General features: G+C 56.4%; 201 protein-coding genes, 2 other RNA genes and 2 riboswitches (2 of these 205 cut by a window edge). Of the genes, 118 read left to right on the top strand and 85 right to left on the bottom strand.

Features of this window, described 5'->3' with window-relative positions:
* Both CFB02_RS17610 and ssrA read left to right on the top strand, forming a co-directional pair.
* On the top strand, window positions 1–700 hold the 3' end of the coding sequence (locus CFB02_RS17610) for a wax ester/triacylglycerol synthase family O-acyltransferase (protein WP_088559049.1). Its footprint begins 719 nt before the window's first position; the window shows 700 of its 1419 coding nt (coding positions 720–1419); its start codon lies beyond the left edge, outside the window; its stop codon occupies window positions 698–700.
* 90 nt (window positions 701–790) lie between these two features.
* Window positions 791–1155, top strand: a transfer-messenger RNA (tmRNA) gene (gene ssrA / locus CFB02_RS17605).
* A gap of 227 nt (window positions 1156–1382) precedes the next feature.
* Here ssrA and CFB02_RS17600 read toward each other — a convergent pair.
* The 5 genes from CFB02_RS17600 to CFB02_RS17580 form a co-directional block, all read right to left on the bottom strand.
* Window positions 1383–3425 (bottom strand): AIPR family protein, encoded by a 2043-nt coding sequence (locus CFB02_RS17600; protein ID WP_088559048.1) that lies wholly within the window; start codon window positions 3423–3425, stop codon window positions 1383–1385.
* Window positions 3426–3436: 11 nt separating this feature from the next.
* Window positions 3437–4387, bottom strand: coding sequence for a PD-(D/E)XK motif protein (locus CFB02_RS17595; RefSeq protein WP_088559047.1), 951 nt, complete (start codon window positions 4385–4387; stop codon window positions 3437–3439).
* The gene (locus tag CFB02_RS17590; RefSeq protein ID WP_088559046.1) at window positions 4384–7098 is read right to left on the bottom strand and encodes a Z1 domain-containing protein; all 2715 of its coding nucleotides are present in this window, start codon (window positions 7096–7098) and stop codon (window positions 4384–4386) included. The genes CFB02_RS17595 and CFB02_RS17590 overlap by 4 nt, the downstream gene beginning before the upstream one ends.
* On the bottom strand, window positions 7091–8569 hold the full coding sequence (locus CFB02_RS17585) for an ATP-binding protein (protein WP_088559045.1): 1479 nt from the start codon (window positions 8567–8569) through the stop codon (window positions 7091–7093). Before CFB02_RS17585 ends, CFB02_RS17590 begins: the two co-directional genes overlap by 8 nt.
* 85 nt (window positions 8570–8654) lie before the next feature.
* Window positions 8655–10220 carry a DNA cytosine methyltransferase gene (locus CFB02_RS17580; protein WP_088559044.1) on the bottom strand — a complete coding sequence of 522 codons (1566 nt, stop codon included), beginning with the start codon at window positions 10218–10220 and terminating at the stop codon, window positions 8655–8657.
* 68 nt (window positions 10221–10288) lie between these two features.
* Here CFB02_RS17580 and CFB02_RS17575 point away from each other — a divergent pair, with 68 nt between their 5' ends.
* Window positions 10289–10738: a very short patch repair endonuclease gene (locus tag CFB02_RS17575; protein WP_088559043.1), complete on the top strand. Its 450-nt coding sequence runs from the start codon at window positions 10289–10291 to the stop codon at window positions 10736–10738.
* 988 nt (window positions 10739–11726) lie between these two features.
* Window positions 11727–11870, top strand: coding sequence for an AbrB/MazE/SpoVT family DNA-binding domain-containing protein (locus CFB02_RS18120; protein ID WP_157677822.1), 144 nt, complete (start codon window positions 11727–11729; stop codon window positions 11868–11870).
* A 173-nt stretch (window positions 11871–12043) separates the two neighbouring features.
* Here CFB02_RS18120 and CFB02_RS17565 read toward each other — a convergent pair whose 3' ends face one another.
* The 4 genes from CFB02_RS17565 to CFB02_RS17550 form a co-directional block, all read right to left on the bottom strand.
* On the bottom strand, window positions 12044–13537 hold the full coding sequence (locus tag CFB02_RS17565; RefSeq protein ID WP_088559041.1) for a relaxase/mobilization nuclease domain-containing protein: 1494 nt from the start codon (window positions 13535–13537) through the stop codon (window positions 12044–12046).
* Window positions 13534–13959 (bottom strand): plasmid mobilization protein, encoded by a 426-nt coding sequence (locus CFB02_RS17560; RefSeq protein WP_088559040.1) that lies wholly within the window; start codon window positions 13957–13959, stop codon window positions 13534–13536. The genes CFB02_RS17565 and CFB02_RS17560 overlap by 4 nt, the downstream gene beginning before the upstream one ends.
* A gap of 219 nt (window positions 13960–14178) precedes the next feature.
* Window positions 14179–16620 carry a hypothetical protein gene (locus CFB02_RS17555; RefSeq protein WP_088559039.1) on the bottom strand — a complete coding sequence of 814 codons (2442 nt, stop codon included), beginning with the start codon at window positions 16618–16620 and terminating at the stop codon, window positions 14179–14181.
* A gap of 154 nt (window positions 16621–16774) precedes the next feature.
* Complete coding sequence (locus CFB02_RS17550) at window positions 16775–17521, bottom strand: NIF family HAD-type phosphatase (protein ID WP_088559038.1); 747 nt, start codon at window positions 17519–17521, stop codon at window positions 16775–16777.
* 265 nt (window positions 17522–17786) lie between these two features.
* Between CFB02_RS17550 and CFB02_RS17545 the strand changes: the two genes are divergently transcribed.
* From CFB02_RS17545 to CFB02_RS17520, 6 genes are all read left to right on the top strand, one after another.
* Window positions 17787–19280, top strand: coding sequence for a tyrosine-type recombinase/integrase (locus CFB02_RS17545; RefSeq protein WP_088559037.1), 1494 nt, complete (start codon window positions 17787–17789; stop codon window positions 19278–19280).
* Window positions 19273–19494, top strand: coding sequence for a hypothetical protein (locus CFB02_RS17540; protein ID WP_088559036.1), 222 nt, complete (start codon window positions 19273–19275; stop codon window positions 19492–19494). The genes CFB02_RS17545 and CFB02_RS17540 overlap by 8 nt, the downstream gene beginning before the upstream one ends.
* A 183-nt stretch (window positions 19495–19677) precedes the next feature.
* On the top strand, window positions 19678–21030 hold the full coding sequence (locus CFB02_RS17535) for a hypothetical protein (protein ID WP_088559035.1): 1353 nt from the start codon (window positions 19678–19680) through the stop codon (window positions 21028–21030).
* A 10-nt stretch (window positions 21031–21040) separates the two neighbouring features.
* Window positions 21041–21679: a metallophosphatase domain-containing protein gene (locus CFB02_RS17530; RefSeq protein ID WP_088559034.1), complete on the top strand. Its 639-nt coding sequence runs from the start codon at window positions 21041–21043 to the stop codon at window positions 21677–21679.
* A gap of 724 nt (window positions 21680–22403) precedes the next feature.
* A complete protein-coding gene (locus tag CFB02_RS17525) occupies window positions 22404–23426 on the top strand; it encodes a hypothetical protein (protein WP_197694028.1) in 1023 nt (340 codons plus the stop codon).
* Window positions 23426–24355 (top strand): hypothetical protein, encoded by a 930-nt coding sequence (locus CFB02_RS17520; protein WP_088559033.1) that lies wholly within the window; start codon window positions 23426–23428, stop codon window positions 24353–24355. Before CFB02_RS17525 ends, CFB02_RS17520 begins: the two co-directional genes overlap by 1 nt.
* Window positions 24356–25062: 707 nt before the next feature.
* On the opposite strand, the gene CFB02_RS17510 is transcribed toward CFB02_RS17520, so the two are convergent.
* Window positions 25063–25869 carry a substrate-binding periplasmic protein gene (locus CFB02_RS17510; protein ID WP_157677821.1) on the bottom strand — a complete coding sequence of 269 codons (807 nt, stop codon included), beginning with the start codon at window positions 25867–25869 and terminating at the stop codon, window positions 25063–25065.
* Between the two features lie 261 nt (window positions 25870–26130).
* On the opposite strand from CFB02_RS17510, the gene CFB02_RS17505 reads away from it, so the two are divergent.
* The 3 genes from CFB02_RS17505 to CFB02_RS17495 all read left to right on the top strand — a co-directional run bounded on the left by CFB02_RS17505 (window position 26131) and on the right by CFB02_RS17495 (window position 28557).
* Window positions 26131–26727 (top strand): exopolysaccharide biosynthesis protein, encoded by a 597-nt coding sequence (locus CFB02_RS17505; protein ID WP_088559030.1) that lies wholly within the window; start codon window positions 26131–26133, stop codon window positions 26725–26727.
* Window positions 26728–26796: 69 nt separating this feature from the next.
* Window positions 26797–27453 (top strand): SDR family NAD(P)-dependent oxidoreductase, encoded by a 657-nt coding sequence (locus CFB02_RS17500; protein WP_088559029.1) that lies wholly within the window; start codon window positions 26797–26799, stop codon window positions 27451–27453.
* A 216-nt stretch (window positions 27454–27669) separates the two neighbouring features.
* Window positions 27670–28557 carry a chemotaxis protein gene (locus CFB02_RS17495; RefSeq protein ID WP_014578332.1) on the top strand — a complete coding sequence of 296 codons (888 nt, stop codon included), beginning with the start codon at window positions 27670–27672 and terminating at the stop codon, window positions 28555–28557.
* Here CFB02_RS17495 and CFB02_RS17490 read toward each other — a convergent pair.
* The 5 genes from CFB02_RS17490 to mqo all read right to left on the bottom strand — a co-directional run bounded on the left by CFB02_RS17490 (window position 28554) and on the right by mqo (window position 36136).
* Entirely contained in the window at window positions 28554–29417 is an 864-nt protein-coding gene (locus tag CFB02_RS17490; protein ID WP_088559028.1) for a hypothetical protein, read from the bottom strand. The genes CFB02_RS17495 and CFB02_RS17490 overlap by 4 nt on opposite strands.
* Before the next feature lie 47 nt (window positions 29418–29464).
* Window positions 29465–31135 carry an acetolactate synthase large subunit gene (locus CFB02_RS17485; protein WP_008171088.1) on the bottom strand — a complete coding sequence of 557 codons (1671 nt, stop codon included), beginning with the start codon at window positions 31133–31135 and terminating at the stop codon, window positions 29465–29467.
* Between the two features lie 48 nt (window positions 31136–31183).
* Window positions 31184–33208, bottom strand: coding sequence for a hypothetical protein (locus CFB02_RS17480; RefSeq protein WP_088559027.1), 2025 nt, complete (start codon window positions 33206–33208; stop codon window positions 31184–31186).
* A gap of 55 nt (window positions 33209–33263) precedes the next feature.
* Entirely contained in the window at window positions 33264–34496 is a 1233-nt protein-coding gene (locus CFB02_RS17475) for an ATP-grasp domain-containing protein (protein WP_088559026.1), read from the bottom strand.
* A 158-nt stretch (window positions 34497–34654) separates the two neighbouring features.
* Window positions 34655–36136: a malate dehydrogenase (quinone) gene (gene mqo, locus CFB02_RS17470; RefSeq protein ID WP_088559025.1), complete on the bottom strand. Its 1482-nt coding sequence runs from the start codon at window positions 36134–36136 to the stop codon at window positions 34655–34657.
* A 323-nt stretch (window positions 36137–36459) separates the two neighbouring features.
* On the opposite strand from mqo, the gene nhaD reads away from it, so the two are divergent.
* Both nhaD and CFB02_RS17460 read left to right on the top strand, forming a co-directional pair.
* Window positions 36460–37710: a sodium:proton antiporter NhaD gene (gene nhaD, locus CFB02_RS17465; RefSeq protein ID WP_014578337.1), complete on the top strand. Its 1251-nt coding sequence runs from the start codon at window positions 36460–36462 to the stop codon at window positions 37708–37710.
* Between the two features lie 9 nt (window positions 37711–37719).
* Window positions 37720–38703 carry a calcium/sodium antiporter gene (locus CFB02_RS17460; RefSeq protein ID WP_172835843.1) on the top strand — a complete coding sequence of 328 codons (984 nt, stop codon included), beginning with the start codon at window positions 37720–37722 and terminating at the stop codon, window positions 38701–38703.
* 25 nt (window positions 38704–38728) lie between these two features.
* Here the strand turns inward: CFB02_RS17460 and CFB02_RS17455 are convergent, their stop codons facing one another.
* Window positions 38729–39493 (bottom strand): lysophospholipid acyltransferase family protein, encoded by a 765-nt coding sequence (locus CFB02_RS17455; protein ID WP_088559024.1) that lies wholly within the window; start codon window positions 39491–39493, stop codon window positions 38729–38731.
* Between the two features lie 186 nt (window positions 39494–39679).
* Here CFB02_RS17455 and CFB02_RS17450 point away from each other — a divergent pair, with 186 nt between their 5' ends.
* Both CFB02_RS17450 and CFB02_RS17445 read left to right on the top strand, forming a co-directional pair.
* Window positions 39680–40906, top strand: a complete 1227-nt coding sequence (locus tag CFB02_RS17450) for a sulfite oxidase (RefSeq protein ID WP_088559023.1) — start codon at window positions 39680–39682, stop codon at window positions 40904–40906.
* Window positions 40907–40965: 59 nt separating this feature from the next.
* Window positions 40966–41283 (top strand): c-type cytochrome, encoded by a 318-nt coding sequence (locus CFB02_RS17445; RefSeq protein WP_088559022.1) that lies wholly within the window; start codon window positions 40966–40968, stop codon window positions 41281–41283.
* A gap of 50 nt (window positions 41284–41333) precedes the next feature.
* Here CFB02_RS17445 and msrB read toward each other — a convergent pair whose 3' ends face one another.
* From msrB to chrA, 3 genes are all read right to left on the bottom strand, one after another.
* The gene (msrB, locus tag CFB02_RS17440) at window positions 41334–41759 is read right to left on the bottom strand and encodes a peptide-methionine (R)-S-oxide reductase MsrB (RefSeq protein WP_008171070.1); all 426 of its coding nucleotides are present in this window, start codon (window positions 41757–41759) and stop codon (window positions 41334–41336) included.
* Between the two features lie 11 nt (window positions 41760–41770).
* A complete protein-coding gene (gene msrA / locus CFB02_RS17435; RefSeq protein ID WP_008171069.1) occupies window positions 41771–42424 on the bottom strand; it encodes a peptide-methionine (S)-S-oxide reductase MsrA in 654 nt (217 codons plus the stop codon).
* Window positions 42425–42536: 112 nt separating this feature from the next.
* Window positions 42537–43718 carry a chromate efflux transporter gene (chrA, locus tag CFB02_RS17430; protein ID WP_088559021.1) on the bottom strand — a complete coding sequence of 394 codons (1182 nt, stop codon included), beginning with the start codon at window positions 43716–43718 and terminating at the stop codon, window positions 42537–42539.
* A 165-nt stretch (window positions 43719–43883) separates the two neighbouring features.
* On the opposite strand from chrA, the gene CFB02_RS17425 reads away from it, so the two are divergent.
* Window positions 43884–44858 (top strand): metallophosphoesterase, encoded by a 975-nt coding sequence (locus CFB02_RS17425; RefSeq protein ID WP_041645624.1) that lies wholly within the window; start codon window positions 43884–43886, stop codon window positions 44856–44858.
* Here CFB02_RS17425 and CFB02_RS17420 read toward each other — a convergent pair.
* From CFB02_RS17420 to CFB02_RS17410, 3 genes are all read right to left on the bottom strand, one after another.
* Window positions 44855–45337, bottom strand: coding sequence for a CDP-archaeol synthase (locus CFB02_RS17420; protein ID WP_088559020.1), 483 nt, complete (start codon window positions 45335–45337; stop codon window positions 44855–44857). The two genes, CFB02_RS17425 and CFB02_RS17420, sit on opposite strands and share 4 nt — an antisense overlap.
* A 27-nt stretch (window positions 45338–45364) precedes the next feature.
* Window positions 45365–46741 carry a class II fumarate hydratase gene (locus CFB02_RS17415; protein WP_014578343.1) on the bottom strand — a complete coding sequence of 459 codons (1377 nt, stop codon included), beginning with the start codon at window positions 46739–46741 and terminating at the stop codon, window positions 45365–45367.
* A 67-nt stretch (window positions 46742–46808) separates the two neighbouring features.
* Complete coding sequence (locus CFB02_RS17410; RefSeq protein ID WP_008171059.1) at window positions 46809–47093, bottom strand: hypothetical protein; 285 nt, start codon at window positions 47091–47093, stop codon at window positions 46809–46811.
* 192 nt (window positions 47094–47285) lie between these two features.
* On the opposite strand from CFB02_RS17410, the gene CFB02_RS17405 reads away from it, so the two are divergent.
* Genes CFB02_RS17405 through CFB02_RS17395 form a run of 3 tightly spaced genes read left to right on the top strand, consistent with a single transcriptional unit; the run spans window position 47286 to window position 50772 of the window.
* Window positions 47286–48764: a response regulator gene (locus CFB02_RS17405; RefSeq protein ID WP_088559019.1), complete on the top strand. Its 1479-nt coding sequence runs from the start codon at window positions 47286–47288 to the stop codon at window positions 48762–48764.
* Complete coding sequence (locus CFB02_RS17400; RefSeq protein WP_227519271.1) at window positions 48764–49405, top strand: helix-turn-helix transcriptional regulator; 642 nt, start codon at window positions 48764–48766, stop codon at window positions 49403–49405. Before CFB02_RS17405 ends, CFB02_RS17400 begins: the two co-directional genes overlap by 1 nt.
* Window positions 49402–50772, top strand: a complete 1371-nt coding sequence (locus CFB02_RS17395) for a sensor histidine kinase (RefSeq protein WP_088559017.1) — start codon at window positions 49402–49404, stop codon at window positions 50770–50772. The genes CFB02_RS17400 and CFB02_RS17395 overlap by 4 nt, the downstream gene beginning before the upstream one ends.
* Here CFB02_RS17395 and CFB02_RS17390 read toward each other — a convergent pair.
* The 4 genes from CFB02_RS17390 to CFB02_RS17375 are packed head-to-tail and all read right to left on the bottom strand — an operon-like array spanning window position 50744 to window position 54971.
* Window positions 50744–51868: an OprO/OprP family phosphate-selective porin gene (locus CFB02_RS17390; protein WP_088559016.1), complete on the bottom strand. Its 1125-nt coding sequence runs from the start codon at window positions 51866–51868 to the stop codon at window positions 50744–50746. The genes CFB02_RS17395 and CFB02_RS17390 overlap by 29 nt on opposite strands.
* The gene (locus CFB02_RS17385; protein ID WP_088559015.1) at window positions 51858–52442 is read right to left on the bottom strand and encodes a DUF4956 domain-containing protein; all 585 of its coding nucleotides are present in this window, start codon (window positions 52440–52442) and stop codon (window positions 51858–51860) included. Before CFB02_RS17385 ends, CFB02_RS17390 begins: the two co-directional genes overlap by 11 nt.
* The gene (locus CFB02_RS17380) at window positions 52426–53184 is read right to left on the bottom strand and encodes a polyphosphate polymerase domain-containing protein (RefSeq protein WP_088559014.1); all 759 of its coding nucleotides are present in this window, start codon (window positions 53182–53184) and stop codon (window positions 52426–52428) included. The genes CFB02_RS17385 and CFB02_RS17380 overlap by 17 nt, the downstream gene beginning before the upstream one ends.
* Entirely contained in the window at window positions 53181–54971 is a 1791-nt protein-coding gene (locus CFB02_RS17375; protein WP_088559013.1) for a CotH kinase family protein, read from the bottom strand. Before CFB02_RS17375 ends, CFB02_RS17380 begins: the two co-directional genes overlap by 4 nt.
* A gap of 323 nt (window positions 54972–55294) precedes the next feature.
* Between CFB02_RS17375 and CFB02_RS17370 the strand changes: the two genes are divergently transcribed.
* The 3 genes from CFB02_RS17370 to CFB02_RS17360 are packed head-to-tail and all read left to right on the top strand — an operon-like array spanning window position 55295 to window position 57589.
* A complete protein-coding gene (locus CFB02_RS17370; protein ID WP_088559012.1) occupies window positions 55295–55936 on the top strand; it encodes a TetR/AcrR family transcriptional regulator in 642 nt (213 codons plus the stop codon).
* Between the two features lie 46 nt (window positions 55937–55982).
* A complete protein-coding gene (locus tag CFB02_RS17365; protein WP_088559011.1) occupies window positions 55983–56966 on the top strand; it encodes an MDR family oxidoreductase in 984 nt (327 codons plus the stop codon).
* Between the two features lie 44 nt (window positions 56967–57010).
* A complete protein-coding gene (locus CFB02_RS17360; protein ID WP_088559010.1) occupies window positions 57011–57589 on the top strand; it encodes a peroxidase-related enzyme in 579 nt (192 codons plus the stop codon).
* Window positions 57590–57774: 185 nt separating this feature from the next.
* Here the strand turns inward: CFB02_RS17360 and CFB02_RS17355 are convergent, their stop codons facing one another.
* Complete coding sequence (locus CFB02_RS17355) at window positions 57775–59295, bottom strand: aldehyde dehydrogenase family protein (RefSeq protein ID WP_088559009.1); 1521 nt, start codon at window positions 59293–59295, stop codon at window positions 57775–57777.
* Between the two features lie 375 nt (window positions 59296–59670).
* A riboswitch (guanidine-I (ykkC/yxkD leader) is annotated at window positions 59671–59777 on the top strand.
* Between the two features lie 58 nt (window positions 59778–59835).
* Between CFB02_RS17355 and CFB02_RS17350 the strand changes: the two genes are divergently transcribed.
* From CFB02_RS17350 to CFB02_RS17330, 5 genes are all read left to right on the top strand, one after another.
* Window positions 59836–60561, top strand: a complete 726-nt coding sequence (locus CFB02_RS17350; protein ID WP_088559008.1) for an urea amidolyase associated protein UAAP1 — start codon at window positions 59836–59838, stop codon at window positions 60559–60561.
* Between the two features lie 12 nt (window positions 60562–60573).
* Window positions 60574–61212 (top strand): urea amidolyase associated protein UAAP2, encoded by a 639-nt coding sequence (locus CFB02_RS17345; protein WP_088559007.1) that lies wholly within the window; start codon window positions 60574–60576, stop codon window positions 61210–61212.
* Complete coding sequence (gene uca, locus CFB02_RS17340) at window positions 61203–64829, top strand: urea carboxylase (protein ID WP_088559006.1); 3627 nt, start codon at window positions 61203–61205, stop codon at window positions 64827–64829. The genes CFB02_RS17345 and uca overlap by 10 nt, the downstream gene beginning before the upstream one ends.
* Before the next feature lie 70 nt (window positions 64830–64899).
* Window positions 64900–65967, top strand: a complete 1068-nt coding sequence (locus CFB02_RS17335; RefSeq protein WP_088559005.1) for a putative urea ABC transporter substrate-binding protein — start codon at window positions 64900–64902, stop codon at window positions 65965–65967.
* A gap of 220 nt (window positions 65968–66187) precedes the next feature.
* Window positions 66188–66799, top strand: coding sequence for a TetR family transcriptional regulator (locus CFB02_RS17330; protein ID WP_088559004.1), 612 nt, complete (start codon window positions 66188–66190; stop codon window positions 66797–66799).
* On the opposite strand, the gene CFB02_RS17325 is transcribed toward CFB02_RS17330, so the two are convergent.
* Both CFB02_RS17325 and CFB02_RS17320 read right to left on the bottom strand, forming a co-directional pair.
* Window positions 66782–67672 carry a bifunctional transcriptional activator/DNA repair enzyme AdaA gene (locus CFB02_RS17325; protein ID WP_088559003.1) on the bottom strand — a complete coding sequence of 297 codons (891 nt, stop codon included), beginning with the start codon at window positions 67670–67672 and terminating at the stop codon, window positions 66782–66784. The genes CFB02_RS17330 and CFB02_RS17325 overlap by 18 nt on opposite strands.
* A 94-nt stretch (window positions 67673–67766) precedes the next feature.
* Window positions 67767–68465 (bottom strand): Crp/Fnr family transcriptional regulator, encoded by a 699-nt coding sequence (locus CFB02_RS17320; RefSeq protein ID WP_088559002.1) that lies wholly within the window; start codon window positions 68463–68465, stop codon window positions 67767–67769.
* A 131-nt stretch (window positions 68466–68596) separates the two neighbouring features.
* Between CFB02_RS17320 and CFB02_RS17315 the strand changes: the two genes are divergently transcribed.
* Both CFB02_RS17315 and CFB02_RS17310 read left to right on the top strand, forming a co-directional pair.
* On the top strand, window positions 68597–69367 hold the full coding sequence (locus CFB02_RS17315; protein WP_088559001.1) for a class II aldolase/adducin family protein: 771 nt from the start codon (window positions 68597–68599) through the stop codon (window positions 69365–69367).
* A gap of 18 nt (window positions 69368–69385) precedes the next feature.
* On the top strand, window positions 69386–69982 hold the full coding sequence (locus CFB02_RS17310) for an HD domain-containing protein (RefSeq protein ID WP_088559000.1): 597 nt from the start codon (window positions 69386–69388) through the stop codon (window positions 69980–69982).
* 15 nt (window positions 69983–69997) lie between these two features.
* Here CFB02_RS17310 and glnT read toward each other — a convergent pair whose 3' ends face one another.
* Entirely contained in the window at window positions 69998–71356 is a 1359-nt protein-coding gene (glnT, locus tag CFB02_RS17305) for a type III glutamate--ammonia ligase (protein WP_088558999.1), read from the bottom strand.
* Between the two features lie 154 nt (window positions 71357–71510).
* Between glnT and CFB02_RS17300 the strand changes: the two genes are divergently transcribed.
* From CFB02_RS17300 to CFB02_RS17285, 3 genes are all read left to right on the top strand, one after another.
* The gene (locus CFB02_RS17300; RefSeq protein WP_088558998.1) at window positions 71511–72542 is read left to right on the top strand and encodes an alpha/beta fold hydrolase; all 1032 of its coding nucleotides are present in this window, start codon (window positions 71511–71513) and stop codon (window positions 72540–72542) included.
* A gap of 184 nt (window positions 72543–72726) precedes the next feature.
* Window positions 72727–72835, top strand: a riboswitch (guanidine-I (ykkC/yxkD leader).
* Between the two features lie 66 nt (window positions 72836–72901).
* Complete coding sequence (locus tag CFB02_RS17290; protein WP_008171002.1) at window positions 72902–73717, top strand: ABC transporter permease; 816 nt, start codon at window positions 72902–72904, stop codon at window positions 73715–73717.
* Complete coding sequence (locus tag CFB02_RS17285) at window positions 73717–74502, top strand: ABC transporter ATP-binding protein (protein ID WP_088558997.1); 786 nt, start codon at window positions 73717–73719, stop codon at window positions 74500–74502. Before CFB02_RS17290 ends, CFB02_RS17285 begins: the two co-directional genes overlap by 1 nt.
* 38 nt (window positions 74503–74540) lie before the next feature.
* On the opposite strand, the gene CFB02_RS17280 is transcribed toward CFB02_RS17285, so the two are convergent.
* On the bottom strand, window positions 74541–75947 hold the full coding sequence (locus tag CFB02_RS17280) for a WS/DGAT domain-containing protein (RefSeq protein ID WP_088558996.1): 1407 nt from the start codon (window positions 75945–75947) through the stop codon (window positions 74541–74543).
* 361 nt (window positions 75948–76308) lie between these two features.
* On the opposite strand from CFB02_RS17280, the gene CFB02_RS17275 reads away from it, so the two are divergent.
* Window positions 76309–77232, top strand: a complete 924-nt coding sequence (locus CFB02_RS17275; RefSeq protein WP_014578398.1) for an alpha/beta hydrolase — start codon at window positions 76309–76311, stop codon at window positions 77230–77232.
* Window positions 77233–77315: 83 nt separating this feature from the next.
* The gene (locus CFB02_RS17270) at window positions 77316–78065 is read left to right on the top strand and encodes an FFLEELY motif protein (protein ID WP_088558995.1); all 750 of its coding nucleotides are present in this window, start codon (window positions 77316–77318) and stop codon (window positions 78063–78065) included.
* A 20-nt stretch (window positions 78066–78085) separates the two neighbouring features.
* Here CFB02_RS17270 and CFB02_RS17265 read toward each other — a convergent pair whose 3' ends face one another.
* Window positions 78086–78364, bottom strand: coding sequence for a polyhydroxyalkanoic acid system family protein (locus CFB02_RS17265; RefSeq protein ID WP_014578400.1), 279 nt, complete (start codon window positions 78362–78364; stop codon window positions 78086–78088).
* A gap of 125 nt (window positions 78365–78489) precedes the next feature.
* Here CFB02_RS17265 and ubiE point away from each other — a divergent pair, with 125 nt between their 5' ends.
* From ubiE to CFB02_RS17220, 9 genes are all read left to right on the top strand, one after another.
* Window positions 78490–79281 (top strand): bifunctional demethylmenaquinone methyltransferase/2-methoxy-6-polyprenyl-1,4-benzoquinol methylase UbiE, encoded by a 792-nt coding sequence (gene ubiE / locus CFB02_RS17260; RefSeq protein WP_088558994.1) that lies wholly within the window; start codon window positions 78490–78492, stop codon window positions 79279–79281.
* The gene (locus CFB02_RS17255) at window positions 79281–79922 is read left to right on the top strand and encodes an SCP2 domain-containing protein (protein WP_088558993.1); all 642 of its coding nucleotides are present in this window, start codon (window positions 79281–79283) and stop codon (window positions 79920–79922) included. Before ubiE ends, CFB02_RS17255 begins: the two co-directional genes overlap by 1 nt.
* On the top strand, window positions 79919–81562 hold the full coding sequence (gene ubiB, locus CFB02_RS17250; protein WP_088558992.1) for a ubiquinone biosynthesis regulatory protein kinase UbiB: 1644 nt from the start codon (window positions 79919–79921) through the stop codon (window positions 81560–81562). Before CFB02_RS17255 ends, ubiB begins: the two co-directional genes overlap by 4 nt.
* A gap of 27 nt (window positions 81563–81589) precedes the next feature.
* On the top strand, window positions 81590–82006 hold the full coding sequence (hisI, locus tag CFB02_RS17245; protein WP_008170988.1) for a phosphoribosyl-AMP cyclohydrolase: 417 nt from the start codon (window positions 81590–81592) through the stop codon (window positions 82004–82006).
* A 12-nt stretch (window positions 82007–82018) separates the two neighbouring features.
* Window positions 82019–82348 carry a phosphoribosyl-ATP diphosphatase gene (locus CFB02_RS17240; protein ID WP_088558991.1) on the top strand — a complete coding sequence of 110 codons (330 nt, stop codon included), beginning with the start codon at window positions 82019–82021 and terminating at the stop codon, window positions 82346–82348.
* Between the two features lie 89 nt (window positions 82349–82437).
* Window positions 82438–82677, top strand: coding sequence for a Sec-independent protein translocase subunit TatA (gene tatA, locus CFB02_RS17235; RefSeq protein WP_088558990.1), 240 nt, complete (start codon window positions 82438–82440; stop codon window positions 82675–82677).
* A gap of 11 nt (window positions 82678–82688) precedes the next feature.
* The gene (tatB, locus tag CFB02_RS17230; RefSeq protein WP_088558989.1) at window positions 82689–83162 is read left to right on the top strand and encodes a Sec-independent protein translocase protein TatB; all 474 of its coding nucleotides are present in this window, start codon (window positions 82689–82691) and stop codon (window positions 83160–83162) included.
* Window positions 83159–83944 carry a twin-arginine translocase subunit TatC gene (gene tatC / locus CFB02_RS17225; RefSeq protein WP_088558988.1) on the top strand — a complete coding sequence of 262 codons (786 nt, stop codon included), beginning with the start codon at window positions 83159–83161 and terminating at the stop codon, window positions 83942–83944. Before tatB ends, tatC begins: the two co-directional genes overlap by 4 nt.
* The gene (locus CFB02_RS17220; protein ID WP_088558987.1) at window positions 83941–84660 is read left to right on the top strand and encodes a 16S rRNA (uracil(1498)-N(3))-methyltransferase; all 720 of its coding nucleotides are present in this window, start codon (window positions 83941–83943) and stop codon (window positions 84658–84660) included. Before tatC ends, CFB02_RS17220 begins: the two co-directional genes overlap by 4 nt.
* 13 nt (window positions 84661–84673) lie before the next feature.
* Here the strand turns inward: CFB02_RS17220 and CFB02_RS17215 are convergent, their stop codons facing one another.
* The 5 genes from CFB02_RS17215 to CFB02_RS17195 are packed head-to-tail and all read right to left on the bottom strand — an operon-like array spanning window position 84674 to window position 90060.
* Window positions 84674–85588, bottom strand: coding sequence for a DUF808 domain-containing protein (locus CFB02_RS17215; protein WP_088558986.1), 915 nt, complete (start codon window positions 85586–85588; stop codon window positions 84674–84676).
* A 20-nt stretch (window positions 85589–85608) separates the two neighbouring features.
* Window positions 85609–86832, bottom strand: coding sequence for an FAD-dependent monooxygenase (locus tag CFB02_RS17210; RefSeq protein ID WP_088558985.1), 1224 nt, complete (start codon window positions 86830–86832; stop codon window positions 85609–85611).
* Complete coding sequence (gene ubiH / locus CFB02_RS17205) at window positions 86825–88108, bottom strand: 2-octaprenyl-6-methoxyphenyl hydroxylase (protein ID WP_088558984.1); 1284 nt, start codon at window positions 88106–88108, stop codon at window positions 86825–86827. Before ubiH ends, CFB02_RS17210 begins: the two co-directional genes overlap by 8 nt.
* A 6-nt stretch (window positions 88109–88114) precedes the next feature.
* Window positions 88115–89434: a Xaa-Pro aminopeptidase gene (gene pepP / locus CFB02_RS17200; RefSeq protein WP_088558983.1), complete on the bottom strand. Its 1320-nt coding sequence runs from the start codon at window positions 89432–89434 to the stop codon at window positions 88115–88117.
* A gap of 26 nt (window positions 89435–89460) precedes the next feature.
* A complete protein-coding gene (locus tag CFB02_RS17195; protein WP_088558982.1) occupies window positions 89461–90060 on the bottom strand; it encodes a UPF0149 family protein in 600 nt (199 codons plus the stop codon).
* A gap of 136 nt (window positions 90061–90196) precedes the next feature.
* On the opposite strand from CFB02_RS17195, the gene CFB02_RS17190 reads away from it, so the two are divergent.
* Window positions 90197–90841: a ZrgA family zinc uptake protein gene (locus CFB02_RS17190; protein WP_088558981.1), complete on the top strand. Its 645-nt coding sequence runs from the start codon at window positions 90197–90199 to the stop codon at window positions 90839–90841.
* Window positions 90842–90866: 25 nt separating this feature from the next.
* Here the strand turns inward: CFB02_RS17190 and CFB02_RS17185 are convergent, their stop codons facing one another.
* Window positions 90867–91385, bottom strand: a complete 519-nt coding sequence (locus CFB02_RS17185) for a DUF3299 domain-containing protein (RefSeq protein ID WP_088559294.1) — start codon at window positions 91383–91385, stop codon at window positions 90867–90869.
* A 70-nt stretch (window positions 91386–91455) separates the two neighbouring features.
* On the opposite strand from CFB02_RS17185, the gene CFB02_RS17180 reads away from it, so the two are divergent.
* The 6 genes from CFB02_RS17180 (at window position 91456) to CFB02_RS18115 (ending at window position 96039) form a co-directional block, all read left to right on the top strand.
* A complete protein-coding gene (locus CFB02_RS17180; RefSeq protein WP_088558980.1) occupies window positions 91456–92172 on the top strand; it encodes an ABC transporter ATP-binding protein in 717 nt (238 codons plus the stop codon).
* Window positions 92169–93443, top strand: a complete 1275-nt coding sequence (locus CFB02_RS17175; RefSeq protein WP_088558979.1) for an ABC transporter permease — start codon at window positions 92169–92171, stop codon at window positions 93441–93443. Before CFB02_RS17180 ends, CFB02_RS17175 begins: the two co-directional genes overlap by 4 nt.
* A gap of 103 nt (window positions 93444–93546) precedes the next feature.
* Window positions 93547–93753 carry a TIGR02449 family protein gene (locus tag CFB02_RS17170; RefSeq protein ID WP_008170964.1) on the top strand — a complete coding sequence of 69 codons (207 nt, stop codon included), beginning with the start codon at window positions 93547–93549 and terminating at the stop codon, window positions 93751–93753.
* Window positions 93753–94049 carry a cell division protein ZapA gene (locus CFB02_RS17165; protein ID WP_014578418.1) on the top strand — a complete coding sequence of 99 codons (297 nt, stop codon included), beginning with the start codon at window positions 93753–93755 and terminating at the stop codon, window positions 94047–94049. Before CFB02_RS17170 ends, CFB02_RS17165 begins: the two co-directional genes overlap by 1 nt.
* 62 nt (window positions 94050–94111) lie before the next feature.
* Window positions 94112–94293, top strand: a non-coding RNA gene (gene ssrS, locus CFB02_RS17160) — 6S RNA.
* Between the two features lie 81 nt (window positions 94294–94374).
* The gene (locus CFB02_RS18115; protein ID WP_157677820.1) at window positions 94375–96039 is read left to right on the top strand and encodes a DUF6538 domain-containing protein; all 1665 of its coding nucleotides are present in this window, start codon (window positions 94375–94377) and stop codon (window positions 96037–96039) included.
* Between the two features lie 13 nt (window positions 96040–96052).
* On the opposite strand, the gene CFB02_RS17150 is transcribed toward CFB02_RS18115, so the two are convergent.
* On the bottom strand, window positions 96053–97267 hold the full coding sequence (locus tag CFB02_RS17150) for a hypothetical protein (protein ID WP_088558978.1): 1215 nt from the start codon (window positions 97265–97267) through the stop codon (window positions 96053–96055).
* A 189-nt stretch (window positions 97268–97456) separates the two neighbouring features.
* Here CFB02_RS17150 and CFB02_RS17145 point away from each other — a divergent pair, with 189 nt between their 5' ends.
* The 7 genes from CFB02_RS17145 (at window position 97457) to CFB02_RS17115 (ending at window position 107262) form a co-directional block, all read left to right on the top strand.
* Complete coding sequence (locus CFB02_RS17145; protein WP_088558977.1) at window positions 97457–98167, top strand: hypothetical protein; 711 nt, start codon at window positions 97457–97459, stop codon at window positions 98165–98167.
* Window positions 98168–98335: 168 nt separating this feature from the next.
* Complete coding sequence (locus tag CFB02_RS17140; protein ID WP_088558976.1) at window positions 98336–100060, top strand: type I restriction-modification system subunit M; 1725 nt, start codon at window positions 98336–98338, stop codon at window positions 100058–100060.
* A complete protein-coding gene (locus tag CFB02_RS17135) occupies window positions 100053–101282 on the top strand; it encodes a restriction endonuclease subunit S (RefSeq protein ID WP_088558975.1) in 1230 nt (409 codons plus the stop codon). The genes CFB02_RS17140 and CFB02_RS17135 overlap by 8 nt, the downstream gene beginning before the upstream one ends.
* 18 nt (window positions 101283–101300) lie before the next feature.
* The gene (locus CFB02_RS17130; RefSeq protein ID WP_088558974.1) at window positions 101301–104435 is read left to right on the top strand and encodes a type I restriction endonuclease subunit R; all 3135 of its coding nucleotides are present in this window, start codon (window positions 101301–101303) and stop codon (window positions 104433–104435) included.
* A complete protein-coding gene (locus tag CFB02_RS17125) occupies window positions 104432–105148 on the top strand; it encodes a M48 family metallopeptidase (protein WP_227519269.1) in 717 nt (238 codons plus the stop codon). Before CFB02_RS17130 ends, CFB02_RS17125 begins: the two co-directional genes overlap by 4 nt.
* Window positions 105149–105283: 135 nt before the next feature.
* Window positions 105284–106309 carry a DUF4268 domain-containing protein gene (locus CFB02_RS17120; protein ID WP_227519268.1) on the top strand — a complete coding sequence of 342 codons (1026 nt, stop codon included), beginning with the start codon at window positions 105284–105286 and terminating at the stop codon, window positions 106307–106309.
* On the top strand, window positions 106306–107262 hold the full coding sequence (locus CFB02_RS17115) for an ADP-ribosylglycohydrolase family protein (RefSeq protein ID WP_319823077.1): 957 nt from the start codon (window positions 106306–106308) through the stop codon (window positions 107260–107262). The genes CFB02_RS17120 and CFB02_RS17115 overlap by 4 nt, the downstream gene beginning before the upstream one ends.
* Window positions 107263–107504: 242 nt before the next feature.
* Here CFB02_RS17115 and CFB02_RS17110 read toward each other — a convergent pair whose 3' ends face one another.
* Both CFB02_RS17110 and CFB02_RS17105 read right to left on the bottom strand, forming a co-directional pair.
* Entirely contained in the window at window positions 107505–109892 is a 2388-nt protein-coding gene (locus CFB02_RS17110) for a hypothetical protein (RefSeq protein ID WP_088558971.1), read from the bottom strand.
* 165 nt (window positions 109893–110057) lie between these two features.
* The gene (locus CFB02_RS17105) at window positions 110058–110681 is read right to left on the bottom strand and encodes a recombinase family protein (RefSeq protein ID WP_088558970.1); all 624 of its coding nucleotides are present in this window, start codon (window positions 110679–110681) and stop codon (window positions 110058–110060) included.
* Between the two features lie 306 nt (window positions 110682–110987).
* On the opposite strand from CFB02_RS17105, the gene CFB02_RS17100 reads away from it, so the two are divergent.
* Both CFB02_RS17100 and CFB02_RS17095 read left to right on the top strand, forming a co-directional pair.
* A complete protein-coding gene (locus CFB02_RS17100) occupies window positions 110988–112346 on the top strand; it encodes a hypothetical protein (RefSeq protein WP_088558969.1) in 1359 nt (452 codons plus the stop codon).
* 135 nt (window positions 112347–112481) lie between these two features.
* A complete protein-coding gene (locus CFB02_RS17095; protein ID WP_088558968.1) occupies window positions 112482–113327 on the top strand; it encodes a hypothetical protein in 846 nt (281 codons plus the stop codon).
* Window positions 113328–113525: 198 nt separating this feature from the next.
* On the opposite strand, the gene CFB02_RS17090 is transcribed toward CFB02_RS17095, so the two are convergent.
* Together CFB02_RS17090 and CFB02_RS17085 are read right to left on the bottom strand one after the other, a co-directional pair.
* Window positions 113526–114575 carry a serine/threonine-protein kinase gene (locus tag CFB02_RS17090; RefSeq protein ID WP_088558967.1) on the bottom strand — a complete coding sequence of 350 codons (1050 nt, stop codon included), beginning with the start codon at window positions 114573–114575 and terminating at the stop codon, window positions 113526–113528.
* A complete protein-coding gene (locus CFB02_RS17085) occupies window positions 114568–115026 on the bottom strand; it encodes a hypothetical protein (RefSeq protein WP_088558966.1) in 459 nt (152 codons plus the stop codon). The genes CFB02_RS17090 and CFB02_RS17085 overlap by 8 nt, the downstream gene beginning before the upstream one ends.
* Window positions 115027–115340: 314 nt before the next feature.
* On the opposite strand from CFB02_RS17085, the gene CFB02_RS17080 reads away from it, so the two are divergent.
* Entirely contained in the window at window positions 115341–115976 is a 636-nt protein-coding gene (locus CFB02_RS17080; RefSeq protein WP_088559291.1) for a 5-formyltetrahydrofolate cyclo-ligase, read from the top strand.
* Here the strand turns inward: CFB02_RS17080 and CFB02_RS18205 are convergent.
* Both CFB02_RS18205 and ilvA read right to left on the bottom strand, forming a co-directional pair.
* Window positions 115958–116119, bottom strand: coding sequence for a hypothetical protein (locus CFB02_RS18205; protein WP_172835842.1), 162 nt, complete (start codon window positions 116117–116119; stop codon window positions 115958–115960). The two genes, CFB02_RS17080 and CFB02_RS18205, sit on opposite strands and share 19 nt — an antisense overlap.
* A gap of 352 nt (window positions 116120–116471) precedes the next feature.
* Window positions 116472–118064, bottom strand: a complete 1593-nt coding sequence (gene ilvA / locus CFB02_RS17075; protein WP_264753969.1) for a threonine ammonia-lyase, biosynthetic — start codon at window positions 118062–118064, stop codon at window positions 116472–116474.
* Between the two features lie 94 nt (window positions 118065–118158).
* Here ilvA and rpiA point away from each other — a divergent pair, with 94 nt between their 5' ends.
* The 3 genes from rpiA to ppa all read left to right on the top strand — a co-directional run bounded on the left by rpiA (window position 118159) and on the right by ppa (window position 120937).
* Entirely contained in the window at window positions 118159–118839 is a 681-nt protein-coding gene (gene rpiA / locus CFB02_RS17070; protein ID WP_088558964.1) for a ribose-5-phosphate isomerase RpiA, read from the top strand.
* 145 nt (window positions 118840–118984) lie between these two features.
* Window positions 118985–120124, top strand: coding sequence for an acyl-CoA dehydrogenase family protein (locus CFB02_RS17065; RefSeq protein WP_088558963.1), 1140 nt, complete (start codon window positions 118985–118987; stop codon window positions 120122–120124).
* 285 nt (window positions 120125–120409) lie between these two features.
* Window positions 120410–120937 carry an inorganic diphosphatase gene (ppa, locus tag CFB02_RS17060; protein ID WP_014578423.1) on the top strand — a complete coding sequence of 176 codons (528 nt, stop codon included), beginning with the start codon at window positions 120410–120412 and terminating at the stop codon, window positions 120935–120937.
* An 82-nt stretch (window positions 120938–121019) separates the two neighbouring features.
* On the opposite strand, the gene CFB02_RS17055 is transcribed toward ppa, so the two are convergent.
* Both CFB02_RS17055 and CFB02_RS17050 read right to left on the bottom strand, forming a co-directional pair.
* Window positions 121020–122072 (bottom strand): DUF2333 family protein, encoded by a 1053-nt coding sequence (locus CFB02_RS17055; RefSeq protein WP_014578424.1) that lies wholly within the window; start codon window positions 122070–122072, stop codon window positions 121020–121022.
* A gap of 7 nt (window positions 122073–122079) precedes the next feature.
* A complete protein-coding gene (locus tag CFB02_RS17050; RefSeq protein ID WP_088558962.1) occupies window positions 122080–124080 on the bottom strand; it encodes an EAL domain-containing protein in 2001 nt (666 codons plus the stop codon).
* 198 nt (window positions 124081–124278) lie between these two features.
* Here CFB02_RS17050 and CFB02_RS17045 point away from each other — a divergent pair, with 198 nt between their 5' ends.
* The 12 genes from CFB02_RS17045 (at window position 124279) to CFB02_RS16990 (ending at window position 137955) form a co-directional block, all read left to right on the top strand.
* Window positions 124279–125892, top strand: a complete 1614-nt coding sequence (locus CFB02_RS17045) for a diguanylate cyclase (RefSeq protein WP_088558961.1) — start codon at window positions 124279–124281, stop codon at window positions 125890–125892.
* 307 nt (window positions 125893–126199) lie between these two features.
* On the top strand, window positions 126200–126640 hold the full coding sequence (gene aroQ / locus CFB02_RS17040; RefSeq protein WP_088558960.1) for a type II 3-dehydroquinate dehydratase: 441 nt from the start codon (window positions 126200–126202) through the stop codon (window positions 126638–126640).
* Window positions 126641–126667: 27 nt separating this feature from the next.
* Window positions 126668–127135: an acetyl-CoA carboxylase biotin carboxyl carrier protein gene (accB, locus tag CFB02_RS17035; RefSeq protein ID WP_088558959.1), complete on the top strand. Its 468-nt coding sequence runs from the start codon at window positions 126668–126670 to the stop codon at window positions 127133–127135.
* A gap of 18 nt (window positions 127136–127153) precedes the next feature.
* Entirely contained in the window at window positions 127154–128500 is a 1347-nt protein-coding gene (accC, locus tag CFB02_RS17030; protein ID WP_088558958.1) for an acetyl-CoA carboxylase biotin carboxylase subunit, read from the top strand.
* Between the two features lie 2 nt (window positions 128501–128502).
* Window positions 128503–129399, top strand: coding sequence for a 50S ribosomal protein L11 methyltransferase (gene prmA / locus CFB02_RS17025; protein WP_088558957.1), 897 nt, complete (start codon window positions 128503–128505; stop codon window positions 129397–129399).
* A gap of 61 nt (window positions 129400–129460) precedes the next feature.
* Window positions 129461–130717, top strand: a complete 1257-nt coding sequence (locus tag CFB02_RS17020; RefSeq protein ID WP_088558956.1) for a DUF3426 domain-containing protein — start codon at window positions 129461–129463, stop codon at window positions 130715–130717.
* 224 nt (window positions 130718–130941) lie between these two features.
* Entirely contained in the window at window positions 130942–131940 is a 999-nt protein-coding gene (dusB, locus tag CFB02_RS17015; RefSeq protein ID WP_088558955.1) for a tRNA dihydrouridine synthase DusB, read from the top strand.
* Window positions 131937–132254 carry a DNA-binding transcriptional regulator Fis gene (gene fis / locus CFB02_RS17010; protein WP_008170934.1) on the top strand — a complete coding sequence of 106 codons (318 nt, stop codon included), beginning with the start codon at window positions 131937–131939 and terminating at the stop codon, window positions 132252–132254. The genes dusB and fis overlap by 4 nt, the downstream gene beginning before the upstream one ends.
* A gap of 84 nt (window positions 132255–132338) precedes the next feature.
* Window positions 132339–133919: a bifunctional phosphoribosylaminoimidazolecarboxamide formyltransferase/IMP cyclohydrolase gene (gene purH / locus CFB02_RS17005; RefSeq protein WP_088558954.1), complete on the top strand. Its 1581-nt coding sequence runs from the start codon at window positions 132339–132341 to the stop codon at window positions 133917–133919.
* 12 nt (window positions 133920–133931) lie between these two features.
* Window positions 133932–135218: a phosphoribosylamine--glycine ligase gene (gene purD, locus CFB02_RS17000; RefSeq protein ID WP_088558953.1), complete on the top strand. Its 1287-nt coding sequence runs from the start codon at window positions 133932–133934 to the stop codon at window positions 135216–135218.
* A 115-nt stretch (window positions 135219–135333) separates the two neighbouring features.
* The gene (locus CFB02_RS16995; protein ID WP_088558952.1) at window positions 135334–136272 is read left to right on the top strand and encodes an alpha/beta fold hydrolase; all 939 of its coding nucleotides are present in this window, start codon (window positions 135334–135336) and stop codon (window positions 136270–136272) included.
* A 108-nt stretch (window positions 136273–136380) separates the two neighbouring features.
* Complete coding sequence (locus tag CFB02_RS16990; protein ID WP_088558951.1) at window positions 136381–137955, top strand: cation:proton antiporter family protein; 1575 nt, start codon at window positions 136381–136383, stop codon at window positions 137953–137955.
* A gap of 25 nt (window positions 137956–137980) precedes the next feature.
* Here the strand turns inward: CFB02_RS16990 and senA are convergent, their stop codons facing one another.
* Together senA and CFB02_RS16980 are read right to left on the bottom strand one after the other, a co-directional pair.
* Window positions 137981–139348, bottom strand: coding sequence for a selenoneine synthase SenA (gene senA, locus CFB02_RS16985; RefSeq protein WP_172835841.1), 1368 nt, complete (start codon window positions 139346–139348; stop codon window positions 137981–137983).
* A gap of 69 nt (window positions 139349–139417) precedes the next feature.
* Window positions 139418–141232 (bottom strand): SLC13 family permease, encoded by a 1815-nt coding sequence (locus CFB02_RS16980; RefSeq protein WP_088558950.1) that lies wholly within the window; start codon window positions 141230–141232, stop codon window positions 139418–139420.
* Window positions 141233–141520: 288 nt separating this feature from the next.
* On the opposite strand from CFB02_RS16980, the gene CFB02_RS16975 reads away from it, so the two are divergent.
* Together CFB02_RS16975 and CFB02_RS16970 are read left to right on the top strand one after the other, a co-directional pair.
* Complete coding sequence (locus tag CFB02_RS16975; RefSeq protein ID WP_088558949.1) at window positions 141521–142897, top strand: sigma-54 dependent transcriptional regulator; 1377 nt, start codon at window positions 141521–141523, stop codon at window positions 142895–142897.
* A 12-nt stretch (window positions 142898–142909) separates the two neighbouring features.
* The gene (locus tag CFB02_RS16970) at window positions 142910–143983 is read left to right on the top strand and encodes a transporter (RefSeq protein WP_088558948.1); all 1074 of its coding nucleotides are present in this window, start codon (window positions 142910–142912) and stop codon (window positions 143981–143983) included.
* Window positions 143984–144001: 18 nt separating this feature from the next.
* Here the strand turns inward: CFB02_RS16970 and CFB02_RS16965 are convergent, their stop codons facing one another.
* From CFB02_RS16965 to CFB02_RS16945, 5 genes are all read right to left on the bottom strand, one after another.
* Window positions 144002–144481, bottom strand: a complete 480-nt coding sequence (locus CFB02_RS16965) for a hypothetical protein (protein ID WP_088559289.1) — start codon at window positions 144479–144481, stop codon at window positions 144002–144004.
* 17 nt (window positions 144482–144498) lie between these two features.
* Window positions 144499–145191, bottom strand: a complete 693-nt coding sequence (locus tag CFB02_RS16960; protein ID WP_088558947.1) for a C39 family peptidase — start codon at window positions 145189–145191, stop codon at window positions 144499–144501.
* 12 nt (window positions 145192–145203) lie between these two features.
* Window positions 145204–145554 carry a hypothetical protein gene (locus CFB02_RS16955; protein ID WP_227519267.1) on the bottom strand — a complete coding sequence of 117 codons (351 nt, stop codon included), beginning with the start codon at window positions 145552–145554 and terminating at the stop codon, window positions 145204–145206.
* Window positions 145555–145608: 54 nt separating this feature from the next.
* Window positions 145609–146472: a dentin sialophosphoprotein gene (locus CFB02_RS16950; RefSeq protein WP_088558946.1), complete on the bottom strand. Its 864-nt coding sequence runs from the start codon at window positions 146470–146472 to the stop codon at window positions 145609–145611.
* 374 nt (window positions 146473–146846) lie between these two features.
* Complete coding sequence (locus CFB02_RS16945) at window positions 146847–148439, bottom strand: isocitrate lyase (RefSeq protein ID WP_088558945.1); 1593 nt, start codon at window positions 148437–148439, stop codon at window positions 146847–146849.
* Between the two features lie 278 nt (window positions 148440–148717).
* On the opposite strand from CFB02_RS16945, the gene CFB02_RS16940 reads away from it, so the two are divergent.
* The 5 genes from CFB02_RS16940 (at window position 148718) to CFB02_RS16920 (ending at window position 153761) form a co-directional block, all read left to right on the top strand.
* The gene (locus tag CFB02_RS16940; protein WP_088558944.1) at window positions 148718–150211 is read left to right on the top strand and encodes a DUF1538 domain-containing protein; all 1494 of its coding nucleotides are present in this window, start codon (window positions 148718–148720) and stop codon (window positions 150209–150211) included.
* Window positions 150208–150558, top strand: coding sequence for a hypothetical protein (locus tag CFB02_RS16935; RefSeq protein WP_014578443.1), 351 nt, complete (start codon window positions 150208–150210; stop codon window positions 150556–150558). The genes CFB02_RS16940 and CFB02_RS16935 overlap by 4 nt, the downstream gene beginning before the upstream one ends.
* Window positions 150559–150571: 13 nt before the next feature.
* On the top strand, window positions 150572–150961 hold the full coding sequence (locus tag CFB02_RS16930) for a CBS domain-containing protein (RefSeq protein ID WP_088558943.1): 390 nt from the start codon (window positions 150572–150574) through the stop codon (window positions 150959–150961).
* A gap of 228 nt (window positions 150962–151189) precedes the next feature.
* A complete protein-coding gene (locus CFB02_RS16925) occupies window positions 151190–151873 on the top strand; it encodes a transglutaminase-like cysteine peptidase (RefSeq protein WP_088559288.1) in 684 nt (227 codons plus the stop codon).
* Window positions 151860–153761 (top strand): EAL domain-containing protein, encoded by a 1902-nt coding sequence (locus CFB02_RS16920; protein ID WP_088558942.1) that lies wholly within the window; start codon window positions 151860–151862, stop codon window positions 153759–153761. Before CFB02_RS16925 ends, CFB02_RS16920 begins: the two co-directional genes overlap by 14 nt.
* Here CFB02_RS16920 and CFB02_RS16915 read toward each other — a convergent pair.
* From CFB02_RS16915 to CFB02_RS16895, 5 genes are read right to left on the bottom strand one after another with little or no spacing between them, the layout of a single operon-like run.
* On the bottom strand, window positions 153758–154096 hold the full coding sequence (locus CFB02_RS16915) for a hypothetical protein (protein WP_088558941.1): 339 nt from the start codon (window positions 154094–154096) through the stop codon (window positions 153758–153760). The two genes, CFB02_RS16920 and CFB02_RS16915, sit on opposite strands and share 4 nt — an antisense overlap.
* Window positions 154080–154727 carry a helix-turn-helix transcriptional regulator gene (locus tag CFB02_RS16910; RefSeq protein WP_088558940.1) on the bottom strand — a complete coding sequence of 216 codons (648 nt, stop codon included), beginning with the start codon at window positions 154725–154727 and terminating at the stop codon, window positions 154080–154082. Before CFB02_RS16910 ends, CFB02_RS16915 begins: the two co-directional genes overlap by 17 nt.
* Complete coding sequence (locus tag CFB02_RS16905; protein ID WP_088558939.1) at window positions 154724–156151, bottom strand: HlyD family type I secretion periplasmic adaptor subunit; 1428 nt, start codon at window positions 156149–156151, stop codon at window positions 154724–154726. The genes CFB02_RS16910 and CFB02_RS16905 overlap by 4 nt, the downstream gene beginning before the upstream one ends.
* Window positions 156148–158283: a type I secretion system permease/ATPase gene (locus CFB02_RS16900; protein WP_088558938.1), complete on the bottom strand. Its 2136-nt coding sequence runs from the start codon at window positions 158281–158283 to the stop codon at window positions 156148–156150. The genes CFB02_RS16905 and CFB02_RS16900 overlap by 4 nt, the downstream gene beginning before the upstream one ends.
* Before the next feature lie 25 nt (window positions 158284–158308).
* A complete protein-coding gene (locus tag CFB02_RS16895; RefSeq protein ID WP_227519266.1) occupies window positions 158309–160180 on the bottom strand; it encodes a TolC family outer membrane protein in 1872 nt (623 codons plus the stop codon).
* A gap of 304 nt (window positions 160181–160484) precedes the next feature.
* Here CFB02_RS16895 and CFB02_RS16890 point away from each other — a divergent pair, with 304 nt between their 5' ends.
* Window positions 160485–168464, top strand: a complete 7980-nt coding sequence (locus CFB02_RS16890; RefSeq protein ID WP_088558937.1) for an Ig-like domain-containing protein — start codon at window positions 160485–160487, stop codon at window positions 168462–168464.
* A gap of 47 nt (window positions 168465–168511) precedes the next feature.
* On the opposite strand, the gene CFB02_RS16885 is transcribed toward CFB02_RS16890, so the two are convergent.
* A complete protein-coding gene (locus tag CFB02_RS16885; protein WP_088558936.1) occupies window positions 168512–170461 on the bottom strand; it encodes a CASTOR/POLLUX-related putative ion channel in 1950 nt (649 codons plus the stop codon).
* 75 nt (window positions 170462–170536) lie between these two features.
* Window positions 170537–172285, bottom strand: coding sequence for a C4-dicarboxylic acid transporter DauA (gene dauA, locus CFB02_RS16880; RefSeq protein ID WP_088558935.1), 1749 nt, complete (start codon window positions 172283–172285; stop codon window positions 170537–170539).
* Window positions 172286–172397: 112 nt separating this feature from the next.
* Between dauA and CFB02_RS16875 the strand changes: the two genes are divergently transcribed.
* Both CFB02_RS16875 and CFB02_RS16870 read left to right on the top strand, forming a co-directional pair.
* On the top strand, window positions 172398–172577 hold the full coding sequence (locus CFB02_RS16875; RefSeq protein ID WP_088558934.1) for a CopG family transcriptional regulator: 180 nt from the start codon (window positions 172398–172400) through the stop codon (window positions 172575–172577).
* An 88-nt stretch (window positions 172578–172665) separates the two neighbouring features.
* A complete protein-coding gene (locus CFB02_RS16870) occupies window positions 172666–173610 on the top strand; it encodes a ChaN family lipoprotein (RefSeq protein WP_088559286.1) in 945 nt (314 codons plus the stop codon).
* A 9-nt stretch (window positions 173611–173619) separates the two neighbouring features.
* On the opposite strand, the gene CFB02_RS16865 is transcribed toward CFB02_RS16870, so the two are convergent.
* Window positions 173620–174153: a macro domain-containing protein gene (locus tag CFB02_RS16865; protein ID WP_088558933.1), complete on the bottom strand. Its 534-nt coding sequence runs from the start codon at window positions 174151–174153 to the stop codon at window positions 173620–173622.
* Window positions 174154–174269: 116 nt separating this feature from the next.
* On the opposite strand from CFB02_RS16865, the gene CFB02_RS16860 reads away from it, so the two are divergent.
* The gene (locus CFB02_RS16860) at window positions 174270–174980 is read left to right on the top strand and encodes an SIMPL domain-containing protein (protein ID WP_088558932.1); all 711 of its coding nucleotides are present in this window, start codon (window positions 174270–174272) and stop codon (window positions 174978–174980) included.
* A 9-nt stretch (window positions 174981–174989) separates the two neighbouring features.
* On the opposite strand, the gene CFB02_RS16855 is transcribed toward CFB02_RS16860, so the two are convergent.
* On the bottom strand, window positions 174990–176057 hold the full coding sequence (locus CFB02_RS16855) for a beta-N-acetylglucosaminidase domain-containing protein (protein ID WP_088558931.1): 1068 nt from the start codon (window positions 176055–176057) through the stop codon (window positions 174990–174992).
* Between the two features lie 118 nt (window positions 176058–176175).
* On the opposite strand from CFB02_RS16855, the gene CFB02_RS16850 reads away from it, so the two are divergent.
* The 6 genes from CFB02_RS16850 (at window position 176176) to CFB02_RS16825 (ending at window position 182459) form a co-directional block, all read left to right on the top strand.
* Complete coding sequence (locus tag CFB02_RS16850) at window positions 176176–176634, top strand: ATPase (protein WP_088558930.1); 459 nt, start codon at window positions 176176–176178, stop codon at window positions 176632–176634.
* 147 nt (window positions 176635–176781) lie between these two features.
* The gene (locus CFB02_RS16845; RefSeq protein ID WP_088558929.1) at window positions 176782–177858 is read left to right on the top strand and encodes a TRAP transporter substrate-binding protein; all 1077 of its coding nucleotides are present in this window, start codon (window positions 176782–176784) and stop codon (window positions 177856–177858) included.
* 102 nt (window positions 177859–177960) lie between these two features.
* Window positions 177961–178506, top strand: coding sequence for a TRAP transporter small permease subunit (locus CFB02_RS16840; RefSeq protein ID WP_088558928.1), 546 nt, complete (start codon window positions 177961–177963; stop codon window positions 178504–178506).
* Entirely contained in the window at window positions 178503–179798 is a 1296-nt protein-coding gene (locus CFB02_RS16835) for a TRAP transporter large permease (RefSeq protein ID WP_088558927.1), read from the top strand. The genes CFB02_RS16840 and CFB02_RS16835 overlap by 4 nt, the downstream gene beginning before the upstream one ends.
* A gap of 223 nt (window positions 179799–180021) precedes the next feature.
* The gene (locus CFB02_RS16830) at window positions 180022–181335 is read left to right on the top strand and encodes an SAM-dependent methyltransferase (protein WP_088558926.1); all 1314 of its coding nucleotides are present in this window, start codon (window positions 180022–180024) and stop codon (window positions 181333–181335) included.
* Window positions 181335–182459, top strand: coding sequence for an NAD(P)/FAD-dependent oxidoreductase (locus CFB02_RS16825; protein WP_088558925.1), 1125 nt, complete (start codon window positions 181335–181337; stop codon window positions 182457–182459). The genes CFB02_RS16830 and CFB02_RS16825 overlap by 1 nt, the downstream gene beginning before the upstream one ends.
* A gap of 63 nt (window positions 182460–182522) precedes the next feature.
* Here the strand turns inward: CFB02_RS16825 and CFB02_RS16820 are convergent, their stop codons facing one another.
* Window positions 182523–184247: a choice-of-anchor I family protein gene (locus tag CFB02_RS16820; protein WP_088558924.1), complete on the bottom strand. Its 1725-nt coding sequence runs from the start codon at window positions 184245–184247 to the stop codon at window positions 182523–182525.
* Between the two features lie 157 nt (window positions 184248–184404).
* Entirely contained in the window at window positions 184405–184878 is a 474-nt protein-coding gene (locus tag CFB02_RS16815; RefSeq protein ID WP_014578457.1) for a Dps family protein, read from the bottom strand.
* 229 nt (window positions 184879–185107) lie between these two features.
* Here CFB02_RS16815 and CFB02_RS16810 point away from each other — a divergent pair, with 229 nt between their 5' ends.
* Window positions 185108–185383: a DUF2061 domain-containing protein gene (locus tag CFB02_RS16810; RefSeq protein ID WP_172835840.1), complete on the top strand. Its 276-nt coding sequence runs from the start codon at window positions 185108–185110 to the stop codon at window positions 185381–185383.
* Between the two features lie 18 nt (window positions 185384–185401).
* On the opposite strand, the gene CFB02_RS16805 is transcribed toward CFB02_RS16810, so the two are convergent.
* Window positions 185402–186844, bottom strand: a complete 1443-nt coding sequence (locus tag CFB02_RS16805) for a dihydrolipoyl dehydrogenase (protein ID WP_088558923.1) — start codon at window positions 186842–186844, stop codon at window positions 185402–185404.
* Window positions 186845–187018: 174 nt separating this feature from the next.
* Between CFB02_RS16805 and CFB02_RS16800 the strand changes: the two genes are divergently transcribed.
* On the top strand, window positions 187019–187690 hold the full coding sequence (locus CFB02_RS16800) for a LysE family translocator (RefSeq protein ID WP_088558922.1): 672 nt from the start codon (window positions 187019–187021) through the stop codon (window positions 187688–187690).
* On the opposite strand, the gene CFB02_RS16795 is transcribed toward CFB02_RS16800, so the two are convergent.
* Window positions 187635–188687 carry a 3-deoxy-7-phosphoheptulonate synthase gene (locus CFB02_RS16795; protein WP_088558921.1) on the bottom strand — a complete coding sequence of 351 codons (1053 nt, stop codon included), beginning with the start codon at window positions 188685–188687 and terminating at the stop codon, window positions 187635–187637. The genes CFB02_RS16800 and CFB02_RS16795 overlap by 56 nt on opposite strands.
* A gap of 361 nt (window positions 188688–189048) precedes the next feature.
* Between CFB02_RS16795 and CFB02_RS16790 the strand changes: the two genes are divergently transcribed.
* Window positions 189049–189837: a secretin N-terminal domain-containing protein gene (locus CFB02_RS16790; protein ID WP_088558920.1), complete on the top strand. Its 789-nt coding sequence runs from the start codon at window positions 189049–189051 to the stop codon at window positions 189835–189837.
* 2 nt (window positions 189838–189839) lie between these two features.
* Here CFB02_RS16790 and CFB02_RS16785 read toward each other — a convergent pair whose 3' ends face one another.
* Window positions 189840–190346, bottom strand: coding sequence for a hypothetical protein (locus tag CFB02_RS16785; protein WP_008173338.1), 507 nt, complete (start codon window positions 190344–190346; stop codon window positions 189840–189842).
* Between the two features lie 226 nt (window positions 190347–190572).
* On the opposite strand from CFB02_RS16785, the gene CFB02_RS16780 reads away from it, so the two are divergent.
* Together CFB02_RS16780 and CFB02_RS16775 are read left to right on the top strand one after the other, a co-directional pair.
* Window positions 190573–191673 carry an efflux RND transporter periplasmic adaptor subunit gene (locus CFB02_RS16780; protein WP_088558919.1) on the top strand — a complete coding sequence of 367 codons (1101 nt, stop codon included), beginning with the start codon at window positions 190573–190575 and terminating at the stop codon, window positions 191671–191673.
* Window positions 191673–194762 (top strand): efflux RND transporter permease subunit, encoded by a 3090-nt coding sequence (locus tag CFB02_RS16775; protein WP_088558918.1) that lies wholly within the window; start codon window positions 191673–191675, stop codon window positions 194760–194762. The genes CFB02_RS16780 and CFB02_RS16775 overlap by 1 nt, the downstream gene beginning before the upstream one ends.
* 64 nt (window positions 194763–194826) lie before the next feature.
* Here the strand turns inward: CFB02_RS16775 and CFB02_RS16770 are convergent, their stop codons facing one another.
* Both CFB02_RS16770 and CFB02_RS16765 read right to left on the bottom strand, forming a co-directional pair.
* The gene (locus tag CFB02_RS16770) at window positions 194827–195792 is read right to left on the bottom strand and encodes an AraC family transcriptional regulator (protein ID WP_088558917.1); all 966 of its coding nucleotides are present in this window, start codon (window positions 195790–195792) and stop codon (window positions 194827–194829) included.
* 89 nt (window positions 195793–195881) lie between these two features.
* A complete protein-coding gene (locus tag CFB02_RS16765) occupies window positions 195882–197570 on the bottom strand; it encodes a putative bifunctional diguanylate cyclase/phosphodiesterase (RefSeq protein ID WP_088558916.1) in 1689 nt (562 codons plus the stop codon).
* A gap of 237 nt (window positions 197571–197807) precedes the next feature.
* On the opposite strand from CFB02_RS16765, the gene CFB02_RS16760 reads away from it, so the two are divergent.
* From CFB02_RS16760 to CFB02_RS16740, 5 genes are all read left to right on the top strand, one after another.
* Window positions 197808–199439, top strand: coding sequence for a PAS domain-containing methyl-accepting chemotaxis protein (locus CFB02_RS16760; RefSeq protein WP_088558915.1), 1632 nt, complete (start codon window positions 197808–197810; stop codon window positions 199437–199439).
* A 50-nt stretch (window positions 199440–199489) separates the two neighbouring features.
* The gene (locus CFB02_RS16755) at window positions 199490–199804 is read left to right on the top strand and encodes a DUF3301 domain-containing protein (protein WP_008173344.1); all 315 of its coding nucleotides are present in this window, start codon (window positions 199490–199492) and stop codon (window positions 199802–199804) included.
* A gap of 129 nt (window positions 199805–199933) precedes the next feature.
* Complete coding sequence (locus tag CFB02_RS16750; protein ID WP_088558914.1) at window positions 199934–200860, top strand: esterase/lipase family protein; 927 nt, start codon at window positions 199934–199936, stop codon at window positions 200858–200860.
* Window positions 200861–200867: 7 nt separating this feature from the next.
* The gene (locus CFB02_RS16745) at window positions 200868–201971 is read left to right on the top strand and encodes a lipase secretion chaperone (RefSeq protein WP_088559284.1); all 1104 of its coding nucleotides are present in this window, start codon (window positions 200868–200870) and stop codon (window positions 201969–201971) included.
* Between the two features lie 79 nt (window positions 201972–202050).
* The gene (locus CFB02_RS16740) at window positions 202051–203445 is read left to right on the top strand and encodes a sensor histidine kinase (protein ID WP_088558913.1); all 1395 of its coding nucleotides are present in this window, start codon (window positions 202051–202053) and stop codon (window positions 203443–203445) included.
* On the opposite strand, the gene CFB02_RS16735 is transcribed toward CFB02_RS16740, so the two are convergent.
* Window positions 203378–204037 (bottom strand): response regulator, encoded by a 660-nt coding sequence (locus tag CFB02_RS16735; RefSeq protein WP_088558912.1) that lies wholly within the window; start codon window positions 204035–204037, stop codon window positions 203378–203380. The genes CFB02_RS16740 and CFB02_RS16735 overlap by 68 nt on opposite strands.
* A 229-nt stretch (window positions 204038–204266) precedes the next feature.
* Here CFB02_RS16735 and CFB02_RS16730 point away from each other — a divergent pair, with 229 nt between their 5' ends.
* The 3 genes from CFB02_RS16730 to CFB02_RS16720 all read left to right on the top strand — a co-directional run bounded on the left by CFB02_RS16730 (window position 204267) and on the right by CFB02_RS16720 (window position 207855).
* A complete protein-coding gene (locus CFB02_RS16730) occupies window positions 204267–205565 on the top strand; it encodes a substrate-binding domain-containing protein (protein WP_227519265.1) in 1299 nt (432 codons plus the stop codon).
* Between the two features lie 113 nt (window positions 205566–205678).
* Window positions 205679–206974: a pyridoxal phosphate-dependent aminotransferase gene (locus CFB02_RS16725; RefSeq protein ID WP_088558910.1), complete on the top strand. Its 1296-nt coding sequence runs from the start codon at window positions 205679–205681 to the stop codon at window positions 206972–206974.
* Between the two features lie 56 nt (window positions 206975–207030).
* Window positions 207031–207855 (top strand): inositol monophosphatase family protein, encoded by an 825-nt coding sequence (locus CFB02_RS16720; protein WP_088558909.1) that lies wholly within the window; start codon window positions 207031–207033, stop codon window positions 207853–207855.
* A gap of 192 nt (window positions 207856–208047) precedes the next feature.
* Here the strand turns inward: CFB02_RS16720 and slmA are convergent, their stop codons facing one another.
* The 9 genes from slmA to CFB02_RS16675 form a co-directional block, all read right to left on the bottom strand.
* Window positions 208048–208635 carry a nucleoid occlusion factor SlmA gene (gene slmA, locus CFB02_RS16715; protein ID WP_008173360.1) on the bottom strand — a complete coding sequence of 196 codons (588 nt, stop codon included), beginning with the start codon at window positions 208633–208635 and terminating at the stop codon, window positions 208048–208050.
* Window positions 208636–208754: 119 nt separating this feature from the next.
* The gene (locus CFB02_RS16710; protein ID WP_088558908.1) at window positions 208755–209564 is read right to left on the bottom strand and encodes a thiazole synthase; all 810 of its coding nucleotides are present in this window, start codon (window positions 209562–209564) and stop codon (window positions 208755–208757) included.
* A 66-nt stretch (window positions 209565–209630) separates the two neighbouring features.
* Window positions 209631–209831: a sulfur carrier protein ThiS gene (gene thiS, locus CFB02_RS16705; RefSeq protein ID WP_008173362.1), complete on the bottom strand. Its 201-nt coding sequence runs from the start codon at window positions 209829–209831 to the stop codon at window positions 209631–209633.
* 25 nt (window positions 209832–209856) lie between these two features.
* Entirely contained in the window at window positions 209857–210216 is a 360-nt protein-coding gene (locus tag CFB02_RS16700) for a DUF423 domain-containing protein (RefSeq protein WP_088559283.1), read from the bottom strand.
* A gap of 43 nt (window positions 210217–210259) precedes the next feature.
* Window positions 210260–211060 (bottom strand): symmetrical bis(5'-nucleosyl)-tetraphosphatase, encoded by an 801-nt coding sequence (locus tag CFB02_RS16695; protein ID WP_088558907.1) that lies wholly within the window; start codon window positions 211058–211060, stop codon window positions 210260–210262.
* Window positions 211053–211883, bottom strand: a complete 831-nt coding sequence (gene rsmA, locus CFB02_RS16690; RefSeq protein ID WP_088558906.1) for a 16S rRNA (adenine(1518)-N(6)/adenine(1519)-N(6))-dimethyltransferase RsmA — start codon at window positions 211881–211883, stop codon at window positions 211053–211055. Before rsmA ends, CFB02_RS16695 begins: the two co-directional genes overlap by 8 nt.
* Window positions 211880–212890 carry a 4-hydroxythreonine-4-phosphate dehydrogenase PdxA gene (pdxA, locus tag CFB02_RS16685; protein ID WP_088558905.1) on the bottom strand — a complete coding sequence of 337 codons (1011 nt, stop codon included), beginning with the start codon at window positions 212888–212890 and terminating at the stop codon, window positions 211880–211882. Before pdxA ends, rsmA begins: the two co-directional genes overlap by 4 nt.
* Complete coding sequence (locus CFB02_RS16680; RefSeq protein ID WP_088558904.1) at window positions 212890–214230, bottom strand: peptidylprolyl isomerase; 1341 nt, start codon at window positions 214228–214230, stop codon at window positions 212890–212892. Before CFB02_RS16680 ends, pdxA begins: the two co-directional genes overlap by 1 nt.
* 64 nt (window positions 214231–214294) lie before the next feature.
* A complete protein-coding gene (locus tag CFB02_RS16675) occupies window positions 214295–216616 on the bottom strand; it encodes an LPS-assembly protein LptD (protein WP_088558903.1) in 2322 nt (773 codons plus the stop codon).
* Between the two features lie 243 nt (window positions 216617–216859).
* Between CFB02_RS16675 and CFB02_RS16670 the strand changes: the two genes are divergently transcribed.
* From CFB02_RS16670 to CFB02_RS16660, 3 genes are read left to right on the top strand one after another with little or no spacing between them, the layout of a single operon-like run.
* The gene (locus CFB02_RS16670; protein ID WP_088558902.1) at window positions 216860–217918 is read left to right on the top strand and encodes an aminoglycoside phosphotransferase family protein; all 1059 of its coding nucleotides are present in this window, start codon (window positions 216860–216862) and stop codon (window positions 217916–217918) included.
* Window positions 217915–218613 carry an N-acetylmuramate alpha-1-phosphate uridylyltransferase MurU gene (murU, locus tag CFB02_RS16665; protein ID WP_088558901.1) on the top strand — a complete coding sequence of 233 codons (699 nt, stop codon included), beginning with the start codon at window positions 217915–217917 and terminating at the stop codon, window positions 218611–218613. Before CFB02_RS16670 ends, murU begins: the two co-directional genes overlap by 4 nt.
* A complete protein-coding gene (locus tag CFB02_RS16660; RefSeq protein ID WP_413772099.1) occupies window positions 218600–219361 on the top strand; it encodes a molecular chaperone DjlA in 762 nt (253 codons plus the stop codon). Before murU ends, CFB02_RS16660 begins: the two co-directional genes overlap by 14 nt.
* Here the strand turns inward: CFB02_RS16660 and CFB02_RS16655 are convergent.
* On the bottom strand, window positions 219358–220314 hold the full coding sequence (locus CFB02_RS16655; RefSeq protein WP_088558900.1) for a DUF3530 family protein: 957 nt from the start codon (window positions 220312–220314) through the stop codon (window positions 219358–219360). The genes CFB02_RS16660 and CFB02_RS16655 overlap by 4 nt on opposite strands.
* 117 nt (window positions 220315–220431) lie before the next feature.
* Here CFB02_RS16655 and rpe point away from each other — a divergent pair, with 117 nt between their 5' ends.
* From rpe to trpC, 6 genes are all read left to right on the top strand, one after another.
* The gene (gene rpe / locus CFB02_RS16650; RefSeq protein WP_008173385.1) at window positions 220432–221118 is read left to right on the top strand and encodes a ribulose-phosphate 3-epimerase; all 687 of its coding nucleotides are present in this window, start codon (window positions 220432–220434) and stop codon (window positions 221116–221118) included.
* Entirely contained in the window at window positions 221115–221804 is a 690-nt protein-coding gene (locus CFB02_RS16645) for a phosphoglycolate phosphatase (RefSeq protein ID WP_014578485.1), read from the top strand. The genes rpe and CFB02_RS16645 overlap by 4 nt, the downstream gene beginning before the upstream one ends.
* A gap of 31 nt (window positions 221805–221835) precedes the next feature.
* A complete protein-coding gene (trpE, locus tag CFB02_RS16640; RefSeq protein WP_088558899.1) occupies window positions 221836–223323 on the top strand; it encodes an anthranilate synthase component I in 1488 nt (495 codons plus the stop codon).
* Window positions 223324–223339: 16 nt separating this feature from the next.
* Entirely contained in the window at window positions 223340–223921 is a 582-nt protein-coding gene (locus tag CFB02_RS16635) for an aminodeoxychorismate/anthranilate synthase component II (protein ID WP_088558898.1), read from the top strand.
* Window positions 223922–223932: 11 nt separating this feature from the next.
* Window positions 223933–224961: an anthranilate phosphoribosyltransferase gene (gene trpD / locus CFB02_RS16630; protein ID WP_088558897.1), complete on the top strand. Its 1029-nt coding sequence runs from the start codon at window positions 223933–223935 to the stop codon at window positions 224959–224961.
* A 164-nt stretch (window positions 224962–225125) separates the two neighbouring features.
* On the top strand, window positions 225126–225947 hold the full coding sequence (gene trpC / locus CFB02_RS16625) for an indole-3-glycerol phosphate synthase TrpC (RefSeq protein ID WP_088558896.1): 822 nt from the start codon (window positions 225126–225128) through the stop codon (window positions 225945–225947).
* 153 nt (window positions 225948–226100) lie between these two features.
* Here trpC and CFB02_RS16620 read toward each other — a convergent pair whose 3' ends face one another.
* The 4 genes from CFB02_RS16620 to CFB02_RS16605 all read right to left on the bottom strand — a co-directional run bounded on the left by CFB02_RS16620 (window position 226101) and on the right by CFB02_RS16605 (window position 229334).
* Window positions 226101–226712 carry a DUF4202 domain-containing protein gene (locus CFB02_RS16620; RefSeq protein ID WP_088558895.1) on the bottom strand — a complete coding sequence of 204 codons (612 nt, stop codon included), beginning with the start codon at window positions 226710–226712 and terminating at the stop codon, window positions 226101–226103.
* A gap of 36 nt (window positions 226713–226748) precedes the next feature.
* Window positions 226749–227366: a glutathione S-transferase family protein gene (locus CFB02_RS16615; protein WP_088558894.1), complete on the bottom strand. Its 618-nt coding sequence runs from the start codon at window positions 227364–227366 to the stop codon at window positions 226749–226751.
* Window positions 227367–227457: 91 nt separating this feature from the next.
* Entirely contained in the window at window positions 227458–228192 is a 735-nt protein-coding gene (locus CFB02_RS16610) for an alpha/beta fold hydrolase (RefSeq protein WP_088558893.1), read from the bottom strand.
* Window positions 228193–228233: 41 nt separating this feature from the next.
* On the bottom strand, window positions 228234–229334 hold the full coding sequence (locus CFB02_RS16605) for a M14 family zinc carboxypeptidase (RefSeq protein ID WP_088558892.1): 1101 nt from the start codon (window positions 229332–229334) through the stop codon (window positions 228234–228236).
* A 287-nt stretch (window positions 229335–229621) separates the two neighbouring features.
* Between CFB02_RS16605 and CFB02_RS16600 the strand changes: the two genes are divergently transcribed.
* Together CFB02_RS16600 and CFB02_RS16595 are read left to right on the top strand one after the other, a co-directional pair.
* Window positions 229622–230587: an ABC transporter substrate-binding protein gene (locus CFB02_RS16600; RefSeq protein WP_088558891.1), complete on the top strand. Its 966-nt coding sequence runs from the start codon at window positions 229622–229624 to the stop codon at window positions 230585–230587.
* Window positions 230588–230683: 96 nt separating this feature from the next.
* Window positions 230684–230686: the start of an ABC transporter permease gene (locus CFB02_RS16595; RefSeq protein ID WP_088558890.1), read on the top strand. 1032 nt of this gene lie beyond the right edge of the window; only the first 3 of its 1035 coding nucleotides appear in the window; the start codon lies at window positions 230684–230686; its stop codon lies beyond the right edge, outside the window.

Below are 230686 nucleotides of genomic sequence, written 5' to 3'. Positions count from 1 at the left end.
CGGGCGCAAACAAGTGGCCTGGGCCGACCCCCTCGACCTTGCCGAGGTAAAGGCCTGCGCCAAGGCTCTGGGAGGCACCATCAACGATGCCCTCCTTTGCACCGTCACCGGCGCTTTGCAGAGACATTTTGCCGCCCACAAGGAAACCATCCCCGAGTGTGGCATTCGGGTTGCCGTGCCGTTCAACCTGCGCCCTCTTGATCAGCCCATCGAAACCCTGGGCAACAAGTTCGGGCTCGTACTGGTTACCCTGCCGGTGGAGGTGAGAGACCCGCTCATGTGCTTCCGCCAGGTGCAGGAGAACATGAACCGGCTCAAGCGGTCCTATCAGGCTCAGGTTACCTACAGCCTGCTTGATATCTTCGGGCGCGGCCCCGATGTTATTGAACGAAGGGCCCTGGATCTGCTCAGCAACAAGGCCTCGGCGGTACTGACCAACGTACCCGGCCCGAAAGAGCCTCTGTATCTGGCGGGCAGCAAGCTGACCCAGCCCATGTTCTGGGTTCCCCAGAGCGGCAGCATTGGTATTGGCATGAGTATTCTCAGTTATGCCGGCACCGTGCAATTCGGCATCACCGTGGACAAGGCGATTCACGCTGACCCGGACGCCGTGATGGGCTACTTCCGGGAAAGCTTCGAGGCCCTGAGCCACGCGGCCCTGGCAGGCCGCCATGACGCCATTGAGCGCAAGGCCAGCTAGGGTTCTAGGTACATCTACAGCCCCGAAAGCACAAAACTGCAACAAAGAAACCTTGAAGTCCGGCAAACCGGACACATATACTGAAGGTAAGGGGACGACATGGCTTCGACGCCGGTGGCGAACCCTTGAGTGCATGTCGAGATGGCAGCCAATCTCGTTAATCCAAAGCTGCAACGCAATAGTCGCAAACGACGAAAACTACGCACTAGCAGCGTAAGCTGCTAGTCGTCCTGACCGGGTCGCCCGTAGCCCGGAAGCAACATCTCAGGACGTCATCGCTTACGGGATGCTCCGTTACCCAGAGTTCACTGGTTAACGGCTAAGATTTAAAGAACTCGGTTCTTGCACCCTGGCTCTCGGGTCGCTTGAACTTAAATCAATAGAGAGACGCTAAACATGTAGACCTCAAGGCTGAGTACTGGCGGACGCGGGTTCAATTCCCGCCGTCTCCACCAAACAACCAATCTAAAAAGCCCGATAAAACAGTGTTTTATCGGGCTTTTTGGGTTTTAGGGAATATCTGTTTTTTAGATAGCACTGAAATTCTTGATTATTTTTTTATTAATAAAATCAAGTATTTAAGTTTTTGGATACCCCAATTCTGCCCCATTGAAATGCCCCAATGCGTGCCCCCAACTACCCAAACCCTACCCTATAACGTTCTCAGTCGAGGTACCGCTGCTCAGGATTGAAGGAAGTCCTTGTACTTTTCTTTAAGTTTGAACAGAACATTTGCCTGTTTTTCCGAGGGAAATTGCGCCGGGTTCTTCGCGACCCTGAGAATGCCCATTAACGATGGAGTCGCCTCTCCCTCCTCCATCAACAACTCCTCCAGCCGCGTCCAAACATGTGCAGGAGTATTCAACACATCACTCTGAGCCTGAATGCCCTTATCCAGCGTCTGGGTTTTCCTCGCCTCTTTTTCACTGTCCTTGGCCGCCTCCCGAGAAATCAGCACAGCCCCGAGATCATCCGTTCTGCACTCGATCTGCTTGACCGATTCCCAGAAAGCCTTTCGTTTCGCCAACTCACTGGGGTTACCAACTGGCCGGTTCTCATCAAGCAGTAATCCATTTACTGAACGGGCCAGCTCCAAGAGTCTATTGATGAGAATTTCAGGGATTACCTGCCCCCTCCAGATTGCGTCTACATCCAGCTCTTGTTTATTTTTCGCTATTTCGTGTGACAGGCGAGCAATTGCGTATGTCACAAGATTCGCACGGTATCCGGCGTACCATGCTTCCTTGAGAATCGCTCTTTCAAGCGCCCGGAATATACTGGCCCTACTAACCAGTTTCCTGAAAAAGAACTCGTTGAACTTCGTATCATCCGACTCCCATTGCTCATCTATAAGGTCGGCAAACACAGCGAAGTTCTTTTGAGCCCCTTTACTCACCTCATGGGGAAGCTCTTCCCACGAATTCATGATCTTGGCGACGTCCGTTTTTGTTAGGAGCTGGGAGCGAGGATTGATCTTCTGGAACTGTTTTTTCTTGGCTGGCGTAAGGTAAGCCTGAGCATCGAGGTATTGCCCCCGTGCGCGCTCATAGAACCAGTGTGTTTGTGCCGACTGCCCAGCTTTTACAGGCACCCAGACCCGCCTAGAAATCTCTTCCAATCGGATATGAAATGGATGATTGGAAAAGAGGTCTGCTTCCGAGACTTTATTCTGTGAATTCGCGAACCTTGCGATTTTTGCGACCAGGGAGGATGGATCCTCCTCGGGCAGCACAGTCAACTTAACCTGTATAGAAATGCCGGACATGTCGGCTTTATCACGAATGGCCGCACTGTATATCGAGGCCGTAGTTTGCCCACCGTTTACAATCTGAAGATCTTCAACTTTTTCTATGAACTGACCACTATCCCCATCTTTGACAACTGCGGCCTTGGCAGTTGCGGTAAGCCCATTATTAAATGCGAAGAAGTTACCGGGATCATGAATAATGGTGTTCCTGATCCCTTTGTTTACCTTCCCTCGATGCTGGAGAAAGCTCCTTACGTTCTGTTCGAGAAGCCGACTACCCCACTTACCATATAGATCAACCAGTAGCTGGGCAGGAAAGACTGTGAGAACCGATAACCCCCCATCTCCACCTTTTGGACGATTAGATACGATGCAGGGCAGAGGCGCATCAGAGAAGTCCACAATCATCTCCTCACGCTCTCTCCGGGAAGACTCCAGCTTGTAGATTCTTCGCAGATCCCAGAGATCGACAGTACATGGGCGGCCATCGAGATCATCAAAGCTCGGGACCGAGGCACGTTCCGCAAGGGGCCGGTTTGAAAGCACTACGAGTTTCACTCTTGCAATCTCTGGCCAACTATCCCTGATGAATTTTGCTGCAAGGTAGCAGCTGCTGGTTGGCTCAAAATAATCCATCAGGTTTCCGCTTATAGCGCGGACCGCGAACCTCGAAAGCTTCTTCACAGCAGACTCAATATCAGCTTTCAAAAGACGCCTTGGCTCTTCCGCTGTATCCAGAATCGAAATAAACAGGGAGAGACAGAAATTGTTCTCATCATAGGAGTAGCCATCAAATGCCCAACGACCAGCACCATCGATGCCATCTTCTATAATCGAAAAGTCTTCAAATTCCCCAGCGTCCGAGAGAAGCTCAAGAATGTAGGACAAATATTCATAGGTAATTACGCTCCCCTCAACGTCTGCTGATGCGTGCAAATGCTCGACAAGTGAAACGTAGTACTCAGTCAATTCGTCCATGGACAACTACCTCAGAAGGAACCAGGCTCGCACCGGAAAACAGATATCTGCTCAAGATCAATTACGTATTGCGCTTTTGTTATAGCTGCGGACACAGTCGAGGGGGTGATTCTCGGGAACTTGGAATGGACACGGTAAAAAGTCGGCTCCCCCACAACAAAACTCATCGATTGATAGTACGGCTCTTCCACATACCCATAAGCCAAGAGCAGCTCATCGAGGAACGGCTCCTGTTTTTCAGCCAGCTTGTCACGCACGGTATCAATAATTTCGGGGAGGCTAGTCCCTTTCATTTCAGTGCTCAAAGTGCATGGATAACAAGCCAGGTAAAGATCCTGTGTGCACTCCAATTGCTGAATAGAGGAAATCTTTATCGTTCTGTCATCAGGGCTGTAGGCCTTGACCTCAACGGCCAAGGACTCATTTTCGCTAAGGAAGTCCTGTGATCTGCCTAACGGCCCCAACCAGCCATGAATTCCATTCCCATTCTGCCTCAACAACCAGTGGTCTCGGAGGAAGGACAGCTCCGACACCAGGCCAAGACACTGCTGCAAAGAAAGCCGATTTACTCCGGACTCAAAAAGCCTTTGCCAGGATCTTACTCTCCGTCGGAGGATTGCATGGGTTTCATTGGGATCTCGTAGCTTTGAACAACTATCAATCAGGTCGAGACAAAGCCGGTAAAACACGGTTGCCAGCTCAGATTCTCCAATTACTACACCGATGTAGACCGACCCTTTATCCCCAATCTTTAGCCCCTTGAGTCTTTTAGTCGAACTAAGGTCTGCACCTTCAATGCTATTCTCATCTTTTTTAGAGACTCGCATGGCAAGACCATATTCACCGTTCCTGGTTTTTATCCAAAACCAACGGTTTACGCTCTCCCCGCCAACGGAGAGCGTATTGAGCATTCCTGATTGAGGTTTTTCAAGTCGACTCCAGGGCACTTCAGCAACACTCATACCTCTGCTTCCACGGTAATCTCAGCTCCATATTTCTGGAACCAATCAATGTTTACACTCCAGAGTACGTCCGGCTGTGGTGCCGCGAGCGGAGGAATGGATATTGCCCAGCCAAGTACCGTAGTTTCTCTGACTCTGTTCTCCCCACTCTCGTCAAATTCACAGGCGTTGATGACATGAAAGATCAACACCGGTTTCTTGTTGGGAGTATGCCTCGCAGCAGCATCGGGGAGTTTTCCATTTTCATTGAGAGCCGATTCGTACTCGGTTTTTTTGAGACCGAATGCTTCTACGCCAGGATCCACAATATTCTTATTTCGTTTCCGGCTCAGCCTCAGCTCATCTTGATTCTTGGGGTTCTTCGGATCATCCTTGACAACAGACCGCATGATTTTCTTGAACGTCCAGCTTCCAAACTCATCCCAATATCCCTCACGCTCCTGTTTGGGCTGGTATACAAATACGTCCCAGAAAGGAAATTCCTCACTCGCGCCCTCTTTTAAAAACTTAATAAAAAGATCGTTTTCTGACCAGAAGCCACAACTCGGATGATTCGCCAGCTTATTCAAACAGTCTATTACGGCAGACGCAGGCACGTTGCCGAACCCTACATGTTGCCGATGCACTTCCGGCAAGTCTGATTCCGGAATCCTTCGGTCTTTGATCGAATCCAAGAACTTGACGAATTCCTTTAAATTATCCTCAATTCTCCCTGAATCAGAGTAGACGCAATCTGTCTGAAGTAATCGATCGTCGAACCGCATCCTTGTTGTCATCGTCGTCGCCGTTCGCATCTTGTTCGGTGCGGTAACCATAAGTGCATCGGGAGAAGCCTGAACGCGAAGGCCGAACTCCCGGGGCGTCATTCGCTTCTTCTGCATCTCAGCTGCCTGCTCTCTGAGATTGTCTGAGGCCTCCGAAATATGGGCATACCAATCCAACGACTCGCTGGTAATCCAGAGCTTCAAAAGATCCTGGTAATGATCCCGGTAGCCATACCAGCGGCCCATTTGCATAAGACTGTCGTACATCACCGAGCGACGGTAGAAGTAACTCACGACAAGGCCCTCCAAGGTAAGACCTCGGCTGAGCTTCAGACCGCCCACAGCTATCTGTTTTTCCGGCCCACCGTCCTCATAGATGAGAGAGTCACCAGACTTACTATGCACTGTGACAACAACCGGCTTTTTCATGTCGCCAAGAGCGTCACAGACCTCACGCCAAGACTCTTGCCCATCGAGATCCGAATAATGCCGGTTCCAATCATCGAATAGAGCAGCCAGATTCGACGACCTCTCCTGAGGCATCGGCTTGCGTATGTAGAGTTGGATTGCCCCCCATATCTCATCAAGGTATGCATCAACATGCGGTGAAATGTCCGACTGCACAGATGTCAGCCTAGACATATTAATTAGCATCGAGTCATGGATCTTTTTAATAACACCTTTCTTCCGCCGAATGTCTTTCACTGCGCTCGCGAGAAGAAAAACCCTGATGGCCTCCTTGAGTGACTCTGGAATCGATTCAACAGCGGTTCCCGGTCTGTGTACCAGAGGCAAATGCTCATCCGCATCATTGATAACTTCACAAATTTTTTCTGATCGATCGTCGTTCCTGAAGAAAAACCTCGCCCCGCAGTAATTATTTGGCGGCTCGAGAGCCACAAGAAAATCTTTTGGGAACAGATCATCAGTATCAGAGGTGTCACCCTCTGAATCGGGATGTATAAAAATATTGGCAAACGGAGTGGCCGTGTAAGCGACGTAACTTATTTTTTTACACGAATGGATCACTTCCCTGATAAGCCGATTTATTGTTTTCGGATCCTCATCGGCCTCACCAGTATTTACCGAGGCATTATCGGCCTCATCATCAATCAGAAGTACTGGCTCTGAGATCATTTTTTCATTGCTATTCACGTCTGATCTTAACCAGTGAACTAGGCGTTCAAGCATGAATTTGTTCTTCTTCGTCACTGCCAGAATGGGGCCATTGATTCCTAATATTCTGTAGCGGGGATTCTTTTTGATATCGTCGTTCTGATCGGTAATACAGAATGGCAACTCAGCTCCGACCTTGCGCCCCACGCCAATGGTTCTTGTTTGAGCGTCCTTACCACCACTTCCCGCGTGTGAGATGCTTCCGACAAAGTCCTCGTCGAGCCGTTCCTGCGTTTGCTGCCTGAGATCTTCAATGGTGCCGGTAAGGACTATGATCAGCTTGTACCCTACGTCTGCCGCTTTATTTATAAGGGCAGTGTAGTTGTTGGTTTTTCCGGCTTGAACGTCGCCAATTACCATACCTCGACGACGAAAGGGCCTCTCTGAGAGGGGGTCGCCTATGAGCCCCAGGATACGGTTGGTGTCTGAATGGGTTCGCCTGAGAACATTGCCGGGTATCCCCTTCGTATTGAAATAGTCGGCATATCGGTTCCAGAACTTCCATTCTGTATCTGCAATTCTGTCCTCGGTAAGCCACTCTTTCTGGTCTTCCGGGTCAATGAGAATTGAGGCTTCGCCAACGGTGATTGCAATCCTCCTTCGCACCTCGGCTTCGATCTCTTCTACAGTCTGTTCATCAAGGTTAAGGTCTTCAGCAAATTCGGACAGCTGCTCGTCCAGCCAATCCTTGGTGACATCGCCGGGGAGGTCATGGGAGTCCTTTTCTATCTGAGTGGCAACCATCTCTATTTTTTTTGCATTCTTACTCATGTTCCCCGCTCTCGACTCGTCCAATTAATTTTTTGATCGCCTCATAAGAGAAGCCAAAATTACTATCGCTCGCGATCGAGTTTGCAATGATCTCATCATCAATACCGGCATTCAGTAGACTCGCGACCATCTCCTGCAACTCGGCCTCATCATCAGAATGGCCAACTTTAATATCGTCAGAGGAGAGGTCGTTTTTTATCAGTTCGACTGGCAAGGATTCCTCTATCAGAGACAGCAAAGCTGCTTCAGCCGGCGTCCTTGCTGACTTTCCCAGCAAACCCTTTACTAATGAATGATGCCGGTCAATTCGATAGCGAATCTGGTTTCTATCCCGGTCGTAGACCCGCTCCCATATCGGGTGAAGATCCAGCGAGGGCATCCTGGCCCTCTTGGTGAACGTCGAGTTCGATTTCTGGCACACGTTTCGAACGACACGTTTTAGCTGGTCCCGAAGCGTCGCGGGCAGCTCCACTCGGGATTTCTTAACGTCGAGACTCCAAAGTTCGTCAGAGTCATTGTCAAAATCAACTTGTACCCGAGCCAGCTTGTTTGCTTCTGATGTCTTGATCAGCCTTTGCCATCCACCGTGGAGGATCAGCCGTCCCGCACGATAGACGTACAGGCCTTGACCCGAGTGGTAATCGCCATTCTTCGATATCGAGTTCAAGTGGCTATGACTTAGCTTTGAGGGGTGAGGTAGGAGGTAGCTTCTCACCCTGATTCGGTGGTTACTTACTCGAAGTTGTTCGTCGGAAAGAAGCGTGGAAGCAGGGGCCTCTTGGGGTGGGCGGACACCGAAGGGATCCATTGGAGAAACGGCATTATCATTTACGGACATCTTTACACGCTTCACTTCGTCGCCAGATACAAAACGATGAAACGTCAAACCAAGATGCTCTTTAACCTCTACTATGCGCTTCTCAAAAAACGTCTGAGCATTGACGGATGTCGAATCCATGACCCGATCCAAATCATCCCAAACTACAGCAGTACCAGCCTCAAACAGGTAGTCGATTTCTTCCAGAATCTGTTTGCAATGGTCCTCTGGTAAAACCTCCACCGCCCAGATGTTTTCCTTCTCGACCAGCGACAGATTCCATCTTAGGCCATACCACTCAGTCCCAGGATGATTACGCGATATGACTGACAGGTTTTTGCATTGAGAAAAAGACGCCGTTTTAAGACCGAGCCCAAATCGACCCAAGTCTGTCTTGGATCGAGTGGCCTTCGAACTCAGGCCACCTAACCGCATAGCATCTGCCAGCTCCCCAGGCGACATCCCTTTCCCATCATCCTTAATCGCAAGCCTCGGAGAACCGTTGCCCCAATCAGCGAAGATGTCTATTTGTGAGGCTCCAGCGGAAATCGAGTTGTCGATTACATCTGCTACTGCTGAATCCAGCGAATATCCAATGCTTCGCAAACTATCCAGAAAAGGCCCAGCCTCCGGGGCTAAGGGTATACGATCCATATATCCGCCTTCCAAGTTGGGCGCTTAAAAACACTTTTGTTCGCACTGAAGAAACGCCCGATTTGCTTATCACCCTACCTAACTGTCAGGACCTCAGCAAATCATAGACAACACCCGCAATTTTTCTCGCCAGCAAGGGCGGCACAGCGTTACCGACTTGAACATATTGCTCAGTCCGGTTCCCCTCAAAGTAATAATTGTCTGGAAATGTCTGGATTCTTGCAGCTTCTCGTACTGTGAGGCTTCGACACTGCGAAGGGTCATAATGGATGAAGTAGTGACCATCCTTTGCTATGTGACTGGTTACGGTGCTGGGGGTGCGCGTTCGAGCCTGGACCTTGAACCGGTCTACAAAATGCCCCGACTTCCAGTTCCTGTGGGCCGGAACGAGCGATTCCGGAAAATCCTTTGCTGTTGGTGAAGCACCTGAATTCAGCATCGCGAATGAGCTGGCAAACAGATAACGAAAAATATCTGCCGGCATATGACTACGTGCATTGTGGTTAAGACATCCGTGCAGGCGTGGATCTGAAAACCAATTTGCTAACGGATTGCTTTCGATAAGCCCTGTATCCTTACTTGTAGAGCTTACGAAATTTCCGCCTTGAGAAAGCTCCGAGGACGCAGCTCCATTCAATGGAAACCCTTCGGGTAAGTCATACCCTTTTGCCAGCAACTCACGGCGGACTGCTTCAGCTGCCTGTCGCAGGTTCTCACGCCAGGCGTCGAACGTATTGGCCACTTTCGTAAGGCCGCTCCGCAGCTGCGGAAGGTCTCCAATGGCATCTTGAGTTGTGAGACCTGGCCCAACCTCCGGCAGCACTACAGACGGCGACTGCCTCTTCAGAACATCTCTGCGAACACCCAGAAGAATTACTCGATGCCGGGTTTGAGGCACCCCATATTCCTCGGCCCTTATGAGATAGTCAGCGCTTGAGGAGTACGAACGGTCACCAAGAGCGTCTGCCTCAGGAAGGGGCGCGACAAGAGAAAAGATCTCATACTCAGAACCTTGTAAGTCGCCAACGACTTTCCCGGGATTTTTCAAATCCTTGAGTATGGCATCGAAGATCAGCTTTCCGTGGATTTTTGCACTGAGGATGCCGCGAACGTTTTCCATAACAAAAACTTCCGGCTGCACCTCATCCAGGATCTCAAGATACTCCTTGTACAGAAAATGTCTTCCGTCAGTCTCAGGGGTATAGCCATCTATACCCTTGTTGCGGGCTCTCCCTACAACACTGTATGCCTGACAGGGAGGGCCGCCAATAACGACCTTCGCCCCATCATGGTCACGAGTGGCCCTTTTTACTCTGCGTACGATTTCTTTGTGATGTTTTTCGTCACCCAGCGTCCTGGGACCACCCAAAGTCTCAGCTTCTGCCGCCTCGCTTTCAGCCTTGAATTGGCTGAACAGTTCCTGTCTAAGCTCCGGATTCCCAGACCTCACGTAGTCATAGTATTCCTCGGGAGCCCGATCGAACTGGCGAAAAAAAGCTCGAAGCGTTAGCGTTTTATGCGCACTGGCGTCTCGCTCAACCGAGGCTGCGAGCTTGAAGGGTCGATGCCCGGAATCAGCAAACGATGAGAATCCTTCTCCAAGCCCGCCCGGCCCAGCAAAAAGGTCAACTATCAATATGTTAGAACTCATTTCGACCCAATTTTCCGAAGTAAAGCGGTTAGGATACCACCACCGCCCAACAAAACCAGGGGTGCTTCATGACTGACATCGTCGACTCAGCTACCCGCTCCAGAATGATGTCGAAAATCAAAGGGAAAAATACGAAACCTGAGATTATGGTGCGGTCCGCTCTACACCAAGAAGGATATCGATTCAGGCTGCATAGAAAGAACCTTCCTGGAAAACCGGATATTGTTCTACCAAAGTATCGAGCAGCCATATTTGTCAACGGCTGCTTTTGGCATGGCCACGGCTGCTCCCTCTTCAAATGGCCAAAGACCCGTGAGGAGTTTTGGAAGGAAAAAATCAATGCGAATATAAACAGAGACCAACGAAACCAAGCGCAACTGGCCGACTTGGGATGGAGGGTATGCATTGTCTGGGAGTGCTCGATCAGAGGAAAATCGAGTCAGACACAGTCTGAGAAGCTGGTGGAACTATTCGAATGGCTGAAAAGCGAAGCTCTTTTCGCAGAAATTTACGAATGAGATCCGGAATCTCGTGCACTCCCACCACAATAAGGCTGTTTCTGACCATGCCCCCTGCTACTGCCCTGAAATCCATTCAACTTCAATGTACTAGGACTCACCGTCCTTTGTAACAATCTTATCCAACCAAGCGTCAGAAAGACCGAGTTTTTCCTTAAGCTTTACAGGATCCTCGCACTCGGCAATAGCCGCAAGCATCACTTCAAAATGGTCCACGCTGAGGAGGTAGCCTCTCGGTCGACCACGTGATAGCACAGCCACAGGGGAGTTTTCAAAATGTCTGGTGGGACTTCGCCGGAACTCGCTGATGCTTATTTCTTGGTCGACTAACGGTTTCACCATCGATTGCTCGTTCGCTGCGGCGGGAATTACGCGGGCACTCACCTCTTTTTGCAAAAAGTGCTTGCAGGGGAGCGCTCATCCTTGAGCGAAGCCGCCCACTGGGCGGTTAACAACATCAACTGACATTGAAATGATGTAGCATTCAAAATCAGAGATGGTTTTTCAAAGCCGCCCACTAGGCGGTCAAAAATAAAAATCGAAACAGAAGTATGTAACCTTCAACGCCCGATTTGATCTTTCCAAACCGCCCACAGGGCGGTAAATGAAGACTGGGTAAATCATATCCCTCAGCCTTGAATTCAAGTATATCGCTACACCGATAAAAGTCCATAACTTTCTGTTTTAATTATTTTTTTCAATCTTTTTAGGTTGCAGATTATGACAAGTAGCCTATCCACCCCCCTCTTTAATCGGGGCGTCAGACTTCTCTTCATGTACAACGACACCTCAGAAGCACGTGATACGGAGCACGGTAACTCTTCAGCTGAGGGATAAAAGCACGGTAAGCGGCTGGTAATCCCATCTTAAGCCAGGCGCTTGCCGACGCAGAAGAACAACGCCATCGACGAGTTGTTGCCCCTTAACTGGAAGCAGACTATACCTGACAAGAAGAGCCAGGCCGAAAAAGCGGATTCGAGGAGGAGGCATGCAGACAACAGTTGAAGCCGATGGTGATGAATTATTAATTGTGATCCCGCCTGAAATTCTGAATCGGGCAGAGCTAGAAATCGGAGCCGAGGTCGAGTTGTCGATCGAAAACGGCGTCATCGTTATCAAACGCTGCGGATAAGAAGTGCCATTTAAAGCCACTCTGCGGGCTGGTTTTTCTTGGGTAACTTGCGACTGTACGAAAATTCGTAACACTTTGCGTACCGATATTGGAACCGCCTGTACCTGACAAGGTGTGATGGGCGGACGCTTACAAAACACGCCATCACACGGCACAAAGATAGTTGGAAAAGGTTACTGAGGAAGGTACGTGGACTCGTATTCCTGGTCGTTATCCTTCGACCTGGTTCGCTCCGTTCTTGGGCTGACCCACTCTTCGTGAATCTTCAAAATCTCCTCAGACAAATTTTCGCCAAGCTCATTCCTCACCTTCGGTGAAGACCTCTTATCATCGGCTAGCTGAATCAGCCAAGCCTCATCCCCAACATCATCTTTTACGACCTCCAGGCCACTGGGAATATCCATATCGTTTGTCAGTAAAGGCTCACCAGCCCTCCCCTGCCTACACCCAAACAGCAGCTCCAGTATATAGAGGACGAGCTGAATTAGCTGGTCACGGATCATCTCTTCGTATCTTTCCTTTCCTGTTTTCAGTAATTGCTCGAAGCCAAACCCGGCATAATACCTATCTCCGTGGCGGTAGAGACGAACCGGCAGTTTCGTGCGCTCGATAACATAGGCCTGCCGTTTATTCAAAACCTGAAAAGCATCCACACGAACCAACGTTTCAGGCCTCGGAGCAAGGCCAAGGGAAAGATTGTGCTTGTGAGGATCGTAGCTGATACCTTCTCTTTTAATGAGGTTCTGCCAAGTCAGTCTTGCAGCCTTAACTTTTGAGCCCGCAATCCAGACTCCTGAGCCTTCAACGCTATAGCTTATGCCCTCGGGCTCATCATTTCTGTTGGTTCGGATTTTAATACTGATACCAGACGCTTTCGTCGCCTGGGCAAACTCCGTCATATTGCGTGGCTTATTCTTTTCCAAGATTTTTGCCATGCGCCCCCTGATTACAGACGCCCAATCGCTTCTCCGCCCCGAATTCTCAGCCTCGTTTACTTTTTCGCGAGATCCTCCCCAGTGTTTGAAGTCGCTTTTATTCCAGTCGACTCCCCAAGTTTCATGAGGATTTGGAACGACCTTTAGCCCAAGCTTACGTTCAAGCACTCTCATCGCTTGCATGCCCTTCTCATAATCATTCGAGTCGTCAACCAGCGGCCCTCCCGGTTTGAGTTGGACCCGGCAAGTCAGGATATGCAGATGCTCACATTTAGAATCAGCGTGTTTGAAGCCGCAAAACTTTGTTGTCTCGTCATATCCCATGACAGACAGATATTCCCGCATGGCTCGACCCCATTCATCAGATGTCAGACTCTCCCCTTCCGCAAGGCTGATGACGTAGTGGCCAAAAAGCTTTTCTCCTTTCCCGCAATGCATGCCCGCAACAGCCTCAAATTCGTTTTGAAGGTCCGAGAAATCCACGCCTACAATCCCTTCCGACGAACCACATTTCTCCACATTGCCGCTCACACCTGAAGGAACGGTAGAGGTATCACCCCGCACAGGCTCATGTTGTTCTGGCAGGTCCGATTCAATAAACTTCAGCTCGGATGTCATGGTTCCTTGGACAAAAACCAGACCGTTTATTTTATGTTCGTGCCCTTTGCCACCAGCAGCATAATTGAGTCTATTGAATGCATCGTGAGAGAACTCTTTCTTCTTATGTATCATCGATTCAGTCTTCGAACTTCTCGGTCTGCGAGAAGAGAGTTTAAATCAAGATAAAAGTTCTGAATTATCATCTTCGCATGTGATATTTCATCAACCCAGGACCGCTCAATACAACAGCCTGAATTTATTTTTTTCGCTATTTGATTAACATTATTTCCAAGCTGGCCTAGCATGAAGAGATCGCATGGATTCAGGTAAATTGTCACGCCCGCACCTTTGCTCATGAAAGTCCGCACAATGAACGGTGCAACTTGCTTATAGCCTGAAAGACTTGCCTGATCTCTTATCTCTGCCGCTTCAGAGGGGGTAAGACGGAGTTTTATTGTTACTGACTTGAGGTTGACGGGATCTTTTGGCGGACGGCCAACGGTTGTATTTGAAGTGTCATCAGTCTCATTATTTTTCTTTTTACCACTTTCCATATTTCACCTTTATTTATTATTTTTATTATTGAAAAGCGCAGAACCCTATAGGGTTTGAGCACCCAGAGTTTTGAGGGGTCGGAAAACCTAATCAAGGTTTTCCGGGCCCACAAAACATAGCTGGCCCGCAATATTTGCCCTCTATTTATATAATATATCAGCACAAAAATGATATCTATTTATTGACCAACCTTACGGTTGAAATAACCAAATACAAAATCATTTAAATCTAAAATACTGTGAATACTTTTTTTGGATATCAGTTTTGGACACCCTGTAAGCCCAATAGTCTTTACCTTCAATGCGTGCTCGGCTCGCACTTTTCTCCACGCAAAACCCGAGTTCCTCTTGAAGAAGCTTTTTGGCAAGCGTCACTGATGACTTCGGCGGCTCATCGAATTGAGGAAAAGCGACTTTGAAGGCTTCCATACAATTAAATTTACAGTCGGGAAACTCCAGAGAGTCACCGTCAAGCCAAGACCTGAAGTCATCAGCATCTGTTGGCAGGAATCCAATTTTTGTAGCAGACTGACCGCTTGGGAGCGGTGTGAAGGTCACATGCAGAGGGTCAAATCTCAAGAACTGGCAAAGCTTTTCAAGAATCCGAACCTTCAGCCTGAACCCGAGGGGTTCAGAATCAAGATCTTCGGTAAATAAGCTGCCGAATACTTTTATCCGACGACGCAACTTTCCATTGCAGTCGTCAAGCACCAATTGAACGGAAAGTGCCTCGCCGAACACCTGCCGAAGTTCGAATGACCGCACCTCAAACCGAGATTCATCAGAGAGCACCATACGCCCTTGAGTAAGCTTGTCGGCTTCATACGAACGAATTCTTCGTGCAGTAACCACCTTTTCAGCATTACGCTCATCTACAATGAGCTGCGATTCCGCATCTTCCTCATTCAAAGCAGCTTTCCTGCCGCCGACGTGAACAACTCGGTAACCAAGAGACTCGGCCATGATCAAGATATTATTCCGGTAATTCAGCCTCAAAGACTGCTCCTGGAACTTTCGCTGCAAAAGGCCCTGAACCCCGGGCAACTCCCGAATCTCATCTATTGACTTGAATCTGAATGCTTCACACGCAGGCATCCAGGCACACTCTTCGTACAAAAGCTGTTCCTCACTTCGAAATACGGTCTTCAATTTGGCAGGCATTGATAGGTGGACATCTGGCACAGCCCTGAAACGCCTGAAACATTGAAGCAGCTCATTAGGAGGCATGGCCCCCGAAGCTATTACAAAGACGGCCTCAAAATGCTTTGTAGTCAGGCTGGCAGCAGTGCTCAAAACCGGTGAGATCGTAACCAGCTGGTGTTTTTCGAGAATGGAGTCAAGTTTGCCCAGTTCGCCAGAATCATTGAATTCAGAAAATTTTCTCGCATCCAGCAGCAAACCCTCGTCCCTACAACACTTTGAAAGGCTCTCATGAAGTGCCTGGAGCTTGTCATTCGTAGGTTCTTTATGAGCGATATCCGAGATTACAGCGATATTTTTGTTGTCCTTCAGCATCCGCTTTATTCGGCCTACGATAATTTCCCGGGAGTCGTAAACGAACAGATTGCCGACATGCAGAGAAGTCTTGGGTTGAAACAGAGAGACCTTCCTTCCGGTAATCCTCGATATGTGCGATACAGTTGCGTCTGAGAGCAGGGCGTCAACGAAAAGGACTGTCCCCTGCCTCTCATCAAGGATTGTTCGGACCAGTCGCTCCTCTGCCGCGTGTACATTGGCACGATCAATAAACGAACCTCTGCCAATAGCCGCCCCAGCATGATGTGATCGAATAAGCTCGTATTCGTCAAAGACGATCGCTTGTGTGCTGTCTCTCACCGCATGGAACCTGCGACTCAGGAAAAGAGAGTTGGTCACAGTCATTAGCCCGCCATCCGTTTTTTCACGGGCATTCCACCAGTTTTGATAGTGCTCAGCTTTGCACAGGTAAGGGTAGAGATGAGACTGCCTCGGAACGGCCAGAACCGGCAAAGCGTTGCGCCCTTTCAACTCCTCGAAAAGAGGCAGCACGATCCTGCTAGTTTTCCCCCACCCCATAGGTGCAGCTATAACGTAAACCCCTGGGACTCGGCTCAACATTTCCTGAAAAATTACTGGGTCGGTAATCACGCTCTCAATAGCGGGGTTAAGCCGATCCACACTAATCAGAAGCGTTACATTGCGTTTCTTTTGGCTCCATGCGTTTTCAAATCGAGATAAAAAAACGTCTTTAACCTCAACACTCAGCGCCGGTGACACCCGACTCAACGCATGACAGAGCTTTGATCTGGCTTTTTCATACCCAATCGTTGAAGGCATCCGATCAAGCAGGTGATCAGAATAGTCGCCAAAAGCCTGTTTAAGGGCTTCTCGGGAGTCAGCATACCTAAGCCTAAGAGAGTAATAAGCCCCACTTGCCCTTCTTGGACTTCTTATTTTTCCATCAACCAGAAGGCTGGCACGAAGGTCTGCGGCAAGCCGGATATCAGCGAATACATGAGCTGGGTCAGTAATCAGCAACAGTCTCGACTTTGGGCAATCCAACCTGAATGCCCTTGCCTCACCCTCAAATTCGGCTTCAGAAACAATAGAAAGTTGATTTTGGTAGGCCCCCTCTTCCGGATGAAATCTTGAGAGGACAAGTTTGAATTTTGATTTTTTCAATGTTTTGGCAAATTTTGCACGATCTTAAATTCGTAGCCAAAACCAATCAATACTAAAAAACTTATAGTCTTACGCTTTTCTGGGATGGCATTTTCCGCGCAGCGGGCAAAGAGTGTAAAAATCTGTGTGTTTCTATATGAAAGCGAAACCGTTTTTACACCCCTCGAAGTCCCGAAAGCACCGCCTCGATTCTTTGGAGGACATTCTGGAGCACTTTGCCACTTTCCCGGTATGGCGGCGAAAACGTAGGCACCTCAATCCAGTAGTCCTCCTCTCCTGGACACACATAGCCCTCGTAGTCGTCCACAAGCATCGTAATACGGTTTTCGTCTGACTCTTCGACATCACGAATTGACTTACACCCTCCTTGCCAGGGCACTCTCCGACAATTCAGAAACCAAAGTGGGATTTCGCCATCATTGCTGAGATTTGAGAGAAATTCGTCGATAACGTTAATGGGGAGCGTGCTGTAAACCACGATCTCGACATCCAATGAGCTTAGTTTTTCCAGAAAACCACGCAACCCAGGCCGAGGGAGTTGACTCATTCCGTTGGAAATCAGAGTACCTTCAATGTCTAGGGCGATAACAAACTGTTTAGAACCAACCTCTGACTTGATAACCGCCACTCTTTCCAAGTTCACAGATTTCTCAAAGACAGCCTCGTAATCCGAGTCTTCATGGATTTCCCGGCCTTGATTCGTGACGCGGAATGACACCGCTGGACCGGACCTTTTGTCCTTGAGATCAGTGACCTCAACATATTCACCCCTTGCTTTAGCGAGGGAATCCATAGCGCGCAGGCCCGCCAGGTACGCCCCCCATTCCGCAAAGTTGATATCCACTAACCGAAGGGAGCCGAATTCCGGCAATTGAAGACCATTCTTTCCAACTCTTTCCATGAGACTGCCTACAGATTACATTTTGTTACAAAAATTGCTGTTTTTCCGAAGAAATATAGAAAAATCAATATTCGGAAATTTTTCGCTTTTATTTCAGATGCATAGGAAAACACCTGTATTTAAATTTTCTGATATCCGTAAACCAAAAAGGATTGACAAACGATAAATTTACCAAGATAATGAGGTTTTGAAGACTATATCCCGTTGACGGACGCGGGATCAAGCTTATACTTCTCGTCAATTCACCTGATGACGAGGAGCACCCATGTCCAAAAACCCCCCATCCCTTTTTGCAGGTTACGACCTGTCCAATATCGACTATTCCCGAAAGTATTTCAGAATTGAGTTTACACATCCGAACCCGCCACCCGGTGAGTCGAAAAGACAAAAGGCCGCGACCAACATCCCAAACGACGGCTCCGTCGCAAACCTTGAGCAGGTGATCTCAATCCGGAACGTGGTGTTCAGGAGTCTATCCAATGGCACGTTTACCCATGAACTCTATTGTTCGCTTTTGCCTGATTCCGCGTATGCGAAAAAGTCAGTGCAGCAAGCTCAATCAAAAAACATCCCCTATTTCCAGCTGGTAAACGGCTATAAGAAGACCAAGCTTCCGCGAACCGACCAGGGACGAATGAGTCCGAAAACACTGCACGAGTATATTGCAACGCTCAGAGGTCGCCGCTGCTCATCACTCCACGATCTTTCATCTCAGGACATAACAGAGAAAGCGATACGTGACTTACAGCGGTCTTGGGAATCAAGAAGAGCGGATGGAAGCATGCGGTCAACGAAAACCATCAGAAATCTTATTTCAGTAGTAACACAGCTTCTTCAGTGGGCTTCCCGGGAAGGGTATATCGAAGGACAGCCATGGCTGGCGTTCGAGCGGCAAGTTGTCGAGGCGGAGCGTCAGGAAGTTTTCAGCCATGAAGCAATGATCGAGCTTTACAAAGACATGTACCTGAACGAATGCCCTGATGGGGCCAATCTGTTCGCGATTCTGTGTTTGACTGGGTGTCGTGTGTCGGAGGCTATCGCAATTTGTACGAGCGACGACCTGTACAGGCAGTACCGGTGCATGAGCGACGTTCGGACCAGGCAAAGCGACGTGAACTTTTCAGACCGTGAAGATCCCCGGCTAAAAATAAGGCGGGGATTGGTGACCGAAAAAGTCGATCTGACTCTGGAAGAGAAGGAGGTGTTACGCAAGAAAGGTCGAACGAAAATTCCTAAAACCAGGTCCAAAATCTACTGGAAACGCACAAAAACGATGGATACAAGGGACCTGGAATTATCCCCTATTGCCGTAGAAATTCTGCGAGAACAGATCCGGCGAACCGACGGAGACCCCTTACAAACATTGATGGTTAAAAGTAGAGCCGGCGATCGTTTAGATTACGTCAGGCCACTCTTTCTGAACCGTATCCGAGGCAAGAGGGAAATCTGGCTGGGTTCTGACTCTGTTCGGAAAATGTATCACCGATCCAAGCAAAGGCTCGGCTTCGGGACTATCCGACCCGACCTTCCCCCCCTTAAAAACACCAGAAACACAAAAGCAAGCTCCATGGCCTGCCAGGGAGATAGTGCCATCAAAATTCGGGAACAACTTGGCCACGGTCGCGATACCGAGACTATTGAGCGCCATTACATAAACTATTACCCGGAGCTTAAAGACCTGAATGTTGAAAAGACATTCGAGCAAGCAAGAGCCGAACTTAAGCTACTCCTGAACGAAGGGAGTGAAATCGATGAATGAGCATTACGAAAAAGTAGTTTGCCAGTTCGAAATTGACCAAGAGGCAGCCGCGGCATTGGCGCTTTTCCTTAAGCGACTAGCCTTTGAAGACTGGCATGAAAAGACCGACCCATCACAAAGCTTGGAGGACCGGATCGACCAAGCCTATTGGATGCGGAAGGGTTGCGAGGCTGTCGAGCGCGGCCTCTGGAAAGAGGGCTTTCAGCCCAGATAGAGTTCAGCGGGTGTAGCACACTGATGTGCTTTGGGGGCTTTCTCAGTTACGTCTGCATCTGCCTTTGTAAAGCGCAACCCGTCGTGAGATGGGAGCGATCAGGAGGGTTTCACTTCTTTAAATTACGTCTCAGGTATTTCTGTAATCGAAAGCATTCATAGCAGCCGCTGAGGAGTCGGTCTCATGAAATCGCAAGTATCCGAACGATTAATGAGCAACGTGTACAAAGAATACCAAGCTTCTTATTTTTACACGGGCAAAACCCCTTCAAATCGTGAAATTGAGGATCTTTGCAAGAAATATGGGCTAGTCACGCCCAGCGGAACTCCATATACATTCAAAAACTTCTCAAAGAGGTTGCATGCACTGAACCTGAAATCGGTGCGACTGTTTCGCAGCAACTATGTCGTTGAAAACTTCGAGTTGTACGTGAGTTCGGGTCAAACAAGAGCTGCCGCAGTGTCTCAAATTGCGGAGGAACTCAAGATTACTAGAGAAAGCGTCAATGCTCGCCTGAGAACCGTAGGCAAACAAACGCGCTGCCACAACAAGACGAAGGCAATTTGGGAGCCACTCCTTGACGACTACAAGCAGGGCTTTTCCGCCCAGGAATTAGCGAAAAAACACTCTATACCAGTAACGAAGCTCAAAGGACTTTTTACTTTCCACCACATTGAAGCTCCTCCTGAATTTGGCCAAAAGCTGCACCTCTACTACCGGGATCTTACCGAATGGAACATGATCAACGCTCATTTATATGGGTTAATATGGGCGGACGGCTCTGCATCGAGCGTGGGCCAAATTACAGTCGCCCTCTCGGATAAAGATCGCAATTACCTGCGAGCTGTCTCAGATAGTCTGACCATGGACTCCAAGGGTCCTAGCCTAGTAAGAGTTGGCCATTCCACAGGCCGTCATGGCGGCCCGGTGTCGAGCATCAGCATTGCGCGTAAATCCTTTTATAGCCATCTCGTACGCCTTGGGCTACCAAAAAATAAACATAGAATTGGCCATGGCTTTCCCGAAAGAGTGAGGCCCGACGATCCGTTGTTCTGGCACTTTCTGCGAGGCTTTTTTGAGGGAGACGGAGGGTTTACGCACAACCTGATTCAGGCTTCCGCCACGTTTTCAGTCAATGCGGAATGTCGCGATCAATTGCTCGCGTCCCTTGATTTTTACGACTTTAAACCCTCTTGGGTGAAGGATAAATCAATTTTTTCTGTAAGGATTTCCGGGAATGCGCCTACATTTCTTTTTGCAAGTTATCTCTATCAAGATGCTTGCGCCAGTCCCGTGATGTATCGAAAGCTCTCGACTATAAAGCGATTTTGGGCCCAAAGCCGGTATTCGGCTGCCTACCCAGACCTTTTTAGTGATTTAATCGAATCACGATATTCTACATCGGCTCTCGAAAGGGTTCGTCACACACTTCGAGCAGACTTCAGAAGTCCACGGAAAGCTGGCAACGGCCGAACAAATTGGCTACTCAACCTTTATAAAAGGGCTTGTCGTTCACTGTCGCCATCGAAACAATGAGTCGCGTCATATGAGACTGATATGCATCTCTGATACGCACAGCTTGCACGAGCAAATGCCGGAGATTCCCGACGGTGATGTGTTGATTCATGCTGGAGACTGCACAGGCACTGGCTCTTTAGCTGCCCTAAGCCATTTCACTGAGTGGTTCGGGACCCTGCCGCATCAACATAAGATTCTGATCGCCGGCAATCACGATTACTGCTTTGAAATATACCCAAAGCCATCGCGCGAAATGTGCACGGAGCATGGCGTAACCTACCTTCGCGGAGAAGCAACGCGCATCGGCAACCTAAATTTCTATGGGTTTCCATGGCAGCCCATCTACCGGTGGATGGCTTTCAACGCCCGAGAGGGCGAATTGAGAGGTCGCCTACAACGTGTGCCTGACGACACAAACGTGCTCATCAGTCATGGGCCTGCATTTAACGTCTTTGATTATGTTCCTTCGGAGCGGGCCCATGTAGGTTGCCATGCCCTCGCCAACCGCATTCAGGAATTGAACGAACTCAAAGCACACATTTGCGGCCATATTCACGAGTCGTATGGCTTTGCCGTAAGAGAGTCTGACGGAGTTAAGTTCGCTAATGCGAGTACCTGCACCGAACGGTATAGCCCCTCCAACCTGCCAATCGTCATCGACTTGTGAATCATGCTGATGTGCTCGCTGCAAGCCAAGTTCGCATTGCGGACCGCAAACCCGGAGTTGGGGGATTCTTCCCAGTTCCTACGACTACTCATAGCCTGTGATTGGAGCATGAATTTGTTATACTTTGAGCAGTAATTCACACGATAGGGGGTTACATTGGTAGGTCCAAAGGTTTACTAACACAGTGGAGAATCGCTACATGGTTGGTCCAAGGGTCATATAATTGCCGCCAGAACGCCATGGCGTAACCAGAATCGAGCGGCCACCCTGGCGGCGTCGACACTATTAATCGGTTGTCATCCTCAAATCCCACATCATCTCGGGCAGCTCTCGTTATAGGGGCGGTTTAATCCCTCTGAGCAAGTTACTTTAAGTGATTGAGCCTCCAAGCCCATAGCAGGTCTAAAGTGGGAAAATCAGCGAAGCCCCACTTCCCCAGCTCTCTTCAGCGCAATCACATTGCGACATTTGCCGACCTATCGTGTCATAAGGAGAGACAGTGTCTCCGGTCATTTCCGAATCTGACATCAAGTACCAAAACTCCGACTCAGCGGGTCATGCATCCAAGCAGTCTATCTCGCTAGTTCAAGGACCGAGTAGCAGCGAACACTAAAGGTGGCACCAGTGGGGAGGTAGGCTAAGTTTCTGCTAAGCTGCCAATGTGATACACGAAAAACTAAGGCTCTCAAAAGCATATGAAGCCGAATCAGTCTGAGGAGAAACTTTGAACGTTACAATTTTCGATAAGGCTCATGACAGTGTAATCGATAGCGTCGTCGCAACGGGGAAAATAACATACCAATATGCCATCGATAACCTATTTCCGTTAATTGATCGCTTTTCTGGGCAACGAAAAATCCAGGACAAGAAATTTTATGCGCGTTTAGAGCGCGATATCTTGGATCATTGCCTGATGCCTCCAATAACTATTGCTTTTGTTGAGCCAGAATTTTCAGAAGACAGCATAAAAAAGATTTCCGATTACATATCAGACAACATTGAATCTGGCTACATTCTGGATGGAATCCAACGTCTTAATACCTTAAAAAGGGCGAGTGCAGACGAGCGGTTCGATGGCAATCACCCACTCTATATAAACGTAATCATCGCCCCATCAGAGGATAGACTCCTTTACCGAATGATCACTTTGAACAATGGCCAGAGGCCGATGACACCTAGGCATCAAATCGAAATATTGACCCAAGAGTTATTTGATTTTTCCGATTTGTCAATAAAGGTTCAGACGGAAAAAGAGCGAGCTAAAAATGTGATCAAAGGGTCCTTTGATCTCGGCGACCTATCCAAAGCCTACCTTGCTTTCCTAACCGGATCAGTGAACAACGACAATAATAAGATAATCGGTGAAAAAATGGACCAGATCATAGTCGGCAGGATCATGGATCGTCAGCCCAAAAATGAGGGAATAGATTTCAAAAACGTGATAAAGGAAGTAGACCGGTTTAGCTCAGCCCCCAACGCCCATAAGTGGTTTAAAGTTGGAAACAACCTAATAGGCTTTTCCGTAGGGATAAAAAAGTCCTACCCTACAATAAAAGAAATAACGGAGGCTGAATTCTCCGATTCAATAGATTTATTCGAGTCCGCATTTAAATACATAAACCCTTCGAAAGTAAATCTGGGAAAATATAGGAGAGAGCTATCTCAGGTATTTATTGAAAAATACCAAAAATTTTCAAAACTTGATGAGATGGAGCTGGCAGAACAATTTATGGAGATTACTTCCTGATGGCAAGTTATCTGACATTCAGCTACTCAGATAACTTGCCCCAAAGCATCAAAAAAAATTTGCCGCAAGCACTGACGGTTTCAGGAGAAAATGATCCCGAACTGTTGCTTATAATTCGCATATTATCTGGAAATTTAGAGCTGACGCATAACTATTCCAACAAATCCGTAAAACACAGAAAGAATTACTTCTATAACGACCTAACGAGCTTCCGAAACTGGAAAACTGACTTTCCTAAATTTTTTTCTGAAGAAACAAATTCAGATGATCTTGCTGATTTCATCTTTAACACAAAGTTTACCAATCGTTCTTTTTACAAGATCATTCTTGCAGAGATATCCCATTTCATAATACACGAAAGAAAATCAGCTCATACTTCAGCATTCATTTTTATATATCGAATTTTAGAAAAAATATCATATGCGTTTCCAATGATATATGCCTCTAAAAGCAGTGATTTTTTAAAATCATTCAAAGAGTTAAAAGAGTTGATGACCGGAAGCGATGAAAAGAAAGAGCTTGGTTTCTTCAAAAAATTTGTAGAAACAATTCATCACGGCGACCCTATTGCCGATACATCAATAGATATAAGTATTGAGGCCGATAATTCTAACGTTCAAAAACAGATGTTCAAAGCCATGAAAGACGTTACAAACGCCTCAGCGATTCACGAGGACACTACAGAACACGGGTTACTGTGCATTAAATACTGCGAAATGGGAAGCTTTATAATAAATATTCGGAATCGGTTCTTTCACAATCTGAACGGTGGCTCGAAAAATATTGAGAGCAACAGGATTGTTGACTCAGACGAATTCTTCAGATTTATAAATCCCATGGCAATGCATTGGTTATCGATGATTATTTTCAAAGTGACCCATTACAGTCTATCTAATTTTCAAGATCAAAGACGAAATTCAAGGGCGTAAACTTTAAAAGCTTTTATTAAACGAGGATTTCTCCTGACATCGTTAACAAATAGTAGCTTCAAAGCATAACCTCGCGGGTCTCAGAACTCAGAAGGGACACGATGTCTATTTCTGACTGAGAGTCAGATAATCGTGCGGATTTTGCCGCCTCCTGTGACTGTAGGAGGATTCTCTTGTTTCGGCCTCTGTGACGCCATCAGGATTCCAGGATGAGCACGTTTTTCAATGAGCCGTGGCGCAATCAGACCGAATATCCGGATTCAGGGCTTTGCCAGTATCAGTTATTTCGGTACTTTGTCGTACTATCAAGCGCTGGATTGGAAAGCCTCGCCGAATTTGTCAAAGATTGCCATAACGCAGCGCCAAGTCGACGAAATCATCATCAAGTGTTTCTGTAAACAGGAAAATCGGCCCCATTCATAACTTTATGGTGCACCAATGCATGCCTCTGAAAGACCCGCATTGAGATCTAGATGCGCGGCTCCCCATTTCGAGTACACGCCTTCGGGGACGCAGGAATCTGCCCCTCTGATGTAAAGCGTTTGCCCCACGCAGAGGTCCTAGCCATTTTTTTGCTTTAAAATCAATATGCTGACCAAGCATGGACGCGGGTTCAATTCCCGCCGTCTCCACCAACCAACCTAAAAGGCCTCGTCACACGACGAGGCCTTTTTTATATGGCGTCTCGTACAAAACCAGTTCGAAGATCAAAACCCCGCCAAAGGACAAACCCCGGGATCATTCCCAGTCTCTGACTGCGGCGAGCCAGCGGGCATGCAGACGTACCGATTTACGATAGCCGTGAAGGTGCCATCATCCAGCATCGTCTGCAGTGCGCGATCAAAATCTTCCACAAACCCGGGGCCAATGGTTGCTTTGGAAAACACAAAGTACGCGGGCTTGTTGGATACGACCAAGGAGCTGGGGATAACCGTTCCGGTCAGCCCCAGTTCCTGAATCTCGTAGAGCCCGGTTAACTGACTCGCCACCACACCATCGACCCGATCCCGGGCCAGCATGAGCCATAACGGCTTCCTGCGGGAGAGGTACTCGATGTTTTTGTCGTAGTCCGGATTCCGGATGAGGGCGCTGTATTCATCGCTGTAGGACACATGAATCTGGGCACCAAGCCTGAAACCCGATTCCAGCAGCTGCCGCAAACCATTCAGCTCGAACCTGGACTCGTCAGATCGCCGAATAAACAGGATATTGGGTGATACCAGACCGACCACTTCCGAGTAATGGGCATACTCCTCTCGCTCCGGAGTCCGGTAGGCGCCGGAGAGCATATCCACGTGCCCGTCACGCAACTCCCTAAGCGCCCTGGCCCATGGCATCTTCTGAAAGGAGAGCCCGCAATCCAGGCGCCCCATGGCCTCACGGACCAGGTCGGCATCAATGCCGACCACCTCACTCTCCTGAACCATGAAATAGGGCGGATCATCGTCCCAGCGCAGGGTGATGTCGCAGTCCCCATAGCTTGGGGCCGAAAAACAGAGAATGAACGCGAGCACCAAAGCAGATCTGCACAGGGCGGGCGTCACAAAACGCGAGTGCAACAACTTTGAGAACGGGAACCCGTTGCTCTTGCCTGGATACATCTTTGATGCCACCAAGGAAGGGAGGTCTAATTAATATAGACTAATTAGTCAGGCACTCAATGCTCTGAGTAGCAACGCCCGGGCTAACTCCCTGTCATCTTGTGTTCATGCACTCGTTGCGCAGTCAAGGTAGTGTCTGAAAAATCTGTTCAATAGGAGACCACGAGCACCACCATGAACCAGCCAGACGATCCGGCCAGCCTGACAGAACTTCTGGAACGCCTTCGCGCAAACACCGAGGGACAGGTTCAGGTGTCTGTGGGCGATGTACTGGCAGCTGTCGGTGAACGTTCCTTCGGGCCGATGGTTCTGATCGCCGGCGTAATCACCGTGGCCCCGCTGATAGGGGATATTCCGGGAGTACCAACGCTGCTTGGCCTGATGGTGCTACTCACCCTGGGGCAACTGATTTTCCAGCGCCACTCGATCTGGATTCCCTCAAAGCTGGCGCGCCGGAACATCGAAAGAGAAAAGCTTGCCAGGGGGCTGGACTGGATGAACAAGCCCGCCCGATTTGTGGATCGATGGACAAAACAAAGGCTGCTCTGGCTGGTTCGCGGGCCGGGGCAATACGTTATCGCCATCATTTGCATGGTTGTAGCGGCTGCCATGCCACTGATGGAAGTGATTCCATTCAGCGCCAACGGTGCCGGAATCGCCCTGATGGCGTTTGGCCTGGCCATCGTGGCGCGGGACGGTCTGCTTGCCCTGGTGGCAATCCTGGCGACCGGCGGCACCGCCTGGTTCATCCTGAATAACCTCCCCTGGTAGGCAGCCCTTCCGGCAGGGATCGCCAGAGACCTGTGCTACTGTTGAGCCTCAGCCACAAGGAATACAAACATGACCATTCTTATCACGGGCGCCAATCGCGGCATCGGCAAGGGCCTGGCCGATGAGTGGAGAGAGGCGGGCGAGCATGTCATTGGCACGGCCCGAAGCGAACCGGGCATGGAGGTACTAGATGTCGCCGACCCCGCCAGCGTGACCGCGCTGGGCGAGCGCCTCGAAAACCAACCGATCTCAACCCTGGTCTGTAACGCCGGCATTCTGCTCGATCGCCATGAACAGCTGGAAGGCGGCTACCCGCCAGAACTCTGGGCGGAGCACTTCCAGGTCAATGTGACCGGCGTATTCCTCACCATACAGGCGCTGCTACCCAATCTCAGACTGGCATTGGCCGGGGGCGGCACCCCGAAAATCGCCATCATATCCAGCAAGCTTGGATCCCAGGCTTCTGCCGGTGGCGGCCGGTACATATACCGTGCCTCGAAAGCGGCGGCGCTCAATCTCGGGCGAAATCTGGCCGTGGACCTGCGTGAGCAGGGCATAGCCGTGGGCATCTACCACCCGGGCTGGGTGGCGACGGACATGGGCGGTAGCGACGCCGAGGTATCGGTTGAACAATCCGTTGATGGCCTCAGGCGGCAGATTGACAGCCTCACCCTCGCCGAGATCGGCTGCTTCAAGGCCTGGGACGGTAAGGACATGGCGTTCTGAAGGCGCACTGGCATGGCAGCCCAAGACACCCTGTGCGGAAGGATTCTGTCACCATTTGAAACAATCCTTCTGAATCCCGATTCACGGTAAAGCTGCTATTATTGCTACATACTCCAGGCTTGCGGGCTGAGCAGCGCCCGCCAGACAGCCTGGTGAAACAACTTCTTGCAAAAGCTCCTGCGTCAGGGGCTTTTGCGTTTGAAAGGACCCGCTTGTATGTCCAGCAAAGCGAAGCAGACCCAGAAACTTCTGCTGTTCCGGCTTTCCGGCGAGCGTCTGTTCGGGATCGGAACCCTGAAGATCCGGGAAATCCTGCCTTTCATGCGGCTGACCAAACTGCCCCACAGCCATCACGCCGTCATCGGCACGGCCACCTTCCGGGGTTCCGCCGTTCCGGTGATCGATATGGCTGCCGCGGTCGGCTATCCGCCGCTGACGCAGGAAGAACGGGAAAAAGCCTCGATTATTGTCACGGATATCCAGCGCCAGGAGATCGGTTTTCTGGTGCGCAGCGTGCAACAGATTATCGAGACTGACTGGAAATCGGTGATGCCGCCACCCAAAGCCCTGGGCAGCAAGGCGTTTATCACGGGTCTGCTGGACGTGGATGGCGATATCATCCAGCTGCTGGATGTGGAATTGCTGTTGGCGAAGGTGTATCCGGAATCACTCGACACCCAGGAGGTGGTTCTCACGGATGTGCAGAGTGAGACGCTCAAGTCCCTGAACATTCTGATGGTCGACGATTCCCAGGTGGCCCGTAAGCAACTCTCGGACGTGCTGGACAGCAAGGACATCCCCTACCAGGTGACGTCCAACGGTGATGACGCCCTGCAGATTCTGCTGCGCGACCATGAACTGGGCCGGCCCACGGACATTCTGGTCAGCGATATCGAGATGCCGGGGCTCGATGGGTACGAGCTGGCGTTCAATGTGCGGGACAATTCAGCGCTGAAGCAACCCTACATCATCCTGCATACGTCACTGAACAGTGAGATGAGCCTGAGCTATGCCAATCAGGTGGGCGCCAACGAAGCGCTGACGAAATTCGATGCCGAGGAGCTGCTTCAGGCCATGCTGCGAGGCGCCGAGCAGGCCCGCTAAAGCCTGAGCTGCTCGATAAATTCGTCCGCGTAAGCGCGCATCTCAGCCAGCCTCTGCTGCCACTCTTCCCGGTGACGATTCAGCATTTCCTCACTCAGGCGCGTGAAGCGTTCGCCGGTTTCGGCCACGGTGCGACTGGCATTGGCGATCGATTCCATGGTGGGATCGTTCAGCTCATCGGCCTGGCGGTCCAGATCCCGGGCAGCCTGTTCCAGAATCACCCGGTCCTCCTCCGGTGTCGGCTCACTGTCTTTCAGGGCGTCTTCCACCGAGCGCTCAAGCTCCCGCATGGCTTCCTGCAACTTCTTGCCGAACGCTTCCATGGCGCCCTCAGCCTCACGGCCGATTTCCTCGGAGTAGGCCTCCAGATCCCGCGCCAGCTGTTCCATCTGCTGCTCAAAGTCATCCGAAGACGATGAGAAACGGGTGCTGAGCTCGTCACCGAGCCGGCTGAGCTCGCCCATGATGCTGCTGAACGGGGAAGGATTAAGGATGGCCTCGCCAGTACGGTCGTAATCCACCAGCCACTGATCCTGGAACCGCACGAGATAGGTGACCAGCTCCAGCCGCTCACCTTCGGTTCCGGCTTCGGCCGGCAGGCGGGTCACGATAGTGGCTTCGCGATCTTCAATAACGACACGGCCGAAGGATGGCACGACGTCGGTCCAGCTGCGCTTGTAACCGTCGAACGCAGCCGATTCCGCCAGGGTGGAGTATTCCATCACGTCACCGGCGTCGTTCTCGGCCATGGCCTGCCAGAAGGCCGCCGCCACTTCCTGGGGTGTCTCGGGGTTGCTACAACCGACGAGCAACGTCAGTGTCGCGATGGCCACCAGGCCGCGAAAAAAGAAACGGATCATTGCAGTGCTACCTCGGGCTCATCATCCATGGACGCATAATACACCCCTCACAGTTTGCAGGTCAGTTCCGCCAGCTCCTCATCAAACACCCGGCGGTTTTCACTGTAATCCACGGGCACGTCCACCACATGAACACCGCCTTCAGCCAGGGCACCTTCCAGGGTCGGCCGCAGGTCCTCTGTGCGGGTCACGCGGTGACCCTTGGCGCCATAGGATTGGGCATAGGTGACAAAATCCGGGTTGCGATAATCCAGGCCGAAATCGCTGTAGCCTTCCTGGCCTTGCTTCCACTTGATCATGCCGTAGGCACTGTCGTTGATAATCAGCACCACCAGGTTGAGGTTCAGTCGAACCGCAGTTTCCAGCTCCTGGCTGTTCATCATGAAGCCACCATCGCCACAGATCGCCATCACTTTCAGATCCGGGTACAGCATGGAGGCCATCATGCCGCTGGGCAAGCCGGCGCCCATGGAGGCCAGGGCGTTGTCGAGCAGTACCGTATTGTTGTCGTAGGCGCGGTAATTGCGGGCAAACCAGAGTTTGTACATGCCGTTGTCGAGCGTAATGATGCCGTCGTCGGGCATTACCTGACGCACATCATGAACAATCCGCTGGGGGATCACCGGGAAACGATCGTCTTCAGCTCGCTCCTGCAGGTGCGCATCCACCGCCTCCTTCACTTCCATCAGGCGGGTGAAATCATGGTTGGCGCACTGGCCACAGTTCTCGGCCATGTATTCCACGCTGTTGGCGATATCCCCGACAACTTCGTGCTGGGGGAAGTACACCGGGTCTACGTCGGCCGCACTGAAGTTCACATGAATGACCTTCTTGCCGCCGGGGGTCATGAAGAAAGGTGGCTTTTCCACCACATCATGGCCCACGTTGATCACCAGGTCGGCGCGGTCGATTGCACAGTGAACGAAGTCCCCGGCCGACAGTGCAGCGTTGCCCAGGTAGCGCGGGTGTCGCTCATCCACCACGCCCTTGCCCATCTGGGTGGTGAAGAACGGGATGCCGGTAACATTCACAAGGTGCAGCAACGCCTGGGAAACCCGTTTCCGGTTGGCGCCGGCACCGATCATGATCAGCGGATGCCTGGCCTCGCGCAGCATTTCGCACGCCATCTCCAGGCTTTTCGGGCTGGCCGAGGGCCGCCGGGCGTCACTGGGTTTGAAGATATGGGTATCGGATTCGGGCGCCTCATCGGCGATGTCCTCCGGCAGCTCCAGATGCACGGCTCCCGGGCGCTCTTCAGAGGCCAGGCGAAAAGCTTCCCGAACCTTGGCAGGGATGGTGTTGGCATTGCTGATTTGCCGGGTGTACTTGGTGAGCGGACGCATCAGGTCCACCACATCCAGAATCTGGAATAACCCCTGCTTGGAAGACTTGATGGGTTTCTGGCCCGAGATCATCATCATGGGCATACCGCCCAGCTGAGCGTAGGCGGCGGCAGTCACGAAGTTGGTGGCGCCGGGCCCGAGCGTGGAAAGGCAGACTCCCACGCGCCCCGTCAGGCGGCCGTAGGTGGCGGCCATGAAGCCGGCAGCCTGTTCATGGCGGTTGAGGACCAGCTGAATACTGGACGTCCTCAAAGCTTCCAGGAAGGCAAGATTCTCCTCACCGGGCACCGCGAAAATGTATTCAACGCCTTCGTTTTCCAGCGCCCGGATAAACAACTCGGCCCCATTACGGGCCGGGGTCTGTTCGTTGGCCATGGCCTTCCTCTTGATCTGTGGATTCCGGGTGATCGGCAGGTTCCGGGATCAATCGGTTATGGGCGGCTCCGCCTGCAAAGCATCCGCCGGCACGCGATCCAGCCCCCAACTGCGATACACACCCTCTGTTACGCGCCTCAGGGCATCCTCGTTCACTTCCGCAGGTTCCCCCCGCTCCAGGGGATCGTAATGGAAGATGTACAGTCGCGATGTGAACTGTTCGAAAGGCAGCGACGACTCGCCAAAGCGCTCTCCGTTGCCAGAGGTACTGACTTTGACTCCATCGCCCCAGTTCTGACCACTGTCGTTATTGGGATTGAAGAAATAAATCCGCATCTCGCCTTCCGGGTCGAGCGCCGACCGGAGAATGGTAATGGCGTGCCAGCCGATAAACCGGGCGGCACTGTCGGTCACCGCAATACCCGCGGGCTGCGGGTGGATCAGCGGCTGATTGCCGTTGTAGTAGGGGTGATAACTGGCATAGAAATGCCGGATAAAGCCTTCCAGATCATGCAGTTTGCCAGTGGCCACATCCACGTTGATGGCAAATCCGCGCCCGGCAGACCAGCCGTGGAACTCCGGGTTCACCCATTTATGGGGATCGCCCTGGCGGCCGACGCACAACCGGCCCATCTCCACATAAATGCGGTCCAGATGCGGCACTACAACCAGGGAGACAGGATCCAGATCGAGGGTTACCTCGGAAGCGACACCGCCGACACTTCGTGCCGACGACACCGGCTGGCCTTCAAAGTGAATGACGATTTCATTGTCCCGGGCAGCCCAGGCCACCATCTGCAAGAGATAATCCGGATCGTTGTAGGCCCACATCGAGAGAGCACGGGCCGACTGGCAGGTAGGATTGTTGCCCTGCCCCACACCCAAAGGCTGGCCCAACATATTCAACACGCCCTGAATCAGCCAGGCATTGGGTTGCGGTTGATAGCCATAGGCCAGTTCAAGTCGCTCCCGCGCATGGGGGCACAGAGAGAGCCGTGCCTGGCGCCACAGACCCGGCGCAACAGGAGGCTGGTAAAGAATACCCCGCTCCAGCAGCAGCGCCAGGCCATAAATGCCCTGTGCCGTTTCCGGATAGATACCTTCTTTAATCAGGGTGTGGACCAGCTCCCGATAGCACATAAGGCAATCCCGGCCGGTACTGGACAGACCCAGCGCCTCGCTCAACAAGGTGTCCTGGTCCAACAGGATGAAACGTATGAACGAGGCATGGTAAGGCGAGACCAGCCCGGTATCGTGCATGGAACGCGCAAACCCGGTGGCCTCGTTCTGCAGGGCCTGGGCGTCCATGGTTTCCAGCCGCTGTTCGTAGACCACCGTTCCGGGGTCTTCACTGCACGCCCGGGTGGGGCCATAGAGGCTGGAGATCAATCGGTCGGCACCGCGCCCGGCACTGCCCAGATCGGCCTGCGGATCGGCCCGGCAAAGGGCAATCTGGGTAATCATCTTGCGTACGTCCGATACCTGGATCGGTCGCTGTTCAAGGATCCGCCAGATCTCCTCGATCAGACTATCAATGACATGTTCGTAGCCGATGTGGTGGGCCACGTACTGCACAAGGTTCTGGCTGATCAGCGCGAGCTTGCCCTGCTCCCGCTCAGCCTCACCGGTCATGCCAAACAGCAGGCCCAGGTTGATGGCAAGAACCTGGGTCAGATAGTGGTGGGCCTGTTCAGCCGACACCGAAGGGTGCAGATAGCTGCCCCGGGCGACGGCAAGCAGCCGCAATTCGCTGAAGGCCTCAATGACGACGGTATCGGCATTCTGGCTCTGCAGCGAATAGGTTGTCAGCGTGGGAAGGAGAATACCGGGTTCGGCCCAGTCGGTGCCGGCAAAGACGCCCGCCAGTTCAAGGCGCTCCGCGCGCTCCTCGATGATCCGGCAGCCATCCGGCTGCAGCAGGACCCGGCGGGCAATATCCAGCACACGCGGCAGTTTGCCGGCCTTGGTAAAAGACCGGCTTTCTTCCAAAGCCTGAATGGCGTCATCCAGGCGTTGAGCCAGCTTGTCAATGTTCACAGCTGGCGCTGCGCTGCCCGATTGGTGATCGTTCAAACGATAATCCTCAGGGCCTGGGACCAAACCCGGTTGTTGTTAATGCTTCTCCTGATTATACATAGAAATCGAGGTCTTCCTGATGTTTCAGGAGGTCCCGCATGACATAGGGGTCTTCACCGAAGAAATACACCAGCCCCCAGTGGGTACCGAAAGCGGTACGTTTGGTGACCGTTTCTTCAAGCGGCGCAGTCAGCTCGTGAGACTCGAAATACTCGTGATTTTCGGTCTCGTCCGGGATTTCCAGCTTGCTGACAACCCGGCGGCGCGGATACACACCGAAACAACCGGCGTAACCCTTCGCATCCACCACTTCCTTCGGGAAGAAGGCCTTGATTTCCTCTTCCGTGGTCTTCGGGTCAAAGGCCAGGATCATGCCCTGATAGGCGTTGAAGCCGTAGGCACGCTCAAGCAGCTCGAACACCTTGAAGCCCGGCGGGCGGTAGGCCACCTCGCCAAAGTACATGGTCCGGTCGCTGGTCACGAAGTACTCGGGGTGGATAAACCCGAATTCGATATCGAAGGTCTTGATCAGCTTCTCGATTTCGCCGCGAATCTGGTCGCGATACTTCTCCAGGTCCGGTGTTGCGGGCACAAATACCGAATAGCCCAGCGTCACGTACTCGGAAATGTTCAGGAAGGCGATCTTGCCGTTGTGAATCCAGGCCTCGACCGCAAACTCCCAGCCATCCAGGTGCGACTCCATCAAAACCGGGAATTCTTCTTCCGGGATGGTATCGACTTCATCAGGCGTACGGATCACCCGGTGGCCAAGGCAGCCGGCCTTATCAAAGGCCTTGAGGTGAATCGGATCGTTGGGGTCACCATCGAGTTTCAGCAGCGTCTGGTTAACCCGCTTCAGGAACCGGATAACATCACCCTTGTCGTGCGCTTCCTCGAAGATACCCACCCGGATACCACCGAGCTGGGCACGGCGTTTCATCAGGGCCTTGTCACGCAGCAGCATGGCCTGACCGAACAAACGCGGCTTGTCCATCAACACCGAGTTAATGGCGCCCGCCCACTCCACAGTCTCCTCAAACAGCGGGATGGCAACGTCTACGCCCATCTCCTTGAGGGTCTGCGCAATTTCTACCGAACGATCATTCAGGCGCTCGAAATTCCAGGGCACGTAGGGAATGTCATGCTCTTCGCAATAGGCTTCGGCCCAGTCCGGCGCCACGACAACATACCGACGATCGAATTTGTCGGCCGCTTCAACCGCGTTCAGGCTCCAGCCCAGTAACGCAATATACCCTTTCTCAGGATTGTACTTTTGCTCACTCACAGGCTCTCTCTCCTTTCATAAGGGTTGACTTATAACCCTACGCATTAGCTATGAAATCGCAAATTTCGCCCCCATTCGAAACGCAAAAAGCACTGCGACGGCCGGGAGTGAATCCAGCAATCACAGTGCCTTTGGCTTTCTTAGATCGATTGGGAATATCAGCCCAGTTTCAGGGTAGACAGGGTCCTCTCGCGAACTTTGGTAAGCAGTGCTTCGTCTTCTACCAGGGACTGACCATAGGACGGAACAAGCTCTTTCATCCGTTCCTGCCACTCCGGAGTCTTGATCTTCTCCGGGAAACAGCGCTCGATCACGTTGATCATGGCATTGGCTGCGGTGGAGGCTCCGGGAGAAGCACCCAGCAGCGCCGCCAACGTTCCATCTTTTGCCGCCACGATTTCGGTGCCGAACTCAAGCTTGCCACCGCCACCATCGACCTGCTTGATGATCTGAACGCGCTGGCCGGCCATGCGTAGTTGCCAATCCTCTTCCATGGCATCCGGGAAAAAGTTGCGCAGCGATGCCACCCGGTCACTGTGGGACTGGAACACTTCCCCGATCAGGTAGCGTGTCAGGTCCATGTTGCTCTTGCTCACCGAGAGCATTGGCTTCAGGTTGGTGGATTTCACAGAACCCAGCAGATCAAAGATGGAGCCCTGCTTCAGGAAGCGGGTGGTGAAACCGGCGAACGGGCCGAACAGAAGGGCCGGCTCGCCATTAATGATGCGCGTATCCAGATGCGGGACCGACATGGGCGGTGCCCCGATCGGCGCCTTGCCGTAAACCTTGGAGTCATGCTGCTTGACGATGTCGGGCTTGCCACACACCAGCCACTGACCGCTCACCGGGAAGCCACCGTAGCCCCGGGCTTCGTCGATACCGGATTTCTGCAGCAGCGGCAACGCGCCACCGCCGGCGCCGAGAAACACGAAGCCAGTCTCGAGCTTGGTCAGCTCGCCGGTCTTCTGGTTCTTGACGCGGATCTTCCATCGGCCGTTATCCCGCTGGTCGATGTAGTGCACCGGTGAGCTGAGCATCAGCTCGAAATTCGGCTGGGTTTCCAGCCAGCTCACCATGCTGCGGGTGAGCGAGCCGAAATCCACATCGGAACCGTGCTTGATCCGGGTCGCGGCAACCCGCTGCATGGGGTCCCGGTTATTGACGATCAGCGGCATCCATTCCTCGAGATCCTTCGGGGACTCGGTGTATTCCATGTCGCGGAACAGATGATGGGCACTCAGGCGTTCATAACGGCGCTTGAGGAAGGCCACGTCTTTCTCACCCCAGACAAAGCTCTGGTGCGGCGTGGGGTTAATGAAGCTGGAGGGTTCGGGCAGGATGCCCTGCTCCACAAGGTAGGACCAGAGCTGCAGTGACACCTCGAACTGGGCGTTGATCTGCAGGGCCCGATCGATGGTGACATCGCCATCACCGGTCTCGGGCGTGTAGTTAAGCTCACAGTACCCGGCATGCCCGGTACCTGCGTTGTTCCATCCGTCTGTGCTCTCATGGGCAACGTGGTCGAGACGCTCCACCATGACGATGTCCAGGGACGGATCAAGCTGCCTGAGCATCATGCCGAGAGTGGCGCTCATGACGCCACCGCCGACCAGCACTACGTCTGCCTGTCTAACGGCCATTGGTTTTCACCCTAGCTAGTGTTGAGCCTTTTGCCCTCTCACGATCAGCAAGAGAGCCTGTCGGAAGCCGGTCGGGCGCGAGGTAAACGGCGCCGCCGTCTGCTTCCGGTCTGAATGTGCGCGCAATTATCCCGATTTTTGCCGAGAGAATAAATTGCGATTGTCAATCGTTGCGTCTTTCTTCGGCATCTGTTTGATTCAGGGGCCGATACGTGCACTTACGAACAGTGGTTTGCTACGGGTCAAAGGTCTAAAATCCGCCCGCGTGATCTGTCTGGCCGGCTCAGGCCTCCACTTTGACAAACCAGGACGGGATTTCCCCAATGTCTGCCCTTGATGCGTTTCTGATTATTCTCGCGGTTCTGGCGCTGCTAGGCGTCATATTTGAAGAGGTCATCCACATCAACAAGGCCAAGGTAACGCTGTTCTTTGGCACCATGAGCTGGATGCTGCTGTTCCTGTTCAGTGATAACGCTGGTGAAACGTCTGCCATTTCCGACGGTTTGTCCGAGAGCATCGCCGAAATCGCCGGGCTGTGGCTGTTTCTGGTCGCAGCCATGACTTTTGTCGCCTACCTGAACAAGAAGGGTATGATCGAAAATGTGATTTACCTGATCATGCCGAAGCAGGTAAGCGAGCGACGGCTACTGTTCCTGACCGGTCTTTTCTGTTTCATTTTCTCCTCTTTAGCAGACAATATCACCGCCACTTTAGTCTCATGCTCGCTGATTCTGTCTCTGGATCTGGAGCTGAAAAAACGTATCCAGTTCGTCACGCTGGTTGTGTTTGCGGTCAACTCGGGAGGCGTTTCGCTGATCACCGGCGACGTCACTACGTTGATGATTTTCCTCGCGGAAAAGGTTGAAATACTGACCCTGCTGACCCTGGCCATTCCGGCCTCAATCACCGTTTTCATCCTCGCGGTTTTCCTGTCGAGAGGGCTCACAGGGACCGTGACACTGCGCTCCAACAATACCCCTGTGCGACGGGTAGATGCGATCATCAGCGGGCTGTTTTTGTTAACAATCCTGAGCACCATTGCCGGTAATGCCCTGTTCGGGATTCCACCGGTACTGACCTTTCTGTTCGGCCTGTCCATCATGTTCCTGGTGTCTCGGTTCATGAGTGACGACTCCGATCTGGACCCGATTCTCGAGTACATCCGCATCATCGAGTTTGAAACGCTGCTGTTCTTTCTCGGCATCCTCCTGCTGGTGGGCATGCTCAAGGAGATCCATGCGCTGGATTCGCTGGTGGCGATTTACGACATCCTGCCGCCGCTGTACGCCAATTACCTGATGGGCATCTTCTCGGCCGTTATCGATAACGTGCCGCTGACGGCGGCCCTGCTGAAGGCCGGCATCGACATGAGCCCCGGCGAGTGGATGGGCCTGACCTATGCCGTGGGTGTGGGTGGATCGCTCCTGGTGATCGGCTCAGCCGCCGGTATAGTGGCAATGAGCAAGATTCCGGGGCTGACCTTTGCCGCCTATATGCGGTATCTTGCACACCTTCTGGCGGCCTATACCCTGGGCTACGCCGGTGTCTACATGCTCGGGCGTTTCATCAACTGAGGTCTATCTATGCTAATGGCATTTGGCGCAATCATCGCCGGCCTGGTCCTGCTGGTCTGGAGTGCCGATAAATTTGTGGAGGGCGCCGCGGCGACCGCCAAACATCTTGGCATGCCCACCCTGCTGATCGGCATGGTGATTATCGGTTTCGGCACCTCGGCACCGGAACTCGCCGTCTCAGCCATGGCTGCGTCCGATGGCAACCCTGGCCTGGCCCTGGGTAACGGCTATGGCTCCAACATTACCAACATTGCGCTTATTGTCGGCCTGACAGCCATCATCGCGCCCATTGCAGTGCACTCCCAGGTGATCCGCAAGGAGCTGCCACTGCTGATCGTACTCACCCTCATTGCCGGCGCCCAGCTGATCGACGGGCACCTCTCACGCATGGATGGCTGGGTGTTGCTGGCGGTCTTCGCCGCGGTTATGGGCTGGTCAATCTTCCAGGGCCTGAAAGGCAAGGCGGATCCCCTGGCCGGTGATGCCGACGCCGAGATCATTGCGCATCCCATGCCCCTGAAAACCGCCGTGATCTGGCTGGTAATTGGCCTGGTACTCCTGATCGTCAGTTCCCGGATGCTGGTTTGGGGTGCCGTCACGATCGCCCAGAGCCTTGGAGTCAGCGATCTGGTGATCGGTCTCACCATTGTTGCCATCGGCACTTCCCTGCCCGAACTCGCCTCGGCTCTGGCCGCGGTCAAAAAGAACGAACACGACCTGATCCTGGGCAATATTCTGGGGTCGGGCATTTTCAACACCCTCGCCGTGGTGGGTCTCGCGGCTGTTATCGAACCCCTGGCCGTGGACCCGGAAGTGCTCTACCGTGACTGGACGCTGATGCTGGCGCTCACGGTGGGTCTGTTCCTGATGGGCTTTGGCCTTACCGGATGGCGCAAACTGGTGAGCCGTGTGGATGGCGGTATCCTGGTACTGGTGTACGTGGCCTATACCGGCTATCTACTGTCCACGGTGGTGGCTGCCGGTACGGCCTGATCTGCGCGCCGATGTGAGGCCGGTGCTAACCGGCTTCACCGTCTCCCAACAGCTCCGTCAGCCTTGAGCGGACCTCGGTCATCACCTCATCCAGGTCGGCTTTGGTCTTACCGGCCGTATCCAGCGGTTCTCCTACCCTCACATCCACTGGCTGCCCGAGGTTGATCTGCCAGGTACGGGCCGGTAAAACACGGTGGATACCCCGCACGGCCACCGGCACGATCACCGCCTCGGTATCCAACGCCAAATGAAAACAGCCTTTCTTGAATGGCAAAAGCTTACCATCCGGTGACCGGGTCCCTTCGGGCGCGGCCCAGAGCACGATTCCGCTTTCCATCATCGCCCGGGCCTTCTCCAGATCCCTGACCGCGCGTTGCCGATTGGATCGGTCCACTGAGGGGAATTCTGCGGCACGCATGGCCTGCCCCAGCAACGGAATACTGAACAACTCCTTTTTCGCCAGCATGCGGATCGATCCCGGCAACGATACGAAGGTGACCGGAATATCATAGTGGCTGGCATGGGTGCACATGATGATGTATCGGCGCCCGTCGCCGAAATCAGGCACCTGCCCGCGGACCGTCAGGTTGGCGCGAACCAGCCGTAACAATGACGCCGACCACTCGCGACAGTATTGATCAACAATGGGCCGGTTCAACCATCCGAACAGCGCCCTCAGCAAAACCAGCAGTGAAAAGAGCGCTGTCAGGCCGACACTTCCAAGCACAACGCCGGCCCGCCGTAACAAGGTTGCAGACTCTGTCAGCGGGCTCAAGTTCAGTCGGATCATGCCGGGCACCTGTGTTCTGTCTTGGATTGCAGTGTGCGGCGGATTATAGCCACCGCCAAACTGGTTTGATAACGATAAAAAAGTATTGATTAATCCTTGACCACAGCCTATAAGAATAAGGTTATAACCTGATTTTTTAGAATGCAGCCCCACCGTCCGACGACAACCCCAAAAAGGAGACGGATCATGAAACAGGAAACAGCTCTTCATCGAGGCCCGAACGATCCGGGCCTACAGAATCCTTCTCGCCGCAGCATTCTGCTCGGCAGTGCTGGCGCCTTGGCAGCCGTAAGCGTGCTTGGATTCACGCCTCTGGCCAAAGCCGATGAACCGAAATCACTGCCGGATTATGCGGCCTGGAAAGAACGCAACGCACTGATTGTGCACAGCGCCAACACTATGGAGACCGAGCGGGGCGCCATCGGCAACGGTGTCATTACTGCCAGCGATCGACTGTTCGTACGCAACAACCTGCCGGCACCGCCAGCCTCGGTCACCGACAACCCGGATGCCTGGGAGGTGCAGATTGGCGGCGTCAAGAATCCCCGCACTCTTACTGTCGGTGAACTGAAGGCCATGGGCGTCACCACGGTTGCCTCGGTATTGCAATGCTCCGGTAACGGCCGCGCCTTCTTCCCCCATGGAGCAAGTGGCACCCAGTGGTCGGTTGGCGCTGCGGGCTGCGTGATGTGGACCGGTGTACCACTGAAAGATGTGGTTGAGGCCCTCGGAGGGCCAGCCGATGGAACCCGATACATTACCGCGACCGGCGGTGAAGCCCTGCCCGAGGGACTCGATCCCAAAACCATAATGGTTGAGCGCTCGGTACCAACGAGAGCGCTGGACAGCGCTCTGCTTGCTTGGGAAATGAACGATGAGCCGCTTACCCATACCCATGGCGGCCCACTCAGGATGGTGGTACCCGGTTACTACGGCGTCAACAACGTCAAGTATGTCAAGAATCTCGCTTTCACCGAAAACCAGACCGACGCGAAGATTCAGGCCTCAGGCTACCGGGTCCGCGAAGTGGGTGTGAAAGGTGCGCCAGACCAACCTTCCATGTGGGAGATGAACGTAAAATCCTGGGTCACCGCGCCTCTGGAGACCGGTAGCGCCGGGCGCAACATGATTTATGGCGTAGCATTCGGTGGCACCGTGGCACTGGAAAAAGTGGACGTATCGGTGGACGGTGGCAAAACCTGGAAACAGGCCCGGTTCCTTGGCCCCGACCTCGGACCATACGCCTGGCGGCCTTTTGTTCTGGCTACAGATCTTTCGGCAGGCGAACACCGGATTGTAAGCCGCGCCACTGATGTTCAGGGCAACTCCCAGCCAGAAGGCCGGATCGAGAACGAACGGGGCTACGGCCACAATGGTTGGAGCGATCACGGGGTAACGGTCGCTATCGGTTGATAACCTGCGGGGCCCTCTCGGGCGTTGATGGATGGCCCCGCCTCTGGGAACACAAAGAGATGAGAAAAACAGTTGTACTTTGTGGGCTTACCCTGTTCGGACTGTCAACACTGGCCAATGCCAGCGACGCCGAACAGGGAAAGCTGGTTTTCACGCAACAATCTCAGCCTGCCTGCACCATCTGTCATACCTTGGCCGATGCCGGCTCCGCGGGCGCAGTAGGTCCGAATCTGGACGAACTCAAGCCGTCCAGGGAGCAGGTGATCAATGCGGTGACCAGCGGCGTTGGCATAATGCCGGCGTTCAACGAGTCGCTTTCCGAAGAGCAGATTCGTGCGGTGGCTGAGTACGTCGTGTCGGTGACGAGCGGGAACTGACCTGTAAGCACCGGGAAAACAAAAGGGGCCGCTGGGCCCCTTTTTTCATTCTAAGCGTTTTCCTGAAACACCATGGCAACCGAATTCAGGCAGTAGCGCTGCCCGGTTGGCGGCGGGCCGTCAGGAAAGACATGGCCGAGATGGCTGTCGCAACGGGGACAGCGGATTTCGGTGCGGGTCATGCCAAGACTCGTGTCCTCAATGTAGCGGATATGCTCCGGATCAAAGGGCTGGAAGAAACTTGGCCAGCCGGTTCCTGAGTCAAACTTCGAGTCCGAGCTGAACAAAGGCAAATCACAGAGCCGGCAGTGGTAAACACCGGCTTTTTTGTTATCCAGCAAGGTTCCGCAGAACGGATGCTCGGTGCCATGGTCGAGCAGTACGCGCCGCTCTTCCGATGTCAGATCTGCAGCTTTCTCCTCAACCTGTGCTTCGTTTAGTGGTGTCAGGTCATAACCTGCAGCGGAAACTCCCATAGTCTGCCTCCTCAGGCGGTGCTGCCTGCGTCGTTGTCTGTAAATTCCGGCTTCAGGCGATCAGGATAACTGTCTACAAGCTTTTCCATTTTCGGGGCGGCCACGGCCATGATGTATGGCTGGTAGGGATTCCGGGCAGCAAAATTCTGGTGGTACTCTTCTGCCGGGTAAAACGCCTCCAGCGGCTCCAGCGTGGTCACTATCGGATCCGGGTACACCTCGGCCTGATTGAGCTGGTGGATGTAGGCCTCGGCTACCCGCCGCTGTTCGGCAGTTTCATAGAACACAGCCGAGCGGTACTGGGTGCCCCGGTCGTTGCCCTGGCGGTTCAACTGGGTGGGATCGTGAGCAACCGAGAAGAACACCTTCAGCAGTTCGCCAAAACTGACCCTGGCAGGATCATAGTGAACATCCACCACTTCTGCGTGGCCGGTAGTACCTGAGCATACGGCCTCATAATTGGCAGAGCTGGCGTGACCGCCGGCGTAACCGGACTCAACGCTGGTTACGCCATCGATGGCCAGGAAAACGGCTTCCACGCACCAGAAACAGCCGCCAGCCAGCACGACACGCTGTTCGCCCTCGGCCGCCGGCAGGTCCTGTTCAGGGTCGGGAAAACGGCTACGGGGTACGTTGAGACCCGGGATACTGCAGGATGTCGTCATGGTAACCTCTGCGTTCGAATTATCTGCCTTTAATCGCTCGATTGTGGCTGGAAACCTGCTGATTTGCCAACCCGTGTGCCGGCTCAGGAAGAGAGGATCATATGTACGCTGATCAGGACAGCAGGATCACTCCAGCCAGCGCACTCAGCGGCGCCAGTAGCCAGACCGGAACCCGCCAGACAGCGAGACAGACCCAAATGGCGAGCACGAGTGCCAGGTCCTGCGCACCGTGGACGGCGGAGACCCAGACCGGATCGTAGAGAGCCGCCAGCAACAACCCCACTACGCCTGCATTCACCCCGGCCAGTGCTGACCGGGCGCGATGATGCTCCCGAAGCCAACTCCATAGGGGAAGACCGGCAAATACCAGCAGGGTTCCGGGGAGGAACACAGCCAGTACCGCAATCACACCACCGAGAACGCCGGCCTGTGAGCCACCCAGAAATCCTGAAAAGGAAAACAGCGGCCCCGGCATAGCCTGGGCAACGCCATACCCCGCCAGAAAGGTGTCCGCCGGCATGGCACCGGAGGCCACGAAGCCCTCCTGCAGCCAGGGCAGCACTACATGTCCGCCGCCAAACACCAGGGCACCGGCCCGGTACATTTCAGCGCCTATCCAGCCAAGACTGCCGGTGGCCTGAGGCAGGAACGAAACCAACAACAGAATCAAAAAGGCCCCTGCAAAAAGCGCAGGTTTCCGGGATTGTAGCGGCACATGCAGCGGCTCAGATGCCTCTCCGCTCCCCAACCCCAGAAAGGAACCCACAGCCCCGGCAATGACCAGCGCCAGTATCTGCATCCAGGTTTCGCCCATCATTAGAAGGATCACCGCTACCAGCAACGCCATGGCGATTCGGGGACGGTCCGGGCACAGGGTTTTTCCCATCTGCCAGACCGCCTGGGCCACCACCGCCACCACAAACAACTTGAGACCCTGCACCCAGCCGCCACTGCTGGCCTCTGGCCAAGCGTTCAACCCCAACGCAAGACCAATCATGATCACCGCCGATGGCAGGGTGAACCCCAGCCACGCTGCGAGTGCGCCGCGGTAATGGCCGCGCAGGAACCCTATAGTCAGACCGACCTGGCTGGAGGCCGGTCCCGGCAGCAACTGGCAGAGGGCCACAACTTCTGCGTAGGCACTGTCTGAGAGCCACCGCCGACGTTTGACAAATTCATCGTGAAAGAATCCGAGATGCGCTGCCGGACCACCAAACGACGTCAGCCCCAGCCGAAGGAACAGCAGGAAAATCTGGCTGAACGACAGCCTGTCATCACTCGATGGTTCCGTCATAAAACTCCTGAGTCTGTTGCTCCGCTGGCTTAACCGTCAGTGTGTCATCAAACATGAACATTGTGTCGTTTTGGTTGCATACCTTCGAGGGCGATCCATAATGAAAGACAGGGTTTGCCACTTAGTACCTCGGCCATGCCCGGCTCGGCATATAAGGGAAGAAGAATGACGGCAAGGGCTCGTACACCGGAGAACCAGGATGAACTCCTGGAATACCGCCTGAGCCTGAGGCTCGGCCCTGTTCACGCCCGCCAGAGGCTCGGCATTGAACGGGAAGCTGAAGCGAAGGTATTCGGGCAGGATCACAGCTCATTCCATCTGGAAAACTGGGCCACGGCGCCCGGCTTTATCCGTACCTGTTTGCGCATGGTCGGCCTTTGGGGCCGGGGCCAGAGCAACAGCCGGCGTCTGAACACCGTGCACAATCATTTCCAGCTTCCCGGCCTGCCGGAAGCCTTCGAGGGCTTTCGCATTCTGCATTTGACCGACCTGCACGTAGACATGGACGAAGCCAACCTGCAGGCAGTCCTGCGCCAGATCGAACCGTTAGACTACGATCTGTGCGTGTTGACCGGCGACTACCGGAAACTCACGTGGGGCCCGATTGAGGGCGCACTGGACGGCATGGCGCGGCTGAGAGACGGTATTAAAAGCAAGCCCTATGCGGTTCTGGGTAACCACGACAGCGTTCGCATGGTACCGGCATTGGAAGACATGGGTTACCAACTCCTGATGAACGAAATGGCGCCCATTGAACGGGAGGGCCAGACCCTGTACCTCGCGGGTGTGGACGACGCCCACTTCTTCAAGGTCCACAACCTGCACCAGGCGGGGGACAATATCCCTGCGGGAGGCACCAGCATCCTGCTCAGCCATACGCCGGAGATCTGGCGCGAGGCTGCCCACGCCGGTTACGACGTCTTTCTCTGCGGCCACACACACGGCGGCCAGATCTGCCTGCCCGGCGGTATACCGGTGACTCTCGACTCTGACTGCCCGCGCACACTCGGTCGAGGTTACTGGCGAATGAACGGCATGCAGGGCTACACCTCACCGGGTTCCGGAACGTCCGTGGTAAACGTTCGCCTGAACTGCCCGCCGGAAGTCACCCTTCACACCCTGACTCGCGGCCCGGTTTAGTGGGGCTGCCGGCGTATACCGAGACGGTAGAGCAGCGGTGAGCCATAGATGTTGGACAGGGTAAAAACCATCACGACAACCAACACTACCCACAGGCTCACCGGTAGCCACCACATCGCCAGCAGCATGGGCAGGAGGGCTTCCGGGATCTGATCCAGCCCGACAGCCCGGGCACTCGATTCCAAACCCATTCGACGCTTGATGAAGCTGCTCAGAAGATCTCCTCCCAGCCCCAGCAGGCCGAACAGAAGCCCGAACACGAATCCCAGCCCGGTAAACAGCGCAAAAAGCCCGCAAGCCAGTGCACCGGATACAACACCCCGCCAGGTTTTGCTTTCACCAAATACGGGGCGACCATCGGACAGCAGTCGACCGCCGTCCACCGGGGCCGACCAGCGGTTTTTCAGCAGCCCGGCCGCAACCACCGGCGTGCCGTTGGCCAGCACCAGCATCACAAACAGCTCCAGGATGATCAGCAAGCGTTTGCGCCCCTCTGAAACGACCGATCAGGCGATACCGCCCCGGGTCAGCTTGAGCGGATCCATCAACTCCTCGAGCCGCTCCCGGCTCAGGCCGCTGCGCTCCTCCGCCACATCGATGACTGGCCGGCCAGTTTTATACGCCTCCTTGGCGATGTCTGCCGCCAGACTGTAGCCGATCTCGGGATTAAGCGCTGTCACCAGTACAGGATTCTTGCCCACGCCCGCATTCAGGTTGTCGGCATTGACCGTGAAATCCTTGATCGCCTTGTCCGCCAGCATGATGGCCGCATTGGCGAGCAAATCGGTCATGTCCAGCAGGTTACCGCCCACCAGAGGGAGCATGACGTTGAGCTGGAAATTACCAGACTGACCGGCAATGGCCACGGCGCTGTCCAGCCCCATCACCTGGGCGCCGACCATGGCCACGGACTCCGGTATGACCGGATTGACCTTGCCCGGCATGATACTGCTGCCCGGTTGCAATGCCGGAAGACTGATTTCAGCCAGGCCGTGAATGGGGCCGCTGTTCATCCAGCGCAGATCGTTGGCGATCTTGGTAAGCACGATGGCTGCGCCGCGCAATTGTGCGGAGAGGGCCACCGGGGCATCCACCGCGCTCTGGCCGGTGAATTTGTGATCGAGCGACGTAAAAGGATAGCCGGTGTTAGCCCGCAGGAACTTGACGAACTGGCCCGGAAATTCCGGTAGCGCATTGATTCCGGTACCCACCGCCGTGCCGCCCTGGGGAACGGCCAACAGCTCATCAGCTGCGGCTTCTACCCGTTTTTCCACGGCCAGAAGCTGTTCGCGCCAGGTTTTCAACTCCTGGCCGAGGGTCACCGGCATGGCATCCATCAGGTGGGTGCGGCCGGTTTTTACCTGGCTGGAAAATGCCGCTTCCTGCTCGTAGATCACACCGCAAAGATGCGACAGCGCCGGCAGCAGCTTCTCCTTGGCTGCAATCACGGCACTCACGTGGATCGCCGTTGGAATCACGTCGTTGGAGCTCTGGCTCATGTTCACATGATCGTTCGGGTGCACCTCGAAGCCTGCGTTGCGGGCGATACTGGCGATCACCTCGTTAACATTCATATTGGTGCTGGTGCCGGAGCCGGTCTGGTAGCGGTCTACCGGAAACTGATCCGCGTACTCGCCCTTCACCAGATCTTCGCAAGCCTGGGAGATCGCATCCCGCAGATCGTTGTCCAGCAGGCCCAGGCTGGTATTGGCCTCGGCGGCTGCACGCTTGATCTGGGCAACGGCGGCAATAAACGGCTGAGGCATCGGCTGGCCACTGACCGGGAAGTTTTCCACCGCGCGCTGGGTTTGAGCGCCCCAGAGCGCATCAGCAGGTACCTGGACGTCCCCTAGGCTGTCGGTTTCCGTTCTGAATTCGCTCATATTCCCTCCTGTCCGTGCATTTGCACTGTGGGCTTCTTGGCGTGTACACCAGGGGCCCGGCCATGGCTCAGCCGCCGCCCTGGGATCTAAGCCGGACATGGTCGCAGATGCCCGTAACCTGTTCAAAATTGAGGATCAAGGTATGAACGGTGTTGGTGTAGGTGTCGTGCAGGTGAAACTTGTAACGGTGCTGCTTTTCACCCTGCAGAAACGCATCGTACTCGCGGACCAGTTCACGCACATCCCCACCGGAATCCTTGCTCCAGGTCGCATTGAACGGACCCAGCACGGCACCGCCAGCCAGGCAGATGGTGACTTCGTGATTCGTCAGACCATTCTCAGGAACTGTCATGGTTATCTCCCTTTCGATGAGCCTCTGGTAAGTGTAGTCGCTCCTGACGCCAGGACAGTCCATAGTGCCAAGGCTGTCACAGAACCAGGTTTTCATTGCCGTCAAAGGCACTCCTGTAGGAAGCTCCTACACCGCTAAGCCACTGTTGTTGCTAATCTCTTCCCTACCCCATTAACAGGATACAGAGTAATCATGGCGACCAGCGGAGCGGCGGAGATCCTTCTCCGGTATGACGACAACCAGGACCGACAGCACTTCGAAACCTTGTTTGCCAGCGATTTCGTTATTCGCGCGTTCGCCACTGACCAGGGGGCACTCGACTACCTGCCCTCGGCTCCCACCATACCAACCGCCATCGTTCTGCTTCCGAACCGCGCTGATGACTATCTTGAGTCGTCGCTACTAGCACAGGCCAGGGACCACCACCCCCGGATTCTGAAGATCCTCATAGGAGATGCCATTGCGCTGAACCTTCTCGTGAAACTGCTGGACCATCAGCTGGTCGATCGCTGCTTCGAACAGCCGGTCAATCCCGATGTTATCCGGTCGCACGTTCTCACAGCCGCGCTCACCCGCGAAGGACAAACGCTCTCTCCGGATACCAGCGAGGCCCACGAGGGCCCGAAACCGGCGATTCTGATTGTGGATGACGAACCGACTGCCATCCGTTATCTGTCGATGCAGTTGGAGCGCATGCAGGACGAATTCCGCGTGCTGAGCGCCATCAGCGCAGAAGAGGCTCAGCTTGTATTGCAGAAAGACAGCGATGTCGCGGTGGTGATGACAGACCAGAGAATGCCCGGGATGCATGGCAAAGAGCTGCTGGACGAACTACGACAGTCGCACCCGACCATTGTCCGAATTCTCACGTCAGCCTGGGGCGAGGTTGATGTGGCCATGGATGCAGTTAACGAGGGCCGGATCTTCCGCTATCAGAAAAAGCCATGGAACGCAGCCGAATTGCTGTCGCTCTTCCGCAAGGCTCTTGTCCAACATCGCACCCTGGTCTCTGCAAGAGACCGTTCACGCTCAATCGCAGAACAACAGTTCGCGGAGCTTCGCCAGCAACGACGAGCCAGACTGCTTGAACATCTGAACGAGCGAGTCGACGGTTTTACCGGCGAACCGATCACCGCCGACTTTCTGGACGCCCTGGCAACTGTCCGCACACTTCCTGCCCAGCCACCCCATCTGCGCGCAAGCCGGGAAACCGCGCTTGAGCATAATCTTGTAAGAGACTTTGCCGGAATGGTGGGCCGACAGCTGTGCACCCTTCAGCCAGGCCAGGTGCACGGCATCCAGAACCGGCAAGCCTTTGACCAGGCTCTCACGGACGCCTTGGAGAACCCGGCAGGCACGAGCGAAACACAAACACCGTTGATGGCCCTTTGCCAGGCACTGGCAACCCTGATGAAGGCCTCCGGGCTGGAGCGCTCTGCTCTGGAATTGACCCGGACCGAGAGCGGTCTCATGGTCACCAGCGCCAGCCCGCTTCACATGTACAGCCATCTGCTGGCGCCAATCACCCGTCTATCCCGCCCCCTGCTGGAGCAGCAGAGCGCTCTTCTGATGCTCTTCGTAAGCACCCGACTGCTTGCTGGCGATATCGACGTGACCGGAGGCGACCAGTGTCTTCGATTGAGTCTCCATCTGCCGGCCAGGGCAGACTGATGGCGTCAGGTCAGCGCAGGCTCAGGTTGTACGTCACCATGGGGCAGCGACTGCTCCGTGACAGCCTGTTATTCCAGATCCTCTTGCACGATGAGGTCGAACTGGTTGGCGAATCGGAGACCGGAGTGGCAACGCTCGATCGGCTGAAGACGGCCACCCCTTCGGTACTGCTGATTGAGGAAAACCTGCAGGACAACGACGGGCTCACCATCGCCGAGCATGCATTGGCGGTGAATCCGTCATTGTCCGTGCTGCTGATATCCGACACGCCGGTCAGCAGCGGGCGGATGGCGATCTATCTGGAAGCAGGCATCAAGGCCGTGCTGTCAAAGGACCAGCCAGTGCAGGAGTTAATCAAGACGCTGTTCTACATTCGAAACGGGCAGGTTTATGTCGGCAACTGGCAACAGGAACCAGCACCGGCCGCCATGCTCGCCTATCAGGCCTTGTCCGGACGGGAGCGGGAAGTGGCACAGCTGATGGCCAGCCGGCTGCCGGTACGCGATATTGCAGGCAGGCTTGGCGTTTCCTGCAAGACGGTGCATTCCTACAAGGACCGGATTTTCGTGAAATTGGGCTTCGAGCGCCTGCCCGAGCTCATTCTCTTTATGCAACGACACCAACACGGAGCCGCCGAGTGAAACTGCTTTCCGGGATGGATCAGATCCGCCAGCTGCCCGCCTACCGACAGCGACGCTTCGAACGCTTCTACCACACCCAGTATCGGTACCGGGTGCTGCCCCTGTTCGCCGACGTTTACCTGGTGATTGCCTTTATCGGTACCCTGCTGTTTCTCGGGGGCCTGGCCCTGAACCCGGATGCACCGGACGTATTCGGCATCTACCTAATCTACACCGCGATTCTGACCGGTCTGATCGCCGCTCACCGGTTCACGCGCCTGCGCCGGTCAGCGCCGATGATTGTCTACCTGGTGTTTTTCAACATGGCGGCGTTCAGCTACCTGGGATACATGACAACGGGCGCGTCGCTCGCTCCCATCGTGGGCTTGTTCTTTTTCATCAGCTCCGTGGGCATCATTACCCTGTCCCTGTTCCACACCAGCGTGATTATCCTGATCAACCTGACACTGCTGATACTCGCCACGTTCGTGGCGGTCGACAGCACTCAGGTAAGCGACACCCTGATCGGCATTCTGACCAACTGGCTGATTCTGATGTGCCTGGTGGTCGCACCGCTATCGGCCTGGTTCCTGTCGCAGTTCCTGCGCAACCTGCTGGCGCTTCAATTCCTGCTCCGAGACCGGAATCGACAACTTTCCCGCACTCTGGAAACCCTGAAATCAACGGAAGAAAGACTGGCCCAGGAACAGAAACATCAGGCCCTGAGCCATATGGCCAAGGGGCTGCTGCACGAGATCATGAACCCGTTGAACTGCGCCAGCCAGGCCGTGGATTTTGCCAACTCGGTAAACCGGGATGTCGAGGTCGCAGACGCCCTGACCGACGCTAGCACCCACCAGAAACGCATTGCCGATATTGTGTCTGACCTGATCGAGTTTTCCCGCCCCGTCCCTGAACACAGCCTGGAAACGGCAGACCTCGGCAAACTGGTGACCACCGCCACCCGCTTCTGCCAGCATCAGCTACGAGGTGTCGAGCTTCAGACTGACATCCCGGCCGGGACGACCGTTCCCTGCTATCCATCTGCCCTGACCCAGGTGTTCGTAAACCTGCTGCTCAATGGCGTCTCTGCCGTCAGCAAAAACCGGCAGCCCGGCAAAATCGAGATAACGGCCGAAAGCGCTGACAGTACCCATCGAATCGTAATTCGGGACAACGGCCAGGGCATCGCGCCAGACGATATCAAGCGGCTCACTGATCCGTTCTATTCCACCAGTGATACACCGGACAACCTGGGGCTGGGCCTCAGCATCTGTCAGACCATCATGCGTCATCACAAGGGCAACATGTCGATTACCAGCGAACCCGGCCAGTGGACGCAGGTGACCCTCACGCTGCCTAGAACCGCAGCACAGCACGCAGGGTAACAGCGTCTCCGTCTGGCGCGGCCATCAGGGTATTGCCGCGAATATCCGGCATCAGGTAATTCAGGCGCAGCTGGAACAACTCGCCCAGATACCAGGCAAGACCCAGCAGCGTCACACTCGCCTCGGCGCCCAGGTTCCGGTCTCTCAGGTCCACAGCACTGTGCCGTGCGACCAGCTCCAGGGCGCCCGCCCGGTGCCGGGGCTCTATCCGGTCAAACTCACCCCGGCTGTAATGGCGGCGATCATCGGTCAGGAACACACCGGCCTGGAGGTAGGCGCCACCGAACTGCCAGCGTGACCCGTCGGTTCGACGCACGCTCTGAGCCATGGCCTCCGCCACGAGGGTCAGACGATGACAAAGCCAGGCGGCCTCGAGACCTGCCAGCCAGGCATCACCGGCCTCGAATCGTGGGCTGCGGACAACATTGTCGGCACTGAACACCTCCCCCTCATCCTTGATCTGAAAGCGGCTGTCGCCGAGATCACGATAAGAGGCCGCGGCTCCCAGATGCAGGGTCTGGCTTTCTGAACGAATGGGGGCACGGGTCAGTCTCGCGGTTATGGCGTGAGTGGAGCCACCATCGGGCTCATCGGTGAACAGGCCCAGGGACCAGGTGCCGCGTTTGCGGTACTGCCCCGCCATAACACCGATGGAACGCCCCGGTGCGAACGCCGAGGTCACCAGCGAACGCTCGCTGGTGTTCAGGCTGGTGTAGCTGGCGAGGCGTTCCAGGCCAAAAGGCTCCTTGAAGCGCCCAATTTGAGCCTCGAAACGGCTCTCCCCGTCATACAGGAGATAGGCATCGCCCAGATCCAGCTCTTTCTTGTCGCCTTCAATCTTGTAGCTGCCATCCAGCTCTGCCTCCCAGCGCTTGCCCAAGGCCAGTTCCAGTTCAATTTTCGCATTTCTCAGGACGCCCCGGGTTGTGCTGCGCTCACCGTCTTCATCATAAAATGACCCGTAATGGTCGACGCCGGCGGCGACGTAACCGCCCACTTCTGCTTCGACAGGGGAAGCCACAGCAAACAGGGGCTGGGCCATGAACGCCAGTGTCAGACCGATCACCAGCCACGCCCATTTCAGCTCAGCGAGCATGATCGCCCTCCTGATGGAAGTGCATACGTAGCATGGCGGTGTCCCTCAGATAGCTGACAGACACCACATCCACCCGGAACACATCCAGACCGGTGCGTTCTCGCAGGTCCGCGATGAGCAACTCCCGGCGGTCCCGGTGAACGTTCTCGATCTTTTCGTACTCCACCTCTCTCTCACTGTGTCGCGGCAAAAGCACACGGGTTTCGAGCACCAGCGCCAGAACAATGACCAGCAGGTTCAGAAACACCAGCTCCAGGTGGTGCATGTTGCCAACTGCTGCCAGCAGGGCCATGGCGATCACCAGAAACAGGTAGGTCATTTCCTTTATGCCCAGGGCTTCGGTTCGGTACCGGAGCATCGAGAAAACGGCGAACAGACCGAAGGCAAAGCCCATGGTGACGGTGACCGAATGCAGCAATGCGGTCACCAGGAAAACGCCGACACCAAACAGAATGAACGAGGCGGCATTCTCCCGGTGACGAGAAAACGCGTAGTAGCAGCGAATCAGCACAAACACGGAGGCGGTATTGATCAAAAGCCGGATCGCAAAATGGACATCAACAGCAGATTCCATGAAGTCTCCTTAACAGCGGTTTGAAGCGATTGGTTTTGCATTCGTGGCCGAACAACAGGCTTGTGCCGATGCAGTATTTGCTGAACTGCACGGGGCGGCAGCCGAGCTGACCAAGACGTTCCAGGAAAGGGGAAAATGGGACCTTGCGATCGTACTTGACCTCGAAAACGGCAACATCAGGCAGGCACAGACCGCTGCGACGGTCGGCCGAGTAAAAACCCAGCCCTGTATCCACCGTAATGCGCTCGGTCCCCTGTGCGCTCATGAAGGTCATCCGGCGGTAGCCGACAAAAAGAGCCGGCAGCATCCCTGCCACCGGTCGGCCCAATTGCTCTTCAAGGAAAAGGACCACCCGGCTGCTCGCAAAGGTTTGCGATGTCAGCGGCAAACGGTTCTTGATGGTTCTGTCCCGGTTGTTCTTTTTCTTGACCTCCAGGAAGCTGTCCCCGGTTTCGCGATAGTGCCGGATACGGAGCTTGAACCGGTTCAACTTGCCGTTGTGGTGATCCAGGTATAGCTGGCGTTCCGGTGTATCGAAATACAGGGTGTCGTAGGTGAACCGCCGGCGCCCGTCGATCTCCAGGATGGAGTAATGGTGCTCCAATCCACGCAGACAGGCATCCAGCAGGTATGCGGGCACCAGAAACTTGGTGTCGACCCGATTCATCAAACGAGCCTGCATCTGCTCGGCCAGACAATGCCCGCGGAATCCTTCCAGCGGGCTGGCGACAGCCATGTTCATCGAATCGCCGAATCGTATTCCAGGGTGGCGTTCAGGCTCAGTTCCACGTCGCCCTCACTGGCCCCGGAGCCCGCCCCGATGACAGTAATACTGCCCTCTGCGCCAAGGGCCAGGGCACGCACGTCCCCGGGCTGGCTTTCATCCACCTCAAACAACAGAGCGTTGGTGGCAAAGCCATGGAACTCGTGTGTGCCCGGCACGTAATCGGATGCCTCGATAAACAGTTGAAGCACATAGGGTGTGAAATTGTCGTTGATATCCACGCCAATCAGCAGGAGGCTGATCACCGCCGGCTTTGATTCGCGATCAACCGAGTAAACCAGGCTGTCCACCTCGAAGGCGGCAAAAGTCAGGCTCGCGTTCACCGCCCGACCTCCCGGCAGCGTAAAGCGGAAGGCACCTGTGTCGGCACGGTCCTCGGACTTGATGGTGCCGGTCAAGCTGGTTGTCGCCGGCACGCTGCAATCCGGTTGCGTGTCCGCAAGCCGGTACACTTCCCCGGAGGCCGTTTCCTCGGCGATGGCCTGTTCAACAACAGCTCGACGGGCAGGCCGGAAATCGTCATCACTGGCCACGCCGCGGCCACCAATGAAAGCTTTCAGGCTGGCAGTCGCCTCCGCGCTGGTTCCGGTGAGTTCACGTATCCGCTCCACTTCCGCCAGCAAATCGGCCTCATCCCACTGGGTGGCCAGCAGGTCTTCAAGCTCGGCCACATAGCGCGCCCGGTACTCGGGAATGTTGAAAAACCGGTCCGCCAGCGAGAAGTTGCGATACAGCACCCCCGTGAGCGGCTTCAGGGGATGCGCCCCACGAAACGCCGTATCAGCGCCCCAGGGAATAAAATGGAACAGGCCGTCTCCGGGGTCCCGATAGATGTGAAAATTGTTGGCGTTGCCAGTGGCGGAATCCCAGGCGCCCAGCAGGGTTTCTATCGCCCAGAACCGGATAAATTCATCCACATCCACCAGCTGCGGCAATACATTCACCATCTGCTCATCGGGTAACGCCAGAGCATCGGTAACGGCCTGCAGGTCAGTCCGGTCGTTTTCTTTTTCGTTGGTCTTTTTCTCGAAACGCTGGCTCAGCCAGGTACCGAAGTCCGCCGTTTGGGCTTCGTACTGGTTACCGTCGTCGTCCCCGAATGCCCGTGCCAGAAAGGGCTTCTTGATCGGCTCGACATTGGTAAACACACCCAGATCCTCGCCATTGACAGACACTCTGGCGTAATTGCATTTCGGCGCCGCGAGCCCGGCCTGCCGGAACTGGTCATAGGCCATGCACTGGCGGGCATTAGAGGGGTCCTGGCGGTTATTGTTCAGGGTCATCCGGGTCATGTTCTGATAGGTGCGACCAGGCCAGAGATCGTTAAAGTCCAGCTTGAGAGAGGGGATACTGGGGCTCAGGGAGCCCATGTAGCCCTTCTTGCGCACGATCACCCGGTCCATGCGGTCACCGTCGATGGTGACGCTGGCCGTGAATTCCGTGTATTCGAACTCGGGCACACATTCCCGGTCGGTGCTGGCCAGGGTTCGGGCTTCCGATTTCAGTTTGCTGAAATCGGCGGAGCTCATAGTGACCGACACATCAATCAGCCGCTCGGGATCATAAAGCTCGACATCGCCCCCTATGTTCACGGGCTCCGCCGGGGGTTCGAAATCCGAGGGGCTGGACACCTCCGTCTCGCCGCCCCCACCGCCGCAACCGGCCAATAGCACAGCGGCGATCATTGCCAGCCACCAATGCCCAAATCCACTGCCGGCTTTCCGGCCAATCGTTGTTGTTTTCATCTGTTACTCCCTCAGATGTTTTGAAACCTGCCGGTATCGGAGACCGGTTGAGGGAGTATTTCGCGAAGCGCTTCAGAGTGTATGTAAGAAGGTCTTACAGGACTGGCGAGAAGGGGTCAGGCCGAGGCAGAGGTCAGCAAGCTGGTCATCAGGGCTCTGAGCCAACTTGGAGAATCGTCCTCAAAGCCATAGGCGAGATTCTGGAGCGACTCCCAATCACGCCCGAATTGCACTCCATCGCAAATTGACTTGATTTTATTAGACGCCCGGTCTATTTTAATTCATAAATTAATTAGACGATCGGTCTAAATCGAGTCGAGAAGATGAACCAGACAGCAGATATAAAGCGAAAACGGGGACGTCCTCCTAAGACCGCAGATTCGAATTTCAGGGATACCCGGCAAACGCTCATCAACGTAGGCCTCCAGGTACTCACGGAGAAAGGCTACTCGTACACAGGAATCGACGAAATTCTGCGCAAGGCCGGCGTACCGAAAGGCTCTTTCTACCACTATTTCGACAACAAGGAGTCTTTCGGGAAGATCCTGATCGAAGCCTACGGTCGATATTTTGCGGGCAAACTTGATCGATGGTTTCAGGACCGCACCCTCACTCCCCTGCAGCGTCTTAACGCCTTCGTTGAAGATGCCAAAGCGGGTATGGGCCGGTTCGAATATCGTCGCGGCTGCCTGATCGGCAACCTGGGGCAGGAAATGACTGCACTGCCTGAGGGTTTCCGGGATCTGCTACAGAGCGTTTTCAGGGACTGGGAGCACCGCACCACTGAGGTTCTGAGGGACGCCCAGCAGACCGGCGAGATTGCCAAGCATCTAGAGTGCGATCAAATGGCCCACTTCTTCTGGATTGGCTGGGAAGGCGCTGTATTGCGAGCAAAGCTGGACCAATCACCAGAACCACTGGATCAGTTCGCCCAGGGATTCCGTTCGCTCCTGCGCGGGGCATGACCTGGACTGAAAAACCGCCTTCTACTACCCAAACGAGGGAGACAACATGTTTAAAGGCATACTCATTGAAGGATCACGCGGCGACCAAAAAGTGTCACTGACATCCATAGAAGAATCAGAGCTGCCCGAAGGCGACGTTACCGTGGACGTAGCCTTCTCAACCTTGAACTACAAGGATGCTCTGGCCATCACCGGAAAGTCACCGATCGTGAAACAGTATCCGATGATTCCAGGCATCGACTTTGCCGGCACCGTATCAAGCTCCACGCATGCAGACTTCAAGGCAGGCGACCCGGTTGTCTTGAACGGGTGGGGCGTTGGCGAGAAACACTGGGGCGGCCTGGCCGAGAAAGCCCGTGTTTCCGGTGACTGGCTGATTCCTCTGCCCAAGGCGTTTTCTCCTCGACAGGCCATGGCCATCGGCACCGCCGGCTATACCGCCATGCTTTGTGTCATGGCACTGGAAAAGAATGGCGTAACACCTGATTCCGGGGACATCCTGGTGACCGGGGCAACCGGCGGCGTTGGAAGCATTGCGGTGGCGCTGCTGGCCAAGCGGGGTTATTCCGTGACCGCGGTGACCGGCCGATCCGAGGAAGCAGACTATCTGAAGTCGTTGGGGGCCGGAAACATCCTCGATCGCGCTGAGCTGAGTGAACCAAGCAAACCCCTGGTGCGCGAGACCTGGGCCGGCGCCATTGATGTGGCCGGTGGACAGGTGCTGGCCAATGTCTGTGCCGGCATGAAATACCGTGGCGTCGTCGCAGCCTGTGGTCTGGCGGCCGGCATGGACTTCCCGTCCACCGTTGCCCCGTTCATTCTTCGGGGTGTGACTTTGTGTGGCGTGGACAGCGTGATGGCGCCCAAAGCTGAGCGACTCGAAGCCTGGAAGCGCCTGTCGGAGGATCTCGACATCGATCTGCTCGAGCGCATGATCACGGAAATACCCTTTGAAGACGCCATCGAAGGTGCGAGCCAACTGCTGGACGGCAAGGTTCGTGGGCGTATCGTCGTACCGGTCGCAGGCTGAACCGAAACTTCTTGAATCATAAAACCGCCGTTAAAGGAATTGTTATGAGCTCATCCACCGAACAACCAATAAGCCGATTCCAGGTTCCGTCGCTTGAATCACTTCCGGAGGACATTCGGGAGAAGATTCTCGCCGTTCAGGAAAAGTCGGGGTTTATCCCCAATGTCTTTCTGGTACTGGCACATCGCCCCGCCGAGTTTCGCGCCTTCTTCGATTACCACGATGCCCTGATGGAAAAAGACAGCAACCTCACCAAGGGCGAACGCGAGATGATCGTCGTCGCTACCAGCAACCTGAACCAGTGCCAGTATTGCGTGGTGGCCCATGGCGCTATTCTGCGCATCCGTGAAAAGAACCCGGAGATCGCAGACCAGGTCGCCGTGAACTACCGAAAGGCCGACATCACTGAGCGCCAGAAAGCCATGCTTGATTTCGCAATCAAGGTTTCGCAACAAGCCCAAGAAGTGTGTGACGCGGACTTTGAGGAACTCAAACGTCATGGTTTCAACGACGAGGATATCTGGGATATCTCCGGCATCGCCGCGTTCTTCGGGCTTTCCAATCGGATGGCAAACGTGACAAACATGCGGCCTAACGCAGAGTTTTATTCACTGGGGCGATAAAGCGCATTGAAACCAAAATCCACCCCAATAAAAAAGGCCCTGGGAAGGGCCAAAAGAGAGTGACAGAAAAACCCGAACTCTCGTCAGAGAGTCGCCCCGGCCAGACACCGGGGAATGAAGGTGCACATCCGCTGTGCTGACTCACAGGCGGGCCCGTGTGGGAGGCCCGCTTACCGCTCACAAATTCAGAAGAAACCCAGCGGGTTGGTGTCATAGCTGGTCAGCATGCACTTGGTCTGCTGGTAGTGCTCGAGCGCCATCTTGTGGGTCTCACGGCCAACACCGGACTTCTTGTAACCACCAAAGGCAGCATGAGCCGGGTAGGCGTGGTAGCAGTTCATCCAGACCCGACCGGCCTGGATATTACGGCCCATCCGGTAGGCGAGGTTGGAGTCGCGGGTCCAGACGCCGGCACCCAGACCAAACTCGGTGTCGTTGGCGATGGCCAGGGCCTCTTCCTCGGTCTTGAAGGTGGTAACACCGACAACCGGTCCGAAGATTTCTTCCTGGAACACGCGCATCTTGTTGTCGCCCTTGAACAGGGTCGGCTGGATATAGAAGCCGTTGTTAAACTCTTCGTCCAGATGCTCGCGGTCGCCACCGGTCAGAACCACAGCGCCCTCTTCCTTACCAATGGCAAGGTAGGACATGATCTTGTCGAACTGTTCCTTGGACGCCTGAGCGCCAACCTGAACGTCGGTATCCAGCGGGTTGCCACGCTTGATGGCCTTGGTGCGCTGAACCACTTTCTGCATGAACTCTTCGAACATGTCTTCCTGGACCAGCGCCCGTGACGGGCAGGTGCAGACTTCGCCCTGGTTGAAGAACGCCAGAACCAGACCTTCCACACACTTGTCGACGAATTCCGGCTCGGCCTTCATCACGTCAGAGAAGTAGATGTTGGGTGACTTGCCGCCCAGCTCAACGGTGGACGGGATGATGTTCTCGGCCGCGCACTTGAGGATGTGGGAGCCAACCGGGGTGGAGCCGGTGAAGGCAATCTTGGCGATACGCTTGCTGGTGGCCAGGGCCTGGCCAGCCTCAATACCGTAGCCGTTTACGATGTTGAGCACGCCCGGCGGCAGCAGGTCACCGATGATTTCCATCAGCACCAGAATGCTGGCAGGCGTCTGCTCGGCCGGCTTCAACACGGTGCAGTTACCGGCCGCCAGACAGGGACCCAGCTTCCAGGCCGCCATCAGAATCGGGAAGTTCCAGGGAATAATCTGACCAACCACGCCTAGAGGCTCGTGGAAGTGATACGCCACGGTGTTGTGGTCGATTTCACCCATGTGGCCTTCCTGGGCACGGATACAACCCGCGAAGTAACGGAAGTGATCCGCTGCCAGGGGAATGTCCGCATTCAGGGTTTCACGCACGGCCTTGCCGTTGTCCCAGGTTTCGGCAACCGCGAGCTTCTCTAGATTGGCCTCGATACGATCCGCAATTTTCAGGAGGATGTTGGAACGCTCGGTGGGTGACGTCTTGCCCCACGCTGGTGCTGCCTTGTGCGCTGCGTCCAGGGCAAGATCAATATCTTCAGCACTGGAACGCGGAATTTCACAGATAACATCGCCAGTTACCGGTGTGATGTTCTCGAAATACTGGCCTTTCACCGGGGCAACCCACTCGCCACCGATGTAGTTCTCGTAACGGGATTTGAAAGAAACGACGGAGCCATCCTTTCCTGGTTGTGCGTAGATCATGATCTCGACCTCTTGTTGTGTTTGTCGCAGGGCAACGCGGCCTTTCGCGTTTACTCATTCAATGTAGACCTCAATCCCCGATGTTTGAATGATGCGATGGAGGCGAAAAACTCCTCCCTTGGTAGTAGATGGCTCGAAGGCCATGCCACCAGTGGCCCGGCTTCGAAATCACTCTGCGAAAATAAATGCACAGGAAAGGTCCTGATCGATGCACAAAAACAGTGCGCCCGCCCAGGCAAGAAGCAGACCTGCCAGACACTTCAAACCCCACCACAATAAAAACAGTAAGTTAGCGATTGGCATGGACTCTGCAAAGGATCCAATACGCAGCGAGACGTCGGTTACTGAAACCACAATCAAAGCGCCACAATCTGACCAATGGTCAACTAGGGTTCCGGTCTGCAACCAATAAACGCAGGCGACTGGTCCGAGAGTTGACGACCTTTTCCAAGGTTACACGGCGGGACAAAAGCCCGGGAGGATCGCTCAGTTACTGACGCCTCTCGCTTTTTTAGATGCCCTAACCAGGAGGAAAAGGCCATGTTGCAAACCGCAGCCCCCCTCTACGACGATCTGATTCCCGGCGGATCCCACTGGTCCTTTATCGTGCGCCGTGGCCATGTGCTGCGCCTGATTGACGAAACCGGCGGTGCCAACGTCGGCATGTTGATGTACAACCCCGAGAACCCGCTCGAGCGGTACAACATGCCGGACACCCTGAAAAACCAGCACACCTTCCTGCTAACCAAGGGCCACGTATTGCTCTCGGACATGGGACGGGTGTTTGCCTCCATCATCCGCGATGATCTGGGCTGGAACGATACGGTCAGCGGCACCTGCAACGCCGATCTGGTAGAAAAGCGCTGGGGCCTAAAGACCTATCAGCAAGCTCACAACCATTACCACCGCAATGGCTTCACCAGTTTCCTGAACGAACTGGCTAAATACGGCCTCGGCAAGAAAGACCTGACCGCCAACCTGAACTGGTTCAGCAAGGTGAAAACCGACGACGACGGCAATATGGCTTTTGCCGAAGACCATTCCCGTGCCGGCGCCATAGTGGATCTGCGCTTCGAGATGGACACCATCGTGGTGCTGCACACCTGCCCGCATCCGATGAACCCGGCCAGCGAGTATCCCAGCCATCCGCTGCGGTACCAGTTGTTCAAGGCGGCCCCGGTAACCGATGCCGATCCCTGCAAGACGTCGTCCCCCGAGGCCACCCGGGCCTTCGCCAATAACGCCCTGTACCACCTGTTCCAGTAACGGAGGCCGGACATGATCAAGCAAAGCGTATTGAAGCCTGAAAACGCCGCCTTCCGTGAAACCGTACCGGCAGGCGAGTATTTTCTGAAAGTGGTGAAAGCCGGCGAGACCGTGCGGATCCTGGATCTGGAAGGCAACCAGGCCGCCGACACCCTGTTTTACAACGCCCACAATCCGACCGAACGCTACAGCGCCGTCGACACCATCCGCGAGCAGGGCAATGTCTACCTGACGGCTGGCTCGAAGCTGATGTCTTCTGAAAACAACGTGATGCTGGAAATCACCGCCGACACCTGCGGCCGTCACGACACACTGGGCGGCGCCTGCGCGGCGGAGAGCAACGCCACGCGTTATGCCCTCGAGAAAAAGTGCATGCACGCCTGCCGGGACAGCTGGCTGGTGGCCGTCACCGAACATGAAGAACTGGGCATGAGCAAACGGGACATCACCCACAACATCAACTTCTTCATGAATGTCCCGGTCACGGCCGACGGCGGACTCACCTTCGCCGACGGGATTTCCGATGCCGGCAAATACGTGGAGCTGGAAGCGAAGATGGACGTTCTGGTGATGATCTCCAACTGCCCGCAGCTGAATAACCCCTGCAACGGCTGGAACCCGACACCGATCGAGGTGCTGGTATGGAGCTGAGCGGCAGATTCTCAAAGGTCCTGATCGCCAACCGCGGCGCCATCGCCTGCCGGGTTATTCGCACGTTGCGTGACATGGGGCTGACCTCGGTTGCCGTCTACGCCGAAGCGGATTCCGATTCACTTCACGTACGCCAGGCGGACGAGGCGTATTCCCTGGGAGAGGGCCCGGCAGCGACCACTTACCTGGATCAGGACAAACTGTTCGAGGTGATCCGCAAGAGCGGTGCCGGCGCCATCCACCCCGGCTACGGCTTCCTGAGCGAAAACGCCGATTTTGCCCGACGCTGTGACGCCGAAGGCGTGGTCTTCCTGGGCCCGACACCCGAGCAGATGGAGCAATTCGGTCTCAAGCATACGGCACGGTCACTGGCTGAAAGCGCCGGCGTACCACTGCTACCAGGCACCGGTTTGCTGACCAATCTGGAGGAAGCGCTAAAAGCCGCAGACACCATCGGCTACCCGGTGATGCTGAAAAGCACCGCCGGCGGTGGCGGCATCGGCATGTCCCGCTGCTATGGCCCGGATGATCTCAGCAAAAGCTTCGAGTCGGTCCAGCGCCTGAGCCAGAACAACTTCAGCAACAGCGGCGTGTTCCTGGAAAAATTCGTGGAACACGCCCGCCATGTGGAAGTGCAGCTGTTTGGCAATGGCGAAGGTCAGGTGCTGGCACTGGGCGAGCGTGACTGCTCCGCCCAGCGCCGTAACCAGAAGGTGATTGAAGAGGCGCCGGCACCCGGGCTTTCCAACGACGTTCGAACCCGTATGCACGCGACCGCCCGACAGCTGGGCGAGAGCATTGCTTACCGCAGTGCCGGCACCGTGGAATTTATCTACGACCCGGACACTACCCAATTCTACTTCCTGGAAGTGAATACCCGCTTACAGGTGGAGCACGGTGTGACCGAGCAGGTTTATGGCGTGGATCTGGTCCGATGGATGGTGGAACTGGGCGCAGGCACCCTGCCCGACCTGGCAGAACTGGGCAGCAACCTCGCGCCTTCCGGCCACGCCATCCAGGCCCGGATCTATGCGGAAGACCCCAACAAGGATTTCCAGCCCGGCGCCGGCCTGCTCACCAACGTGGCCTGGCCCGAGGACGAGGCCCTGCGAATCGATACCTGGATTCAGCCGGGCACAGAGGTGTCGCCGCTTTATGATCCCATGCTCGCCAAGGTGATTGTGCATGAGGCCGATCGCGAATCGGCCCGCCAGCGGCTGATGCGGGCCCTGGAAAACAGCGAACTCTATGGCATCGAGACCAACCTCAAGTATGTGCGCCAGGTGCTGGACGACCCGCGCTTTGCCGAGGGCAGGCTGTTTACTCGAACCCTCAACGAATTCGATTACCAGCCGGCGACGGTGGATGTGCTCAGCGGGGGCACCCTGACTACCATTCAGGATTATCCCGGCCGCATCGGCTACTGGGAAATCGGCGTGCCACCGTCAGGCCCGTTTGACAGCTATTCCTTCCGCCTTGGTAATCGCCTGCTTGGGAATGCTGAAGGCGCTCCGGGCCTGGAAATCACCCTCAAGGGGCCGGTGCTGACATTCAACCGCGCTACCCAGATTACGCTGACGGGCGCCCAACTAAACGCAACGCTGGACGACGAACCGGTCGCCTTCTGGCAGGTGATAGACGTACCCGCCGGCGCCACCCTGAAACTGGGCGCCACCACCGCCGACGGCGCGCGGGCCTATGTACTGTTCCGCGGAGGGCTGGACTGCCCCGAATACCTGACCTCCTGCAGCACCTTTACGCTCGGCCAGTTCGGCGGCCACTGTGGCCGTGCCCTGCGGGCCGGCGATGTGCTGGCCCTGGCGGAGTCCGAGCCAACCGGCCTGACCGCCCTGCCCGCCGAACTTAAACCAACCATCGGCAAGACCTGGAAACTGCACGTCACCTATGGGCCCCACGGCGCGCCGGACTACTTTACCGACGAAGATATCAACACCTTCTTCGCCAGCGACTGGGAGATCCACTACAACTCCAGCCGCACCGGCGTACGGCTGATTGGCCCGAAACCCCAGTGGGCCCGCAGCGATGGCGGCGAGGCCGGCATGCACCCGTCCAATATCCACGACAACGCTTACGCCGTGGGCACCGTGGATTTCACCGGCGATATGCCGGTGATTCTCGGTCCCGATGGCCCCAGCCTGGGCGGCTTTGTCTGCCCGGTGACGGTCATCAGCGCTGACCTGTGGAAACTGGGCCAGCTGAAAGCCGGTGACAAGGTCCAATTTGTTCCGGTAAGTCAGGACCAGGCCGTGGCCCTGCGGGAAGCCCTCGACGAGTCCATCGCCACCCTGACCGCAGCGACCGCCCATATCAAACCGATCACGCCAACCTCCCCGGTTCTGGCGGCACTCAGTGACGATGAACACGAAACCGGCGTGGTTTATCGGGCCGCCGGCGACAACTACGTGTTGGTGGAATACGGCCCAATGGAGCTGGATATCCGCCTGCGCTTCCGCGCCCATGCACTGATGCTGTGGCTGCGCGAGCAGAATCACGATGCCATTCTGGAGCTGACCCCCGGCATCCGTTCTCTCCAGGTGCATTACGACAGTCAGAAACTGGATCAGCGCACGCTGCTGGATCTGCTGATAAGCGCCGAAAAGGAACTCGAAAAACAGCCCGAATGGGATGTGCCCGCACGCATCGTGCATCTGCCGCTATCCTGGGACGACGAGGCTTGCCAGACCGCCATAGCCAAGTACATGCAGTCGGTGCGCAAGGACGCGCCCTGGTGTCCCAGCAACCTGGAGTTCATTCGCCGCATCAACGGGCTGGACAGCATCGACGAGGTCAAAAAGACGCTCTTTGAAGCGAGCTACCTGGTGATGGGCCTGGGCGACGTTTATCTCGGCGCACCGGTGGCGACCCCGCTGGATCCCCGCCACCGGCTGGTGACCACCAAATACAACCCGGCCCGCACCTGGACGGCGGAAAACTCCGTTGGCATCGGAGGCGCCTACCTGTGCATCTACGGTATGGAGGGGCCCGGCGGCTACCAGTTTGTTGGGCGCACCCTGCAGATGTGGAACCGCTACCGTACGACAGACCTGTTTGAGTCGGGCAAGCCCTGGCTGCTGCGCTTCTTCGATCAGGTGCGCTTCTATGAGGTCAGTGCCGAAGAGCTGCAACAGATCCGCCGGGACTTCCCCAACGGCGACTACCCGATAAAGGTCGAGGAAACCCGCTTCAACCTGAAGGACTACGAGCAATTTCTGGCCGACAACGACGATGAGATCCAGACATTCACTGACAAGCGCAAACAGGCCTTCGACGAGGAACTGCAGCGCTGGATCGAGTCTGGCCAGATCAACTTCAGTTCCGAGGCACCGATCGAGGACACCGGCGAAGACGACATCGCCAATCTGCCAGCGGGCCAGCACGCGGTAGAAAGCCACGTAGCCGGTAACCTCTGGGAGTGCCTGGTCAAGCCAGGCGACACCATCGATGCCCAGCGGCCGGTGGCGGTTATTGAATCCATGAAGATGGAAATCGAATTACTGAGCCCGGTAACCGGACGCGTGGTGGACGTGCGTCGGGAAGCGGGACAGGCGGTCTCGCCCGGAACGCCGGTCGTGATTGTCGAAGAGATTACCGAGTAATGCCAGCAACCCAAAAAAACTGAAGAAAGACCAAACCTGCAAACACGGGCAAGGCCCGAGGAGAGACACCATGAATACACGCGACATCACCAAACGTCTGGCGGCCGGTCTGTTCACGGCCTCCCTGTCCATGGGTGCAATGGCCCAGGAAAAGGACTCCTTCAGCATCGCATGGACCATCTATGCCGGCTGGGTGCCCTGGCAGTATGCCGAGGACTACGGAATCATGAAAAAGTGGGCGGACAAGTACGATATCGAGGTGGATATCGTGCAGGTGAACGACTACATCGAGTCCATCAACCAGTACACCGCCGGCCAGTTTGATGGCGTGACCGCTACCAGCATGGATGGCCTATCGATTCCCGCAGCCTCTGGCGTGGATACCACAGCGCTGATCGTCGGTGATTACTCCAACGGCAACGACGGCCTGGTTTCAAAAGATGCGTCCAGCATCGAAGAGCTGGAAGGCGAAACCGTTCATTTGGTTGAGTTGTCCGTCTCCCACTACCTCCTGGCCCGCGCCCTGACCAGTGTTGGTCTGGAAGAGCGTGACCTGAGCGTGGTCAACATTTCTGACGCTGATCTGGTCTCTGCATTCCAGACTGACGATGTACGTCATGTGGCAACCTGGAACCCGTTGCTGAGCGAAGTGGAAGCCTATCCCGGTGCTACCAAACTCTTTGATTCCAGCCAGATTCCGGGCCACATCAAGGATCTGACGCTGGTAAACACCGAGACCCTGGCCGACAACCCCAAGCTGGGCAAGGCATTGGTCGGAGCCTGGTACGAGACCATGAGTATTCTTGAGTCCGATACTCCAGAGGGTGCGGAGGCGCGGGCATACCTGGGCGAGCTTTCCGGCACGGACCAGGCCGGCTACGAAGCACAGCTGGCAGGCATGAAGATGTTCTGGGAGCCGCAGATGTCGGTGGACTTCATCAACAGCGACGAGGCCTCCGAAGCGATGGACAGCGTGCGTGAATTCTCCTTCGAGAAGGGCCTGCTGGGACAGGGCGCCATGAGCCCGGACTTCGTGGGAATCGAGTTCCCGGACGGTACCATTATGGGTGATGAAGGCAATGTGAAGCTTCGGTTCAACGACAGCTACATGCAAATGGGGGCTGACGGGGAGATCTGAGCAATTATCCTCTAAAACTCTGCTAGGATCGGGCACGATTAATCGTGCCCTTTTTTTGTGGGCTTCGGAGCATGGGTGTGGGCTGATGGCTTCTCCAAAACACGCTCCTTCGGCCCATCCCTGGGGCGCTTGGGCTTCGCCATCCATGGCTCCGCACAGTTTTGGAGAAGCCATCAGCCCACACCCCCATACCCTCAGTGAAGCGTCGAGAAAAAGACCTATGCGCCGTACCAAGGAAGATGCCGAAAAGACACGCCAAACGGTCCTGGAAGCTGCTCTGAAGCTCTTCAGCCGGGACGGATACTCGCTGACAACGTTAAGCCGTATTGCCAAAGAAGCCGGCTGTAGTCGTGGACCAATCTACTGGCATTTCGAGAACAAGGACGATTTGTACGAGGCCGTGCTGGCTTACTCTCAGGAACCGCTGGAAGCCCTGGTCGCGGAGTGTTCAGGCATGCGGGAAACACCCATTGAGGCCATGGACCATTTCATCAAGCGCTGGCTGGGCCTGCTGGCCAATGATCGGAAGTATCGTCAGTCGTTCGAGATTCTGCTGAACAAGACCGAACTGACCGATGCCATGAGCCGGACGCTGAAGCGGGAGCGGGCGTTGACCAGGTCGATTATTACGATGTTCAGGGATCTGGTGGGCCAGGCCGCTGAACGGGGTCTGATCAGTACGCAGGAAGATCCTGAGGATCTGGGGCTTCTGAGTTACACCTATCTGATGGGGATTACCCAGACCTGGCTGTTTGCGCCTAAGCTGTTTTCATTGAAACAGGAGACCGCGTTTTTCCGGCGACAGTTCTGGGTGTTACTGGGCCGAGGCTGAGCGTTCCTGTTCGAGCAACTGCTGCTTTCGATCCAGCCCCCAGCGGTAACCGCCCAGGGAGCCGTCACTGCGCAAGACACGGTGGCAGGGAATCAGCACGGCGATGCGGTTTCTTCCGCAAGCGGAGGCCACAGCTCGCACGGCTTTGGGCTCGCCCAGTCGCTTTGCCAATTCCGTGTAGCTCACGACCTCGCCCTCACGAACACTCAACAGAAGTTTCCAGACCCGTGTCTGGAACGCGGTGCCGCGGATATCCAGAGGTACATCCGGGCGAGGCGTGTTCTGGCTGAGGTGTTTGTCCAGAGCGGCAATCCAGGCATCCAGTTCCGGCGATGCCGTGGCGCCAGAAGGAACCAGTCGGGCCTTAGGAAACTCTCTCTGCAATTGTTCCTGAAGCGCCGCCTCGTCATCCCCGAATTCGGCAAAACACACGCCCTGATCGGTGGCGGCCATCATCAAAAGGCCGAGTGCCGTTTGCCGGCAGGCATGGGTAATGGTTTCACCTTCCCCACCCTTGCCGTAACGGGACGGCGACATGCCGACCTGTCGGTCCGCCTTTCCGTAAACGCGACTGACCGACCCAAAGCCGGCATCGTATATGGCGTCGGTCACCGTTTGACCATGCTTGAGGGCCTGTTTGAATGTCTTCAGCCGCAACGCATCCTGATAGGCCTTTGGCGAAACTCCGAAGGTTTTCTTGAACGCCCTTTGGACATGGGATGCCGAGAGCCCTATGAACGCCGCCATGTCTTCGAGTGTCAGACGCTCATCCGGCCGGCTTTCAATAAACCGCGCCAGCTCGACCATTCTATCGGGCGCACTGGCAGACAATTCCGGTTCGCGGTCCACCGCCGAGCGTTCATTGCGGGCCATGTGATGACTCCTTTATCTGCATCCGACCATTCGTTGAAAGGATGCGCGTTTGCTGCCGGCGCTGCCATCCGTTTCTTGCGGTGATCACACGTGATTAATCAAGCGATTGAATATACGCCTGCAAGGCCCGGGGACTGCAAAGGGTGATCTGTCCGTAGCCCAAGGCGAGCAAGCCCCGGCTTTCGAGGGCCTTGATACGACTATGCACCCCTTGCCGGGTCATGCCCATCATGTTGGCCAGCTGCTCGCGAGTGAGTTTCAGAGCGACCGGTTCCACCGATGAAGTGCGCACGCCCTGGATTTCCGCCAGGAACAGCAAGCGCCGGCCAATCCGCGCGGTCACGCCTCGCAGGGCGTCGTCCTCAATAATCGACATGGCTGACCAGAGTCGCCGGCTGACAAGGTCCAGAGCAATCGGATAGCTCTCAGGGTAGCTTGCCATGAGTTGCCGGAAACCTTCGCCAGGCAACTCAACGATGACAGCTTCCTCGTGGGCCGTCGCTCCATAAACTCTGGGCATACCCGGCGAGAACACCGTATCCCCGAACCAGGAGCCGGCATCAAAGATGATCAGCGTCGCCTCGCGGCCCGCTGCATTTACCGAGGTGATCCGCACGGTTCCGCTGGCAATCACGCAGAGTGTTGACTGCATCGATCCCCGATCATAAATGGGATCATCGGCGCCAAACCGTCGCGTTCTGGCCATGGCCGCTACTTCCCGAAACGCCGTATCCGGGAAGCCCGCCAATAAAGGGCAGGAACGCATCACCGCTTCAACGTCTGGCACCGCCATCAACAATCTCCGAAAACTGGCAAGACAACGCCCCCAAATGTAAACCATTTGACAGTTTGTTGACCATAAATAGGCCTAGACTCGGAGCTGTTCCATTCCAACAACAACCGGACACCCCAGAGGTCACCCGAATGTCTGAACCCTTATCGATTCCGTCCAAGAAAGAACAGGTGAGTGCTGAAGAATGGCAGCTGCGCGTTGATCTTGCCGCCGCCTACCGCCTGATTGCCCTCTACGGCTGGGACGATCTGATCTTCACGCATATTTCCCTGCGGATCCCCGGTGACGAGCACCATTTCCTGATCAATCCTTACGGCATGATGTTCGAGGAAATCACGGCCTCCAGCCTGGTACGCATCGACCAGGAAGGAAACAAGGTCAATCCTGACGATTTCGACATCAACCCGGCCGGGTTCACCATTCACAGTGCCATCCATGCGATTCGTGAGGATGCCGCCTGCGTCATGCACACCCACACCACTGCCGGCGTGGCTGTCTCAGCGCAGAAGGAAGGATTGCTGCCGTTGTCCCAGCAGAGCCTGTTCCCGCTCTCGGGTCTTGCCTACCACGACTACGAAGGCGTGGCTCTGAGGGAAGACGAAAAAGCGCGCCTGCAGGCGGATCTGGGCCACGCCCGTTTCATGATCCTGCGCAACCACGGCCTGCTGACCACCGGGCCCAGCGTAGCCGAAGCCTTCCTGGGCATGTACATCCTCCAGCGTGCCTGCGAAGTCCAGATCCAGGCCATGTCCGGGGGCCAGCCGCTGGTGCAGATTCCGGACGGCATTCTCAGTTCGATCCGAGAACAGGCCAAGCAGGTCACCAAGGGTATGGGCGGCAACCTCGCCTGGCCGGGACTGCTGCGCAAGCTGGATCGCATTGATCCCGGTTTCAGAGATTAATTTCGGAGGAAATACAGCATGAGTGACGTCAATGCGCCCCAGGCGCAGTTCACCCATATGAAAGACGGCACGGCGGAGGACTGGCAGACCATCGCAAAGTCATTCGGACAGTTTGCCAAAGGGCTTCCGGACAGAATCCTGGAGCACCTGAAACTGCTGGAGGGCGATTTTGGCGGTTTTCCGATCGACCGGCTGTCCCATTGCCTGCAGACGGCTACCCTGGCCTACCGGGATGGCAAGGATGACGAATACGTGGTCTGTGCGCTGCTACACGACATCGGCGACACCCTGGGCACCTACAACCACGCCGATGTGGCAGCCGTATTGCTGGAGCCCTTTGTCAGTGAAGCCAATCACTGGATGGTAAAGCATCACGCCATCTTCCAGGGCTACTACTTCTTCCATTACCTGGGCATGGACCGGGACATGCGTAACGAATATCGGGATCACCCCCACTTCGAGCGCACCATCGAATTTGTCAGCAAATACGATTCCCCGGCCTTTGATCCCGAGGGCGAGACCCTGCCCCTCGAGTTCTTCGAACCCATGGTGCGCAAGGTCTTTGCCCAGCCGGTAAAGTCGCTTTACAAGGGCGCCGAAACCGCCACGGAATAAGCCCCGGACGGGCTATCAGAACATCTTCAGGTAACGATCCAATTCCCAGGAAGAGACGTGGTTCTGATAGCTCTCCCACTCGCCTTTCTTGAAGTCGATGAAGCTGTTGAACATGGCTTCACCGAAGACTTCTTTCGCCAGCGGATCGGCCTCAAAGGCCTCCACCGCCTCGCCGAGGTTCCTCGGCAGATACTCGATGCCCTGCTCGGCGATTTCAGCATCGCTGTAGTTGTACATGTTCTCGTGGTGGGGTGCGCCCGCGTCCAGACCTTCACGGATGCCTTCCAACCCTGCAGCGAGAATCAGCGCGCTGCCAAGATAGGGATTGCAGGCAATGTCCGCGGCACGGCATTCGATGCGCCCGCCCATGCCGGGGATCCGGATCATATTGGTGCGGTTGTTGGAGCCATAACACATGAACACCGGTGCCCAGGTGGAACCCGACATGCTGCCCTGGCGAACGAGCCGTTTGTAGCTGTTCACTGTCGGCGCAATCACGGCACTGATGGCCGCGCCGTGTTTCAGCACACCTGCGGTGAAGTGATAGGCGATCTTGCTGATGCCGCAGTTGTGCAGATCGTCGCCCTTGGGCTCGAACAGGTTTTCGCCGGTTTTCAGATCCGCCAGCGACATATTGTAGTGGGCGCCACTGCCGGTGCGGTCGGCAAAGGGCTTGGGCATGAAACTGGCGAAAGCGCCATGTTTGCGGGCAATCTCGTTGGCCATCATCCGGAAGAACACCAGGCGGTCGGACATGGTCAGGGCGTCGGCATATTTGAAGTCGGTTTCAAACTGGCCGTTGGCGTCTTCGTGATCAAACGAGTACACATCCCAGCCCAGCTCGTTCATGGCGTCTACCAGCTCATCCATGATGGGCAGGTTGTCCATGAGCGTGCGGGGGTCGTAACAGGGCTTGCCCAGGTTGTCGCGATCACTCAGCGGGGCAAAGCCGCCATCCTCGGTATCCCGGAACAGGAAGAACTCGGTTTCAATACCGAGATTGAAGCGATACCCCATATCCGCCGCCGCACTCAGCTGACGCCGTAGAATATTCCGGGAACAGGCTTCGAAAGGCGCGCCGTTCAGGAACAGGTTGCCCGGGAACCAGGCCAGTTGGCGATTCCAGGGGCAGATGGCCAGCCCATCGGCATCCGGCATGGAGGCGACCTCGTCGTCGGAGATATCCTGGGGCACGCCATCCAGGGCGGCGCCTGTGTAAAGCTCCGAGCCTTCCATCATTTGCCCCAGGTGAGCCACGGGCACGAACTTGCCTTTGGTCACACCGTGGATGTCCACGTAGCTGGCAATGGCGTATTTCACACCTTCCTCTGTGAGCTTCTCTTTCAGGGCCTGGGTGTTGGTCAATTCCGTCATCCTGTTTTTCTCCGGCCCGTCATGCGGGCAATCAGTTTGGGTTCTGGCACGTTTCTTTCTTTGTTTTTGCCATTCAACATACATGCCAGCGTGTATATATAAGAGCGAAGGCGAGAGACTTCAGGCAAACAGTCAGCCTGAAAGAGAGGGGAAAATGGCGTCGAAGCAATGGCTTGTAGAAGATTACGAAGCAGGTGACCTGCCTCTGACTTCCGGCGAAACGTTGCGCTCCGCGAGATTGCGGTACCACCGCATCGGAGAGCTGAATGCACCAAAAGACAACCTGATTATGCTGCCCACGTACTACGGTGGTGCAGCCGCGGGTAATCACCCGTGGGTTGGAGGCAACAGCCCCCTCGATCCGGAGCGTTACTGCATCGTTATTCCCGCTTTGTTGGGCGCAGGCGAATCATCCTCACCCTCGAACACCGCCGGAGCACAGGGCGGCCCGGGCTTTCCTGCCGTGTCCCTGTATGACAACGTGATGCTACAAAAGCGGTTGGTGGAGGACATCTTCGGAGACGCCCGGATCGCGCTGGTGATGGGCTGGTCCATGGGCGGGATACAGGCGCTGCAGTGGGGCTGTTTGTTTCCGACGCAGGTGCGCGCAGTGCTGGCCACCTGCTGCACCGCGCGGTGCTATCCCCACAACCGGGTATTTCTTGAGGGCGTAAAGGCGGCACTGACCTGTGACCACGCCTTCGAGAATGGCCGCTACCGGACTCCACCCGAACGCGGACTCCGGGCCTTCGGCCGGGTTTATGCGGGCTGGGCTTATTCCCAGGCGTTTTTCCGTCACGAGCTCTGGCGCGAACAGGGTTTTGGCTCCATTGAAGAGCTGCTTCGATTCTGGGAGCAGGATCATCTGGGCCAGGACGCCAATGATCTGCTCACCGTACTGAACACCTGGCAGAACGGCGATATCAGCGACAACCCCGTATTTGGCATGGATTACGAAGCGGCGCTCTCTGCCGTTGCCATGCCTACCCGAATGATGCCCTGCACCACCGATCTCTATTTTACCCGGGAGGACGCCAGTGAGGATGGCCGCCGGATGCCCGGCGCAACCGTGGAATCGCTGGAATCGGACTGGGGCCACGTTGCCGGTGGTGCGGGCCGGGAGGCTGCAAGCCACAATCGCATCCTTGCGGCCGCCCGGGCTTTGCTCGCGGGAAAGTCGTCATGATCGAGCACCCGAACCTATGCCGCACCAACCCGGTGCATATTTTTGCCGATGCCTTTGCCGGGATGACCCGTTTTCGCCCGCTCTTCGGATCTGGCATGCCATCTGCACTGTTTCCGACTGACGGTTTTCAAAAACCCGATCCGTTCAAAGCACTGTTCACAACACCGCAGACAGAGCGACGGACAAAATGGGTGACTAGGGTTCCGGTCCGGGCAGTCAAGATTCCCGGATGGCTGGTCCGAGAGTTACCGACCTCTGGGGAGGTTACACGGCGGGACAAAAGCCCGGGAGACTGAATCGCAAGGGACGCTGTTACCCGCGATTACCTTGCCGTGTTGTGTAACCAGAGGAGACGATTCATGCGAATGATCAACCATCACCCCGGGCGTGTTTCCGCTACCCTGCTGGGCCTGCTGCCCTTTCTGTTGATCATGCTCATCTACAGCCTGGCCTCTCAGGAGCGCCTGGCAGACAACCCCAATGACAAACTCCTTCCAGGTCTGGAGCAGATGACCGCTGCCGTGGATCGCATGGCTTTTCAGGAAGACCGTCGCAGCGGCGACTACCTGATGTGGCAGGACACGACCGCCAGTCTGGCGCGTCTTGGAATGGGCGTCGGTATCGCCGCCTCGCTGGCGCTGGTGGTGGGTATTCTCAATGGGGTGTTGCCACTGGTCAGGGCCAACCTGGCGCCTCTGGTCTCCGCGCTCTCCATGGTGCCGCCCCTGGCCATACTACCCATACTCTTCATTGTGTTCGGGCTGGGCGAGCTTTCCAAAGTCATGCTGATCGTGATCGGCACCGCGCCCATCATGATGCGGGATGTGGCCCAGCGGGTCCGCGAACTTCCCGGCGAGCAACTGATCAAGATCCAGACCCTGGGTGCCAATTCCTGGCAGGTGATCACCCGCATGGCCCTGCCCCAGGTGCTGCCCCGCCTGATCGACGCCGTGCGCCTTAGCCTTGGCCCCGCCTGGCTGTTCCTGATTGCTGCCGAGGCGATTGCTTCCACCGAAGGGCTCGGCTACCGGATCTTCCTGGTGCGGCGCTACCTGGCCATGGACGTGATACTGCCCTATGTCATCTGGATCACCATTCTCGCCATTGTTATCGACCAGTGCCTGCGTCTGGCAAACCGCAGGCTGTTCCCCTGGTACAACGCAGGAGGCCACTGATGAGCTTCATTACTGTCAACAATCTCTGGAAGGAATACGGCGAACAGGTGATCCTGGAGAACCTGAACCTGAGCGTGAAACAGGGCGAATTCTGCACCCTCGTGGGCGCCTCCGGGTGTGGCAAGTCCACGTTCCTGAAAATGCTTTTAGGCCAGGAAACCCAGACCCGCGGCGAACTGCTCCTGGAGGGCGAGGCCTTCCCCGGCGAGCCGGACCGAAACCGGGGCATCGTATTCCAGCGCTACTCGGTATTCCCGCATCTAACGGTGCGCCAGAACGTGCTGATGGGTCTGGAACTGGAACAGAAACCCTGGCTGGGCAAGCTGTTCGGCGCTGCCCGCAAGGAAGCCCTGGAGAAAGTGGATGCCATGCTGGAGTCAGTGGGCCTGAGCCCATCGGCCAACAAATGGCCTCACGAACTCTCTGGCGGCATGCAGCAGCGACTCGCGATAGCCCAGTCGCTGATCATGCGGCCACGGGTTCTGCTGCTGGATGAGCCTTTCGGCGCATTGGACCCGGGTATTCGCGGTGACATGCACGATCTTCTGCTGAAACTCTGGCAGGAGACCGGCACCACCATCTTCATGGTGACCCACGATCTGAAGGAAGGGTTTTACCTGGGCACCCGACTGCTGGTGTTCGACAAGGTGCGCAACGATCCCCATGACCCACAGGCATTTGGTGCCACCATCACCTACGACTTGCCGATCGGGCAGACAGATCGAAAACTGTTCGAAGACATTCACCAGTCGGTCAGCGAGACAGCCCGGAATCAGGCTGCCTGACCTTTAGAGGCACAAAACTTTAAGATCGAATACCCGCCTTAATCGCCCGGAAACTGAGCCAGTTCCTGCAGGCAGTCGTTGAGGAAGTCTTCGGGGTCGGCCATCACCGCCTCATCGGCAACGACGCCAAACTGCACCTGGTCGGCGTAGCTGACAATGCTGATGCCCAAACCGATATCCCCGGCCTGGGGCACCCAGAACATCTGTTCGGTTATCCGGCAGCCGGCAATATACCGGGCCTCCGGAGTGCCGGGCACGTTGGACACCACGGCACTGGCCTTGCGGTAGAACACCTCGGCCAACGGCTCCCGCCAAGGCTCTGGAACAATCGTGGCGCTGGCCGCGAGACCCCAGGCAATGCCGGGCTGCCAGCTTTTCTTAAGACGGCGGGTTTCGTGCTTGATGCGGAAAAGTCGCTCGAGGGGACTTTCACCATCCACCGGCAAAGGTACAAACACGGTGCCAAAATAGTTGCCCAGCGCGCCGGGTGCCGGCTTGAGCTCCTCGGGCAGGCGACTGCGAATATCCACCGGTACGGCGGCATGCAGCACGGCTTCATCGAGGTCCTCGCCTTCAATGCCCAGGCGGGTGCGCACAGCCGCCGCCACACAGCTCAGCAACACATCGTTGATGGTTACATTGGTTGCTCGGGCAATGCTTCTGAAGCGGTCGAGGGGCACCGGCTCGGACCAGCGACAATGTCGCCTCCCCAGCAGCGGCTGCCTGAGATCCGTCGCCGTGTCTTCCGGCTCCACCAGGAACTCCGAAAATTCATTGACCAGCTTCAGGCTCTTCTGGGCGACCCGCTCCAGCAAGCGACCCGCGTCCTGCCATTGATTACCGGCGGACCGGTCTGCATTGCCAGCACCGTGGGATTCTTCAGAAGGCTCTTCGGATGCCATCAGTTGCCCGAACCAGGCCTTTGCCGCAGCCGTCCAGCGTGACAGCTCCGCGATTTCGGGGGCGCCGTAAATGGCGGGATGCTGCTGGGGAGAGGATGGGCACAGTCGGTCAAAGATGCCCAGCAGAGACAGGCCATCGGCGTAACAGTGGTGAATGCGCAGCAGCAGCACCGCCCCACCCTCGGCATTGGGCGCAAGCCAGAATTTCCAGCGCGGGCGATACATGGGCAGAGGCTGGTTCAGACGCGCGGACACCCATTCCTGAAGGCTGTCGGGCGTGAAACGATCCACAACCACATCAAGGTGGTGGCTAACATCAAACGTCGGATCCTGCTCCCACCACCAGGCAGGTGAGCGTTTGACGGGCATGTACCGGAAACGCTCCCAGGCCATCCAGTACACCCGAAGAAACTCCCTGAAACGGGGCGCAGTGAGCCCATCAACCCGCAGCATCACGGTGATGGTCATGGGGTTTTCCGGGCGCTCCAGGGCCAGCCAGGCCGAATCAGCAGGTAGCAGGAGATGCGATTGCTCGTGACTCAAACCCGAACGTCCCTGGAGAAGTAATGAAGAAAGGGGCCCTGGATCCAATGCCAAGCAGGAGGCGCCCTAAGTAAAAACCGAACTCCGCATTGTGCCAGACAAGCCGCGCCGTCTCCATATGCGGCACCAGCGCACGCTGTTACAAAAAATTACACGTGAGTAAATGTTCAGCCCTATACTGGTTATAAGCCTTGGTGCAATGGTTATTAAACGCTGCCGATCCGTGATCGATTGGCCCTGAGACATCAAAAAATCCGTACTCAGAGCCAGTAACATAACGAGATGATCGGGGTACAAAAGGCTTACCAGCACAACCAAATTCCAACAACAGGCCATTGCCGTGCTGGGTGGGAGAACAGTTATGAAAGCGAGCCATGTTCGCAAGCTGATCAAACCGATTGAAAGCGCCTACTCGGAAATGTTTTCCGGGCATGTGTATCGCGTCGGCAAGGGCGCTGTTTCCGTTCGCAACCACAGCGGCAAAGCGGAGCAGACCGTAATTGGCGTGCACGGTTTTCTGGAAAATCACTGCTACTTCACCCAGGCCTATGAAGCGCCGACCACTGAACTTATCCTGCTCACCTGCAGTAACTACCACATCCCGGTAAACGGCGTTACGCCGGAGACGCCGGAATGGGAAGTGCCGATCAAGCAGCTGGAAGGCACGATCGAGTACGACGCCTGCATTCTTAACCAGGCGCTCTCCAGCCTGCCGACTACTCAGAACATCCGGGTTCATGGACATTCCCGTGGCGGAGCGGTAATTCTCGAGGCCATCAAGCAATGGCCCGAGCTCTATGATGACGTGGAAGTGGTTCTGGAGGCACCGGTACTCCCCAACGGCAAGCTCTCAGCTCTGGTAACCACCATTCTGGAACCGGTCAGTCACGGCATGTGGCCCTGGCTGATCCGGCTGATCAACAGCGCTCCGTCGTCAGCCTATGGCCAGACCTTTTTCGGCAAGATGAACCCGCGCAAGAAGCAGCTGTTGAGCAAGCTGTTCTCAGCCACCAAGGATCACCTGACAATTGTTCGTAACATCGAGAACATCATGGACTGGATGGCGCGGACGGACAGCAGTGTCTACGGTCATGTGCGCCACGGCACCTTCCTGATCCCTGCCGTAGATCGCATTCTCGATCGCTCATCCATGCTGGCCAGCGCCCGCCAGAGCCCGACCACCATGCGCATCGTGGAAACCGAGGCACCGAGCCACTTCATTACGCTGGACAGCAAGGAATGGGTTCCGGGGTTCGAAACGCTCCCGACAGCCGCGCAGGGCTGACGCCCGGCTTACACCCTGCTGCAAGACCACTGCAGCTCCGCTAAACTACGCTCTTTTCCTCAGGTTTAGTGGAGCCACCGCCCATGTACCGTGAGCGCCTCGTCGCTACCGAAGCCCGCTCTGAAAGCGCTCGCCGGCTGCAGCAACTGCTTCTGGACTACCATGATTTCCGGCGCCTGAAAGCCGAGCATCCGCTTATGGAACACGCCGTCTCCGTCGCCGACTGGCAGGCGGAGCGGCTGAAGTCGACCCATGAGGATCTTTATCGCCATCCCGGATATCACCGCGGCCTTGAATTTCTGCTGACCGACCTCTATGCCCCGGCCGGCATGACCCGCCGGGACGACAATATTGATCGGGTGTTTCCCAAAATGGTGAAGTGGTTGCCAGATAATCTGCTGGACACCTTCGCCGGCCTCGTGGAACTGAACCTGATCACCCAGCAGCTGGACCTGGAGCTCGCCGAACTGTTCCATCAACAGGGTGTGTCTGCGCGGGCAATCACCACTGACGCCTATTGTGCCGCCTACCGGGAGAGCCGACGGCTGGCGCAGAGAAAGAAACAGATTACCCTGGTGGCAGACGTTGGCCAGCAACTTGATCGGTATGTCCGCAACCGCACCCTTGGATGGCTGCTATCGATGACCCGGGGCCCGGCAGAGATGGCCGATCTGACGGATCTGCACAGCTTCCTGCACCGGGGCTATTCCGCCTTCCGGAAGATGGACGATGTGGAGCTGCTGATCGACCGGCTGGTTTCCCGGGAACAGCGGGTGATGCGCAACATTCTCGACCATCACCCGGACCCGTTCAGCCTGCCGGAAAACCTCTGAGCCGGGGATAGTTGGCTGGCTCAGGCCTTGATGATCTGGTCCAGCTGGGAGTGGATTTCCTGCTCGATCCGCGATTTGAAGGGCCGCAGCATCATGCCCAGCTCCAGGTGAATGTGCAGGTCTGTCGGCGTGATGTTCAGGTGCCCCTTGACGCCACTGCGCTTGAACTTCAGGTGGTCGCCTTCCCACTCATAATGCACGTCAAACTGACTGGACAGGTCTTTGGCAAGGGATTCTGCGGCCTGCCTTGCGTGTTCTTGATCCAGGGTGTGCGGGCGATGTACATCAATTACAGACATGAAGCGGTTTTCTCTCGGATTTGGATAGATTTACAGTTTAGGGCGCTATTTAACTCACCGCCACCCTTGTAGCAACCCCGTCAGCGGTTAGAATACGGGGTTCAGATTCTGACAGGACATGCCCCATGAGCGAGCAGCAAACGCCAACCAACCAGGCCGCAAACAGCAACGGCCAGGACGACGTAACCCATTTCGGTTTCCGCAATGTGCCCAAGAGCCAGAAAGCGAGCCAGGTGGCCGAGGTGTTCCACAGTGTGGCGGGCAAGTACGACCTCATGAATGACCTGATGTCCATGGGAATTCACCGGCTCTGGAAACGTTTCACCATTGAGCTTTCGGGCGTGCGTCCCGGCCACCAGGTGCTGGACATTGCCGGCGGCACTGGCGATCTCACCATGAAGTTTTCAGACCTTGTGGGTCCGTCCGGAAAAGTGGTGCTGGCCGACATCAATGCCTCCATGCTGCAGGTGGGCCGCAGCCGGCTGACCGATCGCGGCTATGCGGGCAACATTGAATACGTACAGGCGGATGCCGAGCATCTGCCGTTTCCGGACAACAACTTCAATGCGGTATCCATCGCCTTCGGTCTGCGCAATGTCACCGATAAAGACCAGGCCCTGCGCGACATGACCCGGGTTCTCAAGCCCGGCGGCAAGCTGATGATCCTGGAATTCTCCAAGCCGACCAATCCATTGCTGAGCAAGGCCTACGACACCTACTCGTTTTCCGCCCTGCCCCTGATGGGCCAGCTCATCGCCGGCGACAGTGAAAGCTACAAGTACCTGGCCGAATCCATCCGCATGCATCCCGACCAGGACACCCTCAAGGGCATGATGGAGAACGCCGGCCTGGTGAACTGCAAGTACTACAACATGACCGGCGGTATCGTCGCCCTGCACGTGGGAATCAAGCCCTGATGTTTCCCGGCCCCACCCTCCTTTCCGCTGTCTCCGCTATCCTGGAAAGCGCCCTGAACCGGGCACTGGAACTGGATCCGGCGGGGCATAGCGCCTTGATGGAAGCGTTGGCGGGCCCGGTTCAGTTCAATATCACCGACCCGATTGCCCTGACCTACACCCTGGACCGGGCCGGAAACCGCGTCCGCGTCGGCAGCCAGCCGGTCGAACAGCCAGCGCTCGAGATCACCGGCAAACCCATCGCCTTTGCAGCGCTGGCCACCGGCGATGACCGGGTCTTTGCCGACGGCCGTCTTGACGTGACCGGCGACACAGCGCTGGCCCATCAGCTACAACGAGCCCTGAACCAGCTTGAACCGGATTGGGAAGCCGCCATGGCCCGGCACATTGGCGATGTGCCCGCGCACTTTCTGGGCCAAAGGGTTCGCGGCTCTATCCGATGGAGTCGACAGGCCTTTCAGTCCCTGAATGCCAACATCGAGGAGTATGTGCACGAAGAAAGTCGCGCACTGCCCGGTCGACGGGAGCTGGAAGCTACGTTCGAGGATATCGACGAGCTGAATCTGCGCACGGAAAGACTGGAAGCGCGGCTTAATCTGATTGAAAACCGCGGCAAGACTGACGAATCGGAGAACCTGTGACCCGCCTGCAACGCCTGTTCCGAATTGCCTGGGTATTTTGCCGCTATCGGCTGGACACGTTCCTGCCAATCGCAGAACTGCCCGCGCCCCTGAAGGTGTTTTTCCTGCTGGCGCCCTGGCACCTGTTCCCGCAACCGAAACTCGATCGTGGCGACCGCCTGCGGCTGGCGCTGGAGGAACTGGGCCCCGTGTTCGTAAAGTTCGGCCAGATCCTCTCTACCCGAAGGGATCTTTTGCCGGACGACATGGCGGAATCCCTGAAGAACCTCCAGGACCGGGTACCGCCGTTCCCGAGCAATGAAGCCCGGAGCATTATCGAAACCTCCCTCGGTGCCCCGGTTTCAGACCTGTTTGCCGAATTCAGTCCGGACCCGCTTGCCTCGGCATCGGTTGCCCAGGTGCATGCAGCCACCCTGCGCAACGGCCAGAAGGTAGTCGTGAAAGTTCTCCGACCGGGCATCGAGAAGGTAATCCGTCAGGATCTGGCACTGATGTATCTGATGGCTGGCCTGCTGGAAAAATACTGGTCCGAAGGCAAGCGCCTGCACCCGGTGGAAGTGGTAGCCGACTACGATTCCACCATTCACGATGAGCTGGACCTTCAGCGCGAAGCCGCCAACGCCAGCCAGCTGCGCCGGAATTTCGAAAACTCCTCGCTGATCTACATTCCCTTTATCGACTGGGACTACACCCGCAAATCCGTGCTGGTGATGGAGCGGATTCACGGCATCCCCATTGCCGATACCGCCGCTCTGAAAGCCGCAGGTGTCGACATGAAGGTACTGGCCGAGAAAGGCGTGGAGATTTTCTTTACGCAGGTATTCCGGGACAGCTTCTTCCACGCCGACATGCATCCGGGCAACATCTTCGTGGACACCTCGAACCCGGCGGATCCCCGGTATATCGCGATCGATTTCGGAATTGTCGGCACCCTGGCACCGGACGACCAGAGCTACCTTGCCCGCAACCTGCTCGCCTTTTTCCGCCGCGATTACCGGCAGGTTGCACAGCTGCACATCCAGTCCGGCTGGGTACCACCCGATACGCCGGTAAACCAGTTTGAGGCGGCCATCCGTACTGTTTGCGAGCCCATTTTCGAGAAACCCTTGAAGGACATCTCTTTCGGCCATTTCCTGTTGCGCCTGTTCCAGACGGCACGTCGATTCAACATGGAAGTGCAGCCCCAGCTTGTCCTGCTGCAGAAAACCCTCCTGAACGTGGAAGGCCTGGGTCGCCAGCTGTATCCGGATCTGGATCTTTGGAGCACAGCGCAACCCTTCCTTGAGACCTGGATGCGCAAACGCATTGGCCCATCCGGGCTGATCAAGTCGCTGCAGTCGCACCTTCCCTCCTGGCTGGAACAGTCGCCGGAAATGCCCCAGCTGGTGCACGATGCACTCTTGCAACTACGGCAGGCGGGGCCCACCGAGCCCCAGAACCGGGCGACACTGGAGTTGCTCCGCGAACAGCAGATCCGCACCGAGCGGCGCTGGCGACGGGGTACACTCGCGGTACTGCTGATTATCGGGGGCGTTTTAGGCACCCAGCATGAGGGCCAGCAGTGGATTGAAAGCGTACCTACCTGGAGCTGGGCACTGTTTGCCATTGCCGGCGGACTGATGCTCCGGGGCAGCCGATAACCGATAAAGATTTCAGGATTCACGAAAATGCAAAATAGCTCGGATAACGTCGAGACCCCTGATTGGCTGGATGCCATACGCTGGACAGAGGACGGTCTGGTTCCGGCCATCGCCCAGGACGCTGACACCGGCGATATCCTGATGATGGCCTGGATGAACCGCGAGTCGCTCAGGCTTACCGCCGAAGAAGGGCACGCCGTATACTGGTCGCGCTCCCGGGGCAAGCTCTGGCGCAAAGGGGAAACCTCGGGGCACCAACAGGTCATCCGGGACATTCGACTGGACTGCGACGAGGACGTCATCCTGCTGAAAGTAGAGCAAAAAGGCGGCATCGCCTGCCATACTGGCAGACGCAGCTGCTTCTATCGGACTCTGAAAGACGGTCAGTGGGTCAGCGTTGACCCGGTGATCAAGGACCCCGGCACTATTTACGGCAGCAACTGAGGAGCACGGACAGTGAGCGATGTACTGGAAAACCTGGCGAGGGTTCTGGAGGCCAGGAAAGAGGCAGACCCGGAAACCTCCTATGTAGCCAGCCTCCACGCCAAGGGCCTGAACAAGATCCTGGAAAAAGTGGGAGAAGAGTGCACGGAAACCCTGCTCGCAGCCAAGGACGCAGAGCATTCCGGAGAAACCCGGGACGTGGTTTATGAAACGGCCGACCTGTGGTTTCACAGCATGGTGATGCTGTCGAGCCTGGGCCTTGGCCCGAAAGACATCCTGGAGGAACTGGCCAGCCGGTTCGACCTGTCAGGCCTGGAAGAAAAAGCGTCGAGGAACAAGTGAGCGGGAATACCTCTAAACGGGTTTCCGCGAAACGGTTCTGGTAACGTACAATGTCACTGAACAGAAACATTTAAAACGAGGACCCCGTAATGGGTATCAGCATCTGGCAATTACTTATCGTACTCGGCATTGTCATTCTGTTGTTCGGAACCAAGAAGCTGCGCAACATCGGCAGTGACCTCGGCGGTGCCATTCGCGGCTTCAAGAAGTCCATGAACGATGAGGACTCCAAGGCCGAGAACCAGGAATCCCTGGAAGGCAAGGAAGGGGAGCAGCCACAGCAACAGGCTGCGGCCGAAGACAAGCCCCGGGACAAGTCCCACAGCTGAGACCAGGCTGAATGTTCGATATCGGCTTTCTTGAGCTGCTGATCTGCGGCGTCATAGCGCTATTGGTACTCGGTCCCGAGCGCCTTCCCGCGGCTGCCCGTGCGGCTGGCCGCTGGGTGGGTGGTGCACGGCGCATGGTTGGCCAGTTCACCTCGGAACTGGACCGGGAACTGAAAGCCGGCGAACTCCGCGACGAGCTTCGCAAGGCAGGAGATGTTGGCCTCGACGACGTTCAGAAAACCGTGCGCGGCGCCCTGGACGAAGCCAGGAAATACGAGCACATGATCCTGCCCGAGAACGAGACCCAGAAGCCAAGGCCTGCACCTGCGACACGGCGGGTATCCGGCCAGCCAAAGGGCTCCGAGGCTCCAGCGCAGGATCAGCCCGATGCTATTAGCCCCTCGCAGACGCCAGATTCCGGCTCTGACGGAAACGAACAACCCAAACGCGAAACCCCGCAAAGTCCGCCGGATAATCGTTCATGAATGCAAAACCCGACGGCAACCAGCTGCCTCCGGAACAGCAGGAAATGCCACTGATCGAGCACCTGCTCGAACTGCGTAATCGCCTTCTGAAAATGGTTCTTGCGGTGCTGGTCTGCTTCGCTGCCATTTATCCGTTTGCCAACGAACTTTACCTGTGGCTGTCCGAGCCTATACGCTCGCTGTTGCCCGTTGGCCAGACCATGATCGCAACGGACGTCACCTCGCCGTTCTTCGCGCCTTTAAAGCTGGCCCTGGTGCTGGCTGTGTTCGCTGCCATTCCGATCATTCTCTACCAGCTCTGGAGCTTTATTGCGCCGGGCCTCTACGCCCACGAAAAACGGCTGGCCTTTCCGCTGCTGTTTACCTCGGTCATACTGTTCTATGCGGGCGCGGCGTTCGCTTATTACGTGGTTTTCCCGCTGGTGTTCGGCTTCTTTACCGCGATAGGACCCGAAGGCATCGTCGAACTCCCGGACATTACCAGCTACCTCAATTTCGTACTCAAAATGTTCTTCGCCTTCGGTGTGGCCTTCGAAATTCCGATCGCCACAGTGCTGTTGATCCTCACCGGCGCCACCACGCCCGCCGATCTCGCAGCCAAACGCCCCTACGTGGTGGTGGGGTGCTTCATCATCGGCATGATGCTGACCCCGCCGGATATTATTTCACAGACCCTTCTCGCGGTTCCCATGTGGATCCTGTTCGAAGTCGGTATCCTTTTCGGGCGGCTGGCAAAACGGGAAGTCGCAGACCCGAAAAGCGATGAGCCTGCTGGCCAATGAATCTGGCGTTACTGTTTAACGAGGATTTCGTAGCGCCTGACCGGGCCGTTCTGCGCGGTCGGCGCTTGGCCCACCTGCAGTCCGTTATCAAGGTCATTGCTGGCGACACCGTTCCCGTAGGCCGTTCGGATGGCCAGCTTGGAACCGGCGAAGTCGTCCGACTTACCGATAGCGAGGCAGAACTGCGAGTGACGCTGGATCAGGCTCCGCCGGCTCCTCTGCCGCTCACCCTGATTCTGGCCATGCCCCGGCCCAAGATGTTCCGTCGCATCCTGCAAACCTGCGCTGCCCTGGGCGTGAAGGACCTCTGGCTGATCAACAGCTACAAGGTGGAGAAAAGCTTCTGGCAGACGCCGTGGCTCTCAGACGAACAGCTTCGGGAGAACCTCACGCTGGGGCTGGAACAGGCAAAAGATACCCTGATGCCCCGTGTGCAGATCCGCAAGCTGTTCAAACCCTTCGTGGAAGATGAGTTGCCGGCGCTGTTGGCGGATAAACGAGCCCTGGTAGCGCATCCCGGCACAAGCACCCCCTGCCCTGTGCACCTTAACCAGCCGACCGTGCTTTGCATTGGCCCGGAAGGTGGCTTCACGGCTTACGAAGTGGGAAAACTGGAGGAAGCCGGCTGCCAGAGCGTGCATCTCGGCCCCCGTATTCTGCGAGTCGAAACCGCGGTACCGGTACTGGTGAGCCGGCTGTTCGACGCCTGCCTCTAGAGCCCCGGCCTTCTCAGGCGTTCCTCGCCTGCCACCATCGCGTCAGTGGCGTGATAATGGCCACCAGTAGCGCACCTGCCAGCACACCGAACAGGCCATTGGCCACCGTTGGCACGAGCACACCAGCCACACCACTGAAACCCTCGGCAAAGTGATGAATAGCGTCGTATACCGGCGTCAGTCCGTGGGTAAGAATGCCACCACCCACCAGAAACATCGCCAGAGTGCCCAGGATGGAAAGTGTCTTCATCAGATAGGGGGCCAGCCAGAGAATGCCTGAACCCAATTGCTGGAGCACCGGATTCTCTTGCTGGCTGAGGTAGAGGCCGCCGTCGTCCAGCTTTACGATCCCTGCCACCAGGCCGTAAACAAAGACTGTGATCATAATCGCAACCACCGCCAGCACCATGAACTGCATGCCGATGGTCTGGGTCGTTACCGTTCCGAGGGTAATGGCAATGATTTCGGCAGACAGAATGAAGTCGGTGCGGATGGCGCCCTTGATCTTGTCTTTCTCGATCGCCCGCAAGTCGACGTCCGGGCTCTTGAGGGCTTCACGCAGCTCGCCCTTGCGCTTCTGGTCCTGCTCCTGGTGTAAAAACTTGTGCACCAGTTTCTCAAAGCCCTCAAAACACAGAAAGGCACCGCCGAGCATTAGCAGAGGCGTTACCAGCCAGGGCATGAAAAAACTGATCGCAAGGGCCGCCGGCACCAGGATGGCCTTGTTGATCATGGAGCCGCGGGCAACCGCGAGGACCACTGGCAGTTCCCGGGCAGGCTTTACACCGGTCACCTGCTGGGCGTTAAGCGCCAGATCATCCCCCAGAACACCTGCGGTTTTCTTGGTGGCGGCTTTTGTCATCAGGGCAACATCGTCCAGCACAGTGGCGATGTCATCGATCAGAACCAGAAGGCTGCTTCCTGCCATTGGACAATTCCTTTTTGTATTCAGCCGTTAAGACCCATGGCCTCGGCAGCTATACGATTTTTCACCGGCCCCATCTGGTTGAGCCAGCGCAGGCCGGTATTTCGCAGCCAGCGGACCGGCAGCTCATCACGGCCGAACAGCTGCTTGAAGCCCTCCATGGCGGCCATCATGGCGAGATTCTCGCCTTTCCGGCGGCGCTGATAGCGCGCCAGAACCAGCTCATTGGCTGGACTCAGGCCCGCCTTTTTAGCTCGCGAAAGCTCATCGAGCAGAGCCCGTACATCGCCGTAGCCAAGGTTGGCACCCTGTCCCGCCAGCGGATGGATGGTATGGGCCGCATCGCCGACGAGGGCAAAGCCGGGGGCAATGTAGTCCTTCGCGTGCCGCTGTCGAAGCGGAAAGGCGAAGCGGCCGGAAATGGACTGCACCGATCCCAGCTCGCGCTCAATCGCACGCTCAAGTTCAGCGGCAAAGTCGGTGTCGTCCAAAGTCATCAGACGCCGCGCTTCCGCGGTATCCTGAGACCAGACAATGGAACAGAAATGCTCATCTCCGGACTCTGGCAGCAAGGGCAAAAACGCCAGCGGCCCGGTCGTCGAAAATCGCTGCCACGCGGTGAAACGGTGGCTCTGGCTGGTCTTCACCGTGCATACGATTGCCTGCTGGTCGTAGTCCCACTCACGCGTTGGCAGGCCAACCCAGTGGCGCAGACGGGAATTGGCACCGTCACAACCGACCAATAGCCCCGCCGACAAGGATCGACCATCCTCCAGCTCAACCGTATAAGTTCCAGACAACTGTTTACAGCCAGTAATCCTCGCGCCATCAATCAGTTCGACCGGACTTTGTTCCAAAGCCCTGAACAGTGATCGGACGATGCTGCGGTTCTCGACAATCGTTCCGAGGGCTCTCGCCTGCAGCTCGGCGGCCTCAAACTGTATTCGCCCCGTGCCGTCGCCATCCCAGACCCTCATGGTCTGGTAAGGACAGTGCCGACCGGCGGTCACCTCGGACCAGACTCCGAGTTGCTCCAGCAATTGCTGGCTCGCCACCGAAATGGCACTGACCCGTGGTTCGAAATCGGCAACGGTGGTGGCGGAGTCCAGGGCCTCAACCAGAGACTCATGTCCGGAACCTTCCACCAGCCCCACATGCCACCCTTGTCGTGACAGCCCGAGAGCCAGGGCGGAACCGATCATGCCACCGCCAGCCACAAGAATATCGAACGTTTGCGCCTCACTCATTAGCCGGCGCCTCCCGGTTCAGGCTTCCGGGCCGCTCAATCAGGGCGCGGCGGCCGCCCAGGCCCATGGCCTTGCGGGCAAACCAGCGTTTTGCCCCAGGCAACAGATCAAGACCCACCAGGCCGGCATCGCGGGCCACCGTAACCGGCAGCATGGAATGCCCGAACAAACGGACAAGCGAATCGGAGAAGCGCACCGTCTGCTGCCAGTCCTCCCGATGCAGTGCCTGGTAGCGCTTCAGGACCTCAAGATCGCCAATCGACCTGCCTTGCTCTTCAGCCAGGCGGAACTGTTCGACCAGCGTCATGAGCCCTCTCAGCGCGAGATTGAAGCCCTGCCCCGCGACCGGATGCAGGGCATGGGCCGCATTGCCCACCAGGGCGACCCCGGGGCGCACTGGCTCATCCACCGTGGTCAGGGTCAGCGGATAATGATGACAGGCACCGATGCGGGTAAAACGACCCAGACGCCAGCCAAACCGGTCCTGAAGCCAGCGACATTTCTCGTCGTCGGGCAGCTCCAGAACCTCCTCCAGGACCTCATCGGATAACGTCCAGACCAGTGCCGACTGGTGCCCGGCACGCGTGGGAGAACCATGGGGCAAGAGAGCCATGGGACCGGCATCGGTGAACCGCTCAAAGGCGGTGAACCCGTGACTGTCACTGGTGGAGACATTGGCGATCAGGGCGTTCTGGCCATAGCTGTGACGATCGGCCCTGAAGCCAAGTTTCTCGCGCAATCCTGAGCGACCGCCATCTGCGACCACCAGACAGCGAGCCGTCAGCTCCGGGGCATTCTCGCCATCCTCCGACAGCCGGACCCGGACGCCACCGGGTATAGGCGTCATATCTGTCACTTCTGCCGGCGCCCGCCACTGGACATTGGTATCCAGAAGCTCACGCATCAGGCACAAACCCATCCAGCGATTGTCCGCTACGTAACCAAGCGCTTTCTGACCATGCTCGGCGGCATGCAGCCGGGTAGCGCCGAAATGCCCCCGATCAGAAACATGGATATGTTCAATGGGAGTGGCATGCTCGGAGAGCCGGTGCCAGAGCCCCAGCTCTTCAAAGATCAGCCGGGAGCCCCAGGACAGCGCGGTTGAACGGGCATCGTAACTCGGCTGGTAACTCTCCGGCAGGGCATCGGGCGCGAGCGGGAAGGCCTCGACCACGGTCACGCGCAGCGACGGCACCATCCGTGCCAGCGCCAGGGCCAGGGTCGCTCCGGCGAGGCCACCACCGGCAATGATCAGATCGGTATCAGGCTTGGTCACAGGCTGTCAGTCCGCCATCAGGGCTTCGATTTCGGCAATGGTTTTCGGCACCGCTTCGGTCAAGACCCGGCAGCCGTCTTTGGTCACCACCACATCGTCTTCGATGCGTATGCCTATGCCGCGCCATTTCTCATCCACGTCGGTGTTATCCGGCGCAATGTAAAGGCCTGGCTCGACGGTCAGGGCCATGCCGGGTTCCAGCTGGCGCCAGGCGTCACCGACCTTGTAATCGCCCACGTCGTGTACATCCAGCCCCAGCCAGTGGCCGGTTCGGTGCATGAAAAAGGGCTTGTAAGCTTCGTTGGCAATGGCGTCTTCCAGGGTGCCGGACAACAGCCCCAGATCAATCAGGCCCTGGGTCAGTACTTCCAGCGCAGCCTCATGGGGCCGGTTCCAGTGATTTTCCGGCGAGACCGCCTCAATGGCCCGATACTGCGCCGCCAGCACCACCTCGTAGAGGGCCCGCTGCTCATTGCTGAACTTTCCACTGACCGGGAATGTGCGAGTGATGTCAGAGGCGTAGCACTGGTATTCACAGCCGGCATCAATCAGTACCAGATCGCCGTCCTTCAGCGGCGCACTGTTCTCGATGTAATGCAGGATGCAGCCATTGGCGCCACCGCCCACGATGGAGGGATAGGCCGTAGACCGTGCGCCATGCTCCATGAAAGTGTGGATGAGCTCGGCCTCGAGGTTGTACTCGAAGCCGCCCTTGCGGGCCCGTTTCATGGCCCGGCAATGGGCCTCAGCACTGATCTGGCCGGCCTTGGCCATGATCTTGATCTCATTGGCGCTCTTGTATAGCCGCAGATCATGAAGCAGGTGCTCCAGGGCTACGAACTCGCCCGGCGGGTGGGCGCCGCTGCGAACCTTGCTGCGAATCATCTTCACCCAGTCCATGACCCGGGCGTCAAAATGATCGTCCTTGCCGAGGGGATAATAAACCCGGCTTCGACCCTCGATCATTCCCGGCAGGATGTCGTCGATGTCTGCGATCGGAAACGCATCGTCCAGGCCGTAGCGTTCGATGGCGCCTTCCGGGCCAACCAGGAAACCGTCCCAGAGCTCCTTCTGCGGATTGCGCTCTTTGCAGAACAGTACCGATTCCCCGTGTTCACGGCCCGGAATCAGCGCCAGGACGGCCTCCGGCTCACCAAAACCGGACAGGTAATGGAAATCGCTGTCCTGGCGGAACGGATGCAGCACATCCCGATTACGAACGCGCTCCGGGGCGGCCGGAATAATCGCAATGCTGTCTGGCGCCATACGCTCCATCAGCTTGCGACGGCGCTCGGCAAACTCCTTTACGGGAATCATGGAGTTCATAGTCTCTCCTGCAATCAGGACCCGGCTCAGTGCAGGGTCGGCGAATCAGACTTCGGTGGCTCAGGGGCGTTGAATTCAGTGAACACGGCGAGCGCCCCCAGCCGGATGTATTCGGTAATTTCCAGCAATTGCTGCTCGCTTTCGTCGTCCGCTTCTTCCTCTTCGGATAGCTGGCTGATGGCCACCATATCCTCGATCAGCTCCCGGATCTCGTCTGGCGCCTGGCCGAGTGACTCGCCGGCCGACAGTGCCATACCCTCGAGAAATCCCCGCACCCAGGAAACCAGGGCTTCCAGCCTCTGCTCAATGGCATAGTCGTCATCCGGCAATAAAGGATGGAAACTCATGTCTGCTGATTTCAAGAGCTCGAGGGTCTGTTCATAGGCTTTGTTCATGAACGGGGCGAGATCATCGGACTCTTCGGCCGCATTCTCGGCCAACCCCATGTGTTCACACACCATTGCCAGCCACTCCGGCTCTTTGATACGCGATCCGGCCGCCAGGCGACCACAGAGCGCGCCGTGCAGTTCGGATGGGTGGCTGAATGCCTTGTGAGCTGTAAAAACGTTGGCCCAGCGCTCGAATTCTGCGGCGCGGGCAGCACCGGAAGTGTCGGTTTCTGACATGAAACAGGCGGATCCTGTGTTAATGGATTAGAGGTCTATCCTAGCATTCAGGCGGTGCCAAGGCACTGCCTGTTGATTTTTATCCGGGGAGAGAACAAAATGTTATAACGTATCAATTTACATGGAAGACTCCGCCATGACGCCATCAAAACGCAGCTCTCTATTCCTGTTTACCAGCAGTGCCTTGTTGGCCTTGCCCGCTATCGCCAGTGACAATCCGGGCGCTCACCAGCACGGTCACGCAGAACTGCAGGCCGCTCTGGATGGCAATCAGATCGATCTGATTTTCACGTCGCCGGCCTACAACCTTTTGGGATTCGAGCACCGCCCCCGGACAGACGATCAGAAAGCCCTGATCACGGAAACAACCGAATGGCTTGAACGCACACCGCTGATCAACACGCCAGATGCCAGCTGCACCGTGGCGAGTGTTGAGGTTTATCAGGAGGCCGGCGGTGACTCTGATGACCACCATGACCATGACAATCACGACCACGACAGCCATGGACATAATGATCACAAAGCAGAGCACGGGCACGATGAGCATGAGCATGAGCATGAGCATGAGCATGAGCATTCGGAAGGGTACACCCACTCAGATTTTGAAGTGACCCAGATTTTGAATTGCACCGGTCTGGCTTCGGCAGAAACTTTGATTACTCCCCTCACCGAGCGCTTCCCCGAAATCGAACATCTTGCTGTCGAGTGGGTGTGGTCAGGAGGTCAGGGATCGACTCGCCTGGAACACACGGAACGCAGCTTCAGCCTGACAGGCCAGTGAGACGGCGGACAACGATTTGACGGCCCTACTCCCTGTAGGGCTCGACATTCGTTGCAATCATCGAGTAGGACGAGGTGCCAATGTCATTCTCGGTGCGGTCGATCACCAGCTTGCCTTCGATCCAGACCGGATCATACAGGGCTTCAAGCGTGAGACCTTCCTTGTATTTGACGTGAATAATCTGATTCGGGGGCGGTGGAGGCACGTGAATACAGGCGCCATAGTAAGGCACCAGGAAGAATTCAAGGATTTGCATATCCTGGGTCGTTTTCAGGGGCACCACGAAGCCGGGAATACGCCCTTCCACGTTGCCCATCTCAGGCACGACCCGGCCGGTCATGATCTCGTCCGGCAGCAGCGGCGGGCCATCGCCCTCGTGCTCAATCTCTGGCATATTCTCCAGCAGCGCCAGGTCTTCGGCGGGCATCAGTTCAAGCCAGTCAATTTCCCGGGTTTCGGCATGACCAACTGCCGGGAGCAAGAGCACCAGGACAAGCGCGGCGAGAGAGGGCAGCGCAAAGCGCGAACGCACCGGGGTAAACATCATTGGACCACAGACTCCTGATAGTGAAACTCGCAAACCGCCATCATACACCGGGCAGACAGCAACCAACATGACCAGCAAGACAGACTCAGCCAATAACAGTTCCCCGAGCGCGGAAACGTCAATTGAAGTACGCGGTCTCGACTTTTCCTGGAACCGGGTACAGGAACCCCTCAGTTTTCCGGATATTACCCTGAGGCGCGGTGATCATCTTTTCCTGCACGGACCCAGCGGCAGCGGCAAAAGCACACTGCTGAGCCTTTTGGCGGGCATGCTTCGCCCGGCCAGCGGCCACGTAAAGCTGCTTGGCACCGACATTCACCGCCTGAGCGCCGGCAAGAGAGATCAATTCCGGGCCGACCACATGGGTGTCATTTTTCAACAGTTCAACCTGGTGCCCTACCTGACAACCCGTGCCAACGTAACCCTGCCCTGCGAACTCTCTGAACTGCGAAAAAAGCGTACCGAACCGACGTTCGCAGAGGAAGCAGAGAGATTGCTTGCCGCCCTGTCGATCCCCGAAGACCACTGGCAACGGAAAGTCACCAGGCTAAGCATTGGCCAGCAGCAACGCATCGCGGCCGCCCGGGCGCTGATCGGCGCACCCGGACTGGTCCTCGCAGACGAACCCACCTCGGCACTGGATGCGGACAACCGGGACCGGTTCCTGGAACTGCTTCTGCATCTTGCGCATCGGCACAACACCTCGGTGCTGTTTGTCAGTCACGACCAGTCCCTGGCCCGCCATTTCGGCAATCATCTGGAACTGCGGGGTAACCGGATATGAAAGCACGCCTTGCTATGACACTCGCGATGGCAAGCCTTTGGCATCGCAAAAAAGTACTGGCCCTGGTGTGCCTGACCCTGACCCTGAGCGTTTCCCTGTTGCTGGGCATCCAGTACCTCCGCACCGAGGTCAAACAATCCTTCACCAGCACCATCAGCGGTACCGACCTGATCGTCGGCGCCCGCAGTGGCCAGCTGAACCTGCTGCTGTACACCGTGTTTCATATTGGCGATGCCACCAACAACATTCGCTGGTCGACTTACCAGAGTCTTAAAAGCGATAGCCGCCTCGAGTGGCTGATTCCGATTTCCCTGGGGGACAGCTACCGGGGTAACCGTGTCGTCGCCACAGACGAGAATTTTCTCAAGCACTTCCGTTATGGTCGCGACCTGCCGCTCGAAATGGCAGATGGCCAGTGGTTTGACGGAGTCTTCGACGTTGTGCTTGGCGCTGGCGTTGCCAGATCACTGGAGCACGGGATAGGTGAGCAGATTGTGCTATCCCATGGCGGTGGGCGCACCAGCTTCTCCAACCACGAAGACACGCCGTTTACCGTTACTGGCATACTGGCCCCCACCGGAACGCCGGTGGATCAGGCCGTCTACATTGGCCTGGACGGCATGGAGGCCATGCACGTGGGCTGGGAATCCGGGGTCGCCATTCCAGGCAGGACACTCACGCGAGAGCAGGCGGAAGGCCGCGATTTCACACCCAATGCCATTACCGCCGCATTTGTCGGCATTGAAAGACAGGTGCTGACCTTCCGGATACAACGGGAAATCAACCAGTTCTCCGGTGAACCACTGTCAGCCATACTCCCGGGCGTCGCCCTGAGCGAGCTCTGGCGGCTAATGGGCCAATTCGAGCGGGCGCTTCTGGGCATCACCGTGTTCGTCGTGATTACCAGCCTGATCGGACTGATCGCCGTTCTTTTAACCTTACAGGCGCAGCGGGCTCACGAAATTGCCGTACTCAGAGCAACCGGTGCCTCGCCGGCACTTATCGCCTCTCTGTATATCATTGAATGTGTCGCCCTTGCTGGCGTGGCCTGTCTGCTGGCTCTCGTGATTGGCATGGCAGGGGTTTCAACAGCAAGCCCATGGCTGCTGGCCAACTATGGACTGCAGATCGCGCTGCGCCCGCTGACTTCCGAGGAATGGGCATTGCTGGTCTCGGTGCCCGTCGCGGCCTTCATCGTAGCGCTGATCCCTGCCTTCAAAACATGGCGCCAGAGCCGCCGGCTGGGCTTTGGCGAGGCCGCAGATCAGTGATGGGCATCACGCAGGGAACGCAATGACAAGCCTGTAAATTGACCGACTTAGCGTCCACACTTATAGTTGAGCTTAATATCATAAAACCACTGCTGGGCACGTCATGGAACAGTCCGAAGTACAGGCATTAGCGGACAAGCTGGACAGGCTGATTGAACGCTGTCAGAAACTTGAGCGGGACAACGCCACATTGCGGGAGCTGCAGGACGACTGGAACCGGGAGCGGGCCCAGCTGGTGCAGAAAAACGATCACGCGAAACACAAGATCGAAGCCATGATCAGCCGCCTTAGGGCCCTGGAGCATCACTGATGGCACAGCAATCCACCACGGTTGAGGTGAAAATCCTCGACAAGGAATATCTGGTCGCCTGCCCCGAGGAAGAACAGGAGGCACTGCTGCGTGCCGCCCGGCATCTGGACAGCAAAATGCGGGAAATCCGCGCCGGCGGCAAGGTTTTTGGTACCGAGCGCATTGCTGTAATGGCCGCTCTCAACATTACCCACGAACTGCTCGAGCGCGACACCATGTCCGATGCCACCAGCACCTTGCTGCGAGCCATGGACAACAAACTGGACGGCGCGCTGGGTGATGGTTCCGGTCGTTAAATCCCCAGAGAATCGCAGACAGGTGTTGCAATCGGCCCCGACACTGCCCGTATAATGAGAACAACTTCCTGGGCTGTTCGGGATAGTCGGATACGTCCTCGAGCCGATGCGCACTACCCAGGTGGCTACTTCAGGGCATTGTGAGCACGTCCCCGACAGGGGAAAGCCTAATATGTCACAGCGGCCACCGACCTTGAACTTTGGGTTCAAGGGCCACATCCGATAACGGCAGCCCGGGAAGCTTTATTTTCAACGAGTTACCCCGAAAACAGTTACTTACGGTCTTCGTTCAATTCTGAACTGGTACAAAAGACTGGTACAAAAAGTGACTGTTCTACGCCTCAAATCTAGCCTCCACCGACGCCCTGAAACCGCCAATCTTTTCCTCCGAAAGGTCATTCCAACGGAGTTGCGCCCCTATTTCGGCAAACGCGAGATCAAATACAGCTTCCAGACTGCTGATCCAGTAACCGCACGGAGCCGGTATCACCAGATCAGCGCATGCGTTGAGCGACAAATTGCCAACGCGAGAGCGCAACTTTTGGGTACTGAAAAGATTACCGACCTTCATATACAAAAACTGGCGGAAGAATGGTATTCCCTCGCGAAAGTGGGTGCCGACTCTGATGAGCCACTATCCCCGCTCTCTCTGCACCAATTGCCGAGGAGACTAAGAAAGCCACCGTCATTTCTTAATTTAGATTCCTGCCCTCAAGCCAATAACTTGAAGAAGCTGGAGAAGGCACTGGGTACGGACGCTCGCACCTTACTCCTACACCACGGCATTGCTCTCAATCACAAAAGCGCGAAGTACCATCAGCTCCTCGTTTTATTGGCGGAGAAAGCACTCCTGATCGAGGGACGCGATCCGGTCGAATCTCATCTGGCGAGTGCCACCATCGGAAACACAGAAACACCGACGCTGAAGGGCATTTGGAATCGATTTGAAGCCCTCCACAGCGCCTCAGACAACCCTAGAGACCGGGGCAAGGTCACAACATACCGCAGCGACTTCTCGAAGCTCATACAACACGCTGGAGATATCAGGCTATCAATGCTGACGCGAGAGCATGCATTAACGTTTCGAGACGCGCTCCGCGAACTTCCTGACACAACCATCCCAAACTTTAAGATACGGTCCGGTCTCAAACCAAAAGAATTTCGTCAGTTACCTCTCGATCGACAGCGAGACATCGCAAGCGAAGAAAATCTGCCCGTTAGAACCGCCAGCGGCGTGAAAGCGGCCTTGAAACGAGTTGCAGCGGTTCTTACGTTTGCGGATCAAGAACTACAGACGAAATATAACGCCTTCAATCCCACGCCAATGGTGCCAAATACCCAAACACAGCATCGGGGAGAAGCTTTTGAATACAGTAAGGAAGAAATTGAGACCTTATTGACCTCGGATAACATCCTCACGTCGTTAACCGTTGATGAAATTTGGGCGATGTTGACTCTTTACTTGACTGGAGCGCGACTAGGGGAAATTGCTCCAATGTTGGGCGAGGATTTGGTTATGGTTCGCGACACACAAGCTTTGCGCATACGTGAGGACCATTCCATGGGTCGCACTGTGAAGAACTATTCGAGCATCCGCAGAGTTCCTGTTCACCCTTATATGAAGGACCTGGGTTTCACAGAGTATGCAACTAGACCTGCACGAGAACCGCTATTCCCAAGCCTATGGGACATGACCGGAAACAAAGCCAACAGGTTTAGCCGTAAATTGAAGAAATTAGGGCAAGAACAGGGGATAAAACCAACGGTACGCCCAGCGCACGGCTTTAGGCATCATGTGATTGGACTGTGGCGCGAAGCTGAAAAAAGGCAGGACCTCCAAGATGCGTATCTCGGCCATGCAAACAACTCACAACAGTCCAAGTATTCCGATTTCAAAGCCTTGGCTAAATCGGCGGAGACCGTATGGCCGCCCCTTCCAGACCAAGAGTTGCTGACTAAATACCTATGGCCGGATGAAGCTGTGTCATAAACGCTGACCAGCTTCAGCCACGAGCTGATACAAAGATTCGGTACTGTTCACTTTGCCGATTAACCTTTGCGACGCAGACACGGAACTCTTCTCCCTTGAATTCTTCTGTCTCGGCAAAATAATTGTCCAGCTCATAGCTCAAACGACTCATGAATGCCTGTTTTAGAGCCCTCATAAAGCCCTGGGACGACAGATTCCCTACCCACGGAACGACTCCTACCTGCCCTATGGCTGATTCAATGCTGGAGTCAAATGATACGTCTAACTTAAGTTCGATGGAGTCGGATGTCACCTGTCGTCTTTGTCCGAAGACAGCATGCTTCGGTTTAATCTCATGAAATGCTTCCCTAAGTCGCTGAACAATCTCAACAGTCTTCTCTTTCACTGGTGGAAAGACGGTGCGGGCGGCTATCGAGGGAGCAATCTCAAGAACGCGATTGTAAGCCCACGCAGACTGCGAAAGTTGCCACTGATGCCATACAGTAGGGCACACCAGACTGTCGTCACTATCGCCGCCACGGATGAGTTGCAGGGCTTTCTGTCGACTGTATGCGTCCGTCGCACTGTAATCGGTCGCAGTTGCGAGTTTTCCCAGGATGTTGGACTCAACGGCGTGAACTTGTTCAACCAGCCGAGGGTACTCAGCCATGTGGTCTGCAATGAAGCTGAACACCGCCCCCAATGAGAGGTATTCAACCGCCTTCAGAAGGTCTCGATTCGAATCGTGCCCTGATCCCTTCAGGTCTTCGATAAAAATGAAGCGCATTCCCCGGCGAAGTGCTTTGTCGACGCCTTTCACATTCTTTGCTATCTGCGGATATCGATCTTTTACGAGCACCAGCCAGGCAATCGCCAAATAGGACGGCGTGAATGCAAAGTCTATAGCAGCATCCCCGGGCATAGTTGTGTCTTCCGGAATCGCCCAGGAACCATGACCAAAATGAAGTTCAGGATTGTCCCGCTGGTTTTCGACAAGGTAACGGGTGAACGCTTCGATCTGGGCATCTGTCGGCGAATGCCTGGTGTTTCTGGCACAACGAAGAAAAGTGAGGCGTTGATAAAAGCCCTTGACCGCCTCCCTATAGCTTCTCAAATCGTAATCGATGAATGGCAAGGGTCGCACGGGCACATCCCATGAAAACGCTCCCAGGGGTTGCTTAGGCACGAGGTGATGAACTTGGTCAGATGTCAGATTATCGAAATCTAGGTCTTCGGTGATGAAGATCATGTCTATCTCCTTTTCTTGGTTAAGAATACAGTTGCACTAACTGGTTGGCAATACTGTATCTATAACGCTATCGAGTAGGAGCAGGTATCGTGATCTCGAAGTCTGTCGGTTTGAGTGCTGTCGGGAAGGTGAATTCTTAATTAAGAATACAGTATCCTCTTCATCTTAAATGACGGTGAGTGAGGTCCTATGCAAGTAACAATCAAGTTGATCGCATTGACAATAGGTCATGCTCAACTGCAACTCATGCTGCCATGCGACGGGACGGAGTTGCCTTCGGCGGACCTAACGGAAGGCGGTCCAGACGCGGTTGCGTCTGAACTTGCATCTGAACTCTCTGGATACTCGGAAGGAGTCCAGCGTCATGGTTTTCTTTCACCGGGTGACACTGATACTGACAGCCTGACGTTGATCTATATTCAACTGGTAACTGAGGAGAAGCTTCAAGGCAGTCAGGATGAAGATATCGCTCTGGTACCCGTCCCCGAAGCTGGCAGTGTTCTGAATTCCGTTGAAACCCAAATCGTGAACGACGTTGTCGGAAACCTGAAAGCTGACCTTGACCAGGTGATGCACTCACGATTGAACAAGCGAGGATTGATCCAGTTGTTGGGGTTGTTACCGGACATCTTCGATCATAAGGAGCTCGCGGCAGCCTATTACGCTCTCACTGGCGATAAGCCCTCCAGCTCCCTGATGCTCGCGCGGATGATGCTGGACCGTTACACGATGGGCAGCGGTGATCGGCAGCGGGAAGTGAAAGGGCGTGACTTGATCGAGGAATACGTGCCGGAAGCGCCAGACTTTCTCGATGAGAAGTGGGAGAAGAACAAAGACCTCTATCGAACCGGTGGACCCAAAGCCAAGAGACTGTATAAAAAGAAACGCATTCTCGATTAGCGGTTTCAGCGTCTGGATTGCTGCACAGATGGCAGACCACTACACTCGATACATTATCAAGCTAACGGATGCGTTGTTCTTTCCAATCAACATCATGACAACCGTGAATGTATTGATCGGAACAGACTTCGCCTCCTCATGTTCATTGAAGTACATGGAACCTTTTGAATGAGCCACAACATCACCCTTCAGCAACTTGAATCCTTCCTGTGGGAAGCCGCCGACATTCTGCGCGGCAACATGGACGCATCCGAATACAAGGACTACATCTTCGGGATGATGTTTCTAAAGCGCCTGTCGGATGCCTTTGAAGAAGCACAGGAAGGCGTTGTCCGGTACTACATGGACAAGGGCAAGACCGAAGCCCAGGCTCGCGAACTGGCGAACGATGAAGACGAATACGACAAGACCTTCTACATCCCCCCCGTTGCCCGCTGGGACGCCCTCAAGGACCTGAAACACGACATTGGCTCTGAACTGAACACCGCCACCGAAGCCATCGAAGAATACAACGCTTCGCTGGAAGCGGTGCTGGTGTCCATCGACTTCAACATCAAGAACAAGCTGTCTGATAAAAAGCTACGTGACTTGCTGAGCCACTTCAGCCGCTACCGCCTGCGTAATGAAGACTTTGAACGTCCGGACCTGCTGGGCACCGCCTATGAATACCTAATCAAGATGTTCGCGGACAGCGCCGGTAAGAAAGGCGGTGAGTTCTACACTCCGTCTGAAGTGGTGCAGCTGCTGGTTGCCCTGCTCAAGCCCCACGCCGGAATGCGTATATACGACCCCACCGCCGGTTCTGGCGGCATGCTGGTGCAGACCCGAAACTATCTGGCGACCCATGGCGAAAACCCGTCCAACTTGTCCCTATTCGGTCAGGAGATGAATCTGAATACGTGGGCAATCTGCAAGATGAACATGTTCTTGCACGGGGTCTACAGCGCGGACATTCGTAAAGGCGACACGTTAGGCAACCCCCAGCACACCCAGGGTGGTGAGCTGATGACCTTTGATCGGGTGATCGCCAATCCGCCCTTCAGTCTGAAAAAATGGGGGAAAGAAGAAGCCGATACCGACTCCTACGGTCGCTTCCCCTATGGCACTCCACCGAAGGATTCCGGTGATCTGGCATTCGTTCAGCATATGATTGCCAGCCTGAACAACGATGGCATGATGGGCGTGGTCATGCCCCACGGTGTTCTATTCCGGGGTTCCAGCGAGAAAGCCATTCGCCAGGGCATCCTCAATGATGACCTGCTGGAAGCTGTGGTGGGTTTACCCGCAGCCCTTTTCTACGGAACCGGCATTCCCGCCTGCCTCTTGATCATCAACAAGAACAAACCGGCAGAACGCAAAGGAAAGGTACTGTTCATCAACAGCGAACTGGAATACGAAGAAGGCAAGAACCAGAACAAACTCCGCCAGCAGGACATTGAAAAGATCGTCCAGACATTCGACGACTACACCGAAATCAAACGCTATTCAAAAGTCGTCACCCTGGCTGAAATCGCCGAAAACGATTACAACCTGAACATCCGCCGCTACGCCGACACCAGCCCGCCCCCGGAAATCTTCGACGTGCGCGCCATCCTGCACGGCGGCATCCCGGTTCGGGAAGTGGAAAGCGAGTATATCCAGGAAGAAATTCTGGAAGGCTTCGACGTGTCCACAGTGTTTGTAAGGCGGGATGCGGACTACTACGAGTTCAAGCCGGAAATTGATACCAAAGAAGCTATCCGGGAAACCATTGGCGATGTGGATGCCAAGGTGATTACTCAACTGGAACGCTGGTGGGACAAGTACCGGGTATCACTGAGCGAGCTAGATGCACAGGTGACTGAAGCAGAAGGCGTGATGAAAGGTTATCTAAAGGAGCTGGGGTATGAGTAACCTCGGTGATGTTCTGCGACAGGTAGTCTGCATTCCAAGCACCATTCCGAATGATTGGTCCTTTCGCAAACTCACAGATATTTGCAGCCCGAAACAATGGCGCACAGTTTCATCTTCAGAAATGACCACTACTGGCTATCCGGTATTTGGCGCAAACGGCTTCGTTGGCTTCTTCCATGAATACAATCACGAGGATGAAACGGTTGCCATTACTTGTCGTGGCAACACTTGCGGGACGATCAACCGAATTCCGCCAAAAACCTATATCACCGGAAACTCCATGGCATTGGATAATATTAAGAGCCGTGAGGTTTCCCAAAACTACCTCTATTACGCTTTAAAATATCGTGGCGTAGGTGACTCGATTTCCGGAAGTGCTCAACCACAAATAACTGGCGCAGGTCTCCGAGCGATCGAATTCCCTGCGCCCCCACTCCCCGAACAACAAAAAATCGCAGCCATCCTATCATCCGTCGATGACGTGATCGAAAAAACACGCGCACAGATCGACAAGCTGAAAGACCTGAAAACCGGCATGATGCAGGAGTTATTGACCAAAGGGATTGGGCATACTGAGTTTAAGGATTCACCTGCCGGGCGAATCCCTGTGACGTGGGAGGTCGTCCAAATACAGGATGTAGCCAAGGTTATTAGAGGTGCTAGTCCTCGCCCACAAGGCGACCCGAGATACTACGGTGGCTCAGTACCACGCCTAATGGTTAAAGACGTTACTCGTGATGGGAAATATGTCACCCCAAAAATAGACTCTCTCACTGAAGCCGGCGCAAAACTCAGTCGCCCCGTACCTGCAGGAACACTTACCATTGTTTGTAGCGGAATGGTAGGAGTTCCAGCATTTCTATCTGTTGATGCGTGTATTCACGATGGCTTTCTCGCCTTCCAGCAAATTACCCCCCAGTGCGACCCAGAGTTTCTTTATTATCAGCTGGTCCCAATGCAGAGTATTTTCGATTCCTCAGCTACTCATGGAGGAATCTTTACAAACTTAACGACTCAAATCCTGAAAGAATTTCAGGTTGTACTGCCGCCTTTTAACGAGCAGCAAGAAATAGCCAAAAGCCTATCTGCACTCGATAACCACTTAAACGGTACGCTGCACAAACTAAGGAGTTATGAAGGTCTAAAAAAAGCCCTCATGCAAGACCTGTTAACAGGCAAGGTCAGAGTCAAAGTCGATCAAAAGGAGTCAGCGGTTGCCTAACCCGGCACCCGCCACGCTATGTTTAAGGATGAAGTCGAAAAAGTCGAACTGCCCGCCATTGAGCAACTGACCCGCCTTGGCTGGACCTATGTAGCCGGTGCAGACCTTGCACCGGTGTTGCCTGTTGATGGCGCACCGGTTGGTGAAAGGGGCTATTACAGGGACGTGGTGCTGTCCAAGCGTCTGGAAGCTGCCGTGGTCCGGCTCAATCCATGGATCAGTGACGAAAATCTGCGCAAAGTCGTCCGCGAATTCACTCACCCGAATCACGCGGGTCTGATGGAATATAACCAGTCCATTTACGACCTGCTGGTGAACTACCTGTCCGTTGAACAGGACTTGGGTGCCGGTCGCAAGGGGCAGACCGTCAAGATCATCGACTTCGACAACCCTGAAAACAACGAATTCCTGTGCACCAACCAGTTCAAGGTTGAAGGCATCAACCAGAACATCATCCCGGATATTATCTGCTTCGTGAACGGCTTGCCGCTGGCGGTAATTGAGTGCAAATCACCCTATGTTGCCGACGCGGTAGCCGAGGGCATCAACCAGTTGCGCCGGTACGCCAACCTGCGCACCCCGGAAGACGATGAGGGTGCCCAGAAACTGTTCTGGTACAACCAGCTGATGGTATCCACCTGCCGGAATCAGGCGAAGGTAGGCACTATCAGTTCCAGCGCACAGCATTACGGTGACTGGAAGGATGCTTACCCGTTTACGGATGCGGATATTCAGGCGATGTTGCAACAGCCTGCCTTCATCTCCACTGGCTCGACAGCATCCAGCCACAAGACTGGTGACGTACCCTCACCGGAGTATCTGGTTGCCGCTAAACAGATCGCTTCTGGTGCCGGGACTGGTTCTAGCGAAGTCACCCCGCAACAGCGGTTGCTTGCTGGCATGTTCAGTCCAGCCAGTTTCCTCGACCTGATGCAGAACTTCACCCTGTTTGAACCGGTGGATGGTCGCCTGATCAAGAAGGTGGCGCGATATCAGCAATACCGGGCAGTGAACAAGGTCATAGAACGCCTCAAGAACGGCACCACGCGCAAGGAAAAGTCCGGGGTAGTTTGGCATACCCAAGGGTCCGGAAAGTCTCTGACTATGGTCATGCTGGCGGTTAAGATGCGCCGCGACCCGGAGCTGAAGCAGTACAAGCTGGTGTTCGTCACCGACCGCACCCAGTTGGATGGGCAGCTGTCGAAAACCTTCCGGGATGCCCAGAACGAAACCATCTATAACGCTGGCTCAGTGGCGGAACTGAAGGAACTGCTGTCCAAGGATTCTTCCGACATTGTGACTGCCATGGTGCAGAAGTTTCAGGAAGCGGAAGCCGAAGGTAACTTCACCGACCTGAACCCCAGTGAAAAGATCATTGTGCTGGCGGACGAAGCCCACCGCACCCAGTTTGGCGGGCTGGCAATGACCATCAATGCCGCCCTGCCCAACACCCCGAAGATCGGTTTTACCGGTACTCCCCTGCTGAAATCCCAGAAGATGGACAAAGCCTTCGGCGGGTACATCGACAAGTACAAGATCAATGAAGCGGTGGATGACGGTGCCACAGTGCGCATCATCTACGAAGGTCGCCAGGTTCAAAGTGATGTGGTTGGTGACTCGCTGGATGCACTGTTTGAAGAATACTTCAAAGACAAAAGCGACGACGAAAAGCGGGAAATCAAAAAGAAGTTCGGTGTGGAGCGAGCAGTACGGGAAGCCCCTGCCCGCATTCGCTGGGTGTGTATTGACCTGCTCAAGCATTACCGGGAAAAGATTCAGCCCAATGGTTTCAAAGCCATGATTGTGGTCGGCAGCCGCCATGCTGCCACGGTATTCAAGAAAACCCTGGACGACCTGGAAGCGCCCCCTTCCGAAGTGATCATTTCTGGCACTCACAACGACCCGGCATACCTGAGCCAATACACCGACAGCGCCCACCAGAAACAGGTGATCAGGAACTTCACCAAGCCACTGGGTACGGATAAAGAGAAAGAAGACCCCACCAGCTTTTTGATCGTGAAGGATATGCTGCTGACCGGTTTCGATGCCCCCATTGCACAGGTGATGTACATCGACCGGAGCCTGAAGGACCACACCTTGATGCAGGCAATCGCGCGGGTGAACCGGACCTATAAGGGCAAAGCCTGCGGCTACGTGGTGGATTACTACGGGCTGTCCGACTACCTGACAGACGCTCTGAGCCAGTTCAGCAGTGAAGACGTGGAAGGCACCTATCACACGCTGAAGGACGAAATACCTCGCCTGAAGGCGGCTCACACCCGTGTGGCTGCCATCTTCGCCGGTGTTAAAGGCACGGATGTAGATGATTACGTGCTGCACCTGAAGGATGAAGACACCCGCCAGCAGTTCGAACTGGCGTTCAAGAAGTTCGCCAAGCAGATGGATGTGATTCTGCCGGATACTGCCGCCAAACCTTTTATTCCGGACTTGAAGCTATGGGGTAAAGTGCAGAATGCCGCCCGTAATCGTTACCGTGATCCCGGACTGAACATCAGCGATGCCGGGGCAAAGGTCCGCCAGCTGGTGGATGAACACATCATCAGCACCGGGGTAGACCCGAAGATTCCACCCGTGGACCTGATGGCAGCGAACTTCAAGGAGACGGTGGAGCAAATTAAATCCCCCGAATCCCGCGCGTCCGAGATCGAAAGCGCCATCAAACACCACATCACGGTGAATCTGGACGAAGACCCGGAGTACTACAAATCCCTGAGCCTTCGCCTGCGGGACATTATCGAAAAGACGGCGGGCAAGTGGGACCAGCAGTTGGAAATGCTGCTTCAGATGGTCGATAGCATGGAGTCTGAACACAAACAGGCTGCGGATGATCTGGGGCTGAGTGAAACCGAATTCGCGTTCTACAACATCCTGATGGCGGAAGTGACCAGCCATGCCGGTGAAGATGCCATCAGCGAAGCCGTACACGACGAGATCAAGGCGACCAGCCAGGACTTGGTGGGCATGTTCGATGAAGCCACCCAGATTGTGGATTTCTTCAGCAAGCCGGACGAGGTGAAGCGGATGAAGAAAGAAATCAAACGGGCGGTTCTGGATTGTTCGTTTGGCGAGAAAGCCCTGGTTAATGTGGTTCAGGACCGATTCATGGAACTGGCGAAGAACAAGTTCAAATGATGGCAGCGCAGAAACCAGAATATCGGGACGGGGACGGCTTCATTGCCGAAGTCATCCGTACCAACCGCCGCAAGTCTGCGGATATTCGCGTGGAAGACGGTGCCGTGTCTGTGGTGGTGCCGGTGAACACCCCTGCCGAAAAGATCGACCAGCTACTGGCAGCGAAACGCCGCTGGATCAAAGAAAAGATCACCCTGCACCGGGAAATGACACCCGCCAGCAGCAAGCGGTATGTGTCTGGCGAAGCCTTCAGCTATCTGGGGCGCAACTACCGGCTGAAGGTCGAAACGGGGCACTTCGCGCCTGTGAAGCTGGTAAACGGTCGATTGGTGGTGACTGTACCTGACGGCACCGAAAAACCGCACATGGTCCGCAATGCCCTTGTGCGTTGGTATAAGCGGCAGGCAGAACAGAAGCTGACCGAGAAAGTGAAACGCTTCGAGCCGGTGGTAGGGGTAGAACCTGCCGGGGTGAGCATCCGCACATTCAAATCCCGCTGGGGCAGCTGCACCGCCAAGGGTAAGCTGGAATTCAACTGGCAGATCATGATGGCACCGAACCGAATGGTGGATTACGTGGTCGTCCATGAACTTTGTCATCTGATACGCCATGACCATTCTCCGGAGTTTTGGCGGGAGTTGGCGAGGGTGATGCCGGAGTACCAGCAGTGCCGAGAGTGGCTGCGGGATAATGCAATGAAATTGAGTGTATGAGCCATGTATCGGATCAATAGGTCATCCAACACCATACAGCGGCTGGAGAAAAAGTCGTTCTCGGGGCTAGGTTTCCGGGAGCGGGAACATCTCCAGGAGTGGATCGCAAAGCAACCCGATGTGCTTGGCGAGGACTTGCTGATTATTCAAAAGGAATTTTCTGGTTTCAGCGACACCCAAGAACGTCTTGATCTACTGGCGGTAGACAAGCAGGGTGCGCTAGTGATCATCGAAAACAAGTTGGACGATACCGGGCGGGACGTGACGTGGCAGGCGCTGAAGTACGCGTCTTATTGCTCCGGGCTTTCGAAGTCAAACATCGCCAACATCTACCAGAACTACCTGGACAAGGTGCAGCCTGGAGCGAAAGCCGAGGATTTGTTGTGTGAGTTCTTCGGAAACCAGGATTTCGCCGACATAACACTCAATAAAGGGGTGACCCAGAGAATAATTCTCATAGCGGCCAACTTCCGGAAGGAGGTCACAAGCACTGTCCTGTGGCTCCTGAACTTCAAGGTCCGTCTTCAGTGCTTTCGCGCCACGCCCTATGCCATGGGCGATGAGCTGTTTCTGAATGTGGAACAAATCATCCCGACTCAGGACACCGAGGAATATATGATCGGTATGGCGGAGAAGGCTCAGGACGATATTGAGGATCAGGTGGAGCAGAAGCAACGCCACCTGGTTCGCAGAGAATTCTGGAGCCAAATCATTGATGCGATGAATGCTAGTTCTTCGAATCTCTACCAGAACATCAGTCCTGGAGTTTACAGTTGGATTGGTGCGGGTTCTGGTGTGGGGGGCATTGGCTTCAATTTCGCGGCCACCAGGCAATACTGCAGGGCTGAACTCTACATTGACCGGGGCGACAAAGCCGACAACGAGTATATTTTCAACCAGCTTTTTGCTCGAAGAGACGAGATACACGAAGCCTTTGGCGATGTGCTTGAGTGGGAGCCTCTTGAAGAACGGAGAGCATGTCGGATCAAGACGGAACAGCCTGGTAATGTATTCGATCGTGATCAGTGGGGCACGATGATCAATTTTATGGTCGACGGCATGTGCCGGCTGGAAAGGGCTATCAAGGAACCATTACGCCAGGAGTGGACACAGATGAGAAATCGAGTAGCCACGGGCAATGCTGGCACGGAGATGAATTGAACCCGTGGATTACTTCGAAAATGGCTAAGCCGATTTCCATAGAATCCAGGTATTCCGGCGCATTGCTTGGCTTAGCAGTCGGCGATGCGCTGGGCACGACGCTAGAATTTTCGACGCCAGGGACCTTCGACCCGATAACGGATATGGTTGGCGGCGGTCCGTTCAATCTGAATCCCGGTGAATGGACTGATGACACATCGATGGCGCTCTGTCTCGCTGAGAGCATCCTGAAGACCGATGATTTTGATCCGGTAGACCAGATGCAACAATATGGCCGGTGGAGGGACCAGGGGCATTTGAGCGCGACTGGCGAGTGTTTCGATATCGGTGTGGCAACTTCCAGAGCGTTGGACGCCTTCAAACAGTGGGGCGAACCCTATGCCGGTTCGATCGATCCAAAGACTGCAGGTAATGGCTCTCTGATGCGATTGGCGCCGATTCCGATGCGCTGGCGGACTGACCTGGCCGAGACTGCTCATTACGCAGCATTGGGCTCCCGAACAACTCACGCAGCTCCTGAGGCAATAGACGCATGCCGTTACTACGCCATATTGATTGCACTGGCACTCGACGGAGTTAGTAAAGATCAATTGTTGAAATTGAATCTGGGTCACCTAAAGGTGTTTCAGAACAATCCAGTGTCTCCAGCGATCGCGAAAATCGCTGCAGGATCGTACCGAGAGCGGAAGCCTGCGGAGATTCGAGGCAGCGGCTACGTAGTGCACACGCTAGAGGCTGCATTATGGGCGCTGGTAACTACCGACGATTTTCGGTCTGGATTATTGAAATTGGTCAACCTTGGTGAAGACGCTGACACCACAGGTGCTGTTTACGGACAACTGGCAGGCGCGATTTATGGTTCAGAGCGTATACCTGCGGAATGGCTGTCCAAATTGGCAATGAGGGAAGTAATTGAAGACTACGCGAATGCGCTATTCATGAGGGCGGTGTGAGCCAGAATTCCGGTGTAACGTTCCTGAACTCTGAAAACTATTGTCAATATCACCGTTTCTGGGACATGTGCGATCAATGGTCTCGGAACACCTGGTTTCGTTGTTCGTTTTTCAACGTCCATATACCAACAGCAACAAAACAATGAGACGGGTCAGAGCAATGCTCTGACCCGTCTTGAGGCTTTGCCTCAGTTAAACTTAAGTTGTTAACAGTATTATTAGTAGCTTAAGTTTTTCGAGTGTCACTGAGTCGCCATTACGATCTCATCGATGACATCTTTAAAGTAGAATTCCTTTTTCCGATCTTCTGATGTTCGCAGTCCATCATTGGCTGCCGACCAGTGTCTTGCGTTCACGACTTTCGGCGTTACATAGTGCAGATCGATTTCAAACTCCTTTCTATTAGTGGGGATAATCAGCAAACAACGATTGCTTCCAGAACCTGGGTTACCGAGTCCATCCTTGTTTCGATACCCTTGATTTCGTCCCACTGCTTGATTCGCCTTATCCGACATAATTAACGACGTGGCTTCCCAACGGCTGAGCCCGGTACAAGCCTGCGTTTGGGCGATCTCCTGAGCGGATGGCATGGAAAGTAAGACGACCGTATCTTTTTCCCTCAGGTCGTTAGTACCCTTGCAGCTGACCAGATTGTAGTCCGCTTCCAGTTTGTCGCCGATCACAATCGTGCCCGTGCTTGCAGCGCGATCCACTGCATCTTTGATCAACCGCCGATTAGACTTCCCGTCACCTTTGGATTGAGACGAGGTTGACGACACCAATAAAACCTCGAAAGTGTCAAAATCCGCAGTTTTCTGAACTGCGGCAATCTCTACAAATCGAATCTTGTTGTACCTCAACTCATGAGCGGCAACATTCTCGCTCGTAACGATGCAACGCTTCAAATCGTGCAACTTCCGCCTATCGATGCCATCCGGATTTTCCGGGGTCCACTCAGCTCCGTACACTTCAAACTTTCGAGTGTCATCAACATTGGTAAGCATTCCAACCTGATGCTCATCGGTAAAGATCACATCTTCGTTGAAGGCATTTGGATCAGAATATCCGACAAGAAACTCGAATTTCCGCGTGGTCATCAAAAGGTGATTCGTTTTCGAGAGACTGTTTCTGCTATCCCTGATTTCACTGCTTATCAGGCTCTGCTCTTCCCGCGAGATCAGTCGTTTACTAACACATTTTCGCAACGCGATAGAGATTGACCTAGTTACCTCGGCCTTGTTCTTTTCCTTCTTCAAAAAGCTCGCAACGAACTGCGCAGCACCTGCATTCTCGTCTGGCAGAGCCTTTTGCCGCTTTTCAACAGCCTCAAGAGGGGCATAGTACTGTTGCAGAAATGCCAGGACTTGCTGGGCTCTCTTCTCCCCTACTACCCCCTTGATGATTTCAGAGGTACTCTTCACGATGACCGCGTTATTGGCTCTCAGAGCGAAGGCATCACGATTAGCGAGCGTGGAAAAAGTAAAAATGTATCTCTGCTTCTGTGGCGAGTCTGAAGAAAGAGATACAAGAACTTCGCTTTTGCCCGTCCCACAGTTTTCGGTGAACAGAGCGTAAGGAACATCCGAATCGATCCACCCTCGAATGGCGCCCTCCTTTACTGAGCGATCTGTCACTTGGTGATCCAGCGCGTCCCGATAATCATCGAGACTGTACTGCAAAAAATGTCTGTCGCTCTTCGCGGGATCGAAAATCATCTTCCAATTGTCTTTACAAAACAAGCCGGGATTAGAATCCCTGTTATTGCGCCAGAACTGCGTGGAACCTGCGGTTTTCCGCGCGAACTTCAGTGGCTTATGCAGATACCCTACCTGCTTCACGAAAAGCTTCTCCGCGCACCCATTGAGATTACGCTGACCAATCTGGAGTTTCTGCTTCTTACTGGTCTTTTCCGGTTTCGTTACTTTGATTGACGCAAGTTCGTCACGAAAGAGGTCCCATAGCCCACGCCCCCTAACAAGTTCAACATGCGGCTGTTGGTACCTGTATGCGAAAGGAAGAACCATAGGTTGCACTGGCGACCAACTCGCATTGTCCACCCCTCCAGCCTCGAAAAGCTCAGAGAGAAGGTTTCGCTTCAACCAAATGCAAGACCGTTGATGGTCTTCCCAGTCACAATCCTTCCCCAGGTCAATAAGCAAACGGAAGCAGGGCTGGTTCAGTTGGTATGAGAACGTGGTGTATAAAACAGCCGCCAACTCAACATCACGGACCTTATCCAGCAATTGACTGATTCCGATATTGGAGTCTGCAGAGCCTCCCTTCTGATCGACGTCTACAGCGATAAGCGAAGTGGAACGAAACGCATCTTTCTTTTTCCTACCCCCTTCCAACTTAGCAAAGACTGCAGCCGGTGCTCTCTGTTTAAACTCACGAAGCCTTTCGGAACTTGCATCTGAATAGTCTTCAGCCTTGCCCGCAATCTCAGAAAGGTCACGAGAGAGTTCAGATAAACTCAAGCAAAGCGTCTCTTCGGGAGCAGTATCGAATACTGAACTATAGACACAAAGAGAGTGCTTTTTTTCGAGGTTGGACGGCGCTCCAACGAAGGCTGAATGTGGGGGCTGAAAGACCCATGGAATTGCATTTTTTGTTGTAGTTTTTGTGTACATATTTTCTCCTGTATTCGGACAGAACTGTAAGACCAGCCAGCCCAAAGGTCAAGAGAAAAATATCCGTAACCACTTGTTTTTATTCTTATTTTAGAAATTCTTTCTTAATCAAGAAAACAGAAATGTCGATACAACAACTAACCGAAAACTTTTTTGACCTTAAGTCTAACCGGTGACCGATCCTCGGCAGTCACGTAACACCCTTGAGATTGTTGAACGCGAAGCCCCGGTAGCTTTAGAAACCTGCGACCAGGTCATCCCTCGATTGATCATGTCGAAAATCAGCTTGTGTCTTTCATAGTCTGATGGGCGCCCGCGATATTTACCGTCAGCCTTTGCTCTAGCGATGCCTTCTGCCTGCCTACGTCTTCTGTCTGCATAGTCTTTCCGTGCAATGGCAGCCAACATATCAAGCATCATAGTGTTAAGTGCGTCCATCATTCGTGAAGTAAGCTCATCATTCTGACTCATCATCATCCATGACGTTGGCAAGTCGAGCGCCACTACCCTGACCCCAATCTCGGAGATAGCTGTCTTGAGCTTTGCCCAATCTTTGGCATTCAGACGACTAAGACGGTCTACCTGCTCTACCAAGAGCACATCACCTTCCGAGCAATCATTAAGGAGGCGGAATAACTCCGGGCGCTGAAGACTTGCCCCAGATTCGTTTTCAAGGTACCAAGCGGAAATTACAAGTCCGCGCTCGCTGGCGAACTCCTCTATCTGGTTTCTAGCCCTATTCGCATCTTGCTCTTTTGTCGATGCTCGTAAATATGCTCTAACGTGCATTGGTTTCCTCAGTTCGTTTTGGGTAGTTCCAAAATAGCGGTTCGATTTACAATGGGCAAGACACTTATCGAACTAGGCTGCTAGGCATTTAAGATCGGTTCTCCAAAGGTATACCTTATTCGAACTCAAGCTCCTGATTAAGCTTCACAGAATTTTTTCGGACGGCAAATCCGTTAGACTAGAGGGATGTCCAACCTCCACAAGAAGTCGCACTCAGCCGCCAGTCATAGCCGGAAGCGGACCTTGTCGACCTCCACTATCCGAACAAGGCACAAAAACACTGAATCAACGTTTCAAAAACCGACGATGGATAACCCGATCAAAATGAAAAGACTTTCATCTATAAAAGGCGACCTGTTCCATCGCCATTTTGGCGAAGATACATTTACAGAGTTCAAATCCATTTCTGAGATAAGTGAGCTTTACATCGTCACCTACTCATCAATAAGAGCTCTGGAAAGTACTATTTCTTTCATTTTCAGGAACTTTGTAGAAAAATCTAACAAAGCAACAATCGTGGTTGGAATTAAAGGCATCAATCATGATAATGCAACCAAAAAATTCGAAAAGGCTATAAAGTTCATCGAGTCACTAAGCCACCCAAATCTCACTATTTACCTTCACACTCGGTGCCATATCAAGCTTATTTCAGCTGACAACTTACTATACCTGGGAACTCAAAACGTATCAGGAACATCCAATTCTTTTCTTGAAAACTCTGAAAAGAATTTCACAGAAGTATTTAATGATCATGAGATTATTGTTCGCATCGATGAGAATGGCAGGTCAACTGCTGACAAAATTGTAGACGAATTGAAATCAGATACCCATAGTTGCTTTTGCATTCTCAGAAATACTGAGATTGCCGACACTTCGTTAGCAGAAATTAGACATTCTTACAGCCACGAGATCATTAATCGTCACTTTGAGTCAATTAAAACACATGCTTCTAATTTCACAGAAATCGAACGACAAATTGATACCGACTTCTATGATCCTGATGAAGAGCATCCGCAAGACATCATAAATTTACTCTCATCTATCAACCTATCAGTATCAAGAAAACAACATAACAAGCACTTAAGAGAGTTGCTGCAACTAGCAATTTCTGAAGAAGACCTAGATTATCTATTTTCTGACTACAAGAATTCTATATACTCAGCGATAGATGACATGCGAGATGACGCAATCCCAATCTCAAAAAGCGTCAATTATCAAAAAGCCATACTGTGTTTAGAAGAGGCAGACATAGAAAAAATAGATTTCGGCGCATCGTACTTCAATGAACTCATAGACTCCATTAAGGAGGAGATTCATTTCGCAGGAGTAACAGATATCCCAACATACCTTGAACACATGAGACACCATATCGTAAGCCAACTTAACTCAAATCAAGGTCAGTATGACCTACATAAAGTGATTGATGATGAAGGATTTGCTTCATTTGAAAGCATTGAGGCGGGAATACTTGACAACGAAATTAGTCGCGCGGATCAACTCGATACACTTCGAACGGAATTAAGCTCCTTTGTCAACAACATTGCTAAGATGATCATTTCAGCCTTAATTGAGTTCATTAAAATAAAACTTGATGAAGCATACAATGCGATGCTGGCGTGCATCGACGAAGTCAAGGCCAATCTCTCAAGACTAGAAGCTACCTAAGTAAGGACTGATAACATGACAAGCTAGTGCGACACATTCGACCAGCTAGAAAATCTAGTCGAGCCTTCCTTACCTTAGCAATCTACTCGATGGGTAGCAAAGACGAAACAAAATCTCGCTGTTGGAGTACATATCATGCCAGTCTCGAACCCATGTAACAGTCCGCAATGGCACGCTATTCGAAGAGAAAGTGTTTTAGCAAGGGACCTAATCGGATCAGGAGTTACTGCATTAGGCAGGGCTAATTACGCAGACCAACTGGGGCAGTATTACAGTGCGTTCTTCGGTCTCTCGGTTGGACTCGAACGACTCAGTAAATTGGTTCTTGTCGTAGATCATGCTCTAAGCAATCATGGCCAAATGCCCTCAGAAGACGTCGTGAGAAGGTACGGACATAGACTGACGGAGCTTCTAAACAAAGTTGACCAGATCGCTTTGGAGCATGGAGCACACCTGACTTATCAACGCCCAAAAGACATTATCGCTCTCAGTATTGTCGACTGTCTGGATTCATTTGCTGATGCCCGACGCGGCCGGTATGCGAATTTCGGATCACTAGACACTCCAAACCTCAGCAGCGAAGAGCCCATCAAAAGTTGGTGGGAGCTTGTTGCGCACCACATTCTCTCGAAGCATTACGAAGGCAAGCAAATCCAACGAAACGTAGAGAGTCGTGCGAATATGATTGATTCCATAATGTCAGGATTCACTCATGTGCTTCATGTCGATGAGTCGGAACAGACAATGGATAACGTGCGAACAGCATCAGTTCGAACTGGTCAGACCAAGGTTGTCCAAAAGTTTGGCCGCTATCACACCTTAACTACTGTACGCTGGCTCTCTGACGTCTACACTCAACTTGCCAAGATGGCTGCATATCAATATCGCTATGAGGCATTTTTCGGAAGCTGGGAGTTCCTTCAAACATACACTGTCGACGACAGCTTCCTGAAATCCCGCAAGGTTTGGCCCCTCGCATGAAGGATGGAGACAGCAAATCAAATTTCCCGCACGGTCGCATACCAACCGGCCTGGAAGTCTAACTCGACCTGAGCTCCAGCTTTTCGAGACGCGCCGGCTCTACGTACACGCTCCTTGTAACTGAGCGTTGTTCCTGTGGAAGCAAGCTGAGAACGCGTGAGAAATTTGCCCCTTTGTATTTTAACCTTGTCTTTCATATCAATACGATTTCAAGAAGTTTTGTATGTCTGCACGGCTTGCATTGTCCTTGCAGTAGGCTCGTATACGTTGCTCAGGGCTTCGTGGCCCAGTTTTAGTCGTGGTCAATTGTGAACCACGCACGACACACTTGTAGTGAACACCTTTATCATTTTCCTTTGTCCACGTTCTGTCAGCATGGCTCTCTGTATACACCCAGTCAAGCTCACAGCCATCAACTTCAGACAATTCATTCACAATGTGGAGCACGGATTTGTAGCGATCATCTGGATCAACTTCCAGACATTTTCGTATTATTTTTCTTAGACGTTGAGGGATGTGTTCTAGGAACGCCTTGCGATCCGGGAAGCGCCCCTCTTTTACCGCTGCATAAAAAGCGTCTTTGGTGATTACTCCATCCACAGCTAAGCTTTTTAGCTGTTCGTTAAAACGTTGATCTCCGTTTGCCATCCTATAAAGCGTCAAACCAACTTGGTAAATATCAAAAGCTGTACTGTATTCCCTATTATCGAGGTGTTCAGGCGGCAACATCTTAGTATACACCTGATCAGGTTTAGCTAAGCCATATGCGTCTGTAAAGGCTGCCAAACCAAAGTCTGACAGCACAGCTTCATTCCTATAGGAAAGTAATATATTGTCCGGCTTTACATCAAAGTGAAGCAAACCCTTGGTATGAATATGGTGGAGTCCACTCAAAAAATTACAGGCGTATCTCACAATTTGTCTAGTGGTCAAATAACCCTTTGACATGAGCCGTTTAAGCGAACCTGCCTGATAAAATGGCAAAGCCATATACACATACTGTTCATCCTCACACGCATAGTGTATGGGGACGACATTTGAGTGGGAACCTAGATTTAAAATCTTAGCTTCGGCATAAAACTCTATTAGACCATCACCAACAAACCGTGACTTTTCAACGCGCTTGACAACCAATTCTGCATCCAATTGCTTGTCATGCACCACAAATACATCAGAATTTTTTCCTTCATCACCAATGTCACGCTGAATTACGAACTGGAGCTCAGCTTTTGTATGAATATCAAGCATAACTTGCTCCTATTGCAGCGCATACAGCTTCTTTTTCAATTGAGCTTAAATCTAACCAGTTTTCAATGTCACCTAATATAAGATCGCCATGTATGTATTTTTTAAACTCCTGCCTATCAATCCCTAACTTGGCAGACATATTGGATACCTGACCCTTAAAGTATGCCTCGACACTACTGCTTGCCAACGCCTCTTGGATCACTCCTTCGATTTGAACCCGAACAATATTCGTTTTCTTCGCCGTTGGCTCACTAATCCGTAGTCCAGCCCTAAGAACCTCATATTCTGAAATCACATCGAGAATATTGTTCCTTAGGTATTTCAATACTTCAGGAAAGTCCAACACCTTAGGAACTTTAATTTCTTCTATATTAATGACCGCATTCTCTGACGTGTCATATATGACAAAAGTCACCTTTTTCGGCTCTGCTCTTATCCCAATTGTACGCATTGTTTCCTTCCAGCATTGGTCCAGTCTCTTGGCGGCGTTCTAGCCGAGGCAATAGCTTACCGGCATGCATCTCAACATAAACAAACGGCCACATCCAGAGAGACTGCCATTCGAGCTGATTAAATGATAAACCGCTTTATCCCTAAACAATGACTTGATGAATCCGAAATAGGCTGGGATGATGTACAGATGCCTGGTACAAAACCAGAAGCAAGGCGACCGTAAGCCATTGTTTTCAATGCCATATTTTACCGGAAACCTGAACTTTGGGTTCAAGGGCCACATCCGATAACGGCAGCCCGGGAAGCTTTATTTTGAGCCAGTTTATCGAGCCTCAATCGTTCCAGTCCCACCCTGATACCCTGTCGCGCAGTGAACTTCGCAAACGCCTGCGGCATTATCGTCGCGACCTGAGCGCTGAAAAACAGCAACAGGCCGCCGAGCACCTGGCCCTCAATCTGCTGAAGAATCCAGACCTGCACCGGGCCCGGCACATTGCCATCTATCTGCCCAATGACGGCGAGATCGACCCCCACCTCTACCTGGACATCGCTCGGCGCAAGGGCATCCGCTTCTACCTGCCGGTACTCCATCCGATTCATGAAGGCAGGCTGGTTTTCAGCCCCTACTACGACGGCGTGGAACTTACCGCCAACCGGTTTGGCATCCCCGAGCCAGGATTCAGCAAAGGCCTGCGGCGCCCGGCCTGGGCACTGGATGCAGTACTTTTTCCGTTAGTGGGGTTTGACGAACAGGGCGGAAGACTGGGGATGGGAGGAGGCTTTTACGACAGAACGTTTGCCTTCAGCCGGATACGGCCAAGGCTGGCGCCGAAGCTGATTGGCCTGGCCCACGATTTCCAGAAAGTTAAGAAGCTGCCAATAGAGCCCTGGGACGTGCCCCTTCACAGCGTAGTGACCGATAAGCGACGTTATCGGTTCAGCGGCTGATTCATGACCTGAACGGAGCCAACCAGATTGGCCGCTCGTGCGTCTGTATCTTCGGAGGCGTGGATAGATGTGAAACCAGTAATCACAAGGCCGATGGCAAAAATCAGCACAATGGCTTTGATGATGTCAGGCTTGCCGCCCATGGCTTCAGTTCCTCAAAATGCGGTTTTAAAAGTGTCGGGAAATCAGATAGCTATTCTTGACTTCAAGAATCAGAAGAAAGACTAACACCTATCTGTACTTTTACAATTTTTGACAGATTAAAATTCAGTAAGCTTTGCATTCGGGGACCGGCCAGGGTCTGGCAGGGCTTTCCAAAACACGCTGTGGATACATCCCTGTACGCTTGGCTCCGCCCCTCAGCGCTTCTTGCTCCTGCGTCGCGCTGAGGGTCCTGGGAAGGCCATCCATGGCCTACCCGTGAAGCGCTTTCGCGCTCCACCCTTGGCTCCGCACAGTTTTGGAAAGCCCTGCCAGACCCTGCCCTACCCAGAGTTAACTTGAACGCGCGTTGCCCTGCCCAAGAAACAGCTGATAGGCCTCGTTGTCCGTCATGTTGTCATAGCGGAAGCCAACCTTATCCAGCATTTTCTCGAAATCCTGCACTTCATCGTCGTCCACCTGGGCGCCCAGCAGAACACGACTGTAGGCTGCACCGTGGTTGCGGTAGTGGAACATGGAGATATTCCAGCGGGTACCCAGTGACATCAGGAATTTCAGCAGCGCGCCCGGGCGCTCCGGAAACTCGAACTGGAACACTTTTTCGTTGGTGATGGTCGGCGCGTGACCGCCCACCATGTGGCGGATGTGCTGCTTGGCCAGATCGCTGTCGGTTAAATCGACCACCGAGTATCCGCTCTCCCGAAGATCCTGAACCAGATCCTCGCGGCCGTGACCACCTGCGGCAATCTGGATGCCAACGAAAATCGTGGCATTGGTAGCATCGGCGTAGCGGTAATTGAACTCGGTGATGCTGCGCTTGTGCAAGGCGTTGATGAACGTCTTGAAGGCGCCCGGTTTCTCTGGAATGGTCACCGCCAGGATCGCCTCACGCTTTTCACCCACTTCCGTGCGCTCGGAGATGTAGCGCAGACGGTCGAAGTTCATGTTGGCACCGCTCAGGGTGGCAATCAGGTTTTCACCCTCAACTTTCTCCCGCTCGATGTATTTCTTGATGCCCGCCACACCCAGGGCACCGGCCGGCTCGGCAATGGAGCGGGTGTCCTCGAATACATCCTTGATGGCCGCGCAGATTTCGTCGGTGGATACGGTGATCACCTCGTCCACGTGGTCCTTGCAGATCTCCCAGGGGTACTTACCAATCTGCTTGACTGCAACGCCGTCAGCAAATATGCCCACTTCGTCCAACACCACCCGTTTGCCAGCTTTCATAGCCGCCTGCAGGCAGTTGGAGTCCTCGGGCTCAACGCCAATCACCTTGATTTCCGGGCGCAGATATTTGATATAAGCGGCCATGCCGGCAATCAGCCCGCCGCCACCAACACAGATGAAGATGGCGTGGATCGGCTTGCTGAACTGCCACATGATTTCCATGGCCACCGTGCCCTGGCCGGCGATCACGTCGGGATCATCGTACGGCGGAATATAGGTGTAGCCGTGCTTTGCGATCAACTCCTGAGCGTGGGCCGCCGCCTCGTCGAAGGCATCGCCCTTGAGAACCACCTTGGCACCGTGATCCCGCACCGAACGCACCTTGATCTCCGGCGTGGTCTGCGGCATCACAATCACCGCCTTGATCCCTAGTTTCTTGGCAGCCAGCGCCACGCCCTGGGCATGATTACCGGCTGAGGCACAGATCACGCCCTTGGCCTTCTGCTCCTCTGAAAGCTGCGCAATCCGGTTATAGGCACCGCGAATCTTGAAGGAAAACACCGGCTGAAGGTCTTCACGCTTGAGCAGAATATTGTTGCCGAAGCGCTTGGACAGACTGCGGGCTTCAGTCAGGGGTGTTTCGATGGCCACGTCATAGACGCGCGCATCGAGAATCTTCTTGATGTAGCGTTGCGGCATAGCAGTTCCGGCTTTTGATCGATGGGTGAGTGATGACTGGCTGAGAAAAGCCCACAGTGTAGAAAGTTTGCACGGCAGCCGTCTATAAGCAGGGGACTCTTAAGCGCTATAATGCAAGAAAAGCCAACATGATTTTCAGCCGGAGCCAACGATGAACCAGGACGAATTGAAAAAAGCCGTCGCCAAAGCCGCCATTGAATACATCGCGCCCCGACTTGAACGTGAGAGCGTGATCGGTGTTGGCACCGGGAGCACCGCCAACTTCTTTATCGACATGCTCGCTGAACTGAAAAACGACTTTGACGGCGCAGTCGCCAGTTCCGAAGCCACTGCCGAGCGCCTGAAAAGCCACGGCATTCCGGTCTACGACCTCAACAGCGCCGGTGACCTTGAGTTCTACGTGGATGGCGCCGATGAAACCAACGAACGCCTGGAGCTGATCAAGGGTGGCGGTGCCGCACTGACCCGGGAAAAGATCGTGGCAGCGGTCGCCAAAACCTTCATCTGCATTGCCGATGACTCGAAGATGGTCGGCGTATTGGGCGAATTCCCGCTTCCGGTAGAAGTCATTCCCATGGCCCGGAGCCATGTTGGCCGGGAAATTGTGAAATTGGGCGGTGACCCGGTCTATCGGGAAGGGGTCGTGACCGACAACGGCAACATTATCATCGATGTCCACAACATGGACATTTCCCAACCGATCCGGGTCGAAGAAAAGCTTAACAACATCGTCGGCGTGGTCACCAACGGCCTGTTCGCCCGCCGCCGCGCCGATCTCCTGCTCCTGGGGACCAAAGACGGCGTAAAAAGCATCTCCAGCGACGACGCTTGACCGGTTTCTTTCGCTCCTCGATGTTGAAGCTGGCCTTTCGGGCCAGCTTTTTTATTGCCTGGAACGACGATCAACCAAGCGCTTGCTTGGTAATAATATTTAGGCGACACTGCTTCCCATTGATTCCGATCAGGGGAGCCAGACCGTGTCCGAATACTTCAACGAAACCCATCAGCAGGTCCGCGCGACCGCCCGCAAGTTCATCGAAACCCACGTTTTGCCGCACATCGACGACTGGGAAGAAGCGGGTGAATTCCCCCGGAATCTCTACAAAAAAGCCGGGGATGCAGGTTTGTTGGGCATTGGCTTTCCGGAAGCACTGGGGGGCATCGGAGAAGGCGACATTTTTCTGAAAGTAGCCGTTTCCGAAGAGCTTATGCGCTCCACATCAGGCGGCCTCGTCGCTGGCCTAGGGTCTCTGGATATCGGGCTGCCGCCAGTCGCCAGATGGGCAAAGAGGGACATCCGTGAACAGATCGTGCCGCCGGTACTGCGGGGCGAAAAGATTGCCGCCCTGGCAGTGACCGAACCCGGCGGAGGTTCCGATGTCGCCAACCTTAAAACCCGGGCAGTCCGCGACGGCGACCATTACATTGTAAACGGCAGCAAAACCTTCATCACCAGCGGCATGCGCGCCGACCACTACACCGTGGCAGTGCGTACCGGCGGCGAGGGCCATGGAGGCATCAGCCTGTTGTTGATCGACCGGGACATGCCCGGATTCTCCACCGGCAAGAAACTGCGAAAAATGGGCTGGTGGGCCAGCGATACCGCCGAGCTGTTTTTCGAGGACTGCCGCGTGCCGGCCGACCGCCTGATCGGCGCCGAAAACGCCGGCTTCATCGCCATCATGAGCAATTTCCTGTTTGAGCGCCTTAGCCTTGCCATCATGGCCTACATGACCGCCCAACTGGCCTACGAAGCGGCGCTGGAATACACCCAACAACGAAAGGCGTTCGGCCGCAACATTACCGGCTTCCAGGTGACCCGCCACAAGCTTGTGGATATGGCGACCCAGATCGACGTAGCCCGGGAATACACCTACCGATGCGCCGCCCTGATGCAGGCGGGCAAAAACCCCATCAAGGAAGTGGCGATGGCCAAGAACTTCTCGGTGGATGTCTGCGAAAAAGTCACCCGGGAAGCAGTACAGCTGTTCGGTGGCATGGGGTACATGCGGGAAACCGTCGTCGAGCGCCTCTATCGTGACGCCAAGATTCTCTCCATCGGCGGCGGCACCACCGAGATCATGAAGGAGCTCATTGCCAAGCAGATCAAGCTTTAATCTGCCTTTACTTCACCGGCTTTTCTCAAAGGTTCGGGCGGGTATCTGGCGGGACCTTCCGAAAACGTGGAGCGCCAAGGATGGCGCGACCGAGCCCTACAGGGACGTATTCACGGGCGTTTTTCGGAAGGTCCCGCCAGATAGCAGCGTGCACCTAAGCCAGAACAAAAAGGCCCAACCTCAACGACCAAGGTTTAGTTTCGAACTGCAGGATACTCCCGTATAATTGCGCCCACTTTTTAACCGCAGTTAAACGTACCTTTAACGTACCAGGAAGGATCGCACATGCAATTCGACAACATCCCCGCAGGCAAGAACCCGCCTGAAGACATCTACGTTGCTATCGAAATCCCGGCCAACAGCTCCCCGGTGAAGTACGAACTGGACAAAGACATGGGCGCCCTGCTGGTAGACCGTTTCATGGCGACCCCCATGTTCTACCCGGCCAACTACGGTTTCATCCCGCACACCCTGGCCGACGACGGTGACCCCCTGGACGTACTGGTTGTGACCCCCTACCCGATCCAGGCCGGTTCCGTGATTCGCTGCCGCCCGGTGGGTGTGCTGAACATGGAAGACGAAGCCGGTGGCGACGCCAAGCTGGTTGCAGTTCCCCATGACAAGCTGACCACCACTTACCATGACGTGAAGGAAATTGACGATCTGCCCGAGCTGCTGCGCGACCAGATCAAGCATTTCTTCGAGAACTACAAGACGCTCGAGCCCGGCAAGTGGGTGAAAGTGCAAGGCTGGGACAACGCCGACGCTGCCAAAAAAGCCATCGTGGATTCCGTGAACGCCTACAAAGGCTGAGCCGGGCTCTTCTTGGTTTGATGGCATAAAAAAACCGGGCTTCGCGCCCGGTTTTTTGTTTCTGGATCAGACTCTCCTGTCATCAGCCCCGGGACAGAAGGTCCCGCATGTCACTGATCGCCGAGTTGGCGCGGGAAAGGTAGGCAGCCATGGTCAGCGAGTGGTTGGCCAGTACGCCAAAGCCGCTGCCATTGAGAATCACCGGGCTCCACATTTCGCCCTGGGCGCCCTCAAGCTCGATGATCACCTGCCGTACGCTGGCCATGGCATTCTTGTCCTGCAGCACTTTCCGGAAATCCACTTCAATTGCCCGGAAGATGTGCAGAAGCGCCCAGGAGCTGCCGCGGGCCTCATAAAAAACGTCATCAATCTTGGTCCAGGGTGTCTTCACATCTTCTCCGGTCGCTTCCTCAGCAAGAGGATCACCGGAGTTCATGGTGATCACCGAGTCTGATACCGATGCCTTGCCGACACTCTCACCAAGCGTACGGGACAGACTTCCCAGGCGAGTCTCCAGGTCCGCCAGCCAGTTGCTCAGGTTATCCGCTCGGGCGAAAAACTGGGCGTCGGCCTGTTCCGGGCTCGACAGCCGGTCAAGGTAACGTTTCAGAGCGGTGATACCCCGACGGTACTCGGCCTCGGTTGACGGGATTGCCCAGCTCTCGCTGTCGAAATGGAACTGGGGCTCGGCGATCGTCAGATCCCGATCTTCCGCAGATTGGCTTTGCGAGCGACTGATGTCCTTGCGCATGGCGCGCGAAAGATCCCGAAGCTGGACCAGAACGCCGTACTCCCAGTTCGGCATGTTATCCAGCCACAGTCCTGGCGGGAAAATGTCGTTGGAAATATAGCCACCAGGCTTGTCCAGCAGGGTTTCTGCGATACGAATCATGGTGACCGTGGTGGCAAAACCGGTAATGGGTTCCCTTTCCATGGTGTTGGCCACCGATCTCGTGTGCTCGCGCACCGAGAAGGTGTCCGGCTCGCTGCTCCAGATCATGCCGAGCACTAGCGCCACCAGCAGGTAGACCACAACCAACGCCAGAATCAGTTTGCCAATTACGCCGCTGCCACCGGCATAATCCTGAACATCGTCTTTCTTATCCTTGAAGTACTGTCTGATTTTGCCTGGCATATGACTTTTAATCCCCTGTCTGTTGATTGTCAGCGGCAAACGGCCTGCCCAGATGGTAACCCATGGCCCCGTCGATACCCAGTTTACAGAGTACCGAGTATTCCGCGGCAGTTTCCACTCCTGTAGCGAACACTTTCACGCCTCGACTGTGAGCGATGGCCAGCACAGACTCAAGGTAAAAGCGGTTATCTTCATGGGTATCGATATTGTGGATGAAGCTGTTGTCGATACGCAGGGCCTGAAACCTCAGATTTCTCAGGTAACTGAACGGTACGCCTCCCACCCCGAAGCGGTCGACCAGCACCGGCACACCAAGTCGCCCCAACGCCCTGACCAGAAGGCCCACCGCGGTCCGGTGGTGATGAATGGCCTGCTCTGAAATACCGATCCAGAGATTCCGTGCCGGCGAACCAGCCTGCCGCAGCTGGTCCAGCAAATCCGTGCGAAATGCCTCGCTGGCCACGGAGGCATTGCCGAGCGAGACCGCCAGCGGCTGATCCGGGCTCTGTTTCAGGCGATCGAGCACCCGCTGGACCAGCAGACGGTCAAGTTCCGAGATCAGCCCGAAACGCTCAGCCATTGGTACAAAGGTGCCTGCCCTCAAGGCCCCTTCGGCGGAATCGATCCGGGAAAACACCTGATGATAGACCGGCATGAGCCGGCCCTCGTTCACCATGGGCTGGAGCCATAGCGACAAGGCCTGCTGGCGGATCGCCTGACTGATAATCACCCGCCAGGTTTCGAGGTTGTGATGGCCGTCCTTTTCAGGGTCAGCCAGATGGCAGCCAGTCTCGGCCCTGCTCTGGGCAGCGCGCAATGCTTCATCCGCGGCCGCCATCAGATCCCGGGCACCACGACCCTCAAGCGTCCTCGCCAGCCCGGCATGAACAGCGGTGTCCATCGGCGAAGCAAGATCTGCATATACCCCATCGAGGTCCGTGACCAGCTGACGACACCAGACACCGGCATCAGCCGGCATCGCACCGGGTAGAAAAATGGCAAATTCGGCGCCCGTTCGGCGTCCGGCAAACGACCCGGCATGCTGCATGACGAATTCGCCAATCCAGGTTGCTACCCTCAGCAGCAACCGGTCGGCCTCGCTCCGGCCATAGGCCTGGTTGTATCCCGAAAAGTCGGCCAGTTGAATCAGCATGAGAATTCCGGGTGCCGCCTTTTCCTCGGACTCCACCTCCACCTTCAGGCGCTGGTCGAAGGCACTCCGGCTGGCCAGACCGGTGACCGAATCCTCATTGTTCACCCGACGCAGGTGCTGAATGAGTTTCGCCTGGCCTTCGAAGAGCTGGCCCAGGTCATCCGCCATCCGGTTCATGGCGTCGGTCACCTGATTGATCTCACGGGTCGACTTGATAGAGACCCGCTTCCTGAAATCCCGCTGCCCGAGGGCCTTTGCCTGATCCTCCAGTGCATGAAGCGGGCGCAGGGTACGACGAAGCAGAAGGAAAACCGCAAACAGTCCAATCCCCCCGATAACGACAGTACTGGCAGTCAACCCGATGGTGATTCGCCAGAGGTCCTCATAGGCGCGACCGGGATGGCTGATTACCTGCACGGTTCCCAGACGGCTCCAGCCACGAACGACTTCTGCCTCGGCAACGGGCAGCGGAAGATCTGCGAGGTCGCGGAACCAGGCGGGGACAGCCACTTTATTGAGCGTCATGGCCCGACCGGCAACCTGCTCGCCCTGATGATTCAGATAGCTGACTGAGAGGTAGCGGCCACTATCAAACACCGCATCAATCAGGGAGGCGGAGGCGACCGGATCGCGGCCGTCGATGGCATTGGACAGGGACAACCCGATGGCCGTGGCCCCGTCACGGGCATGACCTGCCAGCTGATCCGAGACATAGTCCCGGAAATAACCGTAGCTGGTGATAAACACCGCAACCAGCAGGGTAACCAGCAGACTTCCGGTCAACACCAGAAGCAGGGTTCGCAATGTGACCGCACCCTGTTGCGTCTGCTTCAGGGGGATGTGCTTCCGTGCCATGGGGAGCTTCTCCGGATTGGCTGTGAGCCAGCCGGCCAGGTGTTTGTGACCTGCACCGCAGAGTTGACAAACATTTACATAGCGCAACCTACGCCGACAACATTAAACACTATAGACTCTGCAAAAGGACTAAGGTTGAAAAATCGTCCACCCCGGGAAAGGACGACCAATAACGAAAAAGAGACAGGCCCGAGCAACATGAACGACGAAAGCCAGAAAGAAAAACTCAGGCAGCATTTCGCACGCCGTGTGACAACCCAGGCCCGGGTTGTTCTGGATACCTGGCAGAAAATTCACGAGGACCGGGACAAGGCCGCGGCCCACCGCAACGAGTTCGCGGCGGCTACGGACAAACTGGTGCGCTACGCCCAGCGGTTTGAAATGGATAGCCACGCCCGGGCCGGTCAGACCACGCTGGCGCTGATCAACCAGTGGGAACCGGGATCTGCGCTGAACGAGAGCCTGGAGCGACAGCTGCAGGATGCCATCGAGACCCTGTCCCAGAGCACTCTGCGCAGGACCGACCTCAACAGTTCCGAAGCGCCCCACCAATTTCGTCGAACCCCGGTTTACATTGCCCTGGCCAACCAGGAGATGGCAGCCCGCCTGATCCGGCAGCTGGAATTCTTCGGCTTCCGGGCATCCGCCTTTGCCAATGCCGATGAACTGACCGAAGCCTGCGCACTGCACAAGCCGGAAACCATCCTGGTAGACGTCAATTTCGGCGGCTCGCCCAATGCCGGCATGACCACCATCGAACGCCTGCAGGAACGACACGATACGCCCATTCCGATTATTTTCATGAGTGACGAGGACGGTTCCATCGAGACCCGTCTGCAGGCTTCCCGTTGCGGCGGGGAAGAGTTTTTCTACCCTGCTGTCGATCCCGGGCAACTGATCGAAAAGATCGAGACCTATACCCACGGCAACACCGTGGAGCCCTATAAGGTTCTGGTTCTGGATGATTCCCGGGCTCAGGCAAAATATATGGAAACGGTGTTGAAGAAAGCGGGCATGACCGCCCACATCATCACCGACCCGATGCAGATCATCCACGCCCTGGAGGAATTCTCGCCGGAGATCATCATCCTCGACATGTATATGCCGGGCTGTACGGGCATGGAAATCGCCCGGGTGATCCGCCAGCAGGACCGTTTTCACAGCGTGCCCATCATTTACCTCTCGGCCGAGGAAGACGTTACGAAACAGCTCCACGCCATGAGCCTGGGCGGCGACGACTTCCTGACCAAACCGATCGACCCGAAACACCTGATTGCCACAATCCACAATCGCGGGCGGCGTGCCCGCTCGTTGCTGGCCCTGATGATTCGCGACAGCCTGACGGGCCTGTTCAACCACACCCACACCCTCCACCTGCTGGACCAGGAGATCGTGCGGGCGCGCCAGAAAGAACAGCCGCTATGCTTTGCGATGATCGACATCGACTACTTCAAGAAAGTGAACGATACCTTTGGCCACCCGATCGGCGACCGGGTGCTGCGCAGTCTGTCGATGTTCCTCAAACAACGCCTGCGCAAGACCGACCACATCGGCCGTTACGGTGGTGAGGAATTTGCCATCATCCTGCCCAACACCCGCCCAAGCGATGCCCGGAACGTTCTCAATGAAATCCGGGAGCGGTTCTCTGAGTTGCAGCAACCGGCCGGCGACCGGGAATTCAATGTCACCTTCAGTTGTGGCATCGCGGCCTGGGACGACAACACCTCCCAGGCACTGTGCGAGCGGGCCGACCGTGCGCTCTACAGCTCCAAGGAGCTTGGCCGCAACTGCGTAAGCCTGGCCGATTCCTGAATTCGGGCCGTGCCACGGCCCGAATTCCTCTCTTCAGACAATTTTCGGTCGGGCATGGCTCAGTCACTGCCCGACTGCTACCTTTTATGAAACCAACGTCGTATGGAAGTCCGTTCCGCCGTTCACGACAATGATTGTCATCAGCGGAAAGATCCCGTTTCGATTCATTTGCAGTCTTTTTACGACCAATGGACAACAGGGACGATTGTCAAAAAGTGTTGATCTGAACAAAACAAGCACGCACCATTGGGGGAACATGCCGTTAAAATCGGCGATCCTGTAAAAAGACATCAAGGCAGACAGAACCATGTCGACAATTCTCGTGCTCCACGGACCCAACCTCAACATGCTCGGTACCCGCGAGCCGGAGGTCTATGGTTACGAGACACTGGCGGACATCGACGACCGGTTGCGCTCACTGGCGGCAGAGCAGGGGCATCATCTGCTGCACCTGCAATCAAACGCCGAGTACGAACTGATTGAGCGGGTTCACGAGGCCCGGGCGGAAGGCGTGGATTTCATCATCATCAACCCCGCGGCCTTCACCCACACCAGCGTTGCCCTGCGCGACGCCATGCTGGCCTCGGGAATTCCCTTTATAGAAGTGCATTTTTCGAACGTGCATGCCCGGGAACCGTTCCGGCATCACTCCTATTTCTCGGATATCGCCGAAGGCGTTATCTGTGGGCTGGGTAGCCAGGGGTACGAACTCGCACTCCAGGCAGCCCTGAAACGCATTCACCGATAGACCTGACAAAACGGGACTGGACTGACTATGGATATTCGTAAAATCAAGAAACTGATCGAGCTGCTCGAGGAATCTGACGTCGAGGAGCTGGAGATTCACGAGGCCGACGATTCGGTACGCATCTCCCGCCGGCGTGAACCGGCTGCCGGCCCCCAGTACGTGAGCCACTACCCGGCGCCAGCTCCCGCCCAGCAGCCAGCTCCGGCGCCGGCAGCGTCCGCTCCGACCTCCGAAGAGTCCTCTGCGCCAGCGGCCCCATCCGGGCACAGCGTGAAGTCTCCCATGGTAGGCACTTTCTATCGCTCACCCTCGCCCACAGCCAAGGCGTTTGTGGAAGTTGGCCAGACCGTCAATGTGGGTGATGTCATCTGCATCGTGGAGGCCATGAAGATGATGAACCAGATTGAGGCCGACAAGAGCGGCACAATCAAGGACATCCTGGTCGAGAATGGCCAGCCGGTTGAGTTTGACCAGCCCCTGGTCGTCATTTCCTGAACGCGGTGATAGCTACTCATGGCCATGTTAGAAAAAGTTCTGATCGCAAACCGGGGTGAAATTGCCCTCCGGATTCTGCGCGCCTGCAAGGAGCTGGGCATCAAGACCGTGGCAGTGCATTCCCAGGTCGATCGCGACCTGATGCACGTACGTCTTGCCGACGAGTCTGTCTGTATTGGCCCTAACAGTGCGACCGACAGCTACCTGAACATCCCAACCATCATCAGCGCCGCCGAGGTAACCGATTCCGTGGGTATTCACCCCGGCTACGGCTTCCTTGCCGAGAACGCCGATTTTGCCGAACAGGTGGAAAAGAGCGGGTTCCGCTTCATCGGTCCCAAGGCCGAAACCATCCGGCTGATGGGGAACAAGGTGTCCGCTATCAACGCCATGATCAAGGCCGGCGTTCCGACCGTGCCGGGCTCCGATGGCCCGCTGGACGACGATGAGGAGCGGACCCTGAGGATTGCCCGGGAAATCGGCTACCCCGTCATGATCAAGGCGGCTTCCGGTGGCGGCGGCCGCGGGATGCAGGTGGTCCATTCTGAGGCGGCCCTGCTCAAGGGTGTCCAGATCACCCAGAGTGAAGCCAAGAATGCCTTTGGCGACCCGACGGTTTACCTCGAGAAGTTCCTGGAAACCCCACGTCACGTGGAAGTACAGGTTCTTGCTGACATGCACGGCAACTGCATTCACCTGGGCGATCGCGACTGCTCCATGCAGCGCCGAAACCAGAAGGTGATAGAGGAAGCTCCGGCCCCGAACATCAATCCGGAATCCCGCGAGCGCACCCTGAAAGCCTGTACCGATGCCTGTAAGGAAATCGGTTATGTGGGCGCCGGTACATTCGAGTTCCTGTATCAGGACGGCGAGTTCTATTTCATCGAAATGAACACCCGTGTCCAGGTGGAACATCCGGTCTCCGAGATGGTCACCGGTGTTGATATCGTCCGCGAACAGCTCCGCATTGCCAGCGGCCTGCCGCTGCAATACACCCAGGACGACATCCGGATTTCCGGCCACGCCATGGAGTGCCGGATCAACGCCGAGGATCCGAAAACCTTTATCCCCAGCCCCGGCAAGGTCAAACACTTCCACGCCCCGGGCGGTAATGGCGTGCGGGTGGATTCACACCTGTACAGCGGTTACACGGTTCCCCCCTACTACGATTCCCTGGTGGCCAAACTGATCACCTGGGGCGACGACAGGGACATTGCCCGTCGCCGGATGAAGAACGCGCTGGACGAACTGGTGGTCGAGGGCATCAAGACCAATCAATCTCTGCATCGGAAACTGGTACGCGATGGTGGCTTTAAACAGGTAGACTTCACCATCCACTACCTCGAGAAACTGATACGGGATTAATGATGCCCTGGATACAACTCCAGATTCCCGCTGATCCGGACAACGCGGATCAGCTTGAGGATCTGCTCATGGAGATGGGCTCTGACGCCGTCTCCATGGAAGATGCCGCCGACCAGCCCCTCTATGAGCCGGATCCCGGCACCACCCCTTTATGGAGCCAGACGACGGTGACCGGGCTGTTCGATTCCGACCGGGATATCGAGCAGCTCTGCGCCGATATCCGGGATGCCTGGCACCAGCAAACCCAGCAGGCCCTTCCGGAAATCGACGTCACTCTGGTTGAGGACAAGGATTGGGAGCGGGCCTGGATGGACGATTTCCAGCCCCTGAAATTCGGCGAGCGGCTCTGGATAGTCCCAAGCTGGCATGACGCACCTGACCCTGATGCGGCGAATCTGATGCTGGACCCCGGTCTGGCCTTCGGTACCGGCACCCATCCAACCACAGCTCTCTGCCTCGAATGGCTTGATGGCCAGGATCCCCATGGTAAGCAGGTGATCGATTACGGCTGTGGCTCCGGCATTCTCGGCCTTGCGGCCCTGCTCCTTGGCGCAGACCATGTGATTGGTGTCGATACCGATCCGCAGGCCCTCGAAGCCAGCCGGGAAAACGCCCGCCGCAACAGTGTCGAAGACAGCAGGCTGGACCTGTTCCTGCCAGACAACGAACCCGAGACCAAAGCCGACATCATGCTTGCCAACATCCTGGCCCAGCCCCTGATCGGCCTTGCTCCCCATCTTGCCTCGCGAACCAGGCCCGGCGGCGATCTGGTGCTGTCCGGCATCCTGTCTAACCAGGCCCGGGAAGTAATGGCCGCCTATGAGCCATGGTTCGTTATGGACGAGCCCGAGCAGCGGGAAGAGTGGATACGCCTCACAGGACGGCGCCACGACAGATGACGAAACCGGTCTTAACGACTAAACTCCGAAACTCGTAGCCTAGTCGCTTTCAGGAAGAAGCATGACCCAGAGCAGCCTGCAGACACAGTGCCCGAATTGCCAGACACGGTTCCGGGTAACCGAAGAACAGCTTGGCATTGCCAAGGGCAAAGTGCGCTGCGGGAACTGCATGAAGGTGTTCAATGCCATAGAGCACCAGGTTATCCCGGGCGGTGGCGAGAAACCACGAACCCCGACTGCCCCGGCACAACCCGCAGGTGCATCATCGTCTGCCGGTTCTGCTTCCGGCTCCGGCGTCAGCGAGGAGGATTTTGTTTTCGCCGACAACCCGGAAGAGGATGCGGCGGAAGGGCCTTACGCCGGCACCAAGCTGACCTTCTCCGATGACGAGTTAAGCGACAGTTTCCGCAGCTTTGATGAGCGCGACGAAGCAGACTACAAAGACGCTGACACCGACAGCCCCGATGAGCAAGTCGATGAAAGCTGGGCCGAAGCCATTCTTCAGGATGACGAGCCAGCATCCCGAAAACCTTCTGCCCCCCAGCGCCCAGAGCCTACCCCCGAACCGGAGCCTGAAGAAACCTCTCCCGAACCTGAGCCCAGGCCAGAGCCTCGCCCTGAGCTGAGCCTGGAGGAAGAACCGGTATTTGAGCAGACCGGAACACCCTCTTCCGCGGCGACCCGGCCGGCCAAAGATTCCGATCCGTTCGATGACTTTGTGGACGAATCCGGTTTCGATTTTGATGAGCCGGAGCGGCCGGCCGACGCGTTCCATGCTGACCCGCCCTTCCGGGATCTACGCCGGGAGCCGGTTGCTGTCGATTCCGGTGGAAGTGGCGTCCGCACGATCGTGTGGAGCGTTATTGTCCTGGGCCTGATCGGTGTTCTGATCGCCCAGGTAACCTGGTTCCAGTTCGATCGACTGTCGGCCATCCCAGAGCTGCGCCCGTTCTATGAGAAAGGCTGTGAACTGGCCGGCTGCGAACTCAAACCGCTGATCAATGTGGAAGCCATCCAGAGCCGGAAACTGGTGGTGCGGACCGATCCGGATAATCGCTCGCAACTGGTGGTCGATGCGGTGATCATTAACCGGGCCGACTTCGAGCAACCCTTTCCCGCCATTGCCCTCACCTTTTCCAACCTGAATGGCGATGTGGTGGCACAGAGTCTGTTCACGCCTGAGGAGTACCTGGCCGGCGAAGGTCGGGAGCTGGACGCCATGCCCACGGATACCCCCGTTCGCATTGCCATCAACATTCGGGATCCGGGCCGTGACGCGGTGAATTACAACATCCTCTTCCGCCCCCACGCACCCTGATGCAGTAAGGAAGTATTTACTCGACAGCCATTCCCGACGGTCATCGCACAGAACAAAAGTCAACCAGAAAGGGCGAAAAATAATCAGTTTTTTCGCCGCCCAGCCCCTTCAATCATGGTCCACCCGGCGGTATCATTACCGCCCTTCGGATGCTGGATCGGTTACTTATTGAACAACCGCTCAGCCCGACCTTTGCTTAACCCGCTGTGACACGGACTCAGATCATGCTGCCAACGGCAAAAATCGGGCCGTACACCTTGCCCAACCCCTTGATTGTTGCGCCTATGGCTGGCGTAACAGACCGCCCTTTCCGTCTTTTGTGCCGGAGGTTGGGCGCAGGACTGGCGGTGTCGGAGATGGTCATAGCGGACAGCAAACTCTGGCATACGCGCAAATCACAGACCCGCCTGAACCATGAAGGCGAGCCTGAACCCCGCTCGGTGCAGATTGCCGGCGGCGATCCGCAAATGCTGGCCGATGCCGCCCGTCAGAATGCGGAATTCGGCGCCCAGATCATCGATATTAATATGGGCTGCCCGGCCAAGAAGGTCTGTAACAAGGCCGCCGGTTCCGCCCTGATGAAAGATGAAGCCCTGGTCCGCGACATTCTGGAGTCGGTGGTTCAGGCGGTTGATGTTCCAGTCACCCTCAAGATGCGAACCGGATGGGACCGGGACAACCGCAACGCACTGGTTATTGCCCGAATGGCGGAGGATGCCGGCATTCAGGCAGTGGCCATTCACGGTCGAACCCGTGCGGACAAATACGAGGGCAATGCCGAGTACGACACCATCGCCGATGTGAAATCCCGCATCGGCATTCCGGTGTTTGCCAACGGGGATGTTACATCGCCGGAGAAAGCCCGGGACGTGCTCCACCATACCGGTGCCGATGGGTTGCTGATTGGCCGCGCTGCCCAAGGCAGCCCCTGGATTTTCCGGGAAATTCGGCATTTCCTGGAAACCGGTAGCCACATGGCCGCACCGGAGCTTGATGAGGTCGAGGATATTCTGACCGAGCATCTCCAGGCGTTGCATGCTTTCTATGGTGAGACCATGGGCGTGCGTATTGCCAGAAAACACGTGGGCTGGTACCTGCAGTCCCATGATCCGGGTAAACAGTTCCGCAAACGCTTCAACGCGATCGAAGATGCGCTGGAGCAGAGAGACACGATTCAACGGTATTTTGCAGGCTTACGAAATGGAGAGGTATTCGCAGCATGAGCGCTGAGACTTTGGCAAACGACAACCTGAGCACCCCGGCCAACGATGATATCCATCAGTTGCAGACGGTGAACAGCAGCGGCAACACCGTCACCCTGCGCGACAGCGTTGAGGTCGCCCTGAAAAACTACTTCGCCCAACTGGACGGCGCTCCGGTGACCGAGGTCTACCAGCTGGTGCTTTCCGAAGTGGAAGCTCCCCTGCTTGAACAGGTGATGAAATACACCCGCAACAACCAGACCAAGGCCTCCACCATGCTGGGCCTGAACCGCGGGACCCTGCGCAAGAAGCTGAAGCAGTACGGTCTGCTATAATCCAGACACCCTGATTTGAAGAGGGCCTCCCGGACACCATTCGCGAGGCCCTTATTCGTTCATCTCCAGCGAAGAAAGTGACCCATGGCAAACCAGGCTAACACCTCCGTCCGTCGCGCCCTGATCAGCGTGAGTGATAAAACCGGCATCGTCGCATTCGGCCGTGCCATGACCGAACGCGGCGTCGAGCTGCTCTCCACCGGCGGCACCTACCGTCTCCTGAAAGAAAACAGCATCCCGGTAACCGAAGTCTCCGACTACACCGGCTTTCCCGAGATGATGGATGGCCGGGTAAAAACCCTGCACCCGAAGATCCATGGCGGGATTCTCGGGCGCCGGGGCACTGACGATGCGGTGATGTCCGAGCATGGCATTAGCCCTATCGATATGGTTGTGGTCAATCTCTACCCCTTCGAGGAGACCGTGGCAGAGCCGGACTGTGATCTGGCGACCGCCATCGAGAACATTGATATCGGTGGTCCGACCATGGTTCGCGCCGCCGCCAAGAACCACAACGACGTCGCCATCGTGGTCAACGCCAGTGATTACAGCCGGGTCCTGAAAGAACTGGAAGCCAACGATGGCCAACTGAGCTACAGCACCCGATTCGATCTGGCCGTAAAAGCGTTTGAGCACACCGCTGGCTACGATGGCGCCATCGCCAACTACCTGGGCGGCCGCACGCCGGATAACGACAACGCTGATTTCCCTCGCACCTTCAACGCGCAGTACGTGAAGGTCCAGGACATGCGTTATGGCGAAAACCCGCATCAGCGCGCCGCTTTCTACGCCGAGCGCAACCCGAAGGAAGCCTGCGTGGCCACAGCCAAACAGCTTCAGGGCAAGGAGCTTAGCTACAACAACGTGGCCGATACCGATGCCGCCCTGGAATGCGTGAAGCCTTTCGCAGATCCGGCCTGCGTGATCGTCAAACATGCCAATCCCTGTGGTGTGGCGATCGGCGCCGATATCCGGCAGGCCTACGACCTGGCGTTCGCCACCGACCCCACCTCGGCGTTTGGTGGCATCATCGCCTTCAACCGTGAGCTGGATGCGGAAACCGCCCAAGCCATCATCGACCGCCAGTTTGTGGAAGTGATCATCGCACCCACTGTGGCCCCGGAAGCAGTGGAACTGGTAGCCGCCAAGAAGAACGTGCGTCTGCTCGCGTGCGGCGAGTTTGACGGCGACCGTGCCCGCTCCATGGATTACAAGCGTGTGACCGGTGGTCTGCTCGTTCAGGACCGGGACCTGGGCATGGTGGCCATGGAAGACGTCAAGGTGGTCACTGAGCGCCAACCCTCCGAGCAGGAACTCAACGACCTGTTGTTTGCCTGGGAAGTGGCCAAATACGTCAAATCCAACGCCATTGTCTATGCCAAGGCGGGTCGCACCATCGGCGTCGGCGCTGGCCAGATGAGCCGTGTTTACAGCGCGAAGATTGCCGGTATCAAGGCCGCCGACGAGGGCCTGGAAGTGAAAGGATCGGTCATGGCGTCCGATGCCTTCTTCCCGTTCCGCGACGGCATTGACGCTGCGGCGGCGGCTGGTATCACCGCTGTCATCCAGCCTGGTGGCTCCATGCGCGATCAGGAAGTGATTGATGCGGCCAACGAACACGGCATCGCCATGGTCTTCACCGGCATGCGCCACTTCCGGCACTGAGGGGTTATCACCATGAATATTCTCGTTATTGGCTCCGGCGGCCGCGAACACGCCCTGGCCTGGAAAGCCGCGCAATCCCCCAAGGCAGACCGTGTTTTTGTGGCGCCTGGCAACGCCGGCACGGCACGGGAAACCGGCCTGGAAAATGTCGACATCGACGTGATGGACCTGGACGGCCTTGCCAACTTCGCCGCTACCAACCACGTTGGACTTACCATCGTCGGCCCGGAAGCGCCGCTGGTTGCAGGTATCGTCGACAAATTTGAACAGCGTGGCCTGAGGGTTTTCGGCCCGAGTGCCGGCGCTGCCCAGCTCGAAGGCTCCAAGGCTTTCACCAAGGATTTTCTGGCGCGCCACAAAATCCCGACAGCCGGTTACGGCAACTTCACTGATGTGGACGAAGCCCTGACCTATGTTCGCCAGCAGGGCGCCCCGATCGTCGTCAAAGCCGATGGCCTGGCTGCCGGCAAAGGCGTGATCGTTGCGATGACCCTGGAAGAAGCCGAAGACGCCATCCGCGACATGCTGGCCGGGAACGCGTTCGGCGATGCCGGCAGCCGTGTCGTCATCGAAGAGTTTCTGGAAGGCGAAGAAGCCAGCTTTATCGTGATGGTGGACGGCGAGAACGTTCTGGCCATGGCCACCTCCCAGGATCACAAACGGGTGGGCGACGGCGACACCGGTCTCAATACCGGTGGCATGGGTGCCTATTCGCCGGCCCCGGTGGTGACCGCAGATGTTCATCAGCGCATCATGGATGAGGTGATCTATCCGACCGTGCGCGGCATGGCGGCCGAGGGTCATCCCTACAAGGGGTTTCTCTACGCCGGCCTGATGATTGTTAACAGCGGCACTCCCAAGGTGATCGAGTTCAACTGCCGCTTTGGCGACCCGGAAACCCAGCCGATCATGCTGCGGATGAAATCTGACCTTGTGGAACTCTGCGACGCGGCCATCGACGGCAAGCTGGACCAGTGCGATTCCGAATGGGATGACCGCGCCTCCGTCGGTATCGTGCTGGCAGCCGGTGGTTACCCGGGCAGCTATAACAAGGGCGACGCCATTTCCGGCTTGCCGGACACCGAGACCGAAGGCGAGAAAGTGTTTCACGCCGGCACTCGTCTCAACGGCGACCAGGTGGTTACCAACGGCGGTCGGGTGCTCTGTGCCACGGCGCTTGGCAATACCGTTACCGAAGCCCAGAAACGGGCCTATGAGCTGGCCTCCAGGATCCAGTGGGATGGCGTGTTCTACCGCAAGGACATCGCTTTCCGTGCCATTGCCCGGGAGCAGTCCTGACGCCTGGCCTGAACCAGTCCTCGAAAACGCAGCCCGGTCATTGACCGGGCTTTTTTATGGAGTAATGTAAACGCCTAGCAACGGATGCCGATGAGCCGCCCGACAGGAGCCCCAGATGCAACGCTCTCTATCACTGAACCTTGTTTTCATTCTGACTGCCTCACTGCTTCTGAGCGCCTGCTCACGCCAGGGCATTTACGAGACAGCCATCGGGCTTGAGCGGTCCTCCGCAGGACTGGAAGCGGATACCGTGATGGTTGATGACCTCGAGATCGCCTATCTGAGAAATCATCAGGCGGTAGATGGCGACACCATCGTGATGATCCATGGCTTCGGGGCCAACAAGGACAACTGGACCCGCCTGGCCGGCCACCTGACCGACGACTTCAACGTCTACGCGATCGATTTGCCGGGGCACGGCGAGAGCAGCAAGCCGCTGGACATCGGCTACCGCCTGGAAGACCAGGCCGGCTACGTTGCCCGAATTATGGAGACGCTGTCGGTCGAGAACGCCCATATCATGGGCAACTCCATGGGTGGTGCGATTACCGCTCTGTATGCCGCCAGTTATCCGGGAAGAGTCAAGTCAGCGGTACTGTTCGATCCGGCCGGCATTCTGGAATACGAGAGCGAGCTGGTGGATCTGGTGATGGAAGGCGACAACCCCCTGATCCCGAAGCAGCCTGGTGATTTTGAACGGCTCATGGATTTTGCGCTGGAGAAAAAACCTTTCGTCCCCTGGCCGATCATGGGTGTGATGGAGGAGCGCGCCATCGCCAACCGGGACGTCAACGAGGTTATTTTTGCAGCCATTCGTGATGCCGGCTTCGAGTCGGGCTTCCGAAATGCCATTACCCGTATCCAAGCCCCGGTCCTGATCATCTGGGGCAAGGAAGACCGGGTGATCAACTACCGGAACGGCGAGGTGTTTGCAGCAACAATCCCGGATGCCAGGTTGGAACTGATGGAAGGCATCGGCCACGCTCCAATGGTGGAAGCCCCGGAAGAATCCGCAGAGCTGTTTCGGGCGTTCCTCGGCCAACCGGTCAGGTGAGCCTCGACCAAGCAATATGCCAGCATTCCACCTTCAGCGACTACAAGGGCACGGCAAAACAGGGTAGCCTAGCAACCATTGTGCTTTCGACGTCTGAAATGATACCCCATGCCTGAAGCGATCTGGATTACCTTTGCCTTCAGTCTTGGCCTGCTGGTCAAGCTCGTTGGCCTCCCTCCCCTTGTTGGCTATCTGGCTGCCGGCTTTGTGCTCAGTGGCATTGCCGAGGCAACCGGCGTTGTTATTGAGGAGACCGCTGTTCTCCAGCACATCGCGCACCTTGGCGTGCTCCTCTTGCTGTTCACCGTGGGGCTGAAGCTGAAGCTCCGATCCATCGTCAGTCCGGAAGTGATTGGCGGCAGCCTTCTGCACTTTGGCATCACCTGCGCGGTATTTACCCCCGGTGTCTACCTGCTGATGGACCTCGATTGGTCGACCGCGCTGATGCTGGCCATCGCCTTGTCATTCTCGAGCACGGTGCTGGCCGCCAAGGTTCTTGAATCCAAACGGGAACTGCGGGCGTTCCATGGACGGGTCGCCATCGGCATCCTGATCATGCAGGATCTGATCGCCCTGGTTGTCATGAGCCTGGCCGCGGGTAAAACGCCCTCCGAATGGGCCCTGATTGTATTTGGGCTTCCCCTGCTTCGCCCTCTGCTGTTCAAGTTGCTCGATGCCAGCGGCCACGACGAACTCCTGGTGCTCCTGGGATTACTTCTGGCGCTCGTTGTCGGCGGGCTTGGCTTTGAGGCCGTCGGCCTCAGTTCGGAGCTCGGAGCCCTGGTTTTCGGTGCCATGCTGGCCAATCACCCCCGGTCACAGGAACTCTCAAAGTCGCTCTGGAGCGTCAAGGAAGTGTTCCTGGTGGGTTTCTTCCTGCAGATTGGCATTGGCGGTCTGCCCGACGGGGATGCGCTCATTTTCGCAATCATTGCGGGGCTCGTGCTGCCGCTGAAAGGCATCCTGTTCTTCTTCCTGCTGCTGGCCTTCCGTTTACGGGCCCGCAGCGGTTTCCTGAGCGCCCTGGCACTGACCAACTACAGCGAATTCGGCCTGATTGTGGCAAGCGTTGCCTTGCCGGAGTGGTTGGTACCCCTGGCGATTTCGGTGTCGCTGTCGTTCCTGGTTTCAGCCCCGATCAACCGGTTTGCGCACGGCCTTTATGAACGTTACTCCCAGGATCTCAGCCGCTTTGAAGGCAGCAAACATCATCCCGATGAGCAACCGATTTCCCTCGGGGATACTCGCATCCTGATCATGGGCATGGGGCGGACAGGGACCGCAGCCTATGACTGGCTCTGCGAGGATCAGCCCAAACTGATGGGCCTGGATTCCGACCCTGCGAAAGCCAGTGAACACCAGAAAGAAGGTCGCAACGTGGTTTTTGCTGATGCCGAGGATGCTTCCTTCTGGAATGGGTTGCACATGCCTGCAGTGCAGTCGGTGATCCTGGCAATGGGTGACATAGAAGGCAAGCTGATCGCCGCCCGGATGCTGCGCAAACTGGGCTTCAAGGGTTTTATCGTGGCCCACACCATGTATGAAGATGAGGCGAAACAGATCCGGGAAGCCGGGGCGGATGAAGCCTACCTGACCATGAGTGAAACCGGCGTGGCACTCGCCAGCCACCTGATCGATAAAAAGCCCGCCAAACCATCCCTGGTTGTCGGCAAACCTGAGTAACTGTATCGGCGTTTACAGCCGACGTTCAGGCCTGTTCGAGCGCGCAGGTTCGGAAGCCAGTGTATACGTCGTTCCGAAGCGGGAGATAGGCCTGCCGATAGGTACCCCGGATAAGGCAGGATGACGTTGCACAACTGCCGCCCTTGGTGACTTTGTGATCACCGAACTGCAGGGTGGACATGAAAGGGTACATATCCACTTTGAAACCGTCGTAGGGCAGGAACTGATCGCCGGTCCACTCCCAGAGCGTGCCAGTCATCTGCCGGCAGCCGAACGGACTGTCACCCGCAGGAAAGTCGAACACCGGGTTCTGCGCCATGGCGCGCCCGTTGAGATCCGCCAGCTGCTCGGTCGGCGCCGAGTTGCCCCAGGGAAATCGCCGGAAGGGCTCGCCCCGGCGATTGCCCAGAGCCGCTACTTCCCACTCGTATTCCGTCGGCAGCCGACGCCCTGCCCAACGGCACCAGGCCTCCGCTTCCCAGAATGTCACGTGAGTGACCGGTGCATTCGGATTGAGCGGCTGCCAGCGATCGAACACCCGCTCCTGCCATTGCTCATCATGCCAGCGCCAGTAAAGCGGATGGCGGGGTGTCCGTAAAAGAGGCTCATCACTGCCGTGAACCAGGGCAACATCGGTTTCGGTCTGGAGCCATTTCCGGCCGCCAAAAGACCAGAGCTCTGGCCGCCGGTAGCCACCGTCGTCCACAAACTCCATAAAGTCCAGGTTGCTGACCAGGCACTTTGAGATCGCGAACGATTCCAGCTCCACGGTAAACCATGGTTTTTCATTGTCGAAGGCAAAATCGTCACTGGCGTACTGCTCGGACTCACCCGGCATCCCGATCAGCCACTCTCCTGCTGGAACATAGGCATCTCCCTGATGCGACTCACCTGGCGCCGGCCGGTAAAAATCAGTGCCCGGCGGAGCCGGGTAGCCAACGGTCTGACGGCACCAGATCATCGACTCGATGTGCATGTTCTGGTGGTAGATTGCGTAGCGGTAGAGGTAACGTGCCTGGTCGGTTAACGGTTGCTTCTCGATCCGCTCGGCAACTTGATCATAGATGAGATTGAAATAGTCGAGGGTTTTCTGCCGCCCGGGAAACAACTCCCGGTTCCAGCGATCCCGGTGATCGATATGGAAGGAGTCCCAGAGATCGTCCATTGAGGGATCATGGCTGGGCATGCCGTCCAGGAGGTTGAAGAGGAACACCTCGTAGAAGAAGGCCGCATGGCCCATTTCCCAGAGCGGAGGATTGACGCCCGGATGGTAGGGAACGTCCAGCGCTGTCTCGGGAAGAGAACACACGAGAGTCTCGGTTCGCTTCCTTGTCCATTCAAGCTGCTCCAGCAATTCCGACTTTGCCAGATCGATTTGCTCAATCGCTGTCATCGTGCCAGCCACCCATTAAAACAGATGACCAACAGCATAACAGAGAGTTCAGACAGGGGTTAAACGGCGTCACGCCCAGACCGCCAGAATGACCGGCACAGCTACCAGGGTCACAAGGAGAGACAGCGGCAGCCCCAGCCGCCAGTAGTCCCCAAAACGATAACCTCCGGGCTCCATAACCAGAGCATTGGATTGATGCCCTACCGGGGTCAGAAAGGCGCAGGAGGCGCCAACCGCCACCGCCATCAACATGGCATCGGCAGCAATGCCAAGCTGCCCGGAAAGACTCAAGGCAATCGGCGCAACCAGGATGGCCGCTGCCGCGTTGTTGACAACGTTCGACAGCAGCATTGTGCCCGTTAGGATAATGGTAACAACCATCCAGGCATCGCCTCCAGAGCCCAGCATCAGCATCCAGGACGCGATCAATTCTGCCCCACCGGTAGTCTCAAGGGCCTGCCCCACAGGAATCATGGCGGCCAGCAGAACGATAACGGGCCAGTCAATCGCCCGGTAGGCTTCCTGATTGCTGAGAACCTTGCTGAGAACCATGATCACGGCGCAGGCGACCAGCGCGACGGGGGGCGATAACCAGCCAACCACAATCAAAGCGATGGCGGCGATAAAAAGGCCGCCAGCCAGAAGGGAGTTGCGCTCCCTGCCAAACCGAAGACCCCGCTCGGCCAGGGGCAGGCAGCCGAGCCCCTGAAGCGTGACACGCAAGGTTTCCTCCTCGCCCTGGACCAGAAGGATGTCGCCGGCCTGAAACCGAATATCACCCAGACGTCGCTGCAACCGTTGACCCTGACGCGCAATCGCAACGATGTTAAGACCGTTCTGCTCGCGAAGATTGAGCCTGTTGGCGGTTTTTCCGATCAGCCCCGATTCCGGTGTGATGACCGCTTCGATCAAACGCACGTCGCCCTCGGACAGGGACTTTTCGCCTGGCTTTCCCGACTCTGCTTCGTCCTGATCGGACGCCTCTGAAGAAACCTCCTCCACGCTCGCCAACTCGAGCCCGGTGCTGTCCAGAAAGTCCTGCAGGGCATCGGTATCCGCTTCCACCAGGAGCAAGTCATCGCCGCGCAGGACAGAGAACGTAGAGGGGGCCAGCGACCGCTTATCACCCCGGATAAGCGCCAGAACCACGACGTCCTTCTCGGCATCCGCGCGCGTCAGAAGCCCATGAAGGGTTGCCCCGACGTGGGAGGAATCCTCCGGCACCCGAAGCTCGGTAACATAGTCGCCCACACTGAACAGCTTGCCACCGTCGTCGGGTTTACCCCGCCGCGGCGTCAGCCGCCACCCGACCAGCGTGATAAAGCCGATGCCTGCCAAAGTGATAGCGAGGCCCACCGGTGCGAAGTCAAACATGCCGAAAGAACCAGCTTCCCGATAACTGGCAATGATGATGTTCGGAGGCGTGCCAATCAGTGTCATGGTTCCCCCAAGCAGGGAACCAAATGCCAGGGGCATCAGCAGCAGCGAGGGCGACCGCCCGGCTTCCCTGGACATCCAGACCGCCACTGGCATCAACAGGGCAAGTGCACCAACGTTGTTGATAAACCCCGAGCAAAGGGCCACCACCGAAGTCAGCATCAGCACCTGCAGCGTGGGCCGGTGCCCGACCTTTCCAAGCAGCCCGGCCAGGCGGTCAACCACACCGCCGTTGACCAGACCCTGGCTGATCACCAGAACCGCCGCCACCGTGACAACCGCCGGATGGCCAAAGCCGTCGAACAGTTGATCCACAGGCACGATCCCGGCAATCGAGACAGCAAGAAGCGCGAGCAGGGCGACTAGATCGAACCGGATTCGGTTCCAGACAAACAACACCAGGGCGATACCCAGGATCGAAAAAACAATAGCCTGACTGGCGCTCACTGTACCTCCATGACGTTGCCCACTGCACGGCCGCTCCACGGCCTGTGTCGGCATACTTTACAGGAAGCTCGGTAAGGCAGAAGCCGCTGTTCATAAGCTCCTGAAAGGTCTGCAAGTATATAAACTGGCATATAAACTGAATGTCCGCCAGCAGGAGTTTTTGCCTGTTTCCCCCAGCCGTATGCGGTCACAGGGCAGTGATCGGATCGAGCAGTTCCGGTATTACCAACATTTACTGAACGTTCAGCAGTTCGTTTTTTTCAAGGCACATTCTCTGGGAGAGTCGCCATGAAGGAAAAACGACCGCTTGTTTGGTTGTCGGCGGTGTACCCGGCTTTAGCTGCCAGCGGGCCCGTGCTAAGGGACTGGCAGCTTATTCATGTTCCCCCGACAGACAAACCCTGCGCAGGCGAGAGGTCCGGCAGTGGGGTCAGAGTTGGCGTGTTTGATCTGGGCTCCCTAAAAGGGGATCAACTGGCCCACTTGCCCGAGTGGCTGGACACGATTCCGGTCCAGCACTGGGTTGCTACACTGGAACCTCATCAGATCCAGAGCCCCGAAATCTGTGCTCTGATAAACCGTTACTGTAAGGACTACCATACACTTCCGCTACAGGCCGACCGACTAAATGGCATTCTCGGCCACCTATTGGGTATGTCTGAGCTTCAGGCGAAGGCATCCCGAGCGAAACCCGCCTGTTATCACGACGTTGCTCTTGAGGGTGAGTCAGTGGCGATCCGGCAGGTCAGAGAGTTATTGCGAAAATTTGCCCGCACTGAAGAATCCGTACTGATCTATGGCGAGAACGGAACCGGCAAGGAAGCCGCCGCCCGTTTCATTCACGACAGTTCGCCACGCAGAAACAAGCCACTGATCGCAGTGAACTGTGCAGCCCTGCCCCGCTCTTTGACCCAGAATGAGCTCTTCGGCCACGAAAAAGGGGCATTTACCCATGCCATGAGTGCCCAGAAAGGTCGAATTGAAGCGGCCAATGGCGGCACTCTGTTATTGATCGGTGTCGATGAACTTTGCTCAGAACAACAATCGGCCATTCTGCGTTTCCTCCAGGAGGGCCTGATTGAGCGCCTGGGCTCCAATCATCCCATCAGCGTCGATACCCGGCTCATTGCGACAAGCACGAAGCCGCTCGAACAGCTGGTCAAGACCGGGGTGTTCCGAAGCGATGTGTTTTACCGGCTTGGAAGCCTGCATGTGTTGTTACCACCGTTGCGGGAACGCAAGGAAGACATTCCTGTTATTGCCAGTCGGATTCTCTCGTCCACACCCTCAGCTAGAGCCTCCAGGCGCCTCACTGACGATGCATTGATTTGTCTGGCTAGCCACCCCTGGCCAGGCAATCTGAGGGAGCTGCAGAACCGCTTGCGCCAGGCATTATTGCTGGGAGAAAGCCCACAGATCGGGGCCGAAGACTTGGGTTTCACCGCCATCCCAACCGATAACCACGAACGCAGCCGAGAACTTTCACTAGACGCTTTTCGATCGAGAGCGGACAGACAGGCGATCTCGGTAAGTCTCGCGCTTGCCCACAACAACGTGTCAGCCGCCGCCCGGCTTCTGAATATTTCAAGGGTTTCGCTCTACCGGCTGATGGATAAGCACCGAGTGCCTCATGGCACATCAACCCGGCCGCAGAAAGACAACTGAAGGAGTTTCTCCATGAAAAAAAACACACTATGGCTAATCCCGCTTGTTTCTCTGGGCTACTCCATATTGGCAGAAGGCGCTCAGGCCGACGAGGATGCGTCGGCCGCCCCGACGAGTATCCGGGCAACAACTGACGAAAGCCACGACCCGGCAACCGATATTGCCTCCATTACCGCGGACCGGGGCATCGTCACCCGGCCGGGCCGGTTTACCATCGAACCATCCTTTTCCCATGCCCACAGCAACTCAACGGCAGTCGCGATCGAAGGTTACACTGTGATCCCTGCCCTACTGATCGGACTGATCAATATTTCCGAGATCCAGCGTGATATTTTTGTCGGTGCCATGTCACTCAAATACGGCTTCACCAGCAAATTTGAGGCGGCGGTCCGCGTGCCTTACCTCAGCATCAATGAGGATTTGAGAGAGCGTGAGGTTTTCCAGGGCACACCGGTGGATACACTGCGTGAATCCTCTGGCGAGGGTCTCGGTGATGTTGAAGTTTCAGCCCGTTACCAATTAACCGACGGCCTGGGCGGCTGGCCCTACGTGATTGGCGCGTTGCGCGTAAGAGCGCCAACCGGCGAGGGCCCCTACGACGTTGACCAGAGGGTCATCGAGGATAATCAGGGCAATCCGATTGGCATCGAACTGGAAAGCCGGCCAACAGGTTCAGGCTTCTGGGCATTCGAACCCGGACTCTCATTCATCTACCCGACCGACCCGGCCGTGTTGTTCGGCAACCTGAGTTATGTCTGGACCCTTAAAGAGGAGCAAGGCTTTGAAAACGGAGGCACTGTCGACCCCGGCGATATCGTACGTTTTGGCTTCGGGATGGGATTCGCCTTTAACGAACGCACGTCGTTCAGCCTGGGCTATGATCACTCCGTTATCCGAAAAACCACGTTCGAGAGAAACATTGATCTTTTTGAATCCAATTTCGACCGAATTCAGATCGGATCGCTGTCATTCGGGTTGTCTCAGCGCCTGACGCAATCCACATCCCTGAGCCTGACGGTAAGCATTGGCGTTACTGAAAACGCGCCTAACAGCGAGATTACACTCAAGCTTCCGATCAGTCTCTAGGGAGGAATTGATCATCTCTCAGCGGCCAAGCAACTGAATCAGTTGATCACTGAACCGGGCCGGGAGCTGATTCCCCGCGCCCAGATTGTTCAGCTCGATATTCAGCTGGTGCATATTCTGTATGACAGTGCTATCCAGGCTGTTCTGAACCAACGTCATCCAGCCGTTGGGACCCGCCATACTGCTGGCTACCCGTGCACCGCCGCTGCGGTTCGCACTGATCACCTCCAATACGGTCTCCATCTGGTGATCCGGCAAACGATCATTGACGCGCTGGTTAAGGTTGGGAATGGTCAATCGGTTGATCACCAGGGTGTCACCGTTAATACCAACAATTTGCTCCAGACCGATACTGATCTCCAGGTTATCCATCAGGAAGCCGCCACGATACTCCGAAAGTTCCGTGTCACTGATGGGGTCAACCCCGGGATTCAGTTCGGCCCGCGTAACCGGCGATAAGGTTGTGCAGGCGATAGCCAGCAATGCGACCTTAGGCATCCTGCCCTTCATGATTATCACCATTCCCTCGTGGAGGGCCAGTACGGCAGCGTGTGGCCGAGAGATGGTCCACCGAGGCCTTTTTCCAATGGCGCCCTGGCCACCTGGGGCCAACGACCATCGGCGAGAAAGTGATCGCGCCCCCGATCAAGATGACTGCGAATTACAAAGGCGGTGCCATCCCAGTACTCGCTGAATTTTGCGTAAGAATAGATTTTCAGACCCCGGGCGGGGTCTCCTATCAACACCTCGTCTTCACTGATGCCCTTGATCAGAACGAAATGACGGAAACCCTCAATGTTCAGCAACACAATCATCGGCAGGCGAATCTTCTCCCTGAGGCCAGCCAAGGGCAAGCGAAATCCATCGGCCTGGTACCCTCTGGATGCCAGATAGCGCTTCATATCGAGCATGGAGAAGCCATGCCGGCGCACCTTTTCCTCATCTGCCAACGCCAGCATTTCAATGAAAACATCGTGCTCGCTGACCTGATCCTCGTAATGAAAGCTCAATAACGAGGCAACTGCTGCGGAGCCACAGCTGAAGTCGTACTGCTGTCGAAGTACACTGTCAAAGCGACGGCTTTCGAAACTGTTCACCGTAAGCCGGATATCGCCGCCAATACCCGGCACCATGACCGAGCCGGCAAATGCGGTGGACCATAGCAGCCCGGCACTCGCGCAAACAGCAACAAGAACCTTCCTGGTCATGGTCCACCTCCATCAGTGATTAATCAGTATGTTGATCTGGGTATTGTCCTGAATGACCACCTGATTACCCGTGTTCTGGATAACCGTGGCAACCCCACTCATGTTGCCGAAAGCGTTGTCGGAAATACTGTTATTTCCGGTGACAACATTTCCGGACAGCAGGTTGTCGGAGACATTCGCATTCTGCTGGTTATTGTTAACCTGCAACTGCATCGAAACTCCCTGGCGACCACTTGCATCCGCCAACTGATCCTCTGTCAGGGCCATGGTATCCATCCACTGCTCGGCCGAAACAAATCCCGATGTTCCGAGCAACAATACCAGCAAGGCAGCCTTCAGTTTCCCTCTGATGACGTAACCCATGGCAGTTCTCCCGGAATGACCGGGCCGCTCCCGTTGAGATGCGGCCCGGATTCCTTACTGGGTGCCACCACCGGTGGACAGGTTGGACATTACACTGACATTCGCCTGTGTAACGCTACCGTTGCCTGCACTCTGTGCAAAGGCGCCAACGCCGGTGTAGTTCGCTGAACCGCCGGAGATTTCATTGCGGTTGCGGGCCTCGGTGTAGGACGCTCTGCCGTTGGCATCGCCGTAGGTGGTTGAAGAGCCCGATACACTGCCGTCAAGATCGGCGTTGTTCAGGAACACATCCAGATCCAGAGCCAATGAGTTATCGGAGCTGTCGTTTCCGCTGTCGGAGATCGTGGTGTTTCCGCTATCTGCCACATTGGTGTTGCCGCTCTCGGCAACGTTGGTGGAGTTATCGGAATTATCGTTCCCACTGGCGGCAATCTTGAACGAATCCGCGACACTGGTGCTGTTATCGGAATTGTCCGAGTTATCCGAGTTGTCGCTGTTATCGGAATTATCCGAGTTATCCGACATGTCATTGCCAGTGTCAGCGATCTTGAAGGCATCGCTTAGATTGGTGCTGTTGTCGGAGCTATCGGAATTATCGGAGTTGTCGGAATTGTCCGAGTTATTCGAGTTATCCGACATATCATTGCCGCTTTCAGCAATCTTGAACGAGTCCGCCACACTGGTGCTGTTGTCAGAGCTATCCGAATTGTCGGAGTTATCCGAATTATTCGAATTGTCAGTGTTGGTGGAATTGTCGTTAGCGGAATCGGTATTGCCGGAATAGCCGTTGTTGGCCGTGGAGGTATTATCCGCATTGGTATTCGGATCTCCATCTCCCCCCTGGTCAGCGTAGGCAAAACCGGAAACGCCCAGACTCATTGCGATGGCAGCTGCTAGTAGTGTTTTTTTGGTGTTCATGATGTCATTTCCTTTGAAGTTATTGGCTTTTAAGGGATCCGACCCAACCCGCTAGCCTTCGGGTAAGCCAAGGTTCAGACCCGCCAGAACACACGAGCGATTCCCGTGCCAGAATCCGTAAACCGACTCCAAATTGATGTTTTTACTAACCTTTACAAAGATCACTCAAGACGTGGCAGAACAGAAAGGCAGGAAAACTGTTTCAGGGATGAAACAGGGAGAACGCAGGAGAAACAGCAAACCCGCTGTTTCTATCTTTTTTCAAATACTTACAAAAAATCAGCGGTGTCAAAAAGAAAAACCCCGCTCCAGGCGGGGTTTTCTGGCTTGAAGCGAACCCGTAGGGCTCGCTTCAGCAACATCCAAACCGTCGATTAACCGAACTGGTTCATGGTGTTGTCTTTACCACCGGCCTTCAGGGCCGCCTCACCAGCGAAGAATTCCTTGTGGTCGTCACCGATGTTGGAACCAGCCATGTCCTGGTGCTTAACGGTAGCGATACCCTGACGGATTTCCTTGCGCTGTACACCAGCCACGTAGGCCAGCATGCCTTCGTCACCGAAGTAACCCTTGGCCAGGTTGTCGGTAGACAGGGCCGCGGTGTGGTAAGTCGGCAGGGTGATCAGGTGGTGGAAGATACCCGCTTCGCGTGAACCGTCACGCTGGAAGTTACGGCACCACTCGTCAGCCAGCTGACCCAGCTCGGTATTGTCGTACTCTTCACTCATCAGCTTGGCGCGGTCGTAGGCAGAAACGTCCTTGCCTTCTTCCTTCCATGCGTCGAATACCTGCTGACGGAAGTTCAGAGTCCAGTTGAAGGACGGGCTGTTGTTATAAACCAGCTTGGCGTCAGGAACCACTTCCTTGATGCGATTAACCATGGCTGCAATCTGGCCAACGTGCGGCTTCTCGGTTTCGATCCACAGCAGGTCAGCACCGTTCTGCAGGCTGGTGATGCAATCCAGAACCACACGGTCTTCGCCCGTGCCCGGCTTGAACTGGAACAGGCCAGACGCCAGACGCTTCGGACGAACCAGCTGACCGTTCTGCTTGATCACAACGTCGCCGTTGTTGATGTCTTCTGCCTTCTCGATCACTTCACCGTCGATGAAGCTGTTGTACTGGTCGCCCAGATCGCCCGGCTCGTTGGTCACGGCGATTTTCTGAGTCAGGCCAGCGCCCAGGGAGTCAGTACGGGCAACGATAACACCGTCGTCCACACCCAGCTCCAGGAACGCCAGACGAACGGCGTTGATCTTGGACAGGAAGTCGGCGTGGGGAACAGTTACCTTGCCGTCCTGGTGACCACACTGCTTCTCGTCAGAGACCTGGTTCTCGATCTGGATGCAGCAGGCACCGGCTTCAATCATCTGCTTGGCCAGCAGGTAAGTCGCTTCGGCGTTACCGAAACCAGCGTCGATGTCAGCGATGATCGGAACAACGTGAGTTTCGTGGTTGTCGATCTGCTTGATCAGCTCTTCAGCCTTGGCGTTGTCGCCGGCATTCTCGGCTTCTTCCAGGGCACGGAACAGGTGGTTCAGTTCCCAGGCATCCGCCTGACGCAGGAAGGTGTAGAGCTCTTCGATCAGGCCAGATACGGCGGTCTTCTCGTGCATGGACTGGTCAGGCAGCGGACCGAACTCGGAACGCAGTGCAGCAACCATCCAGCCGGACAGGTACAGGTAACGACGCTTGGTGGTGCCGAAGTGCTTCTTGATGGACAGCATCTTCTGCTGACCGATGAAACCGTGCCAGCAGCCCAGGGACTGAGTGTACTGGGAAGTATCGTTGTCGTAGTTCGCCATGTCTTCGCGCATGATCTTGGCGGTGTACTTGGCGATGTCCAGACCAGTCTTGAACTTGTTCTGGGCGCGCATGCGAGCGGCGTGCTTCGGGTTGATGGCGTTCCAGGTCGGGTGCTGCTTCAACAGGGAAGCGATCTGGTCAACGTCTTGTGCGTAGGGCATGGTCTCAATCCTTTCTACGTTGGTTTTCTAAGTCGATGCGGAGAAGCGTACAGCCACTTCCGAAGCCAACAACCTGCTCACTTTTTGAGCGAAGCGCTGACGTTGACGGTTACTTTAGTGGTTTCAAATTTATAATTGAAATTTATATGATCTATTTTCGGCATTTTCCTGGTGAATGGCAAAAACCCCTCATTCTTGAGTTGGATCAACCCCGGAACATTGGCTATTGTTACTGTTGTCAGTGAGCAAGTTCCAACCGACCCCATCAGGCGCAAACAGTGTTCTACCTGCGAGCTTTCAGCCACTCCCTTGTGCATGCCCTGAAGAACCTGTTTCCGATCATCGCAGTCGTTGTCTTCTTCCAGCTCGTTATTCTCCGGCAAATGCCGGACAACACGCTTGCGATGGCAGCGGGTCTGCTGATCGTGGCTGTCGGCGTTGCCCTGTTCCTCCAGGGCCTTGAGCTGAGCATCTTCCCGGTTGGCAAAAGCCTGTCCAATCAGTTTGCCCGCAGGGGCTCTGTGCCGGTTCTGCTCTCGTTCGGCTTTGCAATGGGCTTTTCTGCGGTGGTGGCAGAGCCGGCACTGATTGCCGTGGCCCAGCAGGCGGAGGAAATCAGCGAGGGCAAGATAAAGGCCCTGACGCTCAGGATACTGGTGGCCGTTTCCGTTGGCCTCGTCGTTGCCCTGGGCGTGTTCAGAACCATATTTGGTTACCCGCTGCACTGGTTCATGATCATCGGTTACATCGTGGTGGTGATCATCACCTGGTTCGCGCCACCCGAGATTGTTGGTCTTGCCTACGATTCCGGTGGCGTGACCACCAACATCGTCACCGTTCCCCTGATTGCGGCCCTCGGCATTGGTCTCGCGGCTTCCATTCGGGGCCGCAACCCACTCTTGGACGGCTTCGGACTGGTTGCCCTCGCGGTGATGGTTCCCATGATTACCGTTCAGCTTTACGGGATTTTTGTCTATTCCGGTGTGACCACCGATCCGACCACGGTGCCGACCCTGGTACACAACGGAACCGCCGATCAGACTCCCGTTCTGCTGACGATGCTGCTCGATCTTGCCGGCATGATCCGGGATGTACTCCCCATCATTATCACTATCCTTTTTTTCCAGTACCTGGTGTTGCGCCGGGGGCTGACCAACCCGCGCAAGATCCTGTTCGGTTTTGCGCTGGTGGTGCTCGGTCTCTATGCCTTCGTGGTCGGCCTGAAACTCGGCCTGTTCCCGATCGGCACCAGTATGGCCCGGCAACTGATGAGCATGGAGGGCTACGTCTTTGTCTATCTCTTCGCCTTCATGATCGGATTCGCCACCACCATGGCCGAACCCGCGTTGATCGCAATCGGACACCAGGCGGAACAGGCGGCCGCAGGCACCATAAACGGCAATGCCATCAGGATTATTGTGGCGGTCGGAGTCGCTGTCGGAATCACCCTCGGCGTCCACCGGATTATCAGTGGCGATTCCATTCACCATTACATCATTGGCGGCTATATTCTGGTCATCATCCTGACCGCGCTGGCCCCGAGATACATCATCCCACTGGCGTACGATCTTGGCGGGGTTACCACCTCCGAGGTTACTGTACCTCTGGTAACCGCACTGGGTATTGGCCTGGCCAGCAGCATTGAAGGTCGTAACGTGCTGATCGACGGGTTTGGCCTGATTGCCTTCGCCTCCATCTTTCCGATTGTGACGGTGATGAGCTACGCCATCATTGTTGAAATGCTTGCCAAGCAGAGGAAAACAGACTCATGAAATTTTCGGTTCTGGTAGCAATTGTTCCAGAGGATCAGGAACAGGACTGCGTTAATGCCGCGAGGGACCTTGGCGCCGGTGGTATCACGGTGATTCCCGGCCGCGGCATCAGCAACACCGCGAAGAAAACCTTCTTCGGCCTGACCTACGACGGCAGCCAAAGCGTTCTGCTAATGGTGCTGGAGAAGGGCCTCTCGCTCGATATCCTGAAGGTTATCCAGAAAATACTCATGCCCGACCATAACGATTCCAGGGGACTGGTGTTCACACTTCCCCTGGAACACCTGGGCGGGATCGACATGTCCCAGGTGGCAAAATTCGAACAACATCTGAAAGATTCACTGTAACCGGAGAACAGCCATGAAACTGGTCAAAGACGTGATGGTGCGGGATGTAATGACCATCTCTCCGTTTGCCAGCATCCGTGAGGCGCTGTCACAGATGAAACAGCACTCAGTGAAATCGCTGGTGGTGGAAAAAACGAGCGAGCACGATGCATGGGGTCTGATCACCTATACCAACGTGCTGAAAACGGTTATTGCCGAAGACGGTGACATCGATCTTCTGAACGTTTATGACGCCTGCGCCAAGCCTGTCATCAGCGTCGGTGAAAACCTGAATGTCCGGCACGCGGCAAGCCTCATGAGCAAATACCGGGTCAAACGCCTGCTTGTGTTGGCCGACAACGATCTGAAGGGCTTTGTGGTGATGGATGACATCATGGCTGCGTTGCTGGAGAGCATCGACTAACATTCATGCAAACGAGACAAAGCTCTCGAAGTGTTCAGAAGGAATACCGGCCAGTTCCGCACCACAGTTTCGGTTACACACCCACAACTGACAATTCGGTGTGGTTGGAACAGACTGCATTTTCTGCACCCGAGCCCGGGCTGCAGCCAAATGAAACGTATCAAGTGAGCGTCGATGGGCGTCGGTATCAACCTCCTGAGATATAGGAAATGGTTACGAACTGCGATCATGCTGGGCGTAATGCTTTTTAGTTTGCCAGGATTGTCCTCGCGGCAAACTCAAGAGCAACCTGTTTTTACTGCTATCGATTTTGAACAAAGCCGCAACCAATGGGATCGTTATGGGTTCGGTGCTGACAACACCATTCTCGACCAGTGGCAATCCTTGCTGCAACGGGCAAGCTCGCTTAACACTGATGAAAAGCTTCGACAGATCAACGCATTTGTTCATGATGTTTTAAATTATCAGCTAGATAGCGCGCTCTGGGGGCGAGAAGATTACTGGGCGTCACCGCTTGAAACCCTGGCACAAGGCCGGGGTGACTGCGAGGATTTCGTCATCATCCAGTACATAAGCCTTTTGAGCGCAGGCATCAGCGATGACAAGCTTAGGCTCATATACGTTCGTGCGCGCATTGGAGGTCCCGCCAGCCCGGTTACCCGACCTCATATGGTTCTGGGCTATTATCCTGAACCCGGAGCTGAACCTATTTTGCTGGACAGCCTCATAGAAGACATTCTTCCCGCCAGCGAACGGACTGACCTGACGCCGGTGTTCAGTTTTAACAGTAGCGAGCTTTGGGCAGGAGGCTCCGGCGCTTCAGCAGGAAGCTCCACCGCCCGACTTTCCCCCTGGCGTAATGTGCTTGACCGAATGAGAAGCGAAGGAGTGACCTTTAATGTCCCTCGTTAAACAGTTGTGGCTGGCTACCAGCTTCCTGATATTAACGGCGTTTGTTGCCAGCCTTGCCGCAAGCCTGATCTCGGCCCAGGCCTATTACGAGGAGCAACTTGCCCTCAAGAACATCGACAGTGCGAATTCGCTGGCGATCACCCTTTCACACACAGAAAAGGAGACCGCTCTGTTGCGGTCTTTCCTGGATGCCCAGTTTGCGACCGGACATTACCAGCGCATTCGCCTCACCATGCCCGGCGGAACCTCGCTCGATCTTCAGTCAGACACCATGGAGCACCAGGCTCCGGGGTGGTTTCGAGCTATTTTCCCCCTTGAGGTCCCGGCCGGCGTGGCCACCGTATCTGACGGATGGGTGAACTTTGGCACATTGTCGATCGAAAGCGACACGACCTACGCACAGACATCACTCTGGGTGACGGCGCAACGGCTTTTACTGTGGCTTGCCCTGGTAGCGTTGGCAGCCGGACTGGCAGGAAGCTGGCTTGTCCGACGGATCAGTCGGCCTCTGAACGAAGTTGTTCAGCAGGCAGAGGCGATTGGAGAAAAACGTTTCATCGTTTCCAGTGAACCCCGCACCACAGAGTTTCAACGAGTGGTAAGGGCGATGAACAAGCTATCCCGTCGCGTCGAACACATTCTGGAAACCGAAGCCCGGGCACTGGCCGACATGCGACAGAAGGCCCTACATGACCCAGTGACTGACGTTGGAAATCGGGAATTTTTCATCAGCAAACTGGACAGCCTGATCGACGACCCCGACACGGACGCGCGGCATACCATTGCTCTGCTTCGAATTCAGAATCTCGCAGAGCTCAATGCAGAACATGGCAGAGAAGTCGTGAACCACGAGCTCAGGCGATTTTGCCAGGAGATATCCGAAGCCATTGACGATGATGAGCACCTCGCCGCTGAGGCTTTCATAGGGCGCCTGAATGGCTCAGACTTCGGGGTCCTGCTGACCGAGTTCCACGACGCCGGTTTGCTCAGTGAAACACTGTCTCGCCGGGTAACAGGGCCGGCCGGTCAGGCACCCAACCTTTCCATTTGCACTTTCCAGCCCGGCAGCTCGCACGCCGGAGTTCTCATGAAAGTGGATCACCTCCTCGCCCAGGCGGAGCAAACTCAGGAACGGGTTGTGATCGATGAAGAAGACCTTGAGGATATTCCCTTCAAGAATGCAACAGAGTGGCGGGAGGCAATTGACTCGGCCCTGCAAAAGAATGCGCTGAAAGCCCTTCTACACCCTCTGATTGGTCGCGATGGCAAGCCCTTGCACCAGGAAGCCAAGGTCCGCCTGCAGTTAAATGGGAACTGGCGCGCTGCCGGGTATTTTCTCCCCTGGGGCCGAAGGCTTGGTTTGCTGCCTGACGTGGACATAGCGATGGTGAAGCACCTCACCCAGTCAACAACCCAGCCAGGCAACACTCCCATCGTGATTCATATTTCAAGGGAAAGTCTGCTGAACGATCAGGCCCGACATCATATTCTGAAGCTGCTCGAACATCGCTCACATCCGTCCCAGGCTTTCCGCCTGGAGCTTCCCGAATCAACACTGGCCATCGGAGAGCTGGCACTGGGTACATTCGTTCACGAAGCCCAGGCACGAGGATGTGAAGTGGGAGTCAGCGGAATTGGCCAGAACCTGGAGCGTATTTCCCGGGTGCATGAGCTTGGGCTGGATTACATCAAAACGGACCCCGTTTACGCCCAACGCCTGGCGTCCGACCCAGCCACACAGCAATACCTCCAGCGGCTAACGGCACTGGCGCACTCGATCGGACTCAAGGTTTACCTGGCCGGAGCCCGCTCTGAAGAGTGTGTCCAGTCGGCCTGGGATGTGGGTGTCGACGGCGTCACTGGGCCTGGCGTGAAAACCAGCGACTAATCAAAGTCAAAAAGGTCGTCGCCGACGTTATCAATGAGGTTCAGATGGTCATCCTGGCCACGCATGGACTTCCGTTCCATCAGCTTGTTCTGGGCCTCTGGTGGCAAGTCCGTGAAGCGGATGATGCCTTTGAATGCCAGCAGGTCCACCAAATCCTCGATGACCCGGATCAGCGATGAGTCGGATTCCCGGAAACGGTGGCCTTCCGTCACATTCAGTTGCGAACAGAGAAAGTCCTGCAGCTCAGGCGCATCGTGTGCAATTTCTGTGAAGCCACTCAACGGCTCTTGACTCGCAGCGACTATGTCACCGTTATCGTTACGCCTGACGTACATCACCGCCCGCCCCCGTATTCTGTTGACCGGTAACGAGCAACATCAGTTGCATCCGGTCCCGGACAGCCAGTTTCTTGAATATCGAGCCCATGTGTTCTTTCACCGTACGCTCGGTGATGCCAAGTTTCGTAGCGATATTCCGGTTACTCGATCCTTTCGCGGCCAGGAGAGCCACCTGATGCTCACGCGCGGTAAGAGCGCTTAGGTCAGCCGGCGATGACGGCAGAGGAGCACTTTCCAGCGCACTGGCGACGGTCTTGAGCAGAGACGCCAGCAGCTGTTCCGGAAACCAGAGACCACCTGCCCGAACCGTTTCAGCAACCTGTTGAAACACGCGCTCGTTGGACAGCGCAGGAAGATAGGCACGGGCGCCGCAGGCCAGCACCCGATTCATTTCTTCAGGTTCAGGCTGTCGCGTTAATACGGCTACCTTTCCGCCCCTATCCGACCAATTGCGAACGAGAGTCTTCCACTCGGGTACATCACTGCATACCCAGAGCAAGGCTGGTGGAGCAATGCGCTGCAGATCGCCTCCGGCCTCAACCAGCCCGACGCCGGGCAGCACACGCTCCCAGTGGTCCAGCGGCCGAAACGCCGGGCCGTAGACAAGAATAGAGTGGTCGGTCGTCATCGCTCGCTCAATGCCTGAGAGGTGGCTCGCAATACCGGCTTTAGCAAATATTCCAGTATCGTTTTTTCACCCGTCAGTATATCCACTTGCACCGTCATACCGGGAATGATGGCCAGTTGCTCGGAAAAGCTCTGAGTCTCAGTGCGCAGACGAGTCAGGTAATAGGTGTTGTCTTTTTCATCGGTAATGGTATCTGCACTGATATGCTCGACGGTCGCTTTTAGCCCGCCAAAAACCGCAAAATCGTAGGCGCTAAACTTTATAATTGCACCTTGCCCCCTTCGGATGAAAGCAATGTCCTTCGGGGATACCCGAGCCTCCACAAGCAGTTCATCATTCAGAGGGACAATCTCAACAACGTCCTGCCCCGGCGCTACGACCCCACCCACTGTTTTCACAAACAGCCGCTGTACGGTTCCATCGACCGGGGCGACGATCCTGGTTTTGCTCACTCGATCCTGCAGCCCTTCCAGCATCTCTCGGGATGCAGCCAATTCGCTGATGGCTTCAGAAAGTTGCTGGCGCCAGCGGTTAGTCATTACCAGGCCAGTCTCTCGAATTTTTGATTCTGCCTCGGCAATGGCTGCCCGGGAACGATTGATCGCAGACTCCGCCTGGGCGGCTTCTCCCCGCGCGTTGGAAATCTCCCTTTCAAGCTTGATCAGATCTACTTCAGAGACTGCACCTGAAGCCAGCAATGGGCGCTTCAACTCAAGTTCTCTGGAGGCAAGCCCAAGCACTTCCCGGTACTGCTGACGGGCCGATAGCGCCTCCTGCAGATCCGCTTGCCGTTGCTCGAGCTGTTGTTGATAGATCGCTTGCTGTTCCTGCAATTCCCGTCGACTGTTCTCGAACAACGACTTCTGCACCGCAATCAGCTGAGGCGCCCTTTCCTGAAAGTCACTCGGGAAGGAAATCTCCGTATCCTCAACCAGCGCCCGTAACCGGAAAGTATCGGCCAACAGCGATAATTCCCGGGCCATCTGCTCGGCATAATCAGAGTCAAACCGGGTTGACTCGACACTAACAAGAAGCTGACCTTTTTTTACCAGCTCGCCCTCTTGTACCGAGAGCATTTCAACTACTCCGCCATCCAGAGACTGGACAACCTGCAACTGGCTGGAGGGAATAACCTTCCCATCGCCACGAGCCACTTCATCAATCGTCGCAAAACCTGCCCATACCAGCAAAGCAACGAACGCCAGGAAGATCGTCCACAACAAAGCCCGGGGGCGGATGGGCTCCTGCTGAACCCTCGCCCACTCGCTGTCGACTTCCCAGCCGCGTCCATCAGGAATCTTAAGCCATCGCCCCATCAGACGATCAAACCAACGTTCAGTGCGTTGTCCGACCCTATCAGAACCACGCCCAATGCCATGGAAGCCCTTTTCCGCCAGAGACGACCGGTCTTTCGACTCACTCATGACGCCCCCCGGATTTTACCCTGTCGGAGCGCTTCCACGACGGTTTCTTTGGGACCGTCCGCCACGATACGTCCGCCATCAAGAACGATGATGCGATTTGCCAGCTCCAGCAAAGAGGTTCGGTGGGTCACCATAACCAAAGTCTTGCCGGCCGAGGCCCGAGCCAGACTCCGCTTGAAATGCTCTTCGCTGGAGTGGTCAAGAGAACCGGTAGGCTCATCAAGCAACAATATTGGCGGATCGCCCACCATAGCCCGGGCAATGGCCAGAGCCTGTCGCTGGCCACCAGACAATCGTTGTCCCCGTTCACCTATCTGCAGATCAAAGCCGTCTGGCTGCGCGTCAACGAAGGGTTTCAACCCGCTCAGCTCAGTAACCCGCAACAGCTCCTCGTCCGAGACAGGTCGGGACAGTATGATATTGTCCCGAAGACTGCCATAGAATAGCTCAACGTCCTGTGGCACGTAGCCGATATTCCGTCGAAGCTCTGCGGGATCCAGCTGTCTCAGGTCGACATTATCGAGAGATATGGTGCCAGAGGCAGGATAGTGGAGTCCCAGCAACAGACGCTGAATCGTGCTCTTTCCCGAACCATTCTTGCCCAGAATGGCGACTCGCTCGCCCGCCTTCAGGTTGAGTGACACGCCTGTCAGTGCTAGCTGACCCGATTCGGGATACTGGAACTGAACGTCCCTGAACTCTACTTTCCCGCTGAGCACCGGTCGGGAAACCCAGTTTTTATCCAACGACCGTTCCTGCGGCAGCGCCATGATCTCATCCAGGGTTCTCAGGGCGGTGGCCGCATAATGATACTGTGCCAGTAGACCCGCCGCCTGGCTCACCGGAGCCATCGCCCGGGAAGAGAGCAGGTAAGCGGCGATCAGCCCACCCTGTGTCAGCTCCCCCTCAATGATCAGATAGACGCCGAGAATGATGATCGCCACAGCGACCAGATGCTGCACCCACTGGGCGCCGCTCTGAATTGTTGCGGAGATAAACTTCAGGCGGGCACTGATATTACTGATGTACAACGAGGTACGCTCGTAGGTCGCCTGAATCCTGCTTTCAACACCCAAGCTCTTGACCGATTCCAGATTCGACAAGCCCTCCACCAGCGTGGCGTTTCGCTGGGAACCGGCAGACATGCTCTCCTCAGACAAATCCCTCAAACGTCGCTGGGCGATTGAGGCATAGATGATCAATCCAATAGCGCCGACAGCCACGGGAATACCCAGAGGCCAGCTAATCAGCATGATTACCAGTAAAAAAAGAAGCACAAAAGGCAGATCCACCAGCCCAACCACGGTCATGGAACTGACGAATGAGCGGATGGATTCAAACGACTGCACATTCGCGGCAAACGCGCCGGCAGACTGTGGCCGATGCGCCAGGCTCAACCCTAGCACCCGCTCCATGATGGATGCGGACAACTTTGCATCGGCCCGACTCGCCGCCAGATCGATGAACCACCCCCTCATCAGGCGAAGCACAAGATCCGCGCAAAGGGCGATCAAAAGACCTATAGCCAGCACCCAAAGGGTATGGGTTGCATGGTTCGGGACAACCCGGTCATAAACGTTCATGACGAATAGCGGCATCGCCACAGCAAAAATGTTAATCATTAGCGCTGCGATGCAGATGTCCCGATAAAGTTTTTTGTTTTCGGCGATAACGCTCCAGAACCAGTGTCCACCCTGGGCCGCCCGGGTCTGGATCGCACGACGATCAAAGCGGAACTTCGGGCGACAATACAAAACCATGCCAGAATGAGCCGCTGCTAATTCCGACATGGAAACTTCTGTTTCGGATTCGGGGAGTTCAGGAAAAACGACGGAGGCGGTGCCCCGTTCTTTATTGAGGGAATGAAGGACGCAGGCTCGGTCATCATCAAGGAGCAACACGGCAGGCAGAAGTGCCAAATTGACTGCATCGAGCGGCTGTTTCTCAATCTGGCTGGTAAACCCCAACCTGTGGGCCGCTCGCCCGAACGTCGAGGGCGTCAGTTGGCCCGCCTCCAGCGGAAGCCCGAACGCAATACTCTCTGCCGACGCCTGACGCCCATGGAATTTGCAGAGGATCTGAAGACACGTCAGCAAACGGTCACTTTGATAGCCTTGTCCTGGTTCTTCCACTCAATTACCTATAGTTTTCCTCGCTTCACTTCAGTTGTGAAGAAGAGCCAGAGGCCAATACTCGGACGTCTGCCCTGCGATTGGCGTTCAAGGCTGCAGCGGATCCCAGTGAGAACCTTGGCTGATAGAACCCCTGCCCCTCGGTGGTCAAACGCTGGCGGTCGATACCGTAACGATCAGCCAGAACCTGGGCTACCGCTTCTGCACGTCTGAGCGACAACGCCTGATTGTAGGCAGGCGCGCCTGTCCTGGACGCATGTCCGACAATCTCGACCTGCGCTTCAGGGTTCTGGGTCAGGAAACGGCCAATATCATCCAGGTATTCCTGACTGGTCGGCTCAATTCTGGCGGAGTCATTGGCAAATTCAATAACGGCAGTCTTAACCACTTCGAGTTCGCTTGCAACCTCGCACCCCTTTACATCAACACGCGCTCCCGGAGCCGTACCCGGACACCGATCTTTATAATTCTTGACTCCGTCTTTGTCGGAATCGAGCAGCAGGTTAACGGAGTCATCCAGGGCTACCGCAGGACAGACACTGTCCGTAATTTCGAGAGGGCTAACTCCCAGCTCTTCCATTGAAGGCAGACCATCTCGTACCAACCCCAGTGACGACACCAGGTGACCCATTCCGGCTTGCACCCGGGCAACAGCCAGCTTTCGGTCATAGACTGCATTGGCATAAGCCCGGCTAGCGTCAAAGTACTCATTTTCCGCATCCAGAACGTCCAGAAGGGTACGTTCACCGATATCGAATTGATCCTTATAGGCCGTTCTTACCCGAGCTGAGGAAAGCCGGTGATTATTCAGAATGGGGATCTGATTCTCCAGATTGCGAACGTCGTTGAAGGCAATCTGTATTTCCTGTCGGATATCCACACATGCTTTATCACGAAGGTCCTTGGCAACATTTACCTGTTCATAGGCACCGCGAACCCGCGCCCGGTCAGACCCGCCCCGATACAGGTTGACGTTCAGCTCGATGCCAATCCGACCGTCAGTCTCTGAGTTATCAAAGCCCAGATCATCGTAGGAACGGTGACCGTAGCTGGCTACCAGATCCACCTTCGGGTGGAATCCGGAACGGTTCTCTTCAACGCTTGCCTCTGCAGCCTTGATTTCACGATGCGCGGCCCTGAAGCTTGGATTGCCCTCATAGGCGATAGACAGGGCATCGGTCACTGATGGCGGGACCAGATCAGCCGCCAACTGAACTTCTTCAAGTTCAGTTGGCGGCTTCTCGCCTATAATCCGTAGATAACGTGCCTGGACATCATGGAGATTGCTGGCGACCGTGAACAGGTTCGCTTCGGCCAGAGACAGGCGACCACTAACCTGTTCAAGGTCAGCCGCCCGCGCCACTCCGGCTTCGGCACTTTCACTTACCTGATCATAGACATCCTGATGGGTTTGGAGATTGTCTCGCGCCAAAGCCACGAGTTCCCTCTGACGAGCAACATCCAGATAGGACCGAAGCGCCTCCAGCGAGGTCTCTTCAATCTGCCCCAGCAGATCGAAGTAACTGACCAGCTGCCGCTCCTCAAACCGCTGGACGCTGCTCTGGGTCTGAAATCCGTCATACAACATTTGGGTCAGAGTCACTTGACCATCATAACCATCGTATTCGTCCACTGGCCCGTAGTTTCGATTCTCCAGGCCATAACGGGCGCTGGCATCCAGCGATGGCTTGTAGCCGCCATAGGCGGTCTTTGTTTCATGACCCGCAACCAGAAACTGATGCCAGCTCGCGCGAACCTCGGGATTCGTTTCGATCGCTTTTCTGATCGCATCGACCGCGCTATCGCCCTTGGCCTGGGCAAAAAGGGGCGCTGACAGGCAAGTTGCGGCAAAAACAGCGGCAGCCCCTGATTCCATGATCTTCTTGATAATCGACAAACTTCCAACCTCCAGGCTAACAAGGGCTTCGCCCAAGAAAGCACTACCCTTTTCTATTCGGAACTGGAGCACGACCACCAACCACTTGCCGCATTCCCACTTCAGCCAACTCGGCTGCGCGCTATTGTATCGGACCGCAAGTAAAAAGGGGCAATTTAACAACCATTTACAATTTATCACCAGAAATCGCCCGAACCTGTACCCCAGTCCAGTAGGCAGGCGTTGCAAGCCAGCCTACCGTAAGGGCAGTAAAAAAGTTCATAAAACTCCCTGCTAGTTCTATTTTGAAATAAAGAGGCCTGCCATGAGCATCACGATTGCCATCGTTCTGAACGTTTCCGGGAAAGTCTGGGCAGAGGCGCCGGACGGAAGCCGCAGACTTCTGGAACAAGGTGACGCTCTAATGCTGGGTGAGAGACTGATCACTGCGGAAGACGGTCGTGTGTTGCTTGATTTCGGCTACAACAACACAGCCACTGTCGACAGTGGTGTAACAATCCTCGCGAGCGCCGAATTGGCAAGCAATTTCGTTCCCTCACCCAACGAGGACTCCATCGTTGAAGATGAAAGTGTTGCGCAGGCACTTGCAGCCATCGAGGAGGCTTTGGGCACCAGCATTGAGGAGGCCGAGGCACCGGCCGCCGGTTTGGAAGGTGGTAGTGCTGGAGGCAGCAGTTCTGTCCGCCTTGCCCGCATTCTGGAGAACATCAACCCTTCCGACATCAGCCTGGACCTGACAACAGTACAGGCCGATACACCGGTGGTTGATATTGACGGGGGCTCTGGCCTGAACCCGACCGCCCCCGAACCCGGCACTCTCTCCATTGAGAGTGTTTCCGGCGGAACCAGCGACACTCCCGCTTACACCATCAATGGTTCGGGCAACAACCTGGCCAATGGCGAATCGATTACGGTAACAATCACTGACCAGAACGGAACGACAGTTTCGCAGGTGATCAACCCAGGACCTGACGGCAGCTATACAGCGGTCATCTCTCAACTGACTAGGCTGGTTGATGGGCCAATCACGATTGATGCCTCCGCAACGGCGGCCAATGGCGAAAGATTGACAGCTTCAACAGGGGGTACGCTGGACGTCACTACCGGAATGCTGGACGTGACAGCCCAATCCATTGACAACGATGCACAAACCATTGACCTGACCGGGACCACTACCGACGTCGCGGAAGGTAACGCGGTCGAACTGACGATTACTGACACTCAAGGTACTGTGGTGACAGCAACTGCAACCGTTGGTGCTGATGGTTCCTTCAGCATCGCTGGCGTGGATCTTTCGGGCCTCGTGGATGGAAGTCTCACCATTGAAGCCTCCGCTCAGGATCGTAATGGCAACAACGTTACTGACCGCACATCAGGCACCTTCAATGCCGTCGACGATGTGCCAGTGATCTCTGGCGATATAACCGGCAACGTCACTGAGGACGAGGCCACCATCCTCACTACCACGGGCACTCTGGCAGCCAACGGCGGCGACCCTGGCGAAGATGCCTTCACTGGCGAGACCCTGGCCGGCACCTACGGCGAACTGGTCATCGATGAAAACGGCACCTGGACTTACAGCGCAGATAACAGTCAACAGGCCATTCAGGGTCTGGCTACCGACCAAACCCTGACGGACAGCTTCACGGTTACCAATGCCGATGGCGTGACCACCGAGACGGTCACTATCACCATTAACAGTGCCCAAGACGCACCTGTGGCGAATGACGATGCGCCCCTAACCACCGACGAAGACACGGTGCTGAGCAACATCGACGTGCTGGGCAATGACACCGACAGCGATGGCGACAGCCTCAGCGTCACTCAGGCAACGGCCACCAATGGCACGGTCATCATTAACGCTGACGGCACACTGGATTACATCCCAAATGCCAACTTCGCCGGAAACGACACCATCGCCTACACCGTCAGTGACGGCAATGGCGGCACCGATTCCGCCTCCGTCGCGGTTACCGTCAATCCGGTGGACGACCAGTCCAGCCTCAGCCTGACCGATGGCGCGGCGACTGAAGACAGCACCAGCGCTGGCGCGGTGATCGGCGAGATCACCCTGACTGACGAGGAATTCAACGCCACCGTCGATTTCACCGCGGGCACGAACGATGACGGCTATTACGAGATCGTCGGCAACGAAGTCCGCCTGACGTCCGCTGGTGAGACCTACCTGGACGCCGGTAACGCACTGCCGGATGTGAGCCTGACCACCAACGATGGCGTCACTGTCAGCAACACCGTAACCACAACGCTGGTGAACGATACCTCAACGCTGAGCCTGACCAATGGCTCCGTCACCGAGGACAGCACCTCGGCTGGTGACGTGATCGGCGAGATCACTCTGACCGACGAAGAAGGCAATGCCACGGTCGACTTCACGGCGGGCACCAATGACAACGGCTATTACGAGATCGTCGGTAACGAGGTGCGTTTGACCTCGGCTGGTGAAGCCTATCTGGATGCGGGTAACGCGCTCCCAGATGTGAGCCTGACCACTAACGACGGCGTGACCGCGACCAATACGGTCACCACCACCCTGGTGAACGACCAGGCCAGCCTCAGTCTGACTGATGGCGTTGCCACCGAGGACAGCACCTCGGCTGGTGACGTGATCGGCGAGATCACCCTGACCGACGAGGAAGGCAACGCCACGGTCGATTTCACGGCCGGCACCAATGACGATGGCTACTATGAAATTGTCGGCAACGAAGTGCGTCTGACGTCCGCCGGTGAAGCGTATCTGGACGCCGGTAACGAATTGCCAGACGTCAGCCTGACCACCAACGATGGCGTCACTGTCAGCAACACCGTAACCACCACTTTGGTAAATGACCAATCCAGCCTCAGTCTGACTGATGGCTCCGCCACCGAAGACAGCACCAGCGCTGGCGCGGTGATCAGCGAAATCACCCTCACGGATGAAGAAGGCAACGCCACCGTCGACTTCACGGCCGGCACCAATGACGATGGCTACTATGAAATTGTCGGCAACGAAGTGCGTCTGACGTCCGCTGGTGAGACTTATTTGGACGCCGGTAACGCACTGCCGGACGTGAGCCTGACCACCAACGATGGTGTAACCGCAACGAACACCGTGACCACAACCCTGGTGAACGATCAGTCCAGCCTCACTCTGACTGATGGCGTTGCCACCGAAGACAGCACTAGCGCTGGCGCGGTGATCAGCGAAATCACCCTCACGGATGAAGAAGGCAACGCCACCGTCGACTTCACGGCGGGTACCAATGACGATGGCTACTATGAAATTGTCGGCAACGAAGTCCGCCTGACGTCCGCTGGAGAGACCTACCTGGACGCCGGTAACGCGCTCCCAAATGTGAGCCTGACCACCAACGACGGTGTGATCGCGACGAACACCGTGACCACCACGCTGGTGAACGATATCTCAACGCTGAGCCTGACTGATGGCACGGCGACTGAAGACGCCACCTCCGCCGGGGATGTGATCGGTGAGATCACCCTCACCGATGAGGAAGGCAACGCGACCGTCGATTTCACCGCGGGCACGAACGATGACGGCTATTACGAGATCGTCGGCAACGAAGTCCGCCTGACGTCCGCTGGTGAAACCTACCTGGACGCCGGTAATGCACTGCCAGACGTCAGTCTGACCACTAACGACGGCGTGATCGCAACCAACACCGTGACCACAACCCTGGTGAACGATCAGTCCAGCCTCACTCTGACCGATGGCACGGCGACCGAAGACAGCACTAGCGCTGGCGCGGTGATCAGTGAAATCACCCTCACGGATGAAGAAGGCAACGCCACCGTCGACTTCACCGCCGGTACCAATGACGCCGGCTACTATGAAATTGTCGGTAACGAGGTGCGTTTGACCTCGGCTGGTGAGACTTACCTCGATGCAGGTAACACCCTTCCCAACGTCAGCCTGACCACCAACGATGGTGTGACCGCCACCAACACCGTGACCACTACCCTGGCGAACGATACCTCAACCCTGAGCCTGACCGATGGCTCCGCCACGGAAGACACCACCTCCGCCGGGGATGTGATCGGCGAGATCACCCTCACCGACGAAGAAGGCAACGCGACCGTCAATTTCACCGCCGGCACCAACGACGATGGCTATTACGAGATTGTCGGGAACGAAGTCCGCCTGACGTCCGCTGGTGAGACCTACCTGGACGCCGGTAACGCACTGCCGGATGTGAGCCTGACCACCAACGATGGCGTCACTGTCAGCAACACCGTAACCACCACGTTGGTGAACGATACTTCGACCCTGAGCCTCACCGATGGCACGGCGACCGAAGACAGCACCAGCGCTGGCGCGGTGATTAGCGAGATCACCCTCACCGATGAGGAAGGTAACGCCACCGTCGACTTCACCGCCGGCACGAACGATGACGGCTACTATGAGATTGTCGGCAATAACGTGGTCCTCACCGCAGACGGTGAAGCGTATCTGGATGCCGGCAACCCACTGCCAGACGTCAGCCTGACGACTAACGATGGTGTGACCGCCACCAACACCGTGACCACCAGGCTGGTGAACGATACTTCGACGCTGAGCCTGACTGATGGCACGGCGGCTGAAGACACCACCTCCGCCGGTGACGTAATCAGCGAGATCACCCTGACTGACGAGGAAGGCAACGCGACCGTCGACTTCACGGCGGGTACCAATGACGATGGCTACTATGAAATTGTCGGGAACGAAGTCCGTCTGACCTCCGCTGGTGAGACCTACCTGGATGCCGGAAACGCCTTGCCGGACGTGAGTTTGACGACCAACGACGGTGTAACCGCGACCAACATCGTGACCACCACGTTGGTGAACGACCAGTCGAGCCTCAGCCTGACCGATGGCTCGGTCACCGAAGACAGCACCAGCGCTGGCGCGGTGATCGGCGAGATCACCCTGACTGACGAGGAAGGTAACGCGACCGTCGATTTCACAGCCGGCACCAACGACAACGGCTATTACGAGATCGTCGGCAACGAAGTCCGTCTGACCTCCGCCGGTGAAACCTATCTGGATGCGGGTAACACACTTCCCAACGTCAGCCTGACCACTAACGACGGTGTGACCGCCACTAACACGGTGACCACCACCCTGGTGAACGACGCACCTGTGGCGAATGACGATGCAGCCCTCACCACCGACGAAGATACGGTGCTGAGCAACATCGACGTGCTGGGTAATGACACTGACAGCGACGGCGACACCTTGAGTGTCACCCAGGCAACCGCCACCAATGGCATGGTCATCATCAACGCTGACGGCACGCTGGATTACACCCCGAATACCAACTTCGCCGGCGACGACACCATCATCTACACCGTCAGCGACGGCAATGGCGGCACCGATTCAGCATCTGTCGCGATTACCGTCAATCCGGTGGCTGACCCGGCGGACATCACCGTGCAGGCCACCGACAGTGCGGTTACTGAAGACGATGCGAATGACAACACCGCAAGCGGCACAGTGAATGTGAGCGATGCCGATAGCGGCGAAGGCACACTAAGCAGCGCAACCGCGAACTACGGCTCCCCGACCGTGGATGGGAGCGGCAACTGGACCTACACGCTGGATAACACCAACACGACGGTGCAGGCCCTGAAAGCCGGTGAGACACTCACCGACACCATCACTTTCACCAGTGATGACGGCACGACCGCTACCCAGGACATCACCATTAACGGCACCGATGATGTGCCACTGATCTCTGGCGACACCACCGGTGCAGTCACCGAAGACGACGCCAACACCCTCACGGTCACGGGTGCTCTAGCAGCCACTGGCGGGGACGCCGGCGAAGACGTCTTCACCGCCGAAACCCTCACGGGTACCTACGGCGAACTGGTCATCGGTGAAAACGGCACCTGGACTTACAGTGCGGACAACAGCCAGCAGGCTATCCAGGAACTGGCCGAAGGCGACGCCCTGACCGACACCATCACGGTGACCAACGCCGATGGCGTGACCACGCAGGAAGTGACAATCACCCTGAACGGAGCAAACGACGATCCTGTCGCTACGGATGACACCTATGTGTTCAGCACTATCCCCGGCCTGTTCGGCGAGTACTTCGCCTACCAGCAGGGAACAGATGGCAGCAACCTGACGAACGTGGCTCAGGTCAAAAACTTTATCGCCGCAACACAGGCCGACGCCACCTTCATTGGAACAAGCATCGACTACGGTTTGATCGGCGGTGGGCTGGGCAGCGATGGAAAGCTTCAGAACTTTCTGAAAACCGACAGTAATTCGCTGTCAAAGGATCCCGACAACAGTTCTGACGCCATTATCCGGATGACGGGCAACCTTGAGCTCGAAGCTGGCACGTATCAGTTCCGGGTTCGTGCCGATGACGGTTATCGTATCGAAGTTAATGGCCAGACCGTTGCCGAATTTAACGGCAACCAGGGTGCCACAACCCGCTCTGGCAGCGAGTTCACTCTGTCCGGCGACGGCCCCCACTCCGTTGAAATCGTGTACTGGGATCAAGCTGGAGGAGCGCAACTACGGATAGAGATTCGCGAACAGGGCGGGCAATACCAGACATTTGGTGTCCAGCACGTTTCCCATACCGGCCCTGATTCGGCTCTGATCGTTGATGAAAACCAGTCTCTGGAAATTTCACCGGCAACTCTGCTCGAAAACGACGTCGATGAGGATGGCGACACGCTGGTCATCCAGAGTGTTCAGGATGCCACTAACGGAACTGTGGCTCTTAACGGCAGCGGCAATATCGTGTTCACGCCGGATGACAACTTCTCAGGTGACGCCTCATTCTCATACACGGTCAGCGACGGCCAAGGCGGCACAGACACTGCGACCGTCACGGTTGATGTGAAACCGGTTGCGGATGCACCGACATTGACGGCGATCGATGCAACCAGTGTCCAGGCTGGCGTCACCACTATTTCTACCGGATCACCGGATGAACCGGTGGAGCCCGATGCCTTTAACTCCGGCGCGGGTGTCGACAGGCAATACCTCGAAATCGAGCTTGGCCTGCCCAACAATTTCCTCAACAATCGTTTCGATCCGGACGGTGACCAAGTCACCGATCCGGGCAACGTAACCGTGGTAGACGGCAAAATAACAGGGAGTTCGCAGGCTCTGACAGCGGGCATGGACATTACCTGGGATTACACATTCACCAACGGTGAGGATTTCGCGAACGAGGTGTCCTTAGGCTACAACGACCTGGTCGTTTTGGTGGTCACGGCACCATCCGGTGCCAGGGAGACCTTGCTGGTAGACTCCTCGGAAAATAAATTCCCGAACCAGGCCGTAGAAGGAACATTCACCTACACAGCAACGGAGTCGGGGCACCATCAGTTCCAATGGTTAGTGTTAAACGGCGGCGATGGCAACAAGGACTCTTGGCTCTCATTGACGACACCAACCGTTACGGCTCCCGGGCTGGCTGGCAACTACGGAATGCCAGTAGATCTGGTAATCAATGCAGCGCTTGCCGATCAGGACGGCTCCGAAACCCTGGGCATTGTGATTGATGGCATGCCTGCTGGTGCTGCGCTAACTGCCGGCGTTCAGAATCCTGACGGCACCTGGAGCCTGGGCGCCAGTGACCTGAACGACCTTCAGTTATTGCCTCCGGCGGAATTCAGTGGCGACATCGCACTGACCATCACGGCAACCGCAACTGAGTCTGGCAACAACGATGAGCAATCAGTAACGGACACGCTCACCGTCACGGTCGATCGGACGGAGGAGACTGTATCCGGCGACCAGCAGGGCAACAACCTGCAGGGCGCCGCAACAGATGATCTTGTTCGCGGATACGCCGGAGACGACACGCTGTCAGGCGGTGCCGGAAACGATTACCTGATCGGAGGCGCAGGCAACGACACCCTGATTGGAGGTGCTGATGGCGATGTTCTTACCGGGGGCGTTGGAGCCGATGTTTTCCGTTGGGAGTTGGGCGATGCAAACGATGGTCAGTTGACTCAGGACAGGGTCACGGACTTCACCATTGACACTCAGGATGGCTATAACGGTTCCGGGCAAGGCGACCAGCTGGAGCTGACAGACCTGCTTCAGGATGCGTCATCCGCGACCATTAATGATTACATGATGGCTCGTGAAGAGCATGGCGATACGGTTCTTTATCTCAACAAGGATGGGGCTCTTTCCGATAGCGGCGACAATGCCCATCAGTCGATCACCCTAAGCGGAGTGAGCATGGACGGCCAGACGTCCGACCAGTTCATCGACTCCTTGCTTAGCAACAATCAGATCAAGATCGAGTGACGGACTAACAAGACATGCACCTCGGGGAACTCACCGGGGTGCATGTTCTATTGGGTCAGGCACAAGACGACCACTCGGTCGCCAGACTGAAGATCCAGATACTGCTCTCGGGGCGGATTGAGCAACAGATGCTGACCGCGTTCATCAGGTTTCCCGCGGAATAGGCCCAGGGCCAATTCCCCCTCAGCGGCAACTGTTTTCTCCAGAACCTGAAAGGTAGCGCTGGCGGGCAACGGGTAATCCGTGGGATCCCGGAACTGTATCTCGGCGCCGCCAACGGTGAACAGTTCATCCAGCACGATCCGCAGCTCCCGTCGCAAGGCCACCTGGGCGAGGACATGACTCAGAATCATGGGGCTGATCATCATCTCGCTCTGATGGCCATCCAACAGGTGACGATTGTCAGGGTCGCTCAGCTCCATAATCAGTTGGGGCCTCCGCGCAGAGTCGGCCAGGATATCCTCGAGCTGGAGATACCCCACCATCGCGCGGGCGTCCGCCTCTTCGCCTGAGGCCAACCGATCACTGCTCAGCAGGATAACGGTGTCATAGCGCGCCGGCCCAATTCGACGCAGCTCACCCTCAACCATATAATCCGCCTCGATATGCTGACAGGTCAGGCGTTCGACATTATCGACGTATTGGACAATGGCCTGCTCCCGCTCGGCTCTGGGAACGACAGAAACGAGGTCCACCTCAAAATGGCGCTGTCCATAGCTCAGGAATTCGGCAATCAGGCTGGGAATCCGCCGGTTCCAGCCCAACACCAGAACCCGGTGGTTCTGCTGATCAGCAGGCCGGTCGACGCGTATCGCTTGCCCTCTCGCAAGCTGCGGCAAGTTTGTTCTCTTGGGATCCGGTTCGGTCTCGGAGTAGTCCCGGGCCATGATGACCACCCGATCCGAAGAATCAATTCGTGAGTCTGACGGTGCCAGCAGTTGGACGTCCCAGCCGACATCCCGATATTTCAAAAGTCCCAGAACGATAACATCGGGCCGGGCAGCGGCCAGCTCTCCAAGCGTCATCCCTGCCAGCGATTCTCCGCCCCGGATATAGATTTCATTGCCATCACCGGCGGTGAGCAGTTCGTTGAATATTTCCGAAAGCCCGGGGTGAAGAATGTTCTGAACCATCAGCCGGCTGATGGTGGCGTCGCCTGCAACGACTTCCACGGCGCCGGAATAGGCTCGCTCAATGACCGGAAGCTTGCGAACATCCTGGATTTCGGCCACGACGAAAGGCAAGGGGGCCTTGAAGTGCCGCGCCTGGGCGGCGATGGAAAGCAGTGCCTTTACGGTTTCCACATCCGATGTGACCAGACTGCCCGCCTCATGGGTTGCGCTGGGCACGATAACGGCTGCTGCGTCCAGACAGGCAACACGGTGCAGCGCATCTGGCTGGATCGCCAACCCGGACCGCAAAATGATCTGACGGGCCCTGCGCCCGATACCCGGCTCACTTCGCAGCTCATGAACCTGGGCCGCAGAAGCGTCCTCAGACAACACCACCAGATTGAGTTTCTGGGCGTCGTGCTTTTCAAGAAACCGCCGCATCCGGCCACTTGAGCCTAATAATTCGGACAGCAGCGGCAGGGTCTGGCTGGTCCAGCCCAACACCACGACGTGATTCTTAAGAGTCACCGGCGTGAGACCGCGCTCCAGATCTGCCATTTTGGCAATCAGCCACCGGGTCAGGATGGCCACCAGCGTGCCCATGAACACCACATAGCCACTGATCGTGAGCAGAGTGGATACAAATCGTTGCCAGGTCCCTACATCGTCGCCCAGGTAGCCAGGATCCGTTAGCCTCAGGAAGGCCCACCAGATGGCCGAGGCCGGTTCCTCGAAGTCTCCGCCCTGGGGAACCACCAGCAGGCCGCCAACCAGAGAGATCAGACCGATAAACACACCAACCACAAGTAGCTGAAAGCCCGCTCCCTTGACGAGTTGGCGTTCCAGTATGAATTTTATTCGGTCGATCAACCGGAAAGGCAGCATAGCATTCCTCTATGTCGGGAATAGTTTCATCGCCTAAGGGTAAACTATCTGGAGCCTTTGAGAGACACTGCTTTATTAGGAAACCTGATCAGATTCAGGCGCGGGATTGCTAATCAGCCGTAAGGCTTCTTCCAGGGAAGAAGTATAACGGCTGATGCCAGGCACCGGCGTGACACCGGCACGAGCCAGGGTTCTCAATGGCTGGAACTGGAGATCGGCAATGACGATTTGTGTGCCGTCCCGTTCACAGGTGGCAATGAGCTTGCTCAGGGCAGACAGCCCACCGGCGTCGAGAATCGTCACGCCATCCATATAAAGGACAAGCCCTCGGGCATTCCGGGATAGCGCTGCAAGCTCCCCGAAAATTCGGTCGGCGGCGGCAAAAAACAGGGGTCCGTTAATCTTGAACACCTGCCAGCCATCGGGCAGCCGGGATTCTGCAATCCGTTTGCTCTGGGTGATATCTGTAACCCGGGTCATCTGGGCCATTTCCCGCATGAACAGGACCGCCGCCAACAGGACGCCGGTGGTAATGGCAATCACCATGTCGAGCAATACCGTCAGTGAAAAGCAGGTGAGAAAAACCAGGATGTCGCTGCGCGGCGCGGTTTTTAGAAGATGCAGGGACTTGGGGGCCTCACTCATATTCCAGGCCACCATCACCAGCAGAGCTGCCATGGCCGGCATGGGAAGATACGCCAGCAGACCCGCCAGCGAAACCAGCGCCAGCAGAACGACCAGCGAATGCACCATTGCGGAGACCGGCGACTCGGCGCCGGCCCGGTAGTTGGCCGCCGAGCGGGCGATGGCGGCCGTGGCGGTAATGCCGCCGAAAAACGGCGTGATGATGTTGCCAAGGCCCTGCCCCATGAGCTCGCTGTTGGCGCTGTGGCGTTTGCCGGTCATGCCATCAAGCACCACGGCGCACAGGAGGGACTCGATGGCCCCGAGCATGGCGATGGCAAAAGCTGCCGGCAGCAGATCCCGGACCAGCGACCATGACAGCCCAACAGGCTCGCCCGATGCCCCTGCCTGCTGCCACGGCCAGGCGAATTCCGGCAAGAACGGCGGAATACCCGCTCCCTCGGTGCCGTCCGGCAGGAGATAACTGAACCTTGAACCGATGGTATCGATAGCAGCGCCCTGGGCATTCAACCAGAGCGCAAGCAGGCTTCCGATCACCACCGCCGGCAGATGCGGGGGCACCGGGGTTTTCAGGCGTGGCCAGAGTAACATGCAGGCAAGGGTGACACCGGCCACCAAGGTACTCATCCCATCAAATTCCGGCAGCGCACCGGCCAGCAGGGCCAGTTTGTCCCAATAGTGCTCGGGCATATCGCTAACCTGAAGGCCCAGAAAATCCCGGACCTGCAGGGTGGCAATCACCACGGCGATCCCCCCGGTAAACCCCAGAGTTACCGATTCTGGAATGTACTCGATAAAACGACCCAGTCGCATCAGAGCCATCAGAATCAGCAAAACGCCCGACATCAAGGTGGCCAAAAGCAGCCCCCCCAGCCCATAGCTTTGGGCGATGGGGTACAGAATGACAACGAAAGCAGCGGTGGGGCCGGAGATGCTGAACCGGCTGCCACCGGTCAATGCGATCACAAACCCGGCAATAATGGCGGTGTAGAGGCCGTACTGGGGTGCAACACCACTGGCGATCGCCAACGCCATGGCCAGGGGTATGGCAATAATGCCCACCGTCAAACCCGCCATCACATCGCGCAGGAAACGGCGGCCCCGGTAGGGCTCATCAATACACGCTTCCCGGAATGCGTGAGCCATCCGGAGAGAAAAAAGGTGGGCACGATGCGGCATGAGTGACTCGTTAATTGCAACTTTTAACGACTAATTATATGCTCATTAAATCTGCATTCAATGTTAATACGGTTAACATAATCGTAAGCCACCCGAGGTAAAGAAGAACCCAATGGAAAACCGCACTGCCCGCCTGACGTTGCTGATCGATCCCGAGAAAAAGGCCGCCTTTGAAGAACTGTGCAAGCAGGAAGATGTGACGCCATCCCAGAAAGTGCGCCAGTTCATTCGGGAATACGTAGAAGAAAGGCTGGGATCGGACTGGCGCGAAGACCGTAAAAAGCAATCCTGACGGGGTTCATTACGTAAAGACTATGATGAAACCTATCGCGCCAATCCTGCTGTTTGCCACTTTGTTTGTTATGAACGGATGCACTGCCATGCCTTCATCGAAAGCCCCCGACACGCTGAATTCGGCACCGCAAACCCAGTACGATGCCCTACTGTTAAACCCGGCAAACAAGACCGCGCTGACTCCGGAAGAACTGGCGCAGCAACTGGCCGACGTCGATGTTGTGGTTGTCGGGGAATACCACGGGCACCATGGCTCACACCTTCTGCAATCCCGGCTTCAGACCGCCCTGTTTCGGCTGCGGCCGGAGCAGATTCTCAGCATGGAGCAGTTCAACCTGCATCGTCAGGACGAGCTGAACCGTTATCTGCGGGGAGAGACTGGCGAAACGGAAATGATCGAAGACGCCGGAGCCTGGGACAATTACCGTGCCTCCTATCGTCCATTGGTGGAGTTTGCACGCCGGCACGACCTTCCGGTGATCGCCTCCAATGCGCCGGCCGACGTGGTCCGCTGCGTTGGCCGCAAGGGCCCGGGCTATCTTGACCGTATTTCAGACACCTTGAGACAGAAATTACCCGCCACCCCCTTCATGGACACCCCGGAATACCGGGAAAAGTTCATGGCGGCCATCGGTGCCAGCCACCAGGCAGACGACACCATGAGCGAGCGAATGGAGAACACCTACAAGGCCCAGTTGCTCCGGGACAACACCATGGCAACGCGTATTCTTCAGGCGCGGACAGAGCACCCGGAGCACCAGGTATTGCACGTGACTGGCACCTTTCACAGTGAAAATGGCCTGGGCACCGTGGCGCTTCTGAAACAGCGCGCGCCGGAAATCTCGGTTGCGGTTGTAAGCCCGGCGTTCTGGCCTTCGGACGTCAACGAAGCGCCCCTGGACAATAATCGGGCCAAGGGTGATTTCATCTACTTTATCCAGCCTCTGCCCGACGAATTCAGGGATGCCCAGCGGGAACGTGAGGCGATGACAGCCCGCTTCCGCCGCTCGACAGACAAAAGCTGTGACTGAAACGGCCGGCTACCGGCCTGACAGACCCGATTCCAACCCAAGAGCCTTCTCAAACATCTTTAGATCCTGATCATTGAAAAGCACAAACCGGACAAGGCGAACAGAGTTGAGCTCGGCCAGCGTGCCAGACACCGCCTTCATGGCCACTGCCGCAGCATCCTCCAGTGGATAGCCGAAAACCCCGGTGGAGATGGCAGGAAAAGCGATGGACGTCAGCTTATGCCGATCTGCCAGCAACAGGGCATTTCTGAAACACTCAGCCAGCAAACGGTCGGATGGCTCGTCAACCCCGTAAACCGGCCCCTGACAGTGAATTACATGCTGGTTTGGCAGCTCGTGAGCCGAGCTTATGACTGCCTGCCCCGGCCTGATCGGCGCCAGAGCCCTGCACTCCTCTGCCAGCCCCGGTCCGGCGGCGCTGTGTATGGCGCCTGCCACGCCACTCCCTGGCAACAGTTCGGCGTTGGCAGCATTGACGATCACATCCATATCCTGCTGCTCAGCAATGTTTCCTCTGATGCACTCAACTTTCACAACCGTCATGTTTCCTTCCTTTTCGCTTGGGGCGTGAAACGCTAATCTAGACCATGACCTCAGGATAGCAGCCAGACACCGGACGCTTTCCGGAACATTCCGGTGACGTAATACAGGGACACGCCATGAAACTTTTCGCCTCAGTGGTTCTCGGCGTCAGTGCCATCATTTCTGCCGCCCTGATTGGCAATGGCCTGACCGATCTGCGCACCGGCGATCGCTACGTGACCGTTAAAGGTGTCGCTGAACGGGAAGTGGATGCCGATCTGGCCTTGTGGCCGATCCGCTTTGTCGCGACCGGTGCGTCCCTGAGTGAGGCCCAGGAAAGAGCCAGAAACAGCCGGGACGCGATCATGGCGTTCCTCAAACTACAGGCCATTGACCAGAATGCGGTCGAACTCCAGCGCCTGGATGTCACCGATACCCGGGCTAACCCCTACCAGGCCAACAACGGAGAGCAGAAGTTCATCATCAGCCAGACGCTGATGGTGCGCAGTACTGACATCGACCGAATCCGGCAGGCAGCCCAGGGTGTCAGTGAACTGGTGGACTCCGGAGTGGTGCTGTCTTCGGACTACGGCCCGTCCGGCCCGACGTACGTATTTAACGGGCTCAACGACATCAAGCCGGAGATGATTGCCGAGGCCACGGCATCGGCCCGGGAAGCTGCCGACCAGTTCGCCCAGGATGCGAAAGCAGAACTCGGGGGGCTGCGACGCGCCAATCAGGGCGTTTTCCAGATTCTGGCCCGGGATCAGGCGCCGGGCATCATGGAGCAGCAACAGCCGGTAAAAACCGTCCGGGTAGTCTCAACCGTCGAATACTACCTTCGCTAGGCCAACCGCCTACTGCGTGGCCACCATCTCATCGGTCACCTGATATTCACCCGCCAGCCAGCGCAGAATCTCGTTGGCTGCAGGGTGGTCAAAGGCATCGTAAGTGTGCTGAAGGCTCTGGCGCTTTTCATCACTGATCCGGCCCAGGCCGGCGTCCTGCAGCACCAGTAAATCCGAATGCAGCTGCGCTGCCAACTCCCTGCCCAGCACCTCGCGGGCGACATGGCGGAACGCCTGGCCATACTGATAGGAGGGCCCCAGGCGATAGGACTCCGCCAGCGTGATAGCCGGGATGGCCGTCAGCGTTGGCTGCAGGGCCGGATTGATACCATGGCCGGCAAGGTGCGCCGCGTTCGCCGCCGGTCGCCCGGTGAAGGCTCGCAGATGCAGATGTTGCGACATCCGGTCGCCGTCGTTCACTGGGTAGTTGTCCCAGAGCACCGGCTTGCGGCCAAGCAGATCTCCGACACGTTTCAGATGGCCGGGCGACACTTCCCGGGAACACACTTCCTCTCCGGTCCAGAACACGTTCACCGAGTGGTCCAGCTTGCGCCCGAGCGTCTCCAGATAATCCGCCGGACGCTCTCCGAACACGCGGTCGAGAACCGGATCATCGGAATAATAGCTGGGACAGACGCTCAGCTGTTTGATCGAGGTGCGGTCACGGACCCAGTGCACAATGTCCGCCTGAGTACCGGCAAGGTCCGGAGTGTCTGACCGCATGTCATCGAACAGAATCGCCAGCTCATCGATCCCCATGCGCTCCAGCAGGGCGAGTTTTTGTCCCAGCGCCGCCCTGGCCTCGTCGTCAAACCGGTTGAACACTTCGAACGGACTCAAACCGACACCAAATCGAACGCCTTCGCTACGACAAAAGCGCGAGAAATCGGCCAGCTCCGCGGCCATCGCCGGCGGGTGCGGCTGCTGCCACTTCCGACGCAGAAAAACATCGGCCTTGGGGGCATAGAGATAAAAGCCGTAACCATGGGGCGCCAGGGTGCGAACCAGTTGCCGCCGCTCCTGCCAGGTCCACATGGGGCCGTAAAATCCTTCAATGATGCCGAGTGTCGTTGCCATGGCCGATTTCCGCTCCGCTGGTTCCCGGGCCCGGTTCAGGTACCCTGTAACCTCCAAGTTTGACTAGACTTACCGGTAAAGCCAACTACAACCGAACTGCCCGACGAGGTGCAAATCAATGGAAATAAAAACCTTCGAGGATCTCATCGAATGGACGAGGCAACTGCACGCGCATCTTGCAAGGTGCCTGAAGGAGTCCGCCAAGCTCAACAACGACGAGCGAGCCAGCGCCCTCCTCGACTACGTTTCCAGCCACGAAACCATCCTCGAGAAAGCCGTACGGGAATTCGAGAAGCAGGCTGATCCGAAGGCCCTCAAAACCCGCATGTACGACTACCTGAACCACAAACCAATCAGGGCCAGTGCTGACTCCTACACGCACTACGCGGCAATGAGCTTTCAGGATATTGCCAGGGAAATCTTCCAGTTCCACGACCAGGTAATGGATCTCTACGATTCCCTGATTGGCAAGGCAGAGATTCCCGAGGCCAAGGCCTTGCTTGAGGATCTGCTTTCCCTCGAAGAGCACGAGGCCATGCGCCTGTCGAGCCAGATCAGCCGGATGGACGACATCTGATCCGCCGTACGACCAAGGTCGTACACCAAGCGGTTTTTGATTTCGTTTGTTAACGATAATTGATAACGTGAACTAGCATTGAGAGTGGTTTTTCCCCGAATAGGGGAGACGCTCTACCCACAAAAAAGATAAGAGGATAGAAGAGCAATGAAGATCCGTTCTGTTCTTTCCGCGGCTGTGTTGGCTGTGGCAACAACCTTTGCTTCCACACAAGCGCTCGCCCAAGACACCTTTACACTCCGCCTTGCAGAAACCTGGGGGCCAAACTTCCCGATTTTCGGTGACACCACCAAGCGCTTTGCCGAAACTGTCGAGAAAATGTCTGACGGACGCCTGAAAGTCCGTATCGATTCTTCCAACAAGCACAAAGCACCCCTTGGCATCTTCGATATGGTCAAGGCTGGCCAGTACGACATGGGCCATTCCGCATCCTACTACTGGAAAGGCAAGGTTCCCGAGACCCTGTTCTTCACCAGCATGCCGTTCGGCATGAATGCCATGGAGCAGTATGCCTGGTTCTACCACGGCGGCGGCATGGAGCTGATGCAGGAAGTCTACGAGCCCCACAACATGCTGTCTTTCCCGGGCGGTAACACCGGTGTTCAGATGGGCGGCTGGTTCCGCGAGGAAATCAACTCGCTGGAAGACCTTCAGGGTCTGAAAATGCGTATCCCCGGTTTCGCCGGTGAAGTGTTCGCAGAAGTTGGCGTTAACCCGACCAACATTGCCCCGGGCGAGCTCTACACAGCCCTCGAGCGCAATACTATTGATGCGGTTGAGTGGGTAGGCCCGGCGCTGGATCTGCGCCTTGGTTTCCAGCAGATTGCCGACTACTACTACACCGGCTGGCACGAGCCTGCTACCGAGCTTCAGTTCCTGGTGAACAAGAAAGTTTGGGAAGAGCTTCCGGCAGACCTGCAGGAAATCATGCGTGTTGCAATGCGCACGGCTTCCTACGACATGCTGGTCCACTCCCAGCACGCCAACGCAGAAGCCTGGGCAAACATTCGCGAAGAACATCCGAATGTCCAGATCAAGCGTTTCCCGGACGATATCTTTGACGCGATGTACGCGGCCAATAACAAACTGCTTGATGAAGCAGCGGCCGAAAGCGACATGGCTGCCAAGATCATCGAGTCCCAGCAGGGTTACCTGGAGAAAAGCCGCGCTTACACCAACATTTCCGAGCGCGCCTACCTCAACACCATGGCCGAAGTCGAGTAAGATATAGGCTGTAACGGAGCCGGGATTGCTCTTGCAGTGATCCCGGTTTTGTCGTTTATAGCAACGGATAAAAGCGCCAGTTCGGCTGGCGGGGGATCATCAATGCGGTGGATTATCAAACTGGACGACGGGCTTGCCCGGCTGTCCACCTTCTGTGGCTGGGTTGCCTGTGTCGCGATGATACTAATGGCACTCAACGTTTTTTACGACGTTGTAGCCCGCTACGCCTTTAACAATGTTTCAATCGGCATGCAGGAAATGGAATGGCACCTCTATTCCGTGGTGTTCCTGCTGGGCATTCCTTACGCATTACGCACGGATGGTCACGTTCGGGTAGACGTTTTCTATACACGCTGGAGCAATAAAGCCAAAGCCTGGATCAATCTGGTTGGAGCTATCATTTTCGTCATTCCATTCGCCTACCTGATTGGCATTTACGGCTATGACTTTGCGATTGACTCCTACCAGATGGGCGAAGGCAGTGGAGATCCCGGCGGCCTTCCCCATCGATGGATCATTAAATCCGTGATCCCGATCAGCGCCTTTTTCATCGCCGTGGCCGGCCTCAACATGGTCACCTATGCAATTCGGGTCATGTCTGGGGAAAAAGCTTATGCTGGTGAGCACAGCGCAGGAGGCCTCGCATGATCGGTATGATTATGTTCGGTGTGGCCCTGCTGATGCTGATGCTGGGCTTCCCGGTTGCATTTACCTTCGGTGGCGTTGCGCTGTTTTTCGGAATTTTCGCTGAGGGCATGGATCTCTTTGCCTTCATGCCCTATCGCATCATGAGCGTGATGCAGAACACCGTCCTGATGGCAGTGCCGCTGTTTATCTTCATGGGCGTGGTGCTTCAGCGCACCCGGCTAGCCGAACAACTGCTGACATCCATGGGCCGTCTGTTTGGTGGCCTGCCCGGTGGCCTGGCCATCTCGACGATTCTGGTCGGTGCACTGCTGGCCGCCTCGACCGGCGTCGTGGGTGCCAGCGTGGTTGCCATGGGCCTGATCTCGCTGCCAGTCATGTTGGCGCATAAATACGACAAGAGACTGGCCACGGGAACCATCTGTGCATCCGGCACCCTCGGTCAAATTGTGCCGCCATCCATCATCCTTATCATTCTGGGCGATGTCCTTGGCCTTCCGGTTGGGGATCTGTTCAAGGCCGCGGTCTGGCCCGGCATTGTGTTGGTGGGGCTCTACATCATCTACATCCTGGTGCTGACCAGACTGAAACCTGAAACCGCGCCCGCCATGCCGGATGAGCCAGGCGTTTCCCGGAAAAAGGAAGTCTTCAATGCGCTGTTGGCGATCATCCCGCCGCTGGCATTGATTGTGGTGGTTCTGGGCTCGATCTTCACCGGCATTGCTACGCCAACCGAGTCATCCGCTCTGGGTGGCGTTGGCGCCGTGGTTCTGGCCATCATCTACCGCCAGTTTTCCTTCAAGATGGTATGGGATGCATCCAAGGATACGGTCAAGGTGACCGCCATGGTCTTCGCGATCCTGATCGGTGCTACAGCTTTCTCCATGGTGTTCAGCTACACCGGCGGCGACTATCTTCTGGAAGAGTGGCTGCTCCAGCTGCCCGGCGAAAAATGGGGCTTCATCATTCTGGCCATGGTGGTCATCCTGGTGCTGGGTTTCTTCATCGACTTCGTTGAAATCTCTTTCATCATCGTGCCGATCCTTGCCCCGGTGGCGGAAGCTCTGGGCATCAACATGCTCTGGTTCGCCATCCTGATCGCCATGAACCTGCAAACGAGCTTCCTGACGCCACCGTTCGGGTTCTCGTTGTTCTACCTCAAAGGCGTCGCACCGCCGGGAGTGCGAACGACCGATATTTATAAAGGCGTACTGCCCTTCATCCTGATACAGATGTTCGTGCTGGCGCTGATTGTGATTTTCCCTGAATGGTTTGGTATGAGCTCCTCATACTGACCCGAATAATGCCGGGCCTCTGGGCCCGGCATTTTTTATCCGCCCATTTTCGCTCTTCACTATCCCTCTAATAGTTTTCCTCTATTTTCAGCCAACCTGACAAAATCTCACTGTTTTCTATACTGAACGGACAACCGGCGATTCTCAGACTGGTATTCGGGAACCCTGGCGCGCGCATCGACAAAAACATTGATGTTGAGGTTATCAAGGGAGAGCGAAGTCCATGAACCAGAGCACTGCCCAGAAAACCCGTGACAACGGGCAAGAACCCAAAAACCACGTTCTGACCCTGCCACTGGAAAATACCCACGTGGATCGGTCACCACACACTTACGAGCGCTGGCTGATCGCCAAGCTCATGCGGATGGCGGGATCACCGCCGCTGCGCTTCCGGCTCTGGAACGGCGATGTGATCGAACCGGAGGGCCAACTCGCGCAGTTCACCCTGCATCTGACCGACCCCAAAGCCCTGTATGCGCTGGTAACCAATCCCAACCTGGCGTTCGGAGACCTCTACAGCGCCGGTCGCCTGGAGGTTGAAGGCGACTTGCCGGACCTGATGGAAACCCTTTACCGGTCCGTTCACCAGGCGCGTCAGAAGTGGCCGAAATGGCTGGAGGCCCTGTGGCGCAACCACAACCCCAGATCCACCGGCATCCCGGAAGCCAAGGAAAACATTCACCATCACTATGATCTGGGCAACGAGTTCTATCAGCTCTGGCTGGACAGCGCCGAAATGCAGTACACCTGCGCCTACTACGAGACGCCGGATCTGAGCCTCGAACAGGCCCAGCTGGCCAAACTCGAGCACGTTTGCCGCAAACTCCGGCTAAAGCCCGGCATGACGGTGGTCGAGGCCGGCTGCGGCTGGGGTGGCCTGGCCCGCTACATGGCCCGCAATTACGGCGTGAAGGTCCATTCCTACAATATTTCCAGGGAACAGCTCGCGTTTGCCCGAGAAGAAGCTCGCAAGCAGGAGCTCGATCATCTGGTGGAGTATATCGAGGACGATTACCGGAACATCAGCGGGCAATACGACGCCTTCGTATCCATCGGCATGCTCGAACATGTGGGCAAGGAGAATTACAAGGCCCTGTCCGAGTTGATCAAACGCAGCCTCAAGCCTGATGGCATTGCCCTGCTGCATAGCATTGGCCGCAACCGCCCGATGCTGATGAACGCATGGATCGAGAAACGCATCTTCCCGGGTGCCTATCCGCCGAGCATTGGCGAATTCATGCAGATCTGTGAGCACGGCGATTTTTCAGTCCTGGACGTCGAGAATCTGCGCCTGCATTACGCCCAGACCCTGAGTCACTGGATGGAGCGCTTCAACCAGAACGAAGACAAGGTCACTGCCATGTACGACGGCCACTTCACCCGGGCCTGGCGCATGTATCTGGCCGGTTCCATCGCCGCATTCCGGGCAGGTTCTCTGCAGCTGTTCCAAGTAGTCTTCAGCCATGGCGACAATAACCAACTACCCCGGAACAGACGGGATCTTTACGACTTTCCTGCGGCACCCGAGGAGGCCTGATGGACTATTACGACCTGATCATCGTTGGGGCCGGCCCTGCCGGATCCACTCTGGCCAGCGCCCTCGAAAACAGCGGCAAAAAAGTGCTGATCATTGATAAGCAGGACTTTCCGAGGGACAAAACCTGCGCAGGCTGGGTTACGCCTGCCGTGATGGAGACTCTGAAAATTGACCCGGAGGAATACTCGCGCGGCCGAACCCTGCAACCCATCCGGCGGTTTCGCATCGGGATGATGGGCCAGCCGGCCGTGGAGAACGATCACGGCGACGTAGTCAGCTATGGTATTCGCCGGTGTGAGTTTGACAACTACCTGCTCAGCCGCGTCAACGCTCCGAAACAGCTGGCCACGCCGGTCAAATCCATCGTGCGTAAAGAGGGCAACTGGGTCGTCAATGACACCTGGGAAGCGCCTCTTATTGTCGGTGCCGGCGGTCACTTCTGCCCGGTAGCGCGATTGCTGGGGGATGGCCCCGGGGGCCATGAAACCGTTGTGGCGGCCAAAGAGGTTGAATTTGAAATGACACCGGACCAGGCTTCAGCCTGCCTGGCCCGGGGCGATACGCCCGAGCTATGGTTCTGTCGGGACCTGAAGGGCTATGCCTGGGTTTTCCGTAAGGGCAATTTCCTGAATATTGGCCTCGGCCGGGAAGACAACCACAAGTTGACAGGGCATCTGGAAGCGTTTGTTGAGGAAATGAAATCCACCGGCCGGATTCCACAGGACCTGCCCGGACGCTTCAAGGGCCACGCCTATCTGCTCTACACTCATGCCGACAGACCCCTGGTGGACGACGGTGTGATGCTGATTGGCGACGCCGCCGGCCTCGCCTACACCCAGAGTGGCGAGGGTATCAGGCCGGCGATCGAATCCGCCCTTCTGGCCGCCGATGTGATCCGCGAGGCCACCGACTACTCAGCCTCCTCCCTGCAGATTTACGGTGATGCCATTGCCGAACGCTTCGGCACTCGCGCCTCCGAGCCGGACCAGGGCTGGCAGGTTCCTGACTGGGTCAAGATGCCTCTGGCCAGCAGCCTGATGCGCTCACACTGGTTTACCCGCAAGGTGGTTACAGAGAAGTGGTTCCTGCACCAGGAGGTGCCACCGTTGAAAGTGGCTGTCTGAGGCGTAAAGCAAAACCCGGGAGCACCTATCATGATGCTTCCGGGTTTCTTTCAGGGTCAGAACTCAGTTTGCAGTCAGTTCAATCACGTCGATGCTGTACAGCGTAGTGGTGCCGCTCACTTCGTTGCCAATCGCCAGCATTGGCTTACCGCTGGGGCTTTCATCCGCAGAAATGAACGCCAGGCCTTCCGGTCCAAGATCACCGGCCATACCCGCCTCCAGATCCGCCTGGGATACCGAAAAATCTCGATTATTCAGATATTGGACGAACTCTGGATTCTGGGGATTAGTAACGTTGTAGACCATGATGCCGCCAACTCGCTCCAATCCAATAAACGCGAAAGTCTGGCCATTGATTATGCCTACGGCCACCGCCTCCGGCTCAGGGCCCTTGTCGTCCGATCGATTGTCGAAGGAATTTTCGTCATTGTTGCCGTTGAAGTTGTCGGGGATCAGGCTAGCGGTGACTCGTTCGAATTCGCTGCCGCTGTCGAAAACACGCTGGCCGTCAGCGCTCCAGATACTGAATGAGCGCGCCCCGTAGCTGTACAGGGTGTCGTATTCGCAGCTGTTTTCCACGTATAACTTGACGTCGTCCACGTCCACATTGGTGTCACCGTTCAGGTCGCCAAGTTCAGCGGGCAGCTGTGATGGGTCACAGCCGTTGCTGATGCCCATGGTGGAGGTGGTGTTGAGACGACCCAGGTTTTCGTCTTCCAACAGATTGGTTATGGCCGCCAGCTCACCGGCTGGGTTCAAGGTCAGGTCGGCCATGCGGAATTCTTCGGTCCAGCCATCGTAATCCCGCGAATCGCCCTCGTTGGCGGTGATGTAGTAGGTTTTACCGTTGTAGCCGTAGCTTGCGATGGCGTCGGGCATGTACATGCCTTTCACTGGCCAGTTGCGAATGTTGATACCGCTGTCACGGTTGCTGGCGTCCAGTTCGTTGCCGATGATGCTGTGGTCCTTGAAGCCAAGCGGCACGATGGCCGTGATTTCACCGGCAGCGATGTCCAGTTCGGCCACGGCGTTATTTTCCTGCAGGGCTACCCAGGCTTTGGTGTTGTCGATGGATACGGCTATGTATTCCGGCTCCATGTCCTGGGCCAGTGTGGCGCCTGGGCCGAAGACCCGCAGGCCCGCGGTTACCAGGTCGGCCTGGTCAGCATTGAAACCGGTGAAATCGGCGGTGGTCACGGTGGCAGACGCTACGCCGTTGGACAGATCAATAATGCTGACAGAGCCTTCAGGATCTACGCTATAGTCGTCACTCGGCTCGCCTTCGTTGGCAACCAGCACTTTCATGCCATCCCGCGTGAAGGTCACCATGTCGGGCAGCGCGCCAACCACAACTTCACCAACTTTGTTGAGGTCCGTGCTGTTGTAGAACACAACCTTGCCATTTGCCTGCTTGTTCTCGGCTTCAATGGCCACTGCCACAAGATCACCATAAACCGCGACGCTATTTGCAGCAGCACCCTCAGCTGTGGCGTCAATCGTGCTCAGTTTCACAGGCATCGCTGGATCATTTATATCGAGCACATCGATCGTACTGGCGAGGGCATTCACTACGAATAGTCGCTGATTCGAGGGGTCGTGGGCGACAATCTCGGCAGCACTCTCGTCAAAAACCTCTCCTTCCGCCTGATAGGAGCCCACCACATTCAGCTCAATGAGCGTCTGACTGGTGCCAGGTGCACCGTCTGTGCCGTCGTCGCCGTCACAGCCGGCAAGGCCGAGAACCGATGCCAGTATGGCGGTACCAAGGAGGGATTTACGCAGTTCCATATTCGCCTCGTCTTTTAAAGTGTGTTGATTCACGACACACTTTATTGAGGTAAGGTGACATAACTGCGTCAGACAGAAGACAATCTGATGACAAACGAATTGCAGCGACAAAAAAATGGCGACCCCGCAGGGTCGCCATTCATTCAGCGCACTCGGCTCAGTGACCGAGGTAGCTGCGATACATCCACACCGTCTTCTCTTGCTGGGAGATATAGTCGCTCATAAGGGCAACGGTACCCTCGTCGTCCGCCTCACCGGCCAGACTGAGCAGTGTCCGTTGTTTGCCGATCAGCTTGGCAAAGCTTTCGACGATATTGTCCATCGCTTCCTTGCCGTCGGAAACATCTTTTCGCTCCGGCACTTCCGAACGCTCTATGTAGGTACTGTAGGCATGAGCCGGGCGGTGGCCGAGCGTCAGAACCCGCTCTGCGATCTCGTCGATCTTGAGTAGCAGATCGTCGTAAAGCTCCTCGAACTTTACATGCAGCTCAAAGAAGTTGTCGCCTTTGATGTTCCAGTGATAGCCGCGAACATTCATATAAAAGATCTGATAGTTGGACAGCAGATCATTCAGGGAATCCGCAAGCTTTGCTGTTTTCTCGGTATCAAGCCCAATAAAATTCTTACCCATAATGCATCTCCTTGGCAGTTATGACTTCAGTCTGGCTAAAACTATACGCCCGATCGCCAGACGTCGGGAAGTTTAGTTTGCTAATCTCGGCGATAGGGGCGTTGCATAGCGCTATGCAAACCCCAAAAAAGATAGCTCAAAGCTATCGAAATTCTCAACACAATTCATTTAACAATCATTCTCAACCGGCGTTAAATGTAAACATCCAAGAACGAAACCGGAGAGAACCATGAGCGCGTTAAAACTGTTCGTACACAACCATGGCACGAATGGCGATCAGTCGCTGATCAAGACGGTAACGTTCGCCCTCACCCATTTTACTGTCGCCTTTACCGTGGCTTACCTTCTCACCGGCGACATCCTCATCGGAAGCCTGATCGCCATGGTGGAGCCGGCAATTAACACGGTTGCCTATTTCTTCCATGAAAAGATCTGGGCCAGGCGCCTGAGGAATGCAAAGGCGACAGCTGGAACTCTAACCCACACCCAGCCTCACACCTGTTGATCCCGATCAAGGGCCGGTTCAGATGCCCGGCCCGCAATCGGTGCAACCCTCCTCTGGCGCTGGACCGATATTCAGGTTGCGATTCAGGTCTTTTAGCGCAGTCCTCAGCCCTTCCTCAATGACCGGGTGGTAAAACGGCATTTCCAGCATTTCGGTGACGGTCAGTCTTCGCTGGGCAGACCAGGCGAGCAGATGGGCAATGTGTTCCGCCGCCGGGCCAAACATCTCCGCTCCCATAAACAGCCCACTACCATGCTCACCGTATACCCTCAACAGGCCCTTGTTTTTGCCGATCACCCGACTGCGGCCCTGATCCTCGAAGGACACCTCCCCAACGGCGAAGCAGCCGCGGCAGCGCTCATCAACCTGGTGAATCGTCAACCCCACCGTCGCAATCTGCGGATCGGTGAAGACCACGGCCAACGGCGTGCGGCGAAGCCCGGTTCGCACATCCGGGTATGACCCAGCGTTATCGCCCGCGATCCGGCCCTCGTCAGCTGCCTCATGCAACAGCGGCAGACTGTTATTGGCATCGCCTGCAATAAATATGTGGCTCTGGCCACAGCGCAGAGTATGGGGATCAAACAGGGGCGCTCCCTTTTTATCCAGCTCAATACCGGCGTTCTGGATATCCAGCCCATCGACGTTAGGACGACGCCCGGTAGCCGCCAGCAGGTAATCGAAGGTTTCCGTCTTTGCATCGGCGTCGCCATTCTCAAAGGTAATGGCAACGCCCTCTTCACCACGCTCAACCTTCTTTACATCCGAATCCGGATCCAGAGGAAATTCTTCGTTAAACGTTTTCAGCGCGTAATTCCGGATAGTTTCATCCTGGATAGGACCAACCGAACCGCCAACTCCGAACATACGGACACGCACGCCCAGCCTGCTCAGGGCCTGCCCCAACTCCAGACCAATCACCCCCGGGCCAAAGACTGCCACCGAATCGGGAAGATCCTGCCATTCGAAGATATCGTCGTTTACAACCAGCCGATCCTTGGCATCTTTCAGGAACCCGGGAACATTGGGTCGGGAGCCTGTGGCGATGATGATACGCTCCGCCTCAACCTCGACATTGCCGTCGACGACCAGACGATTCGGGCTGGCAAACCGGGCGTGGCCTTCAATGCGATGCGCATCCGGAAACTTCTCGACCGAATCAATCACCGAAGCAACAAAGCGGTCCCGTTCGCTTCGCACCCTTTCCATCAGCCGCTTTCCGTCGATCCTGATATCCCCGGCAGACACGCCGAAAAGCTCACCAAGCTGCATCTGATGAGCGTTGTCAGCGGCCGCGATCAACAACTTGCTCGGCATACACCCGACTCTGGCGCAGGTGGTTCCATAATGGCCGCCTTCGATCAGCACAACCTTGTCGGTTACTTTGCGCACACGCTGGTAAGCCACCATACCGGCGGTTCCAGCTCCGATAATGGCAACGTCTACGGTTCGCTTTTCCATACAAGGGTCTCCTGACAGGGCATTCCCGGAATCGGGAACAGGGAAGATTGGGACGGCTGTGCCCCAAGTATAGAAGCCGTGACAAGTTTCACCCACACGATGAAAAACGCACCGATTCCGCCTATGCTGTCAGACTTTTCAGGCAACGGACGTCTCAACGGAGGAATTGGGAAGATGCAGAGTTACTGGCCGGAATTTCTGACGGTAGCCTTTGTCCACCTGCTGGCAGTGGCCAGTCCCGGGCCGGACTTTGCCGTGATGCTCAGACAGGCTCTGTGCCAGACCCGGCGAAACGCGCTGCTAAGCGCCATTGGTATCGGCGGGGGCATCCTGGTGCATGTCTGTTATTCCCTGCTGGGCATTGGTCTGCTGATCCAGCAATCGATCATGCTCTTTAATGTTCTCAAGGTGCTCGGGGCACTTTACCTTGCCTGGATTGCTGTCCAGTGCCTGCGGGCAAGGGCCGGCGGCATTCATGTGGAACAGCATCCGACGGGTGGACAGTCCGGTATCGCAGCCCTGCGATTGGGCTTCCTGACCAACGCGTTGAACCCCAAGGCAACGCTGTTCTTTGTGTCCCTTTTCTCTGTTGTGATCAGCCCAGGCACACCCATTGCGCTCCAGGCCGGCTATGGCATTTACATGGCCCTGGCCACGGCACTCTGGTTCGCCATGGTTGCCATTTTCTTTACCCTGCCCCGCGTCCGCCGCGGGTTTAACCGATTCGGGCACTGGCTGGACCGGCTGATGGGCGGCGTTCTCCTGTTGCTCGCCGGACAGCTACTGCTGTCTACAGTGAGCGGATCAGAGCCTCCGTCTGCGCCCATCCCAGACACGGATCGGTGATCGAACAGCCGTAGCGCAGATCTTCGCCGTCGTCCTGACGCCCCGGCTCCAGAAAGCTTTCCAGCATCAGACCCCGAATATGGTGGTTACCGGCGCGGCGCTGCGCCATCACGTCCTGGGCAATATCCAGCTGTCGCTCTGACTCCTTGCAGGCGTTGTCGTGACTGCAGTCCACCATGACGGCTGCGGACAATCCTGCCTCTGCCAGGGCGCCCACAGCCTGCTCAATGCTGGACGCATCGTAATTGGTGATACCGCGGCCACCGCGCAACACCAGATGGGTGTCGGGATTGCCCCGAGTGGTAATCATGACCGGCGCGCCTGTTGCCGAAACCCCAAGATGATGATGGGGATGGGAAGCCGATTTCATGGCGTTGGTGGCGACGGCGATACCACCATCGGTGCCATTCTTGAAGCCGGTCGGCATGGGTAGCCCACTGACCATCTCCCGATGCACCTGCGACTCGGTAGTTCGGGCACCAATAGCCGTCCAGCTCACCAGATCCCCGAGGTAATCCATGGCGAACGGGCTCAGGGCTTCGGTGGCCAGTGGCAGCCCCATAGCAGCCAGATTGAGCAGCAGGCGGCGTGAGCGACGCAGCCCTTCATGCAGATCGCCTGCACCCGTGCGCTCGGGATCGTACAGGAGCCCTTTCCAGCCCACCGTGGTCCGGGGCTTTTCCAGGTAGGCCCGCATAACGATAAGGAAGCGGTCACTGACTTCATCCGCCAGCGCTTTCAGCTTTTCCCCGTATTCCAGTGCGGCCACCTCATCGTGGATGGAGCAGGGCCCCATGACGATCAGCGTTCTCGTGTCGCTGCCCTGCAGAATCTGCCGGATTGCCTGCCGGTGTTTGTCGACCTGCCGGACAATGTCGTCGCTGGCCGGCATCTGAAGCTTGAGCTCCGCCGGCGTTGGCAGAACCACTTCTTCCCGGTGGGTGACCGGTGATCCGACTACCTGGTGTGTCAGTTCAGTGTTCAAGGACATATTCATGTCAGTGCTTCCGTTTCCCTGCGTCAGAATCAAAAAAGCCCCGGCTGGTGGGCTACCAGTCGGGGCTTTTCGAGTCCGGTGGCAGCCTGGGGTTTCTGCCGGGCTGCCTTCCTCGTTATTCGTTCGATGAAGATCCTATGGGCGGCCCCGGCTGTGGCTAAAATAAAAGCCATAACCAAACCACCAGAAAAACACAGCAGCGACTGCAGCCGCCGGCTTGGCGCCGAAAGCTTGCAAAACATTCAATTGACAGGTCGCGTGTGTCGTCTTCATGCTTTTCAATATATACCCCCGGTTTTCACCTTGGCAACCCGCGTGCCGGAGTTTTTTTCACCACCGACATCAGGGTTGGGAGCAATCAATGGTCTATTTTGTCCGACGATACCCTCTGCAGCTGGCCCTGGCGTTCTTGCTCGGGCTGATCTCCAGCCAGGTTTTGGCCCAGGCCGAGACCCGCACCTATCAGCTCAATAACAGGCCGGGCGACGATGTGGCGGTGCAGATTCGCGAGCTCTATCAGGGCTCGCCGGTAACCGTGACTGCGAGGGGGCAACAACTGGTGGTGCGCGGCGAACCGCCCTTGCTGGAGGAAATCGGACGGCTTGTCGAAACGTTGGATGTAGCGCCAGTCCAGGTTCGGATCACCGTTCGCTCCAGAACGGACAGCGGCGGCAAGCGCTCAGGTGCCGGCATCTCCGCGTCGAACGGTCAGGCAGGAATATCCGCAGAGCGTCGCGTTACCAGTACCGGCAGCGCTCAGGAACGATCAGTAATCATGCAGGATGGCCAGTCGGCGCACATCACCTCGGGCCAGGTCCGGACAATCCCCGTCGCTGTTCGTGGTGGCCGAAATCCTGCTGCCTTTCTACAGCAGGTCGAAACGCGCAGTGGCTTTCTGGTCAGCCCCCAGGTTATTTCCGATCAGGCGGTCGAACTGAGCATTGTTTCCTTCGAGGAAGAACCGGCAAACCTGGACGGCTACGAAACGGAGGCGGTGGTCACCATCCGGCGTGTGGAGCCGGGACAGTGGGTAACATTGGGAAGCACCGCAACCCGATCAACCCAGGAGCGCAGTAGCATTACCTATCAGGTGAACAGCAGTCGGTCCGAGAACCGGAGTTTTGAAGTGCGGGTCGACGTTCTGCCCTGATATCAGGCGTGGCGCTTGCCCAGCAAGACCTGCTTGGCTTCGTTCAGCTTGGCCGCCAGGTAGTCGTTCCCGCCGCGATCCGGGTGCAGTTTCTGCATGAGCCGGCGGTGGGCCATCACGATGTCCTCCTCGGCACAACCGGCTTTCACGCCGAGGATATCGCAGGCTTCGCGCTCTGACATCTGGCCGACCAGATCAGCGCCCGGACCAGCGTGATCGTTCCCCTGCGCATGCCCGTCTTCCCGCTGTTTCGACCCCATGAACCGGTTGATTTCAGGGGCAAACTTCAACAAGGCGGGGAGTTTGCGCAACAGCGGAATAACGGCCGCCACCGCCGCTGTAAGCACATGGATCCGGCCCGTTAGCACCATAAACACCAGCAGTGCGCCGCCCACGACCAAGATAACTTTCCAGGTGGCCGCCTTCTTCTTTTCGGCGGACAACGCACCCCATTGTTTCAGAATCACAAACACGGCAGCTGCCAACGCGATTCCCAGAATCCACTGCATGGTTGATCCTCACCCTGAATACCGTCGTAATTCTGTCACTGTCGCCCGTTACATTACCAGTGCCCTGCGCGGAAAAGCCCCCGCCAAGAAAACGACCATGATATCTGTCAAATCTGACCAATCCGAAGTCTAGATAGAAATACTTACAACCCGGTGACATTAGCGACCCTGTTTTGTAGGATGCTATGCTTTCCAAAATCTGACACAGATCCTCAGGACCCGAATCATGCGCACTGCTTCCCGCTTTCTGATCGTCATTATATTTCTCGGCGTGGTGCTCGGAGGCATCTTCGGCTACAAATTCTACCAGTTTGGCCAGATGCAAGAGCAGATGTCCCAGCCCCAACCGCCGGCGCAGATTTCCGCCGTTGAGGCTCAGAACGAAGCCTGGACACCGGCCATCAAGGCCGTGGGCAGTGTTGAAGCCATTAACGGCATCCGGGTGGCCAATGAGGTGCCTGGCGTGATTGAGGCCATCAATTTCGAGTCCGGCGACGTTGTCAAACAGGGCGACATATTGATCCGCATTGACGCCGCCATTGATGAGGCTGCCCTCCGCACACGCCGTGCCGAAGCGCAACTGGCCGAGCAGGAATTCAAACGGGTATCCGACCTGTTACCCAAGCGCGCAGTGTCGCAGTCCCAATACGATGAAGCCAAGGCCAATTTCGACGCCGCCCGCGCACGGGTCAATGAAGCCGAAGCCCAACTCAGCAAGAAAATCATCCGCGCGCCCTTCGATGGCACGCTCGGTATCCGGATGGTCGACCAGGGCGAATACATTGCCACCGGCACCCCAATTGTCGAGATCAACATGCTGGATCCGATTTATGTCGACTATACATTGCCCGAGAAAAACCTGCCGAACGTAGCAACAGGCTACCCGGTGGTCGCCACCGTTGCAGCCGTTCCTGAGCAGGTTTTCGAGGGTTCCGTCAGTGCCATCAACACCTCGGTTAACCCGGAGACCCGGACTGTTCGCGTTCGCGCCACACTCTCTAACCCGGATAATCTGTTGCGCCCTGGCATGTTTACCACCGTGATGACCCAGCAGCCGGAAGACAACCAAGTAGTCACGTTGCCGCGCACCGCGATCTCCTACAACACTTACGGCGACTTTGTTTTTGTCGTTGAAGAAAATGACGAAGGGAACCTGGTGGTCAATCGTCGCACGGTAACCACCGGCGAAACTCGCAACACCCGCGTAGCCGTTCTGTCCGGGCTGGAAGCCGGAGAAACCGTTGTAGAGAAGGGATTGCTGCGTCTGCGCGCAGGCCAGAAGGTTGCCATTCAGGACGAAGAGCCGAAGCAGGGGGCGTCTGAGTAATGCGCTTCACCGATATTTTTATCCACCGTCCCGTTCTTGCGACGGTGGTGAGCCTGCTTATCCTGCTCGTGGGCGCACGGGCTGCCATGGAAATGGAAATCCGGCAGTACCCTGAACTCGAAAGCACCACGGTGACTGTGACAACGGCCTATCCCGGTGCCAGCTCCGATCTGATCAAAGGGTTCATTACCACGCCGCTGCAGCAGGCAATTGCCGAGGCGAGTGGCATCGACTATCTCACCTCCACCAGCTCCCAGGGCGCATCCACCATCGAAGCCAAGATGGTGCTGAACTATGACGCCAACGCCGCCCTCGCGGAAATACAGGCGAAAGTGGCGAGCCAGCGCAACGTGCTGCCAGCGGAGGCCCAGGACCCGGTAATTACATCAACCACCGGTGACTCGACCGCCCTGATGTATATCGCCTTTTACAGTAACGAGCTGGCGGTGCCCCAGATCACCGATTACCTGACCCGCGTTGTCCAGCCCCGACTGCAGGCGCTTTCCGGTGTCGGCAAGGCGGAACTGCTGGGTCGTAAATTCGCCCTGCGGGTGTGGCTGGATCCGGAACGCCTGGCCGCCGTGGACATGACACCACAGGAGGTGGTCGCAAAGCTCCGGGCCAACAACTATCAGGCCGCCGTTGGCAACACCAAAGGCACCTACACCGAAATCAGCATGACCAGTGACACCGACGTCGCTGATCCGGACGCATTCCGCAACCTGGTCGTCAAACAGTCCGAAAGCACCCAGATCCGCCTGGAGGACATCGCCCGGGTAGAACTCGGGTCGGAAACCTACGATCAACTGGCCCTTTACAAGGGTCAGCCGGCCACTTACGTCGCAATCGAACTGGCTCCCGGGGCCAACCCGCTGACAGTCGCGGGCCTGGTAAAAGACCAGCTCCCGGACATCGAAAGCCAACTGCCGTCCGGACTGGATGTTCGCCTCGCTTACGACGCCTCAGACTTCATTGAAGATTCGATCAACGAGGTTATCCAGACGCTGCTGGAAGCCATGATCATTGTTCTGGTGGTGGTATTCCTTTGCCTCGGTTCGGTTCGGGCTTCGATTGTTCCGTCGGTTGCGGTGCCGCTGTCACTGATTGGCGGCGCCTTCATCATGCTGATGTTCGGCTTCTCTCTGAACCTGTTGACCCTGCTTTCCATGGTGCTGGCCATCGGCTTGGTAGTGGACGATGCGATCATCATGGTCGAAAACGTGCACCGTCACATTGAGCAGGGTGAATCCCGTTTTGATGCAGCCATAAACGGCGCCCGGGAAATGGCGGTTCCGATTATTGCCATGACGACCACCCTCGTAGCAGTCTACGCGCCCATCGGTTTCATGGGCGGACTGGTCGGATCTTTGTTTACCGAGTTTGCATTCACGCTGGCCGGTACGGTGGTTATTTCCGGGATCGTAGCCCTGACGCTCTCTCCGATGTTGTCGGGTATGGTGCTGAAGCCCCATGGCAACCCGGGTAAGTTCGAAAACCTGGTAGAACGCTCTTTCAACGGACTCTCTGCCAGTTATAAAGCTGCCCTTTCGTCCCTGATGCAGACCAAGTCCGTGGTGATCTTTTTCGCCCTGGTGGTGCTCGGCTCCATCTACTTCATGGTCAGCATGAGCGAAAACGAACTGGCGCCCACTGAGGACCAGGGCATTCTGTTCTACCAGGGACTGGGCCCACAGACTTCCACCCTCGATTATCTCACCGAGCACGGTGATGAAGTTCAGAACCGCATGGAGACGGTCCCCGGCTACAACGAGGACTTCATGATCATTGGCATCACCGGCCCCAACGCGGTGTTTGGCGGCTTCAAGCTGGCGCCCTGGAGCGAGCGCGACATCACGCAGTTCGAAGCACAACCGATGCTGGATGCCGAGCTCAAGAAAGTTACCGGACTCCAGACCGCAGTGTTCCCTCGCCCTTCTCTGCCAGGATCGGGTGGAGGCCTGCCTTTCCAGTTCGTGATTACCACTGGCAGCAGCTATGAACAGTTGAACGAGGTAGCTGATGAAATGCTGGGCAAAGCGATGGGCAGCGGCAACTTCATGTTCCTGCAGAAGTCCATCAACTTTGATCGTCCTGTCACGCGCATCAACGTCGATCGGGATCGGGTAGCTGACCTTGGCCTGTCCATGCAGGACGTCGGCCAGAGCCTGTCGAGTATGCTTGGCGGTGGCTACATTAACCGGTTCAGCATGGAAGGACGTTCCTACCAGGTCATACCACAGGTTGACCAGGAGTTCCGCCTGGATGCCCAGGCCCTCAATGAATACTACATTCGAGCGGACAACGGCGAACTGGTGCCTCTGGGCAGCGTAGTCAGCTTTACCCGGGATGTTGAACCGTCCAACCGGACCCAGTTCAACCAGCAAAACTCCCTGACACTGCAAGGTGTGGTCATGCCTGGCGTGGCTGCCGGCACCGCTATGGACTTCATGGAGCAGACCGCAGCAGAAGTCCTTCCCCAGGGGTTCAGCTACGACTACACAGGGCAGAGCCGGCAGTTGGCCACTCAAGGTAGTGCTCTGGTGGTAACCTTCTTCCTGTCGCTGCTGGTGATTTATCTGGTACTGGCGGCTCAGTTCGAAAGCTGGAGAGACCCGCTCATCATCCTGGTATCGGTGCCCATGTCGGTAGCCGGTGCCATGGCGTTTATCGTGCTTGGCTTTGCCACCATGAACATCTATACGCAGGTGGGTCTCATCACGCTGATCGGTGTAGTATCGAAAAACGGAATTCTGATCGTTGAATTCGCGAATCAGCTCCAAAAAGAGCGAGGGCTCAGCAAGTTCGACGCCGTAGTCGAAGCCGCTGCGATCCGCCTACGGCCGATCATCATGACTTCTATCGCCCTGATTTTCGCGATGATACCGCTGCTGATCGCCATTGGTCCGGGTGCAGAGAGTCGTTTTGCCATCGGCCTGACCATCAGTGCAGGCCTTGGTATCGGCACCCTGTTCACTATCTTTGTTTTGCCGGCGTTCTACATTCTGCTGGGCCGCGATCATCACGGTTCCGGCGGAGAGAAAGAGGACCACGGCTCAGAACTCGAAGCAAAGACGGCTCCGTCTCACTGAGGCGGAGTGAGGCGTCGGGCCCGGCCACGGCAACGTGAGCCGGGCTTTTTATTGCCGGAGACATTCACGTCTCCACAAGCTCCGCCTTGGAAGCAACGCTGTGTCGCAATAGATCACGGCGCCATTGAACGGTTTCGCTGGGCAGCTCCCCAAAATGCTCGCGGTACATGGCGGCAAATCGGCCAAGATGCGAGAACCCCTCATCCGCAGCGTACCAGGAGATGTGTGGCACCTCACACTGACAGTCAACCAACCGCTCCCGAACCCGGGTCAAACGAGCCCTCTGATAGAACCGATAAGGCGTAATACCCGTTTCCCGCTTCATCAGGTAGTAGAGATTCCGCTCGCTAACACCTGCGTAACTTGCCAGTTCCTTGAGGTCGAACTCCCAGGCAGGATCCCCCATGATTTTTTCGACCACTCGCTGCAAACGGCGGTCAAGGGTGCGTTCCGAACACACAGCTGCCTTCCGGGGTGTCCAGGGCGTTTTCATTGTATCGAAAAGCCGATTTGTTAATCGTTTCGCCTGGACATCATCGCGGACAAAGTGCAAACGGTCGAGGTAACAGTTGATCATGACTTCCAAAATGGATAACCAAGCGGTGGACGATCGCAGAAGCGAATCATTCAGAGCACCATTGTTTGGTTTCAAGATGATGACTTCAGTCTTGGGTGCCAAACGGAGTTCAAACCTATCCTCGGGACGCGCAAGGAACAACTGATCCAGGCTGTCCCACCCTCTACCTTGAATGGCTATTTCGGGCTCGCCGCCCCCCGGAAACAGGAGTACCGGATCCGAGCTTCTGCAGCCCGAAACGTCCATGCTCTTACCGGCTCTCAGCGAGATCACATGCCCAAGCTCACTCTCAAGCACCGATATGGCACCGAGCCGCCCGTTGCCCGACTGGAGCCGGCAAAGTATGTCGTCACAGCCAGACAACTCTCGCAAAGCGGCGAGCCATTCATCCAACGAAGCATTGCTCAGTCTCAGGTATGCGTCCAGAGCCGACTTTCGAGATATTGGTCCCATAAATTCCTGCGTGGATAGATTGGCTCACTTCTATCGAAGGCCGCGCCGTTCCACTAGCCACATTTTGCAAGACCTTAAGTATTACAAGGTTATTTGCTGTTATCTTGATATTGATCAATAAGATCGTCGTGCCATGTGTTCCAAGGAGCCGGTCGAGCCATCAGGTAGCCCTGGCCCCGGTGACACTTCAATTCGCGCAACTTGCTATGCTGCTCACTGTTTTCTATGCCTTCCGCTACCACCTCCAGATCCAGCGCATCTGCGATCGCCAGAATGGCCGAAACGATACGTGAATCCCCGGACTCGCTCCCCAGCCGATGGATGAATCGTCGATCGATTTTCAGCACCTGAACCGGCAGTGTGTGCAAATAGGCCAGAGATGAATAACCGGTCCCGAAGTCATCAATTGCAACAACTACGCCTTGTTCACCGAATTCGCGCAGCTTGTCCAGGCATTGGTGGGACAGGTTCATCAAATGGGTTTCGGTGATCTCGATTTCGGGCGACCAGCCAACCATTCGGATTCTCTCAAACAGGGGATTCAACAGAGCTTCAAGACGGGAGTCCGTGATTTGTCGGGCCGAAATATTAAGAGCAAGTCGCAAGCCACGGAGAAATGAGGCGGGGAATTCGGAGAGATCCGATTCGATGCAACGGACCAAGTGCTCCGTTAGCTCGTGGATATGGCCTCGCTGTTCCGCGATCGGGACAAAATCGGCAGGTGAGACGGCACCTAATTCGGGGTGGGTCCAGCGCAGAAGTGCCTCCAGCCCGGCCATCTTGCCGCTATCGAGGTGGTACTGTGGCTGGTAAACAACCGCAAACTCCTCCGGTGCCGTTTTCAGTGAAACAATTAGCGCCTCGGATAGCAGCTCGGCCTGCCGACCCTGTTCGGTGTCGATCGCATCGTAAATCCGGAAACAGGCCCGTCCCGCAAGCTTTGCTGCGTACATGGCCCGATCAGCGTTCTGCAGAAGCTCGGATGCCTGACTGCCATGGTCGGGATAAACGGCGGCGCCAACAGATGACGACAAAAAATACTCGCGATGATCGACGATCACTGGTGCCCTGAAGCTATGAACCATCCGCTGACACACGCTCTCGAGGTCATCATCATTCCGCAGCTCGATAATAGCGGCGAATTCGTCACCCGACAGGCGGGCCACAACATCCCCGCGGCGAAGCACACTCTGGATACATAGAGCTGCCTGCTGCAAAACCCGGTCACCACAATCATGTCCATGCAAATCGTTTACGGACTTGAAGAAATCCAGGTCGATATAGAGCACCGCAAACGCCTGACCCTCCTGTGCCCTCTGAGAGACACGTGCCTTCAGGAATTCCTGAAACAGCGCGCGATTGGGCAGCTCGGTCAACGGGTCGTAATAGGCCAGCGAGGCGAGGCGCTCATCGTCAGCCGTCATATCACCGACATCCATGAAAACGCCGGCGTAAAACCGATGGTTTTCGTGCTCAACCGGATAGATCGTCAACCACTGTGGATAAGTCTCGCCGTTCTTGCGCCGATTCCAGACCAGTCCCTCCCAGCGCCCCTTATGACCAATGGCCCTCCACATAGCTTGATAGAACTCGCGGGAGTGAAATCCCGAGCTGAGCACAGAAGGGGGTTGGCCAAGCACCTCGTCCGACCGGTAGCCGGTGACTGAACGGAATTTCTCGTTCACGTAAAGAATCCTTGGCTCCCTGGTTGCCAGCATGATGGCTTTTGGGTGGTTGTCGACGAGAGCCCTGAAATCTTGTTGTTGTAATGCCTGCATGCACTGCTCACTCCTTTTTAGCAGCCCCTGAATCATGTCCGATCAGTTCCGCCTACCAGCATAAGCAGTATCTGTCGCCAACCTAGCCACATATTGCAAAAGACGAGAAACCGTTAGAGAAACGGCAAATAGATGAACAGATTTTCATTTATTGCAATAACCGGATATCCAAGACGAAAGAACGGGTTGATAGTAAGCTGACAATGAGAAAAACACTGACCCGTGCAAGGAAACGCCATGCGAGTCAACGAACCGGTCACTCAGAAAGAACAGTTTTACCCGGACCACTACCACCTGATCACCACCACCGACCTTCGCGGGAAGATCACCGCCGCCAACGAAGAGTTTGCCGAAGTCGCTGGCTATACGATTGACGAACTGGTCGGCCAGCCCCACAACCTGATACGGCATCCGGACATGCCGTCGGGGGCATTCGAAAATCTCTGGCAAACCATTAAATCCGGAGAGTCATGGCGGGGTATGGTGAAGAACCGCTGCAAGAACGGCGATCATTACTGGGTGGACGCTTTTGTTACGCCAATTCGCAAAGACGGCGAGATCGTTGAGTTCCAGTCTGTTCGCACACGCCCCCGACCAGATCAGGTTGCCCGGGCGGAGAAACTCTATTCGGCCTGGAAGCAAGGCAAAGTCCCCCGCAGATACCTTGCAGTCAGTCCGCCCCTGGCTTTGAAACTCGGTTGCCTGTATGGACTGCTGGCGGTCGCCCTGCTCTGGTTCGGCCTGTCAGAGCTTGCCCTGTCCCATCTAGTGATATTGCAAGGGCTGCTGCTGGCGGTATTCGCGGTACTGGTCTGGCTCACCCTTCCTGTGATGCGCAACGCCAGATCGGCTTGTACCGAGACCCACCCGGCCATGCCCTGGATCTATACCGGACGCAGGGATGAAGGTGCCTGGATCGAATTCGATCGCCAGAAACGGAATGCCGTTCTTCGGGCCGTTTCCGCCCGCATGCACGCCAATGTGGGCAAGCTCCACGGCCGGAAACAGCGGACCGTCGAGTGGGTCGCCAACTCTGTGGCCAGCATCCGCAGCCAGCAAGGTGATATCCAGGACATAACCCGTGCTTTCGAGGAGCTGGCGGAAAGCGTGCGGCGGGTCAGCGAACTGACCGCACGGACCCATGACGCAACGGACGACGCGCGCCAGTCAGCCAACCAGTGTCGCGGACAGATGACATCCATGAATCAGTCCCTTTCCGAGCTCGGCGGGCAGCTCTCTGTGGCCAATGACCGCATGCAGGCGCTGTCCGAAAAAAGCGATGCCATTGGCATGGTTCTGGATGTGATCTCCGACATCGCCGAGCAGACCAATCTGCTGGCTCTCAATGCCGCCATCGAAGCGGCGCGAGCCGGCGAATCAGGTCGCGGCTTCGCCGTGGTTGCCGATGAGGTTCGGGGGCTGGCCCAGCGAACCCACGAATCCACTCGCAAGATTGATGAGATGATTGCTGCCCTGCAGAGCGAAACCCGTGAGGTGGTCGAGGTGATCAACAATGGCACCCAATGCTGTCAGCAAACGGCAGGCATCGCCAATGAGGCCAGCGAAACGCTGGAAGCGACCCTCAGAGATGTGGATCTCATTACGTCCTGCACCCATGAGGTAGCCGGCGCTACGGAACAACAGGCGGCCTTGAGCGTTCAGGTGGAACGTCAGGCAGCACGGCTCCTGGAACTCGGTAACCGCTCGGTCGAGAGCAGCGAAAACGCTCGGGAAGAGTCGGAACACCTCGGCAATAACGTGGATCAGGCCCAGTTGCTGACCAGCCATTTCCTGCAGATGCTGTGTGACCGACTGTTGCCGGCGCCAGAATCCAGGAAGCGTCAGCGATTCCCCGAGCCGACACAATAGGGTAGGCTGGCGATCATCCCTCAGAGCAACCGTGGAAGATCGCTGAGACCGTGACTCTTGGAACCCTGTTCTGGCTATTCGTGGCCGGATTCGCTGTCTGGTACTGGTGGCGCGCCAAAGCCATCAAGGATTTCGTGCTCCAGGCCGCGCGTCGCTATTGCAAAAGCATGGACGTGATGCTGCTGGATGATGCGGTATTCCTCCGTGGTCTCTGGTTCAAACGCGACGATCAAGGGCGGATCCGAGTCTGGCGACGCTTCCTGTTTGATTTCACATCCACCGGTGAGGAACGCTACACCGGCCGTATCATCATGCTGGGCCAGCGCATCCAGCATATGGAGCTGGAACCCCACCGGTTTTCCTGAATACGCAGCCTTCCTGTCCTCACCCATTTGGGCGATTCCTGATCGCCCATGACATACCAATAATCGACAACGCATCGACGACCGTCGGCTGCCTGATGCAGCCGTCAACAAAAACAAAAGGAGTCACACATGCGTATTCGATTTACCACAGCAGTTGTGCTGGGGCTGGCCTTGCTGTCCGCCTCATTTTCAAGCCACGCCGGCTACACCCAGACCCGCCACCCGATTGTCCTGGTTCACGGTGTCACCGGGTTCAACACCATCGGCGGCCTGGTGAACTACTTCCACACCATCCCCTGGAATCTTGAGCGCAGTGGCGCACAGGTCTATTCCGCCAGCGTGTCCTTCGTCAACAGCAGCGAGCAGCGGGGCCAGCAACTGGCGAACTACGTCAGCAGCCTCGGCCATTCAAAAGTCAACCTGATGGCCCACAGCCAGGGCGCGCCTACCTCCCGGGTGACTGCAGCCCTGATTCCTCACCGTATTGCCTCAATCACCTCTATCGACGGCGTAAACAAGGGCTCCAAAGTGGCCGATGTGGTCCGGGGAATCCTTCCGCCGGGTAGCTATGTCGAAGGCGGCGCCAACGCCATCGCCAACGCCCTGGGCGATCTGATCAATGCCTTGTCCGGAGCAGACAACCCGCAGAACGGGCTGGCAGCGCTGGAGACCCTCACCACACCTGGCACAACCAGCCTGAACGATGCCCTTGGCTGGAAAGGCGTGAACCGGAATAGCTGCGCCGGAACCAGCGAGGATGTCTGGATAGACGGCAATCGCATCAAGTTCTTTTCCTGGACTGGCCGGGGTGTGTGGACCAATGCGTTCGATATTACCGACCCGTTCCTGGGTATCACTTCACTGGCCTTTGGCAGCGAGCCCAACGACGGGCTGGTAGGCGTCTGCTCAACCATGATGGGCCGGGTGATCGGCACCCACTACGATATGAACCACGTGGACGCCATCAACCACCTTCTCGGAGCCCGTTCTCTGTGGACCAACCCTGTCACCCTTTACCGCACCCAGGCCAACCGGCTCAAAAACCGCGGCCTGTGAGGTGACCATGAAGCGGACATCCATCGAAGCGCGTCGGTGGCTGTTCCCGGGTGCACTGGCGGCCGTCCTGGTCGCCGGTGCTCTCTGGTATAGTCTTGCCGGAACAGCCCAGACAAACGCCGAAATTTCGGCTTCAATGCCATCGTCATCCGCGGCCCCGGCGAAGTCGCCAACGCCAGCATCCGAACACAGCGCCAAACCGGTCCCGGAAGAGCCTGCTTCTGGACAGGAGCAGTCCCGAACTCCTGATTCTCTCGGGCCGACCCCGTTTGCGGCGTCTCTATCAGGGACACAAATTGACGGCGCCCTGACAGCCGATGACAACGGCGAGCTGGTTATCAATCTCCGGGTGCGTGACTTTTTCGATTACTTCCTCAGCACGGTTGGCGAGGTGACTCCGGAAACAGCCATTCAACAGATCGAAACCATGGCCAGGAACCACTTGCCTGGGCCCGCTTCCACACAGGCGCTGGCGCTCCTCGATGAGTATCTCGCCTATAAACAGGCGTCACTTCAGGTCCTGCAAACCCGACTCGACCCAGCCCGAACGGGGGATCCGGGCTATCAGCTGACGGCGCTGGGCGATGCCCTGGCACAGCTGAAACAACTGCGCGCCAGCACCTTCAGCCCCAATGCCCACCGGGCTTTCTTCGGGCTTGAGGAGGCTTACAGCGAATACACACTGGCGACACTCGCCATTCAGCAGCGCACAGACCTGAGCGAGCAGGGCAAACAGGCACTCGTAAAGTGGCACCGCAATCAGTTGTCCGAGCAATTGAGGACAACTGAACAACATCTTCATGCGAGCAGCCGACACCAACAGGCCCGGACAGCCGCCATTGAATCTGCCTCGTCTCCGGAAGCCGCCGGCAGGCAACTGGAAGAGCTTGGCGTGGATCAGGACGATGTCGAGAGCGTCGTAAAGTATCTCAAGCAGCGTGAGCGCTTCGACCAGCGCTTCGATGCGTTCCGGGAAGCGATGGAACGGGAGGAATCCTCGGGTCTGGCCGAGGCCGACATACAAAAACAGCAAGAAGCTCTGCTGGAACAGCATTTCCCTGATGAGCAGGACAGAACCTGGGCACGGCTGAAAATGCTCGGTAACGGCTGACCGGAATGTGCTCGGGTTCGCGAAGCCAGTCGGCCGGGGCGGATACAATCCAGAAACCTGCCCGACACTGGAAACGGCCATGACAACCGAGCAGATCAGACAGCAACAGGCCGCCGGGTTTCGGAACCTGCGCTTTGCGCCCGATCTGGAGCAGGCTTACCGGCGAACCCGGTCCGGACTGATCCGACAGCGAGCCCGGCCCGTTTCAGTGGCCGGCCTGTTCCTTTTTTTGATCTACGCGGTTATGGATGCACTGACCCTGCCGCCAGAACTGGCTCAGGTCACGGTCTCCATCCGGCTCGCCGTCACCTGCCCGGTGATTGCCTCAGTTGTCTGGCTCGCCTACCGCGCGTCTCTCTCGGACAGGCTCTTCGAGCGCATCTATACCCTGGCCTACCTCGTAGGTGGCCTGAGCGTGGTCGCAATCATTGCCGCCGCGCGACAGGTTGCCTTTCCGCTGCCCTACGAGGGCATGATCCTGATGCTCATGTTCGGATACTTTGCCATGGGACTGCCGTTCTTCAGCGCGTCCATGGTCTCGCTTGTTCTGATCGTCGGCTACCTTCTGACCGAACTCGGTAGCGGTATGTCCGGCTCCGACATCGCGACCAACCTGTTTTTCCTGACCACGGCCAACCTTATCGGCATGGTTGGCGCCTGGACCAGTGAATACCGCCACCGAGCGCACTTTCTGGACCGTAAGCTTCTGGATCACATGCATCAGGCGGCCCGCGACGAGAGCCGGCGAAAAACCGAACTGATCACCGCAGCCAGCCATGACCTGCGCCAGCCTCTGAACGTGATCGACATAACGCTGGAAAGCCTCTCGCCAAGCAAAGAGGGGCCCGCAGCGCACCCCGCCACCCAACAGTTAAGGGACATGATTCGTCATCTCCGGCGCCTGCTGGGCACCGTATTCGACAGCGCACGGCTCAACGAGGGCATGGTGCAAGCCGTTATCCGACCGACCACACTGAGCCCGGTATTCCGGGACCTCAACGATTTGCTGGCGGACTCGCTTGGCAATAACAAGATAGAAGTTCGGATTGATCACCCGGGTAGTGATCTTCAGGTTATGGCCGATCCATCACTGTTGTCGCGGATCCTCCAGAACCTGATATTCAACGCGGTGCAACACAGCGGCGGCACTGCCGTTACCCTGTCAGCAAAAGCCATGGGCTCACATGTGTTGCTGGAAGTCACGGATAACGGCATCGGCCTGCCATCCGGGCTGGCGGATAACCTGTTCTCACCCTACGTGAGAGGCGCAGGCCCCAGTGAGTACCCGGGCCTGGGACTTGGCCTGACCATTGTTCAGGAATTTGTTGCGCTGATGCGAGGAGAGTGCGGCGCCGAGTCGAGGTCTGGCGGGGGGGCTGTGTTCTGGGTCCGGCTTCTCGCGGCCGTCACAACCACCCACGAGCCCGGGCCAGATTCACGCATTCTGTCCGGTTGTGAACACCAAGCTGGGTAAAAATCGCCTTGAGATGGGTTTTCACCGTGTGCTCCGTCAACTTCAGGCTCTGGCAAATCCGTTTATTGGGAAAGCCCTGGGCCAACAACAGGAGCACGTCCATTTGCCTTGGGGTCAATGACAGACCCGGTGCCACAGGATCGACACCGCCGGGGAAATAACTCTCACCGCGGCTCACAGAGCGGACCATGCTCACCAGCGCCGACCGCCCGGCAGATTTCGCCAGAAAGCCACTGGCACCGGCTGCCTGCGCAGCTCTTACCGTGGCTTCGTCTTCACTACTAGAAATGATCACCACCGGAGGTGGCTCCCTGTGGCTTGCCAGCCTGGGTAACAAAGCCAACCCTGTTTCGCCCTGCAAAGCGATATCGAGCAGGATCAGCTGAAAATCGTCCTGACGGACCAACAAATCCGAGGCGCCCTCAACGGTGCTGGCGATCACAACGGATTCGGCCAAGCCTTCCTGACGGATCAGGCCCGCCAACCCCTGGGAAAAAAGGGCATGGTCATCGACCAGCAACACCTTCTTAATGGGAACTGGTCGTGCGCCCGCAGCATGGGCCTGCCCGGCTTTCGATGTTATGGCATCCATGGATGTGCCTCTGCCCGCTGTGTTTATTTTTGTTACGGCGGATGCGTCACTATAGGCCAGCCGACCGCTGCGCTCCGCGCACTGCTTAACATTTTTTTACAGGGACCTGCGGCCTTGCGTCCCAATGTGTAGGCAGTGAAACACAAATGTCATATTTCTGAAGCATCCTTCCAGCTTCTCAACCAACTGTCTGGTAAGGGTTTTTCGAAAGATGCCGCGATTCACACGGATGACTGCAACACTCCCGGGACTGCTACTGCCCACTCTTATGGCCTTTCAGGCCCAGGCCTATGACCTGGAAATTCACGGTTCCAATACCGTCGGCGCGACCCTGGCGCCAATGCTGGTTACCGGCTATCTGGAAGAGCATGGCGGCGGACAGGTCGCAGCCAGGGGTACGGGCGTGGAAAACGAAAAAATCCTGCGAGCGCCTGTGAACAATCGGGCGGCCGAGGTGCTGGTCGCGGCGCACGGATCAAGCACCGGCTTCAAGGCGCTGGCGTCCGGCAAAGCCGACATCTGGGCCTCTTCCCGCCCGGTAAAACCGCAGGAAGCAGAGCAATTTCGCGCCCGGGCGGATCTCACTACGCCCGAGAGCGAGCACGTTATTGCCATTGATGGCCTGGCCATTCTGGTGCATCCGTCTAACCCCGTAAGCAAAATGAGCATCGAAACCCTGGGCCGCGTATTCTCCGGGCAGATCCGGAACTGGTCTGAACTGGGCGGCCCGGACCGCCCGATTCACCTCTACGCCCGGGATGACCGTTCCGGGACCTGGGACACCTTCAAATCCCTCGTCCTGGGAAAACAATTCAAGCTGGACAGCAACGCCAGGCGCTATGAATCCAACGACCAGCTGTCGGGTGACGTAAGCAGGGATCCCTCGGGAATTGGTTTCTCGGGCCTCGCCTCAGTGCGTAACAGCAAACTCCTGGCGATCTCGGAAGGCAATGCCCCGGCGCTTCACCCCAACCAGCTCACCGTTGCCAGCGAGGATTATCCGCTGTCACGACGCCTGTTCATGTACACGCCCGGGAGTGACGTCCCGCCACTTTCCGCAGGTCTGATTGGCTTTGCCCTCGGCCAGCAAGGCCAGGCACTGGTTGCAGAGTCCGGATTCATCTCCCAGAATCCCATCGCGGTCAAGCCGGAATTCGACGAATCGGTGCCCGAGAGTTTTCGCCGCCTGACCAGCAACTACCATCGCCTGACAGTCAATTTCCGTTTCTCCGAAGGCCGCACCAAACTCGACAACAAGGCCCGCCGGGACCTACAGCGTCTGCAGCAGTACCTGACCCAAAACGAGCGCTCCGCCGACGACCTGTTACTCATCGGATTCGCCGACACCCAGAGCCATGAATTACGTGCCCAGATGATTTCCGAGCTCCGGGCCCTGTCGGTCCGCAAGGCTCTGCAGGAAGTGAACGTGCCGGATGTTGCCTACACGGGTTATGGCCAGTACATGCCGGTGGGCGGCAGCGGCAGCCCGCGCAATGGTCGGGTGGAAGTCTGGATCAAATCCCGATAGCCGAGACCAAAGTCTGAGGAAAAACTGCGGCAATCACCTATCCGCCACGACATCACAGATATGTTGGGGTTTCCTATACTGACGGGGTCATTTCGAACCAACAGACAGGGACAATGGACATCCAAAACGACCACCGTTACGCGATCAACCTGAACGTCCGGGGTATTCAGCCCTCGGCCACCCTTCGAATCAACGAGCTTAGCAATCACCTCAAATCCGAGGGCAAGGACATTATCAAACTCGGGCTGGGGCAGTCCCCCTTCCCGGTTCCCGATCGCGTGGTGGAGGCGCTCAAGGAGCACGCCCACGAAAAGGACTATTTGCCGGTAAAAGGGCTCAAGGGCTTACGCGAGGCAATCGCCGGCTACATTCGTCGCAGTGAGCGCATGCACTGCACCTGGGAAGACGTGCTGATTGGCCCGGGCTCCAAGGAACTGCTGTTCATACTGCAGCTGGCCTACTATGGTGATCTGCTGATCCCGCGTCCTAGCTGGGTTTCCTATGCCCCGCAAGCCCGGATCATCGGCCGCTCGGTTCACTGGCTGCCAACCCATGCCGAGAACAACTGGCAGCTTACCGCCGAAGAGCTGGATATCATCTGTCGGGATGATCCCTCGCGGCCCCGGATTTTGATCCTGAACTACCCGTCCAACCCCACCGGCTGTACCTACACCGACGACCAGCTACTGGCTATTGCCAATGTGGCCCGAAAATACCGGCTAATCCTGCTCTCCGATGAGATCTACGGTGAAGTGCATTTCGAGGGCAGGCACAAATCCATTGCCCGGTATTACCCGGAGGGCACCATCATCAGTACCGGCCTCAGTAAATGGGCAGGTGCCGGCGGCTGGCGCCTCGGTACATTCATTTTCCCCCGGGAACTGAGGCCGCTGCAGGACGCCATGGCCATCATCGCCAGTGAAACCTACACAGCGACGAGCGCACCCATCCAGCACGCGGCCATTGCCGCGTTCAATGGCGGTGACGACATCGACGAATACCTCAAACAGTCCCGTCGGGTGCTGAAGGTTGTTGGCGAGTACATGCATCGTCGACTGAGCGACATGGGCGCGGTGGTCCAGAAACCGGAAGGTGCGTTCTACCTGTTCCCGGACTTCTCCGGTTTCCGGGAACAACTGGCCAGTAAAGACATCAAGACCAGCCAGGCCTTCTGCCAGGCCCTGCTGGAAAACACCGGCGTGGCCATCCTGCCGGCCAGCGATTTTGGCTTCGTGCCGGATCACCTGGCGGCGCGCCTGGCCTTCGTCGACTTCGAAGGCGCCGAGTCCCTGGAGCTCGCCGGCGGCGACTATGCCGAACAGGAACTGGGCGACGACTTCGTGAAACAGGCTTGCCCGCGGCTGGTCACCGCCATGGACAAGATGGAGCAGTGGCTGAACAGCCTCTGATCCGGCCGTGTTAGACTGGCGCCCTCATTCTCTTACGGGATATCTACGGGGGCGCCATGTCTGATTCAGTTTCTCTGCTCGAGATTACCGACTTTGCCGAAAACCTGGCCCGCGAGGCCGGCGAACTGATTCGCCGCGAGCGGGACAGCAACACCCTGCGCACCGACTACAAGCACCAGACCGAACTGGTCACCCACGCCGATGTAATGGCCGACGAATTCATCACCGGCGCCATCCGCAAGCGCTTCCCCGGCCATCGAATTCTCTCGGAAGAAACCATGCCGGACCTGAGCCAGGCCGAAGAGCTGGATACCCCACTCTGGATCGTGGACCCCATCGATGGCACCGTGAACTACGCCTATGGCCATCCTCAGGTCGCCGTCTCCATTGCCTACGCCGAAAAAGGTCGAGTCCAGGCCGGTGTGGTGCATGCGCCGTTTCCCGGTGAAACCTTCAGGGCAACGCGCTCAGAAGGCGCGACTCTCAATGGCCGCCCCATCCGGCACAGTGGCGCGACGGTTCCGCGCGACTCCCTGTTCGCCACCGGTTTCCCCTACACCAAAGACGCCCTGGAACCACTGGTCAAACGCCTGGATGCGATGATTCACCAATGCCGCGACCTGCGCCGTATTGGTTCCGCGGCACTGGATATCTGCTGGGTGGCCTGTGGCCGACTGGATATCTACTATGAAAACGTCAGCCCCTGGGACTTCGCCGCCGCCCGCCTGATCGCCCTGGAAGCAGGCGCCACCGCTGGCCATTTCAGTGAAGTGCCTGAGGGCTACCCTGCCGACCTCTGGGGCCGCGATATCCTGATTTCGGCCCCGGCTCTTTGGGAGCCTGTTCGGTCTATCCTGCGGTCGGCCTCGGGGTATGACTGATTAGGCCTGTGCTCGCCGGTAGATTTTTGGCCGTAGCCTTCCAGCTTTGGGGCTGGCACGAAATGGGAACCTTCTTCCCGGAACCGCTACGAGCACATCCATGTGCGCTTGGCGGTTCCGTAAAAGCCCCACCCAACGGCGCCAGACTCCCAAGCCTTCAGGCTACAGAATTTAAAGCAGCCGACTCCAGACTCAACCCCAAACACCCTCGGCAACCAACCCCCAACTCTCGTCGAAGTCAGTGGAAGGCAATCGCGAGAACGACGAACGGATAAACCGCTGAATCCGGCCCTCAACAAACACCAGGACAAAGTCCGCGCCGCGAGCAGACGTCGTCCGGGGCCGCAGGCCCTGGCGGATTTCGCCTTCTTTGAGGGTTTGCCGCACCTGGGTTTCCAGGCGCTCGAAGAACTGGGAGGCACGCTTGCGCAAGGTGTCGTTCTCGCCCATCAGCGCGTCTCCAGTCAGCACACAGCACAGGCCAGGGTTGCGCTCGGCGAACACCAGCACCAAATGCACCAGTTGTTGAAGGCGAACCCGCACGTCCTCCTGCTCTTGCAGGATTACCTGGCAGCGAGAGAACACGGCCTCTTCGGCAAACTCGATAAGCGCCTCGAACATTTTCCGCTTGCTGGGAAAATGCCGATACAAAGCCGCTTCGGTAACGCCCACGGATTTGGCGAGACCGGCGGTGGTGATACGGGCGCCCGGATCGGTCTCCAGGAGTTCCACAAGAGCATGGAGAATCGCCTCGCGGCGACTGGGTTTCTGGTCAGTCATGGCAGGACAGCAGCGCTCTGATTTATCGTTTTCGGGGCCGGTCGTTCAGCGCCGGCCCTCGGTTATATTGGAACAAGGGGTCAGATGAAAGCCTTCATCTGACCCCATTTTCAGCTTTTTCAGAAGAAGGTGCCATCAATGGGCGAGGATGCGCTGGCATAGAGCTTCTTGGGCATCCGGCCCGCCAGATAGGCCTCACGACCAGACTCAATGGCCAGGCGCATGGCATTGGCCATTCGGATCGGGTCTTTGGCTTGGGCAATGGCGGTATTCATCAGTACGCCGTCGCAGCCCAGCTCCATGGCGATGGTGGCATCCGACGCGGTGCCAACACCGGCATCCACGAGCACCGGAACATTCGCATTCTCTACGATCAGACGGATGTTATACCGGTTCTGGATACCCAGGCCGGAACCGATCGGGGCACCAAGGGGCATGATGGCCACACAGCCCATTTCTTCCAGACGCTTGGCCAGCAGCGGGTCGTCCGAGCAGTAGACCATGACCTTGAAGCCGTCGTTGATGAGCTCTTCGGCGGCAACCAGGGTCTCGGTCATGTTCGGGTAAAGGGTTTTCTCCTCGCCAAGGACTTCCAGCTTCACCAGGTCGTGGCCATCCAGAAGCTCGCGGGCCAGCTTGCAGGTACGGACAGCGTCTTTCGCGGTATAGCAGCCCGCCGTGTTGGGCAAAATGGTATAGCTGCTTGGGGAAATCACATCCAGCAAGTTCGGCTCATCCGGATTCTGGCCAAGGTTGGTCCGGCGCACCGCAACGGTAACAATTTCGGCAGCGCTGGATTCGATGGCATGGCCGGTTTCCATCATGTCACGGTATTTGCCGGTCCCGACGAGCAAACGGGACTGGTAGACCCGTCCTGCAATTTCGAGCGGTCTGTCTTCTGGAAGCTGGAGTTCGGATGTCTCTGTCATAGTGTTCCTGAATCGTTTGTTACGGGAGGATGGGAACCGCCGTCATGGGTGGGCTGGGCAGACTGTTCAGCCACCGCCAATGGCGTGAACGACTTCTACACGGTCGCCATCGCTCAGGGTAAATTCCGGGTGCCGGCTTCGTGGCACTATGTCCTCGTTAACCTCAACCGCAAGCCGCTTGCCGGCCAGCGCCATCTTTTCAATCAGCGTGGCAATGGTGGCGCCACTCGGCAGCTCCATTTGATCGCCATTTACCTGAACCTGCATCGTGACTCTTGAACCTCTGTATTCTTCACTTGTTCCGGCGGAGACCGGAGGTTATTAACAGCGCCCAGCCCACCATGAAACACAACCCACCAAGGGGTGTGATCGGACCGATCCAGCGGATGTCTGTCAGCACCAGAAGGTAAAGACTGCCACTGAATAACAGAATGCCGGCCAGGAAAAACCCCGCCGACCAGGCCATTAGCTTTCTGGACAGGCCCTGTGCAGCCAGCAATGCCAGCAGAACCAGCGCAATGGAATGGTACATTTGATATGTGACGGCGGTCTGGAAAACTTCAAGGCCCCGCTCACTGACCAGATTGCGCAGCCCGTGTGCACCGAAAGCGCCGGCCATCACCGCGACCAGGGCCAGAAAAGCTCCTGCCACCAGCGGTAACCGAAGTATGCCGCTTCTGGCCGGTTGTACGGACTCAACAGTCACAGTGGATCTTTTCTCCCGAATCCAGGTTCATCATGGTCAGTGCGCCACCCCAGACACACCCGGTGTCCAGGCCGACAAAACGGTCACTGCCGGTTTTTCCTTCCAGGGCTGCCCAGTGGCCAAACACCACCCGTACATCGTCATTGCGGGAAAAATGAAACCACGGCTGGTAACCTTCCGGCGCGCTGTCGACGCTTTCCTTGGCCGCCAGCTCCAGAGAGCCATCCTCGGCAATAAAGCGCATGCGGGTGAAATAGTTGGTAATGACCCGCCAGCGGTCCATTCCCTGCAGGAACTCGTCCCAGCGCTCGGGCTGATTGCCGTACATATGGGTAAAGTATTCCTCGGCGGCTTTGCCCCGGATCACGGCTTCAACTTCCCTGGCACACTCCATTGCCTGGCTGACCGTCCAGATATGGGGCAAACCGGCGTGGGTCATCACCAGATTCCGGGCCGGGTCGTGAACACAGAGATTCTGCTGACGGAGCCAGTTAACCAGCCGCTCGTGATCCGGAGCGTCAAGGATATCGGACAGGGTGTCTTTGCGGCGCGTCTGATGACCGCCCAGGGACACCGCCAGCAGATGCAGGTCATGATTGCCAAGCACGACGACCGCCGAATCCCCAAGGCTCTCGATATATCTCAGGGTTTCCAGCGAGGACGGGCCACGGTTGATCAAATCGCCGGCCACCCATAGACGGTCACGGGAGGGAGAGAAATCCACTTTCTCCAGGACATCCCTGAGACGCTCGTAACAGCCCTGAATATCGCCGATCGCGTAGTCAGTCATCACTTACCTCGTTTGCCGGATTGGCTGCACCCTTCTCCGTAAAAAGCAGGTCGGCAATCGCCACATAATCGGCCAGCGCGAGGTTCTCCGGTCGCAGACCGTCATTGATGCCAAGGCTCCGGAGCTGTTCGGCCGACACCATACCGCCCAGTGCCTTGCGGAGAGTTTTCCGCCGGGCGTTAAAGGCTGTGCGGACCACAGCCTGAAGTGTCGTCAAATCCTTCGCCGGGTGTGGCAGGGTCTTGTGAGGCACCAATCGGACAATCGCCGAATCCACCTTGGGCGCCGGTCGGAAAGCGCCGGGCCCAACTTCAAACAGCGGCTGAACCCGGCAGAAATACTGGGTCATGATGCCAAGACGCCCGTAATTGTTGTCACCCGGCACCGCTGCCATTCGTTGAACCACCTCTTTCTGCAGCATAAAGTGCATATCCTGCACAACACCGGCCTGGGACAGCAGGTGGAAAATCAGCGGTGTGGAAATGTTGTACGGCAAATTACCGATGATCCGCAGGGGGCGATCCACCATGAGCTGGCTAAAATCAAACTTGAGCGCGTCCGCCTCGTGAATCCGGAATTCGGGGTAGTTGAAGAACTTGGTGCGCAGCACCGGAATCAAATCCCGATCCAGTTCCACAACCTGGAGCTTGGGGTTCACCGCCAGTATTTCCTCGGTCAGTGCGCCCAGTCCAGGGCCAATCTCCACGATGGCGTCATCGGGTTTCGGGTTAATGGCGCGGATGATCTGCTCTATGACCCCCGGATCATGGAGGAAATTCTGGCCAAACCGTTTTCTGGCCTGGTGGCCGGCTTTGTTGCTCACGAACGGGTCTCTTCAATTGCAGATTTGCGACAACGAGCCATTTGCTCGCCTACCTTCAGGGCCGTATGCAGACTGCCGGCATCTGCCCGGCCGGTGCCAGCCAGATCCAGAGCCGTACCATGATCCACGGATGTGCGCACGATCGGCAGCCCCAGGGTAATGTTCACCGCACGCCCAAAGCCCTGAAACTTCAGCACCGGCAGCCCCTGATCATGATACATGGCCAGAACCGCATCGGCCTGGTCGAGCCAGTGCGGGGTAAACAGGGTATCCGCAGGTAAAGGTCCGGTCAGAGAAATGCCTTCGGCACGCAGAGCCTCCAGGGTTGGCTCGATGGTGTCGATTTCCTCCCGACCAAGGTGACCACCTTCGCCGGCATGAGGATTCAGGCCGGCCACCAGTATCCTGGGCCGGGCAACACCGAAGAACTTTTTCAGATCAGCATCGAGAATTCGCGTTACCTGAGTCAGGCGCTCCGGGGTAATGGCGGCGGATACGTCCTTGAGCGGTAAGTGGGTGGTAACAAGCGCAACCCGCAACTCCTCGGTCGCCAGCATCATGACCACACGATCCACACCGCAGAGCTCCTGCAGGAACTCGGTATGGCCGCTGAACGCAATGCCGGCATCGTTGATAACGCCCTTATGGACGGGCGCCGTCACCATGCCGTCAAAATCGCCGCTGAGGCAGCCGTTAGCGGCGACTTCCAGCGTTCTGAGCACATAAGCCCCGCTGCCAGTATCCAGTGTGCCCGGTTCATGATTGGCACAACCATCCACATGCAGAACCGACAGCAGGCCTGCCTCCATTTCCGGCGACTCTCCGGGCTGCCAGGCACGCAGTTCAACCGCCAGATTCATTTGCTTCGCCCGGGCCTCCAGCAATGGCCGGCTGGCAACCACCACCACACCTGCACTCCGGGCCTCAAGAGCCAGTTGCAGGCACAACTCCGGACCAATGCCGGCAGGTTCGCCGGCGGTAAGTGCCAGCACCACGGGTTTACTCATCAGGAGACTGGCTCTTCTTCGGCCGGTTCGTCCTTGGCGTACTCCCCCTTGAACTCGATAAAGGCCTCATCGCGGATCTCCTGAAGCCAGTTCTGCAGTTCGGTCTCGAACTTGCGGCGATAGATGGCCTGTCGGGCCTCGGCGTCGCGCACATCACCGCTGATGTCTTTCTGGCGGCGCTCCTGAACCTGGAGGATGTGCCAGCCAAACTGGGAACGGAACGGCCCGCGCAATTCGCCAATATCAGCATCGAGCATAGCCTGCTCAAACGCCGGCACCATCTGGCCCGTGCTTACCCAGCCCAGATTACCGCCATCGGAGCCAGACACCGGATCATCGGAGTACTCTCTGGCCAGCGCACTGAAGCTGGCTCCATCCTGAAGCTGCTGGTACAGATCCCGGATCACGGTTTCAGCCTGGCTGTCCGTCGTTGCTTCCGATGGCCGAACCAGGATGTGTCGAACACGGTGCTGCTGGATCATCTGCTGCTGCTCGCCGCCGCGCTTGTCCATCACCATTACCAGGTGGAAGCCACTGTTGTTTTCCAGGACGTCTGAAGGCTCACCCACCGGCAACTCCGGCACGACCGGAGCAACCAGAGACGGCAGCTGACCCTCGGCACGCCAGCCCATATCGCCACCTTCCAGGGCATTACTGGCATCAGACTCGGCAACAGCGACTTCGCGGAAATCACGGCCATTGGCGATCTCGCTGCGCAGCCGCTCGGCTTTCTCTCTGGCGGCATCCACCTCCGCCTCATCAGAGGGGTCGTCTACGCTTACAAAGATGTACGCCAACCGGTACTGAGCGTTGCTCCCCCCACGGGCCTCCAGACTTTCCAGATAGTTTTCCACTTCCCGATCGGTCACACGAACCCGGTTGCCGACCTGGCGCTGCTGAACCCGGCTGGTCAGCATTTCCTTGCGGATCTGTTCGCGGGCCTGGTTGTAAGTCACGCCTTCGGCTTCGAGCTGGTTTTCAAACTGCGGCAGGCTCATGCCATTGCGTTCAGCAATGTTGGCCATGGTTTCGTTCAACTCGTTATCGCTGATGCGCATACCGGCCCGATCTGCCATCTGCATCTGGATCGATTCGGTGATCAGCTGGTCAAGCACACGCTCTTCGAGGACCTGCCTTGGCGGCAGGGCCGTGCCCTGTGCACTGAGGCGACTGGTGATGGTGGTGATTCGGGCCTCCAACTCGGTCTGAAGGATGACATCCTCATCGACGATGGCCACTACCTGGTCCAGCAACTTACGCTCGGCCTGAACAGACAAGGGGGCCAGGACGGCTAGAAGAACCAGTAACGCTTGTACACCATGGCGAAGGGTCGCCTTCATAATCACCTCTACAAATAGAATTTAAGCTTTTCTGGCGTTTTGGGGGCCTTAGTCCGGGATCCAGTCAGGGAGTTCCAAAACGACGACGCTCCCTTTCATCAAAACCGTAAATGGCCTCGGAAATACTCGATGAGGCACCATCGCTGCCGCCCAGGCCCTTTAGCTGGATCTGGAACAGTATGCGGCTATCGAGCTCCCGGTCATCGGTCAGATAGTTCTGGTGAACCACCTGAACACTCCAGCAGCAGTTATTGTATTCCAGCCCGGCCAGGGATCCGACGGTTCGATCAAGGTCGGAGTCGTAGACCCAGCGGCCGATCAGACTAACACGGTCCGAGACCGGGAAAACCGCCGCGATATCCGACTGTTCCAGTTCGCCCCGGCTGTAAGTGTGCCCCACACTGGCCAGGTACCGGTAGTCAGTGGAGTGAAAGGTTAACTGGCTGCGGCCTTCCTCGGTATCCCCGGTATCAGGATCCCACAATCCGGAGGAGCGGATTTCCAGGGTATCGAGCGGGTTCAGTACGACTTCGCCCGCCAGCGGTGAACGGCTCCGGGTACCGGCACCCTCACCGAACAACGTCACTTCGCGGTCCTCGAAATACTGTACCTGTCCAATACTGAATCGGGCACGCTCCGCACCGGTGAGCAGGTCATTGAAACGGCTGGTCAAGGCAACGGTCAACTGGTTGGCATCGCCTACCCGGTCACCGCCGGTGAAGCGGTCCGGTCGAAACAGCTGTTCAAAACGGAAGGTCTGGAGGTCGGTATCGAAATCCGGGATGTCGTTCTGGTCCGGATCGGCATCGGCCCAGGCGTAATAGAGCCGGGGCTCCAGAGTCTGGTTGTAGGGCACATCAAACAGGCGGCTCTGTCGGTCGAAATACAACCCGTTATCCCACTCGGCAACCGGCACGGTGCGATCGAAACTGCCATCCCCCAGCACGTAGTCGTCCAGGTTGTAGCGGGTGTAATCCACACTTACCGACGGACGACTGAACCCCCACAACGCCCGCATGGGCAACGCCAGTTCCGGCCGCGCCCGGAAACGCTGCCCGTTGGCCCGATCCAGACCGGTCAGTGCTTCGTTGTCCCGATAAAACACCGTGTACTGGCTTTCCAGGTTCGCCTCGACAATCCCTGCGCCGGTCTGGCCTGCGTAGATCACTTCCGGCAACTGGGCATAGGGCTTGTCCACATCGGCAATGCGATCACTGATGGTCTGGTAATCGTTGAGGTAGGCATCGAAATACTGCTTGTCGCTTCGGTAGCTAACCCCGCCTTTTCTCTGCAAATGAGTTGCCTGGTTAATCTCCAGGCTGCGGTTCAGATCGCTGAGATAGTCCTCATCGCTCACCACGGAAAAATCTCCGTAGCCCCGCCAGCCACGGCCAAAGGCAGCCCGGGTTGTGGCATCCAGGGCCCAGCGCTCACCGGATTCACCGGGGTTATCCTCCTGAAACGCTGAATCGTTGCCGATGTACCCGAGCTGCAGGGTAGTTTCCCCGAGAGAGCTGAGGTATCGGCCCTCGACTTCGTTGAACGGGCCCCGGCCATGAATGTACTGGGGCGTCAGCGTCGCGTCGTAATGGGGTGCCAGATTGAAGTAATAGGGCACGGCAAGAAAGCCACCGCTGCCGGCACTGGAAGAGCCGAACTGCGGGTAAAGGAAACCGGACTTGCGGCGATCATCAATAGGAAAGCTTGCCCACGGCCAATAGAACACCGGCACATCCAGGACCTCCAATCGAACGTGTTTGGCGGTACCGAATCCTTGCGCCCGATCCAGCCTGATATCCGAGGCAACGATGGCCCAGTCATTCTGGCTCGGACCACAGGTGGTCAGAAAGCCATCTGCAATGACGACCTGTTCCTCGCTGATGCGCGACAAGCTGCCTGCACGACCGCGCATTTCCGGACCATGAAACAGGAATGTCGCCGTGTTGATGTCCAGGCGTCCACTATCGACGTCGTAGTTCGCGTTCTCACCGGTGAGAAGGAAACCGTCGCCGCGACTGACCAGCGGCCCCTGCACCGATACTGCACCCTCCTGCTGGCTGTAGCGGGCCTCTGAACCGGTTACCTGAAAGCCGCCCTGGCGAATGCGGACATCACCCTGAAGAAACAGCGTCCGGTCAATCTCGTAGCGGGCGTTCAGGCCGCTGGCTTCCAGCGGTTGCTCGGAATCGCTGCCAACGGCAAACGCACTGCCAACGCCATTGGCGCGACCGGAAGGCAGATACCCCCCTTCGCAGAAAAGGGGCAACGAGGCCCGGGCCTCGGCTGGCAGCTCTGCTCTGGGCCGCCAATCTATTTCCGCCGCAGACGGCGGTGTCTGGGCATGCCCATCCGTAACGCCCAACCCAAAAACCGCGGCCAGCAACACACGGCCATACCGGCTCTGCCACCGGGTTTCCGGCGATTGCAGTGGGCGTTCGGGACATGGCACGGTGGCTGGATCCTGTTCCGGGTGAATTGGAGGACGGGCAATAATAAACGCCGCCTAGTTTACACGTGCCCTGAAGGGTTGTTAACGGAAACTCCGCTGCAAAACCGATTTACCCTCTTTATACTCGTCTGCTAACTTTCGCTGTCAGCGACAACTTTTTTCAGGATCGCAACCCGAACTATGGATACCCGCCTGCAGTTGCTGACCAACTGGGTCAGACAATTTCCCGGCTTCGAACAGTGCGAAGCCGAACCGGTTTCCGGCGATGCCAGTTTTCGCCGTTATTTCCGGGTCTGGCACCACGCAAATCCGACGACCGCTGCCGGGGACGGCGCACCGTTTATCGTGATGGATGCGCCCCCGGAACATGAAGACTGCGAGCCCTTCGTGGCCATTGCGCGGCACTGGCACCGGCAGGGTATTGCGGTGCCGGACATCGTCCAGGCCGACCTGAAGCAGGGCTTCCTGCTACTGGAGGATTTTGGCGACCAGCTGATGCTTGGCCGACTGAACACGGAGTCCGCAGACCAGCTCTACAGGAACGCTCTGCAAGAGCTGACCCTGATCGCGAGCCAGACCTCCCCCAGTGATTACCCGCTACCGCCTTACGATGCCACTCTGCTTGAGCGGGAAATGGCACTGTTCCCGGACTGGCTTCTGGAGAGGCATCTGGGCATGAACCTGGAAAACAGCGAGCGGGCCCTGCTGGACACGACCTTTTCCATGCTGCGGGAAAGCGCCCTGGCGCAACCGGAAGTGACGGTCCATCGGGACTACCATTCCCGAAACCTGCTGGTTCGCCAAGACCAACCTCGCCCGGGTGTCATCGATTTCCAGGACGCGGTTACCGGGCCGGCAACTTACGATGTGGTCTCGCTGCTGAAAGACTGCTACATCCAATGGCCAGAGAAGCGCATCTGCGAATGGCTGGAAGACTACCGCCAGAGCAGCCTCGAGGCTGGCCTGCACCGCGCAGACCCGGAGACCTTCCGCCAGTGGTTTGAACTGATGGGCATGCAGCGGCACCTGAAAGCTGCCGGCATTTTTGCCCGGCTATCGATCCGCGATGGCAAGCACGGCTATCTCAAGGACATTCCCCGAACCGTTCAGTACCTGATCGTTGCCAGCGGTCGGCAGCCAGCCCTGCGTCACTTCCACGAATGGCTGAGCGATACGGTTATGCCCCGGATCGAGACGAGCATCGGCCCGGCCCCGGGTCAGGAGCACTTGCCCCAGTGAAGGCCATGATTCTTGCTGCCGGCAAAGGTGAACGCATGCGGCCGCTGACTCTGGCCACACCAAAGCCCCTGTTAAGGGCCGCTGGCAAGCCTCTGATCACCTATCATCTGGAGCACCTGCGGCGGGCGGGAATCCGTGAGGTGGTGATCAACCACGCCTGGCTGGGCGACCAGATTGAGGAAACCCTGGGGAACGGCGAAGGGTTCGGGCTATCCATTCAATATTCCCGGGAAGGCGAGCCGCTGGAAACCGCCGGTGGCATCGTGCGCGCTCTGCCTCTGCTTGCCGGTGAACAATCTGACTGGTTTCTGGCGATCAACGGCGATATCTGGAGCGATTTCGACCTGTCTCGACTGACACCGCCGCCTGACGCAGACGCCCTGCTGGTGGTCACCAGCAATCCGCCACACCATCCGGAAGGTGACTTTCACCTCACTGACCAGGGAGTACTCCATAGTGATGGCCCGGACAAGCTGACCTTCACCGGCATTAGCCTGTTACACCAGCGCCTGTTCGAGGGTCTGACCGATCAGGCAGGAAAACTGGGGCCGGTGCTTCGCGGTGCCATGAGCAGAGGCCGGGTAAAGGGTCTTTTACATCCCGGACAGTGGGTGGACGTCGGCACCCCGGAACGCCTGCATGCGCTCGACCGGCAACTGGGCTCCAAGGAACCTGAAAGCCATGGCAGGCGATAACAGACAACCGGCACTGCCGCCCCGAATGGAAGCCGAGTTTTCCAGCTTGATGCGGGAGCTCTCGGCCTGCGGTCACCAGGCCCCCGCTCTGATTGAGCGCGCCCGCCTGCCCCGCTGGTGCCGACATTCCCTATTTTTCTTCCTCGGCTATATCGCCAAGGCAGACGGGCGCGTCACCGAAGCCGACATCGGTTATGCCGAGTCACTGATCAAGGCCATGAGGCTGTCCAGACGCCAGCGCAGGCTAGCCATTGGCTGGTTCCAGCAGGGCAAGTCGGCCGGGCAGCTGCCGTTCATCCGCGGGCTAGCCATGCGACTATCCCGCCGTCTCTGGCCCGCTCCCGCGTTAAAAACCGCCATCTGTCTCTGCCACGCCAGCCAGCTTAACGGCCGACCCGGGAAACCCAGACGTTATCGCTGCGAGGACGCCATTGACCAGATTGGTCTGCCGGTAAGCATCAGCGAGGACATTTTCGACAGTTATGCCAGCAAGGTCTGGACCCGGCACAGCGAGAACCTTTCCAGACCCACCAGCTATCAGCAGGCCTGTGAACTTCTAGGCGTTACCCGCCGGGATTCCCTGGAAGTGATCAAACGGACCTACCGCAAGAAGATATCCGAGTGCCACCCGGACAAGCTTGCCCAACAGCAGGTCAGTGACCGCGACCGAAGCCTGGCCAAGGAACGCTTGCTCCACTACCAACAGGCCTGGGAACTGATAAAGCGCCACAACACCCTCCGCCCCTAACGCTCGCGGGATTCCAGCCAGGCGGCAACACGACTGGCCACGCCATCGCCCAGAGACTCAGGCGCAGGGCTGATCCAGGGAATCGGTTGTCGCTCAAAGCCGCTCACACCGGCGCGCCGCAACTGCATGCCAATACTCCAGCCCGATTGATCATCAGCCGTTCCGTGTGGATACAGCTCCAACAAATTAGTGCTGAGCGACTCCAGACGGTCCGGCAGACCTGACCGGTCAACGGGATAAAACCGTGGCGCCACCCAGATCAGGGCAGAGGCATCGGCGCCATCCAATACCCGGTTGGTCACATGGATACTGGCTCTCCCGACACCGAGAACTGCCGGTGCTTCATAGCCCCGCTCAACCAGCAGGGCCAGCCCTGCCTGCAGCATCTGGCTGATGCGGCTTCTGTAGCGCGCCTCAAGATCATCGGCACTCTCGGATGAGGCCATGACATCGATCATGACTGAATCTGATGCTCCCTCCTCACCCTCGCCTGCTTCAGCCGCCGGCGGCTCCATCAAGGGTCGCATCAGGAACTCATTCAGAACCGGTGAGGGCGACTCCAGACCAAGCGTAAGCACGGCCCAGCCCCGGGAAGCCAGCCCCGCTGCCAGTGAGCCGGACACTCCGGAAGCGGCAGTTTCACCTTCGTTCGACAGAACCAGCACCGCACCGCGAGCCGGCAACCTGGCTTCCGGGTAGAACAGGCCCAGCGCCCTCTCACCCTCCTCAAGCTCCAGCCATACCGCTGATTCGGGAAAACGCTGGATCAGGGAGCGTTCGCCGGTGCCTGTCCAGATCAGAGCCCGACTCGCAGACTCCGACGCTTCGGCGCCTTCGGTCTCCCCGGCCGTCCCACTCTCTTCCTGCCCGAGGGTGATGGACGGTGCGACACACATCAGCGCCAGGATAAAAAGCCAGAACACGCCGGGCCGGTAAATCTCGAATCTCTGCACAGATACTGATCCTTTGACTGCGAAAAAACGCCACTGAGCTGTTAGACTAGCAGCCATTCTGAATGTGCGGCAGGGACCGCTGACCAAGCCATTATCCATTGTTGTGAGAGAGCCGTCATGAACCCTTACCTGATTGCCCCATCCATCCTGTCCGCCGATTTTGCCCGTCTTGGCGAGGAAGTCGATAACGTGCTGGCCGCCGGCGCCGACGTGGTGCACTTCGATGTGATGGACAATCACTATGTACCCAACCTCACGATTGGCCCCATGGTCTGCGAGGCGCTGCGCAAGCACGGCGTGACCGCCCCCATCGATGTGCACCTGATGGTGTCTCCGGTGGACGACCTCATCCGTATGTTTATCGACGCCGGGGCCAGTTACATTACCTTCCACCCGGAAGCGACCAACCACATTGATCGCTCACTGCAGCTGATCCGCGACGGTGGCTGCCAGGCGGGCCTGGTGTTCAACCCGGCCACGCCGCTGCATTACATGGATCATGTGATGGACAAACTGGACATGGTGCTGATGATGTCGGTTAACCCCGGCTTCGGTGGCCAGAAGTTCATTCCCGGCACGCTCGACAAACTCCGGGAGGCCCGCAAACGCATCGATGCCAGTAACTATAATATCCGCCTGGAAATCGACGGTGGCGTGAAGACCGAGAACATCCGGGAAATCGCCGAGGCCGGTGCCGACACCTTCGTGGCGGGATCTGCCATCTTTAACACCGACGACTATAAAACCACCATTGATGCCATGCGCGAAGAACTGGAGCAGGCCCGCAGGGTGATCAGCCAATGAGCCTGGCAGGGCTGTTCAATCCACGCTGGCCGGGGGTTGCCCTGTTTGATCTCGACGGCACCCTGGTGGACAGTGCACCGGATCTGGCGGCCGCCGTGGACCAGATGCTGGCGCATCTTGGGCGCTCACCGGCGGGCATTGACCGGGTACGGAACTGGGTAGGCAATGGCGCCAGCGTTCTGGTGCGCCGGGCCCTGGCCGGCCAGGTGGACTGGGAACCGGCGCGACCAAAAGACGAGGCCCTGTTCAAGGATGCCCTGGCGATTTTCTATCACGCCTACGGCACCCTCAACGGGCAGCATTCGGTGGTCTACGCCGGCGTCGAGGCCTGCCTCACGCACCTGAAGAACCAGGGCTGCCGGCTGGGCATCGTCACCAACAAGCCGGAACAGTTTGTGGCACCGCTGCTTGAGCAAATGGGACTGGACCACTGGTTCGACCTGACCGTGGGTGGTGACACCCTGCCGGTCAAGAAACCCGATCCGGCCCCGCTGCTTCATGCTATGGAAACCCTCGGCGGAACCCGGGGAACCACGGTGATGGTGGGCGACTCCGCAGCCGATATTAACGCAGCGCTGGCAGCGGGCATTCCCTGCGTCGCGGTACGCTATGGCTACAACTACGGCCCCGCAGTGGATACCCTGGGCGCCGACGCCGTTGTTGATTCGCTGGCCGAGCTTTTGTAAAGATGCAACTCCGATTTCAGGAAACCGCACCATGACACCCGAGCAATTCGCCGAGCTCGCAGACGCCGGCTTTAACCGCATCCCTGTGTATCGTGAGGTATTGGCCGACCTCGACACGCCTCTGAGCACCTACCTCAAACTCGCCAGCGGACCCTATTCCTATCTGTTCGAATCCGTTCAGGGCGGGGAGAAATGGGGCCGGTATTCGATCATCGGCCTGCCCAGTCACGAAGTGCTGAAGGTCTTCGACCACCGGGTGGAGATCAGCCGCGGCGGAGAGGTTGTTGAAACCGAGGAAGTGGACGATCCGCTCGCCTTTGTCGAAACCTATCAGAAACGCTTCCATGCACCGGATCTGGAGGAGCTGCCCCGGTTTAACGGCGGCCTGGTGGGCTACTTCGGCTACGACACCGTGCGCTACATCGAAAAACGGCTGCGCAAGAGCTGTCCGCCGGACAAAATCGGCACGCCGGACATCCTGTTGATGGTGTCCAACGAGATCGTGGTGTTCGACAACCTGCGGGGCAAGCTGCATCTGATTGTCCATGCCGATCCGGCCATTGAGGGCGCCTTCGAAAAGGCACAGAGCCGCATTGATGAGCTTGAGAACCATCTGCACCGGCAAACCGCTGACGCGCCCCGCACCCCCGAACACCTGCGCGGCAAGGCCGTGGACGAGAGCGACTTTATCTCCGGCTTTACCCAGGACAAATTCGAAGCCGCGGTAGGCAAGATCAAGGGCTACGTGCTCGACGGCGATGTTATGCAGACGGTGATCTCCCAGCGCATGTCGATTCCCTTCGAGGCACCGCCGCTGAACCTGTATCGCTCACTTAGGGTGCTGAATCCGTCCCCTTACATGTATTTCCTGGATCTGGGTGACTTCCACATCGTGGGCTCCTCCCCGGAGATCCTGGCCCGGGTGGAAGACGAGGAAGTGACGGTTCGGCCGATCGCCGGCACCCGCAAGCGCGGCGCCACCGATGCCGAGGACAAGGCGCTGGAAGCAGAACTGCTGGCTGATCCGAAAGAAATTGCCGAGCATCTGATGCTGATCGACCTGGGCCGCAACGATGCCGGCCGTGTGTCGGAAACCGGCACGGTCCGGCTGACCGATAAGATGATCGTGGAGCGCTACTCCCACGTGATGCATATCGTCTCCAACGTCACCGGCCGGCTGAAAGACAACACCAGCTGCCTGGACGTGCTGCGCGCCACCCTGCCCGCCGGTACCCTCAGCGGTGCGCCCAAGATCCGGGCCATGGAGATTATCGACGAACTGGAGCCGGTCAAGCGTGGGGTCTACGGCGGCGCCGTGGGGTATCTATCGTTTAACGGCAACATGGATACCGCCATTGCCATCCGTACCGCCGTGATCAAGGACAACACCCTGCACATCCAGGCCGGCGCAGGCGTGGTGGCCGATTCGGTGCCCCGCCTCGAGTGGAAGGAAACCATGAACAAGGGTCGCGCCATTTTCCGGGCGGTGGCCATGACCTACAACGATTTCGACCACTGAGGCGGAGGAACAGATTATGTTGCTAATGATCGATAACTACGATTCCTTCACCTACAACGTGGTGCAGTATCTGGCCGAACTGGGTGCCGACGTGCAGGTGCACCGCAACGATGAAATTACCATCGAACAGATTGAAGCCCTGAACCCGGAACGGCTGGTGATTTCCCCCGGCCCCTGCACCCCGAACGAGGCTGGCATCTCCATGGCGGCCATCCGGCATTTCGCCGGCAAGCTTCCGATCCTGGGCATTTGCCTGGGCCATCAAGCGATTGGCCAGGTCTACGGTGGTGACGTGATCCGCGCCGGCCGGGTCATGCATGGCAAGGTGTCCCCGGTATTCCATAAGGACACGGGCGTGTTCCGGGGCCTGAGCAACCCGCTGCAGGCGACCCGCTACCACAGCCTGGTGATCGACAAGGCCACCCTGCCCGACTGCCTGGAAGTGACCGCCTGGACCCGCAACGACGACGGTTCCATCGAGGAAATCATGGGGGTTCGCCACAAGACGCTGCCCATCGAAGGCGTGCAGTTCCATCCGGAGTCTATTTTGACGGAACAGGGCCACGAGCTGCTGCGCAACTTTCTGAGAACACAATAAGAGGCCGACACATGGACATGAAAGAAGCTCTCAACCGCATTGCCTCCAACCTGGACCTGTCCCGGGAGGAAATGAAGGACGTGATGCGTATCGTCATGAACGGCGAGGCCACAGACGCCCAGATCGGCGCGTTTCTCATGGGGTTGCGCCTGAAGAGCGAAACCATCGATGAAATCACCGGCGCCACCGAGGTGATGCGCGAGCTGGCCACGAAGGTTACGGTCAAGGCCGAACCCCTGGTGGACATCGTCGGCACCGGCGGCGATGGCGCCAACCTGTTCAACGTGTCTTCCGCCGCATCCTTCGTGGTGGCAGCAGCCGGCGGCTTTGTGGCCAAGCACGGCAACCGGGCGGTTTCCTCCAAGAGCGGCAGTGCCGACCTGCTGGAAAAGCTGGGCATCAACCTGAGCATGAAACCGGAAGAAGTGGCCCGCTGCGTCGAGGAAATTGGTGTCGGCTTCATGTTCGCTCCGGCCCACCACGGTGCCATGAAACACGCCATCGGCCCCCGCAAAGAGCTGGGCTGCCGGACCATTTTCAACATCCTGGGCCCGATGACCAATCCCGCTGGCGTTAAGCGCCAACTGGTGGGCGTGTTTAACCGGGAACTGTGTCGCCCGATGGCGGAAGTACTCCACCGCCTGGGGGCCGAGCACATCATGGTTGTTTGCTCCAAAGACGGTCTGGATGAGATCAGTCTGGCGAGCGCCTCCCACGTGGCGGAGCTGAAAGATGGCGAGGTCACCGAATACGACATCACCCCAGAGGATCTTGGTATCAAGAGCCAGGCTCTGGTGGGCCTGACCGTGGACACCGCCGACGATTCCTTAAAGCTGATCAAGGCGGCCTTCGGTCGTGGCCACGACGAAATGGCCGAAAAAGCCCGGGACCTGATTGCACTCAATGCCGGCGCAGCGATCTATGTCGCTGGTTTGGCCAAGACGCCGAAAGAAGGTGTGGATATGGCCCTCGACGCCATGGGCTCTGGCCTCGCTGCCGGCAAGATGTCGGAGCTGGCTGATTTTTCCCAGTGCTTTTGATCCCGGCCTGCTGATTTTGCAGCCGGACGAGCCGGAGGGGAGGGAGCTTCCAAAACACGCCCGTGAATACGTCCATGTAGGGCTTGGCTGCAGCCATCCGTGGCTGCAGACAGTTTTGGAAGCTCCCTCCCCTCCGGCTCTCGCTAACTTTTTACGAGCCTGATATGACTGACAGACATCTGGATAAAACACCGACGATCCTTCGGAAAATTGTTGATCGTAAGTGGGAAGAAATTGACGAGCGCAAGCGCCAAGTCTCCATTGCAGATCTGAAGGCCAAAGCTGGTGATCAACCGGCAGCCCGAGGTTTTGCTAATGCTCTGCGCAGCCGAATTGAACAGCAGACTCCCGCTGTTATCGCAGAAATCAAAAAAGCCTCACCAAGCAAGGGCATTCTGCGGGATCCGTTCGAACCAGCGGTCATTGCCGAGAGCTACGAGAAAGGCGGCGCCGCTTGTCTTTCGGTACTGACCGACCGCGACTTCTTCCAGGGCGACGAGGACTATCTGGTCGCCGCCCGCAATGCCTGCAGCCTGCCGGTGATCCGCAAGGACTTCATGGTCGCGCCCTATCAGGTCTATGAGAGCCGGGCCATTGGCGCCGACTGTATTCTGCTGATCGCCGCCTGCCTGACCAAAGACCAGATGCAGGAGCTGGAAGGTATTGCCCATGAGATCGGGCTGGATGTGTTGGTCGAAGTTCACGATGGTGAGGAACTGGATGATGCGTTGACGCTGACGACGCCTCTGGTGGGCATCAACAACCGCAATCTGCATACCTTCGATGTCTCGCTGGACACCACGTTTGATCTGCATGAGCGGATCTCCCAGGACCGGCTGACCATTACGGAAAGTGGCATCATGACCCGCAGCGACGTAGAAGCGATGACTGCTCGCGGGATTTACGGTTTCCTTGTGGGGGAATCGTTTATGCGGGCGGAAGAGCCTGGTCAGAAACTTCAAGAACTGTTCTTTCCAAAAGGCTAACTCACAAGTTTAAACAGTTCGGCGGGTACGACCTGCCAAAATCGTGCGGAGCCATGGATGGCGGAGCCGAGCGTACAGGGAGGTATTCACAGCGTATTTTGGCAGGTCGTACCCGCTGGACTGTGCACAAAAGTTCGCAACAGGCATTTGATGCTAGGCGTCGGCCAAAGCCTCCTGCAACAACTCCAACAAGTGCGCCGGCATGCCCTCTGCCAGCTTGAGTGCCGCCTCGTGCCCACGGGGCGACATCTTGCCCCAGGTCCGGCGCACGATGCGTAACCACTTCTCCCGGTCATAGTCCGCTTTTTCCTCGTAGAAATCCGCGAAATATCGCTCCAGAAACACCATGCAGGCCACGTCTTCCAGGAGCTGCGTGTCCTCATCCTGCCTCAGTTCCCGCTTGGTCAGGATGGTCTCTACCCGCTCGCACTCGGCCTGCGGGTAACCACAATCAGCCATGATCTCGGCGGCCCGGCGGCCGTGCATCCGGCCACAGGCCTGACGCCACTGGTAATAGGCTTTGCGACCCTCCGGATATTCTTTCCGCGGCATAGTCCAGCGCTCTATGTGCTGGGCGCGGCAGGCGACCTGCATGCGTTCAGACGGGTCGGATTCAAGTTCGAACAGCCAGCGGGTCATGTGCAAGCTGTAGGCGTATTCCTTCGGGAGGCGTTCGTTGCCAAAAGACTCCTGATTGGGATCGGCCTTATTCGCTGCGTCAATAAACGCCAGCGCACACTGGAGTCTTGAATCCGTTGTGGTCATTAAGATCTCTCTTCTGGTTTCTGACTGGCCTGTGGCTCAGGCCTGGGCAGAGGGGCGTTCCTTGATGCGGTCGTACCAGGCCTGCAGATTGGCCTGCTCGGGTTTGATCCGGATGCCCACCACCCGGGCGAATGCCACTGTTGTGAAGGCATTGATATCGGCGGCCGTAAAGCGGTCGCAGCAGATGTATTCCTTGCCATCGAGCTGCTTGTCGAGGAAGTGCATGAACTTCTCAACGCTCTTGCCGCATTCCTCACCCCACTCCTTGATCGGGTTCATCCGGTCCTTGAAGTAGCCGGTGGTGTGCTGGAAACACATGCCGGTGGGCATGAAGAAGAACAGCTCGATCCACCGGAGCCACTGCTCAAGCTGGGCTTTTTCAAGCGGGGTGTCACCCATCAGGGTCGGCGTGTCCGGGTAGCTCTCTTCGAAATAGCGGCAGATTGCCATGGTCTCGGCAATACAGGTGCCGTCATCCAGTTCCATCACAGGCACTTTCTTCATCGGATTTCGGGCGACAAATTCAGGTGTCAGGTTTTCACCCTTCTGCAGGTCAATCTCGATGAATTCGGCCTTGTCCAACAGGCCTTTCTCGGCCATGAACATGCGCACGCGGCGTGGGTTAGGGGCGGTTTTGGTTTCGAAGATTTTCATTATTATCGGCTCCGTTCCTGATCACTGGCGGCTTTGACGGTTCAAAACGAGAAGACTGACCGGAAAGAAGAGTTGCGTCAAGCAACCGGCGTTACCGGGGCAGCCAGTTGCGGATCTGCTGGATAATCCACTCCGGATCGTCCAGTGGAAGGTCATGGCCAGCATCCGGATGCAGTTTCATGGTCCATTGCCAGCGCTCCTCCAGCGTGGAACTGCAGCGCCAGTGAACGATGCGATCGCCGCGACTGGCGAGAATCAGTGCATCTGGCACAGGACGCTTTGCACCGGGTTTGTAGCGGGCGGCAGCCGCCAACTGGTTGATCGCATTGCGGGTACTGACGGGACGTTGTCGTTGTATGCTGTACCACTGTTTTGCCAGTGACAGAGGCACCTCACGGTTAGACGTGAGCCGGAGAATATCCCGCTCACGGTCAAACAACTCCTGACGGGCCAGCAGCCGCAGAATTCGCGGCCAGACCCCAGGCCGCATGCGTTGCCAGGGCGGGCTGAAGCCGGAACTGGTATTGATCAGGACCAGGTTCTGGATCTGACCATCCGCAGACTGCTGGGCCCAGTCCAGGGCCACCATACCGCCCATAGAAAGTGCCAGAATGCTGAAAGGACCGGGGATATGGCTGACGTGCCTGGAGACGGCTTCCCGAATCGCCGCTACCGTTGCCGGACTGTCTTCTCGATAACGCACGCCCGTCCCGGGCAGGTCGACCAGATGGAACTGGTGCTCGGGAAATGCCTCCCCGAGGCGAGCCGGGAAGCTGCCCCAGTGGGCGTGCTCCCGAGTCAGACCCCGCAACAGAATCCAGTGCATACGATAGTTCCGATTGATGAATGCCTGGGCCGGCTGGATCGCTAGTGAGAATCGCTATACCAGTGCATGATCGCGGCTTCTTTCAGCATGGACTCCTCATCCCGAGCCGGCAACCAGTTTTCGTGGCTGGCGGCGGCGCTAATCAGGAAGTCCATCCAGGTCAGGTGACTGCGCAGGACCCGCTTGTGCCGGTGCGGAACCAGGGGATTGAAAAAGCCGTCGAGTCTCAGCAACTGACGTGGCCGCTTGCGAATCCAGCGCCAGGAGCCCATTTCCAGGGTCAGGGGAAGAAAAACACCGCCATTTTCGCGATTGACCTGTTTGTAGAAGTAATCCCACAAGTCGCCATGGGTGAGATAGTGGCGGGACTGGGGCTCGAAACGGTAGTCGTGGTTTGGGTATGACTGCTCCCAGATAAGCTTCAGCGCCATAACCGATGCAACTCGACGCATGGGTCGACGCCGGTAGGCGTAGGGAAACCAGATCTGGTCCTGCATCCCGAATCCGGAATGGCAGTCCAGTGCCACACTGAACGGCCGCCCCGGCAGCAGCTGTTTTATGACCGCCTCAAGAGCCTGGTTTTCGGGCTCCATGCCCTGTTCAGGATCGCCGGTGTACCACGGCAATCGGGGAGAAATTCTCTGGCCGCCGAGCAGGAATGCGCTACGTTCCTGGGCCTGGATCGGCGCATTGCGCATCAGGTCCACGCCGTTGGGATTACTACGCTGATTCAGGTACATACCGCCCGGGTTAAGGATTGGCAAAAGGGTAATTCGAACCTTCTGCAACAACCCCAGCAAATGTTCGTCCCAAGTCACTCTGGCGAGCAGCGACTTCAGCCAGGCCATTACTACCTGGCTTCCAATGCGTTCAAGCCCGTGCACGCCGCCAACAAGCAATACCGCTGGCACATCGGGCCGGGAAGAGCCGATATCGACACGGTAGATGGGCAAGGAGAGGTCCTTGAGGGCGACCCGCTCCACCACTTCGGTTGTGATGAAATCCGGCGCTTCCGCCAGGACGCGCTCCAGGCCAACGAGTTCCGGCAGGAAGGTTCTCAGTAGCCTTCGCTGACGCCCATCCCGGGAGGCCTGCTCGTGGCTGATTGATGTGTGAGGTGTCAGGTCGCGCAGCTCTGTCATCGCTCTTTCCGGCATGTAAAACCCGGATTCTAGCCTGTCACTACTACATTTTTTTGACAATCATGCAGCCAAACTTATGTGCTGTTTGATGACAGTTTTTGCTCACACCCTTGTAACTTGCCCAAGGATGGTTATCCTAATAGCTACGTACTAACCGAGACGTCCCCGTTTTGCTGTATCACATTAGTGATCCAAATATCGCCTTCTATCCGATCTTTCCTGATCGCGATTCTGTAGTACCCGATAAATCCGCCAAGCAACACAAACCCTAGAAAGGAGACGCGACTATGCGAAAGCTTACGTCTGCAGCATTGCTTTGTGCACTTTCAGCACCCGGACTGGCCCAGGCCGAATGTGGAGAAGTTTCAATCACAGAAATGAACTGGGCATCCAACACGGTCGTCACCAACGTGGCCACCTTCATCATGGAGCAGGGTTACGGCTGTGACGTCACCATTGTTCCTTCCGACACCGTCCCGGCGGTAACCTCCGTTGCCGAAAACGGTGAGCCTGACATCGTCACCGAGCTGTGGCTGAACTCCGCAGGCGAGGCCTACCTGCGCCTCGAAGAACAGGGAAAGGTGGAACGCCTTGGCAAGGTTCTGGATCCGGGCGGCGTTGAAGGCTGGTGGATTCCCACCTACCTCGCGGAAGAGCATCCGGAGCTGAAGACCATCGAGGGCATCATGGCTAATCCTGAGCTCGTTGGCGGCACCTTCAACAACTGCCCGGACGGCTGGGGCTGTCGTGTCGTGAGTGACAATCTGGTTCGCGCCCTGGATCTGGAAGAGTCCGGCATTGACGTATTCAACCATGGTTCCGGTGAGACCCTGGCATCCTCCATGGCGTCCGCTGTCCAGAACGAAGAGCCCTGGTTCGGCTACTACTGGGGGCCGACCGTTCCCCTCGGCAAATACGACATGACCCGGGTTGATCTCGGCGACATCAAGCCGGACGTGCACCAGAAAAACCAAACACCGGATGTGGATAATCCGGGCGTTTCCGACTTCCCGGCGGCCACGATCCTGACGTCGGTGACCACTGATTTCAAAGATCGTGAGCCGGAAGTAGCCGAGATGCTCAGGAAGCTGACCTTCAAAACCGAGACCATGAGCGCCATCCTTGCCTGGATGGACTCCAACAATGCCTCGGGCGAGGAAGCTGCGGTTTACTACCTCAGCAACAACAGCGACGAGTGGTCAACCTGGCTGAACGACGCCGCGCGTGAGCGTCTGGCCAACGTTCTTAACTGATTGGCCTGCCCCTCCCGGGGTATCCTTCGGGATGCCCCGGGTCGTTTCCCGAAAACCGTTCTGATTCCAGACGTGCGCAGGAGAGACTGACCGCCCATG

Origin of the sequence: Marinobacter sp. es.042, assembly GCF_900188315.1 — a bacterium.
Taxonomy (GTDB): Bacteria; Pseudomonadota; Gammaproteobacteria; order Pseudomonadales; family Oleiphilaceae; genus Marinobacter.
The sequence above is the reverse complement of the archived record's forward strand: the minus strand, read 5'-3'. Positions and strand labels throughout refer to the sequence as shown.

Coding starts and splice junctions, on each gene's coding strand:
- CFB02_RS17350 (WP_088559008.1), top strand. CDS start 59,836: ATGTTGCAAACCGCAGCCCCCCTCTACGACGATCTGATTCCCGGCGGA.
- CFB02_RS17455 (WP_088559024.1), bottom strand. CDS start 39,493: ATGATCCGACTGAACTTGAGCCCGCTGACAGAGTCTGCAACCTTGTTA.
- CFB02_RS17100 (WP_088558969.1), top strand. CDS start 110,988: ATGGATAACCCGATCAAAATGAAAAGACTTTCATCTATAAAAGGCGAC.
- CFB02_RS17330 (WP_088559004.1), top strand. CDS start 66,188: ATGCGCCGTACCAAGGAAGATGCCGAAAAGACACGCCAAACGGTCCTG.
- CFB02_RS17110 (WP_088558971.1), bottom strand. CDS start 109,892: ATGTACACAAAAACTACAACAAAAAATGCAATTCCATGGGTCTTTCAG.
- CFB02_RS16885 (WP_088558936.1), bottom strand. CDS start 170,461: ATGCTGCCTTTCCGGTTGATCGACCGAATAAAATTCATACTGGAACGC.
- CFB02_RS16815 (WP_014578457.1), bottom strand. CDS start 184,878: ATGGGTAAGAATTTTATTGGGCTTGATACCGAGAAAACAGCAAAGCTT.
- uca (WP_088559006.1), top strand. CDS start 61,203: ATGGAGCTGAGCGGCAGATTCTCAAAGGTCCTGATCGCCAACCGCGGC.
- CFB02_RS16950 (WP_088558946.1), bottom strand. CDS start 146,472: ATGAACACCAAAAAAACACTACTAGCAGCTGCCATCGCAATGAGTCTG.
- CFB02_RS17135 (WP_088558975.1), top strand. CDS start 100,053: ATGAGTAACCTCGGTGATGTTCTGCGACAGGTAGTCTGCATTCCAAGC.
- purD (WP_088558953.1), top strand. CDS start 133,932: ATGAATATTCTCGTTATTGGCTCCGGCGGCCGCGAACACGCCCTGGCC.
- CFB02_RS16915 (WP_088558941.1), bottom strand. CDS start 154,096: ATGTACGTCAGGCGTAACGATAACGGTGACATAGTCGCTGCGAGTCAA.
- tatA (WP_088558990.1), top strand. CDS start 82,438: ATGGGTATCAGCATCTGGCAATTACTTATCGTACTCGGCATTGTCATT.
- CFB02_RS17445 (WP_088559022.1), top strand. CDS start 40,966: ATGAGAAAAACAGTTGTACTTTGTGGGCTTACCCTGTTCGGACTGTCA.
- CFB02_RS17535 (WP_088559035.1), top strand. CDS start 19,678: ATGAAATCGCAAGTATCCGAACGATTAATGAGCAACGTGTACAAAGAA.
- fis (WP_008170934.1), top strand. CDS start 131,937: ATGAGCGCTGAGACTTTGGCAAACGACAACCTGAGCACCCCGGCCAAC.
- CFB02_RS16780 (WP_088558919.1), top strand. CDS start 190,573: ATGCGCACTGCTTCCCGCTTTCTGATCGTCATTATATTTCTCGGCGTG.
- CFB02_RS16670 (WP_088558902.1), top strand. CDS start 216,860: ATGGATACCCGCCTGCAGTTGCTGACCAACTGGGTCAGACAATTTCCC.
- CFB02_RS16730 (WP_227519265.1), top strand. CDS start 204,267: ATGACTGCAACACTCCCGGGACTGCTACTGCCCACTCTTATGGCCTTT.
- trpC (WP_088558896.1), top strand. CDS start 225,126: ATGACTGACAGACATCTGGATAAAACACCGACGATCCTTCGGAAAATT.
- rpiA (WP_088558964.1), top strand. CDS start 118,159: ATGAACCAGGACGAATTGAAAAAAGCCGTCGCCAAAGCCGCCATTGAA.
- CFB02_RS17020 (WP_088558956.1), top strand. CDS start 129,461: ATGACCCAGAGCAGCCTGCAGACACAGTGCCCGAATTGCCAGACACGG.
- CFB02_RS17090 (WP_088558967.1), bottom strand. CDS start 114,575: ATGCTTGATATTCATACAAAAGCTGAGCTCCAGTTCGTAATTCAGCGT.
- CFB02_RS16600 (WP_088558891.1), top strand. CDS start 229,622: ATGCGAAAGCTTACGTCTGCAGCATTGCTTTGTGCACTTTCAGCACCC.
- CFB02_RS16720 (WP_088558909.1), top strand. CDS start 207,031: ATGTCTGATTCAGTTTCTCTGCTCGAGATTACCGACTTTGCCGAAAAC.
- CFB02_RS16975 (WP_088558949.1), top strand. CDS start 141,521: ATGAAGGAAAAACGACCGCTTGTTTGGTTGTCGGCGGTGTACCCGGCT.
- CFB02_RS16945 (WP_088558945.1), bottom strand. CDS start 148,439: ATGCCCTACGCACAAGACGTTGACCAGATCGCTTCCCTGTTGAAGCAG.
- CFB02_RS16680 (WP_088558904.1), bottom strand. CDS start 214,230: ATGAAGGCGACCCTTCGCCATGGTGTACAAGCGTTACTGGTTCTTCTA.
- CFB02_RS17185 (WP_088559294.1), bottom strand. CDS start 91,385: ATGTTTACCCCGGTGCGTTCGCGCTTTGCGCTGCCCTCTCTCGCCGCG.
- CFB02_RS17460 (WP_172835843.1), top strand. CDS start 37,720: ATGCTAATGGCATTTGGCGCAATCATCGCCGGCCTGGTCCTGCTGGTC.
- CFB02_RS17490 (WP_088559028.1), bottom strand. CDS start 29,417: ATGATCCGTTTCTTTTTTCGCGGCCTGGTGGCCATCGCGACACTGACG.
- CFB02_RS16735 (WP_088558912.1), bottom strand. CDS start 204,037: ATGGATGCCATAACATCGAAAGCCGGGCAGGCCCATGCTGCGGGCGCA.
- CFB02_RS16660 (WP_413772099.1), top strand. CDS start 218,600: ATGGCAGGCGATAACAGACAACCGGCACTGCCGCCCCGAATGGAAGCC.
- CFB02_RS16865 (WP_088558933.1), bottom strand. CDS start 174,153: ATGACGGTTGTGAAAGTTGAGTGCATCAGAGGAAACATTGCTGAGCAG.
- CFB02_RS17190 (WP_088558981.1), top strand. CDS start 90,197: ATGACGCCATCAAAACGCAGCTCTCTATTCCTGTTTACCAGCAGTGCC.
- CFB02_RS17150 (WP_088558978.1), bottom strand. CDS start 97,267: ATGATCTTCATCACCGAAGACCTAGATTTCGATAATCTGACATCTGAC.
- CFB02_RS16870 (WP_088559286.1), top strand. CDS start 172,666: ATGCCTTCATCGAAAGCCCCCGACACGCTGAATTCGGCACCGCAAACC.
- CFB02_RS16835 (WP_088558927.1), top strand. CDS start 178,503: ATGATCGGTATGATTATGTTCGGTGTGGCCCTGCTGATGCTGATGCTG.
- hisI (WP_008170988.1), top strand. CDS start 81,590: ATGCAAAATAGCTCGGATAACGTCGAGACCCCTGATTGGCTGGATGCC.
- accC (WP_088558958.1), top strand. CDS start 127,154: ATGGCCATGTTAGAAAAAGTTCTGATCGCAAACCGGGGTGAAATTGCC.
- CFB02_RS16750 (WP_088558914.1), top strand. CDS start 199,934: ATGCGTATTCGATTTACCACAGCAGTTGTGCTGGGGCTGGCCTTGCTG.
- CFB02_RS17575 (WP_088559043.1), top strand. CDS start 10,289: ATGACTGACATCGTCGACTCAGCTACCCGCTCCAGAATGATGTCGAAA.
- CFB02_RS16855 (WP_088558931.1), bottom strand. CDS start 176,057: ATGGCAACGACACTCGGCATCATTGAAGGATTTTACGGCCCCATGTGG.
- CFB02_RS17550 (WP_088559038.1), bottom strand. CDS start 17,521: ATGGAAAGAGTTGGAAAGAATGGTCTTCAATTGCCGGAATTCGGCTCC.
- CFB02_RS17450 (WP_088559023.1), top strand. CDS start 39,680: ATGAAACAGGAAACAGCTCTTCATCGAGGCCCGAACGATCCGGGCCTA.
- CFB02_RS16740 (WP_088558913.1), top strand. CDS start 202,051: ATGACAACCGAGCAGATCAGACAGCAACAGGCCGCCGGGTTTCGGAAC.
- CFB02_RS17495 (WP_014578332.1), top strand. CDS start 27,670: ATGTCCAGCAAAGCGAAGCAGACCCAGAAACTTCTGCTGTTCCGGCTT.
- CFB02_RS17095 (WP_088558968.1), top strand. CDS start 112,482: ATGCCAGTCTCGAACCCATGTAACAGTCCGCAATGGCACGCTATTCGA.
- CFB02_RS16920 (WP_088558942.1), top strand. CDS start 151,860: ATGTCCCTCGTTAAACAGTTGTGGCTGGCTACCAGCTTCCTGATATTA.
- rpe (WP_008173385.1), top strand. CDS start 220,432: ATGAACCCTTACCTGATTGCCCCATCCATCCTGTCCGCCGATTTTGCC.
- trpE (WP_088558899.1), top strand. CDS start 221,836: ATGACACCCGAGCAATTCGCCGAGCTCGCAGACGCCGGCTTTAACCGC.
- CFB02_RS16795 (WP_088558921.1), bottom strand. CDS start 188,687: ATGAATATGTCCTTGAACACTGAACTGACACACCAGGTAGTCGGATCA.
- CFB02_RS16840 (WP_088558928.1), top strand. CDS start 177,961: ATGCGGTGGATTATCAAACTGGACGACGGGCTTGCCCGGCTGTCCACC.
- CFB02_RS17390 (WP_088559016.1), bottom strand. CDS start 51,868: ATGCTCGCTGAGCTGAAATGGGCGTGGCTGGTGATCGGTCTGACACTG.
- CFB02_RS16605 (WP_088558892.1), bottom strand. CDS start 229,334: ATGACAGAGCTGCGCGACCTGACACCTCACACATCAATCAGCCACGAG.
- CFB02_RS17315 (WP_088559001.1), top strand. CDS start 68,597: ATGTCTGAACCCTTATCGATTCCGTCCAAGAAAGAACAGGTGAGTGCT.
- CFB02_RS16925 (WP_088559288.1), top strand. CDS start 151,190: ATGCTGGGCGTAATGCTTTTTAGTTTGCCAGGATTGTCCTCGCGGCAA.
- CFB02_RS17335 (WP_088559005.1), top strand. CDS start 64,900: ATGAATACACGCGACATCACCAAACGTCTGGCGGCCGGTCTGTTCACG.
- tatB (WP_088558989.1), top strand. CDS start 82,689: ATGTTCGATATCGGCTTTCTTGAGCTGCTGATCTGCGGCGTCATAGCG.
- CFB02_RS16800 (WP_088558922.1), top strand. CDS start 187,019: ATGCAGAGTTACTGGCCGGAATTTCTGACGGTAGCCTTTGTCCACCTG.
- CFB02_RS17365 (WP_088559011.1), top strand. CDS start 55,983: ATGTTTAAAGGCATACTCATTGAAGGATCACGCGGCGACCAAAAAGTG.
- glnT (WP_088558999.1), bottom strand. CDS start 71,356: ATGACGGAATTGACCAACACCCAGGCCCTGAAAGAGAAGCTCACAGAG.
- ppa (WP_014578423.1), top strand. CDS start 120,410: ATGCAATTCGACAACATCCCCGCAGGCAAGAACCCGCCTGAAGACATC.
- chrA (WP_088559021.1), bottom strand. CDS start 43,718: ATGACGGAACCATCGAGTGATGACAGGCTGTCGTTCAGCCAGATTTTC.
- CFB02_RS17145 (WP_088558977.1), top strand. CDS start 97,457: ATGCAAGTAACAATCAAGTTGATCGCATTGACAATAGGTCATGCTCAA.
- ubiE (WP_088558994.1), top strand. CDS start 78,490: ATGAGCGAGCAGCAAACGCCAACCAACCAGGCCGCAAACAGCAACGGC.
- slmA (WP_008173360.1), bottom strand. CDS start 208,635: ATGACTGACCAGAAACCCAGTCGCCGCGAGGCGATTCTCCATGCTCTT.
- CFB02_RS17130 (WP_088558974.1), top strand. CDS start 101,301: ATGTTTAAGGATGAAGTCGAAAAAGTCGAACTGCCCGCCATTGAGCAA.
- CFB02_RS17590 (WP_088559046.1), bottom strand. CDS start 7,098: ATGAGTAAGAATGCAAAAAAAATAGAGATGGTTGCCACTCAGATAGAA.
- CFB02_RS16970 (WP_088558948.1), top strand. CDS start 142,910: ATGAAAAAAAACACACTATGGCTAATCCCGCTTGTTTCTCTGGGCTAC.
- CFB02_RS17265 (WP_014578400.1), bottom strand. CDS start 78,364: ATGTCTGTAATTGATGTACATCGCCCGCACACCCTGGATCAAGAACAC.
- CFB02_RS17565 (WP_088559041.1), bottom strand. CDS start 13,537: ATGATACATAAGAAGAAAGAGTTCTCTCACGATGCATTCAATAGACTC.
- aroQ (WP_088558960.1), top strand. CDS start 126,200: ATGTCGACAATTCTCGTGCTCCACGGACCCAACCTCAACATGCTCGGT.
- CFB02_RS17345 (WP_088559007.1), top strand. CDS start 60,574: ATGATCAAGCAAAGCGTATTGAAGCCTGAAAACGCCGCCTTCCGTGAA.
- CFB02_RS17255 (WP_088558993.1), top strand. CDS start 79,281: ATGTTTCCCGGCCCCACCCTCCTTTCCGCTGTCTCCGCTATCCTGGAA.
- CFB02_RS16615 (WP_088558894.1), bottom strand. CDS start 227,366: ATGAAAATCTTCGAAACCAAAACCGCCCCTAACCCACGCCGCGTGCGC.
- CFB02_RS17290 (WP_008171002.1), top strand. CDS start 72,902: ATGCGAATGATCAACCATCACCCCGGGCGTGTTTCCGCTACCCTGCTG.
- CFB02_RS17325 (WP_088559003.1), bottom strand. CDS start 67,672: ATGGCCCGCAATGAACGCTCGGCGGTGGACCGCGAACCGGAATTGTCT.
- CFB02_RS17170 (WP_008170964.1), top strand. CDS start 93,547: ATGGAACAGTCCGAAGTACAGGCATTAGCGGACAAGCTGGACAGGCTG.
- CFB02_RS17520 (WP_088559033.1), top strand. CDS start 23,426: ATGGCAAGTTATCTGACATTCAGCTACTCAGATAACTTGCCCCAAAGC.
- CFB02_RS16645 (WP_014578485.1), top strand. CDS start 221,115: ATGAGCCTGGCAGGGCTGTTCAATCCACGCTGGCCGGGGGTTGCCCTG.
- CFB02_RS17085 (WP_088558966.1), bottom strand. CDS start 115,026: ATGCGTACAATTGGGATAAGAGCAGAGCCGAAAAAGGTGACTTTTGTC.
- CFB02_RS17600 (WP_088559048.1), bottom strand. CDS start 3,425: ATGGACGAATTGACTGAGTACTACGTTTCACTTGTCGAGCATTTGCAC.
- CFB02_RS17210 (WP_088558985.1), bottom strand. CDS start 86,832: ATGAGTGAGGCGCAAACGTTCGATATTCTTGTGGCTGGCGGTGGCATG.
- pdxA (WP_088558905.1), bottom strand. CDS start 212,890: ATGAGTAAACCCGTGGTGCTGGCACTTACCGCCGGCGAACCTGCCGGC.
- CFB02_RS17285 (WP_088558997.1), top strand. CDS start 73,717: ATGAGCTTCATTACTGTCAACAATCTCTGGAAGGAATACGGCGAACAG.
- CFB02_RS17540 (WP_088559036.1), top strand. CDS start 19,273: ATGAATGAGCATTACGAAAAAGTAGTTTGCCAGTTCGAAATTGACCAA.
- msrA (WP_008171069.1), bottom strand. CDS start 42,424: ATGACGACATCCTGCAGTATCCCGGGTCTCAACGTACCCCGTAGCCGT.
- CFB02_RS17405 (WP_088559019.1), top strand. CDS start 47,286: ATGGCGACCAGCGGAGCGGCGGAGATCCTTCTCCGGTATGACGACAAC.
- CFB02_RS16695 (WP_088558907.1), bottom strand. CDS start 211,060: ATGACTGACTACGCGATCGGCGATATTCAGGGCTGTTACGAGCGTCTC.
- CFB02_RS17105 (WP_088558970.1), bottom strand. CDS start 110,681: ATGCACGTTAGAGCATATTTACGAGCATCGACAAAAGAGCAAGATGCG.
- CFB02_RS16965 (WP_088559289.1), bottom strand. CDS start 144,481: ATGCCTAAGGTCGCATTGCTGGCTATCGCCTGCACAACCTTATCGCCG.
- CFB02_RS16805 (WP_088558923.1), bottom strand. CDS start 186,844: ATGGAAAAGCGAACCGTAGACGTTGCCATTATCGGAGCTGGAACCGCC.
- CFB02_RS16905 (WP_088558939.1), bottom strand. CDS start 156,151: ATGAGTGAGTCGAAAGACCGGTCGTCTCTGGCGGAAAAGGGCTTCCAT.
- msrB (WP_008171070.1), bottom strand. CDS start 41,759: ATGGGAGTTTCCGCTGCAGGTTATGACCTGACACCACTAAACGAAGCA.
- CFB02_RS17580 (WP_088559044.1), bottom strand. CDS start 10,220: ATGAGTTCTAACATATTGATAGTTGACCTTTTTGCTGGGCCGGGCGGG.
- thiS (WP_008173362.1), bottom strand. CDS start 209,831: ATGCAGGTTCAGGTAAATGGCGATCAAATGGAGCTGCCGAGTGGCGCC.
- CFB02_RS16725 (WP_088558910.1), top strand. CDS start 205,679: ATGGACATCCAAAACGACCACCGTTACGCGATCAACCTGAACGTCCGG.
- CFB02_RS16995 (WP_088558952.1), top strand. CDS start 135,334: ATGCAACGCTCTCTATCACTGAACCTTGTTTTCATTCTGACTGCCTCA.
- CFB02_RS16910 (WP_088558940.1), bottom strand. CDS start 154,727: ATGACGACCGACCACTCTATTCTTGTCTACGGCCCGGCGTTTCGGCCG.
- CFB02_RS17045 (WP_088558961.1), top strand. CDS start 124,279: ATGAACGACGAAAGCCAGAAAGAAAAACTCAGGCAGCATTTCGCACGC.
- CFB02_RS17165 (WP_014578418.1), top strand. CDS start 93,753: ATGGCACAGCAATCCACCACGGTTGAGGTGAAAATCCTCGACAAGGAA.
- CFB02_RS17560 (WP_088559040.1), bottom strand. CDS start 13,959: ATGGAAAGTGGTAAAAAGAAAAATAATGAGACTGATGACACTTCAAAT.
- trpD (WP_088558897.1), top strand. CDS start 223,933: ATGGACATGAAAGAAGCTCTCAACCGCATTGCCTCCAACCTGGACCTG.
- CFB02_RS16955 (WP_227519267.1), bottom strand. CDS start 145,554: ATGGGTTACGTCATCAGAGGGAAACTGAAGGCTGCCTTGCTGGTATTG.
- mqo (WP_088559025.1), bottom strand. CDS start 36,136: ATGGCCGTTAGACAGGCAGACGTAGTGCTGGTCGGCGGTGGCGTCATG.
- tatC (WP_088558988.1), top strand. CDS start 83,159: ATGAATGCAAAACCCGACGGCAACCAGCTGCCTCCGGAACAGCAGGAA.
- CFB02_RS16745 (WP_088559284.1), top strand. CDS start 200,868: ATGAAGCGGACATCCATCGAAGCGCGTCGGTGGCTGTTCCCGGGTGCA.
- CFB02_RS17545 (WP_088559037.1), top strand. CDS start 17,787: ATGTCCAAAAACCCCCCATCCCTTTTTGCAGGTTACGACCTGTCCAAT.
- CFB02_RS16960 (WP_088558947.1), bottom strand. CDS start 145,191: ATGACCAGGAAGGTTCTTGTTGCTGTTTGCGCGAGTGCCGGGCTGCTA.
- CFB02_RS16930 (WP_088558943.1), top strand. CDS start 150,572: ATGAAACTGGTCAAAGACGTGATGGTGCGGGATGTAATGACCATCTCT.
- CFB02_RS16775 (WP_088558918.1), top strand. CDS start 191,673: ATGCGCTTCACCGATATTTTTATCCACCGTCCCGTTCTTGCGACGGTG.
- CFB02_RS17220 (WP_088558987.1), top strand. CDS start 83,941: ATGAATCTGGCGTTACTGTTTAACGAGGATTTCGTAGCGCCTGACCGG.
- dauA (WP_088558935.1), bottom strand. CDS start 172,285: ATGCCGCATCGTGCCCACCTTTTTTCTCTCCGGATGGCTCACGCATTC.
- CFB02_RS16825 (WP_088558925.1), top strand. CDS start 181,335: ATGGACTATTACGACCTGATCATCGTTGGGGCCGGCCCTGCCGGATCC.
- CFB02_RS16820 (WP_088558924.1), bottom strand. CDS start 184,247: ATGGAACTGCGTAAATCCCTCCTTGGTACCGCCATACTGGCATCGGTT.
- CFB02_RS16860 (WP_088558932.1), top strand. CDS start 174,270: ATGAAACTTTTCGCCTCAGTGGTTCTCGGCGTCAGTGCCATCATTTCT.
- accB (WP_088558959.1), top strand. CDS start 126,668: ATGGATATTCGTAAAATCAAGAAACTGATCGAGCTGCTCGAGGAATCT.
- CFB02_RS18205 (WP_172835842.1), bottom strand. CDS start 116,119: ATGGGCGGCAAGCCTGACATCATCAAAGCCATTGTGCTGATTTTTGCC.
- dusB (WP_088558955.1), top strand. CDS start 130,942: ATGCTGCCAACGGCAAAAATCGGGCCGTACACCTTGCCCAACCCCTTG.
- CFB02_RS17175 (WP_088558979.1), top strand. CDS start 92,169: ATGAAAGCACGCCTTGCTATGACACTCGCGATGGCAAGCCTTTGGCAT.
- CFB02_RS17530 (WP_088559034.1), top strand. CDS start 21,041: ATGAGACTGATATGCATCTCTGATACGCACAGCTTGCACGAGCAAATG.
- CFB02_RS17055 (WP_014578424.1), bottom strand. CDS start 122,072: ATGCCAGGCAAAATCAGACAGTACTTCAAGGATAAGAAAGACGATGTT.
- CFB02_RS17500 (WP_088559029.1), top strand. CDS start 26,797: ATGACCATTCTTATCACGGGCGCCAATCGCGGCATCGGCAAGGGCCTG.
- CFB02_RS17380 (WP_088559014.1), bottom strand. CDS start 53,184: ATGAACATGGCTGTCGCCAGCCCGCTGGAAGGATTCCGCGGGCATTGT.
- CFB02_RS17300 (WP_088558998.1), top strand. CDS start 71,511: ATGGCGTCGAAGCAATGGCTTGTAGAAGATTACGAAGCAGGTGACCTG.
- CFB02_RS16790 (WP_088558920.1), top strand. CDS start 189,049: ATGGTCTATTTTGTCCGACGATACCCTCTGCAGCTGGCCCTGGCGTTC.
- CFB02_RS17195 (WP_088558982.1), bottom strand. CDS start 90,060: ATGTCAGAAACCGACACTTCCGGTGCTGCCCGCGCCGCAGAATTCGAG.
- CFB02_RS16830 (WP_088558926.1), top strand. CDS start 180,022: ATGAACCAGAGCACTGCCCAGAAAACCCGTGACAACGGGCAAGAACCC.
- CFB02_RS16875 (WP_088558934.1), top strand. CDS start 172,398: ATGGAAAACCGCACTGCCCGCCTGACGTTGCTGATCGATCCCGAGAAA.
- CFB02_RS17400 (WP_227519271.1), top strand. CDS start 48,764: ATGGCGTCAGGTCAGCGCAGGCTCAGGTTGTACGTCACCATGGGGCAG.
- CFB02_RS17320 (WP_088559002.1), bottom strand. CDS start 68,465: ATGGCGGTGCCAGACGTTGAAGCGGTGATGCGTTCCTGCCCTTTATTG.
- CFB02_RS16770 (WP_088558917.1), bottom strand. CDS start 195,792: ATGGGACCAATATCTCGAAAGTCGGCTCTGGACGCATACCTGAGACTG.
- CFB02_RS16635 (WP_088558898.1), top strand. CDS start 223,340: ATGTTGCTAATGATCGATAACTACGATTCCTTCACCTACAACGTGGTG.
- CFB02_RS16710 (WP_088558908.1), bottom strand. CDS start 209,564: ATGACAGAGACATCCGAACTCCAGCTTCCAGAAGACAGACCGCTCGAA.
- CFB02_RS17355 (WP_088559009.1), bottom strand. CDS start 59,295: ATGATCTACGCACAACCAGGAAAGGATGGCTCCGTCGTTTCTTTCAAA.
- CFB02_RS17375 (WP_088559013.1), bottom strand. CDS start 54,971: ATGAAAACAACAACGATTGGCCGGAAAGCCGGCAGTGGATTTGGGCAT.
- CFB02_RS16610 (WP_088558893.1), bottom strand. CDS start 228,192: ATGCACTGGATTCTGTTGCGGGGTCTGACTCGGGAGCACGCCCACTGG.
- CFB02_RS17505 (WP_088559030.1), top strand. CDS start 26,131: ATGAACCAGCCAGACGATCCGGCCAGCCTGACAGAACTTCTGGAACGC.
- pepP (WP_088558983.1), bottom strand. CDS start 89,434: ATGAACTCCATGATTCCCGTAAAGGAGTTTGCCGAGCGCCGTCGCAAG.
- nhaD (WP_014578337.1), top strand. CDS start 36,460: ATGTCTGCCCTTGATGCGTTTCTGATTATTCTCGCGGTTCTGGCGCTG.
- CFB02_RS17180 (WP_088558980.1), top strand. CDS start 91,456: ATGACCAGCAAGACAGACTCAGCCAATAACAGTTCCCCGAGCGCGGAA.
- CFB02_RS17310 (WP_088559000.1), top strand. CDS start 69,386: ATGAGTGACGTCAATGCGCCCCAGGCGCAGTTCACCCATATGAAAGAC.
- CFB02_RS17270 (WP_088558995.1), top strand. CDS start 77,316: ATGTACCGTGAGCGCCTCGTCGCTACCGAAGCCCGCTCTGAAAGCGCT.
- senA (WP_172835841.1), bottom strand. CDS start 139,348: ATGACAGCGATTGAGCAAATCGATCTGGCAAAGTCGGAATTGCTGGAG.
- CFB02_RS16845 (WP_088558929.1), top strand. CDS start 176,782: ATGAAGATCCGTTCTGTTCTTTCCGCGGCTGTGTTGGCTGTGGCAACA.
- CFB02_RS17485 (WP_008171088.1), bottom strand. CDS start 31,135: ATGGCCAACGAACAGACCCCGGCCCGTAATGGGGCCGAGTTGTTTATC.
- purH (WP_088558954.1), top strand. CDS start 132,339: ATGGCAAACCAGGCTAACACCTCCGTCCGTCGCGCCCTGATCAGCGTG.
- CFB02_RS16760 (WP_088558915.1), top strand. CDS start 197,808: ATGCGAGTCAACGAACCGGTCACTCAGAAAGAACAGTTTTACCCGGAC.
- CFB02_RS17050 (WP_088558962.1), bottom strand. CDS start 124,080: ATGGCACGGAAGCACATCCCCCTGAAGCAGACGCAACAGGGTGCGGTC.
- CFB02_RS16620 (WP_088558895.1), bottom strand. CDS start 226,712: ATGACCACAACGGATTCAAGACTCCAGTGTGCGCTGGCGTTTATTGAC.
- CFB02_RS17370 (WP_088559012.1), top strand. CDS start 55,295: ATGAACCAGACAGCAGATATAAAGCGAAAACGGGGACGTCCTCCTAAG.
- CFB02_RS17595 (WP_088559047.1), bottom strand. CDS start 4,387: ATGAGTGTTGCTGAAGTGCCCTGGAGTCGACTTGAAAAACCTCAATCA.
- CFB02_RS16935 (WP_014578443.1), top strand. CDS start 150,208: ATGAAATTTTCGGTTCTGGTAGCAATTGTTCCAGAGGATCAGGAACAG.
- CFB02_RS16890 (WP_088558937.1), top strand. CDS start 160,485: ATGAGCATCACGATTGCCATCGTTCTGAACGTTTCCGGGAAAGTCTGG.
- CFB02_RS17140 (WP_088558976.1), top strand. CDS start 98,336: ATGAGCCACAACATCACCCTTCAGCAACTTGAATCCTTCCTGTGGGAA.
- CFB02_RS17125 (WP_227519269.1), top strand. CDS start 104,432: ATGATGGCAGCGCAGAAACCAGAATATCGGGACGGGGACGGCTTCATT.
- CFB02_RS16785 (WP_008173338.1), bottom strand. CDS start 190,346: ATGCAGTGGATTCTGGGAATCGCGTTGGCAGCTGCCGTGTTTGTGATT.
- prmA (WP_088558957.1), top strand. CDS start 128,503: ATGCCCTGGATACAACTCCAGATTCCCGCTGATCCGGACAACGCGGAT.
- CFB02_RS17415 (WP_014578343.1), bottom strand. CDS start 46,741: ATGAGCGAATTCAGAACGGAAACCGACAGCCTAGGGGACGTCCAGGTA.
- CFB02_RS17585 (WP_088559045.1), bottom strand. CDS start 8,569: ATGGATCGTATACCCTTAGCCCCGGAGGCTGGGCCTTTTCTGGATAGT.
- CFB02_RS16850 (WP_088558930.1), top strand. CDS start 176,176: ATGGAAATAAAAACCTTCGAGGATCTCATCGAATGGACGAGGCAACTG.
- CFB02_RS17410 (WP_008171059.1), bottom strand. CDS start 47,093: ATGACAGTTCCTGAGAATGGTCTGACGAATCACGAAGTCACCATCTGC.
- CFB02_RS16990 (WP_088558951.1), top strand. CDS start 136,381: ATGCCTGAAGCGATCTGGATTACCTTTGCCTTCAGTCTTGGCCTGCTG.
- CFB02_RS16765 (WP_088558916.1), bottom strand. CDS start 197,570: ATGCAGGCATTACAACAACAAGATTTCAGGGCTCTCGTCGACAACCAC.
- CFB02_RS17275 (WP_014578398.1), top strand. CDS start 76,309: ATGAAAGCGAGCCATGTTCGCAAGCTGATCAAACCGATTGAAAGCGCC.
- CFB02_RS18120 (WP_157677822.1), top strand. CDS start 11,727: ATGCAGACAACAGTTGAAGCCGATGGTGATGAATTATTAATTGTGATC.
- CFB02_RS17385 (WP_088559015.1), bottom strand. CDS start 52,442: ATGGAATCTGCTGTTGATGTCCATTTTGCGATCCGGCTTTTGATCAAT.
- CFB02_RS16810 (WP_172835840.1), top strand. CDS start 185,108: ATGAGCGCGTTAAAACTGTTCGTACACAACCATGGCACGAATGGCGAT.
- CFB02_RS17360 (WP_088559010.1), top strand. CDS start 57,011: ATGAGCTCATCCACCGAACAACCAATAAGCCGATTCCAGGTTCCGTCG.
- CFB02_RS17215 (WP_088558986.1), bottom strand. CDS start 85,588: ATGGCAGGAAGCAGCCTTCTGGTTCTGATCGATGACATCGCCACTGTG.
- CFB02_RS17425 (WP_041645624.1), top strand. CDS start 43,884: ATGACGGCAAGGGCTCGTACACCGGAGAACCAGGATGAACTCCTGGAA.